Here is a 229029-nt window from a genome sequence, read left to right as displayed (position 1 = left end):
GCGCGCGTCGACACCACCCGGACCGTCTCCGGCGGCCTGGGCGCGGCCGTACGGTTCAAGGTCAGCTCCGCGGCGCGGCTGCAACTCGGAGGCCTGCGCTTCCGGCTGCGCGCCGACCTGGGCCGTGCCGAGGGCTTCACGGACGTCGCCAAGAGCTACCGGCGCATGGAGAACGTCAACGACGTCGACGAGCACCGCTACGACGTCGTCTACGAGTTGTCCCTGGTACCCGAGAACCGGCCGCGGGAGGCGGCGCGCTGGTGGATCGACGAACCGGGGCTGCTCGCGCAGATCGTGGTGCCGCAGGAACACGCCCCGCGGGAGCATCCCGCGCCCGAGGAACTGCTGGGCGCCGGGAACGTGTCGTTCTCCAGGAGCTGGCCGGGGGAGCCCGCCAGGGGCCGGCCGGGCGAGCGCGAGGCCCGGTTCGACTTCGGCCGGGGATCCGGCGGCCTGTACCCGGCGTTCCCGCACAGCCCCTCCCTCGAAGCCCTGGCCGCCGACCTGTTCTCCCGGGTGCACGGGCTGCCGCGAAGCCGCCCCGGGCGGGAACCGCTGCTGCCCGAGGCCCTGTCCGCGGCGACCCGGCCCGGCGACCTGGCGGCGTACTTCGGCCAGCTCGTCGAAGCGAGCGGCCGGGTCGTGCGGCTGCCGGACGTGAACGGGTGGCACTCGACCATGAAGCTGCGGCTGCGCGGCTACCGGCCGCGCCGCGCTCCGCAGGCGGCCGGTACCGGCCCCACCGAGATCGAGCAGTACGCCCAGGCGGTCGCCCGCCGCTCCGAGCGGCGGAACCTGGGAGTGTCGCTGACCTTCCAGGCCGGGCTCGGGCCGCAGCTCCGATTCGGCTCCGACCTCGGCAACGACGCGGAACTCGCCGACACGCACGGCGAGGAGCACCTCGACGCCCACCGCCCCGGCGGGCGGGTCATCGCGTCCGCGCACGCGGAGATCGGCTGGCAGCCCTACAACAGGGCGCGCGAGCGGGACAACGGCGCGATCGAGGTCACCCGGGCGACCTACGCCGACTCGGTCGCCTTCCGGGCGGACGCCGCCTACGAGGTGACGGTGACCCGGTGGAAGCCGGGGCGGGACCCGCAGTCGGTGACGCGCTATCTGCGGGTCACCGACGGGATGGAGCTGCTGGCCCCGGCGCGCAGGGTCGAGGACATCCTGCCCGAGGAAGCCCCCGCACCCGCTCCCGAACCGACTCCCGCACCGCACCCCCCGGCTGCCGAGACCGCCTTCGCCGAGACCGGTCGTACCGGCGAGATCACGCGGGACTACCTGGGCGGCCGGCTCCTGCCCGCCGCGTCCCATCCGGAGCTGCTCGACGCTGACTCCGTCCTGCCGTACCTCGTCGAGCGCCTCGCCGACCGGGGCGTCCTGCGGGCCGGCGCGGCCGACAAGGGGACTCCGCTGTGGCGGTCCCTCCAGGCGGCGTTCCGCTCCGAGTCGCTCACGACCCAGTGGGCCGCGCTCACCGACGGCGGTGTGCGGCGGTGGTTCCCCGTCCACGCCGCGGAATCCTCCACGCTCTCGGGCTTCGCAGGCACCAGCCACTACCTGTGGGTGAACGTCGAGGTGACGGACATGGCGGCCGCCCACGCCCACCGCCACCGCGACGGGGTCAGGCTCACCCTGCGCGGCGAGTCCGTCACCGACGAGACGAACGTCCGCGGCCGGGGCACCTCCCACGGCCTCGGCGTGGAGGCCGAGGCGCGCGGCGGCGAGCGGGTCCCGGAGAACGACCAGCAGGTCCACGGCGCCCTGGGCGTCACCGCCGGGCTGGTCGGCCGGGACATCCGCACGGTCACAGCCGTGCGCAAGGACGTCGACATCTACCGGGCCGACACCCGGGACTCCTCGGAGGAGTTCACCCACCGGCTCGGCTTCCGGGTGCGGATGGGTGTCACCACGCAGCTGCCGGAGGTGCTGGGTTCCGTCGGCCGGACACTGGTGGGTGCCGCCGCGCTGATCGCGCGCCCGTTCGGCACCCGGCACCTGGTGGAGAACGCCTGGTACCGCCACCAGCCGTGGAGCTGGCAGCACAGCAGCGACGGCACCCCGCTCGTCGGCGAGGTACGACTGCTGGTCCCGTCCCATCTGACGGTCGCCCTGGACGGCCCGCCCGCCGGATCTCCGCTCGCCCGGGTGCCGGTCGGAACCCCGCGCTGGAGCGGCCCCGACGGCACGACGGCCCGGCCCGGCCCGGAGCCACGCCGGGTCGCCGACCTCCTGGCGGAACTCCACCCGTGGGACGTGCCGGCCGCGCGGGCGGTACGTGAGTGGGCCAAGGTGGCCGGCACGCCGAGCCGGAAACGGCCCGACCTGGAAGCCGCCGGTACCCGTGACGTCCCGGCCGTCGGCCTTCTGACCCGGCACGGACTCCGCTACCACCAGGAGACCGCCCGTTCCGCGCTCCGCGCCCGGATCTCGCGCCTCCTCGCCCACGACTACCAGGTCGACGTCGCCGGCCGGACGGTCACCGTCGGTTTCGAGCTGACCTCCGCGCAGCGGCTGCACCCCGACAACCAGGACGTGCCCTTCAAGGCCCGGCGCTACCAGCCGGGCGGCAAGAGCGAAGACGTGGGCGCCGAGCAGGACGCGGGCCGGTATGCGGGCCTCATCCCCGAAGGCGGCGGCAGCGGGGGCGGCGCGATCGCTCTGATGGGGCGCGAGATCCTCGAAGCCGGCCGGGAGCGGGGCAACGGGATCGACGGCGGCGCCTCGGAGACGGTGGAGCACAACCGCGCCGGCACCCGGCCGTACGCCTACTACCGCTTCGGCGTCGACGTCGTCCTGCGCGGTGCCGGGGGGCGGGAGCTGCGCGTGCACGTACCGGACGGCCTGACCGGGATGCTGCCGGTCACCGACGGCCGGCTCGCGGCCGCACTCGTGGCGGAGCTGGGCCACCTCTTCGCCGGGCCGGCGCCGGTTCCCGGCTCGCGGGAGGAGTTCGACCGGGAGGCCGCGTCGGCGCAGACGTTCCTCGGCAAGCAGCGGGCCGACGTGACAAGGTACTGGGAGGCCAGGGCCACCGTACTGATGACGGAGGAGCACGCGCCGCCGCCGGTCCGGCACGCGGAGATGACGGAGGGGGACGCGGCGAGACTCGCCGTCCACGAGAACATCCGGTCGGTGATCGCCCGTCAGCTGTACCGGGACCGCGACGCGGCCGATCCGGAAGGCACCGCCCGAAGGCTGTCACGGGAGGCGGGGGACCTTCTCGGAACGCGCCGCACGAACTCCGCGCAGGCCCTTGAGCCCCCCACCCTGGACCCGGACCGGCTGCTCCTCGACGCGACCAACGCCGAGCTGCGGAGGCTGAAGTGGCCCGGCGGAGCCACCGACCTCGACACCGTGCTCAAGTACCGCGACACGTACACGTCCGCCCAACTGCTGTACCAGCCCCCACGTCACGTCGGCGAGCGGATCGCCCGCACCATCGCCAACCGCGGCGAGAGTGTCGAACTGCCCGCAGGCTCGCCCGCCTCGCGGCGGAATGACGAGGGCGGGTCGCAGCGCAGGTCCGGGCCGTCCACCCCGTACGGCGCCTCGGGCCAACGGTCGGCGGCCCGCGGCGGGACCCCCGGGCCGGTGGCCGGTCCCTCCCGGCGTGACGGAGGCGCGGCGGGGTACCGGAACGCCGGCGAACTCGTCGCCGATCTGCAGCAGGCGGCGGCCCCTCTCCCGGTGGGCCCGTTCCAGCAGCACGGAGCCCTGGGGCCCGACCTGTTCGATCTGCGCCAGGTGCCCGCCGTCCCGCCCGTACTGAGAAACCCGCACGGTGTCCCGTACGACTACTCGCGGCTGTCCGCCGACGAGCAGGTGGAGTTCCTGCGGCGGGCGGACATGCTCGCGCAGACACCGGGCCGGCACATGGACCCGCTCGGATGGGGCGTCGGCCAGGGACAGTTCAGCTACTCCCGCCGGCTGGCCGGCCGGGAGTGGCACTTCGGTCCCTCCTCTGGGCGCCTTGAGCTGCTGGCCTCCGACAGGCTGGAGATGCCCCGGCTGGTGCACGCCATCTGGCTGGGCGGTCCGCTCAACCAGGCCGACGCCCCACAGTTCTGGGAGCGGTTCTACGGCGGCGCACGCCGCTTCGGCAACGAGGCGACCTTCGTGCTGTGGACCGACGTACCGCGTGCGGAGATCCGGGACGCCCTGGCGGGAGTGGGGCAGGGGGCGCCCGCCGGCACGCGGGCCGCCAGGGTCCGGGACCTCGTCCGGTGGGCGACGGACTCCGGCATTCGCCTGGTCAACGTCGACGAGGTGTTCAACGCGAACCGCCCGATGCGGCTCAACGACGGGTACCGGACCGAGCTGGCGAAGAAGACCGGGCCGGGCTGGGCCGCCGCGAGCGATCTGCTGCGGGTGGCGGTCGTCAAGGAGTTCGGCGGCCTCTACAACGACGGCGACCAGGTGATCGACAGCCTGGCGGACCTGCGCGGCATCGGCCAGGAAAACCGTCGGGAGACCTACGCGATCTACGCCGAACACAATCCGCAAAGTGGCCAGGTCAGCATTGCGAACGGAGTCGTCCTCGCGCCGGCCGGGCACCCGGTCCTGACGATGATCGAGGACATGTACGAGCGCCACTACACCCTGACCCAGGGGCAGCTGTACCAGCCTTATCTGCCGGCCATCAACGCCCGCCAGATCGACATGAACCTGCACCGCCATTCCGTCATGTTCCGGACGGGGCCCAGCAGTTTCAGCGGCCTGTTCGCCGATCTGGGGTATTCCCGCACCCTGCCTCCTTCCGTCGCGCACATCACGGTGCATTCCGAGAACACCTGGCGGACAGCAGCGCCGCCCGGAGGCATCGCCGAGCAGTGGTCGAGGAACCGCACGCTGGATTTGGCGAAGAACCTCGCGCACTCCGCGGTGCGGGGCCTGTACAACCGGAACGGCGATCTGCACGTCACCGCGTTGAACGAGGCCCTCCAGAAGTCCTCGCACCCGGACAAGGATCTGGTGTGGCGGGGCGTTTTCCAGTTCCTGGGCTCCCGGGAGGACCTGAGGGCTCAGGTCAGGATGGTGACGCTCGACTCCTGGGAGGGCGGCAACCGGGGCTGGGTATCGGTGCAACTGCCCCAGGACGTCAGGGACATGGTGCAGTTCACCCCGGGTGCGCAGCCGTTCGAGTGGCTCTCGGAGTACTCCCGGTGGGCGACCCTGCTGCGGGCACCCGCACAGCCCCGGACCCAGCAGTGGCAAGGCATGGCAGGCGGTGCGCCCGTCACCGCCCGTGCCGGGGACTTCGAGTGGGATCCCGCGTCGGCCGGGCCCTCCTCCCGCCCGCAGGAGACGCGGCAGAACGAGGCGGAGCCCCACCAGCCGCCGGCCGAGCCCGCGGAGGACACCCTCGGCGTTCCTACGGAAGGCGACGTGCCGGACCTCGTGAAGCGGTTCGACGCGCTCGCGGAGGCCCTGGTCAAGGACCGCGGCAGGGCCGTGGGGGACGCCACGGCGGCGTACCACCAGGACGGGGGCGCCGCACGGATCCTGATCGGGAACGACATCGAGACCGTGCTGGCGCGTCAGCGGCGTGCCCTCCGCCTGTTCACGGCGGCCGAGGAGAGGGCGCCCGGGCAGGACCGCCACCGCGAGCTCCTCGACCGGCTGCGCGCCGTCCACGCGGCTCTCGAAGCCGCCTCGCGGACACCGGCCGACCCCGGCGGGCGGGACACCTCGTCCTCGGCGGGTCCCCGCCCGGACCACGCGGTGTCCGGCCGGACGGCGGACGGGGCCGTGCGGGCGGAACAGCCCGCGAGCACGGCCGCTCACCCGCACCCGGTGTCCGAGTCGAACGGGAGACCCGCGAACTCCACCGGCACGCCCCGGCCTCTCGACTCTCCCGACACTGAGCCCCGGTCTCTCGACTCTCCCGACACTGAGCACACGTCCGCGCACATCGACGGAGTCGCCGCGCGCGAGGCCGAAGTGCCGCCACTGTTCCGGCACCTGGTCCACGACCGGTTGCGGAACCTGCGGTGGGACACGGCGTTGCCGGACGACACGCTGGTGGGTGCGGTCCGCGGCGCGCTGGGCGAGGACTGGCGGCACCGCCCCGACCACGAAGTGGGCGACGAGGTCGCGCGCCGTATCGCGGCGGTACTCGCCCCCGTCGCACAGCCGCACGGCGGCATGCCCGACCGGACGGTGCTGCTGGGGCACGTCCAGCGCATCGCCGGCGACCGGGGACCCGAGATCACCGAGGAGCGGCTGCGTGCCGCCCTCGCCGTCCTCCCCCCGGCCGACTGGACCCTTCGTGAGGACGCCCTGGCCGAACGCCTGGCCGCCGGCGTGCTGGGCGGGTGGCGAGTGCCGTAGGCGGGCCCGCGGCCCGTCCGTTCGTACCCGCGATGCTGCCCGTAGGGCTCGACTTCGAGTCGGCACGCCAACGGCCCGGCGTGCCCAGGCGAACGGCAAAGTCCCTGCTCCGGGCGGTACTTGAGGTCGGCGAAGGCCGGGCGCGGGTCCTGCCCGGGACCGCCGTGACGAGGCTCCGCTCGATTACCGTTCGAAAGGTGACGGTGACATGGACGACTCCTGTGATCCGGAGGCGGCGATGAGCGGGCGGTCCGGCCGGCGGGGTACCGGCCGCCGCCGTGCCGACCGGCACGGCGGCGAGGTGGCCCTGGAGATCACCGGTGCGGACGGCGTCCTCGCCGTGCACGCGGCGGGTCAGTCGCCCGAGCATCTCGTGGGCGTGGCCGCCGAGTTGCGGCAGGGACGCCCCGCGGACCACGTGACCGTCCTGGTGGGCGCCGGCTTCGAGGAGCCCGAGGCGCTCCGGGCGCGGCTGGCCCCGGCCCTGGACGAGGCCCACGCGGCCGGTGCGCGCGTCCTGCGGCTGGTGATGTCCGGTGCCGCCGCCGACCGCCCCGACCGGCCCGCCGCGGCACGCGCGTTCAGCGAGGCCGGGCCCTTCGAGGTCCTCGCACCCCGTGGCCTGGTCGTGGTGGCCCCGGGCGGGACCCTCTTCGCGCCCGATCTGCCCGACATCCCCGGCGGCTGGTGGAACTTCTCCTCCGGGCTGGTGCCGCGCCGCGTCGGAACCCGGCTGCCGGAACCGCAGTGGCAGGCCGCGGTGGAACGCACCGTCCCGGCGGCCGTCGGCGGATGTGTGGTGGAGCAGATCCCGGCGGGCCTGCTGGTCCTGCCCGCCGGAACCCCGCCGGAGGGCGCGTCCGCGCTGCGGTACGCGATGCCGCCGGACGCGGCAGGCCCGCTGCTCGTCGTCGGCTCCTCCCGGACCGCCACCGTCCCCGCCGACGCCCTCGCCGAGGTGATCGCGGCGCTCCCCGCGCAGGTGCGCGGCACCGTACGGCTCGTCCCCGGCGGCGGTGCCGACCTGCTCCCGGTCGGCCGGCGCGTCGCCGACCTGCTCGGCATTTCCGTCCAGGTGCTCACCGGACTGCCGTTGCTGCTGGACGACCTGCAGCGCGCCGACGACCGCGGCCGGGCCGCCACCCCGCGCGTGGTACTCACCGACGAGGCCGGAGAGCCCTCCTGGCGGCCCTACGTGGAAACCGTCACCTGTGTGCCCTCGGACGGCGGTGCCGCGTCCGTGCCGCGCCTGGGCGCCTGGCGGCCGCCCATCAGCGGACTGCGCCCGGGACTCGAACCCGGCGCGATGATGCTCGACCGCAAGTGGGAGGTCGTGGTCACCAGGGCAGGGCTATGGATCGGCCCGAACGGCCTCCCGGTACCGGAGGACGTCGCGGCCCGCCCGGTCCTGCCCGAACTCATGACGGTGGACGTCGGCGTACCGGGCGAAGCCCTCGACGACTCGGTCTGGGAACCCCTCGACCGCCTCTTCACCGCCCTCCAGGACGACGTACGCGAGCGCACCCTCGTCCGGTTGCAGGACGACGGGTCGGACGACGACCTGCGTGCCGTGCGCCGGCTGGCCGTCGTCCACGGCCTGGCCGTGGCACCGCGCGGCTGGCAGGGCGCGGCCGGAACGTCCGCCGCCGCGGAGCCCGCCGTGGCACCCGGGCCGGTGGTGCGGCCGGACTTCGCGCTCCAGGCGGAGCCGGCCGAAGAGCCCGCCGAGAACGTACGGCCCGAACCGGCGGTGTCCCCGGCAGCGGGGCAGCAGCCGGGGCCCGGGACCGGATCGGGCACCGCACAGCAGCAGGAGCCGGAGCAGGTGCACGACCTGGAGCTGGAGCAGGAGCACGCGCCGGGAGGGGCCGCAGGCGGGGCGTTGCGGCTCGTCGCCGAGCCTGTGCCGAGGCCCCCCGCCGTCACCGTCACCTTCACACCACCGGCCGCGACGCCCCCGCCCCCGCCGGGACAACAGCCCGGCGCGCACGGAGAGATCTCCGGTTCACCGGGGTGAAGTCCGGGCGCCGGCCACCACCAGAAGACCACGAGGAGAACGGATGACCCCCACGCACCAGCCGGGCGCCCGGCCGCCCGGCACGGATCGCACGGCTCTCGGCGATCCGCCGAGGGCCAGGCGGATACGCCGCGCCGCCGCCATGCCCATGCACGACGGCGACCCGGACGGCACGGCCGCCTCGGCCGCGCTCGCGCACGCCCAGGCCGTCGCGGCCGGCGTCGCGGCACGGGCGGCGGTCACCGCCGTCGTCGAGGAGCCCCCTGCCGCCGCCCCGGCGCCCGCCGAGACCCGCCCGGACGTCGTCACCCGCCTGCGCCGCGCGGGCGCGACGGCGCGCGGCTTCCGCCCCGACCCCGGTGGCGACCAGCCGGGTCCCGTCACACGCGGCGCCCGGCCGAAGTCCGGCCCGTGGCCCCTGGTCGCCGCGGCCGCGGTGGCGGGCGCGGTCCTGGTCTCCGTACCGCTGGCGCACAAGGGCGAGAAGCAGACCACCGACGTGGAAGGGCTCGACCGCGCGACACCGGTGGCCACGTCCGGCACCGGGGCACTGTCCAGCGACGGCGGCAGCAGCCCGGTCCCGTACGCCACCCCGCAGCAGGGCGCGCAGAGCCTGGTCCAGGACGGCACGGCGACGGACGACGACCTCGGCGCGGGCGGCGGTACGCCGGCTCCCTCCCCGAGCGGCAGCCGGACGCCGCACGTGTCGCCGAGCGGCGACGGCACCCCGAAGGCCGCCGCGCACGAGCACGCCGCACCCCGCACTTCACCCAGCGAGAGCCGGACGCCGCGCATGCCGTGGGCGGAGGCGCTCCTGGGGGACTCGGACGACCAGGCTTCGGGGACGGACGATCCGGTCACGAGCCCGCCGCGGCACCTCTCCAAGGCGGCCGAGGACTCGGCGAGCACGGACTCCGCTTCTGCGCCGCGGACCGATGCCACTCCGGCCCACCCGCGTGCGACCGCGGCGAAGCAGACGGTCCACCGGGCGACAACGACCGCTGAGAAGCGGACAGTTGAGAGTCACGCGGCCGACAAGCACACGGCTGAGAAGCCGAAAGCCGTCGAGAAGCCCAAGGCCACCGAGAAGCCCGAGGCCAGTGCGCGGCCGAGCGTCGCCGCCACCCCGCACCAGTGGGGGACCCGGGTGGTCAACGCCACCACCGTGCTGGGCGCGGGACAGTCCGTGTCCACCGACCATGTGCGGCTCGCCATGACGTCGAGCGGCAATCTGGTCATCACCGACACGAACGGCAGGGTCCTGTGGTCCGCCGGCACCTCGGGCGCGGGCAACCGGGCGGTGTTCCAGGCCGACGGCAACTTCGCCGTCTACGGCTCCGCCGACCAGACCCTGTGGACCTCGGGCACCGCCGGGAACAACGGCGCCGAGCTGGTCCTCCAGGCCGACGGCAACGTGACGATCCAGACGTCGTCCGGCACCGTCGTCTGGGCGTCCGGCACCGTGCACTGAGACCCGTAGGACCCGTAGGACCCGTAGGACCCGTAGGACAAAGACGGTCCCCCGCCGCACTCCGCGGCGGGGGACCGTTCCCGTTCACCCGGCCGGAACCGTCTCGGCCTCGGGGGCCGGTGCGGCGACCACACCCGCGTCGTACAGTTCCGGTGCACCGATCTCCAGTCGCTCAGACCGGGCCGCGAGCAGGTCGGCCAGCCGGTGCGCGCCGAAGACCGCGCCGCCGGGCGGCCGTCGGCCGAACTCCGCGGCCAGTTCCGCCGCGCCGTCCTCGGCGAGCCGGAAGCCGTGGTCGGCCAGCCGCCGCGCCACCAGCGCGACCAGTTCCGCCGGTGTGTACGGCACCATCCGGACGTACTCGGCGAACACCGCCGTCAGCCGGGCCCGGCCACGCAACAGCGGTCCCATGGCGGCCGAACCGCTGAGCACCGGCACCGGACCACCCTGCCGGGCGGCGACCGCCTGCAGGCCGTCCAGGACCGCCGTCTGCTCTTGCGGCGGCCGCTGCTCGAAGGCGGGATCCAGTTCCAGCAGCAGCACCCCGCCCGCGCTCTCCGCGAAGGCTGCGGTCAGCCGGGCCACGGGCTGCTCCGGCCAGCGGGCCGGCACCTGCGACAACGGCAGCCGCAGCACCGCACCGGTGGGCAGCAGTCCTGCCTCGGCGAGCCCGCGCGCGTACAGCGCGGTGAGCGCCGCGCGCCCGGAGCCCGGACCGCCCTCCAGCACCAGACCGGCCGCCCGTGACAGCTCCTTGTCGCCGCCGGAGGCCGCGGCCAGCCGCCGCAGCCGCGCCAGCAGGGCGTCACGGGCCGGCTGCTGCCCGCTGAGCGAGGCGAGCCGGCGCAGCGCGGGAGTCTCCCGGCCACCGTCCCCGCCGCCCGCGTCGTCGCCACGGGCCGGCAGGGCCGGTACGTCGCTGGCTTCCAGGACGCTCAACTCGTTGTCGTCGAGCGGCGCTTCGACGGCGAGCCGGGACGCCTGACGGCTGATCATCTCCTCGAAGATCTGCCGGGCCACCCGCCCGTTGCCGAAGGTGTCGCTCTTCGGCACCGCCTCGAAGTACTGGACCAGCGCCGCCAGCGCGCCGTCCGACAGCTCGTAGTAGTGCTTGCCGCACAGCCCCCGCACGATGGTCACCAGCTCGTCGGGACTGTAGTTGGGGAACTCCACGGAGCGGGCGAACCGGGACGCCATACCCGGGTTGGAGGCCAGGAACTGGTCCATCTGCGCCGAGTACCCGGCCACGATGACCACGATCTCGTCCCGGTGGTCCTCCATCAGTTTCATCAGCGTCTCCACCGCCTCCTGACCGAAGTCGGGGCCGGTGCCGCGGGACTGGTTGGTGAGGGTGTACGCCTCGTCGATGAACAGCACCCCGCCCAGGGCCTTGTTGAAGACCTCGGTGGTCTTGATCGCGGTGCCGCCGATGATCTGGGCCACCAGGTCGGCCCTGGCCACCTCCACGATGTGGCCCTCGCTGAGGATGCCCAGCTCCGCGAGCACGGCCCCGTACAGCCGGGCCACCGTGGTCTTGCCGGTGCCGGGCGGACCGGCGAAGACCAGGTGCCGGCTCATCGGGGGCATCGGCAGCCCCATCTCCTGCCGCCGCTGGGCCATCTTGTTGAGGTTGATCAGGCCCGTGACCTCGCGCTTGACGCTCTCCAGACCGACCAGCGCGTCGAGTTCGGCGAGCGGTCCCACCATCCGGGTCCGGTCCGTACGGCCGTCCTCGCGCTCCCCGCCGGACTGCCCGGCCGGCCGGGCGTCGCGTCCCTCGCGGTCCGTCTTTCCGGCCACGGCGCCCGGGGTTCCGCTCCGGTCGGCCACCGCCCGGCCACCGTTGCCACGGATGTCGCAGTCGGTGACCACCACGGGCTCGTCGCTGCGGGAGCGCACGCCGTCGCCGCCGTTGTCCCGCACCGTGCAGCCCGTCAGCTCCGCCCGGCAGCCCGCCGTCACGTGCACGCCGTGGCCACGGGCGCCGGAGATCCGGCAGCCGGTCGCGACCAGCTCGCCCGCGGAGAGCAGGCGGATGCCGTCCGCGTCGGACTCGTCGAACTCGCTGTCGTGCGCGGTCAGCCGGGAGCCCGAGGCGATCAGCACCGCGCCGCCGGTCACCGCGGACCCGGTGAGGGTGGCCCGTGCCGCGTCCGCCAGCGACAGACCCGGTCCGCCGGTGGCCCGCAGCCGTACCGCCGACAGCTCCGCCCGTGCCCCCTCGGTCAGCACCATGCCGGTGCCCACCGCCACGTCGGCGTCCCGCAGCTCCAGCCGGCCGTGGTCGCGGACCTCCACACCGTGGCCGCGGCCGCCGCTCACCGTCAGCCGCTCGACCCGCGTCTCCCCGGCCACCCGCAGCGCCGCCCGCGCCGCGTCATGGACGGCCAGCCCCGCGCACTCCGCACTCGCCTCCGTGTCCACCGCGACGCCCACCCCGGCACCGCTGACCGCGCACTCGTCCAGCCGCACCCGGGCCCCGGCCACCGCCTGCACGCCCACCTCGCCCGGGGACTCCAGCACACAGTTCCGCAACAGCGGGGCGGCACCTGGACCCACGTACACCGACTGCTGACCGGCACCGGTGAACCGGCACCCCGTCAGCACGGTCTCCCCGGTGCTGGTCAGATACGCGTCCAGCGTGGCGCTGCCCGAGACCTGCACCTCGCGCAGTTCGGCCCGGGCCTGCTGCTCGACGGCGATCGCCGGTTTGCCGCTGCCCGCCACCCGGGTGGTCTCCACGGTCACCGCGCTCCGGCCGTTGGCGCACACGCCGTTGCCCCGCGCCCCCTCCAGCACACAGTCACGGACCGTCAGGCGGCCGTCCTCGGCGACCACCACGGCCGACGAACCCACCCCGGTCACCCGGCTGCGCTCCACCACGTTCGACCGGTCGGAGGTCACCACGATCCCCGCGCCCCGCTCATTGGCCAGCTCGCAGTCGCGCAGCGCCAGTACGCCCTCGTGCCAGGCCAGCACCGCGGCCCAGGCCTGCCCGGCGACCCGGCAGCCGTCCAGGGCCGCCTGGCCGCGTCGCACGTCGAGTACCGGCGCCTCCCGGTCCGCCCCGGTCAGCACCAGGTGGGACAACTGCACCGCCTCGGCCTCCAGGACGACCGTGCTGCCCGACGAGGCGTGCACCTCCGGGGGCCGCCCGCTGTCCTGCGCGGCGACCGTGACCGGCGTGGTCACGTGCAGGCTCTCCTCGTACCGGCCGGGCGCCACGGTGATCAGCGCGCCCTCGCGGGCGTCGGCCAGCGCCGCGCCGATCGACCGGTAGGCACCGGGCCGGTCCGGGGCGACCTGCAGCATCTGCCGGGTCACGGGCGTGCTCCCTTGTTCGACGAGTCGGGGCGGGCCGGCAGCAGTCCCGGCGGGACGCCCACGGGACGGGCCTGCGGCTCTGGGCCGCGCGGCGGACCGCTCCGGAACTCCCGCAGGGTGGCGAGCGAGGCGGTGAGACCGTTCAACGCGATCTCGTCCAACGGGACCTGCCCGTCCTGTTCGGTCTCGGAGGAGGACAGCTGGCGCAGCAGGACCGCGGGCCGGTCCCCGTCGGCGTCGGTGCGCAGCACCTTGAAGCGGGTGCCGGGTTCGAAGACCACGCGGTCGGTGAAGGCGGGGTCCACCAGCCGGGTGCGGCGCGCGGTCATCGACCACACGAGGAAGTCCACGGTGCCCGGCGGCGCCGGACAGGGCGCCGTCGAGGCGGCGCAGAACGCCCACTCCGTGCTGACCCGGCCCTCGTGGAACCAGGCCAGTTCCGCCGGGCCGGCCGGCGCGTGCAGCAGCGCCGGGCCGCGGTAGGAGGGCAGCCGGCGCAGGCCCGCCGTCACACAGCGGGCCATCGGGACGTGCGGTCCCGTCGTCGCACCGCGCACCGCGGCGTCCACCCGGGCGCTGTCGCCCCCCAGATACAGGCGCACCGCCACCAGATCGGTCATCGCGTCCGCCGCGTCCTCGCGGGAGGACGAACGCAGCCCCGGCGACTCCGACAGCACGCGGGCGACCGATCCCGCGAGCGCGCCGAACTGGGCGTTGAACGTCTTGCGCAGCCAGGCCCGTTCCCGTTCCAGCCCGCGCTCCGGCGGCACGGCGGTCACCGTCGCGCCGGGGACGGGCTGCACCCGCACACCACGGACGCCGTCCGCCCGCCCGCCGGCCGCGCCCCGCTCGCCCACCTCGGCCGGCGCCGCACCGGCGGGTTCCCTCCCGGCGCCGGCCGGCGAGGGACCCGAGGGCATCTCGTCCGACTCCAGCCGGATGAGCGGCGCCCCGCCCCGGACACCCGGCGGCGGCACGGGCGCCGGGCTTGCGGGATCGGCCGAAGTGCCGGTCACCGGTGAGGTGTTGACGGGGTGGGCGGGGGCTGTGGGTGTTGGGTGGGTGTTGATGGGGTCGGTCGAAGTGGCGGGCGTCGGGCCGGCGTTGACGAGGGTGGCGGGCGTCGCGGGCGTCGGTTGGGCGTTTCCGCGGTCGGCCGGAACGGCACGGGCCGGGTCGGTGGTGATCGCGGGGGCGGGTTCCGGGTCCGTCGGGTCGGCGGGAGCGGGGTGTCCGGTCCGGAGGTTCGCCGGCTCGGTGGTGCCTGCGGGGGCCTGTCCTGCGCCCGCCTGGCCACCGGGAGCGGCGGAGGCCGGTCCGGTGCTCGCGGGGTCTGCCGGAACGGTCGGTCCCTGTGCGGAGTTCACGGGGGTGGTGGGAACCACCGAGGCCGGACCTGCGCCGTCCGGGTCACCGGGATCGGCAGGCCTCGGTCGGGTGTTCACGGAAACCGTGCCTGCCCGTTCCGCGCTCGCCGCAGCGGCTCGGCCCCGTTCGGTGCCGCGGCCACCCTCCGGTGTGGCTTCCGGTGGGGCGGTGGCGGCGGGATACGGGATCGTCGCGGGCCGGGGTTCGGCCGCCGGGCGGGTCCCGGGGCCGGTGGGCGCGGGCGGGGCGGCCGTGGTCGGGTACGTCGGCGGTACGGGCGCGGGGGCCGGCTGGATCCGGGTGTACGACGGTGAGGCCGGCGGTGCGGTGGGGTCGGCGGCCGCAGACGCGACGGTGTCCTGCCCGGTGTCCCCGCGGGCGGGGGACCACACCCACCACTCCTGCTCGTGCCAGCCGAGCGAGGGGCCCGGCTCGTCCGCCGGGGTCACCCGGAAGGCCTCCCGCAGAGTGGGGTCCAGCTGACGCAGCATGTCCTCGGCGAGTCCGCGCAGCCGCTCGCCGGACTCGGGGGTGGCACGGTCGTAGAGGAGCAGCGCCCGCCCGGGAGCGGCGGCGACCCGGCGGACCCGGTCGGAGTTGTCCGGCTCGGCCGGCGGGCGCAGCCACAGCCCGCTCTGGACGACCTCCAGCACGGTCTCGGGCCCGTACGCGTACGTCCCGCCCGTGGTGTCCGGGACCCCGGTGAGCGGGGAGCGGACCCCGAACAGGGCGGGCAGCGGGGGCGTACGGCCGTTGCCCGGGAAGTACACCACCTCGCTGACGAACGGCCGCCAGGCCGCCGTACCGTCGTGGCTCGGCACCTCGATGTCGGGCATCTGCCCGCCCAGGTGCTGCCGGGCGGGCAGGCCGGTGTAGAAGACGACCTGCTCGCCGGTGCCGTCGGCGAGCCCCTGGCCGAGGGAGTCCACGCCGTCGGGCAGCGCCACCGGGCCCAGTTGCAGGAAACGCAGCCGTCGGCGGGCCGAGGGCAGGACGCTGTGCCAGACCCGTACCGCGTCCGGGAGGTCCACCGGGGGGCCGCCCGGACTGCCCACCACCGCGGTCAGCATCTCGGTGCCGGCGGGGATGCGGTCCACCAGCCAGTGCCGGCCGCCGCCGGGGGCACCGGTGCCGCGCAGCCAGACGCCGCTCGGGGTGGGCTCCACGACCGCGTGGGAGGCGGTGTGCCACGCCCGGTCGGTGACGGCGTACTCCCAGGCCGGTTTCGGAAAGCGCCGGGAGTCGTACCCCACGGGGTGGCGCGGCCGATAGCTCAGCCAGCCCGTGCCGTCCTCGGGCGCGACGAACAGCCCGCCCTCGGGCAGGGTCCGTACCGGGCCGTCCGGTGCCAGCACCACGCCGCCGAGCCGCTCGGCGGCGGCCTGGCCGAACCGGCGCACATCGGGCGGCAGGGCGTGGCTGAACACCATCCGTATGCCGTCCGGCGTGGCGGTCAGGGCCCGCGGCACCGCTTCCCACTCGCGTGCGGTCGCGTCGAACGGCAGGTCCACGACGACGAGTTGGTGGAGCGGGTCGGGGGCGAGGGTCCCCGCGAAGGCCAGGGCGGCCGGATCGAGTCCGCCCTTGCGGTGGACCAGCAGGGCGTCACCGGCCGGGCGGGTCCGCAGACCCGCGCGGCCGGCCAGCACGGCCGGGGCCTCGATGTGCACCATGCTCACCCCTCCTTGAGGGTGGCGGCGGCCGCGTCGCCGTCCAGGACCGGGCCGCGCGGCAGCAGGGCCAGCACGTCGGCGGGCATGGGCGTGGCCGGCCCGCTCAGCCGCAGCGCGCTCGCGGCCTGCCGGCCCAGCGGGAAGAGGGTGCCCTGGTCGTCCACCAGGTACTGCTGCGGGACGGCGGCCCCGCTTCTGACCTGGTCCTGGTCGACGGCGAGCACGCCGTGCCCGGGAGGTACGCGTACGGTGCGGCCGTCGGCGGCCGTCCGGCGCTCCAGCACCACGGTGGAGGTCAGCTTCCGGCCCGCGGGGACCTGACGCAGGCACAGGTCGGCGGTGGCGGTGTCCACCGGCGGCGCGTGCAGCAGGTCGGGCAGGCCCGTGGCCGCCAGCCCGGCCCGGGAGAGAGGGGCGGCGGCCAGCGTGGTGGCGTCGAGGGTGAGCACCCGGGCCGCGCCGGGCCGGGCGGCCAGCAGGGCCTGTTCGGTCGGTGTGACGGGTGCGATCCCGTCGGAGAGCATCACGTAGGTGTGGCCGCCGGCCGCCGCGGGGGTACGGAAGAGCTGTCCGGCCCGTACGGCGTGACCGGCCACGCGGCCGGCCGGGGTACCGGCGTGCGGCACGGCCGGCGCGGTGAGCGTGGCACCGGTGCGTACCCCGGCGAGCCAGGCGCGGGGCGCGGCGATCCGCTGTTCGCTGTCCAGGCCGAGCGCGATGAGGGTGGCGTCGGCCGGTACGGGGTACTTCACGTCGTGCCACAGGACGTAGAGCTCACCCTTCGGCCCGGTCAGCACGGCCTGGGCCGGCCCCGGCGCGGGCAGCGCCCGGGGCGGGCCCAGATCGAGGATCTCGCGGCCGGTCGTCCCGGGCCGCAGACAGCGGGCCCAGCCGCCCGACAGGACGTCCGCAGCCGCCGGCAGCGCGTCGGGGGCGCCGGCGATGCCGATGGCCGAGCCGTGCGGCACCGTGGCGAGCACGTCCCGGGAGACCGTGCGCACCGTCCCGGACGAGCCGGTGAGCAGCAGCGCGGAGGCGTAGTTGAGGACCGGCCGCAGGCGGCCGTCCACCAGCAGGTAGCGGCTGCCGGTCTCCCGCTCCACGATGATCGACCCGGCCTGCCGCCAGGTGTCCTTCTGCACCGGCTTGATCAGGCCGTACACCCCGGAGCCGGCGCACAGCAGCACCACGAGGAGCACGCCGAAGAAAGATCCCAGAGAGCCGCGCCGGGTCGGGCTGGTGCCGCGGCCCGGGTCACCGGTGACCAGCGAGGTCGCCAGCCGGCCCACGGCGAACTGGTATGCCTGGACGTGGTCGCGTCGGGTCTGCACCTGTGTCTCCTTCAGCCGGCCAGGGAGCGGAACCGCGCGTAGGCGTGGAGCAGTTGGAACAGCAGCGGCAGCAGGGCGATCGCGGTGACCCACTCGGTGATGTCGCCGAGTTGCCCCCAGACCGGGAGCAGCCGGCGGCCGGGCAGCCGTTCGGCGGCCAGCAGCAGGCCGCCCACGGTCAGCAGCAGCGCCGCCACCGTGGCCATGCGCGCCCCGGTGCCGTGCGGTGCCACGTCGACCAGCAGCACCACGACCGGCCCGGCCAGGCCGGCCACGGTCGTGGACACCCGCTGGGTGATCCCGGTCAGCTCACGTGCCTGCAGCGCCACCGCCGTACCGAAGACCAGCGGCAGCACCCAGCCGACCCAGTCGGTGCGCTGGGCCAGCAGCCACCAGGCGGCCAGGCAGAGCACGGCGGTGGTGCAGGCGAGCGAGTCCAGCAGGGCGCCGGCCACCGCGGTCCTGGCGCGGATCCGCTCCTCCGGCTGGGGCTCGATGTCCTGCTGCAACTCATCCGCGTTGTGCGGCAGTTGGGGCGCCCGCAGCCGGGCCAGGCGCAGCGCCGTACGCGGGCCGACCCGGCCCAGGACGAACAGGGCGGCGGCCACCACGGCGACCGCCTGGGAGGGCGAACAGCCGGCGGCGGCCAGCCCGCAGGCCGCCGCGACACTCACCGCGGTGAGCAGGGCCGTGCCCGGCAGCGCGTCCGGCAGCGCCCGTAGCGCCAGCAGCAGGCCGGCGAGCACGGTCACCCAGAGCGCGGCGAGCAGCAGGCCGGGGGAGTCCGGACGGTAGCCGCCGCCCGCGCCGGGGCGGGAGGCCAGGCCCGCGAGGACGCCGAGGGCGAGGGAGCCGGAGCCGGCCAGCACGGCGGTGGTCCGGTGGGTGCCGTACCGGTCCGCGGCGACGCAGCCGGCCGCCAGCAGCAGCGCCGCCGCACCGGCGGCGACCGCGTTCGCCGCGCCGGGGCCGGGCCGCAGCAGATCCGCGAGGAGTACCAGCAGCACGAGCCCGGCCCCGGTCAGGGCGAGGACCCGGGTGGCGGCCGGGGTCCAGCGTCCGCGCTGCCCGCTGACGACATGGGCCACGCCGTCGGCGACGTCGTCGAAGTGCAGTCCGGGCAGGGCCTCTTCCGCCGCCCGCAGCCACAGCACCTCACCGTGGCGCAGCCCCAGGGTCTGCGGGGTGCCGTCGGGGTCGAGCGGCTCGTCGCCCATCCGCTGGAGCACCCAGTTCCGGCTGCCGTCGTCCGGCAGGCCGGCGTGCCGCAGCAGGACGGGCAGCAGTGCGGCGACCGGCATGGTGAGCGGGACCGCCAGATCGGCGCGTCCGGCCGGACCCTCCACGGTGAGCCGGCAGACATCGGGGGGCGAGGACTGGAGCGGGGGGGTTGACGTCGTCATGGTGTTCCTGTGCGGTGTGGGGGCGGAACCCGGTTCCGGGACCCGGTTCCGGGGTCCGGTCGCGCGGCGGCGGGGCGGGGCGGTCGCATCGGGGGATCACGCCGGGGGGACCAGGCCGGTGTGGACCAGGCCGACCGAGCGCCGGGTGACCAGCTGGGCCCGGCCGGGCGGCAGGGTGCGGGGCTTGGCCTCGCCGAGGAACTTGCCCTCTTCTTTGGGGTAGGAGAACAGCAGCGCCGGGTTGCCCAGCTCCCACATGCGGCGCAGCAGCGGGTCCATCATGGCCCGGCCGGCCCCCGACGCACTGCGGGCGACCACCAGGTGCAGACCGATGTGCAGGCCCTGCGCCAGCAGTGGCACCAGCGGTGCCGTCGGCGAGGGGGCACCGGGCAGGCCGCCGAACAGGTCGTAGTCGTCCATCACCACGAACAGCCGCGGCCCGTGCCACCAGTCCCGGCGGGCCAGCTGCTCGGGGCTGATGTCCGCGCCCGGCAGTCGCTGACCGACCGACACGGCCGCGGACTTGGCCAGTTCGCCGAGCCCGTCGGAGTCGACGGCGTAGCCGACCCGGTAGGCCTCGGGGATGTCCCGCAGCAGCCCGCGGCCGGGGTCCGCGGTCAGGATGCGGGCCTCGTCGGGGGAGTAGCGGGTGGTGACGGCCCGGATGGCGAGGCGCAGGAGGTTCGTCTTGCCCGTCTCGTTGTCGCCCAGCACCATCAGGTGCGGCGAGGCCCCGAAGTCGTGCCAGGCGGGTTCCAGCCGCAGTTCGTCCACGCCGAGGCACATGCGCAGTTCGGCGGCGTCCGCCGGCGGGTTCGGCAGCCGGCCGACCGGCAGCCGGGTGGGCAGCAGCCGCACCTCCGGGGCCCGGCGGCCGGTCCAGAACGTGTCGATCTCGGCGACCGCGGACTTGGTCGCCGCCGTCAGGTCGTCGACGCTCGTCATGCCGTCGATCCGGGGCAGCGCCGACAGGAAGTGGTGCCCTGAGGAGACCAGGCCCCGGCCCGGCCGGTGCGGCACCGTGGCGGCGATCCGGCTGCCCACCTCGGACTCCATCGAGTCGCCCAGCCGCAGCTCCAGCTTGGTGCCCAGCAGGTCCCGCAGCCGGGGCCGGATCTCCGACCAGCGCACCGCGGAGGCGACCACGTGCACGCCGAAGGACAGGCCGCGCGCGGCCAGGTCGATGACGACCGGCTCCAGGTCCTCGTACTCCGAGCGCAGCGTCGCCCAGCCGTCGACCACCAGGAACACATCCCCGTACGGGTCCTCGGCCTGGCCGGCGGCGCGCCGTGCCCGGTAGGCGGCCATCGACTCCACGCCCTGGGCGGCGAACTCCTGCTCGCGGCGCTCCAGGAGCTGGGTCAGTTCGGCCACCGTGCGGTGCACGCGGTCGCGGTCGACCCGGCCGGCGACCGAGCCGACGTGCGGCAGGCCGCCGGTGGAGACCAGGCCGCCGCCGAAGTCCAGGCAGTAGAACTGCACCTGCTCCGGGGTGTGGGTGAGCGCCAGGGACAGCATCAGGGTGCGCAGCAGCGTCGACTTGCCGGTCTGCGGAGCGCCCACCAGACCGACATGGCCGTCGGGCCCGGAGAGGTCCGCCACGAGCAGTTCCCTGGCCTGTTCGTACGGGCGGTCCACCATGCCCAGCGGCACCCGGGTCAGCGGGGGAGCGTCATGGCCGGCGGCGGTCATGCCGCGTACCGGGTCGGGGACGATGCCCGGCAGCAGGTCGTCCAGGCCGGCCGGGTCGGTCAGCGGCGGCAGCCACACCTGCCGGGCCGGCGGGCCGCTGTCCTCCAGCCGGCGCACCAGCAGGTCGAGCAGACTCTCCTCGTCCGGGTCGTGCTCCGCCCGGTCCTCGTCGGCGGACGCCGGCGCCGGCGCCGCGGCCGGCTCCGGTGGCCGGACCGGGCCGAGCCGGCCGAGACCGAACAGCGCGACCTCGGCCGCCGGCCCGGCCGCCCGCACCGCCGTCTCGCCCGGGGCGGCGGGGGCCGGTGCGGGACCGGAGACGTAGGCGGCCTTGAAACGGGCCAGATTGGAGATGTCGACCTTCAGATAGCCGTTGCCGGGCGCGGACGGCAGCTCGTACGCCGAGGTCACCCCGATGACGGCGCGGGACTCCATGGCGGAGAACGTGCGCAGCGCGAGCCGGTACGACAGATGGCCCTCGACCTTGTGGATACGGCTCTCGTCCAGCCGCTGCGAGGCCAGCAGCAGATGCACCCCGAGGCTGCGCCCCAGCCGCCCGATGGACACGAAGAGGTCGACGAACTCAGGCTTGCTGGCCAGGAGTTCGGAGAACTCGTCGACGATGATGACGAGGGACGGCAGCGGGGTGAGCCCGGCGGTGCCGGACAGTCTGGCCTTCTCGTACTCGAAGAGCGAGGAGTGGCCGGCGGCACGCAGCAGTTCCTGGCGGCGGACCATCTCCCCGTTGATCGAGTCCCGCATCCGGTCGACCAGGTGGACCTCGTCGGCCAGGTTGGTGATCACGGCCGAGGTGTGCGGCAGCCGCTCCATGTTCAGGAAGGTGGCACCGCCCTTGAAGTCCACCAGGACCAGGTTGAGCACCTCCGAGGAGTGCGTGGCGGCCAGGCCCATGACCAGCGTGCGCAGCAGCTCGCTCTTTCCGGAGCCGGTCGCGCCGATCAGCAGCCCGTGCGGGCCCATACCGCCCTGCGCGGACTCCTTCAGGTCGAGCTCGACCACTTCGCCGTCCTCGGTGACACCGAGCGGCACCTTCAGCCGGGCCGCCTGCAGCTGACGCGGCCGCCACAGCCCGGCCACGTCGAAGGTGTGCGGGTCGCGCACGCCCAGCAGCGTGGTCAGTTCGAAGTCCGAGTCCAGCGACCGGTCCACCAGGTCGATGACCCCGCCGGTCCGCAGCGGCGCCAGCCGGCGGGCCAGCACCTCGGCGGCCGGCCCGCTCAGCGCGTCGGCCGTCACCCGGGCGGTGTCGTTGCCCGCCGGGTACTCGGCCCGGCCGTCGCGCACGGTCAGCCGCAGCACCTTGGCACCGCCGGGCATGGCGCCGGTCGCGTCCAGCAGGACCACGTTGCGGACACCCGTGGTCAGCAGCCGGGACGCCTCGGGGATACCGATGTCCTGGGCGATGACCACCACGAACGGCTCGGCGGTGCTGGGCGGCGCGTCCGGGTCGTGGTCGGGGCGGTCGCGGACCTCGGCGCCGAGCAGGTCCATCAGCCCGTCGTGGTCGTCGGCGGCCAGCCGCAGCGGGCCGGCCGCGTCGGACTCCTCCGGGTGGGCGTTGTGCGGCAGCCACTTCAGCCACTCCCACTCCGCGGCGGCCAGCTCCCCGCCCAGCAGGGCGATCCGCAGGTCGTCGGGCGAGTGCAGCACGGCCAGCTGACCCACCATGGCCCGCATCAGGGCCAGTGCCTCGACGCCGGAACCGGCGAACTCCACGCTGGTGAAGGCGCGCAGCGCCACGGGCACCGGCAGGTGCGGAACCCGCTGGTGGGCCCGGGTGAAGCGACGCAGCGACACGGCCGACAGCGGCTCCAGGTCCTCCACCGGCCGGGTCTGCGGCGGCAGGAACTCCAGCGCCGCCCGCCGGGTGCCGGTGCCGATCCGCACCCGGGCGAAGTCGTCGTGGCCCGGGCGGCGTTCCCACAGCCGGTCGCCGGGCGCCCAGGTCCACAGCCGGTCGGGCGGCGGGTTGTCCCACAGCAGGGCGGCGCGCTGCTCGGCCGCGGCCTGCCGGGCCTGGGCGCGCTTCTGTCCCAGATAGCGCAGGTAGTCGCGGCGTTCCGCGCGCATCCTGCGCCGCCGGTCGCTGCCGGCCCGGCCCAGCTGGGTCAGCGTCATGCTGGCCATCGACCCGCCCATCAGCCCTGACATCAGGTACGTGGTGGGGCCCGGCCGGCCCTGCGAGAACATCAGCATCATGGCGCCCGTGCCCAGGCCCATCGGCAGGTACATCAAGGCGGAGCCGAGGTCGGCCTGCGGGGGTTCGCCGAGCGCGGGCGGCTCGGCCAGCTCCACCTGGCCCTCCGGCATCGAGGGGCCCTCGGCGCGCGGTCCCCGTCGCACCGAGTCGGTGCTCAACGGCCCGGTCCCTTCGGCGCGTTCGGGCGGCGGCGCGGATCGCGTGCGGCGCGGCGGTCACCTGCGGGCCCGGGCGACGGGCGCCACCGCGCGGTACGACGGTCGGCGCCGTGCCCGGGCAGCGAGCGGGGCCGGCGGGCGTCCGTCATATCTGGCCGCTCCGGATCGCGTAGGCCACCGCGTGGGCGCGATTGCGCAGCCGGTGCCGCTTGATCATTCCGTAGAGCACGTTCTTGATGGTCCGTTCCGAGTAGCCGAGCTTGTCTCCGATGTGCTGTAACTCGTCTCCCTCGGCGACCAGTTGCAGCACCTCCGCCTCGCGCAGGGTGAGTCCGCCGGGGGTGAGGCCGTGGGGTGCGAGCACCTCCTGGTGGGTCCTCGTCATCTGGTCCATCAGCTGGCCCTGCAGTACCGCCGGCAGATCGCCGTGACCGGCCCGCACCTCCTGCAGTGCCTCGCCGAACCGCTCCCAGGTGAACGCCGGGCGGAACAACACCGCGCGCACGCCCGCGTCCAGCGCGACGTACGGGTCGACCGACCACTCGCCGTCGGCGATCACGACGAGTCTGGCGGCGCCCTCGACCTCCTGCCGCAGCTGTGTGAGCGCGCGGGCGTCCGGGTTCTGCAGGGTCGCGACGACGATGTCGGCGGGTGTGCCCCAGCCGGTCAGCGCCAGGCCGGGCTGCCGCCGGACGTAACTCACCAGCGCGGACCGGGTGATCGGGTCGGCCGCGTGGACCGCCAGCCGGACCGTGTCGCCGGCGTCCGCGGCCCGGTCCGGGGACCGGCCGCGGCGCTGGTCGTCCCCGAGGGCGCCGGGGGCCGGGTGTGGTCGTGCGGAGAGGGGGGTGAGCGCGGTCGGCTCCGTCGTGCGGGGCTCGGCCGGCGCTGCGGGTGCGGCACTGTGCGAGGTGGCGCCTGCCATCGGTCTCTCCTCTCCGGTGTCCAGCGGCGTCAGCCGTTGAATTGCGGAATGTTTTCGATCGCTCGATTCTTCTCGATGGCATCCCGGACTTGTCAAGTCTCTCCGATGTGAGAAATCCTTGCGTGCGCAATAATCTGGTCAAGGTGGCTCATAAGTCACCGAGTCGCGAGAATTAACCGGTTCATGGGGTGTTCCGGTGGAACCGGGTGGTCGGGACATGCGTCCCTGGTGGGTCGATCACTCACGGGAAGTACCAGGTGGCGGCGGTGACTTGACAGGCGCGGCAGATTGACTGAAGATTCATTCACGGTCCACGGTGGAGGGGTATGCCGTTCCGTGGGGACTTCCCTGTATTCGGCGAGGGAGTCTTCAGAATGCAGTCGAAGGGTCGACGATCTGCCCCGGTGCATTAATGCCCCGCACTCCGGAAATCGCGGGAGTGGAATTCCGTGGCACTTTGTCCGCCGAGTCCTCTCCCGGCCGCCCTGCTCGCATACCGTGACCATGATGACCGGTGTCACGGCCGGCGGTCGATGTGCCGGACCACAGACTTGCCCCGCCCAGACAGTGGGTGCCCACTGTGAGCGGAAGGGCGCGCGTCCGTAAGCCGCCCTCCAGGTCCGTCCGCCAGGCCTCGCGCACTCGTATCGCCGCGGCGGGCCACAGCGCCGCTCCGCACCCGCACCGCTCTCCCGCCCGGCCGCTCTCCCGCTCTATCGCCCGGCCGCTCTCCCGCTCTCGTGCTGAGGTGTCACCAGCCGGTGAACAGCAGATGGTTCAGCAGCAGCGCGAGCAGTGCCTGTGCCGTCAGCCAGGCGCGCGGCCGGGGCAGGAACGCGCAGGCCGGGAGCAGCCACATCGCGAACGGCAGCCAGATGCGCTCCGTCTCCGCCTTGCTCATCCCCGACACGTCGGCGATCAGCAGCGCGAGCAGCGCGACCGCCACCAGGATGGCGAGGCGGACCGGTGCGGAGCCCGCCGTACGGCGGTGGACGAGCGTGGCGCCCGCCCGCCGCAGCCCCGCCGCCGTCGCCAGGCCGGTGATGATCACCGTGCAGGCCAGGTTGGCCCACACCCAGTAGCCGTACGGGCGGGTGCCGCCGACACCCTGGTAGTAGCGGGTGACCAGCAGCCGGTACCCCTCCCACCAGTCGAACCCGGCGAGCGTGAACACGACCGGGACGACCGCCGCCCCCGCCATCAGCAGGGCGAGGACCACCGGCCGCGCCCGGACCCGGCGCCGGCCGAGCACCAGCACCGCCGCCCCGACGAGTGCGAAGAGCGTCAGGCCGTACGACAGGTAGCAGGTCAGGCCGTACAGCAGTCCCGCGCCCGCCGCCCACGCCACGGACCGTCCGGTCACCGCCAGCGCCAGCAGCGCCACCGCCCAGGCGGCGACCGCCGCGAAGTACCCGTCGGCCGAGGCGCCCACCCACACCGCGGCCGGGGCCATGACCAGGAAGGGCGCGGCCCGCCGGGCGAGCCGCTCGTCCGCCAGCGCCCGCACCGCGACCAGCACGGCGACACAGGCCGTGGACCCGACGGTGACGCACCAGGCGCCCGCCCAGCCGCCGCCGTGCAGCCCGGCCCGGTCAAGGAGGACGAAGGTGAGGGTGGCGGCCGGGGGGTGACCGGCGATGTGGGCGGGCCAGGGGGACGGGGTGCCGCTCACGATGTGGTGGGTGAAGTCGCGCAGGGTCGCCGGGATGTCGTGGAAGCGGCCGATGACCGTGAGGTACTCGTTCGGGCTGGTGAGCCGGCCGGCCACACCCCGCTGCCAGCCGTCGACCAGCGCCAGCGACCAGATCCAGGCCAGACAGGCGCCCCAGGCCGCGGCGAGCAGCCCGCGCCAGGACAGCCGTACGGCGAGGTTCGGCCCGTACGCCACCACGGCGGCCGCCACCAGTACGGCGGCCGGGGTGCCCGGGCCCACGTGCGGGTCCCAGTCGGCGAACAGCGGCGGCCAGTGCACGAACAGGACGCGGTAGGTGTCCTGGAGGTGCCGGCCGACCAGGACGGCGACGAGCACCAGCAGGGCGGCGGCGAGGACGGCGTACAGATCGGCGGGGCGATCACGGCGGGGAGCGCGGGTCACACCGGAACGCTAGGTCGGCGACCGGGCGAAAGAGTGGATCAGGCGGCTGACGTCAGACTTTCGTCATGGGTCGCGCACCCGGTCCCGGGGTTTTCCCGGCCTACGGTCGGACCATGCGACACGACGACCCACGGCTTCCCACCTCACCCGGCTTCTGGCGCAGCCCGCTGCGCGGCACCTGGTTCACCTCGGTGCTCGGCCTCGTGCTGCTCGTCGGCATCACCGTGCTGTTCGTGACCGGACTGGTGTCGTACGCCGCCTACAACCCGAACCTGGCCCCGGTGAACGACCAGACCCCGGACAAGGGCATCCTCGGCTTCTACCTGTTCTCGTGGCCGACGAACCCGTCCTGGCTCTACCGGCTCACCCAGGGCCTGCACGTCACCCTCGGCGTCACCCTGATCCCGGTGCTGCTCGCCAAGCTGTGGTCGGTGGTGCCGAAGCTGTTCACGCTGCCCCCGGCCCGCTCGCTCGCCCACGCGCTGGAGCGGATCTCGCTGCTGTTGCTGGTCGGCGGCGGCCTCTTCGAGTTCACGACCGGTGTCCTCAACGTCCAGCTCGACTACGTCTTCCCCGGCTCCTTCTACCCCCTGCACTTCTACGGCGCCTGGGTGTTCTTCGCCGCGTTCGTCGCGCATGCCGCGCTGAAGACGCCGACGGCGCTCCGGGCCGTTCGCCAACGGCGCCGGGACGAGGCCGAGTTGGCCACACCACGGCCGGACGCGCCCACCGTCTCCCGGCGTGGCGCGCTGTGGTTCGTCGGCGGCGCGTCCCTGCTGCTGCTCGTCACCACCGCGGGGCAGAGCATCGGGGGCGCGCTGCGGCGCACCGCCCTGCTCGCGCCGCACGGCGGAGCCGACCCCGGCAGCGGGCCGAACGGCTTCCAGATCAACAAGACGGCCGCCTACGCCGGGATCGACGCCGGGGCGACCGGCGGCGAGGCCTGGCGGCTGGTCGTCACCGGACGCGACGGCCGGACGGTCCGCCTCAGCCGCGCCGAACTGCTCCGACTGCCCCTGCACAGCGCCGCGCTGCCCATCGCCTGCGTCGAGGGGTGGTCGACCGCCGACCAGTGGTGGCGCGGGGTGCGGCTGCGCGACCTCGCGGCACTCGTCGGCCACGACGGCGACCCGCCGGACGTGTTCGTCGAGTCGCTCCAGCTGCACGGCGCCTTCCGCCGCGCGGCCCTGCGCGCCAACCAGGTCGCCGACCCGCGCTCCCTGCTCGCGCTCCAGGTGAACGGCGAGGACCTGTCCCCCGACCACGGCTACCCGGCGCGCGTGATCGTGCCCGCCGCGCCCGGTGTGCTCAACACCAAGTGGGTGGCCCGGATGACCTTCGGAGACCTGTGATGCGCTCGCCCCTGCCCGTCGGCGCCCTGCTGCGACGCCTGCGTCTCCCGCTCGGCAACCCCCTCCACATCCTGCTGCTGGCCTGCTCGTTCGCGCTCGCCGCCTATGCCGGCGTACGGCTGCTGTCGGGCGACTGGCTCGGGGTGACGCTGTGGGTGGTGGGGGCGGCCCTGCTGCACGACCTCGTCCTGCTGCCGCTGTACTCGCTGGCCGACCGGGCGGCGGTACGCGGGCTGGGCGCCGCCGGGCGCCGGGCGGGGGCGCCGCTCGCGCCCCTGGGGCCGCGGGGGAGGGCGATGTACGTCCGCGTCCCGGCCGCGCTCTCCGCGCTGCTCCTGCTGGTGTGGTTCCCGCTGATCAGCGGGATGGTGGCCGGGCACTACCGGACGGCCACCGGCCTGTCCTCGGACGGCTACCTGGCCCGCTGGCTGCTGATCACCGCCGTGCTCTTCGGCGGCTCGGCGCTGCTGCTGGTGTGCCGGCTGCGCAGGGCGACGAAGCGCCGCCCCCCGGCCGCCCACTGACCGGCCCGCTCCCAGCCCCACGCGTACCCCAGCAGGGCCGCGGTGCCGAGCCGCGCCCAGAGGAAGGGGGCGCCGACCGCCTCATGGGCGTCGGTGAGGTGGACATGGGCGCGTTCGTCGACGTCCACCGGAGCGGTCTCTGCGATCAACAGGCCGCCGGGAGTGAGGAGTTCGGCCACCCGGTCCAGCAGGTCGCGCGGGTCGCCGCCGATCCCGACGTTGCCGTCCATCAGCAGGACGGTGCCCCAGCGGCCCTCGCCGGGCAGCGGCTCGAAGACCGAGCGGCGCAGCGCCTGGCCGCCGAGGCGCACGGTGTGGTCGACGGCGGCCACGCTGACGTCGATTCCGAGGACGGTACGGCCCTGGGCGGCGAGTTCGGCGACGAGCCGCCCGGGGCCGCAGCCGACGTCGAGGACGGCGCCCTCGCAGCGGTCCAGGACCTCCCGGTCGACCGGGTCGGCCCGTGCGCACCAGCGCTCGACCTCCAGCGGCAGCAGCCACCCGTCGGTGCGGCGCAGGAACAGCGGGCCCCGGCCGGTGCGCAGGGCGGCGGCGTAGGGGTCGGCGCCGGTCCAGGCGAGCGGCGGTGAGGTGGTCATCGGCGGCCCGTCCCGCTGTGCGCCGTGCACCGGGCCAGGCAGGCGGCGAAGCGGCCGTGCGGGACGAGGGCGGCGACGGCGACGGCGTCCGCGGCGGTGTCCACGTCCCGCAGCCGCGGCAGGTCCGCGACCCGCAGCCCGGCGGCGACGAGCCGCCGTCGCTGGACCGCGCCGGTCTCCGGCGCGGACATCGGCACCCCGCGCAGCAGCGCGGGGTCCGGGTCCGCCAGCCCCAGCGCCCAGAACCCCCCGTCCTCGGCGGGACCGAAGTACGCGTCGCGGTCCGCGAAGTCCACGGTGAGCAGGGCCGGGGTGACCTGCGGGGTGTCCATGCCGATGAGGAGGGCCGGGCCGGTGCAGCCGGCGAAGGCGTGCGCGAGCCGCTCGTCCAGCCCGCCCGCGCACTGCGGTACGACATCGAAGCCGGGCGGCAGCCAGGGGCCGGGGTTTCCGTCGAGCACCAGGACGCGGCGGGTGGCCGGGGCCTCGGCCACGGCGCGCAGGGTGTCGGCGAGGGACGCCTCGGCGAGCGCGGCGGCCTGCTCGGGCGAGAACGGCGGGGTGAGCCGCGTCTTGACCCTGCCGGGGCGGGGTTCTTTCGCGATCACGAGAAGGGTGGTCATGTGGGGGTTCCTTGGCTGGTGCGGGTGGGTGGGGGCGGGGGTGTCACTTACCGGCGCCGGCAGGGTGCCGCTGCGCCCACCCTTGAGGCACGGGGGGAGGCACGACTGCCCGCGGCTGAGTAGCCCCGTAAGTGGCGCGGGGCTGTATCGATGTGCGGCTCCGCCGCGTGGGCGCGCTCAGCCCCCACCGGCCCGCACCCGCGGCGGCTCGCGCAGCACCCGGCTCATGTCCCGCACCGCCTGCGCCGTGCCGCGCCAGGTTCCGGTGACTTTCGAGACCCCGGTACGCGGCCGGTACGGCACCTCGCGTTCGGTGATCCGCCAGCCTGCGTCCGCCGCCCGCACCACCATCTGGAGCGGATAGCCGCTGCGCCGGTCGTCGAGGGACAGCGCGAGCAGTGGCTCACGGCGCGCCGCCCGCAGCGGACCGAGGTCGTGCAGCCGCAGCCCGGTACGCCGCCGCAGCATCCGCGTCAGCGCCAGGTTCCCGGCCCGGGCATGCGCCGGCCACGCACCCCGGCCCTGCGGCCGCCGTCGGCCGAGCACCAGGTCCGCCTCGCCGTCGTGGACTTCCCGCACGAACGGCACGAGGAGCCCCGGATCGAGCGAGGCGTCGCAGTCGCAGAAGCAGACGATGCCGGCGGTCGCGGCGGTCAGCCCCGCATGGCACGCCGCGCCGAAGCCGCGCCGCGCCTCGTGGACGACGGTCGCGCCGAGCGCCCGGGCGATGTCGGCCGAGCCGTCCGTGGAGCCGTTGTCCACCACGAGGGCCTGCCAGCCCGCCGGGATCCGGCCGAGCACCCAGGGCAGGGCCTCGGCCTCGTTCAGACAGGGGAGGACGACGTCCACGTCCGTCGTCGGGGAGGTTGGTGAGGTGGTCACGGTTGTCACCCTACGAACGTGAACCGGACATACCGGGCGTCGGCTCCTTACGAAACGCGGACGTCGGAACCGGCGGCCCACCTCCCCGGTTTCTTACGAAACACGGACGTCGCACCCCGTGCCCACCCTCGGGCGCGACACCCGCGACGGCCCGGTGCGAGGGTGGGGGCATGCAGCAGCCGTACGAGCTCACCGAGGACCGGGCCGCCCCCGCCGCCACCCGGGTCCTGGTCGTCGACGACGATCCGACCGTCGCCGAGGTCGTCACCGGGTATCTCGACCGCGCCGGTTACCTGGTCGACCACGCCGGCGACGGCCCCACCGCACTGACCCGCGCCACCGCCCACTGGCCGGACCTGGTGGTGCTCGACCTGATGCTGCCCGGCATGGACGGCCTGGAGGTCTGCCGGCGGCTGCGCGGCCACGCCCCCGTCCCGGTCATCATGCTCACCGCGCGCGGCGACGAGGACGACCGGATCCTGGGCCTGGAGGTCGGCGCCGACGACTACGTCACCAAGCCCTTCAGCCCCCGCGAACTGGTCCTGCGGGTGGAGTCGGTGCTGCGCCGCGCCCGCCCCGCACCCGCCGCGCACTCCTTCTCCACCGCCGGAGTCACCCTCGATCCGAACGCCCGCCGCGCCACCAAGAACGGCACCGAACTCGCCCTCACCCTGCGCGAGTTCGACCTCCTCGCCTTCTTCCTGCGGCACCCCGGGCGGGCGTTCGGCAGGGAGGACCTGATGCGCGAGGTGTGGGGCTGGGACTTCGGTGACCTGTCCACGGTGACCGTGCATGTCCGCCGGCTGCGCGCCAAGGTCGAGGACGACCCGGCCCGGCCGCGGCTGATCCAGACGGTGTGGGGCGTCGGCTATCGCTTCGACCCCGACGCCGACGAGCCGGAGGTGGACTGACATGCGCGACACCCTGCTGATCGCCCTCTACGCCCTGGCCGGCGCCGCCCTCACCGGGCTCGTCGGAGCGGCCGCGCTGCGCCTGCTCCGGCGCCGCTCGCTCACCCTGTCCATCGCCGTGGTCGCCGCCGTCGGCGTGGTCGCGATGCTCGCCGGCACCCTGGCCGTCGCCTGGGCGATGTTCCTCTCCTCGCACGACCTGTCGGTGGTGACGACGGTGGTCGCGATGGCGGCGGCGGTCTCGCTCGCCAGCGCGCTGATACTGGGCCGCTGGGTCGGCGCCCGCAGTCATGAACTCGCCCTCGCCGCCCGCTCGTTCGGCGAGGAGGGCGACTTCGCCGCGCCCGCGGTCCCGGCCACCGCCGAACTGGCCGAGGTGAGCCGCGAGTTGGCCGCCACCAGCGCGAAGCTCGCCGAATCCAGGCAACGGGAACGCGCGTTGGAGACCTCGCGCCGGGAACTGGTCGCCTGGATCTCGCACGACCTGCGCACCCCGCTGGCCGGTCTGCGCGCCATGTCGGAGGCGCTGGAGGACGGCGTCGCCAGCGACCCGGACCGCTATCTGAAGCAGATCCGCACCGAGGTCGAACGCCTCAACGACATGGTCGGCGACCTCTTCGAGCTGTCCCGCATCCACGCCGGGACGCTCGCGCTGAGCCCGAGCCGGATGTCGCTGTACGACCTCGTCGGCGACGCCCTCGCGGGTGCCGACCCGCTGGCGCGCGAGCTGGGCGTGCGGCTGGTCGGCGACCGGGTGGAGCCGGTGCCGGTCGAGGTGGACGGCAAGGAGATGAGCCGGGTGCTGGGCAACCTGCTGGTGAACGCCATCCGCCGGACGCCGCCCGACGGCACGGTCGCGGTCGCCGCCGAGCGCGGTCCCGAGGGTGTCGTCCTGTCCGTCACGGACGGCTGCGGCGGCATCCCCGAGGAGGACCTGCCGCGCGTCTTCGACACCGGCTGGCGCGGCAGCCACGCCCGCACGCCTCCGGCCGGAGCGGGACTCGGCCTCGCCATCGTGCGCGGGATCGTGGAGGCCCACCAGGGGCGGGCCACCGTGCACAACATCCCGGGCGGCTGCCGCTTCGAGGTGGTGCTGCCCACCGCCGCTTCCTGATGGCGGGCAGCACCACCGGTCCGTCCGGGGTCTATGCGCCCCGCGCGAACTCCCGCATCCCCTCCGCGAACCCGACCTCGGCCTTCCAGCCCAGGTCGGCCCGCAGCCGCGAGGAGTCGGCGGTGACGTGCCGTACGTCCCCGAGCCGGAACTCCCCGGTGACCACCGGCATCGGCCCGCCGTGCGCCTGGGCCAGCGCGCGGGCCATCTCGCCGACGGTGTGCGGCTCGCCGCTGCCGGTGTTGTAGACGGTCAGTGCCCCCGGCTCCGGCCGTGCCTCCAGGGCGACCACGTCGGCGGCGGCCACGTCCCGGACGTGCACGAAGTCCCGGCGCTGCCGCCCGTCCTCGAACACCCGGGGTGCCTCACCGCGGGCGAGCGCCGAACGGAAGAAGGAGGCCACGCCCGCGTAGGGGGTGTCACGGGGCATCCGGGGCCCGTACACGTTGTGGTAGCGCAACGACACCGCCGACCCGCCCGTCGACCGGGCCCAGGCGGCGGCCAGGTGCTCCTGGGCCAGCTTGGTGGTGGCGTACACGTTGCGCGGATCGGCCGGCGCGTCCTCGGCGACCAGTCCCGGTGCCAGATCGGCGCCGCAGACCGGGCAGTGCGGCTCGAACCGCCCGGCCTCCAGATCGGCGACCGCGCGCGGCCCCGGCCGTACGACACCGTGGCGCGGACACTCGTACCGGCCCTCCCCGTACACGACCATCGACCCGGCCAGCACGAGGTGCCGTACCCCCGCCTCGGCCATCGCGGCGAGCAGCACGGCCGTACCGAGATCATTGCGGGAGACGTACTCCGCCGCGTCCCCGAACCCCACCCCCAGCCCGACCATCGCGGCCTGATGGCAGACCGCGTCCATGCCCGCCAGTGCCCGCCCGACCGCCGCCGGATTGCGTACGTCGGCGCCCGGATCGTCGCGCACGTCGAACACGACCGCCTCGTGCCCGCGCGCCGCCAGCGCCTCGACGACATGGGACCCGATGAACCCGGCACCGCCGGTGACCAGTACACGCATACGGCCACGCTAGGCCCGCGCCGGCACCGGACCGCGCGACCGCGCCCGCACGTCACGACTCCGTAAGGGGTGGCACCGAGGCCGGCGGTCGCACGCCTCCTCCGCGCGCAGTCGACGAGATGACGCGTTCGCCGTCCTGGGAGGCGTGGAAGCCGGCGCGGACGAGGCCGGGCGCCCCTACGCCTTGGGGGGCTTGACGGCGATGTCCAGGTAGAAGGCGTCGATGCTGCGCACCGCCGTCTCGAACTCTGCCAGGTTGACGGGCTTGGTGACGTAGGCGTTGGCGTGGTGGTGGTACGCGCCGGTCACGTCGTCGGGAGCGACGGACGTGGTCAGTACGACGACCGGGATGGTCCGCAGCTCCGCGTCCTCCTTCACCACGGCGAGGAACTCGCGCCCGTTCATCCGGGGCATGTTGAGGTCGAGCACGATGAGGTCGGGACGCTCGTTGTCCGGGTCGCGCAGGTAGTCCAGGGCCTCGATGCCGTCGGAGACCTGGGTGAGATTGCGCGTACCGCGTTCGGCGAGGGCGTCCTGGATGAGCATCGCGTCGGCGACGTCGTCCTCGACCAGCAGCACGTCGTACGGGTGGATTGTGGCGGCAGCCATGATTCAGGAGCTCCGGGGTGTGGGGCGGCGGGTCGAGTGGTCGGTGTTGTTCGTGATCAGCCCGGGCCAGCGGCGCCGGGCCCCTTGGCGGCTCATACTCACGGCCCGGCCGATCTCCGGGTAGCCGGCGCCGCTCTCGGCGGCGGCATGGGCGGCCTGGTCCTCCAGGTGTCTGAGGGTCTGCTTGACGCCGGCGAGTACCCGCAGTCGCAGCAGAGCATGCCGGCGGGCCTCGCCCGCCGTGTCGACGGGGTCCGCCGGGCGGCGGGCGGTGTCCTGCGTGAGCAGCCGGGTGAGTTCGTCCACCACCTGGGTCACCAGCACGTCCGTATCCCCACTCGTGGGACCGGAAGGAGGGGGAGTGGGCACGGCACCACCCTAGGGCGTTGATCCAGGAAGGGACAACATGCGTTGTCGGGCGCCGAAGTACAGTGTGCTTGCCGCGCGCCGAGGTGCGGCCCGGACAACCGGCCGAGGGAGCAGTCCACCGCGATGACAAGCAAGCCGTCAGGCGCCGTGGGCGCGTTCGCGGGCTGGACGACCAGGCGCTGGCTGCGGGCGGGCGTCGCCGGCACCCTGGTCGTCCTGATGGTGCTGGGCTCGCTGGGCGGCTGGGCCATATGGCGGACCTCACAGATCACGGCCGCCCTGGTGGACCGGCGGTCCCCCGCCCTGATCGAGTCGATGCGGTTCGAGGAGGCGCTGGTCAACCAGGAGACCGGCATCCGCGGCTACGGCCTGTCCGGCCGGCGGGACTTCCTGCAGCCCTACGCGCAGGGCGTGGCCGGTGAGCAGGCGGCGCTCAAGCGGCTGCGGCCGCTGCTCAGCGACGACGGCCGGGCCCGTGCCGACCTGGCCGACGTGGAGAAACTCGCCGGGACCTGGCAGGAGCGCATCGCGCGGCCCGTCGCCGCGGCCTCCCCCGAGGAGGCCGCGAAGATCACCACGGCACGCGCCGACGAGGGCAAGACCGCGTTCGACTCCCTGCGGCGCGCGATGACACGTCAGCAGGCCCACCTGGAGCAGGAGCGGACGGCGGCCACCCGTCAGCTGCGGCAGGCGGTGTCCCTGCGGAACTGGATGTTCGCCGTCATCGCGGTCGTCATCGTGCTGGTGGCCGGACTCGTCTTCGAGGGGCTGCGGCGCGGCGTCACCGGCCCCCTCAGCAGGCTCGGCTCGGCCGCCCGTGACGTGACGCAGGGCCGTTTCGACCGTTCCATCGACGGCACCGGCCCCGCGGACCTGCGGCGGCTCGCCTCCGACGTGGAGTCGATGCGTCTGCGCCTGGTGGCGGAGCTGCGGTTCAGCGAGGAGGCCCGCGGACTGCTGGACGAGCAGGCGGAGGACCTGAAGCGGTCGAACACGGAACTGGAACAGTTCGCCTACGTCGCCTCGCACGACCTCCAGGAACCGCTGCGCAAGGTCTCCAGCTTCACCCAGCTCCTGCAACGGCGTTACGGGGGGCAGCTGGACGAGAAGGCCGACCAGTACATCGCCTTCGCCGTCGACGGCGCCAACCGCATGCAGAACCTCATCAACGACCTGCTCGCCTTCTCCCGGGTCGGCCGCGTCCACAACGAGCAACGGACCGTGGACCTGGAGGAGGTGCTGAGCACGACCGTGGACGACCTCAGTGTGCGCGTCGAGGAGACCGGCACCGAGATCACCCACGACCCGCTGCCCACGGTGCTCGGCGACGCGACCCAGCTGGGCATGCTGCTGCAGAACCTGCTGTCCAACGCGATCAAGTTCCGCCATCCCGACCGGCCGCCGCGGATCCACATGGGTGTTACGTCGGCCGAGGGGACCTGGGAGTTCGAGGTCCGCGACAACGGCATCGGGATCGAGCCGGAGTACCAGGAGAAGGTCTTCGTCATCTTCCAGCGGCTGCACACCAGGGAGGCCTATCCGGGCACCGGGATCGGCCTGGCGATGTGCAAGAAGGTCGTGGAGTTCCACGGCGGCACCATCTCGATCGACCCCGACAACCGGCCGGGCACCCGCGTCGTCTTCACCCTTCCCGCCCTACCCGCCCCTATCGCCCCCACGGCCGCGACGGCCGTCCCGGACAGAGAGACACAGTCGTGACCGGTCCCTCCGCAGGCCGCGGCGAGCAGCACGCCGAGCAGTACGACGTCCTGTTGGTGGAGGACGACGACGGAGACGCCCTCCTGGTCGAGGAACTGCTCCACGACACCGATCTGCCGCACACCCTGACGCGGTGCCACACCGCCGCCGAAGCCCACCGGGCACTCGCGGCCGGTCCCGTCGACTGCGTCCTGCTCGATCTGCACCTGCCCGACGCCTCCGGGGTGGGGATGATCCAGACCATCCAGGCCGGCACCCACGCCGCGATCATCGTCCTGACCGGCCTGGACGAACCCCGCGCCGGAGTCGACTCCCTCGCCGCCGGCGCCCAGGACTATCTCGTCAAGGGCAAGGTCGAACCCGACCTGATGCAGCGCGCCGTCCGCTACGCCGTCCAGCGCAAGCAGGCCGAACTCGCCAACGCCGCCCTCCAGCTCGGGCGGCTGCGCGCCGAGGAGAACGCCCGCCTGGAACGTGGGCTGCTGCCCGAACCACTGCTGTCCTCGACCGCAGTCACCGCCTCCAGCCGCTACTACCCCGGACGGGCCCAGGCCCTGCTGGGCGGTGACTTCCTCGACGTCGTCCAGACCGACGACGGGCAGGTCCACGCGATCATCGGAGACGTCAGCGGCCACGGCCCGGACGCCGCCGCGCTCGGGGTCTGCCTGCGCATCGCCTGGCGCGCGCTCACCCTCGGCGGCCACCGCGCCGAGCACCTGCTGCACCTGCTGGAACAGATACACATCGCCGAACGCGCGGGCAGCGACCTGTTCACCACCTGCTCCCTCATCACCCTGGACCCGCGGGCCGCCACCCTCACCCTGCACCTGGCCGGCCATCACGAACCCCTGGTCGTCACCCCCGACGGCGCCCGGCAGGTCGACGCCGCCCACGGCATCGCGCTGGGCATCGCACCCGGACTGGGCGACTGGCCCGCCACCACCCTGGCGCTGCCCGCCGACGGAGCGCTCATCGCCTACACCGACGGACTCATCGAGGGCTTCGCGGACGGTTCCGGCAACCGGCTCGGAGTGGACGGCCTGCTGCGCCTCATCGACACGCTGCACACGCCCGATCCCGGCACCCACCTGGACCGGCTCATCGCCCGCACCCGCGCCCTCAACGCGGACCGCCACACCGACGACCTCGCCGTTCTGCGCCTGGACTGGAGCACGGGCGCGTCGGGCGGCCCGGCTCACGTCTCCTGAGAAGTCTTCGCCAGTTCCGCGTTGAACTGGGCACCGGTCAGCAGCGCCAGGTTGGACAGCCACAGCCAGACCAGGAAGATCACGACGCCGCCCAGCGAACCGTACAGCCGGTGGTAGCTGCCGACATGGGAGGTGTAGACGGTACAGCCGAGCGAGACGGCCAGCAGGAGGACCACCGCCAGCACACCGCCCGGTGCCATCTTCCCGACGGGACGGGAGGACTCGGGGCCCGAGTGGTACAGGACGAGCACCGTGACGACGGCGACCGCGACCACCAGCGGCCACCGGAGCGCGTGCCAGGCGGCCTGCGGTCCGCTACCGAGATTCAGTGCCCGGCCCAGGAAGTCGGCCAGGCTGCCGGTGAGGAACAACGCCAGCACGGAGGTGAGGAGCAGCAGGATCAGGACCAGGGCCGTGGTGATGATGCGGGGCGCGGTCCGCCAGAGCGGCCGGTGCGAGCTGGTCCGGTGCATGGCGTGCAACGCCCGGCGGAAGACGCTCAGGTAGCTGGATCCCGACCACAGCGCTGCCGCCCCGCCCAGGAAGATCAGCGTCCAAGCCGCCGACGGCTGTCCGGCCATCTGCCGCAGGGTGCCGCGCAGCAGGGCACGCGAGGCGAGCGGGGCGGCCTGCGTGATGCGGTCGATGACCTCCGGCTTGGCGGTGGGGATGGTCAGCCCCAGGACCGAGAGGACGACCAGCAGTACCGGGAACAGGGCCAGGACCGCGTAGTAGGTCAGCGCGGCGGCCCAGTCTGTGACGTCGTCGTTCCAGACGGCCACCGGGGTCCGGCGCAGCGCCCCCCACCACCGAGCCGTACGACCGCCCGCATCATCCATGGGACGGATGCTCTCACTCCTCGGTGCCCGGGAGGGGCAGCGGCCGGGCTCGGGGCCGGCGGGTGGCCCGGACATGGAGATGGTTCAGGGCGTCGACCACCACGGTGTTGTGGTGCCAGAGCAGCCAGCGGCCCACCTCGCCGCCGACTCGCTCCAGTGCGGCCAGCTGGGCCGGCGCCAGCTCGTGCAGCGGGTGTTCGTGGTGGGTGGAGATCATGCCGACCACGGCCCCTCTGGGGCTGACCAGGGGGACGCTGTGGCAGGCGCGGCTGCCGGCCCGCAGGATCACCTGCCGGGAGCGCTCGTCGAAGGTGTCGCAGGAGTTGACGTCCTTCACGGTGACCTGCCGTGCCTCCTCGGCGGCCTGCGCGCACGAGGTGGTTCCGCTGTCGACGAAGGTGAAGTAGTCGGTGAACTGCCGGTTCAGCCCGGTGTGCCGCACCATGCGCAGCAGCCGGTTCTCCACCAGCTGCACGTTGCCCATCCGGGTCCCCGTGATGCGCAGGGTGCGGTGCAGCGCGGCGTCGAGGACCTCCCCCTGGCCCTGCGGAGTTCCGTTCAGGTCCAGGGCGGCCAGCGGGGGCGGGCCCCCGTGCGGACGGCCCGCGACCCATCGCGGGGCCGTCGCCGCGGGGACCGGAAGCCGGACGACGGCAGCGGCGAGGGTGTGCAGTTTGAGGTTGAACCGCTGGGACGTGTCGCGCAGCAGCTCGAACGACTCCTCGCGCGAGGAGAGCCGGTAGTACGTCAGCAACAGCGCTTCGGCGCGGGCCACACCGGCACGCGCCAGCCGCCTGTTGCGCTCTTCCAGGGCCCGCTGTTCCTCGGCTTCGGCCTCGTCGGCCGGCGGCACGGCAGGGGTGTGGGAATACTCGGCCATAGGCAGACCTCCTCGTCCGGCAATGGGATCGTGACGCCTTCCGGCCGCCCGCGCCGGAACACCGTCCAGGATGTCCACGGCCCGAAGCGCGCCGCTCGGCGCTCCCCGTACGCATGCCCCGAACGCGCGCCGACAGACCACCCGCTCCCACCACCCCGTCCACGGTGTGCCGGAGTGTTTCGCGGCGATGAGTTCCGGCCGGCGCGGGAGTCTGTTCCGGTGACCGTCCCAGGAGGTCGGTCACACGTCGTACGACGCTGCCCGGCACCGGACACCACGGAGGACACCATGACGCCCACGCCCGACGAACCGACCGCCGCGCTGCCCGGCCGCCCGCCCGTGGTCGACCTGGCCGCCTGGCAGGCCGCCAGGGACGAGCTGCTGGTCCGGGAGAAGGCCCACACCCGCGAGGGCGACGCGATCGCCGCGGCCCGCCGCCGGCTGCCGATGGTGGAGTTCGACGGCACGGTCGAGGTCGTCGGAGCCGACGGCCCGGTCCCGTTCCTGGACCTGTTCCAGGGCCGCGACGAGCTCGTGGTCTACAAGCACATGTGGCACGACGGCGCGCCGCACCAGGGGCAGTGCGAGGGCTGCACCACCACGGCCTGGCACCTCCAGGACGCCTCCTACCTCAACGCCCGCGGTGTGTCGTACGCCGTCCTGACCACCGGCCGGTGGGACGAGGTGGCCCCCTACGTCGAGTTCATGGGCTACACCCAGCCCTGGTACTCGGTGCGCGACGTGGAAGGACCGGCCGGCGGGCCCATGGGTCACCTCACCGGCTACCTGCGCGACGGCGACCGCGTCTTCCTCACCTACTCCACCACGGGCCGCGGCAACGAGCGGGTCAACGGCTCCCTCGGCCTGCTCGACATGACGCCCTACGGCCGCGGCGAGGCATGGGAGGACAACCCCGAGGGCTGGCCGAAGGGGGACAGCGCCTGCTGGTCCTGGCGTTCGGACGCGGACGGGAACGCCACCTGGGGCCCGACCAGCCGCCCCGTGCCGCAGTGGACCCGCCCCGGCGCGACCCCGGTGGAGACCCTCGGCCGGCACGGCCACCACCACTGACACCGGCCGGGCCCACGTCACAGCGACGGCACGGTCAGGCGGGCTGCCACAGCTCGATCCGGTTGCCCTCGGGGTCGGTGACCCAGCCGAACCGGCCGATACCGTCCATGTCCTGCGTCTCCTCGGCCACGTCCGCTTCCGCGGCGCGCAGCTGCGCGAGCATGGCGTCCAGGTCGCGGACCCGGAAGTTGAGCATGGTCTGCTGGGTGCGGGAGCCGAAGTAGTCGGTCCCGGACTCGAAGGCCGCGAAGACCGTGGGCCCGGCCTGCTGGTGCCACAGCCCGTGGTCGTCGATGTCCAGGCCCAGGCAGTCGCGGTACCACGCGGTCAGGGCCGCCGGGTCCGCGGCCCGCAGAAAGTACCCACCGATGCCAAGCACACGTTCCATGCCGTCATCTTGCCAGCACGGTGGTGTACGGGCATCGGCAGCGGGCCGTGTATGCCCGGGACGGGCATGATCATCGTGCTCCGGAGCAGGTCGGCGGCGGAATGATGACCATCGGCTGGTATCCGGGGAAGGAGTAGCCTGCCACGCCGTCCCCAAGGAGAGTCGCCACGTGCGTTCCGTCCTCGCCCTCGCGCTCGACTGTGTCGTCGGAGCACTGGAGAAGACCCCCGGACCGGCCGGGGTCGCCCTGCACCGGGCTCCCGGCCCCGGACGCGCCCAACTGGCGGACACCGGCTACGAGATCGTCAGCACGATGCCCTCCGGGGTACGGCTGGAGATGCTCACGGACGCCACCGAGATCGAAGTGGACGCCCGGCTCACCCAGGTCGTGATGGCGGGATCCGAGCCGTCCGACGCCGTCTTCGACCTGGTCGTCGACGGCGAACTGCGGGCCCCCGTCACCACCTCCGACCAGACCCTCGTCCATGTCGACCCGGCCACCATGGCCCTGGACGACGAGCCGGCCCCACCGGCCACCGTACGGTTCACACCGGGCGCCGAATCCCGCGAGCGCCGGGTCGAGATCTGGCTGTCCAACGCGCTGGCGACCCAGCTCGTCGACGTACGGATCCCGGAGGGCGCGTCGGTGCGCCCGGCTCCGGCGAGCGGCCCGGTGTGGGTGCACCACGGCAGCTCGATCAGCCAGTGCTCGGAGGCGGACCGCCCGACCGGCACCTGGCCGGCGACCGTCGCCCGGCGCGCGGGCCGCTCCCTCGTCAACCTCGGCCTCGGCGGCGAGTGTCATCTGGACCCCTTCATGGCCCGGGCCATCCGCGACCTGCCCGCCGACGCGATCAGCCTCGAACTGGGCATCAACATCGTGGCCGGCGACACCATGCGGGAACGCGCCTTCGTCCCGGCGTTCCACGGCTTCCTCGACACCGTCCGCGACGGGCACCCGGAGACGCCGATCCTCGTCATCAGCCCCATCGTCTGCCCCGCCGCCGAAACCCGGGCCGGCCCCACGCTGCCGGGCGCCGACGGCAGGGTCCGCACCGTCGACCGCCCCGCGGAACTGGCCGTGGGCTCACTGACGTTGACCCGCGTCCGCGAGCTGCTGGCCGAGCATGTGGAGCGCCGCCGGAAGGCCGGTGACCACCGGCTCCACCACATCGACGGCACCACGCTCTTCGGCCCAGAGGACACCGCCGACCTCCCCGACGGCCTCCATCCGAACACGGCCGGCTACGCCCGCATGGCGGAACGCTTCCTGCCCCGGGCGTTCGGCGAGGCGGGGCTGTTGCGGTAGGACGGCCGGACGGGGGACGGAAGGCCGGACGGCCCGGTCCCGTGACAGATGTTCACAGTCCCACTGGACCCGCGGATTTAACCGCAGACCCCTTGTTACGTCATTTCTACGCGCGTAACCTCAGCCGGTCGCATGGATCGCACCGGTCGAAAGCACGTCATGTGCCCTTTCCCCGGCGGACGTTGAAGGAGTCATCCTCGTGCAGATGCACAGACCCAGCGCATCGCGGGTAGCCGGCGCAGCGTTCGTGGCCGCGGCGGCCACGGCGGCCGTCATCGTGGCGCCGCTGCCCGCCGCGTTCGCCACCCCGTCGGCGAGCGCGGTCATCTCGGAGGCGTACGGCGGCGGAGGCAACTCCGGGGCGACGCTCACCAACGACTTCGTGGAGCTGGCCAACCGCTCCACGGCGGCCTACTCCCTGGACGGCTACAGCGTCCAGTACCTCCCGGCCTCCGCCTCCGCGAGCTCACCGTGGCAGGTCACCCCGCTCACCGGCGCGCTCCCCGCCGGTGGCACCTACCTGGTCGGCGAGGGCGCGGGCGCCGGCGGCACGACCGCCCTGCCCACCGCCGACGCGACCGGCAGCACCGCGATGTCCGCCACCGCCGGCACCGTGGCCCTGGTCAAGGGCACCACCGCGCTGACCTGCAAGACGGCCGCCGACTGCACCGGCGACGCCAACGTCGTGGACCTCCTCGGCTACGGCACCGCCGTCGTCCGCGAGGGCACCGCCGCACCGGCGACGAGCAACACCACCTCCGTGTCCCGGGCCGCCTCGCTCGCCGACACCGACGACAACTCGGCGGACTTCACGGCCGGTACGCCCACCCCGACCAACAGCGCGGGCGACACCGCGAGCGGCGGCACCGGCGGCGGCCCCGGCGGCCCGACCGCGCCCGGCGCCTTCCGCATCCACGACATCCAGGGCACCACCCGCATCTCGCCCCTCAAGGGCCAGAGCGTGGTGGGCGTCCCCGGCATCGTCACCGCCGTCCGCACCACCGGCAGCAAGGGCTACTGGATCCAGGACCCCACCCCGGACGCCGACCCCGCCACCAGCGAAGGCCTGTTCGTCTACACCGGCTCCGCCACGCCCACCGTCTCGGTCGGCGACTCGGTGCTGGTCAGCGGCAAGATCTCGGAGTACTACCCGGCCTCCGCCGCCCAGTCGGTCACCGAGCTGGGCAGCCCGGTCTCCACCACCCTGTCCACCGGCAACGCCCTCCCGGACGCGGTCGCGCTCAACGCCTCCACCATCCCGGGCGCGTACACGCCGACCAACAACGGCGGCAGCATCGACGGCCTCACCCTCCAGCCGACCGTCTACTCGCAGGACTTCTACGAGTCCATCGAGGGCATGCGCGCCTCGGTCTCGGACGCCCGGGTGGTCGGCGCGACGAACACCTACGGCGAGATGTTCGTGACGGCCAAGCCGCACGAGAACCCCACCGAGCGCGGCGGCACCCTCTACGGCGGCTACGACCAGCAGAACACCGGCCGTATCGAGATCGTCTCGGCGGACGGTACGACTCCCGTCCTCAACGTCGGCGACGAGCTGGCCGGCACCACCACCGGCCCGGTCGACTACTCCGACTTCGGCGGCTACCTGCTCGCCCCCTCCGCCGCCACCACCGGCACGGCCGTCGACAACGGTCTCCAGCAGGAGGTGACGCGCAAGCAGAAGCACGACGAGCTGGCGCTCGCCACCTACAACGTGGAGAACCTCGACCCGACCGACAGCGACGACAAGTTCGCCCGGCTCGCCGAGGGCGTCGTCAAGAACCTCTCCTCGCCCGACATCGTCACCCTGGAGGAGATCCAGGACGACAACGGCGCCACCGACGACGGCACCGTCTCCGCCGAGGCGACCCTGCAGAAGTTCACCGCCGCGATCGTGGCGGCCGGCGGTCCGAAGTACTCCTGGCGGTACGTCAACCCGGTCAACGACAAGGACGGCGGCGAGCCCGGCGGCAACATCCGCCAGGTCTTCCTCTTCAACACCAAGCGGGTCTCCTTCGTGGACCGCGCGGCCTCCGGCGACGCCTCCACGACCGCCGTGTCCGTGGTCAAGGACCGCAGGGGCCAGGCCCATCTCTCCGCCTCCCCGGGCCGTATCGACCCGGCCAGTGCCGCCTGGACCGACAGCCGCAAGCCGCTCGTCGGCGAGTTCGTGTTCCAGGGCCGGACGGTCTTCGTCATCGCCAACCACTTCATCTCCAAGGGCGGCGACGACCCGGTCCACGGCCGCTACCAGGAGCCGACCCGCTCCTCGGAGACCCAGCGGGGGCTCCAGGCCGAGGAGGAGAACGCCTTCGTCGAGTCGCTGCTCGCCGCCGACCCCCGGGCCCAGATCGTGGCCGCCGGTGACCTGAACGACTTCGAGTTCTCCGACGCGGTCAAGACCCTCACCGACGACGGCAACGACCTCACGGACCTCATCAACACCCTGCCGGTGTCCCAGCGTTACAGCTACGTCTACGACGGCAACAGCCAGACCCTGGACCACATCCTGACCAGCCCCTCCATCACCCGCTACGACTACGACGTCGTCCACATCAACTCCGAGTTCGCCGACCAGGCGAGCGACCACGACCCCCAGGTCGTCCGGATCGACGTGAAGAACTGCGGCAAGAAGGCCCACCAGCCGAAGCCGCACAAGGGGTAACGGCAACGGGCGTCACCGGGGCTCGTACCCCGGGCCCATGGCCGTGCGCCCGCCGGGCCGGAGCGTCACCAGCGCGCTCCGGCCCGGCGGGCTCTGTGGCATCAGGAGGCCGGCAGTTCCCCGCGGACCGTGCGGGCCGCGCTGACCAGGTTCTCCAGGGAGGCGCGGGTCTCGGGCCAGGCGCGGGTCTTCAGACCGCAGTCGGGGTTGACCCACAGCCGTTCGGCAGGGATCGCCTTCAGGCCGGTGCGGAGCAGCTCGGCGGCCTCCGCCGCGCTCGGCACACGCGGGGAGTGGATGTCGTAGACCCCGGGTCCGGCCTCGATGATGTGAGCTGGGCCACCGGGGGGCCGTCGGCCTCCGCCGGCTTGCCGGGCCGCGCGCTCCACCGACGCCGTGACCCGGCGGCGCGCGCCGCGTTCGCGTCCACCTCGCGGACGACGGTGCCGGGACCGGCCCGCGCGCACCTCGGCGATGCCGGCGCCCGTCCGCCCGCCGCCGACCACGCCGCCGCGCCGGATGCCCCCGCTCATGCGCCCGGCCTCCACGGTCTCCACCGGCGGACGACAGCCCCGGCGGGTGACCGGGGCGGGATCTCACACCAGCGGATGCGCTGCTGCGAAGGATCCGTTGTGGTGGACGAGGGCCGGGGCCTCCTCGACCACCGCGCCCGAGTCGATCTCGCCGACGACCAGCAGGTGGTCACCGATGGTCTGCCGGAGGGTGATGCGCGCCGACAGCCAGCCGGTGACGTCGTCGAGGATGGGCAGCCCGTCCTGCTGCGCCCGCCAGCGCACCCCGGCGAACCGGTCGACCCCGCTGCGCGCGAACTGCCGTGCCAGGCCGGCGTTGGCGGTGCCGAGGACATGGACGGCGAAGCGGTCCGCGAGGCGTGCGGCGGGGGTGCTGGACGCTTCGAGGCCGACGCAGAACGACACCAGGGCCGGCCGCAGGGAGACGGAGGTGAAGGACGTGGCGGTGAAGCCGACGGGGCCCGGGAAGGTGATCACCGTGACTCCGGCGGCGTGCCGGCGCAGGGTGTCGCGGAGGATGTCCGCACCGTCGGGGGCGGTGGCCGCCGACGTCGGACTTCGATGGAGCGGGGCGCTCATGCCTTTTCCTTTCGGTACGCGGGGGGAGTGGTGCGGGGCGTGGCCCGCGACGTCGGCCGTCACCAGGCGCTCGACTCCACCGCGACCGCGGGCACCAGCCCGGTGCGCAGCGCCTCCAGGAAGGTCACGACCTCGGCCGCGACCGAACGGTGCTGGAGGTCGTTGAGGACGTCGTGGTGGGCGTCGCGGACCACCGCCAGCCGGGAGCGGGACAAGGTCTTCGCGGTGCCGGTCAGGGCGTCGCGGTCCGCGAGCGGGTCCGCGTCGCCGACGAGGAGCAGGGTGGGGACGGCGAGATCCGCGTGGTAGGCCGCGTCGAGCAGCGCACCGGGCAACGGGGCGTCGAGCGTGCCCCGTCGCGCCTCCGGGTCGTTGCTGAGCACACCTCGGTGGGTCGGGCAGGACGTGCGGACGTCGAGTTCTTCGTCCCAGGTCCCCGCCGTGCCGCCGTTGCGGCCCGGCAGCCCCGCCAGGACGAGCGCCCCCGGCCGTACGGCGGTCGCGGAGCCGCCGAGACCGAGCAGCGCCGCGACGGCCGCCGCACCGGAGTCGGCGCCCACCAGCACGAGGGGACCGGTCACTCCGTCTTCGGACGCGGTGCCGTCCACGGCGGCGGCGAGCCGGTCACCGAACCGGGCCAGCGTGCCGGTCAGGTCGTCGGCGTCGATCTCGGGGCCGTCCACGACCCGGACGCGGTAGGCGTCGGCCGCGAGCCGCCTGCCGAAACGGCCGTAGGCGGCACGGCTCTCTCCCCGGCCGGGCACCACGACGACGGTGCCGCGGGTGAGGAGGCCCTCGGGGGCGTAGTAGTCGGTGTACTCGGTCATCTCAGGCTCCTGCGAGTTCGGGTTCGGGTCGGGACGGGGGTTCGGGTGCGGTCGCGGGTCGCCAGCCCAGGGCGGGGGCCACCTCGGTGGCGATCAGCTCCAGCGCCCGGATCGCGGCGTCGTGGTCGGGGACGGCGGGGTTGAACTGGGTGATGAGGTCGGTCGCCACGGGCAGGACCTTCTCCTGGGAGAGCGCGGCGACGATGTCGTCGGGATGGCCGTGGAAGGAGTGGAAGCGGCGCAGCGCGTCGTCCACGCCCAGGTCCTCGGGGAAGGCGCCGCTCTTCGCCATACGATGTGCCGCCTGGCGGACGTCGTCGCCGATCTGCGCGAGCGCCGTCCTCCTGTCCTTGGCCGGGAAGACGAACCGGGACAGCCCGATGCGCGGGCGGCGCGGCTGCTCCGAGGCGGCGTCCCAGGCGGCGAGGTACGCGTCCGCCCAGGGCCGCTGGACCTCGTCGGTGGCGGTGTCATAGCCGTAGGCCGCACGGTTGAGAAGCAGGTTCGAGCCCGCGCCCGCGGCATGCCGGGCGCCGGACGCGCTGAAGACGCCCTGCCAGATCCGGTCGGAGAAGTCGCCGGCCGCCGGCTGGATACGGAAGCCCGGCGTACGTACCTCCTCGCCCGCCAGCGCCTGGCGCAGCACCGCGAGGTGCTCGCTGGTCAACTCCCGTTTGCGGGAGACGTCCTGGCCGAACGCGGCGTACTCCGTCTCGCTCGCGCCGCTGCCCACGCCCAGTTCGACACGGCCGCCGCTGAGCGTGTCGACCACGGCGATGTCCTCGGCGAGCCGGACCGGGTCCTCCAGCGGCAGGATCGTGATGGCGGTGCCCAGCCGGATCCGGGTGGTCCGGGCGGCGGCGTGGGCCAGGAAGGTCCAGGGTGAGGAGAGGCCGCCACCGCCGAGGGAGACATGGTGCTGGGCCACCCAGCCGGTGTCGAAGCCGAGTTCGTCGGCGACGACGAACAGCTCCTGGGCGTTGCGGTAGGTCCGGGCGAGGTCGGTGCCCCGGCCCTGGACATGGGTGAGGAAGCCGAGTCTGAAGGGTGGGGGCTGGGTGGTGGTCATGGTGACTGCCTTTCGCGATTCCCGGTCAGTCGTTGAGGCCGGTCAGTCGTTGAGGCCGGTCAGCCGGTCAGCCGGTCAGCCGGTCAGCCGGTCAGTCGTTCACGAGCCGGCGCTCGTGGGTGTGGCGGTTGACCGGGATCGGCAGGCCGAGGTTGCCGCGCAGGGTGTCGGCCTCGTACTCGGTGCGGAACAGCCCGCGCTTCTGGAGGATCGGGACGACGCCGTCCACGAAGAGTTCGAGGTCGTCGTTGGTGCGGAAGGCGAGGTTGATGCCGTCGAAGGTGCCGGCGTCGAACCACTGCTCGATGGTGTCGGCGACGGTCCCGGGCGCCCCGACGAACGGTGACTGCCTGAACTCGCTGACCAGATCGGCGACTTGACGTAGCGTCAGGTTCTCGGCCCTGGCGCGCTCGATGAGCTTGGCCGCTCCGGTGCGCCCGCCCTTCTCGGCGAGGTGCGCGACGTCCGGGAACGGCCCGTCCAGGTCGTGCACGCTGAAGTCGTACGCGCCGAAGGAACGGCCGAGCAGTGCGAGGTTGCGCTCGAAGTCGTTGTCCTCCTCGAAGATCTCCCGCTCCCGGAGCCGGGCCGCCTCGTCGGTGCGGCCGACCACCGGTCCGCCGTGGATGAAGATCTTGATGTGCTCGGGATCGCGGCCGTAGGACGCCGTGCGCTTCTTGATGTCGGCGTAGTACTCCTGCGCCTGCTGGAGCGAGCCGCCCGGCGCGAAGGTGGCCTCGGCGGCCTGCGCGGCCAGGTCACGGCCCTCCTCGGAGACCCCGGCCTGGAAGATCACCGGCTGGCCCTGCGGCGAGCGGGACAGGTTGAGCGGGCCCGCGATCCTGAAGTGCTCGCCCTCGTGGTTGAGTTCGTGCAGCTTCGCCTTGTCGAGGAAGACGCCACGCGCCACGTCCGCCGGGAACGCGTCGTCCTCGTAGGAGTCCCACAGGCCGCGGGCGACCTGGACGAACTCCAACGCACGGCCGTAACGGGTGGTGTAGTCGAGGTGTTCGTCGAGCCCGTAGTTGCGGGAGGTGCCGGTGTCGAAGCTGGTCACCACGTTCCATCCGGCGCGGCCGCCGCTGATGTGGTCCAGGGAGGCGAACCGGCGGGCGAGGTTGAACGGTGAGTTGTACGTCGAACTCGCCGTGCCCACCAGGCCGATGTGCCGGGTGTGGGTGGCGACGGCCGACAACAGGGTCAGCGGTTCGAGGCGGTTGAGGTAGTGCGCCGGGTAGGTGGCGTTGATGAACTGGCTGTCGACGATGAACAGGGCGTCGAACAGGGCGTGTTCGGCGGCCTGGGCCTGCGCTATGTAGTAGTTGATGTCGATGCTGGCGTTCTTCGCGACCCGCGGGTCCTTCCAGAGGCCGTGCTGGCCGGGGCCGCCGACGCCGTAGGGGTGCAGGGCGAGGTGGATCTTGCGAGACATCGGGGAATCCGTTCTGTGCGGTGGGAGCGGGGTGGGAAAGCAGAGGCTCAGGTGTGCAGCAGGGTGCGCAGGGACTCGCGTTCGGCCCGGTCGGCCGAGGCGGTCCGCAGGGTGGGCGCGGAGCTGACGAGCAGGCGGGTGTACACGTGCCGCGGTTCGGTGATCACGTCCCGGGCGGCGCCGGTCTCGACCAGTTCGCCCTGGTAGAGCACCGCGATCCGGTCGGCGATCCCGGCGACCGATCCGAGGTCGTGCGAGATGAAGACCAGGGCGGTGCCGGAGTCGCGGAGTTCCTTGAGGATCTGCAGGATCTGGACCCGGTTGGCGGAGTCCAGGGCGCTGACCGGCTCGTCGAGGATGACCAGCTTCGGCTCGGTGACCAGCGCCCGGGCCACCGCGACCCGCTGCCGCTGACCGCCCGACAGCTCCCCGGGCAGCCGGTCGAGCAGTTCCTCGGAGAGCCGGACCCGGGCGAGGAACGTACGGGCCCGGTCGGTCGCCTCCTTGCGCGGCACACCCTGCACGAGCAGCGGCTCGATCAGCGACTCCTCGATGGTGAGGTCCGGGTCGAGGCTGCGCAGCGGGTCCTGGAAGACGTACTGGAGCACACCGCGCCGGCGCAGACTCCGCCACTGGCGTCTTCCGTACGAGCCGACGTCCTCGCCGCCGATGACGATCCGGCCCGCCGAGGCGCCCACCAGGCCGAGCACGGCGCGGGCGAAGGTGGACTTGCCCGAACCGGTCTCGCCGATGATCCCGACGGTCTCGCCGGGCGCGACGCTCAGGGAGACGCCGTGCAGGGCGCGGCGGCGCTGCCGGCGCGCGCCGTAGTGCACGTCCAGGCCGGTGACTTCGAGGACGGCGGGCGGGGTGGTCACGATGCCTCCTGGGGTGCGCGGAACTTCTCCAGGCCGTACTCCTCGTGCTCGGCGATGAGGAGCCGGGTGTACGCGTGCCGCGGACGGTGCAGCACCTGCGCGGTCGGGCCGTGCTCCACCACCTCGCCCTCGCGCATCACCAGGACCTCGTCGCAGAGCTGGGCGACGACGGCCAGGTCGTGGGAGACGACCACCAGGGCCAGCCCGGCCCGCTCGCGCAACTCGGCGAGCAGGTCGAGGATCTCGGCCTGGACCGTGACGTCGAGGGCGGTCGTGGCCTCGTCGGCGATGAGGATCCTCGGGTCGGCGGCGATGGCGGCCGCGATCAGGACCCGCTGGAGCATGCCGCCGGACAGTTCGAACGGGTACTGGCCGTAGACCAGCTCCGGGTCGCGCAGCTGTACGGCGTGGAGCAGCTCGATCGCGCGCTGCCGGGCCTCGCGCCGCTTCAGGCCCTTCTTGACCCGGACGACCTCGGCGATCTGCGCGCCCACCCGGATCGACGGGTTGAGGTACGACGCGGGGTCCTGGAACACCGCGCTGATCGTCGCGCCCCGCAGCTCCGTCCACTCCCGGGGCGTCAGCGTGGCGATGTCTGTGCCGGTGATCTCGATGGAGCCGGCGGTGACCTCGAAGTGCGGCGGGAGGATGCCCAGGGTGGCCCGGCAGGTGAGGGTCTTGCCGCTGCCGGACTCGCCGACGATGCCGACGGTTTTCCCGGGGGTGAGGTCGAAGCTCACCCCGTGCACGATCTCGCGGTCCCCGACCCGGTCGCTGATGTGCACGTCACGGACGGTGAGGACCGGTGCCGTACCGGCGGGCGCGTCGGTCTTCTCGGGGGCGGGGCTCTGGGACAGGGTGGTCATCACGCACCTCCGGCGGGAACGGCATCGGACGTGCCGCGCTTGTCCCGGCCGTCCGGGCGGTTGGCGCGGGCCGTGCGGTTGTTGACGAAGGCCCGGCCGGCCTCGCCGGAGACGTCGCGGATCGCGTCGGCGAGCTGGTTGCTGGCCCAGACCGTGACCATGATCAGCAGGGCGGGGACGACCGGCGCCCACGGCTGGTAGTCGAGATAGCCGAGGTCGGAGGCGAGCAGGCCGCCCCAGGTGGGCGCGGGCGGCTGGACGCCGATGCCGAGGAAGGTCAGGCTCGACACGATGACGAAGCCGGTGCCGATGGTCTGGGCGAGGGCGACCGCGATCGGTGGGAGCACCTTGACCCAGACGTGCCGCCGGACGATCCAGCCGGTCGAGGCGCCGGAGACGATCGCCGCCTCCACGTACTGCGAGCGGGCGACGGACAGGGTCGCGGCCCGGCCCACCCGGTAGAAGAGCGGGGAGACCAGCACTCCCGTGACCAGCATCGCCTGGCCGATGCCGTTGCCGAGCAGCGCGATCACCGCGACCGCGAACAACAGGAACGGCAGCGCGACCAGGGTGTCGGCCAGCCGCAGGGTCAGCCACTCGAAGACCCGCCCGAGATACACCGACAGGATGCCGGGCACCGCACCCACGACCAGGGCGACCAGGGCGACTTCGAGGGCGCCGAGCACGCTGACGCGCGAGCCGTCGAGGAGCCGGCTGAACACGTCACGGCCGAGATAGTCCGTGCCGAGCCAGTGGGCACCCGAGGCCGGGGCGAGCGTGTCGGTGCTGGTGGCCAGGGGGTTCTGCGGGGCGAGCAGCGGACCGAGGATCGCCAGGAGGGCGATCACGGCCAGGATGCCGAGGGCGATCCGGCCGGAGGTGAGGGAGAGAACGCGGCGCACCATGGTCAGACCCCCCGCTGGGATGCGGGCGTCACACGCGCCAGCACCAGGTTGACGATCAGGTTGAAGAGGACGACCAGGACGATCGACACCACCAGCACGCCCTGCACGGCCGGTACGTCACCGGCCTGCGCGGAGTCGTTGGCGAATCTGCCGAAGCCCTGCAGCCCGAAGATCCACTCGGTCACGACGGAGGCACCGACCAGGGCCGGGAACTTCAGGCCGAGGGTGGCGAGCGCGGGACCGATGCCGTTGCGCAGCACATGGGTGAGGAAGATCCGCCGTGGGCTCAGCCCCCGCACCACCGCACCCGTCACGTAGTTCTCGCGGTAGGCCGCGACGAGACTGCCGCGGAGCTGGCGGGCGACGTCGGCGACGACGTCGAAGCTCAGCGCGATCGCCGGGAGCGTGATGTGCGCGAGCCACGGGCCGAACCCCTGCGCCGCCGGGATGTATCCGGCGGAGGGGAACACATGGAGTCCGACCGCGAAGACCGCCACGAGCACGATCCCGACGACGAACGCCGGCATCACCGAGATCACGGTGACGAAGCCGGTGATCGCCCGGTCCACCCAGGTGGTGCGGCGCAGCGCCGCCACCGTGCCGAGGACGAAGCCGAGGAGTACGCCGATGATCAGGGCGAACGTCGCGATGGAGAGGCTCACTCCGAGGCCCAGGCCGATGAGGGTGGAGATGTCGGCGCCGTTGGTCCAGCTGGTGCCGAGCTGTCCGTGCAGGACGCCGGTGAACCAGTCCCAGTACTGCACCAGGAAGGGCCGGTCCAGGCCCCACTGGGACTCGACCCGGTGGACCGCCTCGGGAGTCGCCTCCTCGCCCAGCTGGATCCGCGCCGGGCTGAGTCCGCTCAGCGACCGGAGCGCGAAGGTCACGAACGTCGCGACCACGAAGACGGGCACGATGATCGCGATCGACCGGGCGAGGGTGACCAGGACACGGCCCAGCGTGTGCCGCGCCCTGGCCACGGCGACCCCTCGACGGCGGGCAGGCCCGGCCGGTACCGCGGTCGTCGTCGTCATGGGGTTGCCCCTTCTCTGCTGGTGGAGTTGGTGGACGGGTGTCAGTTGCTGCCGGAGATGGTCACTCCGGTCCAGTCGATGTGGGCCGGGTTCTTCGGCAGGTCGGAGATGGACTTGCTCTTGGCGATGAGGTTCGGCGCTGAGTAGGTGAAGACCAGCGCCTTGCTCTGCAACCCGGCGCGGGTGGCGGCCTGGAGGACCTTGGCGTAGTCCGGCGAGTCCAGCGGGGTCGCCCGCACCTTGGCGACGGCCGCCTCGAAGCCGGCCGGCTCGTAGGGGGTGCTCAGGTTCAGCGGGCCGTTGGGGCCGAAGTGGGCGGTGAGGGTCTGCAGGGCGGAGTCCCGGCCGGTGGTCCCGTACAGCGAGAACGTCAGGTCCTTGGCGAAGAACGGGGTGGCCCAGTTCTTGTCGATCTTGATGGTGACGGTGATCCCGACCTTGGCCAGCTGCGACTGGACCAGCTCCGCCTGGGGGTCCTCGGCCGGGATGACCAGGTTGAGCTTGATGTCTCCGGCCTTGTATCCCGCCTCGGCGAGCAGCTTCTTGGACTTCGCCGGGTCGTAGGGGTAGTCGTTCGCCGACTTCGGGTCGTAGGCCACGTACCCCGTCGGGAACGGCTGGTTGGTCACCGAGCCGTAGCCGAACGTCAGCTTGTCCACGAACTCCTGACGGTTGATCGCATAGCGGACGGCGTCCACGACCTTGTCGTTGTCGAACGGCGCCTTGTTGACGTTGAGGCTGATGTTGTTGGCGTTGAAGCCCGGCTGGGAGAAGACGTCCAGACCGGCCTTCTTCGCGGCGGCCGCCTGGCTCGGGGCGAGGTCGGCGAAGTTGTAGACGCCGGTGCGCAGACCGGAGACGACCGTGGAGGCGTCGGGGGCCGAGGTCAGTTCGACGTTGTCGATGTGGATGTTCTTGGCGTCCCAGTAGTCCGGGTTCCTCTTCAGGACCGCCTTGGTGCCCGGCACCAGCTGGGTGACGATGAACGGCCCCGCGCCGACCGGGTTCTGGTCCAGCTTCGTGGGGTTCGCGGCAGCCTTGGGGCTGGCGATCTGCAACACCCGCTCACCCAGCAACTGGGGTATCTGGTAGTCGACCTGGGTGAGGTGGAGAACCGCGTCCAGCCCCTTGGCGTCCACCGACTTGATGGAGGTCAGATCACCGAAGAGCGCCGAGTTCTTCTGCTTCTGCGCCCGCTCGACCGCCGCCTTGACCGCGGCGGCGTTCACCGGCTGGCCGTCGCTGAACTTCAGGCCGGGCCGCAGATGGAAGGTGATCTCGTCACCCTTCTTGTTGTACTCCCAGCTCTTGGCGAGATCCGGCACGGCCTTGCCGGTCTCGTCGGTGCGGGTCAACGACGCGTAGGCGAGGGCGAGTTCGCGGAACTGGGCGCCACTGCCGCTGACCACCGGGTCCCAGTGGGCCGGGAAGTAGGAGGAGGTCCACTTCAGCGTGGCGCCGCCGCCGGCGGACGCGGTGCCGGAGCCGCAGGCGGTGAGTGCGGGGGCCAGCAGGGCGACGAGGGCGCCGGCGGCGGCTGCGGTGCGCAGGCCGCCGGACTCCCGGCGGGAGACGGGTTCGAGTCTGGGACGGCGGGCGGTGTGGTGTGCGGGCATCTCGTTCTTCCTGTGGTCGGCCCGGTCTGGTCCGGGGCGGCGGGAGCAGGGCGGAAGGCCGGCTGGACAGCCGCGCGGACCGTCGACCGGGACCGAACGGGCATGCCGGGGCGAGCGCCGGCACACGCGGAGCATGCGGCGCTCAGGGCAAGGGGAGTTGGCGGCCTCGCGAGGGCAGGCCAGGAGGCTGTGAAGGAGGCGACGGGGAACGCGGGCGCGGAGGACGGCGGGACGCGGCCGGGCCGGACGGCGGGCAACCGGGTCCGCACCACGAAGGTGCGGAGGTCAGGCGGCTGCGGGCCGGAGGCGGCGGACGGCTGAGGGCCGGGGACGGCGGAAGGTCAGCGACAGAGTGCGCTGCAGGTGCGCCGCAGGTCCACGTAGCGGCACACCACACCGGGGTGCGTCGTGAGCATGCTGCACATCCTGGGGGCTGCCGCGACCGGCTGTCAATGGACACCAATTGGTGTCTCATTCGGCGGGACGGCCTCTGTCCGCAGATCAGAGGTCCGCCGAGGGGCGGAAGGGGCTCAGCCGGTGACGGCCCGGCGTGCTGACGCTTCGTCAGGATGCAGCCAGAGCGGGCCGTTTCCGGTCTCCACCCGGACGGCGTGCGGCGGCGGCCACGCGCCCTCCGTCAGCAGCGGCCGCTCCGGATCCGTCATGCTCCCGTAACGCTCCAGCGCCGCCGCCGGGGAGAGGATCGCGGGGACCGTCAGCAGCCCCGGACAGAGTTCCTCGAAGGTGGCGGCGTACTCCTCGAAGGGCCGCCAGCCGGGCACCACCCGGTAGTCGCCGGGCGCACGCACCAGCAGGGTCGGCAGCGCGTACCGGTACCCGCCGTCGGCGGTCTCCTTGGCCGCGCCGGGATGCGGCGAACCGCTCGACACGGAACGCACCTCGGGGACGGGCCGGCGTGCCTCGGCACGGTCGGCGCGCACCCGCTCCAGGACCGCGTCGGACGCGGCGTCGGCGGCAAGTCGCTCCATGTCCAGCCCCGGTACGCCCCGGACCGCGGCCAGCGCGAGCGCGGTGGTGTCCGCCGGTTCGCCGAGCACGAAGACGGTCTCCCGCAACCGGCGCAGCGCTCGCTCGGCGACGTCGTCGCCCTGGAGGGCGTTCCGGAAGTCGTCGTTGAGGCCGCCCGTGAGGCCGCCCTGGAGTTCGGCTGCCTTGGCGACCAGCGAGGCGGGCCAGGAACTGGCCGGCATCCGGCTCAGCCGTACCGCCCGGGGAGCCCCGCTGTGCGCGCTGATCTCCTCGACATAGCGTGCGTACCAGGCGGTCTCCGCCGCCGGATCCGGCGGCGGGTCGTCGTCGTCATCGAAGAGGATCGAGTACGCCCGCCGCCAGCGGACCCGGCCGGCCAGCGCCGCCCGCAGCCTGCGGAAGACCGGTTCCGAACCCCACGCCCACGGACACAGCGGGTCGGTGTACTCCACCACCTCGACCGGCGGCGGCAGTTCGGCGGCGCCCGTCACGCGGCGCCCGTCCGGGCCAGTCTCCCGGCCGGTTCGGCGGGCAGCAGCGACATCAGGGTCACCCCGCCCAGGACCGCCGCCGCACCCGCCTCGACCTCGCGCCACACCCCGGGCAGCCCCGCGGCGGGACCGGGATAGTCGAGCCCGGCCAGCGACTCGCCGCGCAGCGTGATCAACTCGCCGTCGACGGCCCGCGTGACGTCCAGCAGAGTGATCTCCTCGGCGGGTCTGCCGAGCCAGTAGCCGCCCTCGCAGCCACGCTGGCTGCGTACCAGGCCCGCTCGGCGCAGCTCACCCACCACGGACTTCAGGAACCGGAACGGGATCTCCTGCGAGGACGCGATCGCCTCACAGGTCAGCGGACGAGCCGGCTCACGGGCGAGCTCCAGCAGCGCCCGGATGCCGTAGTCCGCCTTCGCGGAAATATGCATGCGCACATCATGCCCGAGGAGTCGGCGCGGTGAGCAGCTTCCGGCAGCCCGCTCGCTCTGTTGCGGGAACATTGCCGCAGGTGAAACGCAATGGACACCTCTTGACATCCTTTTCGGGGGCGTCCTAGCGTCCACGTCATGAGCGAGCCGCTGACGACCCCCGGTGAAGGCTTCCATCCGCATCTCCACGACACTCCGGAGCGCCCGGCGGCGCCGCTGAGCACCCGCCTGCACCACATCCGCGCCGACTCCCTGGACGGCGACACCGCCCAGACCGGCGGCATGCGCAGGTTCGCGGCCGTCAGCGGGAAGACGGTCGGTTCCGAGAAGCTGTGGATGGGCCAGACCCATGTGGCGCCCGCGACTTCCTCCTCCGACCATCACCACGGCGAGTCCGAGACCGCCATCTACGTGGTGAGCGGGCACCCCGAGTTCGTCTTCCTCGACGACTCGGGCCCGGAACCGGAGGAGGTGCGGCTGCGCACCTCGCCCGGCGACTACATCTTCGTCCCGCCCTTCGTCCCGCACCGCGAGGAGAACCCGGATCCCGACGACGAGGCGGTGGTCGTCATCGCGCGCAGCACCCAGGAGGCGATCGTCGTCAACCTGCCTGGTCTGTACGCCCTTCCGGCCGACGGGGGATGACGGTCCGGCTCGCGGCGGCGGGTGTTGCAGGTTCGTGAAATGCCGCTCGCGGGCGGCGGACCGGCGCTTTTCGCTGCATACAGTTGCATGCACTACGCCGCATCCGCGCCCTGGAGACACCGCACCATGGAAGAACTCACCTGGCACAGCCCCGCCATCGCCGACGGCATAGCCGCGATCCGCTCCGGCTCGCCGTTCGTCTACGGCCTGACCAACTACGTCGCCGCCAACCTCAGCGCCAACGTGCTGCTGGCCGTCGGCGCGGGCCCCGCCATCGGTGCCGCCGCCGACTTCCCCACCGTCTTCCCGGCCGGCGCCGGCGGGGTCTGGATCAACACGGCGGCGCTCATCAGCAACCCGGCGGAACCCGTCGCCGACGCCGCCCGCACCGCGCACGAGGCCGGTACGCCCTGGGTCCTGGACCCGGTCGCGGTGGGCGCCGGTGCCACCGAGTACGACGCGTTCGTGAAGGGGCTCCTCGACCACCGGCCCACCGTGATCCGCGGCAACGCCAGCGAACTGATCGCCCTCTCCGGCGGTGACAGCACCGGCAAGGGCGTCGAGACCACCGCCTCCTCCACGGACGCGATCGGCGCCGTCGAAGACCTCGCCCGGCAGACCGGCGCCGTCGTCGCGGTCAGCGGCCCCGTCGACTACCTGACCGACGGCACCCGCACCGTCGCCGTCCCCGGCGGAGACGTCCGGCTGACCCAGGTCACCGGCGCCGGATGCAGCCTCGGCGCGCTGATCGCGGGCGCCCTCGCCGTCGTACCCGACACCCTGACGGCCGCCGCCGTCGCCCATGTCGCCTTCGCCACGGCGGCCGAGCGGGCCGGTGCCCGCACCACCGGCACCGGATCCTTCGCGGTCGCCCTGCTCGACGAGCTGTCGCTGCTCGGCACGTGACGGCACCGGACCGCAGGACGTACGACCCCTGGAGCACCCCTTGACCACCGACGAGCCGAACCCCGTCGCCCCGCGCATGCACCTGGCCGCGTTCCTCAACGCCGGGCCCCAGGGCACCGTCGGCTGGCGGCACCCCGACGCGGGTGACGGTTTCCTCACGGCCGCGCACTACACGCACATCGCCCGGGTCCTGGAGGACGCCGGTTTCGACCTGGCCTTCGTACCGGACTCCCTCGCCGTGCCCCGGAGCCTCGGCGACTCCTACGCACCGGCCGTGACGTGGGGAACCGGCACCCCGCGCCTGGACCCGGTGCCCGTCATCACCCTCATGGCGGCGGCCACCCGGCATCTCGGCGTCGCCGCCACCGTCTCCACCGGCTACCAGGAGCCCTTCCACGTCGCCCGCGGCATGGCCACCCTCGACCACCTCATCGGCGGGCGCGCCGGCTGGAACGTGGTCACCAGCTTCCAGGACGCCGAAGCCCAGAACTTCGGCCAGGACAAGCTGCCCGGCCGACAGGCGCGCTACGACCGGGCGGAGGAGTTCCTGGAGGTCACCGCGCGGCTCTGGGACAGCTGGGCCGACGACGCGATCGTCGCCGACAAGGAGAGCGGGATCTTCGGCCGGCCCGAGGCCGTGACGGCCGTGGAGCACCGGGGCGAACGCTTCGCGGTGCGGGGCCCGTTGAGCGTGCCACGGCCGCCCCAGGGCTACCCGGTGATCATCCAGGCGGGCGCCTCCCCGGCCGGCCGGGACTTCGCGGCCCGCTGGGCGGACGTGATCTTCTGCAGCCATGAGTCGCTGGAGTCGGCCGTCGCCTTCTACGCCGACGTCAAGGCCCGAGCCGCCGCCCACGGCCGCGACCCGGATCAGCTCAAGGTGCTCCCGGCCGCGACGACCGTGGTCGGCACCGACCTGCGCGACGCCCTCGCCAAGCACGAGGCGTTCACCGGACTGGTCCACCCCGAGGCGGGGTTGTCCCGGCTCGCCTACCACGTCAACGTCGACCTCACCCGCTACGACCTGGACGGTCCGCTGCCCTCCCTGGCGGAGGTCGGCGTCGAGGGCCACTACCGCGAGGTCGTCGAGTTCGCCGAGCGGGAGCAGCTCAGCGTGCGCGAGATCGGCCGCTGGTACGGCGCCCGGACCGAGGGCAACATGATCGGCTCGCCCTCGGACATCGCCGACACCATGGAGCTGTGGCTGGACCGCGGCGCGGCCGACGGCTTCATGATCCAGGCGACCCATGTCCCCGCCGCCTTCGAGGAGTTCGCCGACCTCGTCGTCCCCGAACTGCGCCGCCGCGGCCTCGTGCGCACCGGCTACGACGGCACCACCCTGCGGGAGAACCTGGGCCTGGCCCGCCCGGAGCGTGGCGAATGGCGCAACCGCGCCGCGAAGGAGCGCTCATGACCCGCCCCACCGTGCTCGTCGACGCCGACTGGCTGCGCCACCGGCTCGACGACGTGATCGTCCTCGACGCCACCGTGGACCGCCGCACCGGCCCCGACGGCGGCAAGGTCTGGGTCAGCGGACTCGCCCTGCACACCGAACGCCGCATCCCCGGCGCCCACTTCGCCGATCTGATGGCCGGCTTCTCGGATCCCTCTGCGCCCTTCCCCTTCACCCGTCCGGCCACCTCCGCGATCGAGGCCCACGCCCGGGAACTCGGCATCCGCGAGGGCTCCACCGTCGTCGTCTACGACCGGCTGACGGGGGCCTGGGCGGCCCGGGTGTGGTGGGTGCTGCGCACCGCCGGCATCACGGGCGTCCATGTCCTCAACGGCGGCCTGACCGCCTGGGAGGCGGCCGGACTGCCCGTCACGGACGGCCGTGAACCGGCTCCGGCCCGCGGGGACGTCGTCGCGCGTCCCGCCCGCGAGGGGTTCGTGGACCTCGCGCGCATGAAGCGCATAGCCGACGGCAGCGACCCCACCCCGGCGGTCTGCGCCCTGCGCCGCCCCGAGTACCTCGGCGACCCCGCCCAGCCCCGCTCGGGGCACATCCCCCGCACGTCGAACCTCCCCTACGCCGACCTCCTCGGACCGGACAACACCCTCTCCGCGGAGCGCACCGAGCGGCTCGCGCGGTCCCACGGGGTGCGCGCCGGCGACGGCACCGTCCTCTACTGCGGCGGGGCGATCAACGCGGCCGGTCTCGCCCTGGCCCTGTACGAGACCGGCATCGACGACGTCCTGCTCTACGACGGCTCGCTCGGCGAGTGGCGGGCCGACCCGGCGCTGCCACTGGTCACCGGTCCGCAGGACGAGGAGACCGGCCGCCCCGCCCGATGACCCGGGGCGGCAGCCGTCCCGGGCATGCGGCATGATCCGGGCGGCGGGCCCGCGAGGTGTCTCGCAGGCCGACCGCGCGATGAGGAAACGGATGAAGAGCACACGGGACACGATCTACGACGAGCTACGTCACCGGCTCACCCACGGCCACTACCCGCAGGACGCCTCCCTGGTCCCGCTCGCGCTGAGCGAGGAGTTCGCGGTGTCACGTACCCCGGTCCGCGAGGCGCTGGCCCTGCTGGAACAGGACGGCCTCCTGGTGGGCACCCGGCGCGGCTTCGCCCTGCGGCAGCGGTCGGACGAGGAGATGCTCGAACTCTTCGAACTGCGGGCCGTGCTGGACGCCATGACCGCCTCGGCCGCCGCCCGGCGGCGCAGCCCGGTGGACCTGGCCCGGCTGGACGCCCTGGTGGCGCAGGCGGGTTCGCTGGACGACCCGGCGGAGATCCGCCGCAGCCTCAACGAGTGGCACGACACGGTGCGTTCGGCCGCCCACAACTCCACCGTGACCTCGCTGCTGCACACCGTGGACGCCCAGGTGAAGACGAGCGCGCCATGGCGGACCGTGACCGTCGACGACACCTTCGACGCGACCCTCGCCGAACACCGCGCGATCACCGAGGCGATACGCGACCAGGACGCGGAGGCGGCCCGGCTGCGCATGCTCGCCCACCACGAACACGACCGGGACACCCGCATCCGGCAGCGGGTACGGCGGGACGAGCGGGGAGCCGCCCTGCCATAAGCCGGCCGGCGGCTCCCGCGGAACGGCCCCGCCTCCTCGGACACGGCTCAGGTGCGAGGACCGGACTCCAGGAAGTGGTGGAGGGAGGCGGTCATCCGGGTGACGAAGGCGTCGCGGGTCAGGTCGGCGACGAGGTCGAGGGACAGATACGGGTTCAGGTCCTCCAGCTCGACCAGGAGAAGGGCGCCCTCCCGGGTCCGGCAGGCGTCCACGCGCTGGATGCCGTGGTCGAGCGTGTTCCAGTCGATGAAACGCCGGGCGAAGGCGAGATCGGCCGCGGAGGGCTCGTACGGTTCGAGGGCCCAGCGGCGGCCGGGGTCGGGGGCGTGCAGCGCGTACTGGAAGGCGTCATCGACGTAGTAGAAGGACACCTCGTAGCGGAAGTCGATGCGTGGCTGGACCAGGATGTCGCCGTAGGCGAGGTCGGCCAGCCGGTCCCGGGCCACGAAGGTCAGGCCTATGGAGTCCGCTCCCGCCCTGGGCTTGACCGCGTACTGGTCGCTCTCGGGCAGGCGGTCCAGATACTGCGGCCGGTCGATGGTGGGGATGACCGGGTAGCCGGCCGCGGTCAGGTCCAGGAGATACCCCTTGCCGGCCATGTCGGCCCGGCCGTCCAGCGGGTTGTAGACCCGGATGCCGTCCGCCCTGGCCCGGTCGCGGAAAGCGTCGTACTCCCGCTGGTAGTGGAGTACCGGACCGCTGTTGCGGACCACGACCGCGTCGAAGCGGTCCATCAGGGCCGCGGCGTCGAGCGGATGGCACAGGGCGATGTCGAAGTCCCCGCGGAGCCGGGCGGTCAGGAAGACGTCCTCGTCGCCGTACCGACGCCCGCGGGCCGGGTAGGCGAGGTCGGTCACGTACAGCAGGCTCGGGCGGGCGGACATGGTGCTTCTCCTCGGCCGGTGGTCACGCGTGCGGTCAGCCGATGGTGGCACGCTGCCGGCGGGAAGCCGTGCCGCCCCCTCGATCCGGTCGCCGTCCGGATCCGGGCGTCGCGGCGAAGCGGCTCACGACCGGCGGCGGGCGCCCGGACCCAGCCGGGCGGTGACCTCCCCCGGGGCGAGGGCGGCGTGCTCCTCGGAGCACTGGACGACGACGCGGACCGGCGCCTCGCAGCCGGTGTGGCGGATGTCCAGCGGGGGGCTCTCCCCGGGGCCAAGCGCGTATGTCTCGCCCCACTGGGTCAGTGCCATGAGGACGGGCCACAGGTCCCAGCCCTTGCGGGTCAGCCGGTACTCGTTGCGGGCGCGGCTGCCGGGCTCCCGGTAGGGGACGGTCTTCAGGACGCCGGCCGAGATCAGCTTCCTCAGGCGGTCGCTGAGGACCGCCTCCGACAGGCCGATATGCCGGTGGAAGTCGTCGAAGCGGCGGACCCCGTTGACGGCGTCACGCAGGATCAGCAGCGTCCATTTCTCTCCGACCACGTCGAGCGTGCGCTGGACGGGGCAGTTCTCCGTGCTCGCCTCAAGCCACTCCATGGCCCCATGGTAGAGGCCTGACTTCGTCATTGACAGTCAGGTGAGCGAGAAGCTAGCTTCATTTGGAAAAGTCAGAGGGAAGGGCACGGAGCTGTGGGACGGACACGTACGTATCAGTGGGACGATCCCGCGGTCCTGGCGGAGGCCGCCGGACGCATGGCCGGTATCGACTTCCTGCGCGAGCTGCAGGCGGGCCGGCTGCCGAGCTCGCCCATCAACCACACCGTCGACTTCGCCCTGGACGAGGTCGAGCCCGGACGGGCGGTCTTCTCCCTGACGCCGGGCGAGGAGCACTACAACCCGATCGGCAGCGTGCACGGCGGCATCTTCGCCGTCCTGCTGGACTCGGCCGCGGGATGCGCCGTGCAGTCCACTCTCCCGCAGGGCATGGCGTACACCTCCCTCGACCTGACCGTGAAGTTCCTGCGCCGCATCACCGTGGAGACCGGCACGGTGCGCGCCATCGGCACGGTGGTCAGCAAGGGCCGTCAAACCGCCCTCGCACAGGCGCAGTTGGTCGACGGGACGGACCGGCTGCTCGCCCATGCCACCAGCAGCTGCATGCTCTTCCCGGTACCGCCCCCGCGCTGAGCCGCGAGCCGCGAGCCCCCGGCGCGCCGGGGGCTCACCCGCCCCGGGGTGGCCCCAGGGCGTGCGACACCGTTCCCTCGGCTCCTTCGCCGCCCGGCCTCAGAGGCCGGGCGCCCCCTCGGGTGCGCTGTACTCCGGCCTCTGTCCGGCTGTTCCGGTGTCCGCGTCGGCCCGGCGGCGGCTCGGTGTCCACAGGAGGGCGCCGGAGGCCAGGCCGAGGGCGGCGAGGAGCCACCAGACCCGGTGGAAGGAGTCGACGGCGCCGGCCGCGGTGGGCGTGCCGAGGACGGCGACGAAGAGGCTGATGCCGAGGACCGCGCCGAGCTGGCGGAGGCTCGCGTTGATCGCCGAACCGAGCGCGAACCGCCCCGGCGGCAGTCCCTGGACGGCGGCTCCGGACTGCACGGGCAGGGTGAGCCCGACACCGAGCCCGGTGAGCAGCGCCGCGGGCAGCCAGTGGGTGGTCCAGTGCGGCGTGGCGCCGGCGAAGACCGCGGTGAGGGCGAGGCCGGCCGTCCAGAAGAGGGCGCCGAAGGTGAGCACCCGGCGGGCCCCGTAGGCGTGGGAGAGGCGGCTGGCGGTGCGTGCCACGGCGGTGACCACCAGCGGGCTCGGCGCGGTGGCGAGGGCGGCGCGCAGCACCGAGTAGTGCCACACCGTCTGCAGGAAGATGATGTTGCTGAGCAGCATGCCGTAGAAGGCGGCCGCGAACACCAGAGTCGCCGCGTTGACCAGCCGGAACTGCCGGACCCGGAAGAGCGCGAAGTCCATCACGGGCTGTGCGGTGGCACGGTCGCGCAGGACGAAGGCCGGGAGCAGCAGCGCGGCGAGCACGAAGGCGCCGATCACCCGTGGGTCGGACCAGCCCCAGTTCGGGCCCTCGATGATGCCGAGGCTCAGCGCGGCGGGCATCGCGGCGATCAGCAGGACGCCGAGCGGGTCGGGCAGGCCGTGGGCGTGCGGGTCGCGGGCCTCGCGCAGCAGACGCAGGCCGAAGAAGGCGATCACCGCGCAGATCGGCACGTTGACCAGGAAGATCCAGCGCCAGGAGGCGTACTGGGTCAGCAGGGCGCCCAGGGTGGGGCCGAGTGCGGCGGCCGCCGCGCCCATGGAGCCCCAGGTGCCGATCGCGACCGGCCGCTTGGCCGCCGGGAACTCCGGGAGGATCAGGGACAGCGACGTCGGAGTGACCAGGGCGGCGAACGCCGCTTGCAGGGCCCGTCCCGCGATGAGCATGCCGGCGTTCGGCGCCAGCCCGCACAGGGCGCTCATCGCCGCGAAGCCGGTGATGCCGATGAGGAAGACCCGCTTGCGCCCGTAACGGTCGGCGAGCCGGCCGGCCGGGATGAGGACGGCCGCGAAGACCAGGCTGTAGGCGTTGAGCACCCACGCCAGATGACCGGCCGTGGCGTGGAAGCTGCGGCCGATGGTCTCGAAGGCGACATTGACGATCGTGGTGTCGAGGAACACCACGAACGCCCCGAGGCTGCTCAGCGTCAGCACCCGCAGCGCGTGCCGGCGGGCGGCCGCGTCCTGGACCGGCTCCTCCGGCGTCGTCGTCGGCCCGGCAGGCGCGGCGGTGGAGGCCCCCTCGGGTACGGCCATGTTGTCCCCACTTGTGAGTTTGATTTTCCTACTGACTGGACGCGACGCTACCCCGAGTGGGTCGTGAAACACAACCAACTAGGGGTAACGTGGGCTCATGGACGTACAAGCGCACCAGGCCGGGGAGTCGCAGACGGAAGGCGCCGGGGGCGTCACCGAGCCGCTGACCTCGGTCATGGCGGGCATGCCGGCGGGCGTGCGCCCCTGCTCGATCGCCGCCGCGCTGGGGATCGTCGGCGAGCGGTGGTCGCTGCTCGCGCTACGGGAGATGTCCTACGGCGTGCACCGCTTCGCGAAGATCGCCGGCTACACGGGCGCACCGCGCGACATCCTCGCCGACCGGCTGCGCAAACTCGAAGCGGCGGGCGTGATCGAGCGGCGGCAGTACAGCGAGCACCCTCCCCGCCACGAGTACCACCTGACGCAGGCGGGACAGGAGCTCTTCCCCGTCATGATCGGCCTGCTGCAATGGGGCGACAGGTGGGCGGTGGACACCCCCGCCGTCGCCTTCCGGCACGAGTGCGGGCATCCCCTGCGGATGGAATCCGGGTGCCGGCACTGCCAGGGAGAGATCACCCCGGAGTCCCTCTCCCTGCGGCCGCGCGACGCGCACTCCTGACGCCGGCCGACCGGCTCGCCGTTCGAATCGCGTCGTACCGCCGACGCGACGCCGGGCCGGGGGAGTCCGGAGCGGGACCGTTGCCGGGCAGGGTGCCGTAGGCCGTAGGCGCGGCCGCTTCGGGCGCCCGTCAGGGGGCCGCTCACCACGGGCCGGGTCGGCGGCGGCCGGGTCAGCGGCGCAGTCCGAGGGCCTCTCGCCCCGCGTAGCGTGCTTGCGCCCCCAGTTCCTCCTCGATCCGGAAGAGCTGGTTGTACTTGGCGGTGCGGTCCGAACGGGACAGCGAGCCGGTCTTGATCTGGCCGCAGCCCGTGGCGACGGCGAGGTCGGCGATCGTCGTGTCCTCGGTCTCGCCCGAGCGATGGGACATGACGACCGTGTACCCGGCGCGGTGGGCGGTGGTGACCGTGGCCAGCGTCTCCGTGAGGGTGCCGATCTGATTGACCTTCACCAGGACGGAGTTGGCGATGCCGTCGCGGATACCGGCCCGCAGCAGCGTCTCGTTGGTGCAGAAGACGTCGTCGCCGGTGAGCTGGCAGCGGTCGCCGAGCCGGGCGGTCAGGTCGCGCCAGCCGGCGTGGTCGTCCTCGGCCATCGGGTCCTCGACGGAGGCCACGGGGTAACGGTCGACGAGGGCGGCGAGGTAGTCGGCGTGTTCGGCGGGGGTACGGCGGACGCCCTCGCCCGTGTAGTCGTAGCCGCCGTCGTGGAAGAACTCCGAGCTGGCCGGGTCCATGACGAGCGTGATGTCGGTGCCGGGCTTGTAGCCGGTCTGTTCGATGGCGCGGACGACGAAGTCCAGGGCCTCGTCGGCGGTGCGCAGGTCGGGGGCGAAGCCGCCCTCGTCGCCGACGTTGACGCTGTGGCCGGCGGCCAGCAGGTTGCCGCGCAGGGTGTGGAAGACCTCCGAGCCCATGCGGACCGCCTCGGCGAAGGTGGCCGCACCGATGGGCGCGATCATGAACTCCTGGAAGTCGAGCGGATTGTCGGCGTGGGCACCGCCGTTGACGATGTTCATCATCGGCACCGGCAGCAGACGGGCGTCGACGCCGCCGACGTAGCGGTACAGCGGCTGCCGGTGGGCGGCCGCGGCGGCCTTGGCGGTGGCCAGGGAGACGCCGAGCAGGGCGTTGGCGCCGAGCCGCGACTTGGTCTCCGTGCCGTCCAGCTCGATCATCGTGCGGTCGACGGTCGCCTGGTCCTCGGCGTCCAGTCCGGTCACCGCGTCCGCGATGCTCTCGTTCACGGCGTCGACGGCGCGCCGGACTCCCCTGCCGTGGAAGCGGGTCGGGTCGCCGTCGCGCAGTTCGACCGCTTCGCGGGCGCCGGTGGAGGCTCCGGAGGGGACGGCGGCGCGGCCCAGTGAGCCGTCCTCGAGTTCCACGTCGACCTCGACCGTGGGGTTGCCCCGGCTGTCGATGATCTCGCGGGCGACGACCCGGCTGATGGCGGTCACGATGCACTCCTCACGCTGGGCCCGTGCGCTGACGGGCGGTAAGTTCCATCGAGAAACAAAGTGAGTCCCGAAAGGGAACTTACTATGGGTCCATGAGGATGCACAACGCTGACGAGACCTGCGGGACCGCCCAGGCCGCCATGGTCCTGGGGGACTGGTGGAATGTTCTGGTGCTGCGCGAGGTCGCCCGCGGCCATGTCCGCTTCGACGCGCTGGCCGCCGAGATCGGCCTGTCCCGCAAGGTGCTCACCGAGCGTCTCGGCAGGCTCGTCGCCCACGGTGTCCTGCACCGCAGCCTCTACCAACGGCGGCCGGTGCGCTACGAGTACCTGCTCACCGACGCCGGTGCCGGGCTGCTGCCGTTGCTCGTCGCGATGCAGGACTGGGGTGACCGCTGGGTCCTGGGTGACGGCAGCCTCACCGCGACGGCGGCGGCGGACGGTGCCGAACACGCCCGCGTGCACGCCCTGGTCGGCACCCGCCTGCCCGACGGCCTCGAACTGCCTGCCGCGCAGGGCACCGACGTGCCCCTGGTCTCCCCGGACGCCCCGGCGACCGTGCTGTTCACCTACCCCGGCACCGGCGTCGCATGGGGCGAGCCGCCGATCCCCGGCGCCGCCGGCTGCACGCTGGAGAACCGGCTCTTCCGGGACGCCTGGCCCGAATTCCGGAAGGCGGGCGTGGAGATACGCGGAATCAGCACCCAACTCGGCCACGAACAGGCGGAGTTCGCCCGCGCCGAAGAGGTCCCGTACCCCCTGCTCTCCGACGCCGCCCACCGACTGGCGGCGGCCCTGCGGTTGCCGACCTTCCGCGGCGCGGGCCGGCTGCGCCACAAGCGCCTGATCCTGGTCGTCGACGCCGAACGGACCGTACGGCACACGCTGTTCTCGGTCGAGGACATCCCGCATGCGGTCGCGGAGAGTCTGCGACTGGCGGGGAACCGCGCTGACGCGGGCGGGAGCCGACCGGGCGCGGGCGGGCGAGGTCAGGGAGCCGCGGGAGCCGGCCCGTCCGCTTCCGCTTCCTGGTAGGAGTAGCGCTGCTCCTTCCATGCCTCGGCGGTGTTGTGGTAGCCGCGTTCCTCCCAGAAGCCGCGCCGGTCGGCGGTCATGTACTCGATGCCGCGCAGCCACTTCGGGCTCTTGTAGCCGTACAGGTGGGGCACGACCAGGCGGAGCGGGAAGCCGTGTTCGGCGGTGAGGGGCTCGCCGTTGTGGTGGGTTGCCATGAGGGTGTGCGGCGAGGTGAAGTCGCTGAGGCGCAGGTTGGCGGAGAAGCCGTACTCCGCCCAGGCCATGACGTGGGTGACCCCGGGGGCGGGCGGGACCCGGTCCAGGACGGTGCCGGCGGGGATGCCGTACCACTCGTGGCCGGTGGAGGTGGGGCCGCTCGCGCAGTGCAGGTCGGCGACGACCGTGACGTGGGGGAGGGTGGCCAGGTCGTCGAAGTGCCACTCGTGGGTCCCGCCCGAGGCGGTGGCGCCGAAGACCCGCAGGTTCCAGCGCTCGGGGCGGAAGCGGGGGACCGGACCGTAGTGCGAGACCGGCCAGCCGTGCACCAGGCGCTGGCCGGGAGGGATCCGGCCGGGGACCTCGGCCGTGCCTGGTCGGTCGCTTGTCATGCGGGTTCCCTCTCCTCACCGGTGTCCTGGCCACGGCTGCCTACCCTGTGCAGGGTAGGCGCTCACCCGGAGTGCGGCCGGACCGGGGCGCGGCGGGTGTCCGCAGGTGGGCCCTCACGGCCATGCCTCCACGGCACCCCGGCCCACCAGGAGGTTTCCCCGGCGCCGACGCCCGGAACGGGGAGGGCAGCGATCGTGCGCGGGCCGGCGGACATGGCGATGCGGTGGCCGGCACAGGGCCGTAGGGGTGTACTCGCCCGGCCCGTTCACCGAGCAGGGCTTCGGCCCGCGGCGGGTCCGACCGGGCGGGGGCCTGACGAGGTACGACCGGCGTCATCCGGTCGCGAGGGACACCTCGGTCGACTTGATCAGCGCCACGACCGGCGAACCGGCCGTCAGACCGAGGTCGGCGACCGCGTCCTTGGTGATCGCCGAGGTGAGCTCGCCGCCGTCGACGGTGACCTTGACCGTGGCCATCGCCCCGCCCACGGCGACATCGCTGACCGTGCCGGGCAGCCGGTTGCGGATGGACAGCCCCGTCACGGGGCCGGTGGCGAGGGCGACCTCGGTGGACTTCATCATGGCCCGGACGGCCGCCCCCTCGGCGAGCCCCAGGTCCTTGACCGCCTCCAGGGTGATCGCGGCGGTGAGGTCCTGGCCGCCGTCCAGGCGTACCTTCACGGTCGCCATCACCTCGCCGGCGGTGACGGCGGTGACAGTGCCGGGGATCTGATTGCGGATGCTCAGGCTCATGACGGGACGCCTCACAGAAGGGTGGACTGGGATGAATTGCCATGCTTTGTATGGGTCGTGAATCCACAAACTAGCCGCTTGCGCAACGCCCGTTGTGCTCCCCGTCGCATCCGCCACCCGCGTACCCGTCCGGCCCTGGCAAATCCGAGAGGGCCGTACGCCATCGGTGCCGCGCTCGCCGTGGCGCGGTCGACCCGGCAGGTGCAGTTCAATTTGATTGACTCACGAGTGCAGCCAAACGTACCTTCCCTGCTATGGCTCATGATGAACCCACACGGGCGGCCCGACTGCTGGACGCCCAGGCCAAGGCCGAACGGCTCTTCGCCGAGATGGAGAAGCGGGGGCTGGTGGCGCCGGGCGAGGGAGAGCGGGCGGTCAGCGACCGCGTCCGTGACCTGGCGAACGAACTCTTCGGTACGACCCGGCACTGGCACAAGCGGATCGTGCGCTCGGGCCCGAACACACTCAAGCCGTATCGGGAGAACCCGCCGGACCGCCTGATCGGCACGGACGACATCGTGTTCGCCGACTTCGGGCCGATCTTCGAGGAGTACGAGGCCGACTTCGGACGGACCTTCGTCCTCGGCGACGACCCGGAAAAACGACGGCTCCGCGACGACCTGGCGAAGGTCTTCGCCGCCGGCAAGCGGTTCTTCGAGGCCGATCCGGACATCACCGGGAAGCGGCTGTACGCCGAGGTGGAGCGGCTGGCCACCGAGGCCGGCTGGGAGCTGGGCGGCTGGCACGCCGGCCACCTGGTCGGCGAGTTCCCGCACGAGAAGATCGACGGCGCGGACACCGAGTCGTACATCGCACCCGCCAACGACACGCCTCTGCGCCGCGCCGACAAGGCGGGCCGTACCTGCCACTGGATCCTGGAGATCCATCTCGTCGACCGGCAGCGGGAGTTCGGCGGCTTCTACGAGGAGCTCCTCACCCTCTGATCCGGCCCGGGCGGCGTCCGGGCAGGGCGCGCCGCGTCAGCGGTCCCGGAGGCCGGAGTGCGGTACCCGCTCGCCGGCCTCGCCCGTCACCCGGTTCCGGCCAGTCCGCTGAGTGTGTCCCGTACCCGGCGGCGTTCGGCGGCGCCGGCGCGCTCCGCCGTTCCCCGGTGGGTGTGTCGTCGGCTCGCGGCGCGCACCTGCCGAGGCCCTCCAGCGCCCGGGCCTCCTCGAGTGGGATCCGGCCGGTGCGGGCGAAGCGTAGGCCCGGCCCGCCCGTCCGTCACCGGCGGTCGCGGAGTGGGGGCCGCGGTCACTGTTGCAGCGGAGCCGGTCGGCCGTCGGCCAGTGCGCGGTCCAGGAGGGCCTCGGATTCCGTCAGGAAGCGCAGTGCGTAGTCCTTGTCGAAGCCCCGCGAGGGCCGGATGGGGTCGCCGTTGCGCCCGAACAGGTCGCCGCTGCGGCCTTCGAGGTCCGGAGCGAACAGGAGAGGGACCATGCGCCGGGCGTAGCTCTCCGCGGACTGGGCGAGGAGACCGATGAGGGTTTCGGTCACCCGGTGGACCCCGGTGCCGTCGCCGAGGAAGTTGGCCCGGATGTCGGTCCTGATGACAGCGGGGGCCATGCCGAAGAAGGCCGGCCCGGGGAAGCGGCTGTCACCCGCGAGGGCCAGCGCCTCGTTCCCCGCGACCGTGTTGCCGTGGGCCTTCATGGCCTTGTAGTCGCCTTCGGTGTTCAGGTCGGTGATCGTGCCGAGTTCGCCCCAGCCGGGCGAGCCCATGACGAACACCCGCGGGCGGAAGGACTTCTCGGTCCTCCCCGACCCGAGCCGGCCCGCGAGTTCCCGCAGGACGGCGAGCCGGCTGAGGAAGCTGACGGCCATGTCCCGCTCCAGGCCCTCGGCGGTCTCCTCACGGACCCTGCCGGCGAAGGTGCCGGTGGTCAGCAGGAGAAGATCGCTGTCCTCGACCGGCAGCTCCCGCCCCAGCCTGACGGCCTCCCGCATGGAGGACAGGTCGGCGGGTACGAACGACAGCCGTACCGAAGGAGGCTCCCGGAACGTGCGGCCGACCACCGTCACCCGGGCGCCACGCGAGACGGCCGCCGAGGCGATGGCGCGTCCCAGTCCGGCCGTCCCGCCGACCACCACCAGCTTCCTGCCGGTCAGGTCGAGTTGCTCGACGGGGGCCAGGTGCAGACGCAGACCGCGGTCGCGCCTCGGCGGCCTCATCCGGCCCGGCGCGATCTCCGTCTTCGGCTGTGCGTTTGCTGTGGCCACGATGACTCCTTCGGGAAGGTCCCGCTGTAAGTGCTTGACGAAGCAATCGCATGCTAGCAATTGGGGACATACTTCGCCGTCACTCTCGGGGCCGAACGCGGCGGCCGACACGGCACGGGTGCGTGCCACACTCGACCAGGACCACGAGCCGCAGCGGCGGGTGGGCGAACTCCCCACCACCGCCGCCGACACCGTCACCACCGCGACCGGAATCCTGCCCCCGACAGGAATCGCCGAGCTCGTCGGCACGATTCGCCGGGGTGGACAGCAGCCCGGTCGCCGCGTGGCGGAGTGTTGACGAGACCTCCCCCACGCGGCGCCCCCCGTGTGATTCAGGAAGTCGCGGACGCGCTCTGGTTCGCGGCGACTGCTCGTTCGATCAGTGCGGGGTCACCCAAGGTGAAGGGATGGGCAAACATGTACTGCACGGCGTTGAACGCTTTGGCGATGGTCTCGTCGACAAGCGTGGCCCGGATCAACTGGTCCATGGCCCAACGCTGACGTTGTACGTCTTCGGGTACCTCGACGCCTTCGATCGCGTCCCGTCGGGCGGCGTCCCCGCCGGCCGACAGGGTCCACGCCGCGTCCACGACGACCTTTTGCAGGGCGAAGAACTCCGTGGCGGGAGTGGCGAGTACCGGGTTGCCGACCAGGTAGTCCGAGAGACAGGACGCGTGCAGCGCCGCTGACGAAATACCCTGCCCGTACACGGGGTTGTAGGAGACCACCGCGTCGCCCACACTGACCAGGCGGGCAGGGAAGCGCGAAAGGCCCGTGAAGTCGCGGCGACGGCTGTCCTCCTGGTGGTAGGTCAGGATCTCGCGGGTGACGCGACCGCCGGCCGCCTCTTTGAAGACCGGCGGCATCTTCGCGCAAGCGGACCGGAACGCCTCGGTCGACGTGGACGGTCGATTTTCCCCGTAGGCCATCAGCATCACCATCCACTGATCGCCCTCGATCGCGATGGCCCCGCCCACCGCCACGCCGTCGGGCTCCGACGGCGGAGGGAACTGCGCGAGCGCGCAGGCCAGGTCCAGTTCGTCGGCCGCGGCGGACCGATGGAAGTACGCGGTCGCGTAGTTGATGCCGGTACGCACCCGTTCCAGCCTCGGCCGGTCGTAGCCGCCCTGCTCGACCCAGTCCGACAGTTTGCTGGCACGGCCCATGGCGTCCACCACGAAGTCGACGCTCAGCACGTCCTCGACACCGTCCGCCACGTACCGAACAGCGCTCACCGCGTCGTCGCGGAACTCGAGGCCGGTTGCCCGTGCCGAGAGGGTGGACACATTGGGCAGGTCGAGAACGCGGCTGCGAATCCGGGACTCCAGGAAGGCCCGGGTAGCCGTGAGCATCGAGGCGAAGCCGCTGCGCGACTGCTCGTGACCGTCCAGATACACTGCCTGCTGATCAGGCCCGGACAGAATCGCGCCCAGATCCTGCGCCTCCTTTGTGAAGCCCGGAAGCCAGCGCTCGATCTGTGCGAGTCCTCCCGGCAGCAGTGCATGCCCCTGCTGATCCTGAGGGACGCCGGCACGGGGCCGTCCCTCCACATTCACCTGGTCGCGCTCGACGATCAGGACCGTCCGGGCGTGGTCAGCCAGAACCCGCGCGGCCAAGAGGCCGGCGACGCTGCCACCAAGTACACACGCAGTATCAAACAGGGGCGGCATGCGATCGGGGACATCCACCTGGTTCAGTCTGGCGAACACTTCGATGGGTGATTGAGACATGTGCGCTCCTGTGTCACGACGGTGAGTGGATCACCAGCCGGCAGGGTCCGGTGGCTCTGATCCGGGTTCAATTCTGTTGAAGCGTCAATCACATGATGTATACGCGATGGCGTATCAAGGGGTTTCCCAAAGACAGGGAATGTGACGTACGCATCAGATGGCGAGCTGAGTCACGGCTCTACGACCAGTGCTCGGCCGACGATGACGGACCGGTGGCCGGGACCGCGGGGCGGTGGGTCTCGTCAAGTCAACGACGTTGCTCACCTGACGGTCGTCGTACGCGACCCGTCAGGCGCCGGTGTGGAATCGGTGTTCCTCGCGGGAGACATCCGCCATGCCCCGGTGGAGATCGCCGACCCGAACCTCTCGTTCTCCTCGGACGTCGATCCGGTCCGGGCCGAAGCCGTGCGCGACCGCGTGCCGAAGCGGCCGGACACGGATCGCCGCCGGGCACTTCCCGCACGGCGTGTTCGGCCGGGTCGCGCCGACGGGCGACACGCACACCTGGACCACCGTCGACGGCCCCGGAGTCCTAGCTCAGGCACCAGCCGCAAAGTAGCCATCAGGACTTCGCGACCGCGGTCTTCTTGGGTTGGCGGGGCACGGTCTTGGTCTTGTCAAGGTGTCCGTACGCCGTCGACCGCGGCACGCCGAACAGTTCGCGCCGGAGCTCGGCCGGCACGGACAGCATCCCGAACATCGCCCGCCCCTCCCTCGTGGGCGTATCGATGCCCTGCTCGATCACGTGCAGCCCGCTGCCGCGCTCGCGCGGGTCGGCGCCGAGCGTCACCAGGTGGAGCACGGAGCGGGAGAGCCGGTCGAGCCGGGTGACCTTCAACGTGTCGCCCTCGCGCAACAACTGGAGCACGAGGGCGAGCTTCGGTCGGGACGCCTTCGCGCCGCTCGCGGTGTCGACGTGGATGTTGTCGCGGTCGACGCCGGCCCGCAGCAGGGCGTCGATCTGATGATCGGGGTTCTGGTCGGCGGTCGAGACCCGCGCGTAGCCGATGAGCTTGTGTGGGAATCTATCGGGTGCACCGCTCACCGACCTTGTTTTCCGGCGCGAATTTCCGACACTACCCACCTGCGGGTTCGTGATCACGTCCCTAAGTGTCGGCAGACGATCGTTTGCCGACACTGAAGATCGGTCTGATATATGACGGGATCAGCCTGGGTGTCTTCGGCGGTTGCTCAACTGTTTGGGTGTCGAGCGGGTGCCGCCTGTGGTGTTGGCGCTTGCGCCGGGCGTGAGGCGGTCGCGTCGTCTCCTTCCTGGTAGGCCGGGCGCCGGGGCAGCCGCGACGCGGGCAGCAGGCCGAGAGCGGCGAGTGCGGCCAGGATCAGCAGAGTGGAGCTCATGGTTGAAGCAGCGGTGCCGGTTGCGCTGGCCGCGACGGCGATGCCGAAGGTCGGCCCGATGTTCATGGCGGTCTGCTTGAGCCCGCTGACGACCCCGGCGTACCCGGGCGGCGCGTCACCGACGACGGTGCCGGTGGCGGTGACCATCACGGTGGCGAACCCGGCACCGATGGCGGCGAAGGCTGCAGCCATGGCCATCCATGTGCTGGCGGGACCGAGCCGGGACAGCTCCGCGATGCCGACCACGACGAGGAACGTACCGGCGATCGCGGTGCGGCGCGCACCGTACCGGCGCAGTGCGGCGACCGCGGCGGGTGAGCCGAGGACCATGAGCACGGTCAGCGGGAGCACGCGCAGACCGCTGTCGAGTGGGTCGAGTCGAAGTACGTCCTGGAGGTAGAAGGTGGCCCTGAACAGCGCGCCGAACAGGCCGGCGGTGGTGACCAGCAGGATCGCCATCGACGCCGTCACCGGTACGGACCGCGCTACGGCTGGTGGAACGATCGGGTGCGTGGTGCGGCGTTCGTGGCAGGCGAGCACCGTTGCGATGCCGATGACGGCGAGGAATTTGAGCAGCGTCGGCGCGGCGGTCCACCCCCGCGCGGGTACGTCGGCCAAGGCGTGGACCAGGATTGCGAGCGCGCCCGCTAGCAGGCCCGCGCTGGTGAGGTTGAGCCGTGGAGAGTTGCCACGTTGAGGTGCCGACGTCCGTACGGCGAGGGCGAGGACGGCGATGACGAACGCGAGGGGCACGTTGACCCAGAAGACGGCGCGCCATCCCAGATGAGCCACGAGAACACCGCCCAGGAGCGGACCGGACCCTGCCGCCACCGCGATCGCACTGGTGCGGATGGCGATCGGCTTGCTGAGCCGGTCCGCGGGATACGCCAGCCGTAGCAGCGCGAGCGTCGCAGGTTGCAGGAACGCGGCGAACCCGCCCTGCACCGCGCGCAGGACGATCACCCAGCCGACGGTCGGCGCGAGCGCGATCCCGGCCGAGGCAGCCCCGAAACCGAGGACGCCGACGAACAGCAGGCGCGGGTGCCCGTACCGGTCCCCGAGGCGCCCGGCGATCACGAGTAACGCGGCCACGGCGACCAGATAGCCGGTGCTCGTCCACTGGATCTGCGCCACGCTTGCGCCGAGATCACGCTGCATGCCGGGCTGCGCCATGAGCAGGATGGTTCCGTCCAGTGCGACGATCACCGCGCCGACCACGCTGACCAGAAGTGCAATCTGCCGCTGTGCGGGTGCGGTCATGAGGTCACCGGGCCGAGGTGGGCGTCCAGAACTGCCGCGATGAGCCGGTCGCGTTGGTTGTCGTCGGGGGCGCCGTCCAGCGGTGGGGCGCCGAGGGCGAGTTGCAAACTGCCCCAGGCCCACAGCTGGGCCATGCCGTGCAGGTTCGACCACAGGGCGGCGGCAGTCACCTCAGGCGGAGGTCCGGCCTCGTTCGGCCCGTCGGCGCGTCGCGCGGCATCCCGCTCCGATTGGCATCGGGCGACAAGTCCGGTGAAGTGCCCGAACAGCGGGAGGGTCGACTCGCGCAGCCTCGGTTGGTCCGATGCCTGCGCCGCGCCGTCGAGCAGGTCATGCCGCCACATGAGCTCGAACATGCCGCGGCGTTCCAGCGCGTACCCGACGTACGCCCGAGCGAGGGCCTCCAGCTGGCCGCGCGGTGTGGTCGTGCCGACGACCGCGGCCTCGAACATGGCTGCGAGGTCCTCGAAGCCGCGACGGCCGATAGCCGAGAGCAGCGCGTGGTGCGTGGGGAAGTACCGACGCGGCGCCCCGTGCGAAACCCCCGCTCGACGGGCTATTTCCCGCAGACCAACGGACGCGGAGCCCTCGGTCAGCACAAGGTCGACCCCGACATCGATCAACCGCTCCCGAAGGGAGCTCTCATCAGTCATAGACAGTGTCTACCGTGCATTCGTAGACACTGTCTACTAATTGGGAGAGTGATCATTCTGCTCAGCGGGTGGCGGGGTCCGCCTCGGCTCGCTCGCTCAGGTAGTCACACGCGAAGATCGTGCGCACCGCGCGGCCCAGCTCTTCGAGGGCCTGGTAGGGCGGGTGGTTGGGGCCGCCGCGGGTGAAGCGCCGCAGCACCTGTTCCGCCTCGGCGGTGCCCAGGCGCAGGGCGGTGGCGTACTTGATCATCTGGTCGTACTGCTGGGCAATCAGGTCCCAGCGGATCGCCCGGGTTGGGGAACCGCCGAGCGTTGGCCAGCCGGGCGGCTCGCCGTCCCCCCGACAGCCGTCCCGGATGCCGGCTCCGCGGACCTCGCTCTCCGCGGAGCCGGACGGCACCCTCGGCAGCGCGTCGCCGCTCCGGCCTAGGGCGACGGCTCGGTGGACCGGCCGGGTCGGCGGGTGAAACGTCGCAGGCCCCGTCGCGTGGGCCTGAGCGGCTGGTCCTCGGGGGCGATCGGGTTCTGGCCCGCGGTCAGGGCCGGCGCCGTGGCCGGGGCCGGCACGGACCGGCCGTGCCGTTCGAGCCGGCCCCGGACGGCCTGGGCCATGGCCTGGTGGGACGGTTCCAGCAGCAGGCCCTCCGACGACAGGTGCTCCCACATGTGCAGCAACTCCTGTCCCCGGGTGGCCACCTGGCCCTCGTCGATCAGCCGCTGCCACGCCGCGGTGGCGCGGGCCACCTCGGGCGCCGCCCGGTTCAGATCGGTGCGGCAGCGGATGCGTGCGACGGTCAGCGCGAGGACGGTGGAGAGCATGTAGTCGCCGCGCTGATACGCGAGGTACGCCTCGATCGCCCGCGCCTCCAGCGAGAGTTCGTCCTCCGCGCCCCTGCGCAGTGTGAGGTGCTCCCGCAGCGCGCTGGCGAGGACGAACGCGGCGTGCAGCTCCTCGCGCTGCGCGTGCTGGATGATCCGCTCGACGCGGGCCAGCGGCGGGAACGACTCCTCCTCCGCGGCCGTACGCTCGCGCCCGGGCGGCAGGTCCTCCTCGTCGGCGATGGTCCGGCTGGAGCCGTCGGGGTACACCCGCAGGCGGGCCACCTGTTGCACGGTGCGGTCGATGACGGTGGCCGCCACCGGAGCCCGCAGGGTGCGGGCGAACATGGCGATGGCGTCGAGTATCGCCTCGTTGGGGGGCCGCGTGCCGCCCATCTCCAGCAGATGGCCGTTGACCACCGTCGACCCGTCCTCGGCCACATAGGCGTCGAGCCGGATCAGCGGCGGTGCGCTGAGCGCGGGCAGGTTTCCCTCGTTACGGGGGGTCAGCGAGTAGGTCATCCGTTCAGACTCCGGGTCGGACGACACCGACGATGGGCATGGAGGCGGCCGGGGCGATCGTGACCGTGCGGCCGGGCCGCGGGGCGTGGACGACCTGCCCGCCGCCTATGTACATGCCCACGTGCGTGGCGTCGTAGTAGATGATCAGGTCTCCGGGCCGCACGGAGGCCAGGCTGACCCGGGTCAGCCCCTGCCACTGCGCCTGCGAGGTACGGGGTATGGGGTGCCCGGCAGCCGCCCACGCCGTGGAGGTGAGTCCCGAGCAGTCGTACGACGAGGGCCCCACGGCGCCCCACACATACGGTTTGCCTATCTGCGCCATCGCGAAGTCGACGGCCTTCGCGGCCGCCCCGCTCGCCTTCGTCCGGGCGCCGCCCGAGCCGGAACCGGTCGAGGTGCCGCCCGAATCGGGCCCCGTCCACCGGGACTTGGCCTGCTGCGTCTCCTCCTTCTCCAACTGGGCCAGTTTGCGGGTCTGTTCCTTCTTGAGTCCCGCCTCGATCTGCTCGGCCTCGGCGATCTTCTTCTCGATCTTCCCCTTCGCCTCGGCCTTCTTCGCGCGGCTGCTCCTCAGCTCCCGCAGCTTCTCCGCGGCGGCGTCGGTCTGCCGGTCCAGCTCCGCGCGGGCGCTCCGCTGGCTCGCGGAGACATTGACCAGACTCCGCAGGGCCTGCCGGGCCTGGGAGGCGTCGTTCAGAGCCTGATCGGGGTGGTCGCCGAGCAGCAACTGGATGCCCGTGGAGTCGAGATTGCCGCCGCGGTACTGCGTCCGGGCGGCCGCACCCACGAGGTCGTGCAGATCGTCCAGCCGGCCCTCGGTGCGGGCCAGGTCCTTGCGCAGCGACGTCAGCCGCTTCTCCTGCTCGGTCGCCTTCACGTCCGCGGTGTTGTACGCCTCGGTGGCCACCTCCGCCTCGCGGTAGAGGCCGTTCAGCTCGTTGTGGATGTGCTCGATCGACTGGTCGTCCTGTGGATCGGGTGTGCCCGGGGCCGCGTAACTCGGGCCGGGTAACAGGGTGATCGCACAGACGAAGGCTGCTATGGCGGCGCGGCTGCGCAGTCGTCTGCCGCCGGTCGACACGTTCATCGGCTCCATCTTCAGAGGTCGCGTGCAGGCGGCTCAGACGGGTGACTTGCCCATCGCGGTTGCCACCGCGGTTCTCGCGGAGGACCGTTCGAGCCTCGAACACACTACCTCCCCTTGAACGGCGGCCCCTTGTATCCCCACACGTGTCGCAAACAGCACACGTTGCCCGAGCGGGTGCCGGCCTCTCCGGAGCCGGTCCCGGAGCCCCGGGAACTCAACGACTCAGAGAGCAACCGGTTGCCGAGGCGGCGTCGGAGGGTCGAAACAGCCCGCGAGGCCGGGCTGGATCACGAGACAATGATCACTCGCCGCCCGCCCCTTGCGGGAGGTCGGCCGGCTCTCGTGGGTTCACGCGGGGTGCGGGGCTGACCTCCTGGCCCCCCGCCGTCGGCTGCGGTGGCCGCCCACCAGCCGGCAGACGACGTAGACGGTGAACGAGATGGTCGTCACGTAGGGGCTGATGGGGATGCTGCTGCCCAGGGCGAGCAGGATCCCGCCCTCGATCGAGACCACGGCGAAGGCCACGCTGAGCAGCGGGAGCAGAACCGGTGAGGCGGTGACGCGGGCGGCGGCGGCCGCCGGCGTGACGACGAGGGTGAGGACCAGCAGGGCGCCGACGACCTGCACGGACAGGGCGACCGTCAGACCGAGCACGAGCATGAAGACGAAGGACAGCCCCCGCACCGGCACCCCGCGGGCCTCGGCGACCTCCGGGTCGGCACTGGCGAAGGCCAGCGGGCGCCAGATGACCGCGAGGACGATGAGGACGAGGGCGGAGGTGCCGAGCAGCCACTTCGTCTGCGGGGTGTCGACGGCGACGATCTGCCCGGTGAGGAGGCCGAACTTGTTGGCCGCCCGGCCTTTGTAGAGGGCGAGGAAGAGTACGCCGAGGCCGAGGCCGAAGGGCATCAGGATGCCGATGGCCGAGTTGCGGTCCCGGGCGCGCGCTCCGAGGATGCCGATCGCGCCGGCCGCGACGAGTGAGCCGGCGATCGAGCCCGCCACGACGTCGACCCCCGTCAGCAGCGCCGCCGACGCACCCGCGAAGGACAGCTCGCTGATGCCGTGCACCGCGAAGGGCAGGTCACGCATGATGACGAAGACCCCGGCCAGGCCGCCGACCAGGCCGAGCGCGGCACCGGCGATCAGGGAGTTGCGGACCAGCGCCAGCAGTTCGCCGTAGTTCTCGAAGCCGAAGACCTGCTGCCAGATCCCGTCGGCGAGCGTCATGAGCGGACTCCGTCGGTCCGGTGGGCTTCCCGGGCGGGGTGATGCGGCGGTGCGGCGGCCTCGTCGGGTGCTCCGACGACCACGACCCGGCCGTGCACGCGGACGACGTCCACCTGGGTGCCGTACAGCCGGGACAGCGATGCCGACGTCAGGACCTCCTGCGGTGTCCCGGTCCGGTGGCCGCCCCGGGCCAGGTACAGCACCCGGTCCACCAGCCCGAGGACCGGGTTGATCTCGTGGGTGACGAAGACCACCGCCGTGCCGTGGGAACGGCGCCGGGCGTCCACCAGTTCGGTGACGGCCCGCTGGTGGTTCAGGTCGAGGGAGAGCAGCGGCTCGTCGCACAGCAGGATCCGCGGATCGGTCGCCAGGGCCTGCCCGATGCGCACGCGCTGGCGCTCGCCTCCGGACAGCAGGCCGAGCGGGACATCGGCGTACGCCGACGCCCCGACCGCCGTCAGGATCCCGTCCACTTGGCGGCGGACGGCACCCGGGCGCGGCCTCGGCCCGAAGCGGTGCCCGTCGATCCCGAACCGCACGAGGTCGCGGGCACGCAGCATCGCCTGCGCGGACAGGGCAGCCTGCTGCGGGACGTACCCGATGTGCCGGCCGCCCTGGTGTGCGGGCCGGCCGAGGACCGTCAGCGTTCCGGCGGACAGCGGCTGCCGGCCCAGCAGGGCTCGGACGAGGCTGGTCTTGCCCGACCCGTTCGGCCCGAGCACGGCGAGGAACTCCCCTGGCCGTACGTCGAGATCGAGGCCCTGCCAGACCACCCGCTCGCCGTAGGACACGGCGGCCGCGCGGAGGCTGAGCACCGGTGCGGTGCCGCTGCCGCCGGCCTCGGTGTCGCCCCGGCGGGACTGGGGTACGGGTGTCACGTCCGCGCGCCTCACTCGGCCAGCGCGCTCGCGAGCGCGTCGACGTTCGACGTCATCCAGCCGAGGTAGTCCTGGTCCTTGGGCAGCGTCTCGGTCACGGGCACGACGGCGACGCCGGCCGCCTTGGCCGCGTTCTCGACCTTCTCCGTCTGCGGACCGGAGGTCTGCGCGTTGTAGACCAGCGCCCTGACCCGCTTGCCGCTGTACAGGGCCAGGGTCTCCTGGAGGATCTTCGGAGAGACGTCGCTGCCTTCCTCGACGGCCTCGCTGAACTCCGCGGGCGTCCTGTCGACCAGGCCGCTCGCCTCGGTCATGTACAGCGGGACCGGCTCGGTGATGCCGATACCGGCACCGCCGTGTTCCTTCTTGATCTGCGCTTCCTTCGTCTCCAGCGGGGTGAGCTTCGCCTTGAAGGCCTCGGCGTTCCTGGTGAAGGCCGCGGCGTCGGCGGCATCGGCCTTGCCCAGGGCGGTGGCGATGCTGTCGGCGATCTTGGCGACGGTGGGGAAGTCGTACCAGACGTGCTCGTTGAGCTCGCCGCCCTTCGGGGCGGTCTTCCCGGAGACCTCGACGGCGTTGATCACCTGGGCGGCGGAGCCGCTGCTCCTCAGCATGCGGTCGACGAAGTCGTCGTAGCCCCCGCCGTTCTCGACGACGACCTTCGCCTTGGACAGGGTCAACTGGTTCTGGGTGTCGGCCTCGTAGGAGTGCGGGTCCTGGTCGGGGTCGCTGATGATCGAGGTGACGTCGACATGGTCGCCGCCTATCCGCTCGACGATGTCGCCGTAGACGTTCGTCGAGGCGACCACCGGAATCCTGGACGAGGAGGCCGGGTCCGACGCGGAACTCCCGTCGCTTGCGGAGTCCGACGAGCTGCCGCAGCCGGCCAGGAGGGCCAGGGAGGCGCCGGCCAGGAGCGCCAGGCTGCGGGACGGGGACGAGGGCATGGGTCCTCCACGACGGGTTGGAGCGGGATTCTTCGCAGGGGTGGGAACAGCCGGTCGAAGCCGGACCCCCGCCACGCTAGATGGAAATGAATGTCAGCACCATGGCTGGATCTAATAGATATGAAAATCGTTGCCAAGGCTTGACGTGGCGGCTCCGCGTGCGGCGGACTCCGTCGCGGTCGCCGCGTGCGGGCATGTGCGGGTGGCAATACCTGTCGTTTTACGTCTTGCGTGTGTGGTTCGAGGGTGTCGCCGCGGCTGTCATGAGGTGTCCGATCCTGAGCGCTTAATGACGGTTGTAGGCGGAAATGATTACGCCCGAACGGTCGTCGGAGCCGCTCGGCCGATGCGGGCCGAAAGGGAAGGTGCCTGTCGTGGGAGTGCCCCTGTATCTGCGACCACGACTGGAACCCCCGCTCAGCTCGCTGCTGGACGCCGGACCGTTCCTGCACTCGCTCGTCGACGCGCTCGGTTCCCCGCTCAACGTGCTGCTCCCGGACCGGATCGCCGAGAACGCCGAGCGGTTCCGGGCCGTCTGCCGCGCGCACCACCTCGCTGGGCGCGTGTACTTCGCGCACAAGGCGAACCGGTCCAGCGCGCTGGTGCGGCGGCTGGCGGCGGAGGACCCGGCCGGGGTCGGCATCGACGTCGCCTCCCTGGGGGAGCTGCGGCACGCCCTGGGCTGCGGCTTCACCCCGGACCGGATCATGGCCACCGGCCCCAAGACCCCGGAGCTCCTGTGGCTGGCCGCCCGCACCGGGGTGACGGTGAACCTCGACTCCCGCCACGAACTCGACCAACTGGCCGAACTGGTGAGGAAGTACGACCTGCCACGCGTCGACGTCCTGCTGCGGCTCTCCGAGTTCGAGTCCGGTCGGGAGCTCCAGGGCATGCGCGTGCTCTCGCGGCGCAGCCGCTTCGGCTCGCCGGCCGGGGACGTCGCCGAACTGCTCTCCGCCGTCGAACGGCACCGCGACGCCGTCGAGTTGACGGGCATCGCCTACCACCTGGACACCACCGCCCAGGCGGAGAAGACCCGCGCCCTGGAGCGCTGCGTGAAGGTCATGGACGAGTGCCGGGCCCGGGGCCTGTCACCGCGCGCCCTCGACATCGGCGGCGGCTTCGGAACCGGTTACGTCGCCGACGCCGGCGAGTGGGAGCGCTACACCACCGCGCTGACCGAGGCGGTGCTCGGTGCCCGCCCGCCGCTGACCTGGCGCGGCCACGGCTACGGACTGCGCAACGAGGGCGGCACGGTACGCGGGACGGCCGCCCTCTATCCGGCGCACCGCCCCACCGCCGGCCCCGGCTACCTCGACGAACTCCTCTCCCTGCCCGCGCCCACCCTGGGCCGTTCGTCGGCCACCCTGCTCCTGGAGCACCTGTACGACCTGTACACCGAACCGGGCCGGGCCCTGGTCGACCAGTGCGGGCTCTCCCTGGCGCGCGTCCTGGACGTACGGCGTACTGAGGGGACTTCGGGCTCGGGTGAGTATCTGGTGCGTCTCGGCATGAACGCCGGGGACGTGAGTCTGGAGGAGCACGGGGTGCTCGTCGATCCGGTACTCCTGCCTCGCCCGGGAGCGGAACCGGATGCCGGCGAGGACCCGGTGGGCGTGCATCTCGTCGGCAATCTCTGCCTGGAGGCCGATCTGATCACGCGCCGCACGGTCTTCCTGCCCCGGCTGCCGCGCGCCGGGGACCTGCTGGCCTTCGCCAACACCGCGGGGTACGCGATGGACTTCCACGCCCATCACGCACAACGGCAGCCGGTCGCCAGGACCGTGGCCGTCGTACGAGAGGGGGACTCCTGGCGCTGGTGCCTGGACGAGGAGTACTGGCCGATCACACATCCCGGGGGAGCCTGGTCATGAGGTACGACAGCATCACGGAGGCCATCGGCAACACACCGCTGGTACGCATCGACCCGGCCGTGCACGGCCTGCGCCGCATCGACCTGTACGCGAAACTGGAGATGCTCAACCCCTTCGGCTCGGTCAAGGACCGGCCCGCCTGGAACATGGCCCGCCCGCTGCTCGAAGCCGCCGCCGGGAACGGCGAGACGGTCGTGGAGCTCTCCAGCGGCAACACCGCCAAGGCCCTCGCCCTCCTCGCCGGGATGCACGGCCTGCGCTTCAAGAGCGTCACCAACCGGATGCGGGTACCGGAGATCAGGGAACTGCTCCTGCTGCTGGGCGCCGAGATCGAGGAGCTGCCCGGGCAGAGCGAGTGTCTCGACCCGACCGACACGGACGACCCGCTGACTCGCTTCCATCAGGCGCTGGCCGAACCGGGAGGCACGTATCTGCACACCGATCAGTACTTCAACCCGCTCAACACCGAGGCCCACGCGGCCGGCACCGGCCCGGAGATCATCAAGGACCTGGACGGACGCGCCCCCGACTGGTTCATCGCCTGCGTCGGCACGGCCGGTTCGTCGACCGGCGTGGCCAGGGTGCTGCGCGAGCACGACCCCGACGTACGGGTCCTCGGCCTGGTCGCCGACAAGTCGGACTTCATCCCCGGTATCCGCACCATCGACGAGGTGCACCAGGTGGGCCTGTTCGACCCGGCGACGTACGACACCATCGAGTCGGTGACCTCCGAGGAGGCCATCGAGGGCATGCTCACCCTCATCCGCCGCTGCGGCCTGCTCTCCGGACCGACCGGCGGCGCCGCCTACCTCGGCGCGGTACGCCATCTGCGGTCCCTGGACGCGGAGTTGACTGATTCCGCACCGCGTCACACGGCCGTCTTCATCGTCTGCGACCGGGCCGAGAGCTACCTGAGCTACGTACGGCAGCGCCGCCCCGAACTGCTGGGCAGGCCACCCCGCGGACACTCCGTCACCGCCCTCACCGACGCCGAGGTCCGGGCCGGGGCGCGGACCGTGGACACCGACGGCGCGCGCCGCTGGATCACCGCGGGCGAACCGCGCCCGCTCGTCGTCGACCTGCGCGGCCCGCACGCCTACGCCGCGCTGCACATCGAGGGGTCCGTCAACATCGTTGACGAGCTCTTCGACGAACTCGTCCGTGCCGGACTGCCCTTCAGCAAGGCGCGGCCGGTGCTGCTGGCCTGCCCGGTGGGCGAGAAGTCCGCCCGGTACGCGGCGCTGCTGACCCGGCTGGGGCACCCGGACGTCCGCAGCCTCGCCGGCGGGATCGTCGCGTGGCGGGACGCGGGTGCGCCGCTGGTGCGGGAATGAGCGTCGAGTCGACCCGCCAGGCCGAATCGGTAGGCTGGCAGCGGGAGTTGCGGGAGCAGTTCCCCATCATCACCGCCCACCCCGAACTGGCCTACTTCGACAGCGCGGCCACCTCGCAGAAGCCCCGGGCCGTGCTGGACGCCGTACACGCCTATCTCACGACGGCCAACGCCAACGCGGGCCGCGGCACCTACCCGTGGGCCAACCGGACCACGGAACTGGTGGAGCGGACCCGGCAGCGGGTCAAGGAGTTCCTCGCCGACCCGGAACCGCGGCGATCCGCCGTCCACTTCACCAGCGGGACCACCGAGGGGCTGCGTACCGTCGCCCGGGACTGGCTCACCCGGTATCTCACCGACGGCGACGAGATACTCGTCCCCTTCGAGGATCACCGGGCGAACCTCGACCCCTGGCTGGAGACGCAACGGCTGCTGGCCGACCGCGGGATCGGCATCGGTGTGCGCGCACTGCCGTACCAGACGCGGTCGGGCGACTACGACCACCGGGCGCTGGACGGCGTCGTCGGCCCGCGCACCCGTTTCGTCGCCGCCACGCACGTCCACCACGTGTACGGCGGCGACATGAACGTGCACCGCATCCGCGCGGCCGTAGGCCCGGACGTGCCGATCTGTCTGGACGCGGCCCAGAGCGTCGGCCATCTCCCGGTCTCCGTGGCCGAGTCCGTGCTCGACGTCGACTTCGTCGTCTTCTCGGGACACAAGGCGCTGGCCCTGCCCGGCACCGGGGCGGTGTGGGCGAGGAACGCGCGCGGACCGGTGTTCGAGCCCGGCGGCTGGCAGGGCACGCCCAACACCGTGGGCATCGCCTCTCTGGAGGCCGCGCTGGACTGGCTGGGCGCGGTGGGCACGGACCGTATCGCCCGCTGGACCGGCGCCCTCACGGCCCGGCTCACCGAGGGGCTGCGGCACCTCGCCTCGTACGAGATCCTGGGCTGCCAGTCCAGTCTCGGTGCCGGCTCCGCGCTCCCCGCCACCCAGCGGCGCCACGGCATCGTCACCTTCCGGCACCACGGCATCCCCTCCGACGACCTCGGCTTCATCCTTTTCAGCTACGGCTTCATGGTGCGGGCGGACAGCCTGTGTCAGGCCGGGGCGACCGCGAAGGACGGTTCGGTACGGGTGAGTCTGCATGTGTACAACACGGAGGCGGAGATCGACCGACTGCTGCGGGTACTCGCGTCACTGGACTGAGTACGGACTCCATACGGACTGCATACGGACTGGACTGAATGCAGGACGCAGGAACGAATGAAAACCGTTTCCACCTGTAGATTCGGCGGCATCGACGACAGGTGAGCGACGGAAGAGGTGGCGCGGCCAGATGGGCGTGAGCATGGCGACGGCCAGGCACTGGGTGGAGCGCTGGGAGCGACAGCAACAGCGTTACGCCGTCGACCGCGAGGAGCGGTTCACCGTGATCGCCGATGTCGTCGAGCATGTCTCGGCCGGGCGGGCCAGGCCGCTGCTGCTGGACCTGGGCTGTGGGCCGGGCTCGTTGGCGGCGCGGCTCGCCCGGCGGCTGCCGGACGCGGAGATCGTCGCCGTCGACATGGACCCGCTGCTCCTGGAACTCGCCCGGACCCACCACGCGGGCGCCGCCCGCTACGTCGACACCGTGATCGGCGACGACGGCTGGACCGACGCCCTCGGCCTGGACCGCCCACTGGACGCGGCCGTCTCGACCACAGCCCTGCACTACCTTCCCGAGCCGGCGCTGCTGCGCACCTACCGCCGCCTCGCCGCACTCCTGCGCCCCGGCGGGGCCCTCGTCAACGGCGACCACTTCCCGGCGGCCGGCTCACCCTGCGCCGAACTCGCGGCACTCGTGGGCCGCCGGCGGGCCGAGCGCTCGTGCTCCGACGCGCACGAGGACTGGCGGTCCTGGTGGAGCGCGGCGGCCGCGGAGCCCGAACTGGCCGACCTGCTGACCGAGCGCGAGCGGCGCATGGCCGCACACGGCGGGGCCGGCGGCGACCACGACCTGACAGCAGCCCGCCATGCCGAACTGCTCCGGCAGGCGGGCTTTCGTCATGTCGCCCCCGTCTGGCAGTTCGGCGACAGCCACGTCCTCGTCGCCGTCAAGGACTGACACCGTCCGAGGCGTCAGAGACGGAGGCTCATCAGGATCTCGTCGCGGTCGTCACCGGGGGCCACGCGCAGTGCCCCCGGCCACCGCCCGACCTCCGTCCAGCCCAGCTTCCGGTAGAACACGTCGAGCCCCGTACCGCCCCGCGCGGCGAGACCCAGCCGTTCCAGGCCCATCTCGTCGCGGGCGATGCCGGGCACCCGACGCATCAGCCCCGCACCGATGCCGAGGCCACGGAAACGGGGGTGCGTCTGGAGGTGATTGACCACCCCGCAGTGCGCGACGAGCGGATGCTGATCCCGGCGCAGGAGCAGCCAGCCCGCGAGCGCGCCCTCCACGGTGGCGACGAGCAGCCGGCCGTGGGGCGGACCGAGGTCGCGGACGATGCGGTCGACCTCGGGAGCCACGTTCCGCGTGCTCACCGGCGGCAGCGGAAAACCGGCGGCGATGACCGCCCCGCCCGCGTTGGTCACCGCTGTCCAGCAGTCGACCAGCTCCCGTCTGAGATCGGCGCCGGCCTCCTGGGGCCGGGTGACCTGTGCGAACGCGGGTGGCTTCCCCGTCACGGGCGCTGTCATGGCGGTCACCCTGCCAGACGGGCCGCCCTGGGACGGCCCGTCCGGCGCCGCGACGGCAACGCACGGAGGCGATCAGCGGGGGTTCCGTTCCGTCAGGGCGTGCCGTGTCCTACGCCCAGCAGCCGTTGACCGTGGCGGCGAGGCCGTCCAGGGCGTCCTTGGTGGCGGCCGGGTCGGCGGTGGAGTTGTTCTCGATGAAGGAGAAGATCTTCCAGGCTCCGTCTGCGGCCTTCGTCAGTCCGCTCAGTGCGATCGCGCCGGTGAGCGTGCCCGTCTTGGCGCTGACCTTCCCGACGGCGCACCGGGAGTCCACGGTGTCGAACCGGCCCCACTCGGGACCCAGCGTCGAGCCCGCCTCACCCGCGACGGGCAGACCGTCCACGATGTACTTCAGGGTCTGGCTGTTGGCGGGGTCGTCGGCCAGGTCGAGGAGGTCGGCGATGGTCTGTGCCGGGATGCGGTTGGCGCGGGACAGACCGCTGCCGTCGTAGACCTCGAAGTTGTCCAGCGACACGCCGTACCGGCCGAGGATCTGGCGTACGACCGCCGTGCCGTCCTCGAAGGTGGCCGGGCGGCCGGCGGCGAGCGCGGTCGTCCGCAGCAGGGTCTCGGCGATATCGTTGTCGCTCACCTTGAGCATGTGCTCCACGATGGCCGACAGCGCGTCGGACTGGTGCTGTGCCACGGGGACGGTTCCGGTGCCGGCGACGCCGTGGGTGACGCTCCCGGTGACGGTGACACCTTGCTCGGCGAGGAGCTTGGCGAAGGTCTGACCGGCGTCCAGGGACGTGTCCGTGACGTGGTGGCCGTCGACCACCAACGCCCGTACCGGGGCGATGGAGTCGGGGTAGTAGCCGTCGTTCCAGCCGGTGGCGAGCGTGGGTTCCGGGAAGAGGCTGTCGTCGACCTGCACCTTCACCGAGGTCAGGCCCGCGCTCTTCAGGCCCGCGACGACGGTCGTGGCCATCGCGTCGAGGTCGACGGAGGTGAGGGTGCGGTCCCCGCCTCCGACCAGGGTGAGGGTGCCGTCGCCGTAGACGACCTTCGTGGTGAAGCGGTGGTCGGGGCCGAGGACCGTCAGCGCGGCGGTCGACGTGGCCAGCTTGGTGTTGGACGCGGGCATCAGCGCGGTGGCCGCGTCGTGACCCCATACGACCTTGTTGGACTCGGCGTCGATGACGACACCGCTCAGCGTGCTGCCCAGACGGATGTCCTGGATGCGGGTGCCGAGGTCGTCCGCGATCTTCTGCTCGGCGGGGTCGAGCGTGGCGGCGGAGGCCTTGGAGACGGTCTTCTCGGCGGCGAAGGCGGACGTACCGAACAGGATCGTCCCGGCCACGGGGGCGGTCACCGCGATGACGGCGGCACGGCGGAGCGCCGGATTGATCGCTCTGCTCCTGCGGTGGCGTCCGCCCGCGCGGTCGGCGGAGGGCGAGTTCAGCATGGGGGCCTCGGTACGGGGTGGGTGAGTGGGGGAGCTGCGCCAAGATCCAGGGATCTTGGAAGGGAAAGTAACAGCTTCAACTGGCATTACCCGTCGGTACGTTGTGAAGCGGGGGAGCGTGGCTGGTTTGCGACGGTGCGGGGCTTCCGGCCGAGGCCGGGGCGCTCTCCGTCGTGGCAGGCCCCACCCCTTCCGGGACCAGTTCCGTTAGATCCGCGCCGCCGAAGGCGTTCGAGGCGCTTCGCTCGGTTGAGGTCGCGAGGCGCTCGTCGCCCGCCCGGGGGGGGCTTTACCCGGACTCGCTGACAGCTCGCTCATTGACGTGCGGTGACGCACAGCTTAGACTTCCATGGAAGTTAACTTCCGAAGAAGTCCGATGCTCATGGGGCTCGGTCAAGGAGAGTGGTTCTCGTGGCGGTGCGGGCGGACGGGCATTCCCGGGCCGAGACGTCGGAGCTGAGCGAGATCGCCACTGCCTGGGCGGGCGAACTGCCCGGTCTTGATCTCGCACCCTTCCTGGTTTCCGCCGGAATCCTGCGCCTGGCGCAGCAGGTCGAGCAGGCCTTCACGGCTCTTGCGCGAAGCAGCGGCATCGGGCCCGGCGATCTGCGCGTGCTTCTGGCGCTGCGCAGGTCCGCGCCGACGTATGCGATGAGCCCGACAGCGCTGTTCAAGCAGCTGATGATCACTTCGGGAGCGGTCAGCAAGCAGGTCGACCGCCTCGCCGAGCTGGGGCTGGTCGAACGCGTACCGGATCCCGAGGTCCTGCGCGGGGTGCTGATCAGTCTGCGGCCGGCCGGGCGCACGATCGCGGAGGACGCGATGCGTCGGATCGCGGCGTCCTTCTGCGGCCTGGAGCAGCTGAGCGCCGCCGAGGCGAGCCAGGCACTCGACGTGCTGAGCGGTCTGCAGCGGACTATGGACGCGGCCGCGACCACAGAGCAGACATGACGGGCGTGAGACGGAGGCCATGATGCCACTCGCCGTTCCCTATGCTGTCAACGCGACCTCGATGCCGCACTCGACCGTCTGGGACGACATCGAGAACGCGGCCGCGACCGGCACCCGCGGCCTGGGACTCTGGGAGCGCAAGCTGGCCGGCGCCTCGGACACGGAGGTCGCGCGGCGGATGCGCGCGGCCGGGATCTCCGCGACCTTCTGCGTGCCGGCCGTCAACTGCGTTCTTCCTTCCCAGATCGACCCGCCCGGCGCGCCCCAGGACATCCTGGCCAGACGCGACCTGATCTGCGCGAGCATCGAGCGGCTCGCGGCGTTCGCGCCGGAGGTGGTCACCATCGCCCCTGGGGCGTCCGGAGACCCCGACGAACCGGCGGGTCCGCTGTCTGCCGTCCTAGAGGTCCTGCCCGCCATCGCGGACACCGCCGCGGCCTGCGGCGTCCGCATCGGACTGGAACTGCTGGCCCGGCGGCGAGGCTCGGCGGTGCCGTCGATGCGCGAGCTGGTCGACGTCGTCGACGCCGTGGGCCGGGACAACGTGGGCATCATGTTCAGCGTCTTCCACAGCTGGTCCGAGCCCGGGCTGCACGAAGATCTGCGCCGGTATGCCTCGCGGATCAACAGTGTCCAGGTGTGCGACATCCGCGATCCGGAGCGCTGTGCGTTCGATCGCGAGCTTCCGGGAAAGGGGCGAGGAGTCGCACCGGAGATCATGGCCACGCTCATCGAAGCCGGTTATCGCGGGTGGTGGGAGCTGGAGATCTTCTCCGACGACGGGACCTACGGCACGGTACTCCCGGACTCCTACTGGGCCATGCCGCCGAAGCGCTTTCTGCTCCAGGCGCGCGAAGCCTTCGACCGGACTCACGCGGCGGCGCTCGACATCCTGGCGCGCCGGGAAGGCCGAAGGACGCGACGCCCATGACCGAGGGCATCCCCGAACGCTCGCTGCCAAGACGCATCTTCGGCCTCCTCGACATCGTCGCGACGGCCCCGCACCCCCTGACGCTGAGTGAGATCGCACGCCGCGCCGGCCTCCCGGTCTCCACGGCGCACCGCTTGCTGGGCGAGCTGCTCCAGGGCGCCGTGCTGGTCCGCACGGCATCCGGCCGTTACCAGCTCGGGGAGCACATCTGGCGCCTCGGCGCCGCCGCGCCCTGGGAGCGGGAGCTGCGCAGAGCCGCGGCGGTGCACCTGCACGCCTTGGCGCGCCGCACTGGCGCGGGGGTGGCACTGGCGGCACTCAGCGGGGATCACCTGCTGTGCCTCGACACCATTGCCGCACCCGGCGTCGGCCTCGTACTGGCTGCTTCCGGCGACGAACTCCCCCTGACGGCCACGAGCGCGGGAAAAGCACTCCTGGCGACCACGGCACGGGACCGGCTGCGCACCGTGCTGAGCAGACCACTGCCACGCCTGACCCCCTTCACCCTCGTGGCACCGCACCTGCTCGTGGCACAAGTGGAACGCGCCCGCCAGGACGGCTACGCGACCGCTCACAACGAAGCCGCCGCAGGCCAGGCGTCCCTCTCGGTCGAGGTGCCCACCGGGCCGGACCGCACGCCCATGGCACTGACCGTGCTCACGCCCGCGCCTCACCACACCCTCACGCGGATGCTGCCCGCGCTGCGCGCGGCCGCCACCGCCATCTCGGCTGCCGTGGCGGCCCCGCACCCCCAGGTCTGACACGGGCGCACTGCCCACCCGGCCGCAAGGGCCGCTTCCCTGATCGAGCGGCGGCGGCGCCACGGTGTCGTTCACGCAGGTTCGCCTGCGATGTCCGCCCGGTGTGGCCCGAGCGGTTCCCTCGCCCCCTCACGCGGGCTCGTCCCGCGGATCCTGCCCGTCACCGTCGTCTCGTCTCACAGGAACCGCTGCGGGTGGGCGTCGCCGGGGAGCCAGGGGCGCCACGGGCGTTCGGCGGTCGCCGGGGTACCGGTGTGGAGGAAGCCGGACCACGCTCGCTGCAACGTGGCCGACAGGTGCGGCGCCCGGAGGTCGCGTTCGTAGAGCACGGCGAACTCGGCAGCGGCGAAAGTGCCGAACAGCAAGGGGATCTCGACGGTGTGTGTCGCAGCGAGCCGACCGTCCCAGGCCGGACTGGGGTGTGCGTACTGGGCGCGGAACACCCCCGCACCGGTCGCCGCCGCACGGTCGGCCCACTGGTCGGCCGGCCGGGTGTACAACTGCTCGGTGATGATCGCCGCCGCTGTGGTGCTCGGCGTTTCAGCGCGCTGAACCGCCGCCGCGTACCGTTGCGCGGCACCCGGCCCCAGCATGGCGGTGAGCACGGAGACCGCCTTGTCACGGCTGACGTCCTGGGGCCATGCGTCGTCGACGAAGAAGAAGGTTCCCTCGTCTGCCGTGGTCGTGATCAGCGTCGGGCGCACAGGCGCGGCAGAGTGCAGATCGGCGAGCGGACGTGCCAGCCACCCGGTGGCGGTCGGCCAGAAACGATGTTCCGCGCCGATGTCCCGGGTCGCGGAGAGGACGCGCGCACCGGGCGCGGATCCCAGTTCGGGCACCCGGACGCCGAGCCGGGACGCCAACGCCTCGACCGCTCGTTCCGAAGCCGCCGGTGACTGCAGAACCGGGACGCCGCTGTGCAGCACCACCTGGGCGAAGAGGTGGCGGTACGCGGGCGACAGGGACAGCAGGGCGACGCACATCGCTCCCGCGGACTCACCGCCCAGCGTGACGCGCCCCGGGTCACCGCCGAACGCGGCGACGTTCTCGTTCACCCATGCGAGTGCCGCCACGACATCGCGCAGGCCGAGGTTGGCCGTGTCCGTCCCCAGCGCATCGTGACAGGCGAAGCCCAGGGCTCCCAACCGGTAGTTGACCGTGACGACCACGGCCGACGCGGCTTCCGCGAGCCGCGCGCCGCGCAACGCGGGCACGGAACCCGCCCCGTTCGTGAAGGCACCGCCGTGCACCCAGACCAGTACCGGAAGGTTGGACGGCGCGTCCGCCGGTGTCCACACATTGAGGCTCAGGCAGTCCTCGTCGGTGGCTCCGGGATCCCCCTGCAGCAAGCGAGCGCGGGCACTGCCGGGTTGCAGGGGTGCCGCACCGAATCGGGTGGCATCGCGCACGCCGCCCCAGGCGGGGGCGGGCCCCGGCGGCAGAAACCTCCGCGGCCCGACGGGCGCCGCCGCATACGGGATGCCGAGGAACTCGTCGACGGTTCCCGTGCGACGGCCTCGCAGATGGCCGCCGCGCACGTCGACCTCGACCGAATCCCTGGGCGTGACCCTCATGTCCCGGCCCCCGGCCGGCTACGAGCGGGCGCGACGTGCTGACCGGCCACCGCTCCTCCTTGAACAGACCGTCCGACGTTCGGCCTGTCACCCAACGCCCTCCTCCCAGGGCTTGGCAAGCGAGGTTTTCCGCCTCGTGGGAAACGGGACCGGCCTCGTCACGGCCGTTGACATCGGCCGGATCGACGCCTAGCTTCCAAGGAAGTTCACTTCCATGGAAGTAACCGAAAGTGCGGAAACAGCCGCCTCGGCGGCCATGACGGGGCCATCAACGACGAAAGGACCCCACCATGCTCACCACCGAAGAGAACGAGATCCTCACCCGCGTGGGACCCGACACCCCCATGGGCCGCATGATGCGCCGGTTCTGGTTTCCCATCTGCACCTCCGCCCAACTCCCCGCGCCCGACAGCGACCCCCTGCGCACCAGCCTGCTCGGCGAGAACCTCGTCGTCTTCCGCGACTCCGACGGCCAGGTCGGCGTACTCGAAGAGCTGTGCATGCACCGCGGTGTCTCCCTGGCCCTCGGCCGAGTCGAAAAAGGCGGCATCCGCTGCCTTTACCACGGCTGGAAATTCGCCGCCGACGGCACTGTTCTCGACACGCCCAACCACTGCAACGCCCGCTTCCGTCAGCGCGTGAAGGCCCCGGCCTTCCCCGTCCACGAGGCCGGCGGACTGGTGTGGACCTACATCGGGCCCAAGGACCAGCAGCCGCCCTTCCCTCACTACGCGTTCATGGACGGCCCCGCCGAGCACCGCGCGGTGATCCGGCTCAACACGCCGGCCAACTATCTCCAGCTCTTCGAAGGCGGTGTCGACAGCTCACATGTCGGCATCCTGCACAGCAACCAGGCCAATCCGACGTGGATGGACGACCAGTTCACCGCCCGCGACGACGAGGACTTCAACCCCGGCGCCCTGGCCAGCGGCGACAACGCACCCACCCTGGACGTCGAGGACACCGCGTTCGGCTTCCACTACGTGGCCAGGCGGCAAGGACCCCCCGCCGCGGACGGCTCACCCACCCACAGCATCCGCGTCACCCCGGCCATCCTGCCCGTCACCCGCATCATCCCCGCCCCCGCCTTCCAGTTCTTCGTCTTCGAAGTCCCGCAGAACGACACGGTCACCAGCACCTACATCGTCGCCCACGGTCCCAAGCCCATCGACCGCGCCGAGATCATCCGCATCATGGGCCTCAAGGAACCGTTCTGGAACGACGAGACCTGCGACTTCCGCGCCACCTGGGCCAACGGACTCGGCCAGGACCGCTCCCGGATGACCACCAGCTGGACCGGCTTCGACGGCATTGAGCAGGAGGACGCCGTTCTCGCGATCAGCATGGGCCCGATCCTCGACCGCAGCAAGGAACACATGGTCGCCGCCGACCGCGCCGTCATCCATCTTCGCGCCCGCCTCCTCGAATCCGTCCGGCACCACGAAGAAGGCCACGACCCGATCGCCCACGGCATCGACCTCACCCGCGTACGGTCGCTGCCGGACACCGTGATCGCGGCGGACGACCACTGGCAGGACCTGGTGCCCGGCAACGTCGACGCCGGCACCACCACCACGGCGGAGACCGCACAATCATGATCAACACCGTCGTACGCAGCACACGCCGGGCCGCCGCCTCCGTACGGCTCCTCGAACTCGCGTCGGTCGACGGCGGCCCGCTCCCCGCATTCGCCGCCGGCGACCACATCGACGTCCTGCCGGCGCCCGGACTGAACCGCAGCTACTCCCTGCTCGGCGCCCCCGGACCGAACCCGTCGTCCTACCAGATAGCGGTGGCTCTCGACCCGGCGAGCAGGGGAGGCTCACGCGCCCTCCATGAGTCCGTCCACGTCGGCTCTCGCCTGGTGATCAGTGAACCGGTCAGCGATTTCCCCCTCACCGAAACCGCCCCGCACAGCGTCCTGATCGCCGGTGGCATCGGCATCACCCCCCTCCTGAGCATGGCCCGCCGGCTCACCCGGCTCGACGCGTCCTGGGAGGTGCACTACGCGGCACGCTCACGCCACACCGCCGCATTCCTCCCTGAGTTGTCCGCTCTCGCCGACTCCGGCGCCGGCCACCTGCGGACCTACCTCGCCGACGAGGACGGGCCACGCACCCTCAAGATCACCTCTCTGGTGGCCGACACACCTGGTGCGGCCCACCTCTACTGCTGCGGACCGGCCTCGATGCTGGCCGACTTCGAGGAGGCGACCCAGGGAATCGAACCGGAACGCGTGCACCTGGAACGGTTCCGCGGATCCCCGCCGACCGCCTCCGGTCGAGGCTTCACCGTCGAACTCGCGCGATCCGCCAAGACCCTCCACATCGCCCCCGACGAGACCATCCTCGACGCGGTGCTCGACGCGGGTGTCGACGTCGACTTCTCCTGCATGGAAGGCATCTGCGGCTCCTGCCGCACCCCCGTGCTCTCCGGGGAACCCGAGCACCACGACACCGTCCTGACACCTCAGGAACGCGCCGCCGCCGACACGATGATGATCTGCTGCTCCGGCGCCAAAGGCACACACCTTGTCCTCGACCTCTGACCACACCGCCCAGGACAGCCACCACCACAAGGGGAGCAGATGAACACCGACGGATGGATCTGCTCGGTACTCGACCACGCCAGCGCCCAACTGCTCGCCCTGGAGAACGTCGGCCTCCACCCCACCGAACTACGGGTCAGCAGCCCCGTCTACCACAGCTTCCTGCGCCTGCGGCTCCGCGAACTGACCGACGGCAACCCTCTTCTCGTCCTCGGCACCCCGGTCACCGAAGACCCCCGGCTCACCGCCGACGCGTTTCTTCTCCGACCGTGAACGCCCTGCCTGTCCGCCTGTCGCGGACATCTCCCCGAGAATTCTGCCCGGCACATCGGTGAATTCGGCGATCTGACGGAGCACTTGCCGATTTCCACCAGGTGGGAAGATTCATCCGGCCATTTCCCGGGCCCCCGACAGGCTGGCAGCGGTCCGACCGAAGTACCGAAGGACCTGGTTGACTCCGCTCCCGGTCAGCACATCGAACACCGCTTCCGCGGGTGCCAGGTTCGCCAAGGCCGACACGGTTGCGCGGTGGCACGGCGCGCAGCACCTGCCCGGGTTCCTCGGCATGGAAGCCGGTCCGTTCTCGCAGAGCATCGCGTCGCGGAGGGCGAACGACGTGTTACGCGCCGGGTCCCACACGCGTAGAAGTCGTCCCGGAAGTGTGACGCGGGCACCGGGTCCTCGGCCGGAGCGCAGAATCAGCCGAAGGCCGTGCATCCGTACGGCGAGTCCCCAAGTGAGTGATCAGGTTCGGTCGTCGGCCGCCCCCTTTCGGCGCAGAAGCCGTCGCGCCGCCATGTGCGTTCCGGCCGTGGCCGCCGCGGCCAGCGCCATCCCCTGCAGCGCCTCGCGTGGGCGCGTGGGGCGCAGGACACCGGCTCGCCGCAGTCGGCCGCGCGCCCACAGCGTGAAGGGGATGACCACCAGGGGTGAGGTGACCGCACCGGGCGTGTATCCGCGGACGGCGGCGGCCTGGGCCAGATGCACCAGGGCGTGCAGCCCGAATCCGTTGAGCGCCCCTTGGTAGTAGCCGGAGCGTCCACCTGTGCGGTGCCCGTCGGCAGCAGCGGTGGCCACCACCACGGCCATCCCGACGACGGCCGTTGCGAACTCCCGCCCGTCCACGGACTCCAGCCGCTGCCACATCCGTTCCGGCACCCGCGGAAACCGCTGTCGCAGCTCGGGCACTCGCCCGCGTGCCCAGCCCGGCACCGTGGCCACTTCCTCCAGATCGTGCACCGCCCACGCGGCCAGCAGCCCGAAGGTCACACCGGCCCCGACCCCTGCGCCACCATCGCCCACATCACGTCCACTCATGGACAAGGAGTCTGTCAGCGCGCACCACGCACGTCCGGCGAGCCCCTGGTACGCCGGACTCACCCAGGGGCATCCCGAGATCGACGGCAGACCGCGGACAGAGCCAGATTCAGACGGTGCCCTCACGCGACTGGTCGAGGACGGCCGATTCCTCTTCGGCCGGTCGCGGGGTGCCGCTCCGGGTGAGCGTGTGGCCTGTCCTGGGGGTGCGTTCGCGGTCAGCGTCTCGACCGTTCTCGATCCCGTCTCGGCGCGGTGGCACAGTGCGTTCAGGAGGCGAGGGCGAGCCGGTGGCGTGTGTTGATGTTTCCTGGGTCTGCCAAGAGTGGGCGGTGGGCGTGTAGTCGAGGTCGCGGCGAGCGGCGGAGATGTCGAACCAGTGGGCGCGGGTGAGTTCGGCCGCCAGGAAGCGTGTCAGCAGAGGGCGGTGTCGACTGCGCGTTGCCCTGGCCGTCAGTTCGAGGAGCGCGGCCGCGGCACGTGCGGCTGTCGCGGGTACCGAGCGGATCTCCGCGGTGATGCCGTGGTGTGCCAGCAGGCCGCGGACGGTGGCGGCGAGGGTGCAGGGAAGGCCCTGGGTGATGAAGTAACTCGACCCGGCCAGGGGGGAGTTCCCTGTCAGCTTCTCCACGGCCAGTACGTGGGCGTCGGCGGCGTCGGTGACATGGACGGTGTCCACGTGGTTGGCGCCTGTCCCCGGGAGCAACAGTCTGCCCCGCCTGATCGCCGCGCGCAGGCCGGGCAGCAGGTGGGGGTCTCCCTCGCCCCAGATCAGGTGGGGGCGCAGCGACACGGTGGCCAGCGGTGCGCTGTTGGCGGCCAGGACCAGTTGCTCCGCCCGGGACTTGGACCAGGGGTAGGGGGCGAGGAACCGCCTGGGGTAAGGGGTGGACTCGTCGGCCCCCTCCAGGTCCCGTCCGGCGAACACCACGCTGGCGCTGGAGCAGTGGACCAGCCGGGTCACCCCGTGCCGGCGGCAGGCGTCGAGGACGGCCGCGGTTCCCGCGATGTTGACGGACGCGAAGTCGCGTCGCGGCCCCCATACGTCCGCCAGCGCGGCGGTGTGCACGACGGCGTCACAGCCGCGTACGGCGTTCGCGACCGCCGCGGTGTCGCGGATGTCGCCCAGCACGGTCTCGGCCCCGTTCGGCGGCAGCGCGCGGCGGCCGCGTTGCAGGGTACGCACCTCGTGGCCGCGGGCCGTCAGACGTCGGCAGATCTCCGCACCGAGGAACCCGCTGCCGCCGGTGACGAGGACCTTCATACGCGATCCCCCATGGGTTGTGCGGCACTGGGGTTCGCTGTCAGGCGCTGATGCGCCCACTGGGCGAGCGCGCCTCGCTCGATCTTCGAGTTGTGCCGGATGTCGACCGGGAACCCGGGGTGGAAGACGATCGTCCGGATCTGGTCGCCGCCTTCCAGCGTGGCGAGGGTCCGGCGCAGGTCCCTGACGATGCGGGTCCGTTCGGCGCCACGTCGTGGGCCGTCGGTCTCCACGCACAACGTGGGCCGGGGGTGCCGGCCGTCGCCGGCGTCGACCAGGGCGGTGCGGCGAACCGCCGCGACGGTGTTGCAGGCCGGCTCGACGCACTCGGTGTACAGGGGGCCGTGGGGGCCGGGTACGACATGGGCCTTGCGTCCGCAGTACCAGAGGTTCCCCTCGGTGTCGGTACGGCCGAGATCGCCGGTGCGGTGCCAGACGTCCCCGTCGTCGGGGATCTTGGCCTGGGCGTCGGCGTGCGGGCGGCCGAAGTAGGTCCGGCTGACCGAAGGGCCGCGGACCGCGATCTCTCCGACGGCGTGGGCGGGTGGCGGCGCGACTTCGGCCCAGTGGGCGATCGGTCCTGCGCCGGCCGGGATGATCTCCACGTGGAGGGACGGATGCGGGCGGCCCACACAGCGGCCGCCGCCGCCTTCGGACGCGGCGCGTACGGCGCGCAGGGTCTCGCCGTCCGCCGCGCTCACCGGCAGGCTCTCGGTGGCGCCGTAAACACTGCGGATCACGGCCTCGTCGGGCAGCGCGGCGGTGAGGCGATCCAGCAGGTCGTACTCCAGCGGCGCGCCGAAGGTGGCGACCGACCGTACGCCGGCGAGGGCCGGTTCGGCGCGGCCGTCCGCGGCCAGGACGGACATGAGTGCCGGGGAGCCGAGGAGGGAAGTCGCGTTCGAGCGTGCCACCGCATGGAGCAGGTCACCGCGGTGGGCCCGGCCCGGCCTGCGGAAGTCCATCTGCGGGATGACGACGGTGACGCCGAGGGTCGGGCCGCCCAGGGCGAAGGGCAGGAAGCCGACGAGCATTGCCGTGCGCGGCCGGGCGCCCAGCAGGTCGGAGGTGGCGGCGCATTGCCGCACCAGTTGCCCGTTGGTGTAGACGACGCCCTTCGGTGTGCCGGTGGAGCCTGACGTGTAGGCGATCAGAGCCGTGCTGTCGTCGGTGGCCGCCAGTGACGCGCGCGGTGCCGTACGGGCGAGGGCCGCGAGCGTGGGCCACGGCCCGGAGCCGGTGGAGATCACCGTACGGACACCGGGGACCCAGCCGCGCAGCACGCGTGCCACCTGGGCGAGCGGCTCACCCACGAAAGCCTGCGGGTCGGCCTCGCGCAGGCACTGGCGCAGCGCCTGGCGGGGCAGACCGGGATCGATCAGCACTGCGCAGGCGCCGAGCGCGGACAATGCGTACACCGTGGTGAGCAGGTCCCGTGGGCGGCGGGTCATCACCACCGTGCGCGTGCCCGGCCCGATGCCGGCGGCGGCCAGCGCGTCCGCGGTGCGCAGGCACCGGGTGTACAGGCCGGCGTACGTGACCCGTTCGCGGTGCCGGCCGTGGAAGGCGTCGAGTGCGACAGCGCCGGGCTGGGAACGCTGCCAGTGCGACAGCTGTCCGAGCAGCCCCACCTGTGGGCCGGCCAGGGCGGGTGTGGAGTCGTACACAGGGTCAGCTCCGCCCTTTCGGTTGGCGGGCGAGGAACTCCCGTACGTAGGTGATGACCTCATCGCGGGCGTCCTCCTGGACGAAGTGGCCGGCGCGCGGAAGCAGCTTCACCTCGGCCGAGGGAAAGCGACGCTGCCACTCGGCGAGAAACCGGTGATCGAAGACGGGGTCCCGGCCGCCCCAGCACACCAGCATGGGCAGTGCGGTCATCTCCGGTGCCTCGACGGGGCCCACGTCGATCAGCGGCCACGCCGGGTCGGCGGGAGTCAGTGGAATGTCCTGGATGAAACGGAGCACCGCCAGACGCCGATGCTCGCCGCGATAGGGCGCCACGTAGGCACGGCGTACCGGCGCGGGCAGCGGGGACGTCACTCCAAGGCGGGATGCGGCCAGTGCGAAGGCGTTGGTGCGGTGCACGAACCACGCCGGCAGGCGGCCTCCGCCACGGATCAGGCGCAGATACCACGGCAGACGGTGGCCGGCCGGCACGGGGAAGGCCGCCGAGTTGAGCATGACGATGCGGGAGAGCCACTCCGGGTGGCGACGTGCCCAGGCCATGCCGATGATGCCGCCCCAGTCGTGCCCGACCAGAGTCCAGCCCCGGTCCGGCAGGCCGCGTTCGGTCACCAGGTGCCGCACCAGGCGCTCCAGGTCTGCCAGGCGGCTGGTGGCGGTGTAGGGGTAGGCGGGCGGTCGGGGACGGTCCGACAAGCCCATGCCGATGTGGTCGGGCACGATGCACCGGTGACTCTCACGCAGGTCGCGCACCAGGTGCCGCCACATGTAGCTCCAGCTGGGGTTGCCGTGCAGCATGAGCAGCGGCGCACCCTCCCCTTCGTCCAGGTAGTGCTGACGCACACCACCATGCGCGAACCAGTGCGGGGCGAAGTCGTAGTCGGGACAGGTGGATACGGCCTCGGTCGATGACACCGCAGCATTGTCGGCGTCCCTGGACAGGTGGCGTGACCTGCGTAACTCCCAGGGATGAAGTCCCTGACCATGATCACTCCCAGGGGTGAATCCGCACCGGCACCCGTTTGCGGTGTGTCGCCGTGTGTCAGTTCACTGACCTCTCCTGCCGCCGGTGACGGCGCCCGACGACGAGTGCGGCCAGGGCCGAGGAGACGACATGACTTCCATGACCAAGCCCCGCCACAGCACGATCCGCCGAGTCGCAGTCCACGTGCCCGAACACCGGCAGACCGGCGAGGAGATCGAGGACGACATCCGCCGCCGCAACCCCGGCGTCCGCCTGCTGCCAGGAGTACTGCGGCAGATGTACGGATTCGAGGAGCGCCGCGTCGCGCCGGCCGACACCTGGCCCTCCGACCTGGCCGCGGCAGCCGCCCGCAGCCTCCTCGACGAGTGCGGCCTGCGTTCCCAAGCCGTGGACCTGCTCATCTTCGCGTCCGCGAGCGAGGACCTGGAGGAACCCGCCACCGCCCATATCGTGGCCGACAAGCTCGGGATCGCGGCACCGGTCTTCGACGTCCAGAACGCCTGCAACGGCTTCCTCAACGCCGTGGAGATCGCCGACGCACTGATCGGAACCGGCGGTTACTCCCGGGCCCTCGTCGTCACCGGGGAACGGGGCAGCACGCTCTCCCGCCTCCCGGCACGTGACCGCGACGAACTCGCCCTGCTGCTGCCCGCTCTCACCCTCGGCGACCTTGGTGCAGCTCTGCTGCTGGAGCCGAGCGACCGCCCCGGGCTGCTGGGTGTCCGCTGGTCCACCAACTCGGCCGGCTGGCGGGCCGCGACGGTGACCAACCCGTACTTCTCACCGGACGCGCAGCCGCCCTTCGTCCGCTTCGACTCCGAAGCCCTGGCCGCTTCCTTCAGGGGCATGGAGAAGTTCTGCATCGACGAACTGGCCGAGTGGGGCGTCAAACCCGATGACCTGGATCTCGTCTGCCTGCATCAGGCATCCGTTCCCTTCACCCACGCCATCCTGGAGTCCACCGGCCTCGCCCAGGACAGGACCATGGCCACCTTCCCCCGCTACGGCAACGTCGCCACCGCGAGCCTCCCTCTGCAACTCGTCAGGGCATCCCGGGAAAACCGGCTCCAACCCGGCGACCTGGTGGCCTTCCTCGGTCTCGCCAGCGGAGCTTCCGCCGGAATGCTCCTCATGGAGTGGCACCCCGACGCCGCTTGACGACGCATCCCCGACCACCATGACCACGCAAGGACGCCCCATGAACCACAGCACCGACACCTACGACCACGTCCGCGCCGTCCTCACCTCCAGCTTCCGGATCCCCGAAGACGAACTGTCCCCGGACCTCACGCTGGAACAGCTCGATCTGGACTCCCTCGCGCTCGCCGAATTCGTCCTGGTCCTCGAAGAACGCCTCGGCGTGAAACCCGACAACGAGCGCGCCTCCCGGACCACGACCCTCGCCGAGGTCACCGCCCACCTCGATGAGCTGCGCGCAGCCCCGGCGACCCCCCGATGACCCCCACGAAGCCGCCGATCGCCGTCACCGGGCTCGGCCTGGTCACCGCGGGGGGCAAGGGAGCCGAAGCCACGTGGAACGCGGTCTGCGCGGGGCAGTCCCTCGCCGCACGCGACCCTGTCCTGGACAGCCTGCCCGTCGACTTCTCCTGCCGGCTCCCCAGCAGTGAGGAAGACATCGACCGCGCCGTCGGCCGCAAGTCCTGGCGCATGGGCCGGTTCGCCAAACTCGCCGTCCTCGCCGCCCGAGAGGCGGTGCGCGACGCGGGCCTGGATCCGACGACCTGGCAGGGCTCTCGCGTGGCCACGGTCATCGGCTGCGGCATGGGCGGGACCGAGAAGTGGGAAGAACAGTACGCGCGGCTCGACCGGCACGGCCCCGAACGCGTGTCGCCCCTGACCATCCCCTTGATCATTCCGAACCTCGCCGCCGGCGAGGTTTCCATGGACCTGCACGCCCACGGCGTCAGCCTCGCCCCGGCCACCGCCTGCGCCTCCGGAGCCACCGCGATCGCACTGGCTCGCGACCTGCTCGCGGCCGACCTGTGCGACATCGCCGTGGCGGGCGGCGCCGAAGCCGCGATCAGCCGCATGGCCACGGTCGGTTTCTGGCGCATGGGTGCCCTGTCCGGGCGGACCGACCTCGTCACCGGGGCATCCCGCCCGTTCGCCGCCGACCGCGACGGCTTCGTGATGGCAGAGGGCGCGGGCATCCTGATCCTCGAACGCACCGCGGACGCGGCCGCCCGAAACGCCCGGCCCCGCGCTCTGCTCACCGGGTGCGGCAGCACCTCCGACGCCCACCACCCCACCACTCCGGCGCCGGCCGCCCACGGCGCGGAGGCGGCCCTGCACACCGCTCTTCACGAAGCAGGCCTCGCCCCCCACGACGTGGACCACGTCAACGCCCACGGCACGTCCACCCCACTCAACGACGCCACCGAAGCCACACTGATCGCCCGCGCCCTGCCACACCGGCCCAGCGTCACTGCCAACAAGGGCGTACTCGGCCACACTCTCGGTGCCGCCGGCGCGATCGAGGCAGCCCTCACGGTCCTGACCATCCAGCACCGACGGGTCCCGCCGATCGCCAATCTCCAGGCACCCGCCCCCGAGTTCGACATCGACTGCGTCACCAAACAGCCCCGCTCCCAGCACGTACGCACAGCCGTCAGCCACTCCTTCGGCTTCGGCGGCCACAACGTCGTCCTGGCCTTCACCCAGTCGTGAGGAACGAGTCGTCGTACGGCTTCGACGATCCGGTCGATCGACAGGAGCGTCCCGTCCAGGATCGGATACTCGAAATCGGCTGCCCCGTCGGCGTCCGCCCCGGTTCGGGTTGCGGGAAGACGCCGACGGGAGTGGTCAGCCGGGCCAGGTGCCGGTCAGCCGACGGGTGGCGGTGACTCCGCCGCGGTCGACGGCGGCTTTGACACCGGCGAAGATCGCTCCCTGCAGGGCGGCTGCGGACAGAGCCTCGGACCAGGTGCGGGGTTCGCCGGTGGCGTTGGGGGCGTCTTCGTCGTGGCCGAGCCGATTCCAGACCTGCTTGAACGCTGCACCGGCCGGCATGCCGCTGAGGGCGCTCATGGCCATGCCGAGTGGTTCGTAAGCGACCTTGCTCGCTTTCATCGGTGCTTCCTGGAGCGGCGGATGAGCAGCAGCGCGATGAACGCGCCGGCCGCGGCGAGCAGCGGGGCGCGGTTGGCCCGCGCCGCCCGCAGGCCCTGGCCGGCCTTCTCGCGCACCGGCTCCGGGGTCTTCTCCCAGGCGAGCTGACCGGCATGAATTGCCTTGTCGCGGACCTGCTCGGTAGCCGCGGCGGCCTTGGTGCGCACCGGCTCCGGGGTCCTGTCCTGCACCATATGGATCACGTGTGTTGCCTTGTCCCGCAGTTGGGTCTCGGTCTGTGCCGTCCTCTCCGCGACCTGTTGCCTGACGGCGTCCGCCTTGTCCTGGGCGCGGGCCTTGACATCGGCCTTGGCCGTGAGCGCCTCGACGGTCTCGCCGAGTTCCTCGCGGGTCGCCTCGGCCTGCTCACGCAGTTGCTCTGTGGAGGGTGTTGCCTCATCGCCCGTGTACGGCTTGTCCTGGGTCATCGCTGTGCCTTCTCCTTGATTTCGGCTACGTCGGCCTTGACGCTGTCGATGGTCTGTTCCGGCATCGGCGGGGACGCCTTGCTGATCTGCCGCTTGCCGAGAGCCGCCATCAGCGCGGTGACGGCGGCCAAGGCCGCGGTGACGATCAGCGCAGCCGCCCACACATCCATGACGAGTGAGAGCGCGGCGATCACGGTGGCCGTCAGCGCCTGCAGAGTGAGAACTCCCATCAGGCCGGCGCCGCCGAACAACCCGCCGCCCTCGCCGAACCGCTTGCCCTTCTGGACCATTTCCGCCTGCGCCAGGCGCATTTCGTCGCGGACCAGCTGCGACAACTGCTGCGAGGCACGTTGGACCAGCTCGCCGACCGGTTCCCGCGCTCCGCTGTCGGTGCGTGGGGAACCCTCTGCGGTCATGGGTGCTCACCTGTCCTTCGTCGGCGTTGCGGCAGGTCCTGAGCCGTTCGACGTCCGTTCGTGCTCGCCGAAGGTCCTGGATCGCCGTGGGCGACGGCCAACCGGCCTTCTCCTGCCACCGTCTGATCGTGTGTCCGTGTACCCGGCCAACGGCGCCTCACCGCTCGTCGGAGCAGACGCCACCACAACGGTCGGCGTGCGGCCGTACCAGCGCGACCGCTGTCGGGCACGTCGGAGGGCTTAAAGGCTGCGACGGGGGCACTCGGGTTTCCGCGGCACCGGTGAGTGCCGTTCCCCGAAGGACGGCGGCGCCGCCAGACCCTCGTGCAAAGGGCGTACGACGGCAGTCCCGGCACGCCGGTCGGATCCTGACCGTCCCACCGTCGCCGTGACCGCTGGGCCCACGACCGCTCGGCCCGCGACCGCTCGGGCCGGAGCGTCGGCGTTCGCGGGCCGGCGTGCTGATCTGCCGCTAGACCGTGCGGGTACCCCCGGTCCACACGCCTGTGCGGTCGGTCAGGGCTGGGGCGGGTCGCGTGTGGGTTCCGCTGCCGCGCAACCGGACCCGCCGACGTCAACCACCGCGCGCCGACGTGGAGTTCACGGTCATGGCCTGGTGCGGTCGCCGATGTTGGTCGGATGGCGCAGCAGCCGGAAGGCCAGCAGGAGGGTGACGGGCCACACGGCGGTGAAGCACCACAGGACGGCGAGGTCGGCGGTGAGGATTCCCATGACGAGGAGGAGCAGTGAGGCACAGGTCAGGGCGGCCACGGACAGGGGCAGCCACGGCCGGGCGCCCGGGAGGCGCATACGCCGGGCGAGACGTCGGTCCTGGCGGAGTTCCGCCTCGATGAGCAACAGGGCGACGCGTTCGTACGACGACAGCGCGACGTCGTCGGGATCATTGCGGTTTTCCACGGTGAGCGCCTCATTCGTCCCGGCCTTGGCACCGGACCACTGCGCCCTGCCGGGCGGGGGTGTCCTGGGTGCTGATGACCGGACGGGTTCCCCGCAGGAGCAGACCGATGTCTCCCAGCGACCGGGCCGTGAGTCTTCGGGCCGCTTTCCCGGGTACTCGGGGTCTCGCACACGCTGAGGCGAGCCGGTCCGCCCCTGAGGCCGCGGCCCCGGCGAGGAACACGTAAGGAGGGACTCATGAGTACGGTCAAGGAAGCGGTCGACGTGGAGGTTCCGCTCCGCACGGCGTACGACCAGTGGACTCAGTTCGAGGAGTTCCCGCAGTTCATGGAAGGTGTCGAGGAGGTCAGGCAGCTCGACGACCGGCACAACCACTGGATCACCAAGATCGGCGGGGTGCGGCGCGAGTTCGACACCGAGATCGTCGACCAGCTGGCGGACGACCGGATCACCTGGCGATCCGTGGGCGGCGACACCCGGCAGAGCGGATCGGTCCGGTTCGAGCGACTGGACGACACGCACACCCGGGTCGAGCTGACCATGGACGTCGAACCCACCGGTGTCGTCGAGAAGGGCGCGGACGCGCTGGGCATGATCGACCGGCGGGTGAAGGGGGACCTGCACCGATTCAAGGACTACGTGGAGCGCGAGGGCGGCGGCGACGGCTGGCGTGGACGCGTTCGGCCCGGAGATCCCGGCCCGCTCCTGTGACGGCGCGACCCCGTAGCGCGCTTGCGTGAGCAGGCGGCCCGACCGTTGCCCCGTCCCGGCCGAACAGTGCCGGGGCGGGGCAACGAACGTTCCTGGAGGCAGTGGCCGTACGCCCTTCGGGCACCAGGAACGGCCGCGGACGCCCTGCATCGCCCCCTCCCACCCCATCCTGCCGACGCCGCCCCGGTGCGCCGGTCGACCAGCCCGTGCTGGTGATCGTTCCGGTCCGGGGTGCCGGCCGGGGCCTGTCCCCGGTTCCTCCCGCCTCCCGCAGGCGCGGGAGGAACCTCTCGCAGCACTGCCGCGACCGCAGGCCCGGGACAGGGCTGAGTCGACGTGTCGGGGGTATCCGAATCAGGGCGGGCACAGTGCTTCGGGAACGGGGCGTCATGTCAGACGCAACGGGCGCATCAAGCAGCTTGCCGGAGCCCTCAGGGTGGCTGGACAGGCGTGTTGAGCCGCTGCCGATCCGCGTCGCCGGCCCAAGTTCACCGTCCGGTGGAAAGGCTTTGCGGCTGTCGCCGACCGGACTCGTCTCATGAGAAAGGATCGCCGTGGAAGGTTCGTCGCTCCGGGCAGTGGGCTGGGCGCGCTCGCTGCCCTTGAACAGCGAAGTGAAGACCGCCCGTGACTGGGCGCGTGAGCATCTGGAGGCGCGGGGCTGGACCAGCGCCGCTCCGCAGACGGTGGACGCGATCCTGCTCACCGTCTCCGAGCTGGTGACCAATGCGTACCGGCACGCCCACAGCAGCGCCCAGTTGGTGATGACCTGCGACGACCACTGCCTGCATGTCTCCGTGTACGACAAGTCCGGCGACCTGCCACTTCCTCGCGCGGCCGGCACGGACAGCCTCGGCGGGCGCGGCATGCTCCTCGTGGACGCCATGGCCGACACATGGGAGTCGCACCTCTGTTCCCACGGAAAGTCGGTCAGCGCATGTTTCCGCGCGCCCGACGCCAAGACACGCGACGTGGACACGCCGACACGGCCACCACACCAATAGACCTTCGCTGTTGCTCGGGACCCCCGGCAGCGGTCGCTGTTCACCCCCGGGAGAGATCATGACGGAGAAGACCGAAGGCCTGACGACCGAAGACCTGCAGGCCAACCGGTTCTGCAAGGTGTGCGGGACACCGGCCGGAGACGGGAAACTGTGCGAGCACTGCGCGACCGTCCTGGATGTTCCGGAGGACGCGGGGCTGGTGGAAGACCAAGGCGCGGCCGTACGACGGGACTTCGAGGGACGAGGCGAGCAGCGCTGACCAGCCCAGGTTCCTGTGGAGCCGGTGTTCTCGTATCCGGCGGCGGCTGCCCGGAAGTCCTGAAACCGCCCGAGGACTGTCGCGCGCCCGCCGTGGCTGACCTGGAGCAGCTGCCGGCCGACGGAGGCCTGCGGTGACGCCGGGGCCCGCTGGTGAGTGGACCGCGGCGCCTTCAGTGAAGGATGCTGACCGCCCGTGCGATGACGAGGAGCGAGGTCAGGAGGGCGGTGACGCTCTCCACGCTCATCAGGAACTTGGCGCGTGTGGAGAGTGGCATGGTGTCGGTGGGGCTGAAGGCCGTGGAGTTGGTCACCGACACGTAGAGGTAGTCCATCAGGGTGGGCACCCAGTCGGAATTTTTGCTGGCGCCGTCGGAGACCTCCTGGACGGCGTCGTCGTTCTCGTCCTGTGAGAATCGGAAGTCCGCCAACGGCAGCTCCTCACGGGGCACTTGGGTCCGGCTGACCGGGCCGCCACGGTCCAGCTCCCAATAGGCCAGACCGAAGACGATGACGTTGGTGAGCCAGATCTGCAAGGAGGCCACCAACAGCGCCCGGCCGTCCTTCACCTGGGCGGACACCAGCTCATGGACCAGGGTGCCCAGCGCGAGGAGGTTGCTCGCCGCGATCACCGCCACGAGCGTCAGGGACAGGACACGGAACGCCCGCGTCTGTCGCGTCAGCCGTCGAGGGTTGATCGCCACGAGCGGGATGAGCAGCACACACTCCAGGGCGGGCAGTACATAGCGAGGGGCGATCAGGAGCCGCTGGGGCAGGAAAAGGTAGAGCGCGATAGCGACGAGTGTCGCCGCCACAGCCGGTAGCCGAGCCTCTCCTCGGCGCTCGTGCCGGGGATGTCTGAAACGGGCTTCTTCACGCGCTCGCGGCATGACTCCTCCTCCACCTCGTGACGATGTCGCGAGACCGAGACCGAGACCGAGACGGCGGGTCCGCGACGTATTGCGATGGGTCAGTGGCCGAGGGCCTTGCGCAGCTGCTGCTTGTTCATGGCGGAGCGGCCGTGGACGTTGCGCTTCCTGGCCTCTTCGTAGAGCTGGTCCCTGGTGGGACTCACCGGGCCTCGGTGCGAGCGCTCGCCCCCGCGCTGCGAGGCGGACTTCTTGTCCTGGGTGGAGGCCTTGCTCGCCTGGCGTGCCTCGCCGGAGCGGGCCCGCTCCTTGTTGACTGTCCGCGCGGCGATCTCCTTCGCGCGCCCGGCGGAAGCTCCCCGCTTCTCCGCGCTGTCCTTGATGTGCTCGTACTGCCGCTCCCGCTTGGGGCTGGAACCTGCCGGCATCACTGCTCTCCTCGCCGGAACCAACGCGGGGGACGTGTGTCCCCGCACCTCGGGTGCTCGGTACCGGAAGAGTCATACTCACTCCCGCCCCTCCAGTGCACGATGTCCCGCCGCGCCCCGCGACCGAGAGCGATCCGAGCAGCCCCCGCGTCACTTCTTCCCAGGGGCTCCCCAGAGCCCGTCATGGTCCCACGTTGCCGCGGTGAACCGCGTCATTTCTCGGCTGGGGTGGCGGCTCGGGGAAGGCGCAGTTGGAAGCATGCTCCGAGGGTCCGGGGAGTGAGGGTGAGGGTGCCTCGGTGGCGGTGGGCCAGGTCGCGGGCGATGGCGAGGCCCAGGCCGGTGCCGCCGTGGTCGCGGGAGCGGGCGTCGTCGAGCCGGACGAACCGTTCGAAGATGCGCTCGGCGTCCTCGGTGGGCACGCCCGGCCCGTCGTCGTGCACCGTGAGGACGACCCACGCGTCCTGGTTTCGGATGGTGATCTGGATGCGGTGTGCGGCGTGGCGGGCGGCGTTGTCGATGAGGTTGCGCAGCAGCCGTTCGTATTCGTCGGGGTTTCCGTGTGCGTGTGCGGGGGCGGTGCTGTCGCAGGTGAGGGTCAACGGTCGTTCGGGGAGGGGGTATTGCTCGGTCAGCCGGGAGGCGAGGGCTGTCAGGTCGACGGTTTCGGGGTCGGCTATGGAGGTGCGGGTGTCGAGGCGGGCGAGGAGCAGCAGGTCTTCGGCGAGGGCCTGGAGGCGGCGGGTCTGTCGTGCGGCGGTGGTGGCCGCGGCGGGCCAGTCGGTGCGTTCCGGGTAGGCGAGCGCGACTTCCAGGCTGGCCAGCAGTGTGGTGAGGGGGCTGCGTAGTTCGTGGGCGGCGTCCGCGACGAAGCGGCGTTGCTGGGCGGCGGCGTTGTCGAGGCGTTGGAGGGTGGTGTTGATGGTGGTGGCCAGGGCGGTGATCTCGTGTCCCGTGGCCGGGACGGTGACGCGTTCGCGGGGGTCACTCGCGGTGACCGAGGCGGTGAGGACGCGGATGGCTTCGACCGGCCGCAGCGCGATGCGGACGGCGAAGTAGGTGACGGCGGCGATCAGCACGAGGCTGACGAGCCCGGCCCGCAGCAGCAGGAGGTCGGTGGTCTTGGCGATTGCCTCGGCTGTGCGCGGGAGCACCACCACATAGACCCGCAGGTGGGCGTCGGCGGCGACGCCCAGAGCGGCGACTTTGTCACTGCTGAGTTCATCGGCGCTGACATCGGCGAACATGACCGTGTAGGTCCTGCCGGCCATATCGAATCTGTCCCTGGAGTTGGAGTCGCGCACCGGTATGCGGAGGGGAAGGATCGTCAAGCTTCCGGGCTCCCTGGCCTCGGATGGGGCGGGCAGCACATGGCGGGTGCCGGGAGCGAAGGCTTCCATGCCTCCGCCGTAGGCGACAGCGGTGCGCCGGCCGGTCGCGACGACCTCGTACGGCAGCAAGGTGCTTTTGCGAGCGGGAACCACACCCCCGTTCAACTGGTCGACGAGAGCCCAGACTTGTTGCTCGGCTTGTCCTTCGGCGATCTGCGTGCCCTGGCGGTAGACGTCGTGGTGCAGCCACCAGCCGATGCCGGCCAGGATGACGGCGGCGGCCGAGGCGGCGGCCAGGGCCGTGCGGGCTCGTACCGAACGCGGCCACCAGCGGCGCCGCGGCTCAGTCGCGTTCACGGTCGTCCACCAGCCGGTAGCCGGTACCCCGTACGGTCTGCAGGGACCGTCGGCCGAACGCGGAGTCCACCTTCTTGCGCAGTGCGCTGACGCGCGCCTCCACCAGGTTGGGATCCTGGGCCTCGTCGGGCCACGCGTGATAGAGCAGATCCGATTTGGAGACCGCCTGGCCCGCCCGGCGGGCCAGCAGCTCAAGGACGGCGAACTCCCGAGGGGTGAGTTCCACCCTGGCCCCGGCCCGGCGGCAGACGCGGCTCGCGACATCCAACGAGAGGTCGCCCACGGCAAGGACGGGCGGGGCGACCGTGGCGGCCCGTCTGACCAGGGCCCGCAGTCGTGCGACGAGCACCATGTAGGAGAAGGGTTTGGCCAGGTAGTCGTCGGCCCCCGTGTCCAGGGCCTCTGCCTGATCCCAGTCCCCGTCCTTGGCGGTGAGTACCAGGATGGGTGTCGCGTTGCCCTCCCGGCGCAGCTGGGCGCAGACCTTGTAGCCGTTGAGTCCGGGCAGCATCAAGTCCAGTACGACAAGGGCGTATTCGCCGGTCCGGGCCATCCACAGTCCCTGCCGGCCGTCATGGGCGAGGTCGACGCTGTAGCCCTCGGCGGTCAGACCGGTGTGCAGGGTGCGGGCGAGGTCCACCTCGTCTTCGACCACCAGGATGCGCATGCGGTGCAGCTTCGCACAGCGTCGGGCCGCCTTCCTGATCGGCCGGTCAGGTTGGGTCAGCCTCCGGTAAGCGAGGTCCGGGCACGCTGGCGCAGTGTCTTCGCCACTGCTGAAAGGCGCTGTCGCCGATGTCCATTGATGTACGGGGCCCCGCCGTGGCCAGGACGGTTTCCCCTCCCGCCCGTCGACGATCACCGGGCCCGGCCAAAGCCGTTGTCGTCATCGCGCCCCTGTCGCTGACCATCGCTCTGGGGCTCTGGGGTATCCGCAGGAAGAACAGTATGTGGGGGGACGAGGCCGTCACCTGTCAGCTCGCGCACCGCGATCTATCGCAGATATGGCTCACCGCCCAGCATGTCGATCTGGTCCATGCTCTCCATTACGCCGTGATGCATGAGCTCTTCGGTCTCTTCGGCGGAGGGCTGCTGACATTGCGGCTGCCGTCCGTGCTCGCAATGTCCGCGGCGGCGAGTGGAGTCGGGCTGCTGGGGCTACGCCTGGCGGGACCGCGTGCCGGGCTGCTGGCCGGGCTGGTGTTCGCGCTCCTTCCCCAGGTACAGAAGTACGCGCAGGAAGGCCGCTCGTATGCCATGGTCTGTGCCCTGGTCACCTGGGCCACCTATGCGCTCGTGGTCAGCGTCCCGCATCGCGCCCGGTGGCGGTGGGCGGTCTATGGCTCCACCATGCTGCTGGCCTGTCTGCTCCATGAGTTCGCGGTCCTCGCCCTGGCTGCACACGGCGTCACACTGATCGTCTCCCGTGTTCCACGACCGGTGCTGAGGGCGTGGAGTGCGGCCGCCGCGGGCGTTGTGGCCGGGCTGTTGCCGCTGGCGATCTGTAGTGCGGGGCAGTCGGGGCAGGTTTCCTGGATCGGCGGACCGGTGCGGCTTCCCGGGTTCCTGGCTGTGGCGGTCGTGGGCATGGCATGTGCCCTGGCGCCCCTGCGGGTGAGGGGGCCCGTGCGGCTTCCCGCGCTGGCTGTGCCGATTGTCGTACTTCCGGGCCTCCTGCTGCTGATCGCCTCACTGGTCAAGCCCCTTTTCGTCGACCGGTATGTGCTCTACAGCAGTATCGGAATCGCGTTGCTGCTGGGCGCTTGGATGGATTACTTCCTCCGGTGGCAGCGGACTACCCGCTACGCGTGGATCGCGGCGGTTGCCGTACTGGCCGCGCTCGTCCCGACGAGCCTGTCGTTGAGGACGCCCCAGAGCCGGAGCAATGACGTCACCGCCATCGGCGCCGCCGTACGCAGGGAAGGCCGTCCCGGCGACGGGCTGCTCTATCTCTCCGGCCGGTACCGGGCGTGGACCGCGGCCACCCCCGAGGACACCCGTTTCCTGACGGATCTGGCCCTGGCACAAGACCCCGTTTCGTCGAACACACTTGCAGGTGTCGAGCTTCCCGCCCAGGACATCGCGGCACGCATGCTGGAATTCGACCGGATCGTCGCGGTCCGCGACCCGGCGGGTGCGCACGCGCCGACCGACCCGCAGGAGGAAGCGAAAACAAGCACCCTGCGGCGCCACTTCCGCGAGGACGGAACAACTTATGTCCATGGGGCGCGAGTCACCGTCTATGTCCGGGACCACGACCCGTCTCCGAAGGCCGGTCCTGGATCCGACAGCCCGGGACCGAGCGGTGCGGTGATGAGGTGACGGCGGTCTCGACCCGGAAGCCACGGACCTTGACCTGCCGGTCGCTGTTGGCTTGGGAAGCAGCGGCTGTTCTTCAAATTCAAAAGGGGGAACCTGTCCGCTTGGCGGGTTCCAAGAGGTGAGAGCGTTGATGGACAGACTTTCTGGAGTCGGCCCCTGCCACTCGATCGGCGACTCTCTGCCACGTGCGGCAGTCGATTCTCCCCGGATTCTCCCCAGGAGGGTGCCGGATGCTGATCGTTGGGCGTGTTCCGGAAGGCCCGTCGGCCGGGTGCGCCGGTTGGTAAGTGTGGTCAGCCTCGTGGGGCGAACGCGGTGGACAGCACCTTCAGAGCCACGGCGGGATGGAACAGTACTGCGGGAGAGGCGACCATGTTCACCACCCGCACGAACCTCGACCAGACGGCCTCGTCCTTCACTGCGACCTGGAAGAGCCTCGTGTTGTACCAGTGCGCGAATCGCGCCCCCAGGGGCCGGTGGTCCGGGTTCCACATCAGGTCCGAGTTCGTGGAGAGTGTCCACGGGCCGAGCAGCAGCCGACCCACTCGCTTCTGGTAACCGCCTGCCATCCCGTCCAGCTGCTTCCCGGACGCGCTACGACGGGCCAGCGTCCGGTGCAGCAGCTCCGCCTCCATCGCGGCCACGGTCAGCCCCTGGCCGTAGACGGGGTTGAAGACGCAGACCGCGTCCCCGACGGCGATGAGCCGGTCCGGCCAGTTCTTGACGGCGTGGTAGGGCCGCCACTGGTTGTCGACGTTGGTGTAGCGATGGGTGGTTTCCTGGACCGTGCGCTGTCCGATCTGCTGGGCCAGGTGCGGGTTGTCCAGGCTCTGCGCGAACCGCAGGTAGCCCGTGTCGTCGGCCGGCGGCGGGTCCTGGAAGCCCAACAGTGAGCACGTCCACCGGTTCCGCTCCACGGCCAGCAGGACCCCGGCCCGGGGCACGTGGGGAGCGAACAGCATCTGGTACGCGATGTAGAAGTCCGGGTGGCCCGGGTGGTCCTCCTGGGGCCGGTCGAAGTTCATCGACGTGTAGGTGACCTTCGCCTTCACGGTCCGCTTCGGGGGGACCGTGACACCGGCCGCGCCCAGCCAGTCCTCCAGCGAGCTGGACCGCCCGGAGGCGTCGACGACCAGATCGGCGGCCAGGTCGATCGCTTCCGCGCCCTGCTGCCGGCACGTCACACCGGTCACCCGCCCCGAGGCATCCCGGGTCAGACCCGAGCAGTGCGTGGCGGCCATCAGCGTGACCTCGGAAAGCGCGAGCACCTTGCGCCGCAGCCGACGCTCCAGCTCGTCGCGGGTGAACGTCTGGATCTGCACCCCCGTCCGTGCGCGGGGTGCCAGTCCGGTTGGCAGCAGGAAGTCGATGCCTTGCCCGTAGTCGAACACCGGCGCACCGGCTTCCCGCAGTTCCTCCCGCAGTCCCGGAAACAGCCGTTCCAGGATCTCGCCGCCCTTGGCCAGCATCGCGTGCGCGTGATAGCCCTGCGGCGCACCCTGATGAGCACCGGTGTCCTCGTCCACGGCATCCCGTTCGACGAGGACGACTTCGTCGAAGAAGTCGGCCAGCACCCGCGCGGTCACCAGCCCCGCGTAACTCCCGCCGATGACAACGGCCTTGTCCCAGGGGCGGTTCGTCTGCATGTCGTCTCCCACGCTTGCCGGGGCAGGGCGAATCACGGGGATCAACGACGGTACTGATCATTGCGACACGGTCGATCAACTTGTCGCCGGCGGGTGGCCGCAGGCCAGGGCCAGGAACCAGCCGGGGCGATACCACCGGAGCCGGTGAAGGAGAGCCGCACGACAGCGCCGATGACCATGCCGGGCGGGGTGGCGGCCACCACATCGACCAAGGCGCGATTCGATCGTCGCTCAGTAATGCTGACGCCCCAACGTTCAGCAAGACCGTTGGCCCGCGGCGGGGAGAAGCGGCCGACGCGGAGCACATCTCGTTCTCCCCGGAGATGGCAGTTGCCAGGGGTGGGTGTGACACGGGAGTCCCGTCCGTCAAGCCGGAGTCGTAGGCACGCTGAGTGACAGGCGCGGCGGCAGGTGCAAGCCGGGTGACACGCAGGCCAACGGTGAAAGGCACGGTCTCTTGGTGCCGACGGGATGAGAGCGTGCGAATTCAGTGGAGAGTGGCAGCTGGGGAGGAGGAACGGGTGCTGGCTCCGGTTCCTCTCCCACAGGTGGCCAGTGTCAGGGCCGGACCAGGGGGCCCGTCCTGATGACCGGCTCGGTGTGCTCGACGGTGAACGCGTGGACGGCTGTCATGACCGTGTGCTGATCGGCGACCAGATCGGTGACCTGCTTGGACGCCAGGATCTCGGCCATGGCGGAGCGGTTGTCGGCTCCGAGGACGACACATCCGTGATAGCGGCGGAAGGTCGGATTGTCGTGAGAGATGCCGGGCGTGGGGTGCGGAAGCGAGGTCCAGGGCAGGAAGGTGTATGTGCGCAGGTCGCGCGCGCCGGCCTCATGGAGCGCGGGGCCGATGCGATCGTGGACGTACTTGCGGAACGCGCGGCGGCTCACTCCGCGCCGTCGGCGCAGCAGAAGGACGGTGCGGTGACCGACGCCGGCGTCGTGGCCGTCGGTCCACCAGCGGCCTCCCCGTGGGCCGGTCAGGTTTCCGAGAACCCGGTCGAAGACGTTCTGCTCGTCGAGGTACACCTCTCGCATGTGGACCGGGATGGTGAGCGCGCCGGCCATGCTCACCATCCGCACCTCGGCGATGCCGTCACAGCGCCAGTTCGGGGGGACGACGGTGCCCACGGTGGGGGACGCGGGCCAGTAGCAGTGATCGGTGGGGGAGAAGTGATGCTGAAGGTATTCGGTGATGCTGGGCAGCCGCGCGACGATCCGCGCGTGCGGTCCTTTCCAGTACTGGCGGGCGACTTCTCTCGGCAGGTCCTCGCGGAGCCAGACCGGGAAGATCCCCGAGGTGGTCGGTACAGGAGCGGTCGTACTCCCGCTGGTCGTGCTGCCCAGGCGGGCGCCAAGGGGCTCGTGGTCGCTCGGGATGCGGTTCACGCCTGCTCCGTCCGTTGCAGCATGTGGTTCTTCTGGGTGCGGATCGGCTCGACGTAGCAGTCGATCGGCTTGCCGCCGAAACGGGCGATGCATCCGTTGCGGTACTCGCACACTGGCCGGCCCGGAATGGGGTCCTGCATGTTCCTGAACATGAAGGGGTCGGCGATCATGGCCCGGGCCGCCGAGACGGCGTCGCAGCGGCCGCTGTCGATGGCCGACTCCATCCCTTGCCTCGTGTGGAAGCCACCGACGCAGATCACTGGGATGTCCAGCCGCGCGGTGAACTGCTCGGCCTGGGGGAGGTTGAAGCCCTCGCCGCCGGGGGCGAGACGCTCTGCGACGCGTTCGATGACGGGAGCGGCAGCGAGCATCGCCAGGCGTCGCCGACGCGTCATCGACATCCCTGAGCCCTCGGTGATCTGTCCGCGGACGAACCCTTTGTAGTGTCCCAGGATCATGCCCGGCCACGACTCGTAGTGCGCCCTGGAGATCTCCACCGCGTCGATGCCTTCGCCTTCCAGCACCTCGGCGACGCGTACGAGTTCGGCGGTCGTCGTCCCCCGGCGCAGCGGGAGCATGTCCGTGCCGTTCAGCTTGAGCAGGACGGGGAAGTTGTTGCCGACGCGCGTGCGTATCGCGCGGAACACCTCGCGCAGCAGGCGCATCCGGTTGTCCAGGCTGCCGCCGTACTCGTCGGCGCGGCGGTTGGTGTGCGGGGTGAGGAACTGGCCGAGCAGGTAGCCGTGGGCGGCGTGGATCTGCACACCGTCGAATCCCACGTCCTGGGCCCGCTCCGCGGCGGCCGCGAAGGTCTCCACCACTCCTGGGATCTCGTCCCGGCGCAGGGGCCGCGGTTTCGTTCCGTACAGGGGCTCGCGCACCGCTGACGCGGACACCGGCGCCTTGCCCGGGTCGGCCGACCTGACCATCTGACGGCCGCCGTGGTTGAGCTGGGCGATCAGGAGACTGCCGCCGCTGTGCGCCAGGTCGACCCAGTCCCGCAGGCCGGCCTTCTTGTCGTCGGCGTCGATGCCGGCCTGACGTCCCGCGGACTTGGACTGCAGGGAGACGTAGAGATTGCCGGTCACGATGAGCGGGGTCCCGGCCCGCGCCATGGGTTCGTAGAACTCGAGCAGTTCGTCCGTCACGTGCCCGTCGTCGGTGGCACGGGTCTCGCTGGTCGCTGACTTGAAGAGTCGCCCCGGCACGGTGAGCGTGCCGATCCGCAGGGGACGCAGGAGCGGGCTGGTCGGAGGGGTGGGCATCGGCGGCTCTCCTCTACCTCATGGATGCTGTGACGTTCGGGCGCGGTGATGCGCTGGTGGGAAGGCCCTGCGTTCCGGACGAAGACGTCGAGGTCTTCGGGTCGACCCGACGAGTACGCGTGCCTTGTCCCTGCGGACACCGCGCAGGATCGTCCGTGCCGCGTCGTCGGGAGAGATGCGGTCCGTCCTGCGATCGAAGACGACGAATGCGGCTCGGTTGACGCCGGCCGGCTGCCGGCATCTCCTGGCGCAGCGACTCCGTGAAGCCACGCACCGCGAACCTCGCCGAGCTGTAGGCACTCTGCTCCGGCCCGGCGGTCAGTCGTCGGGGATACCTGTGCCGCTGAGGGCGGGGACGGTCTTCTCGGGGTGGGCGAGGGAGCGGGCCCCGAGCCGGAACTGGTCGAGCTTGTCGATGATCGTCTGGCCGACACGGGTGTGGCCCCAGATGCTGATGCCCTGGTGGGTGGTGGGCTGCCAGGTGGTCTCGTCGATGACGACGGGGTTCCAGCCGACCTCCCACTCGAAGCCCGAGGGGGTGCGGGCGTAGTAGGAGAGTTCCTTGTCGTTGGTGTGCTGGCCGACGGACAGGGCCATGTCGAAGCCGAGTTCGTGCACCCGCTGGTAGCTGCGGGCCACGTCGTCGAGGGTGGCGGCCTGGATGTTGAGGTGCTGGACGCGGGTGCGGACCGGGTCGATCGGCAGGCCGCGGACGGCGGCGATGGCGATGGAGTGGTGGCGTTCGTTGACCCGCAGGAAGCGGATCTTGAGTTTGACGCCGCCGATGGTCTCGTCGATGCAGTCGGTCAGCCGGGCGTCGAAGACGGTGTTGAAGTAGCCCCGCAGCTGAGCCGGCTTGGTGGACGTGATCGCGATGTGGCCCATGCCCGAGTCGCCGGTGACGAACCCGGACGCGAGCATCCGCAGCGGCTCGGCGGACTTCACCGGGGTGGTGTAGATCTCCTGCGTGATGCCTTTCGGGCCGGGGAAACGCAGCAGGCGCTCGACGCCCCGCAGGGCGGCGTCCTCCGCGGTGCCTTCGACGACGGGGACGCCGTGGGCGCGTATACGGGCCTCGATCTGCTCGAAGGTCGTGTGGTCGTCGAGGTGCCAGCCGCTGGCGACGACGTCCTCGGCGGGCCCACGCCTGAGCAGGAAACGGCACTCCTGGTCGTCGAGCCGGAACCGCATCAGGCCGGAGTCGAGGTCCTCACGGTGCATGCCGATGGCCTCGGTGCCGAAGCGGCGCCAGTCGGCGAAGCGGTTGGTCTCGATGACGACGTAGCCCAAGTGGACCGCGCCGAAGACCGAGGCGGTGGCGTTCATCGGCGGCCTGCCAGGAAGTCGGCGCACAGCCGGTTGAACAACTCGGCGCGTTCGAACTGGACCCAGTGACCGGTGTTGGCGACCTCGTACAGATCGCAGTTGGGCATCCGCTCGGCCAGCATCCGGCCGCCGCTGGGCCGGTTCACCTTGTCGGCGGCGCCCCACAGCACCAGGGTCGGCACGGGCAGCCGGGACAGCCGGGCGTCGCGGGTGAAGTCCATCTTCCACAAGGCGCGCAGCGACTTCGGACGCCTCAGCGGTGGAGCCGCGACGACCTCCGGGTCGATGCTGTCGCGATAGCGCGCGTCGATGACGCTGTCCGGCACGTCGGCGGCGTTGAAGACCAGGTGGTTGCGGATGAACTTCTCCAGCTTCAGCCGGGAAGGGCCGTCCCCGGAGTAGTAGTTGAGCAGGCTGTTGAGGCCACGGGTGGGCAGGGCGCGGGTGGTGCCGATGCCACCGGGGCCCATCAGGACCATGCGGTCGACGCGGTCGGGGGTGTCCAGGGCGAGGCGCAGGGCGCAGGCACCGCCGTAGGAGTTGCCGACCATGTGGGCCTTGTCCAGGCCGAATGCGTCGAGCAGACCGCGGATCGAGCCGGCGAGGTACCCGAAGGGGTCGGCACCGTCGATGCCCTTGGTGCTGCGGCCGTAGCCGGGCAGGTCGGGGACGATGACCCGGTACTCCCTGGCCAACTCGGCGATGTTGCGGTGGTAGTTGGAGATTCCGGAGGCGCCGGGTCCGCCGCCGTGCAGCAGCAGTACGGGCGGGCCGTCTCCGGTCTCCGCGACGAAGATCTTCTTACCGGCGACGTCGAGCAGGGACTCCTGCATCGACGGCAGTTCGGTGTGCGTGGTCATAGCGGTCCTTACCGGGCGATCGAGGTGGTCGCGCGCGACGCCGGGGCGAAACCGGCGGGAGGCGGCGGGAGTGGGGCGCCGGTGGGTGCGGCTGCGTAGACGTAGGCGTCCGGGCGCAGTGCGAGGGTGGCCGCGCGGTGCCCGGCCATCCAGGGCAGCAGAACGCCGTCGCTGTCGACGACCGTGCCCTCGGCCGGATCGGAGCCGGCCGGAGTGACGGTCAGCGAGGGAACACCGAGGCGGTTCCACGCGGGCTGGGGCACGGGGTGCCCGCCGTACAGGAGCAGCCAGCGGCCGCCGAGTACGTCGTCCAGCCGTACGCGTTCACCGTCGGGGCCGGTCACCCACGGCTGCGGGATCTGGTGGCCGGACGCCTTGGTGCGGGGGCCGACCTGGAAGCCGGCGGAGTAGTGGGCGACGGGTATCCAGTTGGAGTCCTGGAGCCAGTTGCTGAAGCCCGGTACGCGGTTGAGGCCGCGCAGTGCGGTGTTCCGGATGCGGGTCACCGGGAGGCGCCGTTCGGTGATGATCCGCCCGACGAACACCGCCCGCCTGGTGATCTCCTTGACGTGCGGCTTGCGTTCGGCCTCGTAGCTGTCCAGCACCGCCTCGGGCAGTTCGCCGCGCCGTACGGCGGCCAGCTTCCAGCACAGGTTGGCCGCGTCCCGCACACCGGCGGCCATGCCCTGGCCGATCCACGGCGGCATCGCGTGGGCGGCGTCGCCGGCAAGGAAGACCCTGCCCATGCGGAAGCGGGCGGCGAAGCGCACGTGGTGGCTGTAGACGGTGGCCCGCAGGATCTTGATCTGGCCCCGGCTGATCCCGTACCGCGACACCATCGCGTAGATCGCGTCGTCTGTGGTCAGGTACTGCTCGTCGTCGCCGGGCAGGATCGGGAACTCCCAGCGGTGGTGCCCGAGCGGGGTCGGGCAGTCGACGGCGGGCCGGGCCGGGTCGCAGCGGAAGCGCAGCCGGTCGTGGTCCGGCCACGGCTTCAGCATCTCGGTGTCGATGACGACCCAGCGGTCTTCGTACGTCTTGCCCTCGTAGCCGATGTTGAGCTGGGCACGGGTGAGGCTGGAGCCGCCGTCGGCAGCGATGACGTAGGAGGCGCGCAGCCGTCGTACTGACTCGTCGGCACCCACCACCGTGAGCTCGACCCCGTCGCCGTCCTGTCGCAGCCGCAGACACTCGTGCCGCAGCAGCACCTCCACGTTCGGGTAGCGGGTGACACCGTCGCGCAGGACCCGCTCCAGCGCCGGCTGGTAGATGAACATCTGCGGCGGATGCCCGTGTCCGCGCGGGGTGGGGTGCGCGCTGAGGAACGGCCGGCCGCGCGCGTCGACGAAATCGAGGGGCCGCTCGGCCAGCATGTCCTGCTTCAGCCGGTCGGCCAGACCGGTGCGCTGCCAGATCCGTAGGACCTCCTCGTCGGTGGAGATCGCGCGGGCGCGGGTGTAGACCTCGGCGTCGCGTTCGACTACGACGACCCGTAGGCCCATCGCCCCCAGCAGGTTCGCGGCGGTGACGCCGGTGGGGCCGTAGCCGATCACCGCCACGTCGTAGGTCACGTCTCCGGCTCTGAACTCGCTCACCAGGCACCTCGCTGTCGTCCCTGTCGCGGTGTGTTGCGAACACGTTGCTGTAGTGTTTATTCCAGTTGGAGCGATCGCTACGGTAAAGTGGCTGCGGAACGGGGTCAAGTGCCGGCACGACAGGAAGGGCACATCCGATGAGCAGGCCGCAGACGACGCGCAAGAAGCGAGCGAACGGGGTGGAGTCACGGCAGCGCATCCTCGACGCCACGGTGGAGATCGCGGGCGAGCGCGGCTACGAGGGCACGTCCATCGCGGCGGTCAGTGCCAAGTGCGGGCTGCCGGCGAGCTCGATCTACTGGCACTTCAAGGACAAGGACGACCTGATCGCCGCCGTCATCGAGCGCAGTTTCGAGACCTGGCTGGCAGCCGTCGAGCTGCCCGGCGAAGAGACGGGCACGCCGCTGGAGCGCGTCACCGTCATGGCGGCGAACGTGGCCAGGTCACTGGTCGACGCGCCGGACTTCCTGCGCCTCGGCCTGATGCTCGCTCTGGAGCGGCGGCCCACCGAGCCCCGGGGGCGGACGGTGTTCCTCCAGGTCCGTGACATCGCCACCCAGAAGATCACCGAGGTGGCCGGGACCGTGTTCCCGGATCTGGACGAGGACGCCGTGCGCACGCTCGCCACCTACGCCGTCGCCGGCGCCGACGGTCTGTTCGTGCACCGGGAGATCCACGGCGACGCCGTCGACCTGGTGGCGATGTTCGAGCTGCACGCACAGCTGGTCTGTGACGCGGCCGCCCGCATGGCGTCGAGGAGCAAGGGATGACCCTGTGTGCTGGCAACGCCCCGCTGGAGGTGTTCATCGCCGCCGCCGACAAGCTCGGACACGCTCACGGCTGCGACCCGTTCGCCCTGCAGGACGCAGCCGACGACCTCGTACGACCGCTGCAGGACCGCCCCGTTCAGGTCGACCGCGAAACCCTCACCCTCGGCTACGCCGGCGTGTACTCCAGCTTCCTGCGCCACGCCGAGTCCGCCTCTGCCCGCTACGGCATCGACGCGCGTGCCCCGCTCGTCGAGGTCGGACGGCGGGGCATGGTCGGCGGCCAGGAAGACATGCTCACCGACGTGGCGCTCGACCTGCTCACCGCCCAGAAGGCCCAGGGGGACGCCTCGTGACCGGCGCGGCGGGCCGGGTCGACGTCCACCAGCACATCGTTCCCTCCTTCTACCGGGACCTCCTCGCCCAGGTGGGCATCGCCGAGGCCGGCGGCCGTGAGCTGCCCGAGTGGAGCGCCGAGCCGGCCCTGGAGGTGATGGACCTGCTGGGCACCGCCACGGCGATCGTGTCCGTCTCCACCCCGGGCACCGGCTTCCTCACCGATCCGGGTGAGGCCGCCGACCTGGCCCGGCGGCTCAACGATTTCTCCGCGTCCCTCGCCGCCGAACACGCGGGCCGTTTCGGGTACTTCGCCACGCTGCCCATGCCCGATGCCGCCGCCTCCGCAGTCGAGGCCAAGCGGGCCCTGGACGAGCTGGGGGCCGACGGGGTCACCCTGCTCGCCAACAACCAGGGCGTCTACGTCGGCGCGGGCGGCCAGGACGAACTGTGGCAGACCCTGAACGACCGGGGCGCTGTCGTGTTCGTCCACCCCGCCGACCTCCCGGCACCCGCTGTCGACGGGATCCCGCCGTTCGCCGCCGACTTCCTCCTCGACACCACCCGGGCCGCATACCTCCTGGTCCGCAACAGCGTCGTACGCACGTACCCGAACATCCGGTTCATCCTCAGCCACGCCGGCGGCTTCGTGCCCTACGCCTCCCACCGCATGGCCGTCGCCATCGCCGGCGACACCGGACGCAGCCCCCTGGACGTGCTGGACGACTTCCGCGGCCTCTACTTCGACACCGCGCTGTCCTCCAGCTCCGCCGCCCTGCCCACGCTGCTCGCCTTCGCCCGCCCGGGACACATCCTCTTCGGCAGCGACTGGCCGTTCGCCCCCGCCATCGCGAGCCAGTACTTCGCCAACGGCCTCGACAGCGGTGTCGATCCCGGTGTCCTCCAGGCCGTCAACCGCACCAACGCCGAAATCCTCTTCCCCCGCCTGGCAGGCGCTCCCGCGCAGACTCCGGCCCGCCCAGCCCCGATGCGCCTGCGTCAAGCCGCCCAACGGGCCGCCGCCCGCCTCGTCTTCAAGCTCGTCCAACCCGGCAGCGATTGAGACACCTACCCAGGACCACGACTCCACGTCCGGAGTGCAAGGAAGCACGACTGCGAGTTGCCGGCGACGCCAAGCAGGCACTGTCTGTGATGTACCGCAGGACCGGCGGGCTTTGCAGGGGGCCGAGCGGGGAGCCGGGCGAGCCCGATCATGGAGGCACAAGGTGTGGTCTGCCTTTTCTCCCCAGATTCTCCCCAGCGGCCGTGGGCGGTCCTTCTGGCGGCTGCCTCGGCTCCCGCGAGGCCCTGGCGCAGGCCCTCGTCGGCCGGTTACTCAGAGCCAGTCCTTCCGCTTGAAGATGAAGTACAAACTGGTGCATACGACTGCCATCAGGACGATGGCGAAGGGGTATCCGAGTACCCAGTGCAACTCTGGCATCTCTCTGAAGTTCATGCCGTAGATCGTCCCGACCAGCGTCGGAGCGAACAGAATCGCCGCCCATGAAGAGATCTTCTTGAAGTTGTCTACCTCGGGGTGCTGACCTGCGGTGATGTCGCTGGGAACGTCTCTGGCCTGGGCTGATCCGCCTTTCTGGGTCTTTCACGGTCGTGCCTGGTTACGCAGTCGATTCTCCCCACGTGCTCCCCAGAGCCGCTCGTACTCCCCAGATTCTCCCCAGAGAATCGCCCATTGCGTGCTCGGTGGGGGGTACGAGAGGAACTGCTCCGATGGGACCGATGATCACAGGCGGTAGCTGCCGAGGGTTGGGATAGAAGCCGTCGGTAGTTGCTACCACCCGTTTTGCGTGCCTCTCCACTATCTCCTGATGAGGCTGCCCATCGTCAGGGCAGCAGGTGAATGGCCAAGACGGAGCCGTCCTGATGTATCGAGACGGGACCGCCCCACTTCTTGTCCCATGTGCCGGAAGGCCACGTGGAGCGGAAAGCGTAGACATCGCTTCGATATTGCTCCAGCTGGCCGCGGCTCAGGTGGCCGAAGAGATCGGCCTGGACTCCGGAGAATGCCTCCACGCGTGTTCCGTTGAGTCGGAAGACGTGGTCGGTGCCGACGAACGGGACGCCGAGCAGAGTGCATTCGGCGTCCTGGACGCTGTCGGTGGCTGCGTGGGCGATGCCGGCGGAGAAGCGGCGGCTTCCCTGGCGGGTGGTGAGGTACGGGGCGGTGGAGTCTCCGTCGCCGGCGAAGGCGGTGAGCCCCGCAGCGGATGTGCGTACGAGGACTCGCTGGAACCATCCGGTGATTTCCTCGGTGACGTGAATGCCAGGTTCTGCGGACGGCCCTTTGCCGTTTTCGGCCGGTAGGTGAATGCCCGGCGGCCATGCCTCGTCCTGGAGCTGTGTGTTCAGGTTCCCGAGCAGGGAAGTGTCTGTACTGGGCAACCAGCCGTCCGAGCCTTCGGCCTTGAGAGCATGCACGGTGAGCGCCTCGTCCAGCGGGAGCTGTGTGCTGAAGATCAGGCCGGGTGTCTGATCGTAGACGCCGATGTGGACTCCCTCTACGTAGGCAGAGGCGTCGGCGAGTTGGCCGTAGGAGGTGGTCGCCGTGCCATGGTTTCCGCGGGAGACGATAGGAAAGATCCGCGACGATTCTCCTGGTTTCCAGACTTCGCCGAAGTACTGCGGGCGGTACCGGTAGCCCACCGTGGCGCCCTTGTCCTTGCTGTTCAGGGCCCAGCCTGCGCGGAGGGCTGTGTCCGAGGGAACGATCGACACTGCATGATCCGGGTAGTGTCGGTTGAGAATCCGTTCCGCGACGGCCAGCGCGAATCCGACCCCGAGCTCTCCGGACTGGAGCGCCTTGTAGTAGTCGGCCGTGTCCTTCCCCTCGGCGGAGAGCCCCATGAACGACGTGGGGCTGCCGTTGAGGGCCAGGCTGTATTTCAGGCTGCCCCAGTGCTCGGCAAGGCCGCGGGCTGCTCCTCGGCGTGCCAAGGAGATGGCTCGCGCAAGGGTGTGCAGGACGTCCCACGGCGTCAGCCGGACCGAGCCGTCGACATCTGAGGTATCTAACGGACGCAGGCCCGGCTTGCGTCGGAGGGCTTCGAGGTCTTTGTCTTTGCGCTCTTCGTCGTCCTCTGCGGCTGCGGCACCGACGTCCCCGGCGACTGCCGAGGTGGAATGGACAGCTACGTTCGAATACCGCGCGAGATCTTCAAGTGCTTCTTCAGCCGACTTCGGCACCTGTTCCCCCTGTTCTCCGGTGGATCGCAGCGAGACCTAAGACCAACGCCGCAAGGTACGAGTCGAACGATGGGCGCACGCAAGTGCGCATAGGGCGCACCCTTGGAGGCAGACGGCTGGTGAAAGTCCCGCGGGGCGCTCGGGAAGGAGGCCGTAGCGGCATCATGGTCGGGTGGATCACAACCTCAGCGGCTTGAGCACCCGTGAGTTCGAGCATGTGTCACAAGCGCTGGCCCAGGAGATCCTCGGGCCCGGTGTCTCAGTCTTCGGGGACGGCAAGGACGGCGGCCGCGAGGCCACGTTCGAGGGGCGAGTGCCGTATCCGAGTGTGCTTGAGGCATGGGATGGCTACGGGGTGGTGCAGGCCAAGTTCCGGCAGCGGACGGATCAGCAGCCCCTGGATGCGGTCTCCTGGCTGAGGGGGCAGATCAAGGAAGAATTCGAAGCATGGCTGAGTCCGACTTCCAAACGGGACAGGCTTCCCGAGTACCTGATCTTCACCACCAATGTGGTTCTGACTCCCGTACCCGGCAGCGGAGGCATTGCTCAGATCGAACAATTCATCTCCACTTACGCGGCAAGGCTCGGGCTCAAGGGCTGGGCCGTATGGCACTACGACAGGCTGTGTCGCGACCTGGACCGGTACGAGTCCATCCGTCGTACCTACGCCGGCGCCATCACATCCGGTGACCTTATTGCGAAACTGCTCGACGTCGTTTCCGCCGGAACTCGGCCCCGGCTGGATGCGCTCGCTGCAGCGGCTGATGCCTCGCAGTACCGTCGCAAGGCTCGTCTGAGCCTTGTGCCCGAGGAACGTGCGGGTGCCGTTCTAGATTGGGCTGACGCGTCTTCCGTGCCCGTGGTGACTGTCCCCGTCGGCACTCTGGCGGTTCTTGTTGCGCCGATGGGAGCGGGCAAGAGCGAGGAAGCCGAGCGGTGGTTGCGGGAAGGACTGCGCGAGGCCGCGGCGGACCCTGATACTGCGATCCCCGTATGGGTGGAGGCCCGTAAGGCAGTACCCGATCTTCTGGATGCCATCACGCGGGCGGGCGGCGAAGTGACCAGTGGACTCGGACATATCGTGATCGACGACCTCGACGGGATCTCACCCGAGCAGACTGCACAGCTCCTGTATGAGGCCAGGTTCTTGCTTGCCGCTCATCCGACCGCCCGAATTCTTGCCACGTGTCGACCTGGCGTCGACGTGGGCAGAGCCGCGGTGCACGTGGTTGCCCCGTGGCCGGTGCGGCGTGGCAAGGAACTTCTGGACCTTGTCGTCGGCGACGACGCGCGAATGCATTTCCGGGACCGTGAAGTGCAGGACCTGCTGACCAGCCCCCTCCAGGTCCTGTCCGTCGCGTCTCGCCTTCTCGCTGGTGAACACACGCGGGTTTCCAGCTTGGAGCTGTTGTCTGGTCTGGCTGCTTCCGTCATCAAAGGCCGGCGCAGGGGGCACCCAGCTCCACAGACTTGGGACAGCCTCGCTCGCCTCGCCGTGCGCGTCTTGAACGCCGGGGGCTCCGTCTCCGCTCAGCACTTCGGACATGAAGCCGAGGTGTGGCAATTGATCGACACAGGCTTGGTTGTCCACGAAGGTGCGCGGCTCCGCTTCGCCCTGCCCGTCTTCGAACAGCACTTCGGCGCACAGGCTTTGCGTAGGGGCACCGCGCAGCTGGAAGAGATCGTCCTTGCCGACGCGTTCCCCCGGTGGCGCTATGCGATCGCTTTCGCGGTGAGTGCGAGTGACTCGGATGAGGCAGAGGACTTCATGCTTCGCCTGGCGCGGGCCAACCCCGCAGCCGCTTCCTGGGTTCTTGACGAGATCGCTCGGGGCACCAAGGCGGATGACGGAACACGCGACGCTGAGGAAAAGGCCAGGACGGCAGTCGCTGGACTCATCCCGGCCGAACCCGACGAACTCCAAGCCGCCGAAGCGGTCGGTGCATGGCTCCGCGAGGCGCTCGAAGCATTCGTGGAGGGTTCTGGCCCGCTGGGTGACTCGCTTCTCCTGCTGCGAGATGGACGCCTTCCGCGGTGGGGAGTGTGGGCGAAGGAGGGCTGGGTGGCCATCTCTCCATCGAGATACTCCTCCGAGCCGCCCGCGGTGACTCCGCTGGCCTCGCATCCGTCACACCGTGACGACCCCGAATGGCGCTGGTGGAGCCAGCACCTCTTTCCCGCAGAGCCGCTGGGCAGGTGGATCTGGGCCCGCGGCCGAATCCGTGAACCCCTGGAGCGTGTAGTTCGGCGGGGTGCTCTCACGGTGCCGCCGGATTCTCCGCTGGCCTATGAGAGGCTGTGGCACCTTGTCCAGGGACTCCGCCGCAGAAGTAGCTCCCCCAATTCGGTCTCCGTACCAGAAGTGCGCCAGCAGGTCGAAGCGATGATGGAGGGTGTGCGGACATCGGTGTCCTATACCCATCAGGTTGCGGGCTATACATACGACTCTGCGGACGTCCGGTTCCTGTACTCGCAGCTGGCTGGCGTGACGGACGAGGTGTTGCACAGACCGTACGGAGAACCGGACCAGGAAACGCCGCGGCGGGGATCGGTCTGGCAGGGGTACTCCCCGATGCTGACGCTGAACATCGCCGAACAGATCCTGCGGGATTCCATCGTCGGCTATCGACAACTGGTCGAACTGAACTTCCCGTCCTTCGCCGTCGCGTTGGGCCTTTACACCGCCCTGCCCGTGAGGGCCGAGGGCATGGTGGTCATGCCGGAGGACGATACGGATGGGTTGCACAGCGGCCTGCTCTACACTCTTCGTCCCCACGCAACAGGGCACCGTCCGGACTCACCTGAGGTGAACCTGGACCTTTGGACCCAGCCAGGGTTCGGCCCTGCCACGCCATTTCCCGATGGTCCGGTCGATTCAAAGACGAACTTCCATCAGCCTTACTACGAAGATCGCGAACTGCTCACGGGGGCACGCCGCCCGGCAACTGCACTTGCCTATGAGTGGCTGATCCGCGACTTGAAGGCGGTCGGCTGGCTTGGTGCGACCGCCAGGCTCTCTGTATAAGGGGCCCAACGAGTCAGAGGCGACGGTTAGGCAAGGGGATGCTCAGCTGTCGTAGGCGATGATACTTTTCCAGGCTGCAGTGGCAGTGGCCTACGGGCTGCATTGGAAGCCCGGCCGCATGTGCCGTCGGTCGGCTTGATCAGCGCTGTGTCAGGACACCGAGGTCGTCGAGCAGCCCGCGGGCGCGGTGCTTGATCTCGTCGCGGATGGGACGGATGTCGGTGATGGTCCTGCTGGCGGGGGCGTCGAGGATCCCGAAGAGGTAGTACTTGCTCGTGAGCCAGCCCTTGGTGACGACGGTGGAGGCGGCGCGGACGATCTCGTCGGTCCCAGGGCGCGCTTGCCGCCGATGCGGGGGCAATCCCGCCTCGGCCGATGTGGTCAGGGCCTTTCGTGGTGACGACTACGGCCAGAACAGTTTGATCTGTTCGAGAGGTATTCGCGGCGCAGGCACCGCAGGTGGCTCGACCGTGTAACCCAGAATCTGTAGAACCTCGACAGCAGCCTCCGGAGCATCCCTGACAGCAGACATCAACTGGATCTTGCGCCAGGTCCTCAAATGCTCATCAATCACCGTGCGCCAAGCTGGCGTTGTGTCGATGGCGAACTCCCGCTTCAGGAACAGCAGCACATCTTCAAGCGAAGGCCGCATCCGATGCCCCCCCACAGGCAAGTGCATCTCTGACAGCCGCGGGAGCTTGCGCCGGCGAAAGCCTTGCTTGGGCCTTCCCGCATCCGCTAGGCGGAGCAAGTACGCCATCTCGTCCCGGTGCGCGTGTACCTGAACGTGCGCGCCAGGCGGCTCCTTGCTGCTCCGGACATACTCGAAGCGAATCAACGGATCCGATATCCCGGCGTAGTGAACGTGGATGTCCGCCTGGTCCGTTGCCAGGTAGGTACTGCTGCCATCCCAGCAGCAGTAGTACCGGACCATCAGACTGATGACCGGCTCGCCGTTCACCGAGACCGCGATCCGCTGCACCTTCTCATCTGCCGACATTGGTGAGACGCGCACCCGATGACCCACATTGAGGGCAGCGAAACGCGGGGCCTCCTTGCCTAGAACGCCCTGCGTCAGTGCGGTCAGATCATCGGCGAACGTGGTCGCCAGCTCGTCGAGCTTCGACGTCTCCTCGGCTGTCACCGTCGAGAAGGTAGTCGATTCCTTCGATGGTGTGCCAGACGTCCAACTCGTCCATTGACAGGCTGTACACCTCGGCCCGGTCGCGCAGCTCTTCGTAGGTCATGCCGACCTCAGTGAGTAGCCTGCTTCGCTGCTCACGCAACTGCTCCGGTGTTTTGCGAATCACCGTCGACATAGCGAACCCCCTGTCCGTAGCTACCACCAGTCAAGCATCCCCCACTGACAGCCAGCTGGGCGGTCCACGCGTACAGCATCCATGCGAGTGATGTCTCTAGTCCAGATACCCGTTCAAGTTGGAGTGAAAGCGCAGGTCGCGGAGTCAATTCAGCCTCATAAGTAAACCCCAGGCGCACTGATCCAGCCGGGGTTTGCAGAAGGACGAACGCCTCGCAGCCGATGCAACTGCGAGGTTTGCTCGCTGGTCGGCAGCTACCGACACCAGCGCTTCATGCTCCCGTGAAGAGAGCAGGCGCCGCGGGCGTGGGTGCTGTGCGAGTAGGTGCCGTCTTTGCACTTCGCTGTGGCCCCGCGCGGATGGGGGCTACCGATGGAACGTCAGTGCAAGCGCGCCCATATCGGACAGGGGTAGTAGTTGGGAAGGCTACTCGGCGTCACGCTCGTTCGATCCGCAGCCTGCTAGGCGCGGGCTGCTTCGTAGGCCAGGGTGTCCCGTAATAGGTCGATGGCGTCAGCGGGTACTTGTGGAAGGTGCTCCGTGCCATGCGCTGCCCGGCTGCTGCACAGCCGAACCGGCTGGGACACCGTTGCGCGGAGCCTTGAGGTCTTTCTTACTGCCGCGGTGGTTGTCGACGACCGGCCGGTCGGGGGCGCGGCTCGAACATGCCGACGCAGCGGGTGCCGAGAGCGGCCGCGGCGTCGACTGCGTACTGGAGGTGCGTGCAGTCGCTCGTTTGACGCGCTGGCCGCTTCACAACCCCTTGAAAGGGCGGAAAATGCAGACTGACCTGCGGGTTTTTCTATTCGACTTCCTCGTGGCATCTTTCTGATGACGACACAGGTAGGGCACTCGCCCAGTGCGAGTCGTCGGGCGAGCAGCTTCCGATACATGGGCCTCAATCGTCTGCTTCGGCGAGGAGCCGTGCGGCACGGTCGGGGTCGAGGTCCCATTGCAGGGCGACCGTTATCACGCCGTCCATAAGCTGGTAGTCATCCGTTGGATGACCGGTCACGCCTTGAGCAATGGCGACCGCGAGGTTCGGTACGCCCGAATCTCGGAGAGCTGCTTCATCTGTAAACTCGCCTTCCACTCGACGAGCGAGGGAGCTGAGGAATTCCACGACCTTGTCGATGACCGTGTCCACGGAGCGGAGTTCTGTGACGGCGCGGTGCGCCTGCTGGAACTGCACTGCGGCTTGATCCGCGATGATCTGGTGCTGCGGGTGGGGCTCTCGCATAGTCATCAGATGCGCCAGACCAGAGAGAAACTGAAGAGCTTGGTGCGCATTGATGACCGCATCGGTAAGCGGCGTCGAGTAGGCATTGGGAAGTGCGCTGCTCCAGTTATCGAAGAGGTCGGTTGCCCGCCAAAGCGTCGACTGGAGCTTGTGCGCGAGGAGTCTGATTGGCCTGCCGTCAACGAAGGGCACAAGTAGAACGGCGCTACGGTTGCCCTGCGATACGTGGTCGTGTCGCATCAGGGTGCTTAGCTGTTCCAGTGCTGCCGCCCATTGGGTGGGACCGTCGAGCTCCACACTCACCGCCAATTCCACCGCTGGCCAGATCGTCGCGTTGGCGTCAGAGAGTGGCCGAGCGTAGAGCTGAACAGAGAGCCCCGCGGCTTCTGCGTCGGTCTGGAGCTTCTGCTGAACGGCGCTCGCTCGTACGTCGGCAGCCCTGCGGGCGAGGTCCGCCGCCCTGGCGAGTGCTTGTGCGGATGGCCCGGATCGCGCTTCGGTCCTGAGTGCCTTAGGCCCGACGGTGCCCCAGGCGAGTTCCGCGAGAACGGCGTGCAGGTCGGTGAGAGTCTTCGCCAACTGGTCGAGGACGATGGGTGATTCCTGATCGATCAGATGCCAGCGTTCCTGCTTCCGTACGCGAGCCACGCTGACCCTCAAGGTGTCTCGGGCGTAGCAGGCGAGTGAGCGGTACTCCTCGGGGCCGACGATCCTTCGGGTGAGATTGTCCGCGATCCCGTCCACGAGCTGGTGTAGGTGATCTACCTCACCGCCTGGAGCGGTACCGTCGGCGGGCATCGCGGACAGGAGTGTGCTGTTTGCAGGCAATGAGAACGCGGCGGCCTGGTCCTGAAGAGCCGCCTGCATGGTGCGAAGCTTCGCGATGTCCTGGGGGCGGCTGCGGCCGGTACACCAGATCCGAGTGAGGTCCGTCAAGTACTTGTACAGTACCGGGATCACCCTGCCAGCGTTAACTGTCCGACTTGTCCAGTCGGCTGTGCCGGCCGCTGTCGTAGCGAGCAGGGCCTGCGCGCGGATCCATGCCAACTGGGTTGACGGCCGGTCGTACTGGCGTTGCAGGCGGCTGATTCCACTCGTGAAATCACCGAAGGTCAAGGGGATTTCACCGGGGAGCAAGATCTGGACATCCACGCTCTCGCAGCGCGGAAGGCAGCGCAGCAGGATCCGGCCGAACGCCCGAATCGACTGCTCCACGTCTGGCTGAGCTAGATCGGACACGTGCAGTAGCCGGGCGTACGCGACCGGACTGCCGTCCCGCTCCACCACGGATGTCTCGACGAGCCACGGGAAATGGGACCCGAGCCTGGCCAGGACAGCCTCCTCGCCGCCCATGAGATCCATCAGGCCGGTGGCCAGAGTCACCGACACTGCGCGCGCGGCGGTAAGGATGTCCCCCAGGGTCTCGACTGATGACCCGACAAGCAGCAGCCCGAACGGTGAGTCCGCGAGAATCGGCGGCCATCCCGTGAGATCCAGATCCGCTCCGACGAGCACAGCCAGAAGCCGCTGTGCTTCGGCTACTTCCCCGCATTGCGCCAGGACACGCGCCAATGCGGCGGTCCCGAACTGCTCCGCCAGGGCGTCGCGCAACGGCGAGCCGGGCGGACCGGCTGCGCCGATCTCGGTGATAGCTGCGGCGATCTCGGGTTTCAGGTTGGGCAGCGGGTCCCCGCCCAGTACCGCAAATTGCAGGAGAGTACGACGGTGCGCAGGGGCCACTTCGTGCTGGTCGAGGATTCGCGCCCAGTCAGCAGCGCACCGGGTGAAATCGACCAACCGCAGTGCCTGGAGGACACCGGTGGGCGCACCTACTCCGGGCCTGCGCCCCAGCTCGATCCTAATCTGCTCCAGTACGACGGAATCCAGATCAGGACGCTCGCCGAGAACGCCCGCCACAAACGGCTGGAGCTGGCTGTCCGACAGTATCTGCATCACGGCGATGACGGTCTCGTTCAGCATCGGTGGTGGCACCGTATGCACAGCCTCGGCCAACCTGCTGGAGCGCAACTGGTGAAGCCCAGACAGGCGTCCCATCTGCTCGTGGACAAGATGCTCATTGAGCAGGCGGGACAGCGCCACTCGAAGGTCTGCGTCACCGACGCCGAGTTGTCGCTGGAGGGCCCGCACCGGCAGGTCGGCGCCCCACCGATGGGCTACCGAGATCCTGGCAAGAATATCGATCTCCGTTTGCCGCCCTTCGACTACCCTCCGGTCGACCTGCTCCGACAGGACATCCGAGAGCCGCCGTCCACTGGTAAGAAGGTGTGTGAACTCAAGGGTCAGGCCGTCCGCTGCTTCGTATGCCTCCCGCCAGTGCGCAGCTTTCGTGGCTCCGGACGCGCACAGGCCGGCGTAGATCTGCTGAGCGACATCCTCATCGAGCGTGACTGCGATCTGAGCGCAGTCGGCCCGGCTTCGGAGCGGAAGTAGGTCCTCGCTCCGGGCCGAGCCCAGCAATAGGACGCCGGAAATCGGCGCGAGTTCACGGTGCAGAGCGTCCCACGCCTCTGCCGCTCCGATCCCGATGCCATCCACCACAAATCCGACCGGCGATCGCGCCGAGGGCTTCAACGCTCTGGCAAGTCGTACCAGCGAGGCGATGTCCTCGTTCCGTAGACGCCTGACCCGGTACCAGAGAACGTGCCTGCTCACATAGGCGGCCGTCCACATCACGGTCGATTTGCCGACCCCGGACGGTCCGGTGACGAGAATACTCTCCTCGCGGTCGATCGCCGTGACAACCTGACCAGTCACAATCGGCCTGGGAGCGGGCAGGCCAGCGGCGATATGACCGGGCTGCACATCGATGCCCTCGTAGAAGCTGGCTGACCGAAGTGGCCGGTCGAAGTCCACGGGCTCGCAGACCCCCCCAGTCAGTGCCGCTTCCAGCGACTCCTGATCGATGGTTTCCGCGACTTCCTGCGCGAGGCGCTCGATGCTCGTCCGGCTGAGACCGGCCGCCTTCGCCAGGCTCATCTCCGCATTGGTGTCAGCGTGATCTGCCACGGCGTTACGCAAGGCGAGCACTACTGGCTCCGCTGCCGCTGGCAACAGCCCGAACCGCTGCACCACCGCGGTGCAGGTCTCCTCCGCAGCGACACGCCACGGCAGCACGTAGAGGCTGACAGCGGCGCACCAGGCGTCGACCTCGTCCCTGCTCAGACCGGCCTGGGCAGCCTTTATGCCGAGTTCCCGCAGCACCTGATGGTCCGTCTGGAGCTCACTCAAGGGCTGACCCCACCGAGTGAACCACTCACCGTTCACGGGTCGTTCGAGAACGAGCACCGGCCGACCGGACACTTCCGCCTGTTCGCGTCTAGCATGCGCTTTGGCCATGGCGACCAGATGCTCCGCCACGTCGGAGGCTGCGAAGTCACCGACTCTTTCCTGGCGTGACTTCACCTGGACATGCCAGGGAGTCTGGCCTTCACAGGAGAGGTCTTCAAACCCTTCGGGGACGATGCGATCGACGACGAGGGTGCTGGACAGCACACGACCACACAGCCATGCTCCGACGGCGTCCTGGTAGTGGAAGCCGCGGCCGGCACGTGCCCCTGAGCGTGTCTTCGTCCACAGGGACTCTGCTGGTCCGCTGTTCGGGTCGCTCTGCTTCACAGACGCGGCGGGCCGCCCTCGCCGCCTCTTGTTCTTGCTGGCCATTAAGGAAGCATGACAGTTCGGTCGGACAGCCGAGGTGAATGGTCCAGACGGCTCTGCCCAGCGGCACCAAAGGATGCGGGAAAGGTCACGCGGCCACAAAACGCGGGTGTACAGTTCCCGGCCGCTCAGCCCTGCGTTGGTGTGGAACCCAGAAGAAACCACTGGTGCCCCATCCCTTCCAGTCGCTGAAGCGCAGTGTGAGCGGAAGCGATTGCTCGGTATCCATGGTTTGACCTCTCCACGACTGCGAGACGCGGTGATGCCAGAAAGGCGAGTGTGCTCGTCACCTCGTCCGCGTCCACGCGCTGCCCGCGGGCACGAAGTTCACGCCTGAGGTCGGTTACTTCCAGCCATGCGCCTTCGTGCAGCGGATCATCGGCCTCGCTAAGGAGGATGTCGAGCAGAGCACGTTCAAGCTGAGCGTGACGCAGCTGATCCTGCTGGGCCTGGCGAAGCAGGTCGTCGCGCTGGTCGGCTGCCAGAGCGGGATCGATCAGTGGGTGATGAGACGTGGGCGTCAGGGGGGTGAGTGCCTGAGTCCGGACTGCCTCGGCCAGAGTGCCGGTATAGACAAGGGCGATTGAGGGATCGCTGTCCGCCTCTTCCTGCAGCCTGGGATCGAAGCCAGGTCCGACGAGCAGAGTGAGGTCGGCACCGACCTTGGCTCGATGGACCGGAAGCCGTGAGAGGGACTGATAGACGACGCGTCCCTTGGCGGAGGTCTTGGCTTCCACGGTGAGGACGCGACGGTAAACGCCCATGCCAATACGGACGACGCCATCGGCGTTTTCCTGACCGCCGATGTGGTGGCCGGGCATGCCGAGGTAGGCGAGGGCCGCGATGACTGCCCACTCCAGACGCTCGGGAGACGAGCTGTCGTATGCTGCCGCCTCCACTTCCGCAGCGAGCGCTTCACTTCGCGCAGCAACTGTTTTCGACTCAGGCGCAGTGGCGGTGTCGGGCTCAGGAAGCGACGATGAGTCCGGCGGCGCCATATACGGGGTTCCCGTACGAAACGCCCGGCCCAGGGCCGTGACACGGTATGTGGTGGACGTAGGCTTGGCCACCAAGCCGCAGGCCATCAGCAGGTCCAGGCGGGCCTTGATCGCGGTGGCGGGAAGCCGGCGACCGCCAGGGGGTGTATAGGCATGTACCCGATCTGCGAGGGAGGCGGCGGTCGGAGTCGTCACGGTATCGAGTTCGTGCAGGATTTCGGTGAAGTAGAGGACGTGGCCTTGAATGATCCTGGCCAGGTCGAGAGGCTCGTTGCTGACCACCCAAGCGGTGCCCGCCTCAGTGGCGGTCCAACTGGTTGACGAATCGCGCCGGATAAGGCCCAACGCTTTGGCCGCTTCTCGGGCGCTCTTGGCACTCGACGAGGTCTTGACGCCCGGGAACGCCTCTCGGATCAGTGCGGTGAACGCATCGTCGGTGATCGAGGGAATGGCTGCGTCCGTGAGGAGTCGTAGCGCTTCCAGTCGACCATCGTTGTCTTGCTGTCCTGGTACGTACAGTGCTGAAGCGTAGGGGCGGTCTCGCAAGGCTTGCTGGTCGAGCTGATTGAGCATCAGGGCCAGGACTGGTGGGGGTGTCGGTAGGTCGCCCGGCTCGTCGTCGACCTCCTGACTGCCAGGAACGAGGAGAGGATGGATTTGTTGCCCTGTTGCCGTCAAATGCACCTTTCCGTTGAACAGATCCGCCAAGCCGAGGGCTCGCAGCCAGTTCGTACGGTCGCGTACCGGACCAGGTGAGTCCCAGGGGAGCCCGAAGCGCCGCGCAGTGTCCGCTAGTTCCTGGTGTGTTGCGGGCTGCTCGGACAGTGCTCCCATCAGTTCTCCGATGAACCGGACATGCCGATGGAAGATGCCAATCAGGTCGCACGGATCGCCGCTCTCCAGCCACTGTGTGGCTGACCCGGTTGGGAGGAAACGGCCTTCGATCTGGCTCAGTACTCCTGCTCGGGCGAGATCTGCCAGTATGCGACGGGAAGGTTGGTCCTCCAGGGACGGCGGGAAGTCCTGAGTTCGGCCGTTTGCTGACGCGCGCAGATCGGTGATCAAGTTGCGCAGCTGGCTTTCCCACCCCGATACCGAGCCGGTCATCTTGGGTACTGAACTCGTTCGCAGCGACCAAGCGAGTGGATGAATCATCTTACCCATAAGGCGGAACGATATTCAGAGTGCCGAAACCAAATGGGGAATAATGGTGACTGATGCTAAATTTTCTAGATGGTCGCCATCGGAGTCTATCGATGTCCCATCTCCCGCTAACTTTGATCGGTTTTCCGGCGCAGGGAAGGCTTCAGCGACGGTACTCGCGGCGGTCCGAGGCCGGGCAGATGGCCCCACAGCCACAGCATGCAGGGGTAATCGGTGGTCACCTGTGACTTCCACTGTCGGCGACGATGATGAGTGACCAAGGCCGTTTGGTCTTTGGTCCCCTCTACATCTGCGGAGGTTGCTCTCCTGCGAAAATTCCCGGATTGGACGGCCCCATATCGGCTCCGCGCCTGTGAACCTACCCCGGGTGCCAGTCCCTTTTCCCTGCCTTGATGACAACCCCAGAGAAGCCGGAGAGCGGCCTCCTTCTCAGAGGACATCTGTGGGTATGGGTGACCGGCCCGCACTCGGATGTGGGATGAGTGATCTTCACGTCTCGGTGGGCGGCACTCACGTATCGTCTTCCGAGTGACTGATGCCACCGCGGCCGACCGGACTGACATCGCCAGCAACACTCTCGCTGAGTTGGCCGGCGCTTTTGACATTGGAGAGGTGCGGGAACGCCGGTACCTCGCCGACGGGCTGATGAACGTGAACTGGAGGGTGGGCACGTCGGCCGGGGCATTCGCACTCAAGCGTGTCACTGATGTGCCCCTTGACCGACTGATCCGCAATCTTGGTGTCCTTGGCGCGCTGGCCGAGGACGGCATCCGGGTCGGTGCCCCCGTCACCACCACTGCCGGCTCGCTGGTTGCTGAGGTTGAGGGCGGCATCTGGTGCCTGTTCCCGTGGGCGGCGGGCGCTCACGTCCGGGGCGTCGACCTCAGCCTGTCACAGGCGGCCTCGTTGGGCGCCCACCTGGGGCGCCTGCACGTGAGCCTGGGCCGGGTTTGTGGTCAGGGCCTGCTGCCTGCTGTGCCCGATACGGTCATTGCGGATGTCACATCGCCTGAGCGAGCCGTCGAGAAGTCGCACCGGCTGTCGAAGGCTGCCGAAGCGGGCGGCAGCGCCTTCGACGTGGCGGCGGTAGCTGCTCTTGATCACCGCCGAATGCTGATTACCGATCACGCCTGCAGGCGCCCACCGCACGCGTCCCCCGAAGGGGCGCACGGGTGGACGCACGGTGACGTGCAGTACCGGAACCTGTTGTGGGAGGGCGAGGAGCTTGTCGCCATCCTGGACTGGGACCGAGTCGGTGTGCGTCCGTGTGCGGAAGAGGTTGCGCGGACGGCTCAGGTGCAGTTCGGGGTGGACGGGGTGTTCGATCTCGCTCGCGTCTCGGCGTTCGTTGGTGGGTACCGGTCGGTGATGCCGCTGGAGGACTCCGCGCTCGCGGATGGTGTCCGCAGGCTGTGGTGGAAGCGGATGCAGGACTTCTGGCAGTTGGAGTTCCGCTACGACCGTGGTGGCCTCTCCTGTGATGAGCTGTTCACTGCGGATGAGGCGCTCTTGTGCTGGTGGACGGAGCGGCTGGATCAGGTCGAGGACGTGTTCGCGGCCGGGTAGATGCCGAGGGTTTCGAGGTCTGGCTCGTCCTGGTCAACGACGCCGACGTCACCGAGGACATCGCCCCGTGGGTACAGGCGGGCGGCCCCGGTGTCGCTCCCTGTCCCGACATCTGCGACCTCTACGTCTTCACACCGCCGCGCCGGGCGCAGTGAACGCGTAGCAAGACCATTCGAAGTGCCGACAGAACTCTGTGCCCTCGATCGTCACTCGACGTCGACTCCGTAGGCGCGGGCCAGGCCGTCGAGGCCGTTCGCCCAGCCCTGGCCGATGGCGCGGAGTTTCCAGGTGGGGTGGCCGTCGATGATGTGGCGGTACAGCTCGGCGACGACCATGGCCCGGATGTTCGGGTCGGCGGGCGGCTGGAAGATCCAGGATGCGCCTGTCGTGCACGTCATATGCAGGGCGGCGGAAGTGAGAGAACCACAGGTCAATCCGGTGTCGACGTCCATGTTGACGGCGATGGCCACGCGCCGGACCCGTTCGGGCAGCGCGGACAGGTGGACGGTGGCGCGTTCGACGGTGTGCGGTCCCTCGGGCTGTTTGCCGAGCAGGCGGGCGGCGCCGTCGGCGGCGGACGGCTGGTTGTAGAAGACGAAGTCCTCGTCGCTGGCGACACGGCCGTCATCCGTGGTGAGGAAGAGGGTGAGGTCGGCGTCCGCTCCCGCGAATCCGAAGGCGATGTGGAGCCCGTGCCAGGCTTCGTCGGGCAGTACCAGGGTCTGGCCGGGGATCAGCGCGGTCGGTTCCGAGGGAGGCGTGGATGGCATGGGAGGCGGTGGTGAGGAGATCTCCTGCCGCCACTCGGCGAAGGACTTGATGCGGTATGGGTCGACGACCGGATTCCCTTGGTCGGGGCGGGCGTTGGCGCCGAGGCTGATGTCGAGGTCGGCGAGCGAGGACTCGCCGGCGTCGGGTTCGTCCTGAGCGTGGTCCAGGAGTTCCTGGAGACCGGGTACGCGTGTGGTGTCCAGCGGCTTGATCGTGCTGGAGAGGTTGCCGGACGCGGTGGTGGTGACCGAGCAGGCGACGTCCTGGCCGATGTCCAGGAAGCGCAGGGCGTCCTCGGCGGTGCGCCAGGGTGTGGACTCGATCGCCTGACGCGTCCAGCGGCCGTAGACCACGAATCCGAGGCGCTGTGTGTCGGGCAGGCGGGTCAGTACGGCGAGGTCGATGGCAGTGATGCCGGGGGCGGTGGCGAAGCCCTCCTTGAGTGTGGCGACGATGTTGGAGCCCACGGCGGTGAGCCACCACAGCAGCCGATCCCGCTTGGTGAGGTTCTTGAGGGTCGGACGTCCGCCCGGAGTCAGTCCGGGGGTCTGGGTGGGCATGGAGTCGAGGTCCTGCTGGCGCATCACCACCGACAGCACGGACCCGTCCACGCCGACGGCGCAGCCCGCGGCGGGGTTGTCGGAAAAGGCCGTGTTCACCGCCTCGCAGACCGTCGCCTCGTCGTTGGCCACCAGGTCCTGCCACCACTGCTGGGCCTCGCCGGCCAACTGCTGGTGCACCGCCGCCAGACGTGCCGACTCCGCGGCCAGGTACGCGGGCGCGTCCTGTTGCGCGCGTTGCTTCGCCGCGGCCCGTTCAGCGCGGGCCAGTCGGCCCACTCCCCGCAGATGGAAAGTCTGCGCCTCCGCGAGCGCCCAAGGCAGACCCAGTTGAGGTGCCTCCGGGATCGTCGGCGGGTGAGCCGCCGGGAACGACTGCAGGTGGACGCAGGTCATCTGCTCCCGCAGCGAGCGCAGTTGGGCGATCGCTGCATCGCGCTCGGCGTCCTGCTGCGCCCGTTCCGCCTGACGGCGGACCCGGTCCAGTTGGGCAGCGGAGGGGACGACCGCCCGGGGACGTGAAGACCGTCGGGTGCTGGTCCGCCGCCGACTTCCGCCCAGGGAACTCGATGCGTAGAAGGGCCCGAGCCCTGATGACATCCGGGCTCCGCCGCTGCCCACGCTGAGCCTCGCCACCCGCGGACCGACGGAGGTACGCACTCCACGTGTCGAAACCCGCACGCTCATCCCGGGAACTCCGACTCGGAACCCGAACCCCATGGCATACCCCTCTCCCCACCGCCAAGTCTGACATCGCTCAAGGACGGAAGGGGCGGGTATGACCATGCGTGATGCGATGTGGGTCATCGATTGTTCGGGGCCACGTAGCGACTGTCACGGGACGTTTTGTCGCTGCCCGGCCTACGCTGATGTCTCCATCGGCCCCCGCGACTTCTAACGCGGGCGCCGCTTGGGCGGTACCGGTCCGGGGATGACCTCAAGGTTCATGTGCTCCTTGAACAGGTGGACCAGATTGGCGCCGTCGAGGAGTTCGAGCCTCCCGTGCTCGTTGGCGAACGCCTCGCTCGCCCGGCCGAACCAGGAGGTCGTCACCAGGATGCCCTTGGCCGCACGCTTGTGTTCCACCACGCCAGCGAGAGCGGAGACGGTCTCGAACGGGACCACGTTCCTGGTGCGTTTGGCCTGGATAATGCACAGTCCCTTCATGACCGGATCCGTGTTCATCGCGACCGCGTCCACACCTTCGTCCTTCGATGGCTGGGTGTTCACGCTGTCCAGGCCGATGGCTTCGAACAACTGCCGGATGAGGTGCTCGAATTCCGTGGGTGTCAGGTCCATCAGGACAGGTCGGCTGTCCAGACCGGCCACGACATCAAGGCTGTCCATGATCCGGAACTTGGACAGGTCGAACGTGACCAGCGGGCGCACTGGCTCGAGTTCGTACGGGTTGGGAGAGATCAGCGACCGCAGTCGTTTCAGGCAGGCCCGCGGGTCCACCTGTGTCAGGACCAACTCGCTGAATTCAGCCCGATCGGCCTGGAGAGTGATCAAGCACGGGTGGACGTTCCGCCCCGTGGCGCGATCGATAGTGGCGACATGCCCGTTCAGGGCGACGGACTGGACCACTTTTTCCGTGTCGGACGCGAAGAGTTCGTGGACGGTACGCAAGGCCGTCTGAGCCAGGACCGACGCGTACAGTTCCTTGCGTTCTCTGTCCGGCCTCGGTACGGGAGTGATCTCGTCGCGGGTCTTCACGTATCGGTATGCACGGGCCGCGGGGACCACGTCTTCCAAGGGCAGGTCGATCTCAATCAGCAAGTCGCCGGTGTCGGCTTGGAACGAGACCTGGTGGGTCTTCGGGAAACCGTGTGGATAGACGGAGGCGGCCAGGACTTGGTCGACGAACCATTCGACGGCTTCGACATCCCTGTCCCGGTAGGCGCTGCGACGCTCCTCCAGTGCTGCATTCCACGTTTCGACTCGGGCAGCCTCTTTCCGGTTTCCCTCCTCATGCTGTGCCCGTGCCTCCTCTAACTTCGCCACGCGCTTCTTCTCGTCACGTGCGTGGTCACGCAGAGCCCTGTCGAACCTCTTGCGCGCTGCCTCGACGTCCGCGTCGTACCCTCGCCGTCCGAATCCCAGAGCACCCAGCAGCCCCCGCGGAGGCTCTGGCTCGTACTCCTCCCAACGGGGCAGAGGAGCAGCCTTGGTACGCCCCTTGGGCGGCAGGAACGGCGACGGAACGAACTCTTGCTTCAACCGTTCGAACGTCAGCGGGCGCCCACCCACAACGGACGTGCGCAGCAGGTGGGAAAGCTGTTCAGCGTCATGCTCAGTCACGCTCGTCCGGTCTGCGGCCTCCTGGGCGCGGGCCGCCTCGTAGGCCGATTTCTCCGCGCGGGCCTTCTTCCTGGCCTCCGCCTTGGCGGCCTTCTGAGCCTTCTCTCGTTCTCTGGCCTGCCGTGCGAGTTCCCGTGCGTAAGGATCGTTCCCGCCCGCCACAGCTTTCCCCCAGTTCAGCGCATGATCGCCAGTTCGGAACGTTCCGCAGTATCCCGCAACAGGCCGATGGCGTCAGCAGTTACTTGTGGAAGGTGCTCCCTGCCATGCACTGCCCGGCCACTTCGCGGCCGAACCGGCTGGGGCGCTTGCGCATGGAGCCGGGGACTCTCCGATATCCACTTGGGCCGTCGGTGTCCGGCCTGCACGATGTTTCCGTGAATCAGCAGAGTGATCCTCATATCGTGATGATGACCTTGGACCGCGAGACCTCCTCGGTCGTTCTCGCGCGCTCAGACGGCAAGGAAGCTAGGGCGCCCCTGACAGACCCGCCGTTCGCCCCTACAAGCCTGCTGGTCCGGCTGCACTATTCACCTCTGGGTGGCCTGCTCGCCGTGACCCGTGACGGCGACGAGGTCACTTTCGAGGTGCCCGCTCGGGGCCGAACCGAGCCTCTCGACGACCGACTTGTCGTGTATCTGGACCAGAACATGTGGCGCCCCGTCAGCGAGGCTCTGCAAGGCGGTGACACGGTGAGCGGAGAAGATCGCGCGTCCGCTGAGCAGTTGGCGGAATGGGTTCGGAACAGGCGGATCATCATGCCGGCCTCGGCGGGTCACCACTACGAAACGACCAAGTGGTCCGTGGCGGACAAGCGATACAGCCTCGGCCTGACCATTCTCCAGCTGAGCAGGGGCTGGCAGATGCGGGACCCCCTGCAGGTGCGTGCAGACGAGATCCTTGAGATGTTCCGTGGCCGGAAGGGCAGGGCTGACAGCACCCGAGCGTCTTCCGTGTTCACGCTGGCCCCGGAACGCACTCCACTCGCCGAGGCGCGGTGTAACGCCAAGCACGCCACCGTCGGACCTTTCAGCCGCCGACGCCTTCCGCTGGATGTCCCTGACGTCTGCAAGCACCTACATCGACGTCATGCTCGATGCCGAGCATGTTGAGCCTGGGCCGGAGACCGGTTGGGCGGCATCGAATCAGCGGTACAGCGACTGGTTGGACACCCAGGGCTGGGATTCGCAGCAGAAGCGTCGATCCATTGACGCCTTTCTGTTCAGCGATTTCCAACATGAAATCGCGGAAGGAGCATACGCGGCGGGCCTGACTACTGAGGAGGTCCAGCAGTGGGGGCAGAAGCAGCCTGTGCAGGGTTTCGCTGTGCTGCCCGCGGCAGGGCTCTACCGGGAGATGTTTCACAACCGGCACCTCAACAGGGGCACGCAATGGAGGCGAAACGACCTCACGGACATGATCTACCTGTCCTGCGCGGCAGGGTACGCAGATTTCGTCGTTTGCGAGCGACACATGCGTGAGCCGCTTGAGCGGGGTATCAGGCGGCTTGGTCTGCGCGCGAAGGCGTTTCGTCGACTGAGTGAGGCGGTCTTGGCCATCGGCGATGCTCTGGAGCAGCGAAGGCAGGCGAGCGATGGGCGGCGTCCCGCAAGGACGGCTTCCACGTGCTGCGTCACACGTACGCCTCGGTGATCCTCGAAGCCGGTGAGTCCGTGGTCACCCTGGCCCGCTGGCTGGGGCACTCCAGTGCGACCATCACGCTGGACTACTACGCGCACTTCATGCCCGAGGCGGGCGGGAAGGGGCGCAGTGCCATCGACACCCTGCTCGCTCGGACGTCCCAAGCCGCCGTGGCCGCGTAGGGGGAATGACGAGCCACAAAGGTCCGTGAGTAGAGAGGGGCGCAGCACCGCTGCGCCCCTCCTTGGCGTTTAACTGGCTGTTTCAGAAAGAACTTCGGCATCGGCACACTGTCGAGTGGCCTTGACGTCGCGAAACGGCCCTTCCGGCGTGGCTTGGTCATCGCAACACCCTCAGAGGCTGGTGTTGCAACGACCTGTTAGTGGGGCAGGGGTGTGACGGACGTGGGAGGGGAACTGCTCAGCCCGCGCCGTCCGACGCCGCGTTGCCGAGGCCGCTCATGAACTCCGCGACGACGGCCTGCTCACGACGGGGGTCGGGTGGCAGCTTGACCGGTCGGCCTCGGTCCGGTGAGCGCTCCGCCAGGGAGCGCCATGCAGCCTCCCGCGCCTGGGTTAGCTGCTCCCGCACCCGGTCGACGGCCCGGAACTCCTCATCGTGCAGCAGGTGGGCATCGTTGTCGGCAAGGAAGCTCAGCAGCGCTTCGAGGTAGCCGATGCTGGTCTCGCCGAGGTCCCCGGGGTCGGCGGCGAGTTCACGCAGTTTCTCCAAGGCGCACTCCACCATGTCGTCCAGCAGCGTTCCCTCGGCGAACCATCCGATCGGCTCGCCAAGATACGCATACCAGTTGTTCACCTCGACCCAGCCGGCGGCCACACGCTCCGAGATCTGGCTGCTGACATGTTCGTCGACCAGGGCGCGGAACTCGGCGGAGACCTCCTGCGTAATCAGTCGGCTGCCGTCCAGCGAGTCTGCGAGCCGGAGCAGATCCTTCGTGTTCTCCGACCACCGCGGCAGTTCCAGGGCCCGTTGCGCCACGTAGTCCGCCAGTGACGAGGAGCCGATGGTCTCCGCGGTGTCGAGGGCCCACTCAAGGTGGTCCTCTCCGTTGTCATCCACGGTGTCCTCTGCCCCGAGTACCGCGGAGGTCAACGCCTGCTTGAGCTCTATCAGTTGTGCGAGAATGCCGCCGCCGTCTGCCAACCGTCCGGCATCCACAAGGCGTTCGACCTGCCGCATATCGCCGCAGGAGGCGAGCAGTGCACCCAACTGCCCCCGGCCGGCGTTGAGGTGGAAGCGGATGTAGTCGGCAATCGACGGGTTATGGAAGGAGACGGCACCTTCGTCGATGACGAGCATGGTTCCGTCGAGCACCTGAAGCGCGTGACGGAAGCGGCGGCCGTCCGCCTCTCGGTCCAATTCCTTGCGATACCAGGTCCAAGTCTCCTCCAGTTCGACGAGTTCGACGGACTCGTACGTGAAGAGGATCTCCAGCAAGTGCACGGCTTCGTCAGTGAGTTCGTTCTCGACGATGCGTTCCCATATCCGCCGGGGATTGTCCAGGTTGGCGACCATGGCGGTGGCGACGTCCGGTTCGCGCTTCAGGTCGATGCGCAGAGTCTCCTCGATCAGGCGCGGGCTGAAGTTGCGGTGGCTAACCACGGGCAGCCAGGCGTCGCGAGCGGCGAACTGCCGTTTCTGTCCCGGTTCGAGAGCCGAGCGGTGGACGTGGTTGTAGAGGATCCGCCCGCGGGTCAGCAGGTCCAGGTCGGTGAGGCGAATGCCGGTGAGAGCGTCCCGTACATCTTCGGCGGCCAGCCGATCGTGCTTGCGGCGGGCCTCCTCCAGGATGTAGTCGCGGGTCGTCATGACCAAGGCCTTGTCTGGCGCGTCTCGTATCGCGCGCATCACGGACAGCAGGCGCGTGTCCTCGTTCTTGCCGAACTGGGGCAGCAGCGTGGTCTGGCCCAGGAAGTCGTCGTAGAGAAAGAGTTGGGGCACGTCGTCGCGCCAGAGTTCTGTGACCTCGTCGATGTCCTGGCTGACCTCGTGCACCTCCCAGCCGTGGCCCATCCGCCAGGCGGCGAGCATGCGCGCGACTGTGGTCTTCCCGGCACCGGGGATGCCGGTCACGATGCACACGTGCTGCTCGTCGAGAAGCTGCCGGGCACGCGCGAAGCCCTCGTGCGGGACGAACGTCTGGGCCACCTTCGCCAGCTCGCGCCGCAGCCAGTCGGAGCGCAACAGCGGGCCCTTGTGTAGCAGCGCGCCAAGTGCCGCCGTACCGCTGAGCCAGAGCCGGAAGTGCCGCTCCACCAGCTGCGGTCGCTCCCGCAGGGCGGCCACGATGTCATCCACGCCGTGGATGTCCTCGGTGGACCGGATGTGAGGGGCGAAGGCGGCGCGCAGCTTCTCCTTGGCGTCGACGGTCAACCCGACGGTGGTGGCGAGAACATAGCGGTCCGGCTTTAGAGCGGCGACCTTGGGGACCTCCTCGTCGGTCAGGTGGGCCAGGAGTTTCGCGCGGCCGCTGCGGTACCAATGCTTGCACTGGACAATCGTGCAAGGACCGCCTTCCGGGTCATGGCGCAGGTCGACGCCCCGGTCCCGGCCGCGCGGAAAGATCTCCAGCGGCACGCCCAGGAGCTCCGCGAACAGGTCCCGGCACACCTCCTCGAAGTCGTGGTCTGTCAGCCGCCCCAGCTCAAAGGAATCCATGCCGCCTTCGCCCGTGCATCCCGGTACCCCTCGGTCCTCCCTCGGGGCTCGATCGGACCCATTCTCCACGACGCGGCCTTAGTGTTGGCTGTTCCGCCCTTCAGCGGCAGGATCCCGGAGCTGGTGACACTCACGGGGGGTGCCCCTATGTCTTTGGTCAAGGGAAACGGGGGTGCGCTGGGTCGGGGTGCCGGGCAGCATGGCGGGGTGGCTGATCTGCTGTGGGATGACGTGAAGTGCTTCTTCGATCCGGACCTGGTGGGGTCGCTGCCGGACGTGCGTGTCCCTGGTGCCTCGGTGGAGGACTGGCAGGCTGTCCTCGATCTTGTCGCGGAACGGGGCTGGCAGTGCGAGTACTCGGAAGGCGAGACGGTGCTTTCGGTGCCTCGGGCGGAGGTCGTGCTGTCGCGTCCGGCTGACGCTGAGTGCCCGAATCTGCGGGTCTGGCCCACTGCCGATGTCCTGGCGATCTTCCGTTTCTATGCCGACGATGAAGTCGATTTCGATGTCGACGTGCGGGAGTTGCAGGGTCAGGAGCGACTTGATGTGTTCTGCGGCTTCCTTCGGGAGATCGGACGGCGGGTGGGTAAGCCGGTGCTGATGGATCCGGAGGGCGGCTATGGCCATCCGATGCTGGGCTTCGATGTCGAGGCTGATCGAGTCGTGCTCCTCGCAGAGCCGCTGGTCAGCTGACTGCGACTGATGTCTGGGGTTCGTAGAAGGTGCCGTCGCGGAGCATGGCGAAAAGGACGTCGGCCCGACGTCGGGCGAGGCAGAGCAGGGCCTGGGTGTGGTGCTTTCCCTGGGCGATCTTCTTGTCGTAGTAGGCCCGGGACACCGGGTCGCTCAGGGCAGCGAACGCCGAGAGGAAGAAGCCCGTTTGAGCTGCTTCTTTCCTCTCCGGGACGGTTGTTCGCCGCGGATCGAGGAGCCCGAGCTCCGGGTCGCCGGGGCGAGGCCGGCGTAGGCGGCGAGGTGGCCGGCGGTCGGGAACGTGCTGCCGTCACCGACCTCGATCAGGATGCGGGCTGCGGTCCTGACGCCAACTCCCGGCATCGACATCAGGACCTTCGAAAGAGGGTGAGCAGCCAGCAGTTCCTCGATCCGCCCGGCCAGCAGCCTGCGCTGGTCAAGGACTGCTGTGAGTGAGGCGGCCAGGCTCGGGAGGATCAGCGCGGCCGCTTCGGTTCCCGGGACCGTCACGGTCTGCTCGTCCAGCGCGGCGAAGAGCTCATCGACCAGCCGTTCGGCCATCCGCGGGGCCTGCGGTCGCAGCAGGGTGACCAGCCTTCGGCGGCCGGCCTTGCGGATCCGGGCTGGGGACCCGAACCGTTGCAGCAGTGTGAGCACGGCCGGGTGCTGCAACCGCGGTCCCAGGACACGTTCCAGCGAGGGATGGATCTGGGTTAGTAGGCCGTGCAGCCGGTTGGCGACCCGGGTGGCCTCGCCGGCCAGGTCGTCGTCGAAGCCCGCGATCACCTCCAGTTCGGCGATCGTCTCGTCCTCACTGTCGATCGCCCGGAGCGTGTGGGGCATGGCGCGGGCGGCGTCGGCGATGATGAACGCGTCCCTCGCGTCGGTCTTGGCCTCGCCCGGGTAGAGGTCGGCGATCCGCCGCATCGTCAGCCCGGGCAGGTAGGCGACCGGGCAGCCCATGTCCCGGGCGACCGCCAGCGGCAGAGCTCCGATCAAGGCCGGCTGATCGACGACGACCAGCGCCGTTCCGTGCTTGGCCTGGAGTTTCGCGAACAGCTCGCGGAGCTTGGGCTCGGTGTTGGGCAGGCGCTTGTCGAACGCCTTCTTCCCGGCCGCGGTGACGGCGGTGGCGTGGTGTTCGCCCTTGCCGACGTCCAGGCCGAGGAAGACGTCGATGTTCCCGGTGTCGAGCACGTGCAGGCCCCTCCATCACGCTTGCATCCGGCCCTGCCAGGGCACCGAACTGCCACATCCACGTTACGGAGAGCTCTCCGGTCTCGGGTGAAGCCGGTGCCCAAGCCCCTCATCAGCGGTCCGTCGATGCCTCCGGGCCCGGTGACACCACCCCCCGGATCATCAACGACAGGAGGGGGAAGTCATGCCGGACCCGAAGGCCGGAGGCCCCATTGCGGAGCCACGAAAACGGTAACGGGGGGGGAGAGCACTAACTGATCGTTTCGGAATGGGACGGGCTGGCCGGACGGCCTTCAGTCGTCCAGGAGTTGAAGGACCTGGGTGAACTCGCCGGTATCGATCAGACCGGCGAGGACCTGGGTCATGTTGCTGATGCCGGCGTCACGGACGATGAGCCCATCCGAGCACCAGAAGTAGCGGCCTGCGAGGGATTCCCCGCTGGTGGCCCATCGACTCATGAGGGTCTCGACCTGAGCCAGGGTGATGATGGTCGCGCTCCACCGGGAGCCGTCCTTGAGATCCACGAAGACATCGACGTTGTCGACGGCCTCCACGTCCTCGCCGGCATTCGGCAGGAACGCGGCCTCGAACTGCTCGGTGTGGACGCGGTACCAGGGTCCGTCCCAGCTGCCCGATGTTGTGCTGTCGCTCATCGGGCGAGTGTGCCGGGCCCATCCGCCCTCCTCAACTGCTTTGTTCTGGCACGCTTCCCGTGTGAACAGCGATCTTGTGCCCAACGACCGATGGGAGCGGATAGCCCCGCTAATCCCGGCCCGGCCGCCGCGGCGGCACCGGTTTCCCGGACGCAAGCCAGTCGACGCCCGAACTGCGCTGGCCGGGATCGTGTATGTCCTGCGCAAGGGCGTGTCCTGGGCGGACGGATCGGCTGCTCCGGGGTCACCTGCTGGCGGCGACTACGAGACTGGACGGAGGCGGGGGTATGGCCCCGCCTGCACGAGGCCCTGCTCGTCGAGCTGCGACATGCCAGCCTGCTGGACATGAACGACTGCGCGATCGACGGCTCACACGTCAGGGCCCTCAAAGGGGGGCTCACATCGGGCCTTAACCAGTCGACCGCAGCCGCCCGGGCAGCAAGCACCATGTGATCGTCGACCGCCACGGCACCCCGCTCGCCGTCTCGCTGACCGGCGGCAACCGGCACGACGTCACCCAGCTCATCCCGCTCTTGGATGCGATTCCGCGTATCCGGGGCCTGCGCGGCCGTCCCCGCCACAAGCCGAAGCGCCTGTACGCCGACCGAGGCTACGACTTCCGCAAGTACCGCCGACTTGTGTGGGCCCGCGGTATCGTCCCGAAGATCGCTCAGCGCGGCGCCCCGCACGGCTCCGGCCTGGGCAAGACCCGCTGGGTCGTAGAACGCGCGTTCGCGTGGCTGCACCAGTTCAAACGCCTACGCATCCGCTACGAGATGCGCGCCGACCTACACCACGCACTCCTCCAACTCGCCTGCGCCATCATCTGCTTGAGGCGGCTACGGAGCGCGTTCTGAAACGATCAGTGAGCCGGCCAGCGGGGAGGTTCTACTTGTCGGGCCAGCCGTGGCTCAGGGGCAGCTGGCCGGTGCGGTGTGCGTCGCGTTGTTCGGTCACCCATCGCTGTACCTGGTCGACGGACTTCCCGAGGGGCTGGTCGGTGGTGTCGAGCAGGTGGGTGCACCATCGTGGATCCTCGGCGGTCCACCCCGTCCAGCGGTGCCAGACCATGTCCGACCAACTGCCGTTCGTGACGACGTCCGGCCGATGGCGGGGGTCGTGGGCATGCCCGCGGTGCCAGGCGGCCCAGCCGAGGAAGGCATCGACAGCGTCGGCATCCCATCGGCCGGCGTCACGTACGGCGAGCCGCTCGCGCCGGACTCCGTCGGCGACGTCGATCAGGCAGTCCGCGATCCCGTCCAGCAGCGGCGCGGAGGGAGCGGCCAGGACCTCACCCAGCGGGGACTGTCCCGTCAGCAGCAGGTCGATCCCGCGGCTCTGATATGCCAGTGCGCGACGCACCCAGTGTTCGGTCATGCGGTGTCGCCACTGGCGATCGGCCCGCTCCGGCACACCGACCTCGTCGAAGTCGTGCACGGCGACCTGCTGGAGCCGGTCGGCCACCGACCGGGCGAGTGTCGTCTTGCCCGAACAACTGGACCCGGTCAGCTTGAACAGCATCCAGCCAGAGTCGCAGCCCACCGTGACCTTCTCGACTGAATTTCCCTGCCGGCCCCTCGATCCCGGTACTGGTTACTCTCCGTGTGGAATGAGCACCTTGCCACGGCAATGAGGAAGCCTCGGTCGGGGCGAGTGGGCCTGAGGCTGGGGAGCGCCAGCCGGAAGCAGCGCGGGATTCTCCCCAGATTCTCCCCAGCGGCTCCGGACGGCGCTTCCGGCGGTCACGGACGCCCCCGTGACGCCTTGACGCAGGCCCTGGGCGACCGGTTACTCAGAGCCAGTCTTTCCGTTTGAAAATGAAGTACAAACTGGTGCATACGATCGCCATCAGGATGATTGCAAAGGGGTAACCCAACACCCAGTGCAACTCCGGCATCTCTCTGAAGTTCATCCCGTAGATCGTCCCGACCAGCGTCGGAGCGAACAAAATGGCCGCCCAAGAAGAGATCTTCTTGATCTCCTCGTTCTGTTCGAAGCCTGCCTCCGCCAACGCTCGCATCTCCGCGTTCTGTTGCTGGGTGACCAGGGTCGCGTTGACCGTGAGGATCTCCGTGAGGGCCTGGCGGAAGCCGTCCACGCGTTCGCTGATGTGGGTGACGTGGTCGGCGACGTCGCGGAGGTAGCGCTGGAGTTCCTCGTCCGTCTCGTACTTGGCGAAACCGGCGATCAGGCTGTGCAGCATGCCGACCAGGGGGCGGGTGGCGCGCTGGAACTCGACCATCTCGCGGGAGAGTTCGTAGATACGGCGGGAGACTTCCGGGTCGCCGCGGAAGACCTCCGTCTCGATCTCGTCGATGTCGTTCTGGACGCCCTCGACGACCGGGGCGTAGCCGTCGACCACCGCGTCGAGTATGGCGTAGAGGACTGCCTCGGGGCCGAGTTTGAGCAGGTCGGGGCTGTCCTCCATGCGGTGGCGGACCGCCGAGAGATCCGGTGCCGCGCCGTGCCGGACCGTGATCACGAAGTCCGGGCCCACGAAGACGTGCAACTCGGCGAAGTCCACCTCCTCCGGCGCGTCCAGATAGCGGGCAGCGCGCAGGACCACGAAGAGCGTGTCGCCGTACCGCTCCAGCTTCGGGCGCTGGTGTGCCTCCATCGCGTCCTCGACCGCGAGCGGATGCAGGTCGAACTCGGCGGCCAGGGAGAGGAGTTCGTCCGAGGTGGGGCGGGCCAGGCCGATCCACGCCATCCCCGCGGGCTGGTCGCGCAGTTCGCGGTACGTCTCCGCCAGGGTCGCCGGCGTCGCCACCCGCACCCCGTCGCGGTACAGCGCCGCCTCCACGACGCTCAGCGGGTCGCCCGGCCCCGCCGCGGACGCGGACTCCGGCTCCGGCAGCTCGGCCGTGTCCTGTTCCGGCGGCAGGGCGCGGCGCCAGACGGACCGTCTGGTGCTCCGGCCGTTCCTGCCGTTCCCGGAGTTCTTCGAGACCGGGCTGGGGCGTCGCTCGGACATCGCGGCCGCCTCTCGATGGGGACTGCATCGGCGTGATCTGTGTGATCGTGGTGATCGGACGTGGTCAGGCGTGGTCAGGCGTGATCAGTGGGTCTTGGTGCAGGATATACGGGGCATACAGGCCCGGCGGAGGGAATCAAGGACGGGATTCGGTGAGAGAAGCGGACAGGATCTGTCCGCGACGGGCGTTAGCGTGCGCGATATGGCGAAGACGTCCCCCGGCCCGGTCCTCGGCACCCGTGCCCTCAACCGTGCCACCCTCGACCGTCAGATGCTGCTGCGCCGCTCACCCCGGTCGGTGAAGGAGGCCGTGGCGCATCTCGTCGGCCTCCAGGCGCAGAACGTGAAGCCGCCGTACTACGCCCTCGCCGCCCGCCTCGACGGCTTCGACCCCGAGCGGCTCTCGCGGCTGATGGCGGACCGGGAGGTCGTCCGGATCGTCACCCTGCGGTCGACCATCCACACCCACACCGCCGACGACGCCCGCACCCTGCGCCCGCTCGTGCAGCCCGCCCGGGACCGCGAGCTGACCGCCTTCCGCAAGGGCCTGACCGGCGTCGACCTGGACCGGCTCGCCGCACTCGCCCGTGACCTGGTCGAGGCCGAACCGCGCACCATGGCCGAACTGCGCCAGGCCCTCCTCGCCGAGTGGCCCGACGCCGACCCGCAGTCCCTGGCCGTCGCCGCCCGCTGCACCCTGCCCCTCGTCCAGGTCCCCCCGCGCGGCCTGTGGGGCCGGTCCGGGCAGGTCGCCCTCACCACCGCCGAGCACTGGCTGGGCCGCCCCGCCGCACCGGCCCCGGCACCGGACGACACCGTGCTGCGCTATCTCGCCGCCTTCGGCCCGGCCTCCGTCAAGGACATGCAGACCTGGGCCGGACTCACCCGGATGCGCGAGGTCTTCGAACGGCTCCGGCCCCGCCTCCTCACCTTCCGGGACGAGAACGGCGTCGAACTCCTCGACCTGCCCGACGCACCCCGCCCCGACCCCGGGACGCCCGCCCCGCCGCGCTTCCTCCCCGAGTACGACAACCTCCTCCTCGCGCACGCCGACCGCACCCGGGTCGTCCCGCCCGAGCACCGGGGCCGCCTCTGGCAGGGCAACCAGCCCCACCGCACCCTGCTCGTGGACGGCTTTCTGGCCGGCGTGTGGAAGCCGGTGGACGACGCCCTGGTCATCGAGCCCTTCGGCCCGCTGAGCCGGGCCCAGCGGGCGGCCGTGCTGGACGAGGGCGAGCGGATGCTGGCCACCCTGCACCCCGCGACGTCGTACGACGTCCGGTTCGGGACCGTCGTAGCCCGGTGATCTCTCGGTCCGGTCCGCTCGGCCCGATCGTCATGACGCCTCCCGCGCCACTCGTTCGGAGCACGCGCGAACGGGGCGTCTGAAGCAGGGGCCATGGAACTGCGGCAGATCGGCCACCTCGTCGAGATCCCGGCGTACAGCTGGGGCGAGGCGGCCGGGCTCACCGCCGACGAGCAGCCGGACCGGGACATGGATAGGGGGCGTTGCGGGCTGCTCGTGGTAGCCCGCAACGCCCCCTGGTCACGCACCTGAGGGAGGCTCAGGAGGTCTTCTGGTTACGAGTTGACCTGTGTGGTCACCAGGTTCGAGAAGGTGGTCAGCCGGGTGTAGACACCCGGGTAACCGGCCTCCGCGCACCCCTCTCCCCAGGAAGTGATCCCTGCCAGGACGCCCCCGATGAGCAGGGGACCGCCGCTGTCGCCCTGGCAGGTGTCTACGCCGCCGGATGTGTATCCGGCGCAAACCATGTCGGTCTGGACGAAGTCCGAACCGTAGGAGCTCTTGCAGCTGGTGTCGGACACGATCGGGACGGTCGCGGTCCGCAGCTGGTTGGAGGAGCTGCCGTTCTCCGAGGTGGTGCCCCAGCCGAGGATGCGGGCCGTGGTGCCGGCCGCGTACACGCTGGTCTGGGAGGAGCTGACGTACGACGCCGGGGTGTACGACATCGCCGTCGAGAGGGTGAGGACCGACACGTCGTCGCCGTTGGTGGCGTCCGTGTAGTCCGGGTTGATCCAGATCTTGCTGACCCGGCTGACCGTGCCGTTGGTGCCGTTCAGGTTCGTGCGGCCGCCGACCACGCGGACGCTGCTGGTGGTCTCGCCCTCCATACAGTGGGCGGCGGTCACCACCTTGGTGGCCGACACCAGGGTGCCGCCGCAGAACTGGCTGCCGGACGCGTCCGTGATCTGCATCATGAACGGGTACGCGGTGGTCGTGGTCGTCGTGCCGCCGACGATCGGCTGGGGGGCGGCTGACGCGGTGGGGGACGCGATCAGCGCGGTCGCTGCGGCGGCAGCCGTCGCCGCCAGGACGGCGGCGGTCTTTCTGGCGCGGTTGAGCCCGAACATGAGTCTCCTCAGTGGGGGTTGCCGGTGGGGGGTCGCGCGGGTGTGGGGGTGCACGGGGGTCGCGGGACCGACCCCCGTATGCCCGGGCGAGCGGCACATCCATAAGCTAGAACCCGGAACCCCACCCTCCCAATGAGGGAACCCCCTAGGGGGATGGGGGAGGGAAAACCCTCGGTCCGCCTCAGTTAACCGGGAGCGCTCTCACTTCGCGCGCCGCCCTGCCGCCAAACGGACTATGTCCACGCGCGATCGGATGCCCAGCTTGCGGTAGACCCGGGTGAGCGTCGCCTCCACCGTCTTGACGCTGATGAACAGCCGGGCGGCGATCTCCCGGTTGGTGGCGCCCTCCATGACCAGCGCGGCGACCTGACGCTCCATCGCGGCCAGCCCCTCCAGGGCGGCGGCCGGCTCGGCCGGTGCCCCGACCGCCGGTTCGGGCTCGGACTCGGGGGCCGAGACGGCCTCGTCCACCTGGCGCAGCCAGGGCAGCGCCCGGCACCGCCGGAACAGCCGGGTGGCCTCGTCGTACGCCGTGGGGGAGCGCCGCTCGCGCAGCGATGCCAGGGCGAACGCGGCCCGGGCCTCCTCCAGGCCGTAACCCAGTTTGGCGAACCGGTCCTGAGCCGAGGTCAGCTGGGCGACGGCCGCCTCGTGGTCCCCGTGCGCCGCCCGGACGAGCGCCTCCGCCCGGTCGAGCACGGCGAGCACGCTCTCCCGGCCGAGTCTGAGGGCGGGTTCCCGGGTGCTGTCGATGACGTCCTGTGCCTCGGCCGTCTCACCCACCCGGACCAGCGCCTCGGCCAGGTCGCCCTGCCAGCGGCCGCGTGCCGGGTCGGTGATGCCGAGGCTCTGTTCCAGCTCCCGCACCCGGCGCAGCGAGCGTACGGTGCCCGCCGGGTCGCCTGCCACCAACTGGGCGTATCCGAGGGCGCCGAGAGCCCGGGACAGATACATGGTGTCGCCGTCCTGCTCGGCGTGGTCCACGGCCTCCCGGGCCAGCGCGAGGCCCCGGTCCACGTCACCGCCGGAGGCCTCGGCCAGTGAGGTGAGCATCGCGGAGGCGGTCTCGCCGATCCCGCAGTCGTGGGCGAGGTGCAGGCCCTCCCGGGCCAGGTCGAGGGCCCGGCCGCAGTGCCCGGAGCGCAGCTCGGTCTCGGCGAGCCCGCGCAGGAAGTGCACCTCGCTCTCCACCTGGCCGCGCCGGCGCACCTCGCGCAGCAGCGCGGTGACCGTGGCCCGGGCGTCGGCCAGCTGGTCGCCCATCACCAGCCAGCGGAACCGGGCGCTGCCGGCCCCGTTGTGATGGCACGACACGTTCGGGTCCTGCGGCTCCTTCAGGGCGCGCTTGATGGTGGCGGGCGCGGCCGGATGGCCCATCAGGGTTTCGACCTGGGCCTGCAGGGACAGCGCGAGCAGCTCGGTGCGCCGGTCGTCGCCGCGGGCCGCGAGGTCGGCGGAGTGCGCGGCCGCCTGCCGGGCCTCGGTGAAGTCGCCCTCCACGATCAGGGCTCGCCAGGCCAGCTGGTAGTGGACCAGGCCGAGCAGCCGTGGGTCGTCGCCGGCGTCGGCGAGGGCGTGCGGGAAGGCCGCGTCGACCTCGGTCATGGTGTGGCCGGCGGAGTCGATGACCAGGATCCAGGCCCGTACCCGGTCGGCGGGCCGGGTGGCGCGGGTGAGCACCTCACGGGCGATGTCCTGGGCGAGGTCGACCTCGCCGGCGCTGATCGCGTCCTCGGCTGCCAGCAGCCGGCGCTCGTCCGGGCCGGGTCTGTTGTCGCCGGGGGTGTGCCGGGCGGCGAGCAGGCCGAGCTGCGCGGCCACCGAGGGCGCTCCCCGGTCCCGGGCCTGGGTCGCGGCCTCGGCGAGCCGGGCGGCCACCTCCGGGTCGGTGCCGGTGGCGGCCAGGGCCAGATGCCGGGCCCGCTCGATCGGGTCGGAGGCGGCCGTGGACAGCGCCGCGTGCGCGGCGCGGCGCTCCTGGGCGGGTGCCTCGGCGTACAGCGCGGCGGAGATGAGGGGGTGGGCGAAGCGTACGGCCGGGCCCTCCGGTTCGGTGGCCAGCAGCCCCAGTTCGGCCGCCTGGGCGCACTCGGCCTCGGCGTTCTCGCGGCCGGCCGCGTGCAGCAGGGCGTGGGTGGGCCGGGCGCCGGCGCTGGCCACCAGGAGGGTGCGGCGGGCCTCGACGGAGAGCATGTCCAGGCGGGTCAGCACCAGGGCGCGCAGCGAGGTCGGCACCGGCAGCGGCTCGCCGGGCCGGGGCGGGGTGGGGTTCTCGGCGAGGGCGCGGCCCAGCTCCAGGGCGAACAGCGGGTTGCCGCCGCTCGTGCGGTGGATCTCCCGGACCGCGGCCCGGGTCAGCGCCGCGTGACCGCGGTGGTCGAGGAGGTCGGCGACCTGCCCGCGGGTGAGCGGGCCGAGGCGGACGGCGACGGTGTCCGGGGGTGACGCGCGTAGGTGGCGGTCGTACTCCTGGCCCTCCGTGCGGACCGCGCAGAGCAGCTGGACCGGGGTGCCGCCGAGGCGGCGGGCGGCGAAGCCGAGGAGTTCGGCGCTGGCCGGATCCAGCCACTGGAGGTCGTCGGCGACGATCAGTACGGGGCCCTCGGCGGCCAGCGCGCGCAGCGCCGACAGCACCGCGAGGCGCAGGGCGAGGCCGTCGCGCTGGAGGGTGGACTCGCCGCGGCCGGTGAGTGCCGACTCCAGGGCGGTGCGCTGGGCGCCGGGCAGCCGGGGCGCGACCTCGTCGAGGACCAGCCCGAAGAGGTCGGCGAGGGCCAGAAACGGAAGATGGGATTCGGACTCGGTGGCCGAGCAGCGCAACACGGTGCGGGCGGCGCCGGCGTATTCGGCGTCCAAGGCCCCCAGGACGGTCGATTTCCCTATTCCGGCGGGCCCGTGCAGGAGCACGCTGCCGCCCGAGGCGAGCTGTTCGCGGGCGGCCGAGAGCAGCTCCGCCCGGCCGATGACCAGGTCGGGGTGGCATCGGGCAGGCTCCTGGAAGTCCCGTCGCACGGTCACCGCTCCCCTCGTGTGTCGTGTTCGGGCCAAATTCTAGGCAACGAACCCTGAAATCCGGCCGGACGGCATGGTGAGGGAAATAACAGCGGCCTTGCATCGGGTAATTCAAAGCACGCATGCATGAATGGAATGGGTTCCCTCCGCTACGGCAACAACCCCGTCCGACGAGCCGCCGACACCGCCTCCCCCCGGGTGTGTGCGCCCAGTTTCCGCATCGCCGAGCGCAGATAGCCCTTGACCGTCTCGGGCCGCAGCCCGAGCCGCTCGGCCACCGCCGCGTTGGTCGCGCCGGCCGCCACCCAGGCCAGCACATCCAGCTCCCGGGGCGCCAGCGTCCCCTCGGCCGCAGGTGCCGGGGCGCTCAGCAGCCCGCAGGCGGCGAGCAGTTCGGCGCGCAGTGCGGGATCGGGGATCCGCGGGGCCAGCGCCCGCAGCGCGGCATGGGCCTCCCGTACCTGCTCCCAGGCGCCCCCCGGATCCGGTACGGCGGCGGGCTCCGGCCGCGCCGCCGCCAGCAGCCCACGAGCCTCGTCCCGTACGACGAGCGCCTGCTCCACGTCCCGCGCCGCCGCCACCGCCGCGCCCAGGGTGCGGTCGCCCAGCGGCTGGGCGGTGCGCAGCGCGCCGTACAGCACGCCCCGCACCCGGCGCCGTACCACCACGGGCACCGCGAGGACCGAGCGGATGCCCTCGGCCGCCACGGGGATGTCGTACTCGTGGCTGATCTGCCGGGAGACGGAGTAGTCGGTGACCGCGCACGGACGGGCCAGCATGACCGCTCTGCCGCCCAGGCCGTTGCCGGAGCTGACCGCGAGCGAGCGCAGGGCGGCCGTGTTGGTGCCGGTCAGCTCGCTGATCCGGACCTGCGGCCGGTCGGCGTCGACCAGCCCGCCGAAGGCGATCGGGAGCCCGGTGGCGCGCCGGAGTCTGGCCAGCGCACCGCGTATCTCCACCGCCCCCGCGACGTCTGCTGCCACCTGTCCTGCCCCTTCGGCACGGCCTCGTGCTGCCCACACCCCCGTTCGGGGGTAGTGAGACCTGTATCACGGATTACACGATGCCAGAGAGCCGCCCGGCAATGGTCCGGTACCGAAGGAGACGCGTATGACGAGTGCGACGGAGGACTTCCGCAGGGCACGGGACTTCCTGCTGGAACACCGGACGGACTATGCCACCGCTTACGAGGGCTTCGCGTGGCCGCGTCCGGACCACTTCAACTGGGCGCTCGACTGGTTCGACGTCATCGCCGAGGGCAACGACCGCACCGCCCTGCACATCGTCGAGGAGGACGGCACCGAGACCAAGCTGTCCTTCGCCGAGCTGTCCGAGCGCTCCGACCGGGTCGCGAACCATCTGCGGGCGCGGGGCGTCGAGCCGGAGGACCGCATCCTCGTCATGCTCGGCAACCAGGCCGAGCTGTGGGAGACCGCGCTGGCCGCGATGAAGCTGCGCGCCGTCGTCATCCCGGCCACCCCGCTGCTCGGCCCGGCCGACCTGCGCGACCGCGTCGACCGGGGCCGGGTGAAGCACGTCATCGCACGAGCCGAGGACGCCGCCAAGTTCGCCGAGGTGCCCGGGGTGTACACCCGGATCGCGGTGGCCGGGTCGGCGGAGGGCTGGGAGGCGTACGAGGACGCGTACGTGGCGTCCGCCGAGTTCCTGCCGGACGGCCCGACGCTCGCCGACGACCCGCTGATGCTCTACTTCACCTCGGGCACCACCGCCCGGCCCAAGCTGGTCGAGCACACCCACACCTCGTACCCCATCGGCCATCTGGCCACCCTGTACTGGATCGGCCTCAAGCCCGGCGACGTCCATCTGAACATCTCCTCGCCAGGCTGGGCCAAGCACGCCTGGTCGAACCTGTTCGCGCCGTGGAACGCGGAGGCGACCGTCTTCATCCACAACTACAGCCGCTTCGACGCGGCCCGGCTGATGGCCGAGATGGACCGGCACGGGGTGACCTCCTTCTGCGCCCCGCCGACGGTGTGGCGGATGCTGATCCAGGCCGATCTGACGCAGCTGCGCACCCCGCCCCGCGAGGTGGTGGCGGCAGGCGAGCCGCTCAACCCCGAGGTGATCGAGCAGGTGCGGCGGGCCTGGCACGTCACCATCCGGGACGGGTTCGGGCAGACCGAGACGGCCGTGCAGGTCTCCAACAGCCCCGGACAGCCGCTGAAGACCGGCTCCATGGGCCGTCCGAGTCCCGGATACCGCGTCGAGCTGCTCGACCCGGTGTCGGGCGCGCCGGGGGCGACGGAGGGCGAGATCGCCCTCGACCTGTCGGCGCGGCCGGTGGGCCTGATGACCGGCTACCACGGGGACGCGGACCGTACGGCGGAGGCGATGGCCGGCGGCTACTACCGCACCGGTGACATCGGCTCCCGGGACGAGGACGGTTACATCACCTACGTCGGCCGCGCGGACGACGTGTTCAAGGCGTCCGACTACAAGATCAGCCCGTTCGAGCTGGAGAGCGCGCTCCTCGAACACGAGGCGGTGGCCGAGGCGGCCGTCGTCCCGGCGCCGGACGAACTGCGGCTCGCCGTGCCCAAGGCGTACATCGTGCTCGCGGCGGGCTGGGAGCCGGGCCCGGACACCGCGAAGGTGCTCTTCGAGCACTCCCGTCAGGTCCTGGCGCCGTACAAGCGGGTCCGGCGGCTGGAGTTCGCGCCGCTGCCCAAGACCGTCTCCGGCAAGATCCGCCGGATCGAACTGCGTGAGGCCACGGCGGCCGGGTCCGCGGACGAGTACCGCGAGGAGGACTTCAGGTGAGCACCTCGTACACGCACGGCACGAGCGGGACCGTGCTGCTCGGCGACACCATCGGCGCCAACCTCGACCGGGCCGTCGGGGCCTGGCCGGACCGCGAGGCACTCGTCGACGTGCCGTCCGGGCGGCGCTGGACGTACGGCGAATTCGCCGCGGACGTGGACCGGTTGGCGTACGCGCTGCTGGCGAGCGGGGTCGCCAAGGGCGACCGGGTGGGCATCTGGGCGGTCAACTGCGCGGAGTGGGTGCTCGTCCAGTACGCCACCGCCCGGATCGGCGCGATCATGGTGAACATCAATCCGGCCTACCGCACCCATGAGGTCGAGTACGTCCTCAACCAGGCGGGGATCTCCCTGCTGTTCGCCTCGCTCAGCCACAAGAGCAGCGACTACCGGGCGATGGTGGAGGACGTGCGGGGCAGGTGCCCGGAGCTGCGGGAGACCGTGTACATCGGGGATCCGAGCTGGGAAGCGTTGCTCCGGCGTGGAACCCCCGACCGGTACGAGGAGTTCCGGACCCGCAGGAGTGAGCTGTCCTGCGACGACCCCATCAACATCCAGTACACCTCGGGGACGACCGGCTTCCCGAAGGGCGCCACCCTCTCCCACCACAACATCCTCAACAACGGTTACTTCGTCGGAGAGTTGATCTCCTACACCGAGCAGGACCGGATCTGCATCCCGGTGCCCTTTTATCACTGTTTTGGCATGGTTATGGGGAATCTGGCCGCCACGTCGCACGGTGCCTGCATCGTGATCCCGGCCCCGTCCTTCGACCCCGTGGCCACCCTGGAGACGGTCCAGACGGAGCGCTGCACCTCGCTGTACGGCGTCCCGACCATGTTCATCGCGGAGCTGAACCTCCCCGGCTTCGCCTCGTACGACCTCTCCACGCTGCGCACCGGAATCATGGCGGGCTCGCCCTGCCCGGTCGAGGTGATGAAGCGGGTGGTCGCGGAGATGCACATGGCGGAGGTCTCCATCTGCTACGGCATGACCGAGACCAGCCCGGTGTCCCTGCAGACCCGTATCGACGACGACCTGGAACACCGCACCGGCACGGTCGGCCGGGTGCTGCCGCACCTTGAGGTCAAGGTCGTCGACCCGGCCACCGGGGTCACCCAACCCCGTGGCGTGGCGGGTGAGTTGTGCACGCGCGGCTACAGCGTGATGCTCGGCTACTGGAACGAGCCCGAGAAGACCGCGGAGGCCGTCGATGCCGGGCGCTGGATGCACACCGGCGACCTGGCGATGATGCGTGACGACGGGTACGTCGAGATCGTCGGCCGGATCAAGGACATGATCATCCGGGGCGGCGAGAACATCTACCCGCGCGAGATCGAGGAGTTCCTCTACGCCCACCCCAAGATCCGTGACGTCCAGGTGGTCGGGGTGCCGCACGAGAGGTACGGCGAGGAGGTCCTGGCCTGCGTCATCCCGCACGACCCGGCGGAGCCGCTCACCCTGGAGGAACTGCGGGCCTTCTGCGAGGGCCGGCTGGCCCACTACAAGGTACCGAGCCGCATCCAGATCCTGGCCGACTTCCCGATGACGGTGTCGGGGAAGGTCCGCAAGATCGAGCTGCGAGCCAAGTACGCCGGGGACCGGAGCGCCCCATAGGGGCGCGGGGAACTGCGCGACAAACCCCCACCGGCCTGTAGGTGGTCATCAAGCTAGGTGGTCATGAAGCCGAGCCGCGCAGTTCATCGGCGTGCCCGTTCATGGGCTGCGGCGTCCCCGTGAGGTCCAGAACGAACAGCGGTATCCCGAGCGCGTCGGCCCGCTCCCGCGCGTCCTCGGCGTACCCCGCGAGGGAGAAGTACACGCAGCCGGAGTCCTCCGTCATCGCCGTCAGCCACAGGCACTCCACGTCCCGCAGCGAGGCCGGCAGCACGGTCGGGTCCACCTGGGCGACCAGACCGCGCGCGGCCAGGCCTATGCCGGACGGCGGCCGCTGGTCGGCGCGGCGTATGTCCCGGTAGCCGAGCCAGCGCAGATAGAGCGCGGCGGCGGTGACCGCGTCCCGGGCGGTCCGGATCGTGACCGGCTGGAAGGGCGCCCGCGGCTCGGGGGCCGGCGCGGGCGCGGACTCGGTCCCGGCGACCGGGACGCGCAGCACCGCCCCGCACGGGCAGCCCAGCTCCGGCTGCGGCCACTGGTCCCGGCGGCCGCAGGAGCCGCAGCTCACCGTCACCCAGTCCTCGTCCCAGGCGCGGTGCGCCACCGGGGTCGGCGCGGTCCTGCCGTCGAGGGACGGGGTGACCGGGGCGCCGCAGGCGCAGGGGTACGACGGCGCGGTGTAGACGTGCTCGCGCCGACAGGCCGGACAGCGCACCGGCACGGTCTCGGACATGGCCCCACCCCAGGCGTCGCGTCGGTTCGGCGGTCCCATGGTGCTCCCGCCGGGGCCCGGTTGTCCGTCCCTTGACGACGTTCGTCCCCGCGCCTACATTGATTTCAGATAGTAGAAGTTAGTTTCCGTATTACGGAATTATGCTCACCGCGGGGCGCGACGGGAGCAGGCATCCGACAGCCGAAGCAGGAGTACTCGATGGCTCGAATGACCGCTGCCCGCGCGGCAGTTGAGATCCTCAAGCGTGAGGGCGTCAGTGCCGCGTTCGGGGTGCCGGGCGCGGCGATCAACCCGTTCTACGCGGCGCTCAAGGCCTCCGGAGGCATCCACCACACCCTCGCCCGGCATGTCGAGGGCGCCTCGCACATGGCCGAGGGCTACACCCGCACCCGCCCCGGCAACATCGGCGTCTGCGTCGGCACGTCCGGTCCGGCCGGCACCGACATGATCACCGGGTTGTACTCGGCCACCGGCGACTCCGTCCCGATCCTCTGCATCACCGGCCAGGCGCCGACCGCGGTGATCCACAAGGAGGACTTCCAGGCCGTCGACATCGCCTCGATCGCGGGGCCGGTGACGAAGATGGCGGTCACCGTGCTGGAGGCGGCCCAGGTCCCCGGCGTCTTCCAGCAGGCCTTCCATCTGATGCGCTCCGGCCGCCCCGGCCCGGTCCTGATCGACCTGCCGATCGACGTCCAGCTCACCGAGATCGAGTTCGACCCGGAGACCTACGAGCCGCTCCCGGTCTACAAGCCGGCCGCGACCCGCGCCCAGATCGAGAAGGCGATCGGTCTGCTGAACGCCTCCGAGCGGCCGCTGATCGTCGCGGGCGGCGGGGTCATCAACGCCGACGCCGCCGAACTGCTGGTGGAGTTCGCGGAGCTGACGGGGATCCCGGTTGTCCCCACCCTCATGGGCTGGGGCGTGCTCCCCGACGACCACGAACTGAACGCCGGCATGGTCGGCCTGCAGACCTCGCACCGCTACGGCAACGCGACCTTCCTGGAGTCCGACTTCGTCCTCGGCATCGGCAACCGCTGGGCCAACCGCCACACCGGCAAGCTGGACGTCTACACGGCCGGCCGGAAGTTCGTGCACGTCGACATCGAGCCCACCCAGATCGGCAAGATCTTCGCCCCCGACTACGGCATCGCCTCCGACGCGAAGGCCGCGCTGGAGCTCTTCGTCGAGGTGGCACGGGAGTCGAAGGCGGCGGGCCGGCTCCCCGACCGGAGCGAGTGGGCCGCGGCGGCCCAGGAGAAGAAGGCGACCCTCCAGCGCCGAACCCACTTCGACGACATCCCGATCAAGCCGCAGCGTGTCTACGAGGAGATGAACAAGGCCTTCGGCCCGGAGACCCGGTACGTCTCCACGATCGGCCTCTCGCAGATCGCCGGTGCCCAGATGCTGCACGTCTTCAGGCCGCGGCACTGGATCAACTGCGGCCAGGCGGGCCCTCTCGGCTGGACGATCCCGGCCGCGCTGGGCGTGGCCAAGGCCGACCCGGAGGCCCCCGTGGTCGCCCTCTCCGGCGACTACGACTTCCAGTTCATGCTGGAGGAGCTGGCGGTCGGCGCGCAGCACAAGATCCCGTACGTCCACGTCCTCGTCAACAACTCCTACCTGGGCCTGATCCGTCAGGCGCAGCGGGCGTTCGACATCGACTTCCAGGTCAACCTGGAGTTCGAGAACATCAACTCGCCGGAGCTGGGCGTCTACGGCGTCGACCATGTGAAGGTCGTCGAGGGCCTGGGCTGCAAGGCGATCCGGGTGACCGACCCGAACGAACTGGCCGCGGCCTTCGAGCAGGCCAAGAAGCTGGCGCAGGAGCACCAGGTGCCGGTGGTGGTGGAGGCGATCCTGGAGCGGGTCACCAACATCTCGATGTCCACGACCAACGACATCGGCAACGTGGTCGAGTTCGAGGAGATCGCGACCGAGCCCGGCCATGCGCCGACGTCGATCAGGACGCTGAAGGTCTGAGCCGCCGCACAACAGAGCGGGCGGTCCATCCGGAAGGATGGGCCGCCCGCTTCGCGCTGTGGGTGACACGGGGGCCGCCGCCCCCGTGCCGGCGGCCTCCGTGTGCAGTGAATATGCCCCACGACTGGGGCGGTTGAAGCATGCTGAACATGATTCAGAGCTTGATTTGAGGATTCGCCGTCCGCTTTACCTGGGTTCACGGGCTTTCGGGATGCTCGGTGAGGCCCGGCCAGTCGTCCGGTCCGCCGCCCTGCCACTCGATGAGGTCGCTCTCCTCGACCTCGATCCGGTCCAGATCGGCCATCCGCAGGATCTCGACCACGTCGTCGAGATGCGAGGCGAGCCCCAGGGTCACCTCCCCCTCGGTGACGCGGCGGGAGCCGTCCAGGGCGGGAGCGTGCACGACGATATGAGGGAACTCCGTCGGTGGGTGCGCTGTCATGCCTTCAGCGTGCTGCGGCAGGCGCGGATGCGCACGCCGAAGCGCGGACGCGGGTACGCCGGAGCGCAGGACGCGGACGGTTCCGCATCCGGCGCTCCGGCGCTCGGTGGGGCCTCTTCGGCTGTGGCCGTCCGACGGCGCGAGGCTGGGCGCGACAGGTCGTTCGCGCCGCCGGACGGGGTCTGGACCGGCTGGGACCGCGGCGGGTGCGACGGAGCCGGGGCGGCCTTCCCTCAGGTCGAGAAGGGCGCCCGGTTCCTTCACCACCGCACTGGCTCGCACGCCGCCGCGGTCCTTGCCACGCCCGCGCACCACCGGCCGGCCACCCCTCATCCGGGCCGTCCGGCCGTGCGCGGGCCGTCTGTGTCAGTCCTCGCGCAGGGCGTGGACCGCCTCCTCCACGCGCTTGCCGTACTCCGGGTCGGCGGCGTGGAAGTGGGCCAGGTTCTTCTCGATCACGTCGTCGCGGGAGACCTGCGAGAGGCCGCCCGCGATGTTCGCGCCCTCGGCGTTCGTCCACTGGTAGGCGTGCGAGCCGTAGCCGTTCATGTGCCGGTACGACGCCGGGATGCCGCGGTCGCCCATCAGCCAGGTCACCTGGTGCGTGGCCTCGGGGGAGTGCGCCCAGAAGTCCCGGACGCTGTCCGGCTCCTGACGGCCCGTGAAGGGGTCGCGCTTCTGCGAGTGGATGAAGTCGGGGAACTTGACGGGGTCCTTGATGAAGAACACCGGGGTGTTGTTCCCGACGAGGTCGTAATTGCCCTCTCCCGTATAGGACTTGACGGCGAAGCCGCGCGGGTCGCGGACGGCGTCGGCGCCGCCGAGGGAGTCGGCGACCGTCGAGAACCGCAGAAAGACCTCGGTGCGCCTGCCGACCGTGCTCAGGAAGTCGGCGTGGGTGAAGCCGGTGACGTCGTCGGTCACCTCGAAGTAGCCGTACGCGTCACTGCCACGGGCGTGCACCACCCTCCCCCACTGCCTTAAGGGCGTGGGAGGTGCCCCCACCGGGATCCGCTCGCGCTTGAAGCGCGCGAGCTTCTCGAGGAGGTGCTGGTCCTGGAGGAGGAGCGGGCCGCCGACGCCGGCGGAGGCGGAGTTCTGGTCGTCGGAGGCCGGGGCGCCGGACTCGGTGGTGAGCACGCGCTTCGACATCGTGGACCTTCCGTGCGGGTGTCAGCGGAAACTTATTTCCGCTTTGTGGAGCCTAGGATCGGGTCGGCTGGGGCGTCAACAGTTTGTTGAATTGGTTTCCGGGCGGCACCGGCGCCTGGGCGCGACAGGACAGTTGTCAGCGCCGGCGCCGCCCGGAAGTCATGGGGGTGCGGCTCAGACCTGGGCGCCGGAGAGGCGCTCCACCGCGCGCAGCAGCGCGGAGTGGTCCAGGCCGCCGTCGCCCTGCGCGCGCAGGGAGGCGACCAGCTGGGCCACCACGGCACCGACCGGCAGGGCGGCCCCGACGTTGCGGGCCGCGTCGGTCACGATGCCCATGTCCTTGTGGTGCAGGTCGATCCGGAAGCCCGGGGCGAAGTCGCGGTTCAGGAAGTTGTCCTTCTTCCGCGTCAGCACGGTCGAGCCGGCCAGGCCGCCGTTCAGCACGTCCAACGCGGCCGCCAGGTCCACACCGGACTTCTCCAGGAAGACCACGGCCTCGGCGCACGCCTGGATGTTCACGGCGACGATCAGCTGGTTGGCGGCCTTCACGGTCTGGCCGGAGCCGTGCGGACCGCACAGCACGATGGTCCTGCCGAGCGCCTCGAAGATCGGCTTCGCGGTGTCGAAGTCGGCCTGCTCGCCGCCGGCCATGATGGACAGCACGGCCTCGATCGCCCCGGCCTCGCCGCCGGACACCGGCGCGTCCAGGACGCGGATGCCCTTGCTCCCGGCCGCCTTCGCCAGGTCGACGGAGGTCTGCGGGGTGATGGACGACATGTCGATCAGCAGCGCGCCGGGCTTCGCGTTCTCCAGGATGCCCTCGGGGCCGTAGGCGATGGCCTCGACCTGCGGCGACGCGGGCACCATCGTGATGACCACGTCGGCGTCGCGCACGGCCTCGGCGATCGAGGAGGCCGCCGTGCCGCCGGCGGCCGCCAGCCGGTCCAGCTTCTCCTGCTCCAGCGTGAAGCCGGTGACGTCGTAACCCGCCTTGATCAGGTTCTCGGACATCGGGGAGCCCATGATGCCGAGGCCTATCCAGGCGATCTTGGGGAGTGTGCTCATAGGGGGTGCCTCTCTGACTGCTGTGATACGTCTGCTGCTCGGCGGGCGTCGCCAAAAGCAGCCCGTCCGGCGATCGGGGACGAGGCCGTTCAGGCCGAAGCGGGGGCCCGGTGGTGGCAGCCCCCGGTGGCGGTCACCTCAACGGGCGGCGCGCTGCTCCACCGGCAGCCAGTCGAAGGTGTCCGCGCTCGGGCGGTCGCCCGGCTTGTACTCCAGCCCCACCCAGCCGTCGTAACCGGCCTTCCGCAGCTGGTCGAGCAGCTCCTCCAGGGGGAGTGAACCCGTGCCCGGGGCGCCGCGGCCGGGGTTGTCGGCGATCTGCACGTGGCCGGTCCTCGCCGCGTACCGCTCGATCACCGACGGCAGGTCCTCGCCGTTCATGGACAGGTGGTAGAGGTCCATGAGGAAGCGCGCGTTACCGAGTCCCGTGGCCTCGTTGACCTTGTCGACGACGCCGACGCCGGCCGCTGCGCTCACCAGCGGGTACCGCGGCGACTCGGGCCGGTTGAGGGTCTCGATCAGGAGCACCGCGCCGATCCGGTCGGCGGCGCGGGCCGCGAGTGTCAGGTTCTCCAGGGCCAGCGCGTCCTGCTCGGCCGGGTCCACGCCCTCGACGCGGTTGCCGTACAGCGCGTTGAGGGCTTTGCAGCCGAGCGACTGCGCGAAGCCGGCCGCCACCTCGATGTTGGCGCGGAACTTCTCGGACTCCGCGCCCGGGATCGACAGGGCGCCCCGGTCGGGGCCGGGCAGCTGCCCGGCGTAGAAGTTCAGGCCCGTCAGCCGCACGCCCGCGTCCTCGATCGCGCTCTTCAGCGCGTCGAGCTCGGACCGCTCGGGGGTGGGGGAGTCGACCCAGGGCCACCACAGCTCGACCGCGCCGAAGCCGGCCGCGGCGGCGGCCGCGGGGCGCTCCAGGAGCGGGAGTTGCGTGAAGAGGATCGACAGGTTGACGTTGAAGCGCTGCTCTGCGGCTGTGCGCAATTCAAAACCTGGCATCGGGGTAGGCGCTCCCTTCCGCTCTCTGTATTCCGTATTACGGAAGTTGGTTTCTGCTTAATGGAAGACTGCCTGGGGCCGGTGAGAGCTGTCAAGAGCGCCCGCGCAAAACCAGCGCCCTACCCTGAAGGCATGGCACGGTCCAACGACGAGGTCGCCGCCCTGCTCCAGGAGTACGCGGACCTGATCTCGATCACCGGCGGAGACGCCTTCAAGGCGCGGGTCTACGAGAAGGCCGCCCGGGCGGTCGGCGGTCACCACGCCGATGTCGCCACGCTGGACCTCAAGGGGCTCCAGGAGATCCCGAACGTCGGAAAGTCGATCGCCCAGAAGGTCCTGGAGTTCTTCGACCAGGGCAGCGTGTCCGCCGTCGAGGAACTGCGGGCGAAGATCCCGGCCGGGGTGCGGCGGCTGACCGCCATCCCCACCCTCGGTCCGAAGAAGGCGATGGCGGTCTACGAGGAGCTGGGCGTCTCCTCGGTCGAGGAACTGGCCGATGCCATCGCCCAGGAGCGGCTGCGCGATCTCAAGGGCTTCGGGCCGAAGACCGAGGAGAACATCCTGCACGGGATCGAGCTGCTCCGGTCGGCCGGGGGCCGGGTCCGGCTCGACGTCGCCATGGACCTGGCGGAGAGCATCGTCAGCGCGCTGTCCGCGGTGACCGGCTGCGAGAAGTGCGCGTACGCCGGGTCACTGCGCCGGTTCCGCGAGACGATCGGTGACATCGACATCCTCGTCGCGGCCGAGAAGTCCGCGCCGATCATGCGGGCGTTCACCGGGCTGCCGTACGTCACCGAGGTCATCGGGCAGGGCGAGACCAAGACGTCGGTCCGCACCAGCAAAGGCCTCAACGTCGACCTGCGGGTCGTACCGCCGGACTCCTGGGGCGCGGCGCTCCAGTACTTCACCGGCTCGAAGGCCCACAACATCCGCACCCGCGAACGCGCCGTGCACCAGAAGCTGAAGCTCTCCGAGTACGGGCTCTTCGACGTCGAGAGCGGCGAGAAGATCGTCTCCAAAACCGAGGAGGAGGTGTACGCCCGCCTGGGCCTGCCCTGGATCCCGCCGACCCTGCGCGAAGACCGCGGCGAGATCGAGGCGGGGTTGCGGGACGAGCTGCCGGAGCTGGTCACCGAGGCCGACCTGCGCGGCGACCTGCACACCCACACCGACCTCACCGACGGGCTCGCTCCGCTGGAGGAGATGGTGGAGGCGGCGGCCCGGCGCGGCTACGCCTACTACGCGATCACCGACCACGCGCCCGACCTGGTCATGCAGCGCATGACCGACGAGCGGATGCTGGCCCAGCGCGAGCGGGTGCGCGAACTCGACGGCACCTACCCCACCAAGGGCCGGCGCGGCGGGCTGCGGCTGCTGCACGGCACCGAGCTGAACATCGGCCCCGAGGGCGAGGTGGACTGGCCGGACGACTTTCTCGCCGGGTTCGACCTGTGCGTGGCGTCGATCCACTCGCACTTCAAGCAGAGCCGCGAGGCCCTGACCCGTCGGCTCGTCAGGGCCTGCGAGAACCCGCACGTCCACATCATCGGCCACCCCACCACCCGCCTCATCGGCAGGCGGCCCGGCATCGACGCCGACCTCGACGCGGTCTTCGCCGCGTGCGCCCGCACGGGCACGGCCCTGGAGATCAACGCCCACCCGGACCGCCTCGACCTGCGTGACGAGGACATCCTGCGAGCCCGGCGGCACGGCGTGAAGTTCGCCGTGAACAGCGACGCCCACGCCGTCCCCCATCTGGCCGCCATGCGGTACGGCATCGGCACCGCCCAGCGCGGCTGGCTCACCAAGGACGACGTGATCAACACCTGGCCGGAGCGACAACTGCGCGGCTTCCTGCGCAAGCGCGGCTGAGCCGGCACGCCGTCTCCCGGTCCCGCCGGCCGGCCCGGCACCTCATGACCGGGGCGAGGGCGACCATGTACGGCACACGCGAGCGGGCCCAGGGCTGATCCCCCGGACGAACGGCCTGACAGACGGCCGGGCGGAGGGACGCTCCGGTCGGCTAGGGTCGGCTCGTGGCGGACGCAGCGGCTCCGTCGCGGTGGAACTGACTGGCCCGGAGTGCGTCGCGGCTGTGCGGCGGTCGGCCGACGTGCAGGTCAGGGACGTTTTCTGGGGGCGCAATGCGATTGAGAGTGGAGTTCACGACCGAGCCCTTCGACCTCGACGAGGCACCCGCGCACGCGCTGGTCGCCCGAGAGGTCATCGAGGGCGCTCAGCTGGACGCGGTGGACGTCGGGCCGTTCGGGAACACGGCCGAGGGCGGCGCCGACGCCGTACTCGGCGCCGTGGACGCGCTGCTGCGCCAGAGCCTGGAGGCCGGGGCCACCCGGATCTCGCTCCAGGTCAACGTGGTGGGGGAGGACGGCGACAAGTGACCGGAAACGCGGACGAGCCCTTCATCACGGCCGTGAAGCCGCTGGTCGACGCCATGGGCGGGGAGATGGTCCCGCCCGACGAGGCAGGCGCCGACGACGTCGTCCTCGCCTGGGAGGGCGTCGACGTGGTCGCCGTACGGCTGCCGCAGCTCGCCGACTCCCTCGATCACATCCTGGCCGCCATGGAGCGCAAGCAGGGCAAGCCGCTGGCCGACCTGGACCGCAAGGCGAAGCAGGAGGTCGTGCGCATACTGGAGGCGCGGGGTGCCTTCTCCGTGCGGCACGGTGTGGAGACCGTGGCGGGCGCGCTCGGCGTCAGCCGCTTCACCGTCTACAACTACCTCAACCGCGAGAAGGAGAGCTGACCCGCGGGGTGCGTCCCGGGGTTGTTACGCGGAATTTTCAACAAAGTGTTGACGCTGGGTTCCGCAGGGCGTTAGCTAACGGCAGCCCGTTCAGCACGAAGGCCGCCTACGGCCACGGAGGCTCCCGTGACGTCGACTTCCACGCCCCCGGGTCTGGCCCGGTTCAACGATCTGGAGGAGCACGCGGCCCTCGCCGCCCTCCACGAGGCGTGTGCCTCCACCGCATGGGCCCGGCGACTGCTCGCCGCCCGCCCCTACGCCACCCCCGAGACCCTGTACGCCGCCAGTGACGCGGCCATGGCCGGGCTGAGCCCCGCCGACCTGGCGGAGGCCATGGCCGGGCACCCGCCGATCGGCCGCCCCAAGCCCGGCGACCCGACCTCGGCCCGCGAACAGTCCGGCATGGCCGGCGCCGCCGAAGCGCTCAAGGCGGAGATGCTCGAACTCAACCTGGCGTACCAGGAGAAGTTCGGCCATGTCTTCCTGATCTGCGCCACCGGCCGCAGCGGCGAGGAGATGCGGGACGCGGTCAAGGAGCGGATCGGCAACGCGCCCGAACAGGAGCGGGAGATCGTCCGCACCGAACTGGGCAAGATCAACCGCATCCGGCTCGCCCGACTCGTCGCAGAGGACGCCTGACACCATGAGCACCAGCACCACCGCCTCCGTGTCCACCCACATCCTGGACACCTCGCTCGGCCGCCCCGCCGAGGGCGTCGCCGTCCAGCTGTCCGCCCGGCAGGGCCGTGACACGGACTGGCAGACGCTCGGCGGCAGCGCGACCGACACGGACGGCCGGTGCAAGGACCTGCCGGCGCTGCCGGAGGGGACCACCCACGTACGGCTCGACTTCGCCGTGGAGCCGTATTTCGAGAAGTTCGCGAAGAAGCAAGCCGATGCGCAGCAGGACGCCCCCGCGAATCGGGACAGCGGACCGGCCGTGTTCTTCCCGGAGGTGGCGATCACGTTCGCCGTCGTACCGGGCGAGCACTACCACGTACCGCTGCTGCTCAACCCGTTCGGCTACTCCGTTTACCGAGGGAGCTAGCTACATGCCTACCATTCTTGGACAGAACCAGTACGGCAAGGCCGAGAACCGGGTCGTGAAGATCACGCGGGACGGTGCCACCCACCACATCAAGGACCTGAACGTGTCGGTGTCGCTCTCCGGCGACATGGACGAGGTCCACTACTCCGGCTCCAACGCCAACGTCCTGCCGACCGACACCACCAAGAACACGGTGTTCGCGTTCGCCAAGGAGCACGGCATCGAGTCGGCCGAACAGTTCGGCATCCACCTGGCCCGGCACTTCGTGACCAGCCAGGAGCCGATCAGGACGGCCCGGATCCGGATAGAGGAGTACGCCTGGGAGCGCATCGAGGCCTCCGACGCCAACTCGAAGTTCATCGGCGCGGACGAGGTCAAGCACTCGTTCGTACGCAAGGGCCAGGAGACCCGGCTCACCCAGGTCACGTACGACGGTGAGTCCTGGGAGGTGATCTCCGGTCTCAAGGACCTCGTCGTGATGAACTCGACCAACTCCGAGTTCTGGGGCTACGTCAAGGACAAGTACACGACCCTCCCCGAGGCCTACGACCGCATCCTGGCCACCCAGGTCTCCGCCCGCTGGCGGTTCAACTGGACCGACGACGAGCAGAAGATGCCGAGTTGGGAGAAGTCCTACGAGCAGACGAAAAAGCACATGCTCCAGGCCTTCGCCGAGACGTACTCCCTCTCGCTCCAGCAGACGCTGTACCAGATGGGCTCGCGCATCATCGACAACCGCGGCGAGATAGACGAGGTCCGCTTCTCGCTGCCGAACAAGCACCACTTCCTGGTCGACCTGGAGCCGTTCGGGCTCAAGAACGACAACGAGGTCTACTACGCCGCCGACCGGCCCTACGGCCTGATCGAGGCGACCATCCTCAGGGACGGCTGCGCCGCGAAGATCCCGGTGGACCTCACCAACCTCTGATCCACCCCACCTTCTCGGCACCCGCGGCCGGTGACTCCCCGCGTTCCGGCCGCGGCACTCAAATCCCCAGGGTCCTGCCGTGCCCTCACCACAAGTCCACTGAGCGAAAAGGACGAACCATGGCAGCAGACCGGCGCACCGTCATCGAGAACTGTTCGATCGCGACCGTCGACGCCCACGACACCGAGTACGCGGACGGGCACGTCGTCATCGCCGGCAACCGTATCGAGTCGCTCGGCGCGGGCCGGGCACCCGAGGGCCTGGAGAACGTAGTACGCCGTATCGACGCCACCGGTCATCTGGTGACACCCGGCCTGGTCAACACCCACCACCACTACTACCAGTGGATCACCCGGGGCCTGGCCACCGACCACAACCTCTTCAACTGGCTGGTCGCGCTGTACCCGACCTGGGCACGCATCGACGAGCCGATGGTGTACGCGGCCGCGCAGGGCTCGCTCGCGATGATGGCCCGCGGTGGTGTCACCACCGCGATGGACCACCACTACGTCTACCCGAAGGACTCGGGTGACCTCTCCGGCGCGATCATCCGCGCCGCCCGCGAGACCGGCGTCCGCTTCACCCTCGCCCGCGGCTCCATGGACCGCAGCGAGAAGGACGGCGGCCTGCCCCCGGACTTCGCCGTCGAGACCCTCGAAGGCGCCCTCGCCGCCACCGAGGCGACCGTCGAGGAGCACCACGACCCCTCCTTCGACGCGATGACCCAGGTGGCCGTCGCCCCCTGCTCGCCGTTCTCCGTCTCCACCGAACTCCTGCGGGAGGGAGCCGAGTTGGCCCGCCGCCTCGGAGTGCGTCTGCACACCCACGGCTCGGAGACCGTCGAGGAGGAGCAGTTCTGCAAGGAACTGTTCGGGATGGGCCCGACCGACTACTTCGAGTCCACCGGCTGGCTCGGCGAGGACGTGTGGATGGCGCACTGCGTCCACATGAACGACTCCGACATCGCCGCGTTCGCGCGCACGAAGACCGGTGTCGCCCACTGCCCGTCGTCCAACGCCCGCCTCGCGGCCGGCATCGCCCGCGTCCCCGACATGCTCGCCGCCGGCGTCCCGGTCGGCCTCGGCGTCGACGGCACCGCGTCCAACGAGTCCGGCGAACTCCACACCGAACTGCGCAACGCGCTGCTGATCAACCGCCTCGGCGCACACCGGGAGGCCGCCCTCAACGCCCGCCAGGCACTGCGCCTCGGCACCTACGGCGGCGCTCAAGTCCTGGGCCGGGCAGGCCAGATCGGCTCCCTGGAACCCGGCAAGCTCGCCGACCTGGTGCTCTGGAAGCTGGACACCCTCGCCCACGCGTCCATCGCCGACCCGGTGACCGCCCTGGTCTTCGGCGCGGCCGCCCCCGTCACGGCCTCCTTCGTGAACGGCCGTCAGATCGTCGAGGACAACCGCCTGCTGCACGTCGACGAGGACGCGATCGCCCGCGCCACGCGGGCCGAGGCCCAGCGGCTGGCGCACATCGCCGCACGGTAACTCTTCTTATCCGTAAGGCACTTGAGGTACGGAATCCGCGGTACGGCACTTCAGCCATACGGCACTACAGCCATACGGCACTTCAGCCATACGGCACTTCAGCTCCGGCCAGGAGGGACGGCTCCCGGCCGGCAGCCGCGGACCCCAGCGGGTCCACGGCGGCCGTCTCCTGGGCGCGTGCTTCCTCGCGCGCGCCCAGGAACGGTCACCCCGTTCCCCCCTTTCGGTCCCTCCCCCGCTCTCGGCTTCGCTCGAGCGGGAGGTGCCCCCATGACCAACACGCACCACCTCCCTGAAACCCGCGTCAGAGCCGACGCGTACCCGACCGGAGGAGAGCCGCTGTGTCCTCGCACCCCGTCGACGAGAAACTTCCGCCCCTGAAAATGGCCACCACGGGCCTTCAGCACGTGGCCGCGATGTACGCCGGCGTCGTCGCCCCGCCCCTGATCGTCGGCGCGGCCATCGGCCTGTCCGGCACCGAACTGACCTTTCTCACCGGCGCGTGCCTCTTCACCGCGGGCCTCGCCACCTTCCTGCAGACCCTCGGCGTCTGGAAGATCGGCGCCCGGCTGCCCTTCGTCAACGGCGTCACCTTCGCCGGGGTCGCCCCGATGACCGCGATCGCCGCCTCCACCCACGACAGGTCCGACGCCCTGCCGGTCATCTTCGGCGCGGTGATCGTCGCCGGCCTCCTCGGCTTCCTCGCCGCCCCCTCCTTCAGCAAGGCGGTCCGGTTCTTCCCGCCCGTCGTCACCGGCACGGTCATCACCCTCATCGGCGTCTCGCTGCTCCCGGTGGCCTTCGGCTGGGCGCAGGGCCCCGACCCGGCGGCACCCGACTACGGTGCGGCCAAGTACCTGGGCCTGGCCGCCGCAACCCTCCTCATGGTCCTGCTCCTGCGCCGTTTCACCCGGGGCTTCGTCAAACAGATCGCCGTGCTGATCGGCCTGGTCGCCGGCACGGTCGTCGCCCTGCCCTTGGGCCTCACGGACTTCGCCCCGGTCGCCGACGCGGACGTCGTCGGCTTCCCGACCCCCTTCCACTTCGGCGCCCCGCAGTTCCACGTCGCCGCGATCCTCTCCATGTGCGTGGTGATGGTGGTCTCGATGACCGAGTCGACCGCGGACATGCTGGCGCTGGGCGAGATCGTCGAACGCCCCGCCGACGAGCGGACGATCGCGGCCGGGCTGCGCGCCGACACCCTGGGCTCGGCGATCAGCCCGTTCTTCAACGGGTTCATGTGCAGCGCCTTCGCCCAGAACATCGGCCTGGTCGCGATGACCAGGATCCGCAGCCGGTTCGTGGTCGCGGTCGGCGGCGGCTTCCTGGTGCTGATGGGCCTGTGTCCGATGGCGGCCTCGCTGATCGCCGTCGTACCCCGGCCGGTGCTGGGCGGCGCGGGCGTGGTCCTGTTCGGCTCGGTGGCGGCCGGCGGCATCCAGACCCTGGTCAAGGCCGGCCTGGACAAGGACGAGAACGTGCTGATCGTCGCCGTATCCCTCGCCGTCGGCATCGTCCCGGTCACCGTGCCGGACTTCTACCACGCCTTCCCGGAGACCGCCCGGATCGTCCTGGACTCGGGCATCTCGACGGGCTGCGTGGCGGCCGTACTGCTCAACCTCGTCTTCAACCACCTGGGCCGGCGGCGTGCGGAGACGAAGGGCACGGCCTCCGAAGCCACCGGAGTCCCCGAGGCCCCGGGGGCCGTGTCCCTCGGGGGACCTCGGTCGATCTCGTGACGTCACTGCGGGCGGTCTCCTGGTCCTGCGTGCCGGCGACCGCCGCGCAGCCGAACTCAGCCGACGGCCCGGACCGACTGGCAGGGGCTGAGCGCGGGGAGCCGGCCGGTCAGGTACGAGCGGGGCGGAACGCCCATCAGGGCACGGAAGTCGGTCGTCATGTGCGACTGGTCGAAGTAGCCGGTGGCGGCGGCCAGTTCGGACCAGCCCGCGCTGCCCGCCCGGGCAGCGAGCGTGCGGACGCGGTCGATACGGGCGTAGTGCTTCGGGGAGACCCCGATGCCGTCGGTGAACAGGTTCCGCAACTGGCGTTCGCTGACCGCCAGTTCCCGCGCCACGTCCCGTACCTGGGCGGGCGCCCGGTCCAGCCGCACCGACAACGCCTCGACGCCCGCCCGCAGCAGCGCCGTCCGGGCCGGATCCGGCTGCTCCGACAGCATCCCGGGCAGCACCTCGGTGATACGCGGCAGCGCCTCCCGCGGGTCCAGCCACCGCACCTCACGCGCGAACCGGCGGGCCGCCCCGCCCGGCAGACCGTCCAGCGGCACCACCCGGCCGACCAGCCCCGCGGCCGGAACACCCAGCAGGGGCCGGGCGGTTCCCGGAGCGAGGCGCAACTCCACACACGAGATATGGGACTTGCCCGCGTGGTAGGTCGCCCGCACCCGCGGCCCGATGGCCAGGACGTCACGCCGTCCGTCCCCCGTCACCCGCAGCACCACCTTGATCGCCGCGTCCGGCAGATGGACGAACGCCCCCTCGGGCGGCTCGGCGAAGGACATGATCCGCACCTCGGCGATCCACGGGCGCAGCCCCTCGGGCGGGGCCGGAAGCGACTGGGCGATGGTCATCGGCACGCTTTTACGGTAAGCGAGCCGAGCCACCGTCCGGGCGGCCGGGCCGTGCCGGAATTTCCAAGAGCCGGCCGCCCTGACCCGCCCATCGTGGACCGCATGATTCTGGTGACGGGTGCCACGGGCACCATCGGCAGCGACGTCGTACGACAGTTGGCCGAGCGCGGTACGAAGGTGCGCGCGCTCACCCGGGACCCGGCGAAGGCGCGGGTCCCCGCCGGGGTGGAGGTGGTGCGCGGGGACTACGGCGACCCCGCCTCCCTGGCCGCCGCGCTGGCAGGCGCGACGGCCGCGTTCCTGCTCAGGCCGCCCGGCCCCGACGCGGGAGAGGACGCCGCACTGGTCGCCGCGGCCCGGACGGCGGGCGTGGGGAGGCTGGTGAAACTCTCCGCCATCGCCACCGGCGATCCGGCCTCCGGCCCCTCCGCGCAGTGGCACGTCGACGGCGAGCGGGCGGTGCGGGACAGCGGGCTCGCCTGGACGGTGCTCCAGCCGTCGTCGTTCGCCTCCAACACGCTGACCTGGAGGGAAGCGCTCCGGGCGGGCCAGCCGGTGCCCAACATGACCGGGGACGGCGCCTCGGGCGTGATCGACCCGCGCGACATCGCCGAGGTGGCGGTCCGGGCCCTGCTCGACGCCGGGCACGCCGGGCGGACGTACGTCCTGACCGGTCCCGAGGCGATCACCGTGCCCGGCCAGGCCACCGTGCTCGCCGAGGTTCTCGGCCGCCCGGTCCCGACCCGGGACCTGTCCCCGGAGGAGACCCGCGACTTCCTCCGCACCGCCTGGGGCATGGACGGGCCCCGGGCGGAAGGCGTCCTGACCGGCCTGGCGTTCGTCCGCGCCGGAGGCAACGCGCTGATCACCGAGGACGTCCCCGAGGCGCTGGGCCGCCCGGCCCGGACCTTCCGCACCTGGGCCGAGGACAACAAGGGCCTCTTCGCGTCGAGTTGAGGCGTGCTGCGGCCCAGGACCGCGACGGCCGTGGTACCGGCGCACTGGTACGGCCGTGGTACCGGCGCACTGGTACGGCCGTGGTACCGGCGCACCGGTACGGCCGCGGTACTGGCCTATTGGTTCCGCGGGCGCAGTACCGTTGCCGCCAGCACCAGGGCGGCCACCGCGATTCCGGTGGCGGCCCGGAACGCCAGCCGGTAGCCCTCCGCCGTGGCGGGGATCAACTCCGCACCCCGGTCGAGGAGTCCGCCGGTGTGGCTCGCCGCCACGGTGCTCAGTACCGCGAGCCCCAGTGAACCGCCCACCACCTGCGTGGTGTTGAACAGTCCCGACGCCAGGCCCGCGTCCTCCTCGCGCGCCCCGGACATCGCGAGACCGGTCAGCGCCGGCATCGCCGCGGCGAACCCCGCGGCCAGCAGCAGGAGCGGCGGCAGCACGTCGGCGGCGTAGGAGGCGTCGACCGGCACCCGGCTCAACAGGGCCATCCCGGACACGATCACCACCAACCCGCAGAGCAGGACGCGGTACGCGCCGTAGCGGGCGATCGTCCGCGCGGACAGCCCCAGCATCAGCAGCCCGATCGTGACCGGAGCCGGCAGAAAGGCGGTGCCGGTCGTCAACTCGTCGTAGCCGAGGACGCGTTGGAGGTACAGCGCGCCGAGGAACTGGAAGCCGTACATCGCCGCGATCATCAGCACCTGCACGGCGTTGGCGCCGGCGAGCAGCCGGGAGCGCAGCAACCGCAGGCGCAGCAACGGGCGCCGGGCGCGTGCCTGCCGGAGGGTGAACGCCGCCAACAGGGCGACCGCCAGGGCCGTCAGGAGGAGGGTGGCGAGCGGGCCGCGGTCCCCGGCGCCGACGATGACGTAGACCGTGAGCATCAGGGCGCCGGTGACCAGCGCGGCGCCCGGGAAGTCGGCGCCCTGACGGAGGCCGGCGCCCCGCTCCGGAGCGAGGATCCGGGTGGCCGCGAACCAGGCGGCCAGCCCTGTCGGCAGGTTGATCAGGAAGATCCAGTGCCAGCTCAGCGCCTGGGTGAGCGCCCCGCCCAGGAAGGTGCCGAGCGCGCCGCCCGCCGCGCCGACCGCGCTGAACACCGCGATGGCCCGGCCCTGTTCACGCGGCTCTGGGTAGAGGGCGACCAGCATGCCGAGCACCACCGCGGAGGTCATCGCCCCGCCCACGCCCTGCATCGCCCGTGCCGCGATCAGCACGCCCTGCCCGGTCGCCGCCGCGCACAGCACCGAGGCGGCCGTGAACAGGGCGAGGCCTGTCGTGAACATCCGCTTGCGGCCCAGCAGGTCGCCGAGACGCCCCGCCAGCAGGAGCAGCCCGCCGAACGGGATCAGATACGCGTTGACGACCCAGGCCAGCCCGGGGCCGCTGAAACCCAGGTCGCGCTGGATGGCCGGCATCGCCACCGTGACGATGTTGCCGTCGACGACGGCCATCAGGATCCCCGCGCACAGAACGGCGAGGGACGCCCAACGGGGGTATGTTCGTGGGGGTGCCACCGGGGCCGCCGGTGTCGGCGTCGGTGTTCCGGTCGTGGTCGACATGGCCTCTGGGCCTCCGTAATCGCCGTAGAACTCACCAGACAGGTGAACAGGAACAGTTCGTGCACAAGGTGCATGACTTGTAACGGAGTTCATGGTGAGTGACCATGGGGGGAGACGTAAGGAGGCAGCTCGATGTCCCAGAGGAACACCGGTGTGACCGTCCAGGTCGTGAACGCGGGCGCCTGCCCGGTCCGCGAGGTTCTTGACAGGGTCGCCGGCAAATGGAGCGTCCAGATCCTGGTCGCGGCCTCGCACGGCCCCATCCGCTTCACCGAGCTGGAGCGCGGCATCGAGGGCATCAGCCGCCGGATGCTGACCCTCACCCTGCGCAACCTGGAGCGCGACGGGCTGGTGACCCGCACCGTGTATCCGACCGTGCCCCCGAAGGTGGAGTACGGACTCACCCCGGTGGCCCTGGAACTGCACGAGACGCTGCAGCGGCTGACCGACTGGGCCGAGCACAACCGCGGCTACATCGCGCAGGCGCGGGCGGCCTACGACGCCGAGCATCAGCCCGAACTGCTCGACGTGTAGGCGTGTACGGCCTGGACGGCGTGTACGGCGTGGACGGTCCAGATGGTGCCGAGACGGCGTTGGACCCTCCGGTGGCGGTCCGCCGGACCCTCAGAAGCCGAAGAGGTCCGGAGCCGAGGTGAGTTCCTTGAAGACCTCGCTCGGACGGTCGATCAGCCGCCTGGCCTCGAGGTCCAGCAGCCCGCCGACCGCGTCCACCTCGGCGGCCAGGGTGCCGTCCGCCTTGGTTATCGACTGGAGTACCCGGAACGTCTTGCCCTCGCCCCACTCGAACACGCAGGTCACATCGACCTCGTCGCCGGCGAGCAGCTCCCGTTTGTACCGGATGGTCGTCTCCAGGGCCACCGGACCCACGCCCCGCCCGATCAGTTCGGCCTGGGTGAGCCCGGCGGCCTGGAGCAGCGACCAGCGGGCGTGCTCGGCGTAGTTGAGATACACCGCCTGGTTCAGGTGGCCCTGCACATCGGTCTCGTAGCCACGGACCGTGACGCGGACGGAATACGGTTCGCTCACGACTTCCCCTTCTCGTGTACGACGCACTGATCCTTTGTCGGCATCCTGGCACGCCCGTCACACCCGGCGCGGCGATGCCAGTAGATAGCGCGTTCGAGTCCGTGGCTCCGTGTACTCGCCGGTCTGCCATCCCGCCCGCTCCAGGGTGCCCGCGCACGCGCGCAGGGGCTCGCCCTCCGGCGCGTGGACGGCGACCGCCTCGGGCTGCGGTGTGGCTCGCACCCGGTAGCCGGCGGTCGCGGGTCCCTCGGGCGGGTGCCCGGCCGCCTCCAGGGCGAGCGCGGCGGCCCGCACGAGATGCGCACGCTCCCAGCCGCAGGGCCGGTCCGTGGCGCCGTCGGGGTTGGTCATCCGGCGCAGCTCCAGGAGCCCCTGCCAGGCGCTGTGCACCTCACGCGCGCGGGCCGCCCCGTCCTCGACGGCCTCCTCACCGCCGACCCGCGCGGCGAACACCCCGTCCGGCTCGGCCGGTGCCGGTGCCGGGGGCTGTGGAGCCGCCGCCTCCCGTATCCGATGCCCCGCAGGCGTCAAGAAGTGGTCGTGCGGCGGCCGCGGATGCCGAAAGGCGAGCCCCCGCTTCACCAGCGCCGCCAACTGCGCCTCCGTACCCCGCAGCCGCCCGCTGACCGGATCGGCGCCATCGATGACGCGCCGCTGAGCGGCAGTGGGCGGTCGGGTCACGGCATGCTCCTCTCCGGCGTCGATCCGTACGGACGCGTAACGATCCGTGCTTCGAAGGCTACGGCCGCGCACTGACACTCGACCGGCCGAAGATCATCGCCTGCAGCCTGCCGTTACCGGATCGGCTCGCTCGGTCGGATGTTCCACCCCGCGATCACCGGGCGGTCGTGTTCCGTGCCGAGGCGGCACAGTGTTCCGGTCGCCAGTTGGAAGAGGGCGCCGTCGGAGGGGGGCAGGCCCAGGCGGCGGGCGGTCAGGACGCGCAGGAAGTGGCCGTGGGCGACGAGCAGCACGACCCCCTCCGTGTTGGCGAGGGCCGCCTCCACCTTGGACAGCATCCGGTCGGCCCGTTCCCCGACCTGCTCGGGGGTCTCCCCGGGGTGCTCCGGCGGACCGGGCGCGACGCCGTCGGTGAAGAGGAACCAGCCCGGCCGGGTGCGCTGGATCTCCACGGTGGTCACGCCCTCGTAGCCGCCGTAGTCCCATTCCCGCAGGTCGGCGTCGACCCGGGCGTCGGGCACGCCGATCAGCTCAGCGGTCTCGCGGGCCCGCTGGAGCGGGCTGACGAAGGCGGCGCCGATGCGATGCGACCGGATCAACGGGACCAGTCGCCGCGCCTCCTCCCGCCCGTGCTCGGTGAGGGGCACGTCGGTCCACCCCGTATGCCGCCCGGACCGCGACCACTCGGTCTCACCGTGCCGGACGAGAAAGACATCAGCCATACGTCAGAGGCTAAGAGCCCACCGTTCCAGTTCGGCGAACTCACGCGCCCGTAGGCCGTGGCGGGGGTCGACCGGAAGGAGTAAAGCGGGGGCGTCGTGATGCTCGGCGACATGGCGGACGTCCAGGTCGGTGACCATGTCGTCCACCCAGACGAACGGCCGCCCCGCCGCCCACGCCACGACGGTCCGTGTCTTCCAGTACAGCCCGTCCGGGTCCTTGGCGAACAGCTCGGGCCACTCGATGACGGGCAGTTCGGGCAGCCCGACGGCCGGGCCGATCATCTCGTTGGCCTCGTGCATCCAGGTGGTGGCCCACGCCAGCTCGTACGGCAGCGCGAGCAGCCGTGCCCCGTGCCGCGGGTGCAGCCGCACCCGCAGGCCGCGGCGGAGCGTGCGGGAGCCGGGTGTCTGGCGGGCGGACCAGTTCGCCGGGTGCAGCCGGTGGGTCACATACCCGCGATGCCGTAGCAGCCGGGCCCGGAACGGGTTGAGGGGTCCGTCGACGTCGAGGAGGAGCAGGGGGCGCTGGGTCATGGGGAGGGGTTACCCGGGTTGCCCGGCCCGCGCACGGCTCCGGTGAGCCCTACTGCCGATACCCGCTCAGGAACCGTCCGATCCGGCCGATCGCGGTCTCCAGGTCCTCCGCGTGCGGGAGGGTGAGGATGCGGAAGTGGTCCGGGGCGGGCCAGTTGAAGCCGGTGCCCTGGACCACCTGGATCTTCTCCTGGAGGAGCAGGTCCAGGACGAACTTCTCGTCGTCGTGGATCGGGTGCACCTTGGGATCGATCCGCGGGAAGGCGTACAGGGCGCCCTTGGGCTTGACGCACGAGACGCCCGGGATCTCGTTGAGCTTCTCCCAGGCCACCGTGCGCTGCTCGTGCAACCGGCCGCCGGGGGCGACGAGTTCGCGGATGGACTGGCGGCCGCCGAGCGCGGCCTGGATGGCGTACTGGGCGGGGGCGTTGGCGCACAGCCGCATGGAGGCCAGCATGGTGAGGCCCTCCAGGTAGTCCTTGGCGTGCTGCCGGGGGCCGGTGACCACCAGCCAGCCGGAGCGGAAGCCGGCCACCCGGTAGGTCTTCGACAGGCCGCAGAAGGTGAGGACGACCAGGTCGGGGGCGAGGGCCGCGGCCGAGTGGTGGACGGCGTCGTCGTACAGGATCTGGTCGTAGATCTCGTCCGCGAAGACCATCAGGCCGTGCCGGCGGGCCAGGTCGAGGATGCCCTCGATGATCTCCTCCGGGTAGACGGCGCCGGTCGGGTTGTTGGGGTTGATGATGACCACGGCCTTGGTGCGGTCCGTGATCTTCGACTCCATGTCGGCCAGGTCCGGGTACCACTCCGCCTGCTCGTCGCAGAGGTAGTGCACCGCCTTGCCGCCCGCGAGGGTGGTCACCGCCGTCCAGAGGGGAAAGTCCGGGGCGGGGATCAGGATCTCGTCGCCGTCCTCCACCAGCGCCTGTACGGCCATGGAGACCAGCTCGGAGACGCCGTTGCCGAGGAAGACGTCGTCGACGCCGACCTCCAGGCCGAGCGCCTGGTAGCGCTGGGCCACGGCCCGGCGGGCGGAGAGGATGCCGCGCGAGTCCGTGTAGCCGTGTGCCTGGGGGAGCATCCGGATCATGTCCTGGAGGATCTCCTCCGGCGCCTCGAAGCCGAACACCGCGGGGTTGCCGGTGTTCAGGCGCAGCACGCTGTGGCCCGCCTCCTCCAGCGCGTTGGCGTGCTCGATCACCGGCCCGCGGATCTCGTAACAGACCTCGCTGAGCTTGTTGGACTGCCGGAACTCCATGCGCCCCTCCGGAAACTCGTGGTGCTTGGTTTTACCAAGTAGCAGCTTGGAAAGTCCAACACCTTGTCTAGACTGCGTCGCATGTCACCTCGCCGAAGCTACGACCAGTACTGTTCCGCGGCCCGCGCCCTCGACGTGGTGGGCGACCGCTGGACCCTGCTGATCGTCCGGGAGCTGTTCGCCGGTCCCCGCCGCTACACCGACCTGCACGCGGATCTGCCGGGGGTCAGCACGGACGTCCTCGCCTCCCGGCTGAAGGACATGGAGCGGGACGGGGTCGCGACCCGGCGGCGGCTGCCTCCGCCGGCTGCGGCGTACGTCTACGAACTCACCGAGCGCGGGCGGGAGTTGCTCCCGGTGGTCCAGGCGCTGGGCAGGTGGGGGGAGCCCGAGCTGGGTGAGCGACGGCCCACCGACGCGGTCCGCGCCCACTGGTTCGCGCTGCCGCTGCTGCGGGCCCTGGAGGGTGAAGGCTTGGTCGAAGTCCGGCTGGGGGAGGGGGACTTCCACCTGTACGCCGGTGCGCAGGACGGTCCGGTGTACGGCGACGGACCCGCGCCGCGTGAGCCCGACGCCCGGCTCGTGCTCGACACCGGGACGTGTGCGGCCCTGGCCCGGGGGGAGTTGGGCCTCCCGGACGCGGTACGGGCCGGGCGGGTGACGGTGACCGGGGACGGTGCGCTGGCCAAGGCGCTGCGAGACGCCTGAAACGGCGACCGGGCCCGCCGCGAACGGGGGCCCGGTCACCGGAACGTGTCAGGTCAGGCGCCCGGCGGCACCCGGTACGGCCGACCCGACCCGCGCGTCAGCGCGTATCCGCCGATGCCGGCCAGCGCGGCCAGCACCCCGCCGATCCCGGTCCACACCCAGCGGTCGGTCCACCAGCCGGAGGACCAGCCGTCGTCCGAACCGAAACTGGAGAGCACCGCGGTCTTCGTATCACCGTCGTCGCTCTTCTCGGAGGTGACCGCGATCCCGGGGACCAGCGGCTTCGCCAGCGAACCGTCCACCGCCGCCGAACCGCCGATGTCCTTCGAGTCCACCCGGACCTCGGCACTCACCGGCTGGCCGAGGTCCGCGTCGCCGAGGTCCACCACCGTCAGCCGGACGTAGTACGTGCCGGGCAGCGGGTCGTTGGCCCACGGCTCCGACCAGCCCCTGACGGTACGCATCACACAGGCCAACTGCACCGACGTGGCGCCCTGTCCGGCCGTGCGGGTCGCCGCGCCGTACTGGCAGGCCTGGCGGCGCCGCAGACCGTCGTACACGTCGATCTGCCAGGTCTGCGCCGCGTGCGAGTCGGGCAGCTTCACCGTCGCCTTGACGTCGGGGCGCTGACCGGCGTCGGCGGGGAACGACCAGTACAGGTAGTCGCCCGTCGATCCGCTGGCGGTGGCCTGCTGTCCCTGGTCGAGTTCCGTCGCCGTACGGAAGGACGTGCCCGCCTGGGTGGGCGCGCCGCTGTCCTCCGAGGAACTGGGAGAGGGGGAGGCGTCGTCGGCGTACGCCGGGCCCGCGGCCAGGCCCACCGCCAGCAGGGCGGCGCTCAACACACGTGTGATCGACATCAGTTGGTCCTCCAGACCGCTACTCGCCAGCGCGACACCCAGCCCCACAGCAGACCCGCGAGGAAGCCGGTCAGCACCAGCGCCCCGAGCAGCCACCAGCCGCGGCCGAGACCGAAGGAGGCGACGTCGGACGCCTTCGACGGCCCGTCCACCACGTCCACCGTCAGCTCGACGGGCAGGCCCGGGCTGGTCTTCACGCCGGAGGTGGCCGAGAAGGAGTTGGTCACCTGGAGACAGACGGTCTCCGGGGTGGTGTCCTCGTCGTCGTCGCTCTCGGCCTTCGGGTACCGCAGACCGGTCGAGATGACGTCGGTACGGCCGGTGCCCGACGCCTCGCCGCGCACGATCTCGCGTCCGTGCACGGTCACCGCGCGCAGCAGCACCCCGTAGTCCGGGTTGACGGCCCGGTCGGCGGCGACGCTGACCGAAGCCCGCAGCTCCTGGCCGGGGCTGACGTCGACCTTGTACCAGCGCTGCTGCCCGAACTCCTCGCGGTCGGTGTACAGCCCGGACTTCAGCGCGGGCGCCGAGGAGCACTGGCCGGTGCCGTCCGTGGCCACCGGCGTCACCACCGGATCGGCGGCCCGGTGCACCAACTGCCCGACCCGGTCGCTCAGTTCCTCCTTGTGCTGGACGGAGGTGTAGGTGCCGCCGGTCGCGTCCGCGATGCAGCTCAGCTGGTCCCGGGTCTTGGCGTCCGGCACCAGGCCGAGCGTGTCGATGGTCAGCCCGACGCCCTTGGCGGCGATCTCGCGGGCCACCACGCACGGGTCCAGCGGCTGGCAGGTGTCCTCGCCGTCGCTGATCAGGACGATACGGCGGGTCCCGCTACCGCCCTCGAGATCGTCGGCCGCCTTGAGCAGCGCGGGGCCGATCGGGGTCCACCCGGTCGGCGTGAGCGTGGCGACGGCGGTCTTCGCCTCGGTGCGGTCCAGGGTGCTGACCGGGTAGAGCTGCGCGGTGTCCTTGCAGCCGGTCTTCTTGTCGTTTCCGGCGTAGTTGGCGCCCAGCGTGCGGATGCCGAGCTGGACCCCCTCGGGCGTCGCGTCCAACACCTCGTTGAACGCCTGCTTGGCCGCGGCCATCCGCGTCCCGCCGTCGATGTCCGTCGCCCGCATGGAACCGCTGACGTCCAGTACCAGCTCCACCTTGGGAGCCGCCTGGCCCGTCTCGTCCGTCTCGTCGGCGACCGCTCCGCCGGGGAACGCGATCCCGGCCGCCAGGGCGGCGAGCAGAGCGCAGACTCCTGCCGCCGTCCGTTGTGTTCTGATCATCGGCGGATCCTATTGATCAGAGGCGCCGGGCTCCAAAACGAGGTCCGGACGCCAAAACGCGAGCGGCCGGCAGGCCAACGGAGGGTGGCGGGCGGACAGGTGAGCGCTCACCACCTGTCGGCGAGCGGATTCGGCAGTGCCGCCCACTGGTCCCCGGGCACCTCGGGCGACAGCCGCATCAGCGTCAACGCCTTCGCCGGCAGCGGGCCTTCGAGGAGGGCCGTCAGGTCGGGGGTGGCGGGAAGGTCCCGTACGGCCGTCTCCAGAGCCGTCGCCAGGGCCGGTCCCGAACCCGCCGTGCCCGCCAGGGCGCCCGCGACCAGGGAGCCGAACAGCTTGCGGCGCAGAGTCGTTTCGTCATCCGTGACCAGGCGCCCCGTCAGCTCGGGCGGGGTGATGCCGTGCCGGGCCAGACGGACCGGGCTGAGGCGGATGTCGGCCAGGTCGCGGTAGACCAGCCTGAGCGGCGCGCCGGTCCCGGACAGCACCACGAGGAGGTTCTGGCCGTGCGCCTCCAGGGCCACGCCCAGGTCCAGCAGCCGCAGGCCCACCGTCAGGGCGAGCCGGGTGAACGCGGCCAGCCAGGACGGCGATGTGGGCAAGCCGGTGGTGGTCAGGGCGGCCACCGGCAGAACCCGCTCGCCCGGCGCCGCGTACACCTCGGGCGACTCGCGCAGCACGGCCGCCAGATCGGGGGAGTCGGCGGTCGCCGCGCCCAGGGTGCGGGTCACGTGCAGGAGGCCGTCCGTGCGGGACGCCAGGTCCGCGGCGAACGACGACAGGGTCATGGCCGCGTCGATCGAGTACGTCGAGATGTCCCGGACGGACGAGGTCAGCCGGGCGCTGAGCGCGGTCTTCACATGCGGTCCGCCGGGCAGGGCGAGGGTGCGCAGGGACATCAGCGGGTGCGCGGTCCGCCAGGGCTCGCCTGGGCCGCCCTTGAGGACATGGGCGGTCTGCCACGGATGCACCGGGATCAACAGCCCCCCCGCGTCCCGGAGTTCGTCCGGCCACTCACCCGTCAGCAGACAGTCCCCGGCCGCCACCGGGACCGTCTCCAGCCGCACCGTCGGCCGGTGCTCCGGCCCGTACGCGAGCTGCTCCGCCACCGAGAAACCGGGCCGGGAACGGCAGTTGGGATGGAAGGGGTGCCCGTCGACCACCCGCTGCTCCCACTCCCAGTCCCTCCCCCAGCCTTCGGCCGGGGGGACCCCCACGGGCCACTCCTCCGGAGGGAACCCCCGGTCCGCCCGCGACAGCGCCAACGAGGCCGCGCTGTGCCCGAGTTCGGCCGCGAACCCCGCCGAATGCGGCCACCCCAGATCGGTCATCAACCGCGCCGGATCGTCGTACGCCACCCCGTCCAGACGTACGGCGGTCACATACGCGTCGGTGGCGTACGGATCCGCGCGCGGGCCGTGCAGCGCCCGTCCGTCGGCCAGCCACAGGGCCAGGCTGTGCGCCCCGCGTACCCGGCGCGCCACCCACGGGAGCGGCTCGTGCGCCAGCGCCCGCCACAGCCGGGTCAGCACCGCCGCCCGCGCACCGGGCAGCTCGGCCGTGTACCCGGACACCAGGTCCGGCCGCGCCTCGGCCAGCTCCGTGGCGAGCTGTGTCTCGATGGGGGAGGGACGGTGCACGGCAGGGCTCCTCGGGGACGGGTCCGACGGTCATGATGGCTGATGACGGCAGACATACTGATCGTGATCGGACCGTGTGCACGTAGCGAACGAATGGAACGCGTGGATCTCATGCCCCCCAGCGACAGCGGCAGCGTCGGCGAACGCGCCGACGCGTACGCTGCCGCGCCCCTGCTCAACTGCCTGCTGCGGGAGGTGGCCGAGCCGCTCCCGGACACCGGAAACGGGCCGCTCCCGGCCGCCGGGCAGGGGACACCGCGGGTCTACCGGCTGCCCGGCGGCGGCCGGCTGCTGCGGGTGCGCGGCGCCCGCCGGCCCGCCGTGCCCGAGGTGTACGCGGCCGGCCGCTGGCACCGCATCGGCCACACCGAGCTGGTGAAACTCGTCGCCGAGGAGCTGCGCGCGCACACCGGGCTGTCCAACGGCGATCTGCCGGCCGAGATGATCGACAGCCGGGACGTGGTCGCCGCGCTGCTCACGGCACGCGCCCGGGCGACGGCGCCCGACGACCCGTATCTGCGCTCGGAGCAGTCCCTCATCACCGGCCATCCCTACCATCCCGCCCCGAAGGCACGCGGCGGCGGCCCGGTCACCGCCTGGTTGCCGTACGCGCCCGAGGCGCACGCCCGGTTCCCGCTGGTGCTGCTCGGGGTGCGCGCGGACCAGGTGGCCGAGGAGGGCGACACGTCGGCGCTGGACGCGCTGGCCGCCGCACCGCCGGGCTACCGGCTGCTGCCGGCCCACCCCTGGCAGCTCGACCTGGCCGCCCGCGACCTGGCCCCGGCCTTCGCCGACGGACGGCTGGTACGCCTGCGTGAGACCGACTTCGCGGTCTGGCCGACGGCCGCGATCCGCACGGTGTACGAGCCGGTGCGCGATCTCTTCCTGAAGTTCAGCCTGGACGTCCGGATCACCAACGACATCCGTCGGCTGTGGGCGCACGACCTGCGGAAACTGCGCCGTACGGACTCCGCCGCGACGGCCGCCTTCGCGGCGATGGACGGGCCCGCGGCCTGGCTCGGCGACCGCGGCTACCGCACCGCGCGGTTCGCCTTCGAAGAACTCGCGGTCGTCGTCCGGGACGGGCTGCGCGGCTCGCTGCCGCCCGGCGCGACCCCGCTGCTCGCGGCCGGCCTGGTGGAGGGCTTCGAAGACAGCCCCCTGGCCGCGACGGCGGATCCGGGGGCCTGGTGGCAGGCGTACCTGCGCGCGGTCGTACCCCCGGCGCTCACGGCCTTCGCCGACCACGGGGTCGTCCTCGAAGCGCATCTGCAGAACACCCTGGTCGCCGTCGACGCGGACGGTACGCCGGTGCAGGCGCTGTACCGGGACGCCGAGGGCGTCAAGCTGCTGGCCGACGTGGAGCGGGCCGCCGGGTGGGAGCGGCTGGTGTACTGCCTGGTCGTCAACCACCTGATCGAGGTCGCCGCCGCGCTCGCCGAGTGCCACCCCGGGTTCGATCCGTGGCCCGCGGCCCGCCGGGAGCTGGCGCGGCATCCGCTTCCGGAGGTGGCCGAACTGCTGGCGGCGCCGACCCTGCCGGGCAAGACGAACCTGCTGCTGCGCTGGACGGGGGCGGACGGCGCCGACGCGCGCTATCTGCCGTTGCCGAATCCCCTGGCCTGAAATGGCCTGAAGCCGTGGCGGCCGACGGGGCGGCCCGGCGGATCCGCTTAGGATCATGGTGCCCGATCCCCGGCTGGTGAGGAGTCCCAACGGCCATGGCCGACGCGCGTGTTGTCGTCATCACGGGTGGCGGTACCGGTATCGGTGCCGCCACCGCCCGGTTGCTGCGGGCCGCCGGGCACCAGGTCGTCATCGGCGGGCGGCGGCCCGAGCCGCTGCGGCGACTGGCCGACGAGACCGGCGCCCTGGCGCACCCCGGCGACCTCTCGGACCCGGCGGCGGTCCAGGACCTGATCGACATCGCGGTCGCCCGCTGCGGCAGGCTCGACGGACTCGTCCTCAACGCGGGCATCGGCCGCAGCGGCGCGGTCGGGGACCTCTCGGACGAGACCTGGGACGAGGTGCTGCGCACCAACCTGACCGGCCCCTTCCTGACCCTCCGCGCGGCCCTCCCGCACCTGCTGAAGGCCCGCGGCGCGGTGGTCGCGGTCGCCTCGGTCGCGGCGCTGCGCAACGGGTGGGGCAACGCCGCGTACGCCACCTCCAAGGCCGCGCTCCTCCAGCTGTGCCGCTCGGTGGCCGTCGACTACGGCAGCCAGGGGGTGCGGGCCAACACCGTGTGCCCGACCTGGGTGCGCACCGAGATGGCCGACGGGCGGATGGCCCGGTTCGCGACCGAGGAGGACATGGCCGGCGGGGTCGAGGAGGCGTACGCGCAGGCCACGCGGCTGGTGCCGAGTGGCCGCCCGGGCGACCCGGCCGAGGTCGCCGAGGCGATCGGCTGGCTGCTGTCGCCCGCGGCCTCCTTCGTCAACGGCGCGACCCTCACGGTGGACGGCGGGATCACCGCCCTCGACCCGGGAACGATCCCGTTCGGCTTCCGCGTCGAGAGCCGGGACGGGGACGCCGGTCACTGACACCCCTGGCGCGGCCCGACGGCCCTGTCCCGGCGCTCGCCCGGGCGGAGCGGTCTTACCGTGCCGTACGGACGGGGGTCTGCCGCTGAGGGCCAGTGCGCGGTCGAGCAGGGGCGCGCCTTCGCCCTCGGGCACCTCGCCGCCCAGGAGGCCGAGGCCGCGCATGCGGGGGGCCTCGCGCGCGAACGTGTCGAACGTGGCTCGGACCCTGACTTGAACAAATGACTTGAATAAGAAGCGGCTCCTCCGGGAGAGCCTTTCCGGTCCTGTCGCGGGAGAGGCGCATTCCCTGGCCAACCAGTATTGCGTTCGCTACGCGTGTACGGCCCTGTCAAACGCGCCTTCCTGAACCTAGGTCCGACTGGTCCACCTTCACCGCGCCCGCATCGCGCCGCGGGCGCCATACTGGCCCTATGAAGCACAACGGCGAACTGGGTGACTTTCTGCGTTCGCCGCGTGCCCGTCTGCGTCCCGAAAACGCCAGCTGGACCGCGCCGACGAACACACCCGGGGCCGCCCGCTCCCACCGGAGGCTCGCATGACAACGCCCGCACAGAACAAAGAGCTGGCATTGAATGCTTTCGACACCCTCTTCGGAAAGCGCGATTACGAGGCAGCCGAAGAGTTTTGGTCCGAGAAGTATATTCAGCACAGCGCGCATATTCCGCCGGGCCGTGAGGGTCTTTTCGGTCTGGTTCGGGCTCTCCCCGACTCCCTCCGCTACGAGAACCAGTTCGTGTTCGCCGAAGGGGACTACGTCATGCTGTACGGCCGCTATGCCGGCAGTGGCGCTCCCGCCGCCTCGGTGGTCGCCGACGTGGTCCGTGTCGAGGACGGCAAGCTCGCCGAGCACTGGGATGTCTGGGAGGACGAGGCGACCCGAGCGGAATCCGCGGGCGGATGGCCGATGTTCGGCGACCGTTTTCCCGCCGAGTCAGCCGAGTAGGCCGAGCGGCAGGGCAGTGGCAGGGTCAGGCCGCCGCCGTTGCGGCACCGCAGCAGCACACCCCGCCCGGGCAGAAGTCGCACACCGCGGAGGCCGCGCTCATCCCCGTACACCGGCACAGGTCGCACCCGTTGGAGCGGGGTGCACCCGCACCCGGGACCGCCCCCAGCAGGCCCCGGGATCGCCTCGGCGACGCCCGGCCGGGTCTCTCCTCCCGGCCGGGCGGCGTGCCGTCGGCCGGCGGGGCCGCCCCGCCGGCCGGGCGGCGTGCCGGAGTACCGCACTGGTCGACGTGCGGGCGTATCCCTGGCTGGAGAAGAGTTCGAGACCGCTTTCCATGAGACGCCTACGGCGGAGCGATGCGCGCTGGTCCGCACCTGTGCCCTGGGAACCGGAGACGACTCCGTCGTCAACGCGGACCTGGAGGTCCACGGAGTCGAGCGGCTCCGTGTCGTCGACGCCTCGGTCATGCCGACCGTCATCAGCGGGAACACCAACGCGCCCACGATCGTGATCGCGGAGAAGGCGGCCGAGCTGATCGGGTAGCGGCGTCGCCGTCGGGGCGGAGAACATGCCCGGGAATGGGAGACATGTCCGCATGTGTTGGCGGGGGGAGGACGACAAGCACCGGAGCAGACATGAGCGCTGTGATGATCACCGCATCTGTGGTCGAGACCCTGCGAGCATGGCGTCGTTCGGCGCGACCTCTGTGGCTGGTCGGACCCCTCCTGCTGATCGTCGCGATCCCGGTGGCCGACGGCTTCCTGCCGCCCGACATCCATCTCGCCCACCTCCTCGTCGTCGCCGTGGCGGTCACCGCGGTCGGCGCCGGGCCGCGCGCCACCGCGCTGATCGGGGCGCTGGCGGTCCTCGCACTGGTCTCCGCGGGCGTGGAGCGACGGTCACTGACCACCGAGAGCGTCCTCGTCGAACTCTCCGCCCTCCTCGCCGTCTGCGCCTTCCTCGTTCTCTTCACCGGCCTGCGGGACCGGCGTGAACTCGAGCTCGCCCGGGTGCGCTCGGTGTCCGACGCGGCACAGCGCGTCGTCCTGCGGCCATTGCCGCAGCGGGCCGGACCCGTCACTCTCGCCTCGCAGTACCGGAGCGCCGAAGCGGACGCGACCATCGGCGGCGACCTGTACGCGGCCGCCCGGATCCCCGGCTCCACGCGGCTGCTCATCGGGGACGTCCGGGGAAAGGGGCTCCCCTCCATCAGCGACACGGCGATCGTGCTGGGCGCCTTCCGCGCCGCCGCCCACCGCCGGATCCCGCTGCCGGAGCTGGTCGCCTACATCGAGGACGCCGTCCGGTGGGGACTCGCGGAGTTCTCGGAGCCCAAGGAGGACGCCGCCGAGCGCTTCGTGACCGCCGCCGTCCTGGACATCCCGGACGACGAGCCCGTGGTGCATCTGATCAGCTGCGGGCACCCGCCACCCCTCCTGCTGCGCGGCCGCACCAGGACGGCGCTGGCGCTGGCGGTTCCCGAGCCGTCGCCCCCGCTCGGCCTCGGCATCTGGCCCGCCGGCGCGGACGGCACGGACAGCGCCGGCGCCGGCTACGTACCGGCGACCTTCCCGTTCCGGCACGGCGACAGGCTGGTCCTGTACACCGACGGCGTCAGCGAGGCCCGCAACGCCGACGGCGACTTCTATCCGCTCGCCGAGCGTGCCACGGCCTGGGCGGACAAGGCGCCCGGTCCGCTGGTCGAGCGGCTCGCCGCAGACGTCCGGGCGTACACGGGCGGCCCGCTGAACGACGACATGGCCATGATCGTCGTCCAGCGCGAAGCGTAGGACGCCCGGACAACCGTTCACCAACCCGGGGTTTACCCGCCCGCGCGAGACGCCCGACGCCGAGTTGCCGCCGGCGGCCCCGGCGGGGGCCGCGGACCCGGCCACTCTTGTCGACGTACCCAACCGCCGCCGCCGGCGGCGCAGTCCAGGGTGGCCGGCGGCACTCCTGCCCGGCTGTCACGCCTGGTTACTATGCTCATTTCATGCCCGGATCGCAGCACGACGGAGCCATCCGTGGAATATAAGGCATACGAGCGATGGGGCCTTGGAAGATGCTGAGAGAGGTTGACGCGACCCGCTATATCGAGCCCCTCCATTCCGGCGGCTCGGTTCCTGGCATCGTCGAGGCCGACGACCTCGGTACCTATGTCGTCAAGTTCACCGGCTCCGCGCAGGGCCGCAAGGCGCTGGTCGCCGAGGTGATCGTGGGGGAGCTGGCGCGGGCGCTGGGACTGCGGTTCCCCGAGCTGGTCCTGGTGCGCTTCGACCCGGCCATCGCCGCGCACGAGCCGCACCAGGAGGTGCGCGAGCTGCACGCGGCCAGCGCCGGGGTGAACCTCGGGATGGACTACCTGCCCGGCGCGAAGGACTTCACCCCCGAGATCGCCGAGGTCTTCCCGGTGGACCCGCTGGAGGCCGGCCGGATCGTCTGGCTGGACGCGCTCACCGTCAACGTCGACCGTACGGTGCACAGCTCCAACCTCATGGTCTGGCCGACGTTCGGCACCGCACCCCCGCACCTGTGGCTCATCGACCACGGCGCCGCCCTCGTCTTCCACCACCGCTGGGACACCTCGGCACCCGAGAGGGCCTACGACTTCCGCCACCACGCCCTCGGCCGGTACGGCCCCGACACCCGGGCCGCCGATGCCGAACTCGCGCCCCGGGTGACCGAGGAGCTGCTCAGGGACACCCTCGCCGAGGTCCCGGACGCCTGGCTCACCGACTTCGGCACGCCCGACGAGATGCGCGAGGCCTACGCCGGCTATCTGCTGGCCCGGGTCCGGGCCTCCGCGCAGTGGCTCCCCACCGATTTCCCGGGCCGCGACCAGCTCGCGGCCGAGGAGGCCGCCCGCGCGGCCAGGACACGGCAAGGACGCCCGGCCTGGCTGAAGCAGGTTCCCGACCTGCACGGCAAGCCCGCGGCTCAACAGGATTGGTCGGTACACCTCGGATGAGTGACAGCCAGCGCGTCGAGATCGAATACTGCACCCAGTGCCGCTGGCTGCCCCGCGCGGCCTGGCTGGCGCAGGAGCTGCTGACCACCTTCGAGGCCGAGCTGACCGAGCTGGCCCTGAAACCCGGCAAGGGCGGCGTCTTCGTCGTCCGGGTGAACGGCGAGGTGGTCTGGGACCGCAGGGAACAGGGCTTCCCCGAGCCCACGGCCGTGAAGCAGGCCGTACGCGACCGAGTGGCCCCGGGGAAGTCCCTGGGCCACTCGGACAAGTGAGCTTCTGACGATCAGCCGCGCAGCTGCTGGTACGCGGGCAGCGTCAGGAAGTCCGCGTAGTCGTCGTCGAGGGCGACGGTGAGCAGCAGGTCGTGGGCCTGCTGCCAGTGGCCGGCCGCGAACGCCTGCTCGCCGATCTCCTTGCGGATGTCGTCGAGTTCCTCGGCGGCGATCTTGCGGGCCAGCTCCGGCGTGGCCTTCTCGCCGTTCTCGAACTCGACGCCCGCGTTGATCCACTGCCAGATCTGCGAGCGGGAGATCTCCGCGGTGGCCGCGTCCTCCATCAGGTTGAAGATGGCCACCGCGCCGAGGCCGCGCAGCCAGGCCTCGATGTAGCGGATGCCGACCTGGACGGCGTTGACCAGACCGGGGTACGTCGGCCTGGCGTCCAGCGAGTCGACGGCGATCAGGTCGGCGGCCTCGACATGGACGTCCTCGCGCAGCCGGTCCTTCTGGTTCGGCTTGTCGCCGAGGACCCGGTCGAAGGACTCCATGGCGATCGGGACCAGGTCGGGATGAGCCACCCAGGAGCCGTCGAAACCGTCGTTCGCCTCCCGGTCCTTGTCGGCGCGGACCTTCTCGAAGGCCACCTTGTTGACCTCGGGGTCCCGTCGGGACGGGATGAACGCCGCCATGCCGCCGATGGCGTGCGCACCGCGCTTGTGGCAGGTGCGGACGAGGAGTTCGGTGTACGCCCGCATGAACGGGGCGGTCATCGTGACGGCGTTGCGGTCCGGCAGGACGAACCTGGGTCCGCCGTCACGGAAGTTCTTGACGATGGAGAACAGGTAGTCCCAGCGGCCGGCGTTCAGCCCCGAGGCGTGGTCGCGGAGTTCGTAGAGGATCTCCTCCATCTCGTACGCGGCCGTGATCGTCTCGATCAGCACCGTGGCGCGGACGGTGCCCTGCGGGATGCCGACGTAGTCCTGCGCGAAGACGAACACGTCGTTCCACAGCCGCGCTTCGAGGTGCGACTCGGTCTTCGGCAGGTAGAAGTAGGGCCCCTTGCCGAGGTCGAGCAGCCGTTGCGCGTTGTGGAAGAAGTAGAGCCCGAAGTCGACGAAGGCGCCCGGCACCTGTTCGCCGTCGACCTCGATGTGCCGCTCGTTCAGATGCCAGCCGCGCGGCCGCATCACGACCGTCGCCAGCTCCTCGTCCGGGCGCAGGGTGTACGACTTCCCCGAGCCGGAGTCCGTGAAGTCGATGTTCCGCGTGTAGGCGTCGATCAGGTTCAGCTGTCCCAGGACGACGTTCTCCCAGGTCGGCGCGGAGGCGTCCTCGAAGTCCGCGAGCCAGACCCGGGCGCCCGAGTTGAGGGCGTTGATGGTCATCTTGCGGTCGGTGGGGCCGGTGATCTCGACGCGCCGGTCGTTGAGCGCCGCGGGGGAGGGGGCCACCCGCCAGGAGTCGTCCGCGCGGATCGCGGCGGTCTCCGGGAGGAAGTCGAGCGTGGAGGTGCGGGCGATCTCGGCGCGGCGCTCGGCCCGGCGGGCGAGGAGTTCGGCACGGCGCGGCGAGAACCGCCGGTGCAGCTCGGCGACGAAGGCGAGTGCCGCGTCGGTGAGGACCTCGTCCTGCCGGGGCAGGGGCTCGGCGTCGACGATGGCCGGCGGAGACGGCGCTGGTGCGGACATGAGCTGTCACTTCCTTCAGCGGTGGCACCGGGTGCCAGTCGTTCCGGGTAGAGCGAAGCACACCCGATCAGGGGTCGGGCGCTTCTGAACAGTGGATACTAGTTTCCTCATTGTGGAAGTTCAATGGTTTGTTGATGTCGAGATTCTCCGGATCGAGCCAAGGTGGCGCTCAGTGCCACCCCGTTCACTCAAGGTGGCCCAGATCCGCTTCAGTGTCGATGTCGAAGGGCTCGGCCACATCCCCGCACTCGACCAGCGCGATGCTCGCCTCATGGGCCTTGAGATAGGCGCGGGCACCCCGGTCCCCGGTCGCGCTCGCGGCGATCCCCGGCCATTGCCTGGCGCCGAACAGCACCGGATGTCCGCGCACCCCGCCGTAGGCGGCCGCCACCAGCGAGTCCTCGTCCCGGTACCCGCCGAGCACCCGCGCCACCGCCTCGCCCCCGATCCCCGGCTGATCCACCAGCGACACCAGCGCGGCCCGCACCCCCGTCCCGGCGAGCGACGCCAGCCCCATCCGCAGCGAGGACCCCATGCCCTCGGCCCAGTCCGGGTTCTCCACGACCACGCAGCCGTCCAGATCGGCCCGTTTACGCACGTCGTCCGCACCGGCGCCCAGGACCACGTGCACCGGCCCGCAGCCGCCCGCGCGCAACACGCCGACCGCGTACTCCACCAGGGGGCGCCCACGATGCGTGAGCAGCGCCTTGGGCCGCCCGCCGAGCCGTCTGCCACCGCCGGCGGCGAGCAGCAGCCCGGCGATGTGGTCACTCGTGTCCGTCATGCGTCCTGCATACCCGAAGCCGGGACGGGCGGCCGGTTCCGCAGGGCTGAATTTCGGTCCGCGCTGTAGCGCGTCGCGCACGGGAGGGCGTTTACTGACCCGCGTCGCCGGGCGCCCGATCACCGTCATGAGGCGACGGGCGAGGGGGGAGAGCTGTGTTGCGGAGCTTGGGACAGAGACCAGTGACCGGCAGTGACGAGGATCCGAGGGTGACGGAACTACGGACGGCGGTCTCCCGCCTGCGCCGGGAACTGGCCGCGCATCCGGCCGAGTTCACCGACCGCGCGATAGCCGAGGACGAGCTGGCGGCTCTGGCGGCGATGGCCGTCGGCGGCATGCCGGAGATCCCGCGGCTGCGCCGCTCCCTGTTACTGATCGCGGGAGCCATCGGTTCGGTCAGCGCACTGTCCCGGGGGCTGTCGGACGTTCGCCAGGCGGTGGATCTGTTCGGGGAGACGCCGGGGCGTTGAGCGCCCCGCAAGGGGCGCGGGGCCGCGTCGGTATGCGGCTCCGCCGCGTGGGCGCGACCAGCCGCAACGCGACCCGCACCCGCCAACGGCGCACCCGCCCCTGTCGCTCAGGCGCCCGAACTCGCCAACGCCTGGGACAACTCGACGGCCACCTGCTGGAGCACCGGCACGATCTTCTCCGTCGCCGCCTCGGTGACCCGCCCCGCCGGCCCGGAGATCGAGATCGCCGCCGCCGTGGGCGAGTCCGGCACGGACACCGCCAGGCACCGCACCCCGACCTCCTGCTCGTTGTCGTCCACGGCGTACCCGAGCTGCCGTACCTCCGCCAGGGCGGTCAGGAACCCCTCCGGAGTGGTGATCGTCTTCTCCGTGGCCGCCGGCATCCCGGTCCGCGCCAGCAGCGCCCGCACCTCGGCGTCCGGCACGCCCGCCAGCAGCGCCTTGCCCACCCCCGTGGAGTGCGGCAGCACCCGCCGGCCCACCTCGGTGAACATCCGCATCGAGTGCTTCGACGGCACCTGCGCCACGTAGACGATCTCGTCCCCGTCCAGCAGCGCCATGTTCGCCGTCTCGCCGGTCTCCTCGACCAGCCGCGCGAGGTACGGCCGCGCCCAGGTGCCCAGCAGTCGGGACGACGACTCGCCGAGCCGGATCAGCCGGGGGCCGAGCGCGTACCGCCGGTTGGGCTGCTGGCGTACGTAGCCGCAGGCGACCAGCGTGCGCATCAGCCGGTGGATCGTCGGCAACGGCAGCCCGCTGCTCGCGGCCAGCTCGCTCAGGCCGACCTCGCCGCCCGCGTCCGCCATCCGCTCCAGCAGATCGAAGGCGCGCTCGAGGGACTGGACCCCGCCGCCGTTGGACTTGGTGGAGTCGGTGGTGCTGGCGCTGGACGTCGGCACGGCGCGTTCCTTTCGGGGCTGCCTTTCGGGCCGGGCAGAAGAGCAGAAGCCTACCCGGCGGCCGGTTGACGGCCGGCTTGTGCGTAGCTACGTTCTGCTTGACGGAATTATAATTCCACTTTGTGGAAACGTCCAGAGTGTGAGCCCGTGTGGCCCCGGCAAGCAGTGTGCCCTTGACGGCGCGGGAGCGGCAGTGAAGACTCCTTCAACAGAACGTTGAATTCCGTTACATGGGTGTAAATCCCGTTTCCCGGAAGTAAAACGGCGGCAGAGAGAGGGGTCCGGGTGTCCGACGCTGAACTGGTGCTGCGCTCGACGCGCGTCATCACCCCGGAGGGGACACGGGCCGCCTCGGTCGCCGTGTCCACCGGGACGATCACGGCCGTACTGCCGTACGACGCCCCCGTCCCGGCGGGCGCCCGCCTGGAGGACTTCGGCGACGACGTGCTGCTGCCCGGCCTGGTCGACACCCATGTGCATGTGAACGACCCGGGCCGCACCGAGTGGGAGGGCTTCTGGACCGCCACGCGCGCGGCGGCGGCAGGCGGCATCACCACCCTCGTCGACATGCCGCTCAACTCCCTCCCGCCGACCACGACCGTCGACAACCTCCGCGTCAAGCAGGAGGTCGCCGCCGACAAGGCGCACATGGATGTCGGCTTCTGGGGCGGCGCGCTGCCGGACAACGTCAAGGATCTGCGCCCGCTCCACGACGCGGGGGTCTTCGGTTTCAAGGCGTTCCTGTCGCCGTCCGGCGTGGACGAGTTCCCGCACCTCGACCAGGAGCGGCTCGCCCGGTCCCTGGCGGAGATCACCTCCTTCGACGGCCTGCTGATCGTGCACGCCGAGGACCCGCACCACCTGGCCGCCGCCCCCCAGCACGGCGGCCCCAGGTACGCCGACTTCCTGGCCTCGCGTCCGCGCGACGCGGAGGACACGGCGATCGCCCAACTGATCGCCCAGGCGAAACGCCTCCACGCGCGCGTGCACGTCCTGCACCTGTCCTCGTCGGACGCGCTGCCGCTGATCGCCGAGGCCAAGCGGGACGGCGTCCGGATCACCGTCGAGACCTGCCCGCACTACCTCACCCTCACCGCCGAGGAAGTCCCGGACGGCGCGAGCGAGTTCAAGTGCTGCCCGCCGATCCGCGAGTCGGCCAACCAGGACCTGCTCTGGCAGGCGCTGGCCGACGGCACCATCGACTGCGTGGTCACCGACCACTCGCCCTCGACCGCCGATCTGAAGACCGCCGACTTCGCGACCGCGTGGGGCGGCATCTCCGGCCTCCAGCTCAGCCTCCCCGCCGTGTGGACGGAGGCCCGCAGGCGCGGTCACGGCCTTGAGGACGTGGTCCGCTGGATGTCGGCCCGCACGGCCGCGCTCGTCGGCCTCGACGACCGCAAGGGCGCCATCGCGGCCGGCCGGGACGCCGACTTCGCCGTCCTCGCGCCCGACGAGACCTTCACCGTGGACCCGGCGGACCTCCAGCACCGCAACCAGGTCACCGCGTACGCGGGCAAGACCCTGTACGGCGTCGTGAGGTCCACCTGGCTGCGCGGCGAACGCATCGTCGCGGACGGCGCGTTCACGGCCCCGAAGGGACGCCTGCTGGCCCGCACCCCCTGACCACCGCTCGCTTCCGCACCCGCAGCGGCCGACACCCGAGAGGAAACTTCTTTGACGGCGATCCCGACCTTCACCGGCGACGCGCACCCTTACTCCGGCGGCGACCCGTACGCCGACTACCGCACCGCCGACTTCCCCTTCACCCGGTACGCCAACCTCGCCGACCGGCAGCTCGGTGCCGGGGTCATCGCCGCCAACGACGAGTTCTTCGCCCAGCGGGAGAACCTGCTGGTGCCGGGGCCGGCCGAGTTCGACCCCGAGCACTTCGGGCACAAGGGCAAGATCATGGACGGCTGGGAGACGCGCCGCCGCCGTGGAGTCTCGGCCGGGCAACCCTGGCCCACGGCCGAGGACCACGACTGGGCGCTGGTCCGCCTCGGCGCCCCCGGCGTCGTCCGCGGGATCGTCGTCGACACGGCCCACTTCCGCGGCAACTACCCGCAGGCGGTGTCGGTCGAGGGCACGTCGGTCCCCGGCTCCCCGTCCCCGGCGGAACTCCTCGGCGACGACGTGAAGTGGACGACCCTCGTCCCGCGCACGCCGGTGGGCGGCCACGCGGCGAACGGCTTCGCCGTCTCCGTCGAACAGCGCTTCACCCACCTCCGCGTCAACCAGCACCCCGACGGCGGCATCGCCCGCCTGCGCGTGTACGGCGAGGTCGTCCCGGACCCCGAGTGGCTCGCCGCGCTCGGCACCTTCGACGTGCTCGCCCTGGAGAACGGCGGCCAGGTCGAGGACGCCTCCGACCTCTTCTACTCGCCGGCCACCAACACCATCCAGCCGGGCCGCTCCCGCAAGATGGACGACGGTTGGGAGACGCGCCGCCGCCGCGACCAGGGCAACGACTGGATCCGCTACCGGCTGGTGGCCCAGTCCCAGATCCGGGCGATCGAGATCGACACGGCGTATCTGAAGGGCAACAGCGCGGGCTGGGCGTCCGTGTCGGTCCGGGACGGCCAGGACGGCGCGGACGGCGACTGGCGGGAGATCCTCCCGCGCACCCGCCTCCAGCCGGACACCAACCACCGCTTCGTCCTGGCTTCCCCGGCGGTGGGCACGCACGCGCGCGTGGACATCTTCCCGGACGGCGGGATCTCCCGCCTGCGGTTGTTCGGAACGCCGACGGAAGCAGGAGCGGCGTCCCTGACCACAAGGCACCGCGAACTGTCCTGAAGCTCCTCGCCAGCCCGCCCAGCCTCCTCAGGTACGGGCGGGCGGGCGACGGGAACCGCCGAAGCGTCGGCTACGTTCTTTCCCCGTGACCCTTCAGCAAGAAATCGTCGGCAACGCCATGCAGATGGCGGTCGTCAACCTGCACCCCGGCCAGACCGTCTACTGCGAAGCCGGAAAGTTCCTGTTCAAGACCACGAACGTGACCATGGAGACCCGGCTCAGCGGCCCGAACGGCGGGGGCCAGCAGCAGGGCGGTGGCGGTGGCATGGGCGGCATGCTGCGCCAGGCCATGGGCACCGCCATGCAGGTCGGCCAGCGCATGCTCGCGGGCGAGTCACTGGCGTTCCAGTACTTCAGCGCCCAGGGCGGTGAAGGCACCGTCGGCTTCGCGGGCGTGCTGCCCGGCGAGATGCGCGCCCTGGAACTCAACGGCACGCGCGCGTGGTTCGCGGAGAAGGACGCCTTCGTCGCGGCCGAGTCCACCGTCGAGTTCGGCATCGCCTTCCAGGGCGGCCGCACCGGCATGAGCGGCGGCGAGGGCTTCATCCTGGAGAAGTTCACCGGCCACGGCACCGTGATCATCGCTGGCGCGGGCAACTTCATCGACCTCAACCCCGCCGACTTCGGCGGCCGTATCGAGGTCGACACGGGCTGTGTCGTCGCCTTCGAGGAGGGCATCCAGTACGGCGTCCAGCGCGTCGGCGGCCTCAACCGCCAGGGCCTCATGAACGCCGTCTTCGGCGGCGAGGGCCTCTCCCTGGCCACCCTGGAGGGCAACGGCCGGGTGATCCTGCAGTCCCTCACCATCGAGAGCCTCGCCAACGCCCTGAAGAAGGCCCAGGGCGGCGACAAGCAGGGCCCGACCGGCGGACTGTTCTCGACGCACGCGGGGTGAGCCGCCGTACGGACGATCACGACCGATGAGTCGCGGACGCCCGCGGGGTCTGAGCTGACGACAACAGACCGCACCCCAGGAAGCAGGCACCCCTCATGGGCAAGCTCGTCTCCACCATGTTCGTCACCCTCGACGGCGTCTACCAGGCACCCGGCGGCCCCGAGGAGGACCCCGGCGGCGGCTTCACGCACGGCGGCTGGAGCCACCCCTACGGCGACGCGGACTTCGGCGGGTTCGTCACCGAGGTCTTCGACCGGGTCGGCGCCTTCCTGCTCGGCCGCCGTACGTACGACATCTTCGCCTCGTTCTGGCCGCACGTCACCGACCCGGCCGACCCGGTCGCGGCCAAGCTCAACGGGCTCCCGAAGTACGTCCCGTCCGCGACCCTCACCGACCCCGGGTGGTCCGGCACCACGGTTCTCGGCGGCGACCTCGCCAAGGAGGTCACGGCCCTCAAGGAGCGCACCGACGGCGAACTCCAGGCGCACGGCAGCGGCGCGCTGGTCCGCTCCCTGCTGGACCTGGGCCTGGTCGACACCCTCCACCTGCTGACGTTCCCGGTCGTGCTGGGCAGCGGCCGCCGCTTCTTCGAGGAGGTCACCGTGCCGACGAAGTTCCGGCACATCGGCGGCCGGGTCACCGCGGCGGGCGTCTCCATCCAGTCGTACGACCTGGCGGGCCGACCCGACTACGGTTCCTACATCGCCGACGCGAACGCCTAGCGCGGCCGGGGCCCGCCCCGTGAAGGCCGCGGGCCCCAGGTTAATTCCCTGAAAACTCAAGGGACTTGACGGGAAATTCTTCAGACTTGTCATTGACATGCCACTGTCTACGCGCGTCATCATGGAGCCATGAGATTCCCCCCACGAATCACCCGCATCGGCGCCGCCGGCGTCGTCCTGTCCGCCCTCCTCGTCGGCGGTACGGTCACCGCCGGTACGGCGGACGCCGCGGCCGCCTCGGTCGGCAGCATCTGCTACAGCGACCTGCCGTCGCAGGCGTACGACACGCTCGACCTGATCGCGTCGGGCGGTCCGTTCCCGTACTCGCAGGACGGTGTCGTCTTCCGCAACCAGGAGGGCGTGCTGCCCAGCCAGGCCAGCGGCTACTACCACGAGTACACCGTGAAGACGCCCGGTTCCTCTACGCGCGGAGCACGTCGCATCGTGACCGGCAAGAAGACCCAGGAGGACTACTACACGGCGGACCACTACGTGACGTTCGACCTGGTCAACTTCGGCTGCTGAGGCCCTGGCCGAGTCGACCGGCCGGCCGCCATGAACGGCGCGACCAGCCGGAGGTCCGGTCCGCGTTCAGCTGGACCTCCGGCTCCCCGCGACGGCGAACAGCGCGATCGCCAGCACGACCAGTGCGACGCCGGCGTAGACGCCGTAGCCGTCGAGGAAGCCGAGCCGTTGCAGGAGTCCCACGTGCCAGTGGGTGAACTCGTGCAGCAGGCCCAGCACACCCTGCACCAGAGCGATGAATCCGAGCAGTTCCAGCAGCTGTTTCACAGCACGACTCTCGCCCCGCGGCCTCCCCCCATGCCATCGGCCGCGGGGCGAGCCGTGCCCGCCGGAAGTCGCCGCGCACGCGCGCGTGCCGTGCCGAAAGTCCACGCGGGGCCAACTTTGGTCGACGATCCCGTGCGCGGGGAGGTGGTACCGGCCGGTCCTGCATAGATTTGTCGACCGTGAGCGGTGACATCTCGATACGGACGTTCGAGCGGCGACGGTGGCTCTTCCCGTCCGCCGTGATCCATGAACTCGATCCCGGCCCCGGCCCGGCCGGCCGGCGGCCCCGGCGTACCGCGCGCGACTGGTTCGTCGACTTCAGCTGCTTCCTGCTCGCCGTCCTCCTGGGCGCGATCGCCGCGAAGACGGTGTGGCACGACCCGAACGTGTCGCACGGCCTCGCGGTCACCGACCAGCTCGTCGGCGGGCTGGCCTGCGCCGCGGTCTGGCTGCGCCGCCGCTGGCCGATGGGCCTGGCGATCGCGATGATCCCGGTCAGCCTCGTCTCCGACACCGCGGGCGGCACCGCCATGGTCGCCCTGTTCACGGTGGTCGTGCACCGCCCGTTCCGGTACGTCGCCTGGATCGTCGGCGCCAACCTGCTGGCCACCCCGTTCTTCTACTGGCTGCGCCCCGACCCCGACCTGCCCTACCTGGCCGTCGTCGCCCTGGTCACGCTGTTCATCCTCCTGGTCACCAGCCTCGCCCTGTTCGTCCGCTCCAAGCGCCAGCTGATGATCAGCCTGCGCGACCGGGCCCGGCGCGCCGAGACCGAGGCGGGGCTGCGCGCCGAGCGGGCCCAGCGGCTGGCCCGGGAGGCCATCGCCCGGGAGATGCACGACGTCCTCGCCCACCGGCTGACCCTGCTCAGCGTGCACGCCGGGGCGCTGGAGTTCCGTCCCGACGCGCCCCGGGCGGAGATCGCCCGGGCGGCCGGGGTGATCCGGGAGAGCGCCCACGAGGCCCTCCAGGACCTGCGCGAGATCATCGGCGTACTACGCGCCGCGGACGGCGACGAGGCGGCCGGCCGGCCGCAGCCCACGCTGGCCGGCCTCGACGCGCTCGTCAGCGAGTCCCGCCAGGCCGGCATGAAGGTCACCCTCGACAACCACGTCGGCGACCCCGCGGCCGTCCCCGCCTCCGTCGGCCGCACCGCCTACCGCATCGCCCAGGAGGGCCTCACCAACGCCCGCAAACACGCCCCCGGCGCCGAGGTCAGCGTCCGCGTCACCGGAGCCCCCGGCGACGGCCTGGACATCACCGTGCACAACCCCGCCCCCGAGGCCGAGGCCCCGCACGTCCCCGGCTCGGGCCAGGGCCTGATCGGCCTGACCGAACGCGCGACGCTGGCCGGCGGCCGGCTGGAGCACCGGGCCACCGGCGACGGCGGCTTCGAGGTGCGGGCCTGGCTGCCCTGGGCCGCCGCCTGAACCACCGCGTCCGCAGTCCGGACAACTCTGTCCGCCTCCTGAACGACCACGTCCGCCGCCCGAACGACCACGTGATGTCGTACCCGCGTGATTACGTAGGAGCCATGACCGCGATCAGACTGCTGCTCGTCGACGACGACCCCCTGGTGCGGGCGGGGCTGTCCCTGATGATGGGCGGGGCCGGGGACATCGAGATCGTCGGGGAGGGCGCCGACGGCGACGAGGTCGAGGCGCTCGTCGACCGCACCCACCCGGACGTCGTCCTGATGGACATTCGCATGCCGTCCGTGGACGGGCTCACCGCCACCGAGCGGCTGCGCGCGCGTGCGGACGCCCCCCAGGTAGTCGTCCTGACCACGTTCCACGCCGACGAACAGGTGTTGCACGCCCTGCGTGCGGGGGCCGCCGGGTTCGTCCTCAAGGACACCCCGCCCGCCGAGATCGTGGACGCGGTGCGCCGGGTCGCGTCCGGTGACCCCGTCCTCTCGCCCGCCGTCACCCGCCAGCTGATGCGGCACGCGGCGGGCGCCCGGGCGGACACCCGGCAGGCACGCGCGCGTGACCGGCTCGCCGCCCTCAACGACCGCGAACGCGAGGTCGCCGTCGCGGTCGGCCGGGGCCTCGCCAACGCCGAGATCGCCACCGGCCTGTTCATGAGCGTCGCCACCGTCAAGACCCATGTCTCCCGCATCCTGGCCAAGCTCGGCCTGAACAACCGCGTCCAGATCGCGCTGCTGGCGTACGACGCGGGACTGCTGGAGGAGTAGGGGCACCAGACGGGCGGCCCGAGCGTTCTCCGGGTAAGGGACGGCCTCGGGGACCTCCTGAAGGGGGAGTACAGCATGCAGGTGACCGACCTCGGCGAGTACGGCGACGGTCTGCGCACGGATCCGCACACGGTCTACGCCCGGCTGCGCGAGCGCGGCCCGGTGCACCGGGTGCGCTGGCCGCTGCCCGACGACGCCTACCACGAGACCTGGCTGATCGTGGGGTACGAGGAGGCGCGCGTGGCGCTGGCCGACCCCAGACTGGCCAAGGACACCGAGGAGATCGGCTTCAGGTTCCTCGACGAGGAGCGGATCGGCAAGCACCTGCTGGCCGCCGACCCGCCCCAGCACACCCGGCTGCGCGGGCTCATCACGCGCGCGTTCACCGCCCGCCGGGTGGCCGGACTGGAGCCGCGGATCCAGGAGATCACCGACCGCCTGCTCGACGAAATGCTCCCGCACGGCCGCGCCGACCTCATCGACGCCCTCGCCTACCCGCTGCCGATCACGGTGATCAGCGAACTCCTCGGCGTCCCCGAGCTGGACCGCGCGCGGTTCCGGAAACTCTCCAACGAGGTGGTCGGCTCCGCCCGTCCGAGCGGCGAGTTCGACGCGTTCGCCGAACTCGCCGACTATCTGAAGGAGCTGATCGAGGACAAGCGGTGCGCGGGCCCGAGCGGCGACCTGCTCAGCGACCTGATCCGCACCACCACCGAGGACGGCGACCGGCTCTCCGTCGAGGAACTGCGCGGCATGGCCTACGTCCTGCTGATCGCCGGCCACGAGACCACCGTCAACCTGATCGGCAACGGCGTCCTGGCCCTGCTCATCCACCCCGCCCAACTCGCCGCCCTGCGCGCCGACATGAGCCTCCTGGACGGCGCGGTCGAGGAGATCCTGCGCTGGGAGGGCCCGGTGGAGAACGCGACGTACCGGTACGCCGCCGAGCCCCTGGAGATCGCCGGCACCGCCATCGAGCGGGGCGAGCCGGTGATGATCGGGCTCACCGCCGCCGACCGCGACGACGCCCGCTATCCCGAGCCCGGCCGCTTCGACATCCGCCGCGACACCCGCGGACACCTCGCCTTCGGCCACGGCATCCACTTCTGCCTGGGCGCGCCGCTGGCTCGCCTGGAGAGCCGCACGGCCCTGCGCTCCCTCCTGGAACGCGCCCCGGACCTGGCCCTGGACGGACCGCACGGGGACTGGCTGCCGGGCACGCTGATGAGAGGGGTGCGGAACCTTCCGGTGCGCTGGTAGCCGGGGTGCGCCGGTCGCCGGTGCGCTGGTAGCCGGGATGCCCCGGTCGCCGGTGCGCTGCCGGCGGCGGCAGCCGCGGTCAGCCCAGCCGGTCCGGGATCTCCGCGAGTGCCACCGGTCTTCGCTCGTGCCGGGAGACCTCGCAGGCCTCCGCGATCCGCAGCGCCTGGAGCGCCTCGCGCCCGTCGCAGGGGTTGGCGAGCCCGCCGCGCACCACGTCGACGAAGGCGCACAGCTCGGCCTCGTAGGCGGGTCCGAACCGCTCCAGGAAGCCCGGCCACGGCTTGTCCGCGGGCGGCGGCCCGGTCGGCTCCGTGGAGGCCACCGGCGTACGGTCGTCCAGGCCGACCACGACGGTGTCCCGCTCCCCGGCCAGCTCCATCCGCACGTCGTACCCGGCGCCGTTCAGCCGGGTCGCGGTGGCGGTGGCCAGCATGCCGTCGTCCAGGGTGAGCAGGGCCGCGCCGGTGTCCACGTCACCGGCCTCGCGGAACATGGCGGGCCCGGCGTCCGAGCCGGTCGCGTACACGTCGACGACCTCGCGGCCGGTCACCCAGCGCAGCACGTCGAAGTCGTGGACCAGGGTGTCCCGGAACAGTCCGCCGGACAGCGGCAGCCACTCCGGCGGGGGCGGGGACTGGTCGGAGGTCAGCGCCCGCACGGTGTGCAGCCGCCCGAGCCGGCCCGAGCGCACGGCCTCCCGGGCGCCCACGTACCCCTTGTCGAAGCGCCGCTGGAAGCCCATCTGCAGCACCGTCCCGGCCTTCTCGACCTCGGCCAGGGCGTGCAGTGTGCCCGGCAGGTCCAGCGCGATCGGCTTCTCGCAGAACACCGGGAGCCCGGAGCGTGCCGCGCGGCCGATCAGGTCGGCGTGCGCCGAGGTCGCGGCGGTGATCACCACCGCGTCCACGCCCCACCTGAAGATCTCGTCCACCCCGGGCGCCGCCGTCTCCCCGAGGCGGTGCGCCAGATCCTGGGCCCGCGCCGGATCGACGTCCGAGAGGATCAGTGATCCGACCTCCCGATGACGGCTGAGCGTGTTCGCATGGATGGTTCCGATGCGGCCCGTCCCGATGACCCCGATGCGCATGGGAACAAGGTGCGGGTGCACCCCGTGCGCTGTCAATCCGTATGTCCGGACAATCGAACTACACAACTTCCCGTCAACCCGTCACGGGGATACGCTCGGGCCCGTGCCGAAACCAGATGTGGACCCGACCGTGCCGCTCGACCTGAGTGTGGACCGGAGCTCGCCGGTGCCGTTGTACTTCCAGCTCGCGCAGCAGCTGGAGGCGGCCATCGAGCACGGCTCGCTCACCCCCGGCAGCCTGCTGGGCAACGAGATCGAGCTCGCCGCACGGCTCGGCCTGTCCCGCCCGACCGTGCGTCAGGCCATCCAGTCCCTCGTCGACAAGGGCCTCCTTGTCCGTCGCCGGGGTGTCGGCACCCAGGTCGTGCACAGCCAGGTCAAACGTCCCCTGGAGCTCAGCAGCCTCTACGACGACCTGGAGTCGGCCGGCCAGCGCCCCGCGACGAAGGTGCTGGTCAACACCGTCGTCCCGGCGTCCGCCGAGATCGCCGCCGCGCTCGCGGTCGCCGAGGACACCGAGGTGCACCGCATCGAGCGCCTGCGGCTGGCGCACGGCGAGCCGATGGCGTACCTGACCAACTACCTGCCGCCGGGCCTGCTCGACCTGGACACCGGTCAGCTGGAGGCCACCGGCCTCTACCGCCTGATGCGGGCCGCCGGAATCACCCTGCACAGCGCCCGCCAGTCCATCGGGGCCCGCGGCGCCACGGCCGCCGAGGCGGAGCGGCTCGCCGAGCCGGAGGGCGCCCCGCTGCTCACCATGCGGCGCACCACGTACGACGACACCGGCCGCGCCGTCGAGTTCGGCGACCACATCTACCGGCCGACCCGCTACTCCTTCGAGTTCCAGCTGCTCGTACGGTCCTGAGCGCCGACCGGATTCCGACGTTCCGTTAGTCGCAATGTCCGGACAATGTGAGCGCAGAGTGCCGCCCGCCGCCGTCAGGGGTGTACCCCATGTTCGATACTGAGGCTTTTGGGGCAGGCGAGGTCGCCGTCGGTGGTCACCCACGGTGAGCTTCGCCCGCCCCTCTCGCACGTATGAGCACGGCAAGAAGGGCACGGCCTCGTGGCACGGTTTCGGACCTGGGTGGGCATCGCGGTGGCGGGGGCGCTCAGCGTCACCCTCGCCGGATGCAGCAGTACCGGCGGCAAGCGGGCGGAGGACGCCCGGAACGTCGCGGCGGCCCAGGGGAGAGCGGCGGTGAACACCCCCCGCTGGACCTTCGCGATGATCACTCACTCGGGGGACGGCGACACCTTCTGGGACATCGTGCAGAGCGGTGCGAAGCAGGCCGCCCGCAAGGACAACATCAACTTCCTGTACTCGCACGACGACGAGGCCCAGCAGCAGGCGCAGCTGGTGGACGCGGCGGTCGACAAGAAGGTCGACGGCATCATCGTCACCCTGGCCAAGCCCGACGCCCTCAAGGCGGCCGTGGCCCGCGCCGAGAAGGCCGGCATCCCGGTGATCACCGTGAACTCCGGTTCCGCGGAGTCCAAGGCCTTCGGCGCCCTCGCGCACATCGGCCAGGACGAGACCATCGCCGGCCGGGCGGTCGGCGACGAGCTGAACAAGCGCGGGAGGAAGAAGGCCCTGTGCGTCCTGCACGAGCAGGGCAACGTCGGCCACGAGCAGCGCTGCGCGGGCGTCGCCAGGAACTTCGACGGCGAGGTCGAGAACCTCTACGTCAACGGCACCAACATGCCCGACGTGCAGTCCTCGATCGAGGCGAAGCTCCAGGCCGACCGGTCGATCGACGCGGTCGTCACCCTCGGGGCGCCGTACGCCGACACCGCCGTGAAGGCGAAGACGGACGCGGGCAGCACGGCCGAGGTCGACACCTTCGACCTCAACGCCAAGGTCGCCGCCGAACTGAAGGACGGCACCCTCGGCTTCGCCGTGGACCAGCAGCCGTATCTCCAGGGCTACCAGGCGGTCGACCTGCTGTGGCTCTACAAGTACAACGGCGACGTCCTCGGCGGCGGACAGCCGGTGCTCACCGGCCCGCAGATCATCACCAAGGACCAGGCACCCGCGCTGGCGAAGTACACCGAGCGGGGCACCCGATGAGCGCCACCTTGGAACACACGCCTGACGAAAGGATTCTGCAGACCTCTCCGCTGCGGAAACTCCTCTCCCGTCCGGAGCTGGGCTCGGTCGTCGGCGCGGTCGCCGTCTTCCTCTTCTTCGCCATGGCCGCGGACGGATTCGTGCGCGCGTCCAGCATCAGCACGGTCCTCTACGCCTCCTCGACGATCGGCATCATGGCCGTACCGGTGGCGCTGCTGATGATCGGCGGCGAGTTCGATCTCTCCGCGGGCGTCCTGGTGACGTCCGCCGCGCTGATCTCCTCGATGTTCAGCTACCAGATGACGGCGAACACCTGGGTGGGCGTGGGGGTCTCGCTCCTCGTGAGCCTCGCCGTCGGCGCCTTCAACGGCTTCGTGCTCACCCGCACCAGGCTGCCCAGCTTCATCGTCACCCTGGGCACCTTCCTGATGCTCACCGGCATGAACCTCGGCTTCACCAAGCTGATCGACGGTACGGTCTCCACCAAGACGATCGCCGACATGGAGGGCTTCGCGTCCGCCCACGCGGTCTTCGCCTCGACACTCACCGTCGGCGGCGTCGACTTCAAGATCACGATCCTCTGGTGGCTGGCCCTGGTCGCGATCGCCTCCTGGATCCTGCTGCGCACCCGCGCCGGCAACTGGATCTTCGCGGTCGGCGGCAACCAGGACGCGGCCCGCGCGGTCGGCGTCCCCGTCGCCAAGACCAAGATCGGCCTCTACATGGGCGTGGCCCTCGGCGCCTGGATCTCCGGCCAGCACCTGCTCTTCTCGTACGACGCCGTCCAGTCCGGCGAGGGCGTCGGCAACGAGCTGATCTACATCATCGCGGCCGTCATCGGCGGCTGCCTGATCACCGGCGGCTACGGCAGCGCGGTCGGCTCGGCGGTCGGGGCGCTCATCTTCGGCATGACCAGCAAGGGCATCGTCTTCGCCGAGTGGAACCCCGACTGGTTCAAGTTCTTCCTCGGAGCGATGCTGCTCCTCGCGACCCTGCTCAACACCTGGGTCCGCAAGCGCGCGGAGGCCACCGCATGACCCTCGTCCGGCTGACCGACGTCAGCAAGCAGTACGGCACCGTCCGCGCCCTGGAAGGGGTCTCCCTGGAGGTCCACGCGGGCGAGATCACCTGCGTCCTCGGCGACAACGGGGCCGGCAAGTCCACCCTGATCAAGATCGTCGCGGGCCTGCACCGGCACGACGGCGGCACGCTCGTCGTCGAGGGCGAGGAGACGACGCTCACCTCTCCGCGCGAGGCCCTGGACCGGGGCATCGCCACGGTGTATCAGGACCTGGCGGTCGTGCCGCTGATGCCGGTGTGGCGCAACTTCTTCCTCGGCTCGGAACCCCGCAAGGGCCGTGTGTTCAAACGCCTGGACGTCGACTTCATGCGCCGCACCACCCGCGCCGAACTCCTCCGCATGGGCATCGACCTCCGGGACGTCGACCAGCCCATCGGCACCCTGTCGGGCGGCGAACGCCAGTGCGTGGCGATCGCGAGGGCCGTCTACTTCGGCGCGAAGGTCCTGGTCCTGGACGAGCCGACGGCGGCACTGGGAGTGAAGCAGTCAGGTGTGGTCCTGAAATACGTGGCAGCGGCACGCGACCAGGGCCTGGGTGTTGTGTTGATCACCCACAACCCGCATCACGCGTACCTGGTGGGGGACAGGTTCGTGCTGTTGAGGAGGGGCGCGATGGTGGGGAGCTACGACCGTGACTCGGTCACCCTGGACGAGCTGACCCAGCAGATGGCAGGCGGAAGCGACCTGGATTCGCTACGCCACGAACTGCGGCGGGGCCAGGGGCGCGGGGAACTGCGCGATTAGCCACTACGGAGCCGCACCCGGCAACGGCGCTTATCTCCCCCGAACGGCGCTACACGCACGTGTACGGCAGAATCAAGCCCGATGAGCACCTACCGCGACCTCACCGCCCCCATAGGCTCCCGCCGAGCCCCCGTCCTGCGAACGGTCGGCACACGGGAGCGCCGGTCCCACCTGACGGCCCCCCGTGTCCCCACCGTCGGCATCGACATCGGCGGCACCAAGGTCATGGCGGGCGTCGTGGACGCCGACGGCAACATTCTGGAGAAGCTCCGCGCGGAGACCCCGGACAAGTCCAAGAGCCCGAAGGTCGTCGAGGACACGATCGTCGAGCTGGTCCTGGACCTGTCCGACCGGCACGACGTGCACGCCGTCGGCATCGGCGCGGCCGGCTGGGTCGACGCCGACCGCAACCGCGTGCTCTTCGCCCCGCACCTGTCCTGGCGCAACGAACCGCTGCGCGACCGCCTCTCCGGCCGGCTTTCGGTCCCCGTCCTCGTCGACAACGACGCCAACACCGCCGCCTGGGCGGAGTGGCGGTTCGGCGCCGGCCGCGGCGAGGACCACCTGGTCATGATCACGCTGGGCACCGGCATCGGCGGCGCGATCCTGGAGGACGGCCAGGTCAAGCGCGGCAAGTACGGCGTCGCCGGCGAGTTCGGCCATATGCAGGTCGTGCCCGGCGGCCACCGCTGCCCGTGCGGCAACCGCGGCTGCTGGGAGCAGTACAGCTCCGGCAACGCGCTGGTCCGCGAGGCCAAGGAGCTGGCCGCGGCCGACTCCCCGGTGGCCTACGGGATCATCGAGCACGTCAAGGGCAACATCAACGAGATCACCGGCCCGATGATCACCGAGCTCGCCCGCGAGGGCGACGCGATGTGCATCGAGCTGCTCCAGGACATCGGCCAGTGGCTCGGCGTCGGCATCGCCAACCTCGCCGCCGCCCTCGACCCGTCCTGCTTCGTCATCGGCGGTGGCGTGAGCGCCGCCGACGACCTGCTGATCGGCCCCGCGCGGGACGCGTTCAAGCGCCAGCTGACCGGCCGCGGCTACCGCCCCGAGGCCCGCATCGCACGCGCCCAGCTCGGCCCCGAGGCGGGCATGGTCGGGGCCGCCGACCTCGCCCGCCTGGTCGCCCGCCGGTTCCGGCGCGCCAAGCGGCGCCGGGTCGAGCGGTACGAGCGCTACGAGCGGTTCGCGGAGGCCCGCCGCACCCGGGACACCGCATGACCGCTTCGCTGCCCCGCCAGGCCGCGTCCCCGGAGGAACCGAAGCGTCCGCCCGAGACCCCGGGGCACAAGGCCCGCCGCCGGGCGCTCACGTTGCTGATCATCGGGCTGCTCATCGGCGTACCGGCCGGCTACCTGGTGATCTCCGCCGCCCAGAGCCGCAACAGCGGCAAGGACAAGGAGTCGAAGTACTCGGCGACCGGCCTCACCGAGGGCTGGCCGTCGAAGGTGCAGCGGCGGCTCTACCAGGTGCCGGTCCCGCACCCGGCCGACCGGATCGCGTACTACGAGACGAACAACTGGAAGACCAGCCGTCTCTACGTCCAGTTCCGCACCAACAGCGCCGGCCTGGACAGCTTCCTGGAGGGCATGGGCGTCAACCGGGACGCACTCAAGAAGAACGACATCAGCATCAGCTCCCGCGACCAGAAGGTCACCGGCTGGACGTTCACCGGCCCCGGCCCCTGGTCGGGCCTGACGCACAAGCAGAAGAACCCGGCGCCCACCCAGGACGTGGTCGTGAACACGGCCGACCCGAACTACCCGATGATCTACGTCGTCTCCCGCACCGTGCCGTAGGGACGGCCCCGGCCGGCCGCCGGGGCCGACTGTCAGACCCCGCCCGTACAGTCGAAGACGTCTGATCCGACATGTGGGCGGGAGGTGGCAGAACGTATGAGCGGCACGGTGACCGAGACCCCTGACGGCGTCCCCCTGCGCCTGGCGGCGGTCTATCTGCCCGCCGACCTCCCGCGCCAGGGCCGCGTCGCCTTCTGGGCCCCCGACGGCGACCCGCTGCCCGTCACCGCGACCGAGGAACTGACGGTCGTACGACGGCACGGCGCCGGGGTCCGCCGCCGGCAGGTGCCCGCGCTCACCCTGCCGCTCGGCGAGGCCCTCCCGCTGCTCGTCCGGGCCCGCCGCGACCCGGCCGCCCACCCCGCCACCGCCTGCTGGGGCGCCGCCGCCCAGCACGCGCTGCGGCTCGCCGCCCGGGGCCGCCTGCTGCCCGGCCTGACCCCGGCCGGGTACGACGCCTGGCGGGCCGGCCCCCTGGAGCCGGACGACATCGCCCACCTGCGCGCGGTGGCCGCCGCCCTGCCCGCCGAGGGCCACGCCGTCCCGCTGCCCGGCCCCGGCCCGCTCCGGCTGCCCCGGCCGGAGGCACTGATCCGCTCCTTCCTGGACGCGGTCGCCGACACCCTGCCCCGCACCCCGGCCGCCCCTCACACCTCGGGCAGGCCGTTCGCCGCCCAGGAGGGCCGGCGGCTGCCCGACGCCCAGGAGTGGGCCGCCGAGGTCGCCGCCGGCATGGACGCGGGGGTGCGCATCTCGCTCCGCCTCGACCTGTCGGCCTACGACCTCTTCGACGACGGCGAGGGAGCGCACCGCGCGGGAGCGGCGATCGTCCAGGTGCACAGCCTGGCCGACCCCACCTTGATGACCGACGCGGCGGCACTGTGGGCGGGGCGGTCCGACGCCGCCTTCGGTCCCCGCGCGCGGGTGGACGCGGCGCTGGCCGTGCGCCGGGCCGCGCGGGTGTGGCCGCCGCTGGACCGGCTGGCCGAGCAGGACGTGCCGGACGTACTCGCCCTCTCCGAGGAGGAGTTGGGTGATCTGCTCGGGGTGGCCGCGACCCGGCTGGCGGCGGCCGGGGTCGCCGTGCACTGGCCCCGGGACCTGGCCCAGGACCTCACCGCGGCCGCCGTGATCCGCTCCGCGCCCGGCTCGGCGACCGACGGCACGGGCTTCTTCGAGGGCGAGGATCTGCTGCAGTTCCGCTGGCAGCTGGCGCTCGGCGGGGACCCGCTCAGCGACGCCGAGATGGACGCGCTCGCCGAGGCCCACCGTCCGGTCGTACGGCTGCGGGACCGATGGGTGCTCGTCGACCCGGCCCTGGTGCGCAAGGCCCGCAAGCGCGAACTGGGCCTGCTCGACCCGGTCGACGCGCTCTCCGTGGCGCTCACCGGCGAGGCCGAGGTGGACGGCGAGCGCGTCGAGGCGGTCCCCGTCGGCCTCCTCGCGGCCCTGCGCGACCGCCTCACGGCCGGCATCCAGCCCGCCGAGCCGCCCGCCGCACTGCGGGCCACCCTGCGCGACTACCAGCTGCGGGGCCTGGCCTGGCTCGACCTCATGACCTCCCTCGGCCTCGGCGGCTGCCTCGCCGACGACATGGGCCTCGGCAAGACGATCACCGTCATCGCCCTGCACCTCAAGCGGGCCCGCACCGAACCGACCCTGGTGGTCTGCCCCGCCTCGCTGCTCGGCAACTGGCAGCGGGAGATCGCCCGGTTCGCGCCCGGTGTCCCGGTCCGCCGCTTCCACGGTCCCGACCGCACCCTGGACGGCCTGGACGGCGGCTTCGTCCTCACCACGTACGGCACCATGCGCGCCACCGCGGCCAGACTCGCCGACCAGCCCTGGGGCATGGTCGTCGCCGACGAGGCACAGCACGTCAAGAACCCCTACTCGGCCACCGCCAAGGCGCTGCGCACCATCCCGACCCCCGCACGCGTGGCCCTCACCGGCACCCCCGTGGAGAACAACCTCTCCGAACTCTGGGCCCTCCTCGACTGGACCACCCCCGGACTCCTCGGCCCGCTCAAGTCCTTCCGCGCCCGGCACGCGCGCGCCGTCGAGAACGGTGAGGACGAGGAGGCGGTGGGCCGGCTGGCCCGCCTGGTCCGCCCCTTCCTGCTGCGCCGCAAGAAGTCCGACCCCGGGATCGTCCCCGAACTCCCGCCCAAGACGGAGACCGATCACCCCGTCCCGCTCACCCGCGAACAGGCCGCGCTCTACGAGGCGGTGGTGCGCGAGTCGCTGCTCGCCATCGAGACGGCGGACGGCATCGCGCGCCGCGGCCTGGTGCTGAAGCTGCTCGGCGCCCTGAAGCAGATCTGCGACCACCCCGCGCTGTACCTCAAGGAGGAGCCGCGTGGCGACGGCCTGGCCGCCCGCTCCGGCAAACTCACCCTGCTCGACGAACTGCTGGACACGGTCCTCGCCGAGGACGGCTCCGTGCTCGTCTTCACCCAGTACGTCGGCATGGCCCGCATGATCACCGCGCACCTCCAGGCCCGCGCGGTCCCGGTCGACCTTCTGCACGGCGGCACACCGGTACCGGAGCGGGAGCGCATGGTGGACCGCTTCCAGAGCGGCGCGACACCGGTCCTCGTACTGTCGCTGAAGGCCGCGGGCACCGGCCTCAACCTCACCCGCGCGGGCCATGTCGTCCACTTCGACCGCTGGTGGAACCCGGCGGTGGAGGAACAGGCCACCGACCGCGCGTACCGCATCGGCCAGACCCAGCCCGTCCAGGTCCACCGCCTGGTCACCGAGGGCACGGTGGAGGACCGCATCGCCGAGATGCTGGAGGCCAAGCGCGCCCTCGCCGACGCGATCCTGGGCTCCGGCGAGTCCGCCCTGACCGAACTGACGGACCGTGAGCTGTCCGACCTGGTGTCGCTGCGGAGGACGTCATGAGCGGGGACGAGCAGCAGCCGGGCGATGCGGCCCGGCAGGCGCTGCGGGCGGCCCGGGGGCGCGGTGCGGAGACCGGAGGCGACGAGGGGGCGCCGGCCGGTGCGCGGCCCGAGGGCTCCGCTTCGCAGGGGGCGGACGCGGCCGAGGAGCGGGTGACCAGGCCGGGTGACGCGGCGCGGCTGGCGCTGCGGGCGGCATCGGCGGCGAAGGAGGCGGAGCGACGGGAGACCGAGGCCGAGGCCGAGGCCGACGCGACCCCGGCGGACGCCGGGGCCGTTCGTCCGGGCACCCGCCCCGCCGACGTCGCGCGCGAGGCGCTGCGCGCGGCCCGCGCGGAGGCGCGGCGGGCCGAGGCGGCCGCGGCGGAGGCTTCGGAAGGGTCCCCGGCTCGCGGGGTGCGCCGGCTGCCGTCGCCGGCCCCGGCGGAGACGGCTCGCGGTCGCACCGCCCGTGACCTGAAGCAGTTCCTGGCGACCGCGTTCAGGATGCCGAAGGAGGAGCCCGAGTCACCGCGGTCCGACGCCCTGGTGGATCAAGGAACCCCGACGGAACGCCTCGACGAAGACAGGGCACACCGCACCGCGACGCAGCACTACGAAACGGACCCCACCCCGTCCACGCCCACCGCACCCCCGGGCCACCCACACCCGACTCCCGCAACGCCCCCCGGCCGTCCGCAGCCGCCCGCCCCCGGCACACCTTCCGACCACGGAGAGCCGACGGTGTCGGAGCCCGCCGCGGGGTCGGGCCGTTCGCAGTCGTCCGTTTCCGCATCCGGTATGGCTTCCGGCCGCGGGGAGCCGGCGGTGTCGGAGCTTGCCGAGCCCTCCGGCGCCCCGCGGCAGACCGCCCCCGTACCCGCCGAGCCCTCCGGCGACCCGTGGCCGATCGCCCCCGTACCCGCCGACCCCTCCGGCGCCCCGTGGCCGATCGCCCCCGTACCCGCCGACCCCTCCGGCGACCCGGACCCGAGCATGCCAGTGCCCACTGCGGATTCCGGCCGCCCGGAGGCGGCGGGGCTTCCTACCGCTCCCCGACTGCCCCGCACCATGGGCACCCCCCACCGCGACACCGAACTCCGCCGGACGTTTCCCTCCTTCCCCGCCCTCCTCTCCCGGGCCGGTGGCTCCGGGGCGGACTTCGCCGAGACCTGGTGGGGGAACGCCTGGGTTCGGGCGTTGGAGGAGGGAGCGTTGGATGTGAAGCGGCTCGCGCGGGGGCGGAGTTACGCCGAGCGGGGGCATGTGGACGCGATCACCGTGACGCCGGGGCTGGTCCTGGCGTATGTGCAGGGGAGCCGGCCGCGGCCGTATCGCGTCCAGGTGCGGTTGCGTACCTTCGGCGCGGACGAGTGGGAGCGGTTCCTGGAGGCCGCCGCCGACCGGCCCGGGGACATCGCCGCGTTGCTCGACAAGGAGCTGCCGCAGTCCCTCGCCGAGAGCGGAGTGTCCTTGCTGCCAGGGCCGGGAGAGCTCGAACCCCGTTGCAGCTGCCCGGACTTCGGTCACCCCTGCAAGCACGCGGCCGCCCTCTGCTACCAGACCGCGCGGCTGCTGGACGCCGACCCGTTTGTGCTGCTTCTGCTGCGCGGCCAGGGGGAGCGCGAGGTCCTCGACGCGCTGTCCCGGCGCAACGCCGCCCGCGCGGCCCGGGAGCGGCAGCCGGCCGCCCTGCCCGGCGTCCGCGCCACCGAGGCCCTGGTGCCGCGCCAACTCCCGCCACTGCCGCCCCCGTTGCCGGTGCCGCCGCATCCCGAGCAGCCTCCGGTGTACCCGGGCGTGCCCGGGGGACCCGACCCATTCACGCTGGACCAGCTGGCCACGGACGCCGCCGCCCGCGCCCACGCCCTGCTGGCCACCGGACGCGACCCGGTCGGTGAACTGACCCTCTGGCAGGACGCGGTCCGCCTCGCCGCGGCCCGCCCCGGCTCCGGCCTGACCGCGTCCACCCGCGCCCTCTACGCCTCGCTCGCGGACGCCGTAGGCCGTACCCCGGGCGACCTGGCCCGCGCGGTTGCCGCCTGGCGGCAGGGCGGCCCGGAGGGACTGGCCGTGCTGGAGGAGCCCTGGGATCCGCCGGCCGGCCGTTTCGACCGGGCCAGACCCCTGCTCCTGGCCGCCGACCTCCCGGCCTTCCGGCCCTGGCGCAACCACCTGACCCACCCCGGCGGCCATGTCCAGCTCCGGCTGGGCCGCGACGGGCTCTGGTACGCCTACGAGTCCGAACCGGGCCACGACGACTGGTGGCCCAGAGGCACCCCCGACCTGGACCCGGTGGGCGCGCTGACGGGACTCGGGGCGACGGACGACCTCTAGGGACCACTGCTCCGGACGTTCTTGCCGATGTCGTCGTGCCGGGCCACGAACCGGGCCCTGGCACCCTCCACCCGGTAGAGGAACCAGCCGCCGTCCTGGCCGGTCTCCAGGTACTGGGACTGGCTCTCGTAGCTGTACCGGCGGGTGATCCCCTGCCACGGCTCGCGCAGCAATTCCGCGCGCGGCGACTCGCGGTCGTCGCCGCCGGGCGCGGCGAGCCCGTGGGCGGCGTAGCGGACGGCGTCGTACGCCTCGGCCGCCCAGGGCGGGAGTCGTCGTCGCCGGCCTCCTCCGCCCGGATCACCTTCACGGCGGCCAGCGCACCCGTCTCGGAACGGCCCAGGCAGACCACAGCAGCAGTGCCGTCGCCGTCGCGCACAGGACCGGTCCGGGTCCCCTCACGCTAGCCCCCCAGCAGGCTGTCGTACGGCCCCTTCCCTGGGCACCGCACGGCGAACGCTGGCGCCATCCCCCGTCTCAACTGAGCCCGCCGGAACCAGAGTTGAGGCGAACGGTAACCCGTTGGCCATCGCTTGGTGACACTGCGCGGGCGTTCACGGGAAGGGGTGTCCGCCCCGAGCCCGGGTCAGGACGAACGCGGCAGGTACCCGGGCGCCCACCACGCGGGAGCGCACGCCACGGCCGCGTCGACCATGTCGTCCTTGGTGACCGAGGGGTCGTGGAGCCACGCCTTGATGGCACCGGCGAAGCCGTGAGCCATGAACTGCGCGATCACTTGGGGGTTGGCGTCGGGAAGCGCCGCGTGGTCACCGCGAGCCATGAACGTCAGGGTGTACTCGCTGAAGTGGCGTACGAGCGCCTCGTAGACGCCGCTGTCCGCCGGATCGTCGAGGGAGAGCCGGTAGACCGCCCGGAACCGTTCGACGTGGTTGCCCACTTCCGCGGTGGTGAGGCGCAGCAGCTCGGCAGCCGAGCGCCCGTCCCTCGCCCGCTCGTCCTCCAGGCGGTGACCACGGTCCAGGTCGGCGTCGAGGACCTGGATGAGCAGTTCCAGCGGAGTGCTGTAGCGGTTGTAGAAGGTCGCCCGGGTGACCCCGGCGCGGTCGGCCAGTTCGGCGACGCTGATCTGGGAGACCGGCCGCTCCGAGGCGAGTTCCACGATGGCCTGCTCGAAGGCCTGGGTGGTCCGGGTGATGCGCGGGTCGATCCGGCCGCTCAGCGTTCTGCCCTCCTGTCAACCGGCGACCGCGTCGCCCCCGGATCCGGGAGCGCGGTTCGCCGCCCTGTACGGGGTCCATCTTGCGGCATCGCCCTGACCACCGGTCGGGTTGCCCGCGACGAGGTGACGGGCGCAGGCCACGTGTACTCGGCCGTGCGCGGCTCCGGCGAGTCGGCTGCTGGGACCGCGTGCCAGATTCTGCGTCCGGCGGTCTCGGGCCTGCATGACGGCGCTGCAGAAAGAGAGCGAGGGGTGGAACAGGTGGAGGTCGGTCCGTCCCCATTTCCCGGCGTCCGGGTCAGGTCTGGAGCGGAGCATGGATCTGAGGGCTTCGTCGCGGTCGTGCTGGTCGAGGGTGAGGATCTGGTCGGCGGTGTGGAGAAGAGCCGCTGAGGCTATGGCGGACTCCGGTGGCCGGTCCCAGGTGTGATGCCGGCGCTCACCGGGGAGGGCGTGGATCTCGCGGCGGTGCATGGTCAGGTGATGTTCGACGGTCTTGGCGAGCGGTGCGGGGTTGAATTCCCTGGCCAGTGGCCAGGTGGTGAGGATGATCGCAGGTAGCGCTGGCGGGCTCCGCCCGGGCCGAACCACTCCTCCCAGACCGTGGCCAGGGTGTCCTAGCCGGGGACCTTCTCGGTCGGGAATCCGGGAAACACCTCGCGGACGTATTGGTGCACAGCCGGTGCTTGGCCCGCATGCTGATGCGCGAGCGCTGCAGGCACTCGCGTCTCACCGCGAAAATCGCCTCCCGGATCTCCTCCGTGATGCCGGGTGCCCGCCGTCCCGGCGGGTCCACCGGCCATCCGCGCAGCCGGCCACGATGTCCTCGATGCTGGCGGCCGCCAGCCGCCGCAGCGTGCGCTCGCTCATATGCGCCAGCCCCAGCATCTCCGCCTCCGCGGGACCGAGGGCCTTCAGCTCGGCGGCCTTGGCCCGGCGCCGCTGAGTCACCGTGGTGGTGGCCGGGTTGTACTCGGGTCGCGGTTCGCCGGGCAGGGCTCGCGCGGGGTGGCCAGCGCGATAGCCGGTCTCCGCCTCGAGCACGTGCTCGGCCCGCAGCCGTGTCCGTTTCAGCTGGTCCTCGCGCAGGTCGGTCTTCAGCACCTGCCCGCGTGGCCGTGTGGGCTGTTCCGCGGCCGGTTTGCCAGGTCGGCAGTCCGGGCGGTGCATGAGCCATCGGATCGGGCGGCGTTCCACCTCACTTGCGGCATCCCGGAGCACCACGGTGCCGGCCTGCGGCTCGACGTCCTCAACCGTCCACTCCACGCCGTTGAGCCGGATGCCGGCTCCCGGCGCCAGCGCCAGCATCCCGGCGGGCATCAGGCAGCCCGTCCGGTGCCCGCGCAGACCAGCGTCGCATCGCTCAGCGGCTCGGCCAGCTCGATCGCGAGCCGTCCGTGCCAGATCAGGTGCAAGGAGTGGGCGCGGGTCACCAGTCGAGTCCGCCCAGGTCCGCTGGCGGGCGATCACCGGATCCCACCTGGTGCCCCTGGTTCGCGCGGGCGCCAGGTTCGAGAATGGCATCCTCGTCGAACGTACCGAAACACGGGCCGCGTGAGGCCGTGGGGCTGGGGAGGCAGGAGAACCGTGGCGGTCTGTTTCGAGCTCGTGGTGAACTTCGGCGACGACGCGGAGGCGGCACAGGCTGCCGCCCGCATCGACCCCAAGCCATGGGTGCTTCGCGCGGGCGCCCACCGCGTCCCTCTCCACCGGCCGCTGCTGGCGAAGGTGGGCTCATACATCGAGCTCTCGATCCTGCCCGTGGCCGTCAGTTGGCATGGTGGCCTGGACGGCAGCCTCCCCAGATTCGAGCTCACCGCAGCAGACCTGACCGAACTGGGACACCAACTCTACGAACTGCTCGCGCAGTTCCACGGATATGTCGCCGCCAAAGTCGGCTGGGATCCGGAATCACTCCTGGACCCTGCTGAGCTCAGGTGCGAGTGGTCAGATGAACTGAACGAAGGCAGCATCCACGGGCTCGTACTCAGCGAAAAGCTCCATGCGGAACTTGACCTGAGCGCCGACTACGAAGTGTTCCGGCCCGGGTACCGATGGATACCGTATCGCGGGGAGGAATCGAGCAACTTCACGGCCGACTAACGAGACAAGCTCGGGTTATCTATGCTGCCCAGCAGGTGTCAGGCAAGTCAGGCAAGTCAGGCAAGTACTCCGGAGCGAACTTGCCTGGCTGGTATCCAAGGGTCTGTTAGGCAAGTTCGTGGTCTCGGTGCCAACGCGCGCAGTCGGGAGCCCAGTCGGCTCGGGTCCGTTGGAGTGCTTGGTATAGCCGCTCGGCAGGTACCCCGAAGGCGCGTTCCTGCTCGGGCTTTCGGATGCTGATCCGCCGGCGTAGCGAGGTCGTGTCGGACATTCGGCAAGACCGCCGTCGTCATCACCGCGAAGTCCGCCGGGCGCAAGGTCTTCGGCCTCGCCACCGCAGGCGTCCGTCTCGCTTGACCTCCTGCGCGTCAGTCCGGCAGCCAGTGCAGCTCGTGCGCCAGGGTTTTGGCGACGGTACGGATGCGGCGGTGTAGCGGCGACTGCTCGCGTGGGAGGACCAGGTGGAACGTCAGGCTGGGCGCGCCCCGCAGCGGTCGCCAGGTGAGACCGGCCGGTTGTGTCGTGGCCGCGGCTTCTCCGGCCGGGGCGAGGGTGACCCCGTCGCGCAGGTCGCGCTGAGACATGTCGAAAGAGGCTGCGGGCGTGTGGAATCGGGGGTGTGGTCGGGTGTCGCGGAACAGTGCGGACAGCTGATCGTGGATCACGGGGTTGGCCGTACGGTCGGGGAGTCGCAGCGGATACGCGGCCGCGTCGGCGATCTCGATCTCCGGGTGTTCGGCCAGCGGATGGTGCTGCGCCAGTTGGACCCCGATGCGCGCACGCCGCAGCAGGAACCGGCGCACGCCACGGCCCGGTTGTTCACCGCGGGTGATCCCGGCATCGATGCGGCCGTCGGCGACCGCGGGGGAGATCTCCGGTGTCGCCATCGGGACCGCGCCGACCTCAAGTCCGCTGTTGCCGCGAATCAGCCTGTCCACCAGGGCCGGTGCCGTCTCGGCCCCGGCGCTGAGGCTGTATCCGATGCGCAGCGTGCCCAGTTCACCGGCCGCCGCGCTCCGGGCGGTGTCCCACGCCCGGTCCAGCGCCGCCAGCGCGGGCGGCGCGGACTCCGCCAAAGCCGCACCGACCGTGGTCAATACGACGCTACGCGTGTTGCGGACCAGCAGAGCCGTACCGAGTTCCGCCTCCAATCGGCGCATCCGGGCGCTGAGTGCGGGCTGTGCGATACCGATCCGTGCGGCCGCGCGGGTGAAGTTCAACTCCTGCGCCAGCACCAGGAAGTACCGCAGGCTCACCGTATCCGGCGCCACGTGCCCTCCCTGCCGATTGATAACGATCCGTTCTGAGTCTATCCCGTACCGGTCTTTCCCTCGGCCGCACATCAAGCCCTAACCTGCGCATATGACGATTCCACTGATCGCAGTACCCGTCGCCGGGATCGATCGATCTGAGTGTCAATTCGAAGTCGGACGTGTCCGGCCCAACACAGGGGGTTTCCATGGCTAAGGGCTACTGGGTCAGTGTCTACCCCGCCATTTCCGACCCTGAGCGGCTGACTGCCTACGACAAGCTGGCCCGTCCGGCTGTCCAGGCTGGGGGCGGGCGTCTCCTGTCCCTCCTCCCGTCCCGTGGCGGTCGAGTCGTCGCCCACGAGGCCGGAATCACGCAGCGCGTCGTTCTGATCGAGTTCGACAGCTTCGAACAGGCCGTCGCGGCATACGAGAGCGAGGCATACCAGAAGGCCCTGGCGGCCCTCCCCGACGGCTACGAGCGCGACTTCCGCATCATCGACAGCATCGACTGACCGGCGGGCCCAGCCATCGCCGAGCATCCGTCACCTGAAACGCACACGGTGCCGAACGACGACTCACGAGACGACTTCGAAGCGATGCCCCGCGTCCCAGTTCGTCGTCGACGTCCTCGACGGCCTGATCCCTGTCGGGCGGATCGCCGCGCTACCCGAGTGTCGAGCAACTTGCCTGACTTGCCTGACACGGCGATCAAGTTCTGACCTGCCACAACGGCGATTCACCCTAGATAACGGCGGACCTCACCCTGCCCAAGCCTGCTCATCCACACATCTTGACAATTACTCGTTGATCGCTAGGGGCGGATGGCGATGGTGGTGACGGTGCCGTTGCCCCAGACGGTGGTGTTCATCATCATGCGTCCGTCCAGCGACACCGCGGTAAATTCCGGCACGAAGCGCGTAGTGAACAGTGTCGCGAACCCGCTCCGTAGCTGGGTCACCTCGCTCGTGACTAGGTCCCAGTCGTCGAGGAGGCGGACCTGGACCCAGGCCCAGCCGTCATCTTCGGGCTCTCCGTCCGTAGGGTGCGTGTTGTAGTCGACGCCGAGGAGGAACTCGCGGTCCTGATTAAAGAGTCCGTATTGCGTTGCCATCCGATACCAACTCGCGTTGACTCCGCGTCCCTCGGCTCGATCCGCTCATCGGCACGGACATCGACGACCCCCGCCGAGCCGTCCGCGCGTCGGACGAAATAGTCCGGAGCATGCCGACGCTCACGCTTGCCGTCGTGCCAGTGCAGCCAGAACGGCTGCGAGGCGATCCCCACCACCCCGGGATCGAAGTCCATCAGCACAAGCCGGTCCCGCTCCAGCCACGACTCAAAACCGACGTGCCGCCCGGTCGTCGCCGCCCAGTACCAGCCGGAGGAATGACGCTCACCGCGCGACCAGCGAAACGGCCGCACCGCGGCCACATCCTCGAACCGAGCTGTCACGCAGTCCAGCAGCGGACGCCGCCGACGCTCATGCGCAGCATCCACGTACGACAGCTCGACGTACGGCTCCGCAATATCCACCCCGACCGGCACGGCCACCCAGCACCCCCAGTACGTCTCCTCCTACGACTAGGTTCGCTGGCAAGGAAGCCAGAACGACTGGGTTCGCTGGCAAACGCCTCGATTGGATGACAGCGGACATCACCGATCCGCGGCCGCGGCCTCACGTCCAGTGGCTCTGTTCACGAGAACGGGCGGCACTCCTACGTCGGTTCGGGGGCGGTTGGCGGTCCCAGCGTGGCTGGAATGTTCACGAGTTTCCGACAGCACCTGGACCTGCTGGGCGTTCCTCGTGGAAGAAGGACGCGAGGCCGGCAAGCGCTCATAGTCGGGCGGGGTTGTGCCGTGCTGGGCTACGGGTGCTCCTGCCACCAGCGGTCCGCCTCGGCGCGAGCCACTTCGGCGTCGTACTGACTCGCATCGAAGTGGAGCTCCGGCGGAGGTTGGGGCATGGGGGTGTGCGCCATCCACGGAACCTCCCAGTCCGACCACTGCACGATCTCCCCGAACCGCTGGACGACCACGGTCAGGAAGCCGCAGCAGCCACCGGTGCAGTCCGGTTCCCCCAGCTCCAGGCGGCGTGCCTCGCCGGTCGCCCGGAGAGGGCTGGGACAGTCGGTCGGCAGCGCATCAGTCGCGTACGGTCCGCGGCCGTATTCGCCGACAGCCTCCTCGACCACGTCCTCGCCGTTGACCCAGAACCGCAACTGGGCAGGGAACCGGGGTCCCGGCGGCAGCACCTTGATCTCCAAACGATCGAACATCAGGTCACCCTACGGGGCGCGCCGGCATTGGCGTGCGGCCCCGTCTACGCCGACCTAGGCGGAACTCTTGAACGGAACCACGTCCAGCAGCCACCGACCGCCGTCAGCCACCATCGCCAGGAAGTCGGGCATGTGCTCGGTCCGTCCCCCGGCATGTTCGAAGCTCAGCCGGAACGGCTGCAGCAGCACTTCCCTCACCCGCAAGAAGTCCAGTGCGAGCAGCAGGCGTTGCTCCTCCAGCGACTCGAAGCCGTGGTGCCGGCCCGTGGAGACCATGAACTGCAGTCCGGGCGGTGCCGCTGCCGGGTCCCCCAACTGAAACGGCGCACCGGCTACGACGTGAACAACGGCACCGACTCCAGATCCTGCGCCGAGAGCCTCATCTCCACAGGGGACGCTGTCATCCGGTACTCCGGCCTTTCGGGTTCGCCGTTCCGGAGGGATGTATCCGGCAGTAGTGGACAGAAATGGATGGGTCGACCGGTGGAGTCGACCAGTCCGAACTCGGTGCGATCTGTTCGGACCTGCCGGGTCGGGGTCCTGGCAGGGCCTCGCATGACACACTCGGACCGAGTTGTCACAGGTGGCGGCAGCGGGAGGTAGCACCTTGCTGACATTGGATTTGCACCCGGTCTTCCGGAACAACCGCGACATCGAACTCTCGCTTCGGCAGATCGTCTTCCAGGCGAAACGCACAGGGGAGCCCGTCGTGCAGATCATTCACGGAAAGGGCACCGGACAGCTCAAGGGGCGCGTCCTCGCGTTCCTCGGCCAGAAGCACATCAGGAAGCTGTACGACCGCGTGGAGATCGACACGGCGAACACGGGCCGGATCCTGGTCCACTTCGCGCCACGCCCCTGAGCCCCTCCCGCCTCGATCCGAGGCGCCGGGCGCCGGGCCGCGACAGTCAGTTGCTTCCCGTCGTCGAGGTCCGGCACAGCAAGCAGCCGGCGGGGAACCACGAAGAGCCGTTGACAACGGGCGGCACCAACTGAAGGGCGAAGCGTGACGTCTGAACCCGCCCCGGATCTGGCCGGTCTCTATCCTGAACTCGGCCAGGACGGCACGCTCCAGATCGCCCTGCGGACAGCCGTTCACCAGGCCGGATATCGGTTCGACGTGCTCCCCGAACGAGCTCCGGGGTGGCAGCGGTCAGGAGCCCGGGCGGACAGCGACAGCCGGACGACGACCGTTCACCTGGGCATCCAGGACCGCTGCTTCGTCATGAGCTTCTGGGGACGCGGTGTCGAGATGGCCAAGGGCACGACAACCAGTCTGAACGAGGCTGCCACGGCTACCGGGGTCTGGCAGTCGGGCGCCAACCTGGAAGCTCTGCGAACCGCATGCCCGTTCGTCCACCACGGCCCGCTCGCCGAGGCCCACGAGCGCGGCACCGCGGTCGAGAGCATGTGGACGATCTACCGTCAGACCGCGGCGTCCTACGTCGACCACGACCTGATCGAGGCCGCCTACGCCCAGCCACAGCTGCGAGCCCTGTTCCCCTACCACAGCCACAGGTCGCTGAACTTCAGCCGCTGCACCGGTTTCCCCTACACCCACGACCTTCCCGTGGTTACCCCCGCGGACGGGAGATACCGCGTCACCTGGTGGAAGACGCGCTCGCCTCAGGGACCGACGCACATCGCGGACGCCGACAACCCGCGTGACGCGGTCGCCCTGGTCGTCGCCCACCTTCCCCCGCAGTGCGGGCCGGCAGTCACCGGCACTGCCCATGATCTTGACAGGTCAGATTCCACATAACGCCCTGGCGGACCTGCTACGGCTTCACGGCCCGCCGGGCGGCGGTCGGCGTCGTCGGGCCCCGGAACGGGACGGGGGCCACGGCCGACCGCTCTACGCCGCCCGCTAGCATTCCGTCGCATGACGAGGCGGGGGTGGCGACTTGGTGTCGTGGCGGTGCTGGCGGCGGTCTGCGTATCCGGTCCCGGGCGCCCGGAGGTCATCAACACGGCGTCGGACCTCGGCCCCCTGCCGGGCGACCGCTACGAGTCCACACCACAGGACTACCAGCGATCGCAGCGGGCATCGGCGTTACTGGTCCGGCAGTGCATGGCGGAGCACGGCCACCGGGACTTCCCGCTCGACCCCCGCTACCCCAGTGACCCCCTCGTCGCCACCGCGGTCAGCACCGACTACGGCGTCCTCGATCTCGCCGACGCCCGCCGCTGGGGCTACGGCTGGGACCCGGCCACTTCCCTGGCCTTCCAGCCGAAGGGCCGCCGGATGACCAACGCCGAGTTCGCGGACTTCCCCGCCTGCAACGCCGAGGCGAGCCGGCGGCTGATGCGTGGCATCGACGTCAAGCGGGACTGGCTCTACGCGAGTACACGGGCGGGCGAGGTCGACAAGGCGGTCAAGCGCGACCCGCGCCTCCGCGCGGCTTGGGACGTGTGGTCCCGCTGTGTGGCAGCACAAGGATTCACGCGCTATCCCGACCCCGTCGCGGCGTACGCGGACACCGCCTGGCAACGGCGGAGCGGTGACGGCAACACCTGGCATACGGAGCGGGAGCGGGCCACCGCCGTCGCGGACGTCACCTGCAAGCGCCGCCACCATACGGCCGAACTCTGGCACGCCGTACGGGCACAGCAGCAGACCCTGGACATCACACGGCACCGCGAGCGCTACGCCGCCGGGCTGCGGGCGCTGCGGACATACCGGGCCACCATCGCCGAGGTGCTGCGGGAACTCGGCTAGGACTTGTCCGGCCGATCATGCTCGGAGCCAGATGGTGAGGGCTGCGGCGGTTGCGGTGCCGAGGTAGACATAGCCGCGCTTGTCGTAGCGGGTGGCCACCGCCCGGTGCTGCTTCAGCCGGTTGATTGCCCGTTCGACGGTGTTGCGTTTCTTGTACCGCTCTTCGTCGAAGCCGGGTGGCCGTCCGCCGCGTGAGCCTTTGCGTAGGCGGGCGGCCTGGCTGTCGGTCTTCTCCGGGATGATGTGCCGGATGCCCCGGCGGCGTAGGTACTCACGGCAGGGCCCGTTGCTGTATGCCTTGTCTGCCGCGAGGCTGTCGGGCTTCTTGCGGGGTCTGCCCGGTCCGGTCCGCGGGACGCGGATCTTCTCCAAGACCGGCTTGAACTGGGTGCAGTCCGCCCGCTGACCTGGTGTGACGATCGGGGACAGCGGGCGGCAGCGGCTGTCGGCGCTCAGGTGAAGCTTGCTGGTGAACCCGCCGCGCGAGCGGCCCAGGCCCTCACTTCCAGCACCACCTCCGCCAGGCGGGCGTGAA

The 229029-nt window shown here is 71.0% G+C and carries 199 protein-coding genes and 10 pseudogenes (2 of these 209 cut by a window edge); 95 read left to right on the top strand and 114 right to left on the bottom strand.

What is annotated here, in order from left to right; genetic code table 11:
* The 3 genes from ACZ5K7_RS01330 to ACZ5K7_RS01320 form a co-directional block, all read left to right on the top strand.
* Window positions 1-6339, top strand: the final stretch of a protein-coding gene (locus tag ACZ5K7_RS01330) for a WXG100-like domain-containing protein (RefSeq protein WP_468909130.1). 12537 nt of this gene lie to the left of the window's left edge; only the last 6339 of its 18876 coding nucleotides appear in the window; its start codon lies beyond the left edge, outside the window; the stop codon is at window positions 6337-6339.
* 208 nt (window positions 6340-6547) lie between these two features.
* Window positions 6548-8356, top strand: coding sequence for a hypothetical protein (locus tag ACZ5K7_RS01325; protein ID WP_468909127.1), 1809 nt, complete (start codon window positions 6548-6550; stop codon window positions 8354-8356).
* A gap of 43 nt (window positions 8357-8399) precedes the next feature.
* Window positions 8400-9827, top strand: a complete 1428-nt coding sequence (locus ACZ5K7_RS01320) for a hypothetical protein (protein ID WP_468909124.1) — start codon at window positions 8400-8402, stop codon at window positions 9825-9827.
* An 84-nt stretch (window positions 9828-9911) separates the two neighbouring features.
* On the opposite strand, the gene ACZ5K7_RS01315 is transcribed toward ACZ5K7_RS01320, so the two are convergent.
* The 7 genes from ACZ5K7_RS01315 to ACZ5K7_RS01285 all read right to left on the bottom strand — a co-directional run bounded on the left by ACZ5K7_RS01315 (window position 9912) and on the right by ACZ5K7_RS01285 (window position 26017).
* Window positions 9912-13151, bottom strand: coding sequence for a right-handed parallel beta-helix repeat-containing protein (locus ACZ5K7_RS01315; RefSeq protein WP_468909122.1), 3240 nt, complete (start codon window positions 13149-13151; stop codon window positions 9912-9914).
* Window positions 13148-16192: a hypothetical protein gene (locus ACZ5K7_RS01310; RefSeq protein WP_468909119.1), complete on the bottom strand. Its 3045-nt coding sequence runs from the start codon at window positions 16190-16192 to the stop codon at window positions 13148-13150. Before ACZ5K7_RS01310 ends, ACZ5K7_RS01315 begins: the two co-directional genes overlap by 4 nt.
* A 2-nt stretch (window positions 16193-16194) precedes the next feature.
* A complete protein-coding gene (gene eccB, locus ACZ5K7_RS01305; RefSeq protein WP_468909116.1) occupies window positions 16195-17523 on the bottom strand; it encodes a type VII secretion protein EccB in 1329 nt (442 codons plus the stop codon).
* Between the two features lie 11 nt (window positions 17524-17534).
* Entirely contained in the window at window positions 17535-18926 is a 1392-nt protein-coding gene (eccD, locus tag ACZ5K7_RS01300; RefSeq protein ID WP_450972124.1) for a type VII secretion integral membrane protein EccD, read from the bottom strand.
* 96 nt (window positions 18927-19022) lie between these two features.
* Entirely contained in the window at window positions 19023-22997 is a 3975-nt protein-coding gene (gene eccCa, locus ACZ5K7_RS01295) for a type VII secretion protein EccCa (protein WP_468909113.1), read from the bottom strand.
* A 145-nt stretch (window positions 22998-23142) separates the two neighbouring features.
* Complete coding sequence (locus tag ACZ5K7_RS01290) at window positions 23143-23922, bottom strand: response regulator transcription factor (protein WP_468909110.1); 780 nt, start codon at window positions 23920-23922, stop codon at window positions 23143-23145.
* 751 nt (window positions 23923-24673) lie between these two features.
* Window positions 24674-26017: a hypothetical protein gene (locus ACZ5K7_RS01285; protein ID WP_468909107.1), complete on the bottom strand. Its 1344-nt coding sequence runs from the start codon at window positions 26015-26017 to the stop codon at window positions 24674-24676.
* 113 nt (window positions 26018-26130) lie between these two features.
* Here ACZ5K7_RS01285 and ACZ5K7_RS01280 point away from each other — a divergent pair, with 113 nt between their 5' ends.
* Both ACZ5K7_RS01280 and ACZ5K7_RS01275 read left to right on the top strand, forming a co-directional pair.
* Complete coding sequence (locus ACZ5K7_RS01280) at window positions 26131-27369, top strand: molybdopterin-dependent oxidoreductase (protein ID WP_468909105.1); 1239 nt, start codon at window positions 26131-26133, stop codon at window positions 27367-27369.
* A complete protein-coding gene (locus ACZ5K7_RS01275) occupies window positions 27369-27893 on the top strand; it encodes a hypothetical protein (protein WP_468909103.1) in 525 nt (174 codons plus the stop codon). Before ACZ5K7_RS01280 ends, ACZ5K7_RS01275 begins: the two co-directional genes overlap by 1 nt.
* Here ACZ5K7_RS01275 and ACZ5K7_RS01270 read toward each other — a convergent pair.
* From ACZ5K7_RS01270 to ACZ5K7_RS01260, 3 genes are all read right to left on the bottom strand, one after another.
* On the bottom strand, window positions 27782-28492 hold the full coding sequence (locus ACZ5K7_RS01270; RefSeq protein WP_468909101.1) for a class I SAM-dependent methyltransferase: 711 nt from the start codon (window positions 28490-28492) through the stop codon (window positions 27782-27784). The two genes, ACZ5K7_RS01275 and ACZ5K7_RS01270, sit on opposite strands and share 112 nt — an antisense overlap.
* Entirely contained in the window at window positions 28489-29115 is a 627-nt protein-coding gene (locus tag ACZ5K7_RS01265) for a TIGR04282 family arsenosugar biosynthesis glycosyltransferase (protein ID WP_468909098.1), read from the bottom strand. The genes ACZ5K7_RS01270 and ACZ5K7_RS01265 overlap by 4 nt, the downstream gene beginning before the upstream one ends.
* 177 nt (window positions 29116-29292) lie before the next feature.
* Window positions 29293-30006 carry a glycosyltransferase family 2 protein gene (locus ACZ5K7_RS01260; RefSeq protein ID WP_468909096.1) on the bottom strand — a complete coding sequence of 238 codons (714 nt, stop codon included), beginning with the start codon at window positions 30004-30006 and terminating at the stop codon, window positions 29293-29295.
* Window positions 30007-30167: 161 nt separating this feature from the next.
* Here ACZ5K7_RS01260 and ACZ5K7_RS01255 point away from each other — a divergent pair, with 161 nt between their 5' ends.
* Window positions 30168-30908, top strand: a complete 741-nt coding sequence (locus ACZ5K7_RS01255; RefSeq protein WP_468909094.1) for a response regulator transcription factor — start codon at window positions 30168-30170, stop codon at window positions 30906-30908.
* A gap of 1 nt (window position 30909) precedes the next feature.
* Window positions 30910-32022, top strand: a complete 1113-nt coding sequence (locus tag ACZ5K7_RS01250; protein WP_351697634.1) for a sensor histidine kinase — start codon at window positions 30910-30912, stop codon at window positions 32020-32022.
* 31 nt (window positions 32023-32053) lie between these two features.
* Here ACZ5K7_RS01250 and ACZ5K7_RS01245 read toward each other — a convergent pair whose 3' ends face one another.
* The 3 genes from ACZ5K7_RS01245 to ACZ5K7_RS01235 all read right to left on the bottom strand — a co-directional run bounded on the left by ACZ5K7_RS01245 (window position 32054) and on the right by ACZ5K7_RS01235 (window position 33976).
* A complete protein-coding gene (locus ACZ5K7_RS01245) occupies window positions 32054-33043 on the bottom strand; it encodes an NAD-dependent epimerase/dehydratase family protein (protein WP_468909091.1) in 990 nt (329 codons plus the stop codon).
* 177 nt (window positions 33044-33220) lie between these two features.
* Entirely contained in the window at window positions 33221-33652 is a 432-nt protein-coding gene (locus tag ACZ5K7_RS01240; protein WP_468909089.1) for a response regulator, read from the bottom strand.
* A gap of 3 nt (window positions 33653-33655) precedes the next feature.
* On the bottom strand, window positions 33656-33976 hold the full coding sequence (locus ACZ5K7_RS01235) for a hypothetical protein (protein WP_351697642.1): 321 nt from the start codon (window positions 33974-33976) through the stop codon (window positions 33656-33658).
* Window positions 33977-34144: 168 nt separating this feature from the next.
* On the opposite strand from ACZ5K7_RS01235, the gene ACZ5K7_RS01230 reads away from it, so the two are divergent.
* The gene (locus ACZ5K7_RS01230) at window positions 34145-35740 is read left to right on the top strand and encodes a sensor histidine kinase (RefSeq protein WP_468909085.1); all 1596 of its coding nucleotides are present in this window, start codon (window positions 34145-34147) and stop codon (window positions 35738-35740) included.
* Window positions 35737-36948 carry a PP2C family protein-serine/threonine phosphatase gene (locus tag ACZ5K7_RS01225; RefSeq protein ID WP_468909082.1) on the top strand — a complete coding sequence of 404 codons (1212 nt, stop codon included), beginning with the start codon at window positions 35737-35739 and terminating at the stop codon, window positions 36946-36948. Before ACZ5K7_RS01230 ends, ACZ5K7_RS01225 begins: the two co-directional genes overlap by 4 nt.
* On the opposite strand, the gene ACZ5K7_RS01220 is transcribed toward ACZ5K7_RS01225, so the two are convergent.
* Window positions 36936-37787, bottom strand: coding sequence for a YihY/virulence factor BrkB family protein (locus ACZ5K7_RS01220; RefSeq protein ID WP_351697651.1), 852 nt, complete (start codon window positions 37785-37787; stop codon window positions 36936-36938). The genes ACZ5K7_RS01225 and ACZ5K7_RS01220 overlap by 13 nt on opposite strands.
* Window positions 37788-37800: 13 nt before the next feature.
* Complete coding sequence (locus ACZ5K7_RS01215) at window positions 37801-38667, bottom strand: ANTAR domain-containing protein (protein ID WP_468909080.1); 867 nt, start codon at window positions 38665-38667, stop codon at window positions 37801-37803.
* Window positions 38668-38955: 288 nt separating this feature from the next.
* Between ACZ5K7_RS01215 and ACZ5K7_RS01210 the strand changes: the two genes are divergently transcribed.
* The gene (locus tag ACZ5K7_RS01210; protein WP_468909078.1) at window positions 38956-39738 is read left to right on the top strand and encodes a DUF899 family protein; all 783 of its coding nucleotides are present in this window, start codon (window positions 38956-38958) and stop codon (window positions 39736-39738) included.
* A gap of 34 nt (window positions 39739-39772) precedes the next feature.
* On the opposite strand, the gene ACZ5K7_RS01205 is transcribed toward ACZ5K7_RS01210, so the two are convergent.
* The gene (locus ACZ5K7_RS01205; RefSeq protein ID WP_351697658.1) at window positions 39773-40126 is read right to left on the bottom strand and encodes a VOC family protein; all 354 of its coding nucleotides are present in this window, start codon (window positions 40124-40126) and stop codon (window positions 39773-39775) included.
* A gap of 169 nt (window positions 40127-40295) precedes the next feature.
* On the opposite strand from ACZ5K7_RS01205, the gene ACZ5K7_RS01200 reads away from it, so the two are divergent.
* Complete coding sequence (locus ACZ5K7_RS01200; RefSeq protein WP_351697674.1) at window positions 40296-41435, top strand: SGNH/GDSL hydrolase family protein; 1140 nt, start codon at window positions 40296-40298, stop codon at window positions 41433-41435.
* Between the two features lie 199 nt (window positions 41436-41634).
* Window positions 41635-44100 carry an endonuclease/exonuclease/phosphatase family protein gene (locus ACZ5K7_RS01195; RefSeq protein WP_468909074.1) on the top strand — a complete coding sequence of 822 codons (2466 nt, stop codon included), beginning with the start codon at window positions 41635-41637 and terminating at the stop codon, window positions 44098-44100.
* Window positions 44101-44201: 101 nt separating this feature from the next.
* Here the strand turns inward: ACZ5K7_RS01195 and ACZ5K7_RS01190 are convergent.
* The 12 genes and pseudogenes from ACZ5K7_RS01190 to ACZ5K7_RS01135 form a co-directional block, all read right to left on the bottom strand.
* Window positions 44202-44423, bottom strand: a pseudogene (locus ACZ5K7_RS01190) (hypothetical protein); the annotation flags it as partial.
* A gap of 273 nt (window positions 44424-44696) precedes the next feature.
* A complete protein-coding gene (locus ACZ5K7_RS01185; RefSeq protein WP_468909072.1) occupies window positions 44697-45212 on the bottom strand; it encodes a flavin reductase family protein in 516 nt (171 codons plus the stop codon).
* Between the two features lie 59 nt (window positions 45213-45271).
* A complete protein-coding gene (locus tag ACZ5K7_RS01180; RefSeq protein WP_351697680.1) occupies window positions 45272-46039 on the bottom strand; it encodes an alpha/beta hydrolase in 768 nt (255 codons plus the stop codon).
* A gap of 1 nt (window position 46040) precedes the next feature.
* Entirely contained in the window at window positions 46041-47108 is a 1068-nt protein-coding gene (locus tag ACZ5K7_RS01175) for an LLM class flavin-dependent oxidoreductase (protein ID WP_468909070.1), read from the bottom strand.
* A 91-nt stretch (window positions 47109-47199) separates the two neighbouring features.
* Window positions 47200-48540 (bottom strand): NtaA/DmoA family FMN-dependent monooxygenase, encoded by a 1341-nt coding sequence (locus ACZ5K7_RS01170; RefSeq protein WP_468909067.1) that lies wholly within the window; start codon window positions 48538-48540, stop codon window positions 47200-47202.
* A gap of 47 nt (window positions 48541-48587) precedes the next feature.
* A complete protein-coding gene (locus ACZ5K7_RS01165; protein ID WP_468909065.1) occupies window positions 48588-49418 on the bottom strand; it encodes an ABC transporter ATP-binding protein in 831 nt (276 codons plus the stop codon).
* On the bottom strand, window positions 49415-50284 hold the full coding sequence (locus ACZ5K7_RS01160; protein ID WP_468909063.1) for an ABC transporter ATP-binding protein: 870 nt from the start codon (window positions 50282-50284) through the stop codon (window positions 49415-49417). Before ACZ5K7_RS01160 ends, ACZ5K7_RS01165 begins: the two co-directional genes overlap by 4 nt.
* The gene (locus ACZ5K7_RS01155) at window positions 50284-51189 is read right to left on the bottom strand and encodes an ABC transporter permease (protein WP_351697693.1); all 906 of its coding nucleotides are present in this window, start codon (window positions 51187-51189) and stop codon (window positions 50284-50286) included. The genes ACZ5K7_RS01160 and ACZ5K7_RS01155 overlap by 1 nt, the downstream gene beginning before the upstream one ends.
* A 2-nt stretch (window positions 51190-51191) precedes the next feature.
* Window positions 51192-52223: an ABC transporter permease gene (locus ACZ5K7_RS01150; RefSeq protein ID WP_351697696.1), complete on the bottom strand. Its 1032-nt coding sequence runs from the start codon at window positions 52221-52223 to the stop codon at window positions 51192-51194.
* 41 nt (window positions 52224-52264) lie between these two features.
* A complete protein-coding gene (locus tag ACZ5K7_RS01145) occupies window positions 52265-53839 on the bottom strand; it encodes an ABC transporter substrate-binding protein (RefSeq protein ID WP_468909060.1) in 1575 nt (524 codons plus the stop codon).
* A 530-nt stretch (window positions 53840-54369) separates the two neighbouring features.
* The gene (locus tag ACZ5K7_RS01140) at window positions 54370-55320 is read right to left on the bottom strand and encodes a DsbA family oxidoreductase (RefSeq protein WP_468909057.1); all 951 of its coding nucleotides are present in this window, start codon (window positions 55318-55320) and stop codon (window positions 54370-54372) included.
* Entirely contained in the window at window positions 55317-55751 is a 435-nt protein-coding gene (locus ACZ5K7_RS01135) for an RrF2 family transcriptional regulator (protein ID WP_351697705.1), read from the bottom strand. The genes ACZ5K7_RS01140 and ACZ5K7_RS01135 overlap by 4 nt, the downstream gene beginning before the upstream one ends.
* Before the next feature lie 138 nt (window positions 55752-55889).
* On the opposite strand from ACZ5K7_RS01135, the gene ACZ5K7_RS01130 reads away from it, so the two are divergent.
* The 5 genes from ACZ5K7_RS01130 to ACZ5K7_RS01110 all read left to right on the top strand — a co-directional run bounded on the left by ACZ5K7_RS01130 (window position 55890) and on the right by ACZ5K7_RS01110 (window position 60342).
* Window positions 55890-56396, top strand: coding sequence for a cupin domain-containing protein (locus ACZ5K7_RS01130; RefSeq protein ID WP_351697708.1), 507 nt, complete (start codon window positions 55890-55892; stop codon window positions 56394-56396).
* Between the two features lie 126 nt (window positions 56397-56522).
* Window positions 56523-57302, top strand: coding sequence for a hydroxyethylthiazole kinase (thiM, locus tag ACZ5K7_RS01125; RefSeq protein ID WP_468909052.1), 780 nt, complete (start codon window positions 56523-56525; stop codon window positions 57300-57302).
* A gap of 40 nt (window positions 57303-57342) precedes the next feature.
* Window positions 57343-58716, top strand: coding sequence for an LLM class flavin-dependent oxidoreductase (locus ACZ5K7_RS01120; protein ID WP_351697714.1), 1374 nt, complete (start codon window positions 57343-57345; stop codon window positions 58714-58716).
* A complete protein-coding gene (locus ACZ5K7_RS01115) occupies window positions 58713-59597 on the top strand; it encodes a sulfurtransferase (RefSeq protein WP_468909049.1) in 885 nt (294 codons plus the stop codon). The genes ACZ5K7_RS01120 and ACZ5K7_RS01115 overlap by 4 nt, the downstream gene beginning before the upstream one ends.
* Before the next feature lie 91 nt (window positions 59598-59688).
* Window positions 59689-60342 carry a GntR family transcriptional regulator gene (locus tag ACZ5K7_RS01110; protein WP_351697720.1) on the top strand — a complete coding sequence of 218 codons (654 nt, stop codon included), beginning with the start codon at window positions 59689-59691 and terminating at the stop codon, window positions 60340-60342.
* Between the two features lie 47 nt (window positions 60343-60389).
* Here the strand turns inward: ACZ5K7_RS01110 and ACZ5K7_RS01105 are convergent, their stop codons facing one another.
* Window positions 60390-61226: an ATP-grasp domain-containing protein gene (locus tag ACZ5K7_RS01105; RefSeq protein ID WP_468909046.1), complete on the bottom strand. Its 837-nt coding sequence runs from the start codon at window positions 61224-61226 to the stop codon at window positions 60390-60392.
* Window positions 61227-61349: 123 nt separating this feature from the next.
* Window positions 61350-61820, bottom strand: coding sequence for a winged helix-turn-helix transcriptional regulator (locus ACZ5K7_RS01100; protein WP_351697726.1), 471 nt, complete (start codon window positions 61818-61820; stop codon window positions 61350-61352).
* A 93-nt stretch (window positions 61821-61913) separates the two neighbouring features.
* On the opposite strand from ACZ5K7_RS01100, the gene ACZ5K7_RS01095 reads away from it, so the two are divergent.
* A complete protein-coding gene (locus tag ACZ5K7_RS01095) occupies window positions 61914-62411 on the top strand; it encodes a PaaI family thioesterase (RefSeq protein WP_351697729.1) in 498 nt (165 codons plus the stop codon).
* Between the two features lie 99 nt (window positions 62412-62510).
* Here the strand turns inward: ACZ5K7_RS01095 and ACZ5K7_RS01090 are convergent, their stop codons facing one another.
* Window positions 62511-64016: an MFS transporter gene (locus tag ACZ5K7_RS01090; RefSeq protein ID WP_468909041.1), complete on the bottom strand. Its 1506-nt coding sequence runs from the start codon at window positions 64014-64016 to the stop codon at window positions 62511-62513.
* 97 nt (window positions 64017-64113) lie between these two features.
* Here ACZ5K7_RS01090 and ACZ5K7_RS01085 point away from each other — a divergent pair, with 97 nt between their 5' ends.
* The gene (locus tag ACZ5K7_RS01085) at window positions 64114-64635 is read left to right on the top strand and encodes a winged helix-turn-helix transcriptional regulator (protein ID WP_351697735.1); all 522 of its coding nucleotides are present in this window, start codon (window positions 64114-64116) and stop codon (window positions 64633-64635) included.
* Window positions 64636-64807: 172 nt separating this feature from the next.
* Here the strand turns inward: ACZ5K7_RS01085 and eno are convergent, their stop codons facing one another.
* A complete protein-coding gene (gene eno, locus ACZ5K7_RS01080; protein ID WP_351697738.1) occupies window positions 64808-66091 on the bottom strand; it encodes a phosphopyruvate hydratase in 1284 nt (427 codons plus the stop codon).
* Between the two features lie 92 nt (window positions 66092-66183).
* On the opposite strand from eno, the gene ACZ5K7_RS01075 reads away from it, so the two are divergent.
* On the top strand, window positions 66184-67125 hold the full coding sequence (locus ACZ5K7_RS01075) for a winged helix-turn-helix transcriptional regulator (protein WP_468909036.1): 942 nt from the start codon (window positions 66184-66186) through the stop codon (window positions 67123-67125).
* Here the strand turns inward: ACZ5K7_RS01075 and ACZ5K7_RS01070 are convergent.
* On the bottom strand, window positions 67080-67715 hold the full coding sequence (locus ACZ5K7_RS01070) for a molybdopterin-dependent oxidoreductase (protein ID WP_351697744.1): 636 nt from the start codon (window positions 67713-67715) through the stop codon (window positions 67080-67082). The two genes, ACZ5K7_RS01075 and ACZ5K7_RS01070, sit on opposite strands and share 46 nt — an antisense overlap.
* A 333-nt stretch (window positions 67716-68048) precedes the next feature.
* Window positions 68049-68468, bottom strand: coding sequence for a TOBE domain-containing protein (locus tag ACZ5K7_RS01065; RefSeq protein WP_468909033.1), 420 nt, complete (start codon window positions 68466-68468; stop codon window positions 68049-68051).
* A gap of 254 nt (window positions 68469-68722) precedes the next feature.
* Between ACZ5K7_RS01065 and ACZ5K7_RS01060 the strand changes: the two genes are divergently transcribed.
* Complete coding sequence (locus ACZ5K7_RS01060; RefSeq protein ID WP_468909030.1) at window positions 68723-69412, top strand: M24 family metallopeptidase; 690 nt, start codon at window positions 68723-68725, stop codon at window positions 69410-69412.
* A 310-nt stretch (window positions 69413-69722) separates the two neighbouring features.
* Here the strand turns inward: ACZ5K7_RS01060 and ACZ5K7_RS01055 are convergent, their stop codons facing one another.
* Window positions 69723-70688, bottom strand: coding sequence for a Rossmann-fold NAD(P)-binding domain-containing protein (locus ACZ5K7_RS01055; protein WP_468909027.1), 966 nt, complete (start codon window positions 70686-70688; stop codon window positions 69723-69725).
* 118 nt (window positions 70689-70806) lie between these two features.
* Here ACZ5K7_RS01055 and ACZ5K7_RS01050 point away from each other — a divergent pair, with 118 nt between their 5' ends.
* Window positions 70807-70986 carry a hypothetical protein gene (locus ACZ5K7_RS01050; protein ID WP_468909025.1) on the top strand — a complete coding sequence of 60 codons (180 nt, stop codon included), beginning with the start codon at window positions 70807-70809 and terminating at the stop codon, window positions 70984-70986.
* Window positions 70987-71020: 34 nt separating this feature from the next.
* On the opposite strand, the gene ACZ5K7_RS01045 is transcribed toward ACZ5K7_RS01050, so the two are convergent.
* The 10 genes and pseudogenes from ACZ5K7_RS01045 to ACZ5K7_RS01000 all read right to left on the bottom strand — a co-directional run bounded on the left by ACZ5K7_RS01045 (window position 71021) and on the right by ACZ5K7_RS01000 (window position 81173).
* The gene (locus ACZ5K7_RS01045; RefSeq protein WP_468909022.1) at window positions 71021-72418 is read right to left on the bottom strand and encodes an FAD-dependent oxidoreductase; all 1398 of its coding nucleotides are present in this window, start codon (window positions 72416-72418) and stop codon (window positions 71021-71023) included.
* 562 nt (window positions 72419-72980) lie between these two features.
* A complete protein-coding gene (locus tag ACZ5K7_RS01040; protein WP_468909019.1) occupies window positions 72981-73463 on the bottom strand; it encodes a recombinase family protein in 483 nt (160 codons plus the stop codon).
* A gap of 146 nt (window positions 73464-73609) precedes the next feature.
* The gene (locus tag ACZ5K7_RS01035; protein ID WP_468909016.1) at window positions 73610-75037 is read right to left on the bottom strand and encodes an MFS transporter; all 1428 of its coding nucleotides are present in this window, start codon (window positions 75035-75037) and stop codon (window positions 73610-73612) included.
* Window positions 75034-75690, bottom strand: a complete 657-nt coding sequence (locus ACZ5K7_RS01030; RefSeq protein WP_468909014.1) for a TetR/AcrR family transcriptional regulator — start codon at window positions 75688-75690, stop codon at window positions 75034-75036. The genes ACZ5K7_RS01035 and ACZ5K7_RS01030 overlap by 4 nt, the downstream gene beginning before the upstream one ends.
* 97 nt (window positions 75691-75787) lie before the next feature.
* Window positions 75788-75991 (bottom strand): annotated as a pseudogene (locus ACZ5K7_RS01025) (Tn3 family transposase); the annotation flags it as partial.
* 125 nt (window positions 75992-76116) lie between these two features.
* A complete protein-coding gene (locus tag ACZ5K7_RS01020) occupies window positions 76117-77031 on the bottom strand; it encodes a hypothetical protein (protein WP_351697776.1) in 915 nt (304 codons plus the stop codon).
* Window positions 77032-77035: 4 nt separating this feature from the next.
* A complete protein-coding gene (locus tag ACZ5K7_RS01015) occupies window positions 77036-78118 on the bottom strand; it encodes a C40 family peptidase (protein WP_468909011.1) in 1083 nt (360 codons plus the stop codon).
* A gap of 348 nt (window positions 78119-78466) precedes the next feature.
* Entirely contained in the window at window positions 78467-79348 is an 882-nt protein-coding gene (locus ACZ5K7_RS01010; protein WP_468909008.1) for a metal ABC transporter permease, read from the bottom strand.
* Window positions 79345-80163: a metal ABC transporter ATP-binding protein gene (locus ACZ5K7_RS01005; RefSeq protein WP_351698168.1), complete on the bottom strand. Its 819-nt coding sequence runs from the start codon at window positions 80161-80163 to the stop codon at window positions 79345-79347. The genes ACZ5K7_RS01010 and ACZ5K7_RS01005 overlap by 4 nt, the downstream gene beginning before the upstream one ends.
* Window positions 80164-80237: 74 nt before the next feature.
* A complete protein-coding gene (locus ACZ5K7_RS01000) occupies window positions 80238-81173 on the bottom strand; it encodes a metal ABC transporter solute-binding protein, Zn/Mn family (protein ID WP_468909005.1) in 936 nt (311 codons plus the stop codon).
* Window positions 81174-81577: 404 nt separating this feature from the next.
* Here ACZ5K7_RS01000 and ACZ5K7_RS00995 point away from each other — a divergent pair, with 404 nt between their 5' ends.
* The 4 genes from ACZ5K7_RS00995 to ACZ5K7_RS00980 all read left to right on the top strand — a co-directional run bounded on the left by ACZ5K7_RS00995 (window position 81578) and on the right by ACZ5K7_RS00980 (window position 86490).
* Window positions 81578-83047, top strand: coding sequence for a Y4yA family PLP-dependent enzyme (locus ACZ5K7_RS00995; protein ID WP_468909840.1), 1470 nt, complete (start codon window positions 81578-81580; stop codon window positions 83045-83047).
* On the top strand, window positions 83044-84381 hold the full coding sequence (locus ACZ5K7_RS00990) for a pyridoxal-phosphate dependent enzyme (protein ID WP_468909003.1): 1338 nt from the start codon (window positions 83044-83046) through the stop codon (window positions 84379-84381). The genes ACZ5K7_RS00995 and ACZ5K7_RS00990 overlap by 4 nt, the downstream gene beginning before the upstream one ends.
* A complete protein-coding gene (locus ACZ5K7_RS00985; RefSeq protein WP_468909000.1) occupies window positions 84378-85592 on the top strand; it encodes an aminotransferase class V-fold PLP-dependent enzyme in 1215 nt (404 codons plus the stop codon). Before ACZ5K7_RS00990 ends, ACZ5K7_RS00985 begins: the two co-directional genes overlap by 4 nt.
* 130 nt (window positions 85593-85722) lie before the next feature.
* Window positions 85723-86490, top strand: coding sequence for a class I SAM-dependent methyltransferase (locus ACZ5K7_RS00980; RefSeq protein WP_351697797.1), 768 nt, complete (start codon window positions 85723-85725; stop codon window positions 86488-86490).
* A gap of 14 nt (window positions 86491-86504) precedes the next feature.
* Here the strand turns inward: ACZ5K7_RS00980 and ACZ5K7_RS00975 are convergent, their stop codons facing one another.
* Together ACZ5K7_RS00975 and dacB are read right to left on the bottom strand one after the other, a co-directional pair.
* Window positions 86505-87065, bottom strand: coding sequence for a GNAT family N-acetyltransferase (locus tag ACZ5K7_RS00975; RefSeq protein WP_468908996.1), 561 nt, complete (start codon window positions 87063-87065; stop codon window positions 86505-86507).
* Between the two features lie 109 nt (window positions 87066-87174).
* Window positions 87175-88509: a D-alanyl-D-alanine carboxypeptidase/D-alanyl-D-alanine endopeptidase gene (gene dacB / locus ACZ5K7_RS00970; RefSeq protein WP_468908993.1), complete on the bottom strand. Its 1335-nt coding sequence runs from the start codon at window positions 88507-88509 to the stop codon at window positions 87175-87177.
* A gap of 411 nt (window positions 88510-88920) precedes the next feature.
* Here dacB and ACZ5K7_RS00965 point away from each other — a divergent pair, with 411 nt between their 5' ends.
* From ACZ5K7_RS00965 to ACZ5K7_RS00955, 3 genes are read left to right on the top strand one after another with little or no spacing between them, the layout of a single operon-like run.
* Complete coding sequence (locus ACZ5K7_RS00965; protein ID WP_351697827.1) at window positions 88921-89460, top strand: MarR family winged helix-turn-helix transcriptional regulator; 540 nt, start codon at window positions 88921-88923, stop codon at window positions 89458-89460.
* Window positions 89461-89479: 19 nt separating this feature from the next.
* The gene (locus ACZ5K7_RS00960; RefSeq protein WP_468908989.1) at window positions 89480-90391 is read left to right on the top strand and encodes a sugar phosphate isomerase/epimerase family protein; all 912 of its coding nucleotides are present in this window, start codon (window positions 89480-89482) and stop codon (window positions 90389-90391) included.
* A complete protein-coding gene (locus tag ACZ5K7_RS00955) occupies window positions 90388-91152 on the top strand; it encodes an IclR family transcriptional regulator (protein WP_468908986.1) in 765 nt (254 codons plus the stop codon). Before ACZ5K7_RS00960 ends, ACZ5K7_RS00955 begins: the two co-directional genes overlap by 4 nt.
* A gap of 176 nt (window positions 91153-91328) precedes the next feature.
* On the opposite strand, the gene ACZ5K7_RS00950 is transcribed toward ACZ5K7_RS00955, so the two are convergent.
* Window positions 91329-92726 (bottom strand): carboxylesterase/lipase family protein, encoded by a 1398-nt coding sequence (locus tag ACZ5K7_RS00950; protein WP_468908983.1) that lies wholly within the window; start codon window positions 92724-92726, stop codon window positions 91329-91331.
* Window positions 92727-93016: 290 nt separating this feature from the next.
* Between ACZ5K7_RS00950 and ACZ5K7_RS00945 the strand changes: the two genes are divergently transcribed.
* The 3 genes from ACZ5K7_RS00945 to ACZ5K7_RS00935 are packed head-to-tail and all read left to right on the top strand — an operon-like array spanning window position 93017 to window position 95547.
* Entirely contained in the window at window positions 93017-94324 is a 1308-nt protein-coding gene (locus tag ACZ5K7_RS00945) for a Rieske 2Fe-2S domain-containing protein (protein ID WP_468908980.1), read from the top strand.
* Entirely contained in the window at window positions 94321-95274 is a 954-nt protein-coding gene (locus ACZ5K7_RS00940) for a PDR/VanB family oxidoreductase (protein WP_468908977.1), read from the top strand. The genes ACZ5K7_RS00945 and ACZ5K7_RS00940 overlap by 4 nt, the downstream gene beginning before the upstream one ends.
* Window positions 95275-95313: 39 nt before the next feature.
* Window positions 95314-95547 carry a hypothetical protein gene (locus tag ACZ5K7_RS00935; protein ID WP_468908974.1) on the top strand — a complete coding sequence of 78 codons (234 nt, stop codon included), beginning with the start codon at window positions 95314-95316 and terminating at the stop codon, window positions 95545-95547.
* Between the two features lie 471 nt (window positions 95548-96018).
* On the opposite strand, the gene ACZ5K7_RS00930 is transcribed toward ACZ5K7_RS00935, so the two are convergent.
* From ACZ5K7_RS00930 to ACZ5K7_RS00915, 4 genes are all read right to left on the bottom strand, one after another.
* Window positions 96019-96591, bottom strand: coding sequence for an HXXEE domain-containing protein (locus ACZ5K7_RS00930; protein ID WP_468908971.1), 573 nt, complete (start codon window positions 96589-96591; stop codon window positions 96019-96021).
* A gap of 109 nt (window positions 96592-96700) precedes the next feature.
* Window positions 96701-97855: an NAD-dependent epimerase/dehydratase family protein gene (locus ACZ5K7_RS00925; RefSeq protein WP_468908968.1), complete on the bottom strand. Its 1155-nt coding sequence runs from the start codon at window positions 97853-97855 to the stop codon at window positions 96701-96703.
* Entirely contained in the window at window positions 97852-99522 is a 1671-nt protein-coding gene (locus ACZ5K7_RS00920) for an AMP-binding protein (RefSeq protein WP_468908965.1), read from the bottom strand. Before ACZ5K7_RS00920 ends, ACZ5K7_RS00925 begins: the two co-directional genes overlap by 4 nt.
* 4 nt (window positions 99523-99526) lie before the next feature.
* The gene (locus ACZ5K7_RS00915; protein WP_351697857.1) at window positions 99527-100453 is read right to left on the bottom strand and encodes an alpha/beta fold hydrolase; all 927 of its coding nucleotides are present in this window, start codon (window positions 100451-100453) and stop codon (window positions 99527-99529) included.
* Window positions 100454-100652: 199 nt separating this feature from the next.
* On the opposite strand from ACZ5K7_RS00915, the gene ACZ5K7_RS00910 reads away from it, so the two are divergent.
* From ACZ5K7_RS00910 to ACZ5K7_RS00900, 3 genes are read left to right on the top strand one after another with little or no spacing between them, the layout of a single operon-like run.
* Window positions 100653-101681: a 3-oxoacyl-ACP synthase III family protein gene (locus tag ACZ5K7_RS00910; protein ID WP_468908962.1), complete on the top strand. Its 1029-nt coding sequence runs from the start codon at window positions 100653-100655 to the stop codon at window positions 101679-101681.
* Window positions 101682-101721: 40 nt separating this feature from the next.
* Window positions 101722-101982, top strand: coding sequence for an acyl carrier protein (locus ACZ5K7_RS00905; protein WP_351697863.1), 261 nt, complete (start codon window positions 101722-101724; stop codon window positions 101980-101982).
* Window positions 101979-103211, top strand: a complete 1233-nt coding sequence (locus ACZ5K7_RS00900; RefSeq protein ID WP_468908958.1) for a beta-ketoacyl-[acyl-carrier-protein] synthase family protein — start codon at window positions 101979-101981, stop codon at window positions 103209-103211. Before ACZ5K7_RS00905 ends, ACZ5K7_RS00900 begins: the two co-directional genes overlap by 4 nt.
* A 135-nt stretch (window positions 103212-103346) precedes the next feature.
* Here ACZ5K7_RS00900 and ACZ5K7_RS00895 read toward each other — a convergent pair whose 3' ends face one another.
* From ACZ5K7_RS00895 to ACZ5K7_RS00880, 4 genes are all read right to left on the bottom strand, one after another.
* Window positions 103347-103613, bottom strand: coding sequence for a DUF4235 domain-containing protein (locus ACZ5K7_RS00895; protein ID WP_351697869.1), 267 nt, complete (start codon window positions 103611-103613; stop codon window positions 103347-103349).
* Window positions 103610-104080 (bottom strand): DUF3618 domain-containing protein, encoded by a 471-nt coding sequence (locus ACZ5K7_RS00890; RefSeq protein ID WP_468908955.1) that lies wholly within the window; start codon window positions 104078-104080, stop codon window positions 103610-103612. Before ACZ5K7_RS00890 ends, ACZ5K7_RS00895 begins: the two co-directional genes overlap by 4 nt.
* A complete protein-coding gene (locus ACZ5K7_RS00885) occupies window positions 104077-104496 on the bottom strand; it encodes a phage holin family protein (RefSeq protein WP_468908952.1) in 420 nt (139 codons plus the stop codon). Before ACZ5K7_RS00885 ends, ACZ5K7_RS00890 begins: the two co-directional genes overlap by 4 nt.
* Before the next feature lie 606 nt (window positions 104497-105102).
* Window positions 105103-105414: a DUF3040 domain-containing protein gene (locus ACZ5K7_RS00880; protein WP_468908949.1), complete on the bottom strand. Its 312-nt coding sequence runs from the start codon at window positions 105412-105414 to the stop codon at window positions 105103-105105.
* Window positions 105415-105651: 237 nt separating this feature from the next.
* On the opposite strand from ACZ5K7_RS00880, the gene ACZ5K7_RS00875 reads away from it, so the two are divergent.
* The 3 genes from ACZ5K7_RS00875 to ACZ5K7_RS00865 all read left to right on the top strand — a co-directional run bounded on the left by ACZ5K7_RS00875 (window position 105652) and on the right by ACZ5K7_RS00865 (window position 107388).
* Entirely contained in the window at window positions 105652-106125 is a 474-nt protein-coding gene (locus tag ACZ5K7_RS00875) for an SRPBCC family protein (protein WP_351697881.1), read from the top strand.
* A gap of 554 nt (window positions 106126-106679) precedes the next feature.
* On the top strand, window positions 106680-107129 hold the full coding sequence (locus ACZ5K7_RS00870) for an ATP-binding protein (protein WP_468908946.1): 450 nt from the start codon (window positions 106680-106682) through the stop codon (window positions 107127-107129).
* A gap of 58 nt (window positions 107130-107187) precedes the next feature.
* Complete coding sequence (locus tag ACZ5K7_RS00865; RefSeq protein ID WP_468908943.1) at window positions 107188-107388, top strand: hypothetical protein; 201 nt, start codon at window positions 107188-107190, stop codon at window positions 107386-107388.
* A gap of 172 nt (window positions 107389-107560) precedes the next feature.
* Here ACZ5K7_RS00865 and ACZ5K7_RS00860 read toward each other — a convergent pair whose 3' ends face one another.
* From ACZ5K7_RS00860 to ACZ5K7_RS00845, 4 genes are all read right to left on the bottom strand, one after another.
* The gene (locus ACZ5K7_RS00860; protein WP_351697890.1) at window positions 107561-108202 is read right to left on the bottom strand and encodes a hypothetical protein; all 642 of its coding nucleotides are present in this window, start codon (window positions 108200-108202) and stop codon (window positions 107561-107563) included.
* Window positions 108203-108357: 155 nt separating this feature from the next.
* Window positions 108358-108684, bottom strand: a complete 327-nt coding sequence (locus ACZ5K7_RS00855; RefSeq protein ID WP_468908939.1) for a plasmid stabilization protein — start codon at window positions 108682-108684, stop codon at window positions 108358-108360.
* Between the two features lie 212 nt (window positions 108685-108896).
* Window positions 108897-110372, bottom strand: a complete 1476-nt coding sequence (locus ACZ5K7_RS00850; protein WP_468908936.1) for a sensor histidine kinase — start codon at window positions 110370-110372, stop codon at window positions 108897-108899.
* Window positions 110359-111039, bottom strand: coding sequence for a response regulator transcription factor (locus tag ACZ5K7_RS00845; protein ID WP_468908933.1), 681 nt, complete (start codon window positions 111037-111039; stop codon window positions 110359-110361). Before ACZ5K7_RS00845 ends, ACZ5K7_RS00850 begins: the two co-directional genes overlap by 14 nt.
* A gap of 128 nt (window positions 111040-111167) precedes the next feature.
* Here ACZ5K7_RS00845 and ACZ5K7_RS00840 point away from each other — a divergent pair, with 128 nt between their 5' ends.
* Window positions 111168-112694: a glycosyltransferase family 39 protein gene (locus tag ACZ5K7_RS00840; protein ID WP_468908930.1), complete on the top strand. Its 1527-nt coding sequence runs from the start codon at window positions 111168-111170 to the stop codon at window positions 112692-112694.
* 293 nt (window positions 112695-112987) lie between these two features.
* Here ACZ5K7_RS00840 and ACZ5K7_RS00835 read toward each other — a convergent pair whose 3' ends face one another.
* The 6 genes from ACZ5K7_RS00835 to ACZ5K7_RS00810 form a co-directional block, all read right to left on the bottom strand.
* Window positions 112988-114340: an FAD-dependent oxidoreductase gene (locus ACZ5K7_RS00835; protein ID WP_468908927.1), complete on the bottom strand. Its 1353-nt coding sequence runs from the start codon at window positions 114338-114340 to the stop codon at window positions 112988-112990.
* 558 nt (window positions 114341-114898) lie between these two features.
* Window positions 114899-115732, bottom strand: a complete 834-nt coding sequence (locus tag ACZ5K7_RS00830; protein WP_468908924.1) for a hypothetical protein — start codon at window positions 115730-115732, stop codon at window positions 114899-114901.
* On the bottom strand, window positions 115729-116997 hold the full coding sequence (locus tag ACZ5K7_RS00825) for an oxidoreductase (protein ID WP_468908921.1): 1269 nt from the start codon (window positions 116995-116997) through the stop codon (window positions 115729-115731). Before ACZ5K7_RS00825 ends, ACZ5K7_RS00830 begins: the two co-directional genes overlap by 4 nt.
* A gap of 318 nt (window positions 116998-117315) precedes the next feature.
* Entirely contained in the window at window positions 117316-118323 is a 1008-nt protein-coding gene (locus ACZ5K7_RS00820) for a VOC family protein (protein WP_468908918.1), read from the bottom strand.
* On the bottom strand, window positions 118320-119183 hold the full coding sequence (locus tag ACZ5K7_RS00815; RefSeq protein WP_468908915.1) for an alpha/beta fold hydrolase: 864 nt from the start codon (window positions 119181-119183) through the stop codon (window positions 118320-118322). The genes ACZ5K7_RS00820 and ACZ5K7_RS00815 overlap by 4 nt, the downstream gene beginning before the upstream one ends.
* 8 nt (window positions 119184-119191) lie before the next feature.
* Complete coding sequence (locus ACZ5K7_RS00810) at window positions 119192-120778, bottom strand: bifunctional 3-(3-hydroxy-phenyl)propionate/3-hydroxycinnamic acid hydroxylase (protein WP_468908912.1); 1587 nt, start codon at window positions 120776-120778, stop codon at window positions 119192-119194.
* Between the two features lie 137 nt (window positions 120779-120915).
* On the opposite strand from ACZ5K7_RS00810, the gene ACZ5K7_RS00805 reads away from it, so the two are divergent.
* The 3 genes and pseudogenes from ACZ5K7_RS00805 to ACZ5K7_RS00795 all read left to right on the top strand — a co-directional run bounded on the left by ACZ5K7_RS00805 (window position 120916) and on the right by ACZ5K7_RS00795 (window position 122944).
* Window positions 120916-121548 carry a TetR/AcrR family transcriptional regulator gene (locus ACZ5K7_RS00805; RefSeq protein WP_351697915.1) on the top strand — a complete coding sequence of 211 codons (633 nt, stop codon included), beginning with the start codon at window positions 120916-120918 and terminating at the stop codon, window positions 121546-121548.
* Window positions 121549-121556: 8 nt separating this feature from the next.
* A pseudogene (locus ACZ5K7_RS00800) lies at window positions 121557-121901 on the top strand (4-hydroxy-2-oxovalerate aldolase); the annotation flags it as partial.
* Window positions 121898-122944 (top strand): amidohydrolase family protein, encoded by a 1047-nt coding sequence (locus ACZ5K7_RS00795; RefSeq protein ID WP_468908909.1) that lies wholly within the window; start codon window positions 121898-121900, stop codon window positions 122942-122944. The pseudogene ACZ5K7_RS00800 and the gene ACZ5K7_RS00795, both read left to right, overlap by 4 nt.
* Before the next feature lie 273 nt (window positions 122945-123217).
* Here ACZ5K7_RS00795 and ACZ5K7_RS00790 read toward each other — a convergent pair.
* Window positions 123218-123409 (bottom strand): annotated as a pseudogene (locus tag ACZ5K7_RS00790) (CorA family divalent cation transporter); the annotation flags it as partial.
* Between the two features lie 317 nt (window positions 123410-123726).
* Window positions 123727-125085, bottom strand: coding sequence for a hypothetical protein (locus ACZ5K7_RS00785; RefSeq protein ID WP_468908906.1), 1359 nt, complete (start codon window positions 125083-125085; stop codon window positions 123727-123729).
* A gap of 172 nt (window positions 125086-125257) precedes the next feature.
* On the opposite strand from ACZ5K7_RS00785, the gene ACZ5K7_RS00780 reads away from it, so the two are divergent.
* A complete protein-coding gene (locus tag ACZ5K7_RS00780) occupies window positions 125258-128110 on the top strand; it encodes an NACHT domain-containing protein (RefSeq protein WP_468908903.1) in 2853 nt (950 codons plus the stop codon).
* A 139-nt stretch (window positions 128111-128249) separates the two neighbouring features.
* Here the strand turns inward: ACZ5K7_RS00780 and ACZ5K7_RS00775 are convergent, their stop codons facing one another.
* The 6 genes from ACZ5K7_RS00775 to ACZ5K7_RS00750 all read right to left on the bottom strand — a co-directional run bounded on the left by ACZ5K7_RS00775 (window position 128250) and on the right by ACZ5K7_RS00750 (window position 136452).
* Window positions 128250-128471, bottom strand: a complete 222-nt coding sequence (locus ACZ5K7_RS00775) for a hypothetical protein (RefSeq protein ID WP_468908900.1) — start codon at window positions 128469-128471, stop codon at window positions 128250-128252.
* Window positions 128472-128513: 42 nt separating this feature from the next.
* On the bottom strand, window positions 128514-129254 hold the full coding sequence (locus ACZ5K7_RS00770) for a hypothetical protein (RefSeq protein ID WP_468908897.1): 741 nt from the start codon (window positions 129252-129254) through the stop codon (window positions 128514-128516).
* Window positions 129199-129429, bottom strand: a complete 231-nt coding sequence (locus tag ACZ5K7_RS00765) for a hypothetical protein (protein ID WP_468908894.1) — start codon at window positions 129427-129429, stop codon at window positions 129199-129201. The genes ACZ5K7_RS00770 and ACZ5K7_RS00765 overlap by 56 nt, the downstream gene beginning before the upstream one ends.
* A 254-nt stretch (window positions 129430-129683) precedes the next feature.
* The gene (locus tag ACZ5K7_RS00760; protein WP_468909837.1) at window positions 129684-129803 is read right to left on the bottom strand and encodes a DUF3761 domain-containing protein; all 120 of its coding nucleotides are present in this window, start codon (window positions 129801-129803) and stop codon (window positions 129684-129686) included.
* Window positions 129804-130327: 524 nt separating this feature from the next.
* Window positions 130328-134350: a hypothetical protein gene (locus ACZ5K7_RS00755; protein ID WP_468908891.1), complete on the bottom strand. Its 4023-nt coding sequence runs from the start codon at window positions 134348-134350 to the stop codon at window positions 130328-130330.
* A 125-nt stretch (window positions 134351-134475) separates the two neighbouring features.
* Entirely contained in the window at window positions 134476-136452 is a 1977-nt protein-coding gene (locus ACZ5K7_RS00750; protein ID WP_468908888.1) for a hypothetical protein, read from the bottom strand.
* Between the two features lie 585 nt (window positions 136453-137037).
* Between ACZ5K7_RS00750 and ACZ5K7_RS00745 the strand changes: the two genes are divergently transcribed.
* Window positions 137038-138075 (top strand): phosphotransferase, encoded by a 1038-nt coding sequence (locus tag ACZ5K7_RS00745; protein WP_468908885.1) that lies wholly within the window; start codon window positions 137038-137040, stop codon window positions 138073-138075.
* Window positions 138076-138281: 206 nt separating this feature from the next.
* Here ACZ5K7_RS00745 and ACZ5K7_RS00740 read toward each other — a convergent pair whose 3' ends face one another.
* Both ACZ5K7_RS00740 and ACZ5K7_RS00735 read right to left on the bottom strand, forming a co-directional pair.
* A complete protein-coding gene (locus ACZ5K7_RS00740) occupies window positions 138282-140006 on the bottom strand; it encodes a TerD family protein (protein WP_468908882.1) in 1725 nt (574 codons plus the stop codon).
* Between the two features lie 294 nt (window positions 140007-140300).
* Window positions 140301-141869, bottom strand: coding sequence for a restriction endonuclease (locus ACZ5K7_RS00735; protein WP_468908879.1), 1569 nt, complete (start codon window positions 141867-141869; stop codon window positions 140301-140303).
* A gap of 215 nt (window positions 141870-142084) precedes the next feature.
* Between ACZ5K7_RS00735 and ACZ5K7_RS00730 the strand changes: the two genes are divergently transcribed.
* The 3 genes and pseudogenes from ACZ5K7_RS00730 to ACZ5K7_RS00720 all read left to right on the top strand — a co-directional run.
* Entirely contained in the window at window positions 142085-142819 is a 735-nt protein-coding gene (locus tag ACZ5K7_RS00730) for a hypothetical protein (RefSeq protein WP_468908877.1), read from the top strand.
* Complete coding sequence (locus tag ACZ5K7_RS00725; protein WP_468908875.1) at window positions 142797-143360, top strand: hypothetical protein; 564 nt, start codon at window positions 142797-142799, stop codon at window positions 143358-143360. Before ACZ5K7_RS00730 ends, ACZ5K7_RS00725 begins: the two co-directional genes overlap by 23 nt.
* Window positions 143300-143530: pseudogene (locus ACZ5K7_RS00720) on the top strand (tyrosine-type recombinase/integrase); the annotation flags it as partial. The gene ACZ5K7_RS00725 and the pseudogene ACZ5K7_RS00720, both read left to right, overlap by 61 nt.
* 238 nt (window positions 143531-143768) lie before the next feature.
* Here ACZ5K7_RS00720 and ACZ5K7_RS00715 read toward each other — a convergent pair.
* On the bottom strand, window positions 143769-146027 hold the full coding sequence (locus ACZ5K7_RS00715) for an nSTAND3 domain-containing NTPase (RefSeq protein WP_468908872.1): 2259 nt from the start codon (window positions 146025-146027) through the stop codon (window positions 143769-143771).
* A 207-nt stretch (window positions 146028-146234) separates the two neighbouring features.
* Between ACZ5K7_RS00715 and ACZ5K7_RS00710 the strand changes: the two genes are divergently transcribed.
* Window positions 146235-146720 carry a hypothetical protein gene (locus tag ACZ5K7_RS00710; RefSeq protein ID WP_468908870.1) on the top strand — a complete coding sequence of 162 codons (486 nt, stop codon included), beginning with the start codon at window positions 146235-146237 and terminating at the stop codon, window positions 146718-146720.
* On the opposite strand, the pseudogene ACZ5K7_RS00705 reads toward ACZ5K7_RS00710, so the two are convergent.
* Window positions 146713-147917 (bottom strand): annotated as a pseudogene (locus ACZ5K7_RS00705) (IS110 family RNA-guided transposase). The gene ACZ5K7_RS00710 and the pseudogene ACZ5K7_RS00705 sit on opposite strands and share 8 nt — an antisense overlap.
* 293 nt (window positions 147918-148210) lie before the next feature.
* Window positions 148211-148570, bottom strand: coding sequence for a hypothetical protein (locus tag ACZ5K7_RS00700; protein ID WP_468908867.1), 360 nt, complete (start codon window positions 148568-148570; stop codon window positions 148211-148213).
* A 61-nt stretch (window positions 148571-148631) separates the two neighbouring features.
* Between ACZ5K7_RS00700 and ACZ5K7_RS00695 the strand changes: the two are divergent.
* Window positions 148632-149427, top strand: a pseudogene (locus ACZ5K7_RS00695) (IS5 family transposase).
* A gap of 31 nt (window positions 149428-149458) precedes the next feature.
* Here ACZ5K7_RS00695 and ACZ5K7_RS00690 read toward each other — a convergent pair.
* Complete coding sequence (locus tag ACZ5K7_RS00690; protein ID WP_468908864.1) at window positions 149459-150091, bottom strand: hypothetical protein; 633 nt, start codon at window positions 150089-150091, stop codon at window positions 149459-149461.
* 271 nt (window positions 150092-150362) lie between these two features.
* Window positions 150363-151544: a magnesium and cobalt transport protein CorA gene (locus tag ACZ5K7_RS00685; RefSeq protein WP_468908861.1), complete on the bottom strand. Its 1182-nt coding sequence runs from the start codon at window positions 151542-151544 to the stop codon at window positions 150363-150365.
* Between the two features lie 202 nt (window positions 151545-151746).
* Between ACZ5K7_RS00685 and ACZ5K7_RS00680 the strand changes: the two genes are divergently transcribed.
* Window positions 151747-152850, top strand: coding sequence for a winged helix DNA-binding domain-containing protein (locus tag ACZ5K7_RS00680; protein WP_468908859.1), 1104 nt, complete (start codon window positions 151747-151749; stop codon window positions 152848-152850).
* Window positions 152851-152943: 93 nt separating this feature from the next.
* A complete protein-coding gene (locus ACZ5K7_RS00675) occupies window positions 152944-153102 on the top strand; it encodes a hypothetical protein (RefSeq protein ID WP_468908857.1) in 159 nt (52 codons plus the stop codon).
* Between the two features lie 23 nt (window positions 153103-153125).
* Here the strand turns inward: ACZ5K7_RS00675 and ACZ5K7_RS00670 are convergent, their stop codons facing one another.
* The 3 genes from ACZ5K7_RS00670 to ACZ5K7_RS00660 all read right to left on the bottom strand — a co-directional run bounded on the left by ACZ5K7_RS00670 (window position 153126) and on the right by ACZ5K7_RS00660 (window position 157912).
* Entirely contained in the window at window positions 153126-153917 is a 792-nt protein-coding gene (locus ACZ5K7_RS00670; RefSeq protein WP_351697926.1) for a S1 family peptidase, read from the bottom strand.
* A gap of 201 nt (window positions 153918-154118) precedes the next feature.
* Window positions 154119-156935 carry a helix-turn-helix transcriptional regulator gene (locus ACZ5K7_RS00665; RefSeq protein WP_351697928.1) on the bottom strand — a complete coding sequence of 939 codons (2817 nt, stop codon included), beginning with the start codon at window positions 156933-156935 and terminating at the stop codon, window positions 154119-154121.
* 143 nt (window positions 156936-157078) lie between these two features.
* Window positions 157079-157912: a helix-turn-helix transcriptional regulator gene (locus ACZ5K7_RS00660; protein WP_468908855.1), complete on the bottom strand. Its 834-nt coding sequence runs from the start codon at window positions 157910-157912 to the stop codon at window positions 157079-157081.
* 127 nt (window positions 157913-158039) lie between these two features.
* On the opposite strand from ACZ5K7_RS00660, the gene ACZ5K7_RS00655 reads away from it, so the two are divergent.
* Window positions 158040-159710: an AMP-binding protein gene (locus ACZ5K7_RS00655; RefSeq protein WP_468908853.1), complete on the top strand. Its 1671-nt coding sequence runs from the start codon at window positions 158040-158042 to the stop codon at window positions 159708-159710.
* Window positions 159707-161326, top strand: a complete 1620-nt coding sequence (locus ACZ5K7_RS00650; RefSeq protein ID WP_468908850.1) for an AMP-binding protein — start codon at window positions 159707-159709, stop codon at window positions 161324-161326. The genes ACZ5K7_RS00655 and ACZ5K7_RS00650 overlap by 4 nt, the downstream gene beginning before the upstream one ends.
* A gap of 61 nt (window positions 161327-161387) precedes the next feature.
* Here ACZ5K7_RS00650 and ACZ5K7_RS00645 read toward each other — a convergent pair whose 3' ends face one another.
* Entirely contained in the window at window positions 161388-162059 is a 672-nt protein-coding gene (locus ACZ5K7_RS00645) for a hypothetical protein (protein WP_351697936.1), read from the bottom strand.
* Between the two features lie 198 nt (window positions 162060-162257).
* Between ACZ5K7_RS00645 and gcl the strand changes: the two genes are divergently transcribed.
* Complete coding sequence (gcl, locus tag ACZ5K7_RS00640) at window positions 162258-164042, top strand: glyoxylate carboligase (protein ID WP_468908847.1); 1785 nt, start codon at window positions 162258-162260, stop codon at window positions 164040-164042.
* A gap of 196 nt (window positions 164043-164238) precedes the next feature.
* Here gcl and ACZ5K7_RS00635 read toward each other — a convergent pair whose 3' ends face one another.
* The 5 genes and pseudogenes from ACZ5K7_RS00635 to ACZ5K7_RS00615 form a co-directional block, all read right to left on the bottom strand.
* Window positions 164239-164484, bottom strand: coding sequence for a hypothetical protein (locus ACZ5K7_RS00635; protein WP_351697940.1), 246 nt, complete (start codon window positions 164482-164484; stop codon window positions 164239-164241).
* 366 nt (window positions 164485-164850) lie between these two features.
* Window positions 164851-164979: a catalase-related domain-containing protein gene (locus tag ACZ5K7_RS00630; protein ID WP_468909834.1), complete on the bottom strand. Its 129-nt coding sequence runs from the start codon at window positions 164977-164979 to the stop codon at window positions 164851-164853.
* Window positions 164980-164985: 6 nt separating this feature from the next.
* A pseudogene (locus ACZ5K7_RS00625) lies at window positions 164986-165636 on the bottom strand (catalase); the annotation flags it as partial.
* 174 nt (window positions 165637-165810) lie between these two features.
* Window positions 165811-166701, bottom strand: coding sequence for a 2-hydroxy-3-oxopropionate reductase (locus ACZ5K7_RS00620; RefSeq protein ID WP_468908844.1), 891 nt, complete (start codon window positions 166699-166701; stop codon window positions 165811-165813).
* Between the two features lie 138 nt (window positions 166702-166839).
* Window positions 166840-167697: a TIM barrel protein gene (locus tag ACZ5K7_RS00615; RefSeq protein ID WP_468908841.1), complete on the bottom strand. Its 858-nt coding sequence runs from the start codon at window positions 167695-167697 to the stop codon at window positions 166840-166842.
* Between the two features lie 132 nt (window positions 167698-167829).
* Between ACZ5K7_RS00615 and polX the strand changes: the two genes are divergently transcribed.
* The 8 genes from polX to ACZ5K7_RS00575 all read left to right on the top strand — a co-directional run bounded on the left by polX (window position 167830) and on the right by ACZ5K7_RS00575 (window position 175672).
* Window positions 167830-169569, top strand: a complete 1740-nt coding sequence (gene polX / locus ACZ5K7_RS00610) for a DNA polymerase/3'-5' exonuclease PolX (RefSeq protein WP_468908838.1) — start codon at window positions 167830-167832, stop codon at window positions 169567-169569.
* Window positions 169570-169841: 272 nt separating this feature from the next.
* Window positions 169842-170096: a YkoF family thiamine-binding protein gene (locus ACZ5K7_RS00605; protein WP_351697948.1), complete on the top strand. Its 255-nt coding sequence runs from the start codon at window positions 169842-169844 to the stop codon at window positions 170094-170096.
* On the top strand, window positions 170093-170461 hold the full coding sequence (locus ACZ5K7_RS00600; RefSeq protein ID WP_351697950.1) for a helix-turn-helix domain-containing protein: 369 nt from the start codon (window positions 170093-170095) through the stop codon (window positions 170459-170461). Before ACZ5K7_RS00605 ends, ACZ5K7_RS00600 begins: the two co-directional genes overlap by 4 nt.
* Before the next feature lie 126 nt (window positions 170462-170587).
* On the top strand, window positions 170588-171100 hold the full coding sequence (gene uraD / locus ACZ5K7_RS00595) for a 2-oxo-4-hydroxy-4-carboxy-5-ureidoimidazoline decarboxylase (protein ID WP_351697952.1): 513 nt from the start codon (window positions 170588-170590) through the stop codon (window positions 171098-171100).
* 4 nt (window positions 171101-171104) lie between these two features.
* Window positions 171105-171509 carry a hydroxyisourate hydrolase gene (uraH, locus tag ACZ5K7_RS00590; protein ID WP_351697954.1) on the top strand — a complete coding sequence of 135 codons (405 nt, stop codon included), beginning with the start codon at window positions 171105-171107 and terminating at the stop codon, window positions 171507-171509.
* A gap of 4 nt (window positions 171510-171513) precedes the next feature.
* Window positions 171514-172437 (top strand): factor-independent urate hydroxylase, encoded by a 924-nt coding sequence (gene pucL, locus ACZ5K7_RS00585; RefSeq protein ID WP_468908833.1) that lies wholly within the window; start codon window positions 171514-171516, stop codon window positions 172435-172437.
* 119 nt (window positions 172438-172556) lie between these two features.
* Window positions 172557-173933 (top strand): 8-oxoguanine deaminase, encoded by a 1377-nt coding sequence (locus ACZ5K7_RS00580; protein WP_468908830.1) that lies wholly within the window; start codon window positions 172557-172559, stop codon window positions 173931-173933.
* A gap of 341 nt (window positions 173934-174274) precedes the next feature.
* A complete protein-coding gene (locus tag ACZ5K7_RS00575) occupies window positions 174275-175672 on the top strand; it encodes a nucleobase:cation symporter-2 family protein (RefSeq protein WP_468908827.1) in 1398 nt (465 codons plus the stop codon).
* A gap of 56 nt (window positions 175673-175728) precedes the next feature.
* Here ACZ5K7_RS00575 and ACZ5K7_RS00570 read toward each other — a convergent pair whose 3' ends face one another.
* On the bottom strand, window positions 175729-176523 hold the full coding sequence (locus ACZ5K7_RS00570) for a helix-turn-helix domain-containing protein (protein ID WP_468909832.1): 795 nt from the start codon (window positions 176521-176523) through the stop codon (window positions 175729-175731).
* A gap of 102 nt (window positions 176524-176625) precedes the next feature.
* Here ACZ5K7_RS00570 and ACZ5K7_RS00565 point away from each other — a divergent pair, with 102 nt between their 5' ends.
* Window positions 176626-177480 carry an NAD(P)H-binding protein gene (locus tag ACZ5K7_RS00565; protein WP_450972096.1) on the top strand — a complete coding sequence of 285 codons (855 nt, stop codon included), beginning with the start codon at window positions 176626-176628 and terminating at the stop codon, window positions 177478-177480.
* Window positions 177481-177596: 116 nt separating this feature from the next.
* On the opposite strand, the gene ACZ5K7_RS00560 is transcribed toward ACZ5K7_RS00565, so the two are convergent.
* Complete coding sequence (locus ACZ5K7_RS00560; protein WP_468908824.1) at window positions 177597-178934, bottom strand: MFS transporter; 1338 nt, start codon at window positions 178932-178934, stop codon at window positions 177597-177599.
* Between the two features lie 240 nt (window positions 178935-179174).
* On the opposite strand from ACZ5K7_RS00560, the gene ACZ5K7_RS00555 reads away from it, so the two are divergent.
* Window positions 179175-179576, top strand: coding sequence for a winged helix-turn-helix transcriptional regulator (locus ACZ5K7_RS00555; RefSeq protein ID WP_351697966.1), 402 nt, complete (start codon window positions 179175-179177; stop codon window positions 179574-179576).
* 90 nt (window positions 179577-179666) lie between these two features.
* Here the strand turns inward: ACZ5K7_RS00555 and ACZ5K7_RS00550 are convergent, their stop codons facing one another.
* The 5 genes from ACZ5K7_RS00550 to ACZ5K7_RS00530 form a co-directional block, all read right to left on the bottom strand.
* A complete protein-coding gene (locus ACZ5K7_RS00550; protein WP_351697968.1) occupies window positions 179667-180089 on the bottom strand; it encodes an acyl-CoA thioesterase in 423 nt (140 codons plus the stop codon).
* A 57-nt stretch (window positions 180090-180146) separates the two neighbouring features.
* Window positions 180147-180770 carry a hypothetical protein gene (locus ACZ5K7_RS00545; protein ID WP_468908820.1) on the bottom strand — a complete coding sequence of 208 codons (624 nt, stop codon included), beginning with the start codon at window positions 180768-180770 and terminating at the stop codon, window positions 180147-180149.
* A 113-nt stretch (window positions 180771-180883) separates the two neighbouring features.
* Complete coding sequence (locus ACZ5K7_RS00540) at window positions 180884-181492, bottom strand: histidine phosphatase family protein (protein ID WP_351697972.1); 609 nt, start codon at window positions 181490-181492, stop codon at window positions 180884-180886.
* 3 nt (window positions 181493-181495) lie between these two features.
* Entirely contained in the window at window positions 181496-182026 is a 531-nt protein-coding gene (locus ACZ5K7_RS00535) for a hypothetical protein (protein ID WP_468908817.1), read from the bottom strand.
* Between the two features lie 49 nt (window positions 182027-182075).
* Window positions 182076-183284: a pyridoxal phosphate-dependent aminotransferase gene (locus tag ACZ5K7_RS00530; RefSeq protein ID WP_468908814.1), complete on the bottom strand. Its 1209-nt coding sequence runs from the start codon at window positions 183282-183284 to the stop codon at window positions 182076-182078.
* A gap of 81 nt (window positions 183285-183365) precedes the next feature.
* Between ACZ5K7_RS00530 and ACZ5K7_RS00525 the strand changes: the two genes are divergently transcribed.
* Window positions 183366-183992, top strand: coding sequence for a winged helix-turn-helix transcriptional regulator (locus ACZ5K7_RS00525; protein WP_468908811.1), 627 nt, complete (start codon window positions 183366-183368; stop codon window positions 183990-183992).
* A gap of 53 nt (window positions 183993-184045) precedes the next feature.
* Here ACZ5K7_RS00525 and ACZ5K7_RS00520 read toward each other — a convergent pair whose 3' ends face one another.
* From ACZ5K7_RS00520 to ACZ5K7_RS00510, 3 genes are all read right to left on the bottom strand, one after another.
* Window positions 184046-184852: a hypothetical protein gene (locus ACZ5K7_RS00520; protein ID WP_468908809.1), complete on the bottom strand. Its 807-nt coding sequence runs from the start codon at window positions 184850-184852 to the stop codon at window positions 184046-184048.
* Entirely contained in the window at window positions 184852-186126 is a 1275-nt protein-coding gene (locus ACZ5K7_RS00515) for a VWA domain-containing protein (protein WP_351697982.1), read from the bottom strand. The genes ACZ5K7_RS00520 and ACZ5K7_RS00515 overlap by 1 nt, the downstream gene beginning before the upstream one ends.
* 107 nt (window positions 186127-186233) lie before the next feature.
* Window positions 186234-187766 carry an IucA/IucC family protein gene (locus ACZ5K7_RS00510; RefSeq protein ID WP_468908806.1) on the bottom strand — a complete coding sequence of 511 codons (1533 nt, stop codon included), beginning with the start codon at window positions 187764-187766 and terminating at the stop codon, window positions 186234-186236.
* A 93-nt stretch (window positions 187767-187859) separates the two neighbouring features.
* Here ACZ5K7_RS00510 and ACZ5K7_RS00505 point away from each other — a divergent pair, with 93 nt between their 5' ends.
* The 7 genes from ACZ5K7_RS00505 (at window position 187860) to ACZ5K7_RS00475 (ending at window position 194498) form a co-directional block, all read left to right on the top strand.
* A complete protein-coding gene (locus tag ACZ5K7_RS00505; RefSeq protein ID WP_468908803.1) occupies window positions 187860-189392 on the top strand; it encodes an IucA/IucC family protein in 1533 nt (510 codons plus the stop codon).
* Window positions 189393-189487: 95 nt separating this feature from the next.
* On the top strand, window positions 189488-190309 hold the full coding sequence (locus ACZ5K7_RS00500; protein WP_468908801.1) for an SDR family NAD(P)-dependent oxidoreductase: 822 nt from the start codon (window positions 189488-189490) through the stop codon (window positions 190307-190309).
* Between the two features lie 538 nt (window positions 190310-190847).
* Window positions 190848-191255: a nuclear transport factor 2 family protein gene (locus ACZ5K7_RS00495; RefSeq protein WP_468908798.1), complete on the top strand. Its 408-nt coding sequence runs from the start codon at window positions 190848-190850 to the stop codon at window positions 191253-191255.
* Window positions 191256-191522: 267 nt separating this feature from the next.
* Entirely contained in the window at window positions 191523-191801 is a 279-nt protein-coding gene (locus tag ACZ5K7_RS00490) for a GMC oxidoreductase (protein WP_468908796.1), read from the top strand.
* A 92-nt stretch (window positions 191802-191893) separates the two neighbouring features.
* Window positions 191894-193048: a PP2C family protein-serine/threonine phosphatase gene (locus ACZ5K7_RS00485; protein ID WP_351697992.1), complete on the top strand. Its 1155-nt coding sequence runs from the start codon at window positions 191894-191896 to the stop codon at window positions 193046-193048.
* Window positions 193049-193320: 272 nt separating this feature from the next.
* Window positions 193321-194226, top strand: a complete 906-nt coding sequence (locus tag ACZ5K7_RS00480; protein WP_351697994.1) for a HipA family kinase — start codon at window positions 193321-193323, stop codon at window positions 194224-194226.
* Window positions 194223-194498, top strand: coding sequence for an Rdx family protein (locus ACZ5K7_RS00475; protein WP_468908792.1), 276 nt, complete (start codon window positions 194223-194225; stop codon window positions 194496-194498). The genes ACZ5K7_RS00480 and ACZ5K7_RS00475 overlap by 4 nt, the downstream gene beginning before the upstream one ends.
* 11 nt (window positions 194499-194509) lie before the next feature.
* On the opposite strand, the gene aceB is transcribed toward ACZ5K7_RS00475, so the two are convergent.
* A complete protein-coding gene (gene aceB / locus ACZ5K7_RS00470) occupies window positions 194510-196132 on the bottom strand; it encodes a malate synthase A (RefSeq protein ID WP_351697998.1) in 1623 nt (540 codons plus the stop codon).
* A gap of 184 nt (window positions 196133-196316) precedes the next feature.
* The gene (locus ACZ5K7_RS00465; RefSeq protein WP_468908788.1) at window positions 196317-196916 is read right to left on the bottom strand and encodes a nucleotidyltransferase family protein; all 600 of its coding nucleotides are present in this window, start codon (window positions 196914-196916) and stop codon (window positions 196317-196319) included.
* Between the two features lie 155 nt (window positions 196917-197071).
* Between ACZ5K7_RS00465 and ACZ5K7_RS00460 the strand changes: the two genes are divergently transcribed.
* Window positions 197072-197386: a DUF5955 family protein gene (locus ACZ5K7_RS00460; RefSeq protein ID WP_351698002.1), complete on the top strand. Its 315-nt coding sequence runs from the start codon at window positions 197072-197074 to the stop codon at window positions 197384-197386.
* A gap of 107 nt (window positions 197387-197493) precedes the next feature.
* On the opposite strand, the gene ACZ5K7_RS00455 is transcribed toward ACZ5K7_RS00460, so the two are convergent.
* Window positions 197494-198285: an IclR family transcriptional regulator gene (locus tag ACZ5K7_RS00455; protein ID WP_468908785.1), complete on the bottom strand. Its 792-nt coding sequence runs from the start codon at window positions 198283-198285 to the stop codon at window positions 197494-197496.
* A gap of 285 nt (window positions 198286-198570) precedes the next feature.
* Between ACZ5K7_RS00455 and allB the strand changes: the two genes are divergently transcribed.
* The 5 genes from allB to ACZ5K7_RS00430 all read left to right on the top strand — a co-directional run bounded on the left by allB (window position 198571) and on the right by ACZ5K7_RS00430 (window position 203226).
* Complete coding sequence (allB, locus tag ACZ5K7_RS00450; protein WP_351698006.1) at window positions 198571-199911, top strand: allantoinase AllB; 1341 nt, start codon at window positions 198571-198573, stop codon at window positions 199909-199911.
* Window positions 199912-199962: 51 nt separating this feature from the next.
* Window positions 199963-201084 (top strand): allantoicase, encoded by a 1122-nt coding sequence (alc, locus tag ACZ5K7_RS00445; RefSeq protein ID WP_468908782.1) that lies wholly within the window; start codon window positions 199963-199965, stop codon window positions 201082-201084.
* Window positions 201085-201169: 85 nt separating this feature from the next.
* A complete protein-coding gene (locus tag ACZ5K7_RS00440; protein ID WP_360475108.1) occupies window positions 201170-201979 on the top strand; it encodes an AIM24 family protein in 810 nt (269 codons plus the stop codon).
* A gap of 95 nt (window positions 201980-202074) precedes the next feature.
* Window positions 202075-202701 (top strand): dihydrofolate reductase family protein, encoded by a 627-nt coding sequence (locus ACZ5K7_RS00435; RefSeq protein ID WP_450972093.1) that lies wholly within the window; start codon window positions 202075-202077, stop codon window positions 202699-202701.
* A gap of 129 nt (window positions 202702-202830) precedes the next feature.
* A complete protein-coding gene (locus ACZ5K7_RS00430; protein WP_351698014.1) occupies window positions 202831-203226 on the top strand; it encodes a ribonuclease in 396 nt (131 codons plus the stop codon).
* Between the two features lie 66 nt (window positions 203227-203292).
* Here ACZ5K7_RS00430 and ACZ5K7_RS00425 read toward each other — a convergent pair whose 3' ends face one another.
* Complete coding sequence (locus tag ACZ5K7_RS00425) at window positions 203293-203493, bottom strand: hypothetical protein (RefSeq protein ID WP_468908778.1); 201 nt, start codon at window positions 203491-203493, stop codon at window positions 203293-203295.
* 170 nt (window positions 203494-203663) lie between these two features.
* Here ACZ5K7_RS00425 and ACZ5K7_RS00420 point away from each other — a divergent pair, with 170 nt between their 5' ends.
* From ACZ5K7_RS00420 to ACZ5K7_RS00410, 3 genes are all read left to right on the top strand, one after another.
* A complete protein-coding gene (locus tag ACZ5K7_RS00420; RefSeq protein ID WP_468908776.1) occupies window positions 203664-204923 on the top strand; it encodes a sensor histidine kinase in 1260 nt (419 codons plus the stop codon).
* Window positions 204924-205027: 104 nt separating this feature from the next.
* Window positions 205028-205690 carry a response regulator transcription factor gene (locus tag ACZ5K7_RS00415; protein ID WP_351698020.1) on the top strand — a complete coding sequence of 221 codons (663 nt, stop codon included), beginning with the start codon at window positions 205028-205030 and terminating at the stop codon, window positions 205688-205690.
* A gap of 75 nt (window positions 205691-205765) precedes the next feature.
* Window positions 205766-206950 carry a cytochrome P450 family protein gene (locus tag ACZ5K7_RS00410; RefSeq protein ID WP_468908772.1) on the top strand — a complete coding sequence of 395 codons (1185 nt, stop codon included), beginning with the start codon at window positions 205766-205768 and terminating at the stop codon, window positions 206948-206950.
* Between the two features lie 79 nt (window positions 206951-207029).
* On the opposite strand, the gene ACZ5K7_RS00405 is transcribed toward ACZ5K7_RS00410, so the two are convergent.
* Window positions 207030-208040, bottom strand: a complete 1011-nt coding sequence (locus ACZ5K7_RS00405; protein WP_351698024.1) for a Gfo/Idh/MocA family protein — start codon at window positions 208038-208040, stop codon at window positions 207030-207032.
* Between the two features lie 130 nt (window positions 208041-208170).
* Here ACZ5K7_RS00405 and ACZ5K7_RS00400 point away from each other — a divergent pair, with 130 nt between their 5' ends.
* The 8 genes from ACZ5K7_RS00400 (at window position 208171) to ACZ5K7_RS00365 (ending at window position 218963) form a co-directional block, all read left to right on the top strand.
* Entirely contained in the window at window positions 208171-208908 is a 738-nt protein-coding gene (locus tag ACZ5K7_RS00400; protein WP_351698172.1) for a GntR family transcriptional regulator, read from the top strand.
* A 201-nt stretch (window positions 208909-209109) separates the two neighbouring features.
* Entirely contained in the window at window positions 209110-210114 is a 1005-nt protein-coding gene (locus ACZ5K7_RS00395) for a sugar ABC transporter substrate-binding protein (RefSeq protein ID WP_468908770.1), read from the top strand.
* Window positions 210115-210122: 8 nt separating this feature from the next.
* Window positions 210123-211151, top strand: coding sequence for an ABC transporter permease (locus tag ACZ5K7_RS00390; RefSeq protein ID WP_468908768.1), 1029 nt, complete (start codon window positions 210123-210125; stop codon window positions 211149-211151).
* Window positions 211148-211939 carry an ATP-binding cassette domain-containing protein gene (locus tag ACZ5K7_RS00385; protein ID WP_351698030.1) on the top strand — a complete coding sequence of 264 codons (792 nt, stop codon included), beginning with the start codon at window positions 211148-211150 and terminating at the stop codon, window positions 211937-211939. The genes ACZ5K7_RS00390 and ACZ5K7_RS00385 overlap by 4 nt, the downstream gene beginning before the upstream one ends.
* 81 nt (window positions 211940-212020) lie before the next feature.
* Window positions 212021-213166, top strand: a complete 1146-nt coding sequence (locus tag ACZ5K7_RS00380; RefSeq protein WP_351698032.1) for an ROK family glucokinase — start codon at window positions 212021-212023, stop codon at window positions 213164-213166.
* Window positions 213163-213744, top strand: coding sequence for a sugar kinase (locus tag ACZ5K7_RS00375; protein ID WP_351698034.1), 582 nt, complete (start codon window positions 213163-213165; stop codon window positions 213742-213744). The genes ACZ5K7_RS00380 and ACZ5K7_RS00375 overlap by 4 nt, the downstream gene beginning before the upstream one ends.
* A gap of 96 nt (window positions 213745-213840) precedes the next feature.
* A complete protein-coding gene (locus ACZ5K7_RS00370; protein WP_468908763.1) occupies window positions 213841-216648 on the top strand; it encodes a DEAD/DEAH box helicase in 2808 nt (935 codons plus the stop codon).
* Window positions 216645-218963, top strand: coding sequence for an SWIM zinc finger family protein (locus ACZ5K7_RS00365; RefSeq protein WP_468908760.1), 2319 nt, complete (start codon window positions 216645-216647; stop codon window positions 218961-218963). The genes ACZ5K7_RS00370 and ACZ5K7_RS00365 overlap by 4 nt, the downstream gene beginning before the upstream one ends.
* Here the strand turns inward: ACZ5K7_RS00365 and ACZ5K7_RS00360 are convergent.
* The 3 genes from ACZ5K7_RS00360 to ACZ5K7_RS00350 all read right to left on the bottom strand — a co-directional run bounded on the left by ACZ5K7_RS00360 (window position 218960) and on the right by ACZ5K7_RS00350 (window position 221463).
* The gene (locus ACZ5K7_RS00360) at window positions 218960-219136 is read right to left on the bottom strand and encodes a hypothetical protein (RefSeq protein WP_351698040.1); all 177 of its coding nucleotides are present in this window, start codon (window positions 219134-219136) and stop codon (window positions 218960-218962) included. The two genes, ACZ5K7_RS00365 and ACZ5K7_RS00360, sit on opposite strands and share 4 nt — an antisense overlap.
* Window positions 219137-219549: 413 nt before the next feature.
* Window positions 219550-220083 (bottom strand): TetR/AcrR family transcriptional regulator, encoded by a 534-nt coding sequence (locus ACZ5K7_RS00355; RefSeq protein WP_468908757.1) that lies wholly within the window; start codon window positions 220081-220083, stop codon window positions 219550-219552.
* A 789-nt stretch (window positions 220084-220872) separates the two neighbouring features.
* On the bottom strand, window positions 220873-221463 hold the full coding sequence (locus ACZ5K7_RS00350; protein ID WP_468909873.1) for a hypothetical protein: 591 nt from the start codon (window positions 221461-221463) through the stop codon (window positions 220873-220875).
* Window positions 221464-221500: 37 nt separating this feature from the next.
* Between ACZ5K7_RS00350 and ACZ5K7_RS00345 the strand changes: the two are divergent.
* Window positions 221501-221701, top strand: a pseudogene (locus ACZ5K7_RS00345) (IS256 family transposase); the annotation flags it as partial.
* Between the two features lie 29 nt (window positions 221702-221730).
* Entirely contained in the window at window positions 221731-222246 is a 516-nt protein-coding gene (locus tag ACZ5K7_RS00340) for a hypothetical protein (protein WP_468908754.1), read from the top strand.
* Window positions 222247-222614: 368 nt separating this feature from the next.
* Here the strand turns inward: ACZ5K7_RS00340 and ACZ5K7_RS00335 are convergent, their stop codons facing one another.
* The gene (locus tag ACZ5K7_RS00335) at window positions 222615-223517 is read right to left on the bottom strand and encodes a LysR family transcriptional regulator (RefSeq protein WP_468908752.1); all 903 of its coding nucleotides are present in this window, start codon (window positions 223515-223517) and stop codon (window positions 222615-222617) included.
* A gap of 188 nt (window positions 223518-223705) precedes the next feature.
* On the opposite strand from ACZ5K7_RS00335, the gene ACZ5K7_RS00330 reads away from it, so the two are divergent.
* Window positions 223706-224011 carry a DUF1330 domain-containing protein gene (locus ACZ5K7_RS00330; protein WP_123972381.1) on the top strand — a complete coding sequence of 102 codons (306 nt, stop codon included), beginning with the start codon at window positions 223706-223708 and terminating at the stop codon, window positions 224009-224011.
* Window positions 224012-224310: 299 nt separating this feature from the next.
* Here ACZ5K7_RS00330 and ACZ5K7_RS00325 read toward each other — a convergent pair whose 3' ends face one another.
* From ACZ5K7_RS00325 to ACZ5K7_RS00310, 4 genes and pseudogenes are all read right to left on the bottom strand, one after another.
* Window positions 224311-224610, bottom strand: coding sequence for a hypothetical protein (locus ACZ5K7_RS00325; RefSeq protein ID WP_468909870.1), 300 nt, complete (start codon window positions 224608-224610; stop codon window positions 224311-224313).
* 71 nt (window positions 224611-224681) lie between these two features.
* Window positions 224682-224921: pseudogene (locus ACZ5K7_RS00320) on the bottom strand (TnsA-like heteromeric transposase endonuclease subunit); the annotation flags it as partial.
* Window positions 224922-225364: 443 nt separating this feature from the next.
* A complete protein-coding gene (locus ACZ5K7_RS00315; RefSeq protein ID WP_468908750.1) occupies window positions 225365-225775 on the bottom strand; it encodes a hypothetical protein in 411 nt (136 codons plus the stop codon).
* Between the two features lie 54 nt (window positions 225776-225829).
* Complete coding sequence (locus tag ACZ5K7_RS00310; protein WP_468908747.1) at window positions 225830-226051, bottom strand: hypothetical protein; 222 nt, start codon at window positions 226049-226051, stop codon at window positions 225830-225832.
* Between the two features lie 331 nt (window positions 226052-226382).
* Here ACZ5K7_RS00310 and ACZ5K7_RS00305 point away from each other — a divergent pair, with 331 nt between their 5' ends.
* The 3 genes from ACZ5K7_RS00305 to ACZ5K7_RS00295 all read left to right on the top strand — a co-directional run bounded on the left by ACZ5K7_RS00305 (window position 226383) and on the right by ACZ5K7_RS00295 (window position 228494).
* Window positions 226383-226637, top strand: coding sequence for a Smr/MutS family protein (locus tag ACZ5K7_RS00305; RefSeq protein ID WP_351698044.1), 255 nt, complete (start codon window positions 226383-226385; stop codon window positions 226635-226637).
* 144 nt (window positions 226638-226781) lie between these two features.
* Window positions 226782-227537 (top strand): DUF6193 family natural product biosynthesis protein, encoded by a 756-nt coding sequence (locus tag ACZ5K7_RS00300; RefSeq protein ID WP_468908743.1) that lies wholly within the window; start codon window positions 226782-226784, stop codon window positions 227535-227537.
* Window positions 227538-227657: 120 nt separating this feature from the next.
* Window positions 227658-228494 carry a hypothetical protein gene (locus tag ACZ5K7_RS00295; RefSeq protein ID WP_450972090.1) on the top strand — a complete coding sequence of 279 codons (837 nt, stop codon included), beginning with the start codon at window positions 227658-227660 and terminating at the stop codon, window positions 228492-228494.
* Between the two features lie 15 nt (window positions 228495-228509).
* Here ACZ5K7_RS00295 and ACZ5K7_RS00290 read toward each other — a convergent pair.
* Window positions 228510-229029 (bottom strand): IS5 family transposase gene (locus ACZ5K7_RS00290; RefSeq protein WP_468908741.1). Its coding sequence is split into 2 segments (ribosomal slippage): window positions 228510-229025 and window positions 229028-229029, totalling 933 coding nucleotides; it runs 415 nt beyond the window's last position; the frame shifts between segments, so codons are not numbered across the junction.

The organism is Streptomyces sp. NPDC031497 (assembly GCF_055580905.1).
The sequence above is the reverse complement of the archived record's forward strand: the minus strand, read 5'-3'. Positions and strand labels throughout refer to the sequence as shown.

Coding starts and splice junctions, on each gene's coding strand:
- ACZ5K7_RS00840 (WP_468908930.1), top strand. CDS start 111,168: ATGTCCATTGATGTACGGGGCCCCGCCGTGGCCAGGACGGTTTCCCCT.
- ACZ5K7_RS01245 (WP_468909091.1), bottom strand. CDS start 33,043: ATGCGTGTACTGGTCACCGGCGGTGCCGGGTTCATCGGGTCCCATGTC.
- ACZ5K7_RS00655 (WP_468908853.1), top strand. CDS start 158,040: ATGACGAGTGCGACGGAGGACTTCCGCAGGGCACGGGACTTCCTGCTG.
- ACZ5K7_RS00935 (WP_468908974.1), top strand. CDS start 95,314: ATGAACACCGACGGATGGATCTGCTCGGTACTCGACCACGCCAGCGCC.
- ACZ5K7_RS01085 (WP_351697735.1), top strand. CDS start 64,114: ATGGACGTACAAGCGCACCAGGCCGGGGAGTCGCAGACGGAAGGCGCC.
- ACZ5K7_RS01215 (WP_468909080.1), bottom strand. CDS start 38,667: ATGGCCGAGTATTCCCACACCCCTGCCGTGCCGCCGGCCGACGAGGCC.
- ACZ5K7_RS01290 (WP_468909110.1), bottom strand. CDS start 23,922: ATGGCAGGCGCCACCTCGCACAGTGCCGCACCCGCAGCGCCGGCCGAG.
- ACZ5K7_RS00375 (WP_351698034.1), top strand. CDS start 213,163: ATGACCGCTTCGCTGCCCCGCCAGGCCGCGTCCCCGGAGGAACCGAAG.
- ACZ5K7_RS01030 (WP_468909014.1), bottom strand. CDS start 75,690: ATGACTGATGAGAGCTCCCTTCGGGAGCGGTTGATCGATGTCGGGGTC.
- ACZ5K7_RS01325 (WP_468909127.1), top strand. CDS start 6,548: ATGGACGACTCCTGTGATCCGGAGGCGGCGATGAGCGGGCGGTCCGGC.
- ACZ5K7_RS00680 (WP_468908859.1), top strand. CDS start 151,747: ATGGCGAAGACGTCCCCCGGCCCGGTCCTCGGCACCCGTGCCCTCAAC.
- ACZ5K7_RS00845 (WP_468908933.1), bottom strand. CDS start 111,039: ATGCGCATCCTGGTGGTCGAAGACGAGGTGGACCTCGCCCGCACCCTG.
- ACZ5K7_RS01115 (WP_468909049.1), top strand. CDS start 58,713: ATGACCCGCCCCACCGTGCTCGTCGACGCCGACTGGCTGCGCCACCGG.
- ACZ5K7_RS00950 (WP_468908983.1), bottom strand. CDS start 92,726: ATGAGGGTCACGCCCAGGGATTCGGTCGAGGTCGACGTGCGCGGCGGC.
- ACZ5K7_RS00505 (WP_468908803.1), top strand. CDS start 187,860: ATGGAACGCGTGGATCTCATGCCCCCCAGCGACAGCGGCAGCGTCGGC.
- ACZ5K7_RS00960 (WP_468908989.1), top strand. CDS start 89,480: ATGATGCCACTCGCCGTTCCCTATGCTGTCAACGCGACCTCGATGCCG.
- ACZ5K7_RS00365 (WP_468908760.1), top strand. CDS start 216,645: ATGAGCGGGGACGAGCAGCAGCCGGGCGATGCGGCCCGGCAGGCGCTG.
- ACZ5K7_RS00690 (WP_468908864.1), bottom strand. CDS start 150,091: ATGCTGTTCAAGCTGACCGGGTCCAGTTGTTCGGGCAAGACGACACTC.
- aceB (WP_351697998.1), bottom strand. CDS start 196,132: ATGTCCGCACCAGCGCCGTCTCCGCCGGCCATCGTCGACGCCGAGCCC.
- ACZ5K7_RS00615 (WP_468908841.1), bottom strand. CDS start 167,697: ATGCCAGGTTTTGAATTGCGCACAGCCGCAGAGCAGCGCTTCAACGTC.
- ACZ5K7_RS00765 (WP_468908894.1), bottom strand. CDS start 129,429: ATGTCGACGGTGATTCGCAAAACACCGGAGCAGTTGCGTGAGCAGCGA.
- ACZ5K7_RS00815 (WP_468908915.1), bottom strand. CDS start 119,183: ATGACCACGCACACCGAACTGCCGTCGATGCAGGAGTCCCTGCTCGAC.
- ACZ5K7_RS01280 (WP_468909105.1), top strand. CDS start 26,131: ATGCGACACGACGACCCACGGCTTCCCACCTCACCCGGCTTCTGGCGC.
- ACZ5K7_RS01310 (WP_468909119.1), bottom strand. CDS start 16,192: ATGGTGCACATCGAGGCCCCGGCCGTGCTGGCCGGCCGCGCGGGTCTG.
- ACZ5K7_RS00930 (WP_468908971.1), bottom strand. CDS start 96,591: ATGAGTGGACGTGATGTGGGCGATGGTGGCGCAGGGGTCGGGGCCGGT.
- ACZ5K7_RS00675 (WP_468908857.1), top strand. CDS start 152,944: ATGGAACTGCGGCAGATCGGCCACCTCGTCGAGATCCCGGCGTACAGC.
- uraH (WP_351697954.1), top strand. CDS start 171,105: ATGAGCACCAGCACCACCGCCTCCGTGTCCACCCACATCCTGGACACC.
- ACZ5K7_RS00535 (WP_468908817.1), bottom strand. CDS start 182,026: ATGACCCAGCGCCCCCTGCTCCTCCTCGACGTCGACGGACCCCTCAAC.
- ACZ5K7_RS00725 (WP_468908875.1), top strand. CDS start 142,797: ATGCTCGATGCCGAGCATGTTGAGCCTGGGCCGGAGACCGGTTGGGCG.
- ACZ5K7_RS00975 (WP_468908996.1), bottom strand. CDS start 87,065: ATGACAGCGCCCGTGACGGGGAAGCCACCCGCGTTCGCACAGGTCACC.
- ACZ5K7_RS01180 (WP_351697680.1), bottom strand. CDS start 46,039: ATGACCGAGTACACCGACTACTACGCCCCCGAGGGCCTCCTCACCCGC.
- polX (WP_468908838.1), top strand. CDS start 167,830: ATGGCACGGTCCAACGACGAGGTCGCCGCCCTGCTCCAGGAGTACGCG.
- ACZ5K7_RS01000 (WP_468909005.1), bottom strand. CDS start 81,173: ATGCCCTCGTCCCCGTCCCGCAGCCTGGCGCTCCTGGCCGGCGCCTCC.
- ACZ5K7_RS00500 (WP_468908801.1), top strand. CDS start 189,488: ATGGCCGACGCGCGTGTTGTCGTCATCACGGGTGGCGGTACCGGTATC.
- ACZ5K7_RS00350 (WP_468909873.1), bottom strand. CDS start 221,463: ATGCCCGCCGGGATGCTGGCGCTGGCGCCGGGAGCCGGCATCCGGCTC.
- ACZ5K7_RS00525 (WP_468908811.1), top strand. CDS start 183,366: ATGTCACCTCGCCGAAGCTACGACCAGTACTGTTCCGCGGCCCGCGCC.
- ACZ5K7_RS00605 (WP_351697948.1), top strand. CDS start 169,842: ATGCGATTGAGAGTGGAGTTCACGACCGAGCCCTTCGACCTCGACGAG.
- ACZ5K7_RS00380 (WP_351698032.1), top strand. CDS start 212,021: ATGAGCACCTACCGCGACCTCACCGCCCCCATAGGCTCCCGCCGAGCC.
- ACZ5K7_RS00890 (WP_468908955.1), bottom strand. CDS start 104,080: ATGACCCAGGACAAGCCGTACACGGGCGATGAGGCAACACCCTCCACA.
- pucL (WP_468908833.1), top strand. CDS start 171,514: ATGCCTACCATTCTTGGACAGAACCAGTACGGCAAGGCCGAGAACCGG.
- ACZ5K7_RS01250 (WP_351697634.1), top strand. CDS start 30,910: ATGCGCGACACCCTGCTGATCGCCCTCTACGCCCTGGCCGGCGCCGCC.
- ACZ5K7_RS00905 (WP_351697863.1), top strand. CDS start 101,722: ATGAACCACAGCACCGACACCTACGACCACGTCCGCGCCGTCCTCACC.
- ACZ5K7_RS00485 (WP_351697992.1), top strand. CDS start 191,894: ATGAGCGCTGTGATGATCACCGCATCTGTGGTCGAGACCCTGCGAGCA.
- ACZ5K7_RS01160 (WP_468909063.1), bottom strand. CDS start 50,284: ATGACCACCCTGTCCCAGAGCCCCGCCCCCGAGAAGACCGACGCGCCC.
- ACZ5K7_RS01135 (WP_351697705.1), bottom strand. CDS start 55,751: ATGCATATTTCCGCGAAGGCGGACTACGGCATCCGGGCGCTGCTGGAG.
- ACZ5K7_RS01145 (WP_468909060.1), bottom strand. CDS start 53,839: ATGCCCGCACACCACACCGCCCGCCGTCCCAGACTCGAACCCGTCTCC.
- ACZ5K7_RS01070 (WP_351697744.1), bottom strand. CDS start 67,715: ATGACAAGCGACCGACCAGGCACGGCCGAGGTCCCCGGCCGGATCCCT.
- ACZ5K7_RS01275 (WP_468909103.1), top strand. CDS start 27,369: ATGCGCTCGCCCCTGCCCGTCGGCGCCCTGCTGCGACGCCTGCGTCTC.
- ACZ5K7_RS00435 (WP_450972093.1), top strand. CDS start 202,075: ATGGGCAAGCTCGTCTCCACCATGTTCGTCACCCTCGACGGCGTCTAC.
- ACZ5K7_RS00325 (WP_468909870.1), bottom strand. CDS start 224,610: ATGGCAACGCAATACGGACTCTTTAATCAGGACCGCGAGTTCCTCCTC.
- ACZ5K7_RS00295 (WP_450972090.1), top strand. CDS start 227,658: ATGACGAGGCGGGGGTGGCGACTTGGTGTCGTGGCGGTGCTGGCGGCG.
- ACZ5K7_RS00825 (WP_468908921.1), bottom strand. CDS start 116,997: ATGCCCACCCCTCCGACCAGCCCGCTCCTGCGTCCCCTGCGGATCGGC.
- ACZ5K7_RS00620 (WP_468908844.1), bottom strand. CDS start 166,701: ATGAGCACACTCCCCAAGATCGCCTGGATAGGCCTCGGCATCATGGGC.
- ACZ5K7_RS00330 (WP_123972381.1), top strand. CDS start 223,706: ATGGCTAAGGGCTACTGGGTCAGTGTCTACCCCGCCATTTCCGACCCT.
- ACZ5K7_RS01230 (WP_468909085.1), top strand. CDS start 34,145: ATGACAAGCAAGCCGTCAGGCGCCGTGGGCGCGTTCGCGGGCTGGACG.
- eccD (WP_450972124.1), bottom strand. CDS start 18,926: ATGACGACGTCAACCCCCCCGCTCCAGTCCTCGCCCCCCGATGTCTGC.
- ACZ5K7_RS00980 (WP_351697797.1), top strand. CDS start 85,723: ATGGGCGTGAGCATGGCGACGGCCAGGCACTGGGTGGAGCGCTGGGAG.
- ACZ5K7_RS00925 (WP_468908968.1), bottom strand. CDS start 97,855: ATGAAGGTCCTCGTCACCGGCGGCAGCGGGTTCCTCGGTGCGGAGATC.
- ACZ5K7_RS00385 (WP_351698030.1), top strand. CDS start 211,148: ATGACCCTCGTCCGGCTGACCGACGTCAGCAAGCAGTACGGCACCGTC.
- ACZ5K7_RS01270 (WP_468909101.1), bottom strand. CDS start 28,492: ATGACCACCTCACCGCCGCTCGCCTGGACCGGCGCCGACCCCTACGCC.
- ACZ5K7_RS00750 (WP_468908888.1), bottom strand. CDS start 136,452: ATGACCGGCTCGGTATCGGGGTGGGAAAGCCAGCTGCGCAACTTGATC.
- ACZ5K7_RS00940 (WP_468908977.1), top strand. CDS start 94,321: ATGATCAACACCGTCGTACGCAGCACACGCCGGGCCGCCGCCTCCGTA.
- ACZ5K7_RS01150 (WP_351697696.1), bottom strand. CDS start 52,223: ATGACGACGACGACCGCGGTACCGGCCGGGCCTGCCCGCCGTCGAGGG.
- ACZ5K7_RS00465 (WP_468908788.1), bottom strand. CDS start 196,916: ATGACGGACACGAGTGACCACATCGCCGGGCTGCTGCTCGCCGCCGGC.
- ACZ5K7_RS00910 (WP_468908962.1), top strand. CDS start 100,653: ATGACTTCCATGACCAAGCCCCGCCACAGCACGATCCGCCGAGTCGCA.
- ACZ5K7_RS01075 (WP_468909036.1), top strand. CDS start 66,184: ATGAGGATGCACAACGCTGACGAGACCTGCGGGACCGCCCAGGCCGCC.
- ACZ5K7_RS00895 (WP_351697869.1), bottom strand. CDS start 103,613: ATGAAAGCGAGCAAGGTCGCTTACGAACCACTCGGCATGGCCATGAGC.
- ACZ5K7_RS01320 (WP_468909124.1), top strand. CDS start 8,400: ATGACCCCCACGCACCAGCCGGGCGCCCGGCCGCCCGGCACGGATCGC.
- ACZ5K7_RS00405 (WP_351698024.1), bottom strand. CDS start 208,040: ATGCGCATCGGGGTCATCGGGACGGGCCGCATCGGAACCATCCATGCG.
- ACZ5K7_RS01265 (WP_468909098.1), bottom strand. CDS start 29,115: ATGACCACCCTTCTCGTGATCGCGAAAGAACCCCGCCCCGGCAGGGTC.
- ACZ5K7_RS01240 (WP_468909089.1), bottom strand. CDS start 33,652: ATGGCTGCCGCCACAATCCACCCGTACGACGTGCTGCTGGTCGAGGAC.
- ACZ5K7_RS00740 (WP_468908882.1), bottom strand. CDS start 140,006: ATGTCATCAGGGCTCGGGCCCTTCTACGCATCGAGTTCCCTGGGCGGA.
- ACZ5K7_RS00990 (WP_468909003.1), top strand. CDS start 83,044: ATGAGGTACGACAGCATCACGGAGGCCATCGGCAACACACCGCTGGTA.
- ACZ5K7_RS01100 (WP_351697726.1), bottom strand. CDS start 61,820: ATGGAGTGGCTTGAGGCGAGCACGGAGAACTGCCCCGTCCAGCGCACG.
- ACZ5K7_RS00805 (WP_351697915.1), top strand. CDS start 120,916: ATGAGCAGGCCGCAGACGACGCGCAAGAAGCGAGCGAACGGGGTGGAG.
- ACZ5K7_RS01255 (WP_468909094.1), top strand. CDS start 30,168: ATGCAGCAGCCGTACGAGCTCACCGAGGACCGGGCCGCCCCCGCCGCC.
- ACZ5K7_RS00410 (WP_468908772.1), top strand. CDS start 205,766: ATGCAGGTGACCGACCTCGGCGAGTACGGCGACGGTCTGCGCACGGAT.
- ACZ5K7_RS01110 (WP_351697720.1), top strand. CDS start 59,689: ATGAAGAGCACACGGGACACGATCTACGACGAGCTACGTCACCGGCTC.
- ACZ5K7_RS00755 (WP_468908891.1), bottom strand. CDS start 134,350: ATGGCCAGCAAGAACAAGAGGCGGCGAGGGCGGCCCGCCGCGTCTGTG.
- ACZ5K7_RS00370 (WP_468908763.1), top strand. CDS start 213,841: ATGAGCGGCACGGTGACCGAGACCCCTGACGGCGTCCCCCTGCGCCTG.
- ACZ5K7_RS00700 (WP_468908867.1), bottom strand. CDS start 148,570: ATGAGCGACAGCACAACATCGGGCAGCTGGGACGGACCCTGGTACCGC.
- ACZ5K7_RS00315 (WP_468908750.1), bottom strand. CDS start 225,775: ATGTTCGATCGTTTGGAGATCAAGGTGCTGCCGCCGGGACCCCGGTTC.
- ACZ5K7_RS00865 (WP_468908943.1), top strand. CDS start 107,188: ATGACGGAGAAGACCGAAGGCCTGACGACCGAAGACCTGCAGGCCAAC.
- ACZ5K7_RS01155 (WP_351697693.1), bottom strand. CDS start 51,189: ATGGTGCGCCGCGTTCTCTCCCTCACCTCCGGCCGGATCGCCCTCGGC.
- ACZ5K7_RS00555 (WP_351697966.1), top strand. CDS start 179,175: ATGTCCCAGAGGAACACCGGTGTGACCGTCCAGGTCGTGAACGCGGGC.
- ACZ5K7_RS01205 (WP_351697658.1), bottom strand. CDS start 40,126: ATGGAACGTGTGCTTGGCATCGGTGGGTACTTTCTGCGGGCCGCGGAC.
- ACZ5K7_RS00560 (WP_468908824.1), bottom strand. CDS start 178,934: ATGGCCGTCGTCGACGGCAACATCGTCACGGTGGCGATGCCGGCCATC.
- ACZ5K7_RS00540 (WP_351697972.1), bottom strand. CDS start 181,492: ATGGCTGATGTCTTTCTCGTCCGGCACGGTGAGACCGAGTGGTCGCGG.
- ACZ5K7_RS01175 (WP_468909070.1), bottom strand. CDS start 47,108: ATGACCACCACCCAGCCCCCACCCTTCAGACTCGGCTTCCTCACCCAT.
- ACZ5K7_RS00415 (WP_351698020.1), top strand. CDS start 205,028: ATGACCGCGATCAGACTGCTGCTCGTCGACGACGACCCCCTGGTGCGG.
- ACZ5K7_RS00635 (WP_351697940.1), bottom strand. CDS start 164,484: ATGACAGCGCACCCACCGACGGAGTTCCCTCATATCGTCGTGCACGCT.
- ACZ5K7_RS00715 (WP_468908872.1), bottom strand. CDS start 146,027: ATGGATTCCTTTGAGCTGGGGCGGCTGACAGACCACGACTTCGAGGAG.
- ACZ5K7_RS01210 (WP_468909078.1), top strand. CDS start 38,956: ATGACGCCCACGCCCGACGAACCGACCGCCGCGCTGCCCGGCCGCCCG.
- thiM (WP_468909052.1), top strand. CDS start 56,523: ATGGAAGAACTCACCTGGCACAGCCCCGCCATCGCCGACGGCATAGCC.
- ACZ5K7_RS00430 (WP_351698014.1), top strand. CDS start 202,831: ATGAGATTCCCCCCACGAATCACCCGCATCGGCGCCGCCGGCGTCGTC.
- ACZ5K7_RS01060 (WP_468909030.1), top strand. CDS start 68,723: ATGGCTCATGATGAACCCACACGGGCGGCCCGACTGCTGGACGCCCAG.
- ACZ5K7_RS01010 (WP_468909008.1), bottom strand. CDS start 79,348: ATGACGCTCGCCGACGGGATCTGGCAGCAGGTCTTCGGCTTCGAGAAC.
- ACZ5K7_RS00835 (WP_468908927.1), bottom strand. CDS start 114,340: ATGCAGACGAACCGCCCCTGGGACAAGGCCGTTGTCATCGGCGGGAGT.
- ACZ5K7_RS01065 (WP_468909033.1), bottom strand. CDS start 68,468: ATGAGCCTGAGCATCCGCAATCAGATCCCCGGCACTGTCACCGCCGTC.
- ACZ5K7_RS00565 (WP_450972096.1), top strand. CDS start 176,626: ATGATTCTGGTGACGGGTGCCACGGGCACCATCGGCAGCGACGTCGTA.
- ACZ5K7_RS01020 (WP_351697776.1), bottom strand. CDS start 77,031: ATGACCTACTCGCTGACCCCCCGTAACGAGGGAAACCTGCCCGCGCTC.
- ACZ5K7_RS00820 (WP_468908918.1), bottom strand. CDS start 118,323: ATGAACGCCACCGCCTCGGTCTTCGGCGCGGTCCACTTGGGCTACGTC.
- dacB (WP_468908993.1), bottom strand. CDS start 88,509: ATGCTGAACTCGCCCTCCGCCGACCGCGCGGGCGGACGCCACCGCAGG.
- ACZ5K7_RS00885 (WP_468908952.1), bottom strand. CDS start 104,496: ATGACCGCAGAGGGTTCCCCACGCACCGACAGCGGAGCGCGGGAACCG.
- ACZ5K7_RS01220 (WP_351697651.1), bottom strand. CDS start 37,787: ATGGATGATGCGGGCGGTCGTACGGCTCGGTGGTGGGGGGCGCTGCGC.
- gcl (WP_468908847.1), top strand. CDS start 162,258: ATGGCTCGAATGACCGCTGCCCGCGCGGCAGTTGAGATCCTCAAGCGT.
- ACZ5K7_RS00515 (WP_351697982.1), bottom strand. CDS start 186,126: ATGATCAGAACACAACGGACGGCGGCAGGAGTCTGCGCTCTGCTCGCC.
- ACZ5K7_RS00945 (WP_468908980.1), top strand. CDS start 93,017: ATGCTCACCACCGAAGAGAACGAGATCCTCACCCGCGTGGGACCCGAC.
- ACZ5K7_RS00855 (WP_468908939.1), bottom strand. CDS start 108,684: ATGCCGGCAGGTTCCAGCCCCAAGCGGGAGCGGCAGTACGAGCACATC.
- ACZ5K7_RS01170 (WP_468909067.1), bottom strand. CDS start 48,540: ATGTCTCGCAAGATCCACCTCGCCCTGCACCCCTACGGCGTCGGCGGC.
- ACZ5K7_RS00670 (WP_351697926.1), bottom strand. CDS start 153,917: ATGTTCGGGCTCAACCGCGCCAGAAAGACCGCCGCCGTCCTGGCGGCG.
- ACZ5K7_RS01035 (WP_468909016.1), bottom strand. CDS start 75,037: ATGACCGCACCCGCACAGCGGCAGATTGCACTTCTGGTCAGCGTGGTC.
- ACZ5K7_RS01130 (WP_351697708.1), top strand. CDS start 55,890: ATGAGCGAGCCGCTGACGACCCCCGGTGAAGGCTTCCATCCGCATCTC.
- ACZ5K7_RS00480 (WP_351697994.1), top strand. CDS start 193,321: ATGCTGAGAGAGGTTGACGCGACCCGCTATATCGAGCCCCTCCATTCC.
- ACZ5K7_RS00475 (WP_468908792.1), top strand. CDS start 194,223: ATGAGTGACAGCCAGCGCGTCGAGATCGAATACTGCACCCAGTGCCGC.
- ACZ5K7_RS00580 (WP_468908830.1), top strand. CDS start 172,557: ATGGCAGCAGACCGGCGCACCGTCATCGAGAACTGTTCGATCGCGACC.
- ACZ5K7_RS00900 (WP_468908958.1), top strand. CDS start 101,979: ATGACCCCCACGAAGCCGCCGATCGCCGTCACCGGGCTCGGCCTGGTC.
- ACZ5K7_RS01105 (WP_468909046.1), bottom strand. CDS start 61,226: ATGTCCGCCCGCCCGAGCCTGCTGTACGTGACCGACCTCGCCTACCCG.
- ACZ5K7_RS00495 (WP_468908798.1), top strand. CDS start 190,848: ATGACAACGCCCGCACAGAACAAAGAGCTGGCATTGAATGCTTTCGAC.
- ACZ5K7_RS00530 (WP_468908814.1), bottom strand. CDS start 183,284: ATGGAGTTCCGGCAGTCCAACAAGCTCAGCGAGGTCTGTTACGAGATC.
- ACZ5K7_RS01185 (WP_468909072.1), bottom strand. CDS start 45,212: ATGAGCGCCCCGCTCCATCGAAGTCCGACGTCGGCGGCCACCGCCCCC.
- ACZ5K7_RS00570 (WP_468909832.1), bottom strand. CDS start 176,523: ATGACCATCGCCCAGTCGCTTCCGGCCCCGCCCGAGGGGCTGCGCCCG.
- ACZ5K7_RS01045 (WP_468909022.1), bottom strand. CDS start 72,418: ATGTCTCAATCACCCATCGAAGTGTTCGCCAGACTGAACCAGGTGGAT.
- ACZ5K7_RS00955 (WP_468908986.1), top strand. CDS start 90,388: ATGACCGAGGGCATCCCCGAACGCTCGCTGCCAAGACGCATCTTCGGC.
- ACZ5K7_RS00985 (WP_468909000.1), top strand. CDS start 84,378: ATGAGCGTCGAGTCGACCCGCCAGGCCGAATCGGTAGGCTGGCAGCGG.
- ACZ5K7_RS00645 (WP_351697936.1), bottom strand. CDS start 162,059: ATGTCCGAGACCGTGCCGGTGCGCTGTCCGGCCTGTCGGCGCGAGCAC.
- ACZ5K7_RS00875 (WP_351697881.1), top strand. CDS start 105,652: ATGAGTACGGTCAAGGAAGCGGTCGACGTGGAGGTTCCGCTCCGCACG.
- ACZ5K7_RS00310 (WP_468908747.1), bottom strand. CDS start 226,051: ATGGTCTCCACGGGCCGGCACCACGGCTTCGAGTCGCTGGAGGAGCAA.
- ACZ5K7_RS00685 (WP_468908861.1), bottom strand. CDS start 151,544: ATGTCCGAGCGACGCCCCAGCCCGGTCTCGAAGAACTCCGGGAACGGC.
- ACZ5K7_RS01090 (WP_468909041.1), bottom strand. CDS start 64,016: ATGGCCGTACCCGAGGGGGCCTCCACCGCCGCGCCTGCCGGGCCGACG.
- ACZ5K7_RS00520 (WP_468908809.1), bottom strand. CDS start 184,852: ATGTCGATCACACGTGTGTTGAGCGCCGCCCTGCTGGCGGTGGGCCTG.
- ACZ5K7_RS01015 (WP_468909011.1), bottom strand. CDS start 78,118: ATGAACGTGTCGACCGGCGGCAGACGACTGCGCAGCCGCGCCGCCATA.